Below are 230,686 nucleotides of genomic sequence, written 5' to 3' on the forward strand. Positions count from 1 at the left end.
AGAGTCAGTTGATCCATGTTATAATCGATGAAAGAAATATGATCATGTTTCATAAAAAAATCGCTCCTTTTGTATGGTTGTTGTTGTGGTGACTTAATCATACTAAATAGGGCGATTTTTTTATTGTGCAAAAAGACATATTAAAAAAGGCTGACACCAAAAGGTCACGTTATGTGTCCTTTTGAGTCAGCCCCTTTGTTTTTTATTTATCTTTTTCTTCTCTTTCACTTGCGATAGTTGGCGGTTCTTCTTGTGAGGTAATGTCAGTATCATAACCGATCTGTCTTAGATCTTCAGTGTCTGCCACAGTACCGCCAGCCATTCCTTCGTTAATCATCCTATCGATATCTAAGTATAGTTCATCTTTTCCTTCATAAGCTTTATCCTTATTACTCATTCTTGTCATCCTTTCTTTTTAAAGTGAATGCTCTTTAAAACCACAAAAAATATATTGTTGTCTTAGATTTTTGCTATTATAATTGAAATTAATGGAAGCGTGGAAGCATACTTTTTATTTGGGCATCTATAAGTATGTGGAGCTAGTGATGCAACCGGCCGGCATAAGAAGACTTTATCTTCTGTTGTGGGCTTTTTTATTTTGTCCAAAAAGTCAGGAAGAAAACAAAAATTAACGGGAAAAGGAGTTTTTCAAGATGGCAAATCATGCAGTGCGGGCATTTTCTTATGATCGAGGAAACCATTTTGCTTTTGGGCATTTGAAAAATAATCATCATGTGAAAAAGACTCAGCATCTTGAAGTCATTCCTCCCGAGAAACTTCATAAAGAAAATAAAAAAGAAGATTATTTTGAAAAGAGTGTTCATGAAAATAAACCTTTTAAAACGTATACCAGAAAAGATATAGAGAAACATCATCAAGGAGCAAAAGAAGCGGAACGGATCTATAACAACTGGAGGCATGAATTAGCGGATAGCTCCTCTGACTTTATCCATTCTATTAAAGGTGAGCTGAAAGAAACTCCTGAAACTGGCTTAGATACCTTTAAAGAAGAAGTTTCTGAGTCACTTGAAAAATTTTTGCTCGGTTTAAAGAATAATCTGGAGAAATTGCTTGCAGACTCGCCACAAGGTCAAGTAAAGAAACATTTAAAATCTGCTGAAGGATTATTAGAGACGGTACGGGAATTATTATGGAACCAAATTGAAGAGATTGTTAAGAAGCATGTACCTGAGGAACCAGGAAATCAAAACGGGGAAAGTGACCCAACGAACGAAATTGAACTGCCAGTAGAGGAAACAAACCCGCCAGTTCAAGTTCCTCCATCAACCAATCCTTCAGTGAACAATCCTGTTGTAACACTTGCGCCAAACCAGGTATTTTCTTCAGGTTCGTTTAAAATGGAGGTAAGAGTCGGAAGCCTGACTTCAGAAATAAAGTTTGCCGATCCCAGCAAAAAGTCAGAAGGAACAACCATGTTCTATATCGTGGACGGATATGGAACGAGAAAAGCAGTAGATATTAAATTTTCTAATGAAACGCTTCAAAAGCTTTTCGAAAACCGTATTAAAGATTCGAAAATCTATAAAAAAGAAATTTCGTTGGAAAGTTTTAATGCCGTACTTAAAAAGATTGAGGCTTACATGAAAGAATTGTCTTCTATTAACCCTGAACGGTTAAAATCAAAGGTATATGGTGAGAAAGAAAATTTAAAACTTGAGAATGTAATCGATAAGTTCACTGATCTTTTTTACTCATTAAGAATGTAATGAAACTTAAATCATTACAAGCCGTATATAACAATAAGCAGAAATATGAAACGCTCAAGAAAAAGGGGCGTTTTTTTTATTCAAATCCATTCCAATATAAAGGGAAAAGGAGACAAAAATGAAAAAGACTTTAATGGCCGCTTTATTATCAATCACGGTATTAACGGGTTGTTCTGCAGTGAATGAAGTAACAAATGGTCTGAACTATGTACCTGAAGCTACTGAGTATATTAATGATGTACAACAATTTTCAAAAGAGATTTCTGCAATTGCAGAAACGGCAGTAAACGACCCAAAAGCGAGAGAAGAACTTGAACAGCTGCTGGGAGATATGAAATCAGACATTAGTGAGTTTAGCGATTTAACACCGCCTTCTGTGTTTGAAGATGTTCACAATCAGGTGATTGAACATAATAATCAGCTTCAAGAGGGAATAGATAAGTATTTATCAGTTATAAAAGACGGGGAACTGAACGCTGATCTGCTCGAACAAAGCGGTTTGCTGGATGATATCGCTGTTTACAATGATCTATTATCACAAATTAAAAAACTCGGCGAATAATTTTAAAACAGCTGCAATCTTGTAGCTGTTTTTTCCTACCTATCCCTGCTTTCTTAAGCTGTTTTCCTAAGCAATGTTGCCTTTGTAGATGTTGATTTCCGTTCCAGGATGCTCGCTTTCCGCGGGGCGTGCGGTGAGCCTCCTCGCGCTTTGCGCCTTTAGGAGTCTCACCTTCAAGTAAGTTTGTGTGCTCCTGCGTCTACAAGCAAATCGTAACGAAGCATGTTCCTCGTCGCATGCCTTGCAAGAAGTATATTCAGGTAGTTGGCACGCAGGAGTCTCGCACCTTGCTCTCCAATCAACTAGTCAAAGAAGCCTACTCAACTAAAAAATGTTCAAAAGTAGCAATCTTTTAGAAAAGAGCTTTTTTTATGTTACAAATCGACTATTTTCGGGAATATGACAGTGAGAAAAATGGCGAGGGTGGGTATAAAGCATGAATGATTATCATCTTAAGATTGAAGATTACTTGCAGCTATTAAAAAGAAGATACAAAAAGGGAAGGCTGCAGGCAAAACAATACCGTAAAAGAATCGAGCTTATAAACATGTGGCACATTCGGGGTGTTGTTAAAGTGCCGAAAGAATAATTTAAGTTATGACTGATCGATGTCGATAATATAAACACGACTAGACTTGGCAGGTGCAGCATGGTTTCAATAAACAATACATTCAAACAGGTGGAGCATTCGAAATATGATTATATTCTTCATATTGCGTTTGCCGTTCTTCTCTGTTTATATAGTTTTCTTTTATTATTCTCCAGCAAACTGCTAGGTTCTCTGTTTTTTATTTTTGGTGTAATTTTGCTAAGTTTAACGGTTTGGAAAGGGATTAAAACCTTTTTTTCGATCGCTGGAGTAATCCTTATGCTATGGCTGTTATTTTATAGCAGAATTCTTTGGATTGATGCTCTTCAAGTTTTGCCGGTGTTTTTTTATGAAATCTTCCAGGCATTATTTTTCCTTGGGTCTGCAATCGGAATAGCTCTATTATATAGTTTAGCTATTAAATCAGCCCCGCTCTCTAATCTGGTGAGCAGACATACTGTACATGGGATGTATTTTCTGACTGCTATCCTTTTGATGCCCTATACATTAATCTATACCTATGGAGCATTTATGCAAGGTGATCTAAACGGGGTGTTCTGGTCGGTTCTCATCCTCGTTCTATGGGGGATTTTATATGCTGTTCAGCTTATAACTCATGAAAATAAAGTTATGAGAATTGGTTTATTTGCCGTTAACATCGGCATTGGATGGTGGACGATTAACAGGTGGATAATGATCCTTTCATAAGAGAAGAGAAGCCCGCGGGCTTCTCTTTATTAGTTTCGCCTAATTTTTGCCAATAGATGAAGGATCTCAAAGTATAACCAGACTAATGTTACCATCAAGCCAAATGCGCCGTACCATTCCATGTATTTGGGAACACGCTGGTTTGCTCCATATTCGATAAAGTCAAAATCAAGAACCAAATTAAGCGCCGCTATAACTACGATAAATAGACTGATACCAATACCTATTGGTCCTGAACTATGAAGGTAGGGAATATCGATTCCGAAAAAACCTAAAATGAAACTCGTAAGATAAACAAGCATAATTCCGGCGGTTGCAGAGAAAACGATCAATCTGAAATTGTGTGTAACTTTAATGATTCGGAGCATATAAGCGAGCAGCAAGGCAAATAGCGTACCGAATGTTAATGCCGCGGCCTGCATTGTGATTCCATTAAACTGAGATTCAAAGTTTGCAGATATTCCGCCTACTGCCAATCCTTCCAGAGCCGCATAAAAAGGTGCCAGCAGCGGAGCGGTTTTAGGAACAAAGGCAATGATTAAAGCTGAAATGAGTCCCCCGATCACACCAATCATGATTAAGTGGCCAACAGGTTCCCCTATATTATATTGATGCCAAGTGTAAAAGGAAGAAGCCATTAAAATGATCAGTAGAATAAAGGTTTTATAAACTGTTCCTGATAATGTCATCTGTTTACTGACAGAGGTTCCTCCAAATTTATTAAAGGGTGTACCTTTTAAAGCAGGATTAGCACTTCTCATAAAAAACTACCTCCTTACCTTTCTTCCATATAACTATACGATTTTTCTATTGTAAAGTTTCATGTTTAAGCCATTTACTTCTCTCCAATTTAAGACACAAGTCCCTCTTGATATTTTTTGAAATTATGGTTCTTTAGGAAGTAATGACTATTTTGGACAAAGACCGACAAATAAAACATAAATTGGATGTATTATATAAATGAAAGAAGGGAGGTGAATTTGTGCGAATTCCAAGCATCATTATGCAAGGTTTGATCGCAGGTGCCATCCTTTTTATTCCTGGTGAAGTATTTGCCGAGAAAAACAATGAAGATAAACAAAATTCAGCAGCTGAACAAAAAACTCAATCGGATCTTAAACAGGATAATGCAAAAGCTGATATTCCTGACCGAGAATCTCTTAAAGAGAATGTATCAAAACCTGAAGTTTCTGAAGCTAGGACGAAGAAAATGAAAGGGGATACATCTAGCTCTAAAGGTTCGGAGAAAAGGTATGAAGCCAGAGAGAAGAATGCTGCTGCTGAAAAAAATAGGTCTTCTCAGCAAACAAAATACTCGAATGGACTAAAAAAATCAGTTCCTCAAGGACAACTCAAAAAGAATGTTCCAATAAATCAGCCTGTGAAGAAAAGGGCTGAAACATCAAAGTACATACATACAGAAACGCCTATAAACCAATCAGTACTGCCTGAAGTAACGGCAGAGGATGAACAAAGGAAGAAGCTCTTTTTATCAAAAAAGAAGATCAAAGAACAGCGGGAAAAAGCTGCATCAAAACTTCCTATCGAGCTTCCTTCTAAAGAACTTCCCATACAGCCGGATACAAAGGCAATACCATTAACTGCTGGACAAAGCTCTTCTCATTCATCATCCTCTAAGGACGCTGGAAATGGAGGAGCGCCTTTAGCCAATGTTAAGGCTAATTTGGTCCTGCCGTTAATCTTTGCTGATAGTGAAAAAGTTTCTGTGTATTTTAGCAGAATGGACCTCTTGAGAAGTCAATGGGTGAACGCACCGCCATCAATGCCACCGGAAACTGCTCTTTAATTTTTCATGGAGATATTGTGATGTTATTAAATCAACCATTTGAAAATTAAGGAGCGAATTATAATGAAAAAAGTCAACCGTACATTTGTAAAATCTTTAGTATTTGCTGGAACATTAACTCTTGCGGCAGTTGTAGGAACAGGTGCTGCTGAAGCGGCTGGTAATAAAACAGAGCATGCGATAAAGGCTCAAAGCTCAAAAGCATCTCAAGGACAAGTACAAGCTAAGGATGAGAAGTATGCAAAACCATCTAAAGTTACTGTGAAAGTTCAGAAACCAGTTAAAGCTGAAAAGCCGGTTAAGGCTGAAAAAGCAGCAAAACCTGCAAAAGCTGAAAAGCCTGTTAAAGATAAGAGTCACTCTCAAGGTGCAGAGCATGCAAGTGAAAATGCAAAGAAGCATGCTGCTCTTAACTCAGCTATTCATGCTGCTCCCACTGAAAAAGAAGAGCCAGTAGTAACTGAGCCTGTAACAGAGGAACCAACTGAGGTTACAGTTCCAGTTGAGGAAGAAGAAACTGAAGTAATCGAAATTGAAATTCCTGAAGCAGACAGTGATGAAGGTAAAACTGATGAAACTGTAACTGAAGAAGAGGATGCAACTCGCAACGATGAAGATACTGATGTGGATTCTGATGAAGAAGCTGTGAAAGAAGACGATGATGACTCTGAAACAGACGAAGTTCAAGAGGAAAATGAAGACAATCCAGTTAAAGAAGAAGAGGGGACAGATGTTATCGCTGACGAAGATGCAGTGAAAGAAGATGATTCTGACGAAGAAGAATCTGAAGATACTGAAGAAGTAAAAGAAAACAAATCTCTTCAAAACAAAATCAATTCTAATGCATATGAGCGTTCAAGTGAAAACGCGAAGCTGCATGCTGCACCAAACGCTGCTGTTCACGCTGCAGAAGCAGAAGAAGTACCAGCTGAAGAAGAAGTGACTGAGGAAGCACCAGCAACTGAGGAAACTACTACTGAAGAAGAAGTGACTGAGGAAGCTCCGGCAACTGAAGAAACTGCGACTGAAGATGAAGCAACTGACGAAGCTCCAGCAGCTGAAGAAACAACTGAAGAAGTTGAAGAAGAAGCAAAAGAAAACAAATCTCTTCAAAACAAAATCAACTCTAATGCGTATGAGCGTTCAAGTAAAAACGCGAAGCTGCATGCTGCACCAAACGCTGCTGTGCACGCTGTAGAAACAGAAGAAGCTCCAGCTGAAGAAGAAGTAACTGAAGAAGCACCGGCAACTGAAGAAACAACGACTGAAGAAGAAACATCTGAAGAAGTTACTGCTCTTTTAAACAAGATCCGTTCTTTAGCAGCTGAGCATGCTAGTGAAAATGCGAAACTTTATGCGGCAATCAATGCAGCTATTTTAGCAGTTGAAGATGTATTAGAAGAAAATGCTTCTGAAGTTGTTGAAGTACCAGCAACTGAAGAAGAGACAGCTGTAATTGAAGTAAAATAATTGTTTTTGAAAGTCAGGGGTAGTGTCCCCTGGCTTTTTTATTTTTGTTCTTGTAGAAGTGTCAATATAATAACCTATTTGGTGAAAATAATGCTTAGATTTTTCAATATAACACCAAAGATGGTGAAATTATTGGTGCGTTTGGTGAAATTAATTCTAGTTGGCTCCTTCTGAACTTCAAAGTGCCAACAAAACCGGTGATTAAGTAATTGGCGTCAGTCAAGCTGCCTAATTTTGTACGATTTATAAGTATGTCCACTCTAAATTTGATGTTTTTTTGCTAGTTTTCCTTCTATATCCGCTAGACAGCTACACCTGCATCTTTAACAATGTATCCAACAATCTCAGCACTTATGGAGACAAGCTCTTTCCCTGCCGCATAAGTTAAATAATAACTATATATTCCAACGTTTTCTTTTAAAGGAACAGGGAACTATATTCTTGAGAACAAAGGAGGTGGGTTAGTTGTTAAATACGGGCGATCGAGCACCAGATTTTACGTTGCCATCCACGCTTCAAAAAGATATTTCTTTGGCGGATTTTAGAGGCAATAAAAATGTACTTGTAGCGTTCTATCCGCTAGACTTTACACCTGGCTGAATAAAGGAAATCACCTCTTGGAAAGAGGATTATCAGCGTTTTAAAGATGCTAATACAGAAGTGCTTGCGATAAGTGTGGATCATATTTATTCCCATAATGTTTTCTCTGCTAGCCTTGGGACGCTTCCTTATCCGCTTTTAGCCGATTGGCATAAAAAAGTGACAAAAGCTTTTGGCGTATTAAACGAAAAGAATGGTACTGCAATTCGTTCTTGTTTCGTAATTGACCAAGATGGGATTATTCGATACTGCAACCATAAGTTTGATGCTAACGAAAGACTTCAATATGAGGAAGTATTTAAAGCTTGTGAAAACTGTGGAAAGGAAGAATAGCAATGGACAAGAAACATAAATACAACAATCAACATGAAGATCCGACAGCACATGCTGAAAAGGAAATTAATGAATTTTTTTATGATGAAAATCGGGAAGATGATGGTCATCCTACTGACTATATGAACAATGATATGCCAGCGGTAAATATTGCGAAACCTGATGATGAAAAATAAAAGCTGCATTTAGCGGCTTTATTTTTTTGAGGAAGCTTGTACAAAACACCATGAATACGGCGCCATCTTTAAGATGATGTGTTACTATAGAAGAGAAAATATGCTGATATAGGAATAGGAAGGAACCGGCTTAATGAATATATTTCTTACCGGAGCTACCGGTTTTTTAGGTGGACGCTTAATTCAAAATTTAGCGCGTGAAGGACATACGTTATTTGTACTGGCGCGTAATATAAAAAAAGCGGAACAGCTTCTTTTAAAGACAGCTGATCTTAAAGGCGATATTCATATTATTCAAGGAGATATTACAGTTCCTGATCTGGGTATGAACAAGGAGACTCAACAGGAGCTTGCCAATAAAATTGATGTTTTTTATCATATGGCCGCCCTTGTAAAGTTTGATCTTGATCTTAAAGAAGAACTTTTTCAAATAAATTTTTCAGGGACCAAATATGCTTTAGAGGCAGCAGAAAAAATGGGTGTATCGCATTTTTACTATGTCAGTACGGCTTATACTTTAGGAAAAGACGAATCTGCAAAAGAAGAGCTTCATTCGTTAGACCGTTCGTTTAATAATCCTTATGAGGAAAGCAAGTGTAAAGCTGAACACCTCTGTATGGATTATAAAAAACTCTTCAACGTTACCATTTTAAGACCTGCCATCATTATCGGCGATTCCAAAACAGGGGAAGCTGATTCGAAGTTTACTCTTTATGGTTTATTGAGAAGTCTAGAAGTTTTCAAAAAGAGATTTCAGCGTAAAGGACTGGGTGAACGCGTTTTTCATTTATTGTGTGAAGAAGGCAGCACTCAGAATCTCGTTCCTGTAGATTATGTGGCGGATGTATTATCAGATGTGCTGCAAAAAGGCAGAGAAAATAACATTTATCATATTACAAACAGCAATCCGCCGTTAAGTGCTGATGTATTTCAAATCATGAGAGACAAGGCTGGACTCGATCTTTTCAAACTTGCTCCTTATGATTATGAGCCGAATCTTAATGAGGAAGAACTGCTGTTGAACAATGTAGTTGATGTATATAAGAACTATTTGAATCGAAACATTGCGTTTGATGACTCAAACACGCAAGAGCTGCTTAAAACATTAGATAAAAAACCACTCCAAATGGATGAAGAGATGATTAAAAGAATTATTAAAGGCTATCGAGATAATTCTTCAATTACAAAATAATCTGAATGCATCTATTTACAAAATATGCATATACTGGTATAGTGGAGAAGTAAATTATTCTAACAAAACCCAAGGAGGGATGTATGATGAGACAACTTAAAGGATTGACTTCAGAGAGTGTATTGTTTCTTGTACAGCCTATTGGGACAATGAAGAATAGCAGATAACGTTTTATGATTTGTAATTTCTGCGATTAAATTTGTCATTTTAACCATGGGCTGTGCAATCAGTTCATGGTTTTTTATATGAAAAAGAGGCTATTTGTGCACCTCTCTTTCTTTAAAGAACCGTATTCTGCGGTTCTTTTTTATTACAAAAAAAATTAGACAACATTTATTCGGAGGGTATTACATTGAATTTAAAATCACTAGGTTGGAATCAAACATTTGAAGAAGCTTTTAAGGCATATGAAAATCAGTTACTTGTTCCGGGCAGGATCAGCGTTGAGCATAAAGGTCTTTATGACGTTCTTACAGAACACGGTGAACTGCTTGGCGAAATTACAGGGAAAATCAGATTCAACGCTACTGGAAGACACGATTATCCTGCCGTAGGTGATTGGGTTGCTGTTTCAGCTGTTCCTCAAGAAGGAAAAGCTTATATTCATGGGATCTTGCCTCGAAAGAGCAAGTTTTCAAGGAAAGCAGCAGGTCTGACGACAGAAGAACAAATTGTAGCGACTAACGTAGACACTGTATTTTTAGTGAATGCTACAAATCAGGATTTTAATCTGCGCAGATTGGAGCGCTACTTATTGATGGCATGGGAGAGCGGGGCTACACCAGTTATCGTTCTAAGTAAAGCTGATCTTTGCGATGATGTACAAAAGTATATGGATGAGGTTGAGACAATAGCATTTGGAGTACCCACTTTCGCAGTCAGTGCGGAAAGCGGTATAGGCCTTGATGCACTATCTTCTTTTATAAAAGAAGGAGAAACCGTTGCGCTATTGGGATCCTCTGGGGTTGGAAAGTCAACACTAGCCAATAAGCTTTTTGGCCAGGAAGTATTAAAGACGAACGATATTCGTGAAGAAGATGGAAAAGGAAAGCATACGACGACTCACCGAGAGCTGCTCGTACTTGAAAACGGAGGAATACTGATTGACACACCAGGAATGCGCGAGCTGCAGCTTTGGGAAGGTGACAACAGTTTAAGGCAGAGCTTCCAGGATATTGAGGCATTTGCGGAGCAATGCCGGTTCCGTGACTGTACACATAATAATGAACCGGGATGCGGCGTCCAGACGGCTATTGAAACCGGTGAATTGGATGAAGAACGTTATAACAGCTTCCTAAAGCTTCAGCGTGAACTCGCTTATTTTGCCAGAAAAGAGGATCAAAAACTGGCTCTTGCAGAAAGAGCACGCTGGAAAAAGATTGCGGGTGACCGTACAAGAGTTCATAGGAAATAAGATATGAAAATCATCCCCAAAAGGAAACGCCCTTTTGGGGATTTTTTATTTTTGTGAGCGATTTCTGAAGTTTACGAGCGGTTCCAGGGATTTACGAGCGATGCTTAAAATACTCTAGCTATCACTAAAGATAAAACTGCTTTGTTTCTTGTTCTATACAATTTTCTATATAAAAAGGTTTTTTATAGGGAATCATCAAATTAAGAAGTGTAGAGGAGGGATAGGAAGTGGCTCAAACGTTTACGATTCAAACACACCAGCGAGACGAAATGTATGAGATTACGAGTTCACTGCAAGCTTATCTGGAGGAGCAGCGTGTAAAAGACGGAGTGATGTATGTGTACTGTCCGCATACCACAGCAGGCATTACGATTAATGAAAACGCAGATCCTGATGTTGTAAAAGACATGCTGATGAGGCTTGATGAAGTGTACCCATGGGAACACCCCAAATATCGGCATGCTGAGGGCAATTCAGCTTCTCATTTAAAAGCCAGCACGGTTGGTTCCTCACAAGTCATACTGATCCAGAATGGCGAATTGCTGCTTGGAACATGGCAAGGCATTTATTTTTGTGAATTCGATGGACCAAGGACAAGAAAGTATCACGTTAAAATACTGTCTAATCATAATTAATTTGATGCAATCCGCTGAGTACATTTCAGCGGATTTTTTTATTTTCCTACTAAAGTTCTAGTTGCGGAATGTAAGGGATTTTGTTGAACATTAGGGAAAACTTTTAAATTTAAAATAAAATATCTATTTTTTCAAAATTTTAGTTGTCTACTGCCGCGGATTCATGTACTATTTTTTTAAATAGTTGCAATTATCAAAATATTCTTACGAGGGGGATTTTTAGGTGGGGATTAAAAAAGGGTTAAAAGTATTAGTAGCTTCTGCATTGTCTTTAGGACTTTTAGCAGGCTGTAATGCTTCAGGAGGATCAGGAGGCAGTGGTGGAGGAAGCGGAAAGGTTATTAAAATTGCAACACAGACTCCATTATCAGGAGGAAGTGCAACACTTGGAGAATCTATTAAACTTGGTGCGCAGCTTGCTCTTGAAGAAAACAAGAAGAAGTTTGAAGACTTAGGGTACAAGCTTCAGCTTCAGCCATATGATGATCAAGCTGACCCTAAAAAAGGTGTAGCTAACGCCCAGCTTATCGGTTCTGATAAATCCATCCTTGGGGTAGTCGGCCACTTGAACTCAGGTGTTTCTATCCCGTCATCTGAAGTCTATGAAAAGTACAACGTTCCGATGGTTTCTCCAGCTAATACAGCTACGGAAGTAACAGACCGCGGACTTAAGACAGTAAACCGTATCGTTGCACGTGACGATTTCCAAGGTCCTGCAGGTGCAGACTTTGCGATTAATAAATTAGGAGCTAAAAAGATTTTTGTTATCCAAGATAAAACAGCCTACGGAACAGGTTTAGCTGATGCGTTCAAAAAGGCAGCTGAAGACGCAGGGGCTGAAATTCTTGGATATGAAGGAATTACTGTTGGAGAGAAAGATTTCAATGGTGTTCTTACACAAGTACTGTCAAAGAAACCTGACTTAGTATTCTTTGGCGGACTTTATACAGAAGGCGGCCAGCTAATTCGTCAAGCGCGTGACAAAGGGATCAAAATCCCATTCATGGGCGGAGATGGAATGGACTCTTCTACTCTTGTTGAGATCGCAGGCGATGCTGTAGAAAACGTATACTACACATCTGTTGCCGCTGATGCGAGTAAAACAGATGAAGGCAAAGATTTCTCTTCAAAATACAAAGAGAAATTTAACAAGAACGTAGAATCTTATTCTGCTTATGGCTATGATTCTATGAGCGTTTTACTAAAAGGACTTGAAGCTGCAATTGAAGGCAATGATGGAGATCTTCCATCCCGTGAGAAAGTGGCAGAAGAAATCCGTAAAATTCAAGAGTTTCAAGGTGTAGTAACAAAAGTCGGATTCGATGACAAAGGTGATAACAAGTTCGCTAAAGTATATATTTATAAATTCAGTGAAGCTAAATATCCTGGAGTACAAGAAGGCGAAATCAGTAAGTAAACCAACGTTTACATGAGAGGGAATGACCCTAAAGGCCATATCCCTCTTCTTTTTTACATAAACTCCCTAGTTGTGAAAGAGAGGAATATTTATGTTAGCTGAAATTTTACAAACTTTGCCTCAAGTTCTTGTTGATGGTTTAGCTCTTGGTGCAATTTATGCGGTTATCGCACTTGGATACACGATGGTTTATGGAATATTGGAGCTTATCAACTTTGCTCATGGTGAAATTTTCATGACAGGTGCTTTTATCGGTGTAGCTATGCTCATTTTGATGACAGGAATGGGCTGGCTTGCAGCTATGCCTGCTATTCTGGCATTGATTCTTGTGCTGGTCGTTACTTCCATTCTTACCGGGTTTATGGGTGTAGGTATTGAACGGATGGCTTACAGACCGCTCCGGAACTCGCCTAAGCTTATCACACTGATTTCTGCGATTGGTGTCTCGTTTTTGCTTCAAGATTTGGTTCGTTTTATAACGGAATACAAGAGAGGGAACTACATTTTAACTGGCCCTTCCATGTTTAATGAGCAGTTTGCGATTAAATTTTCTAGCATTTCTTCATCATTCAGTGATGCGTTTTTTAAGACTTCAACGATTATCCTCATCATTTCTGTCGTGCTAATGATGATAGGACTGGACTTTTTCGTTAATAAAACAAAATGGGGAATGGCGATGAGAGCTGTTGCACAAGATCGTGAAACAGCATCGCTCATGTCGATCAACGTGAACAAAGTCATCTCGCTAACTTTCTTTATCGGATCAGCTCTTGGAGGAGCAACGGGTGTACTGTTTGCTGTTCAATATGGAACGATCGATCCTTATATCGGTTTTATCCTTGGCTTAAAAGCATTTACAGCTGCTGTACTAGGCGGAATCGGAAATATTCGGGGTGCTATGGCAGGCGGTATTATGCTTGGACTTCTGGAAATGTTTGCCGCAGCAAATCTCCAGCTTTTAACCGGCGGTATTTTTGGGGCTGAATATAAAGACGTTTTTGCGTTTGCAATCTTAATTATTGTTTTGATTTTCAAACCAGAAGGACTGTTTGGCAAAGCAGTTACAGAGAAAGTTTAGGTGAAGGTGCATGCATAAGCTGACAAATAAACTAAAAGGCAACAAACTGGCTCAGATCATTCTGCTGGTGCTCTATGTATTAGTAACTTCACTGAGCCTATACCTGGCTCAAGCATCTGTAACAGCATTTCTTCTTCTGTTATTTTCTTTGCTTCTCTTGTACTACACGGAACTGCCTGACCGATTAAAATGGGTGATTGCAGGTGTGGTATTGATTGGCGTCATACCATTCGTTTCAAGTACGGGGCCAGGGTACCAGTCATATATGGAAGTGGCTACGGTTGTAGGAATCTATGTTGCGATGGCACTGGGATTGAACATTGTAGTCGGTTTGGCCGGACTCTTGGATCTGGGATTTGTGGCGTTCTTTGCCATTGGCGCTTACACGTACGGAATCTTTGCTACAGGCCAGGCAGCTAATTTTATGCCATTCGGAGATTTTCCGCTATCTGGGGAGAGCTTCTGGATCTTTATTTTGATCGGCTGTTTTGTAGCGGCGCTTTTCGGAGTGCTTTTAGGTATACCAGTTTTGCGTGTGAAAGGAGATTATCTTGCAATCGTTACACTCGGCTTTGGGGAGATAATCCGAATTGTCTTCAACAACCTTGATAAGCCTGTAAATATTACGAACGGTGCGATGGGGCTGGCTTCTGTAAAGCCGCCTGAAATTTTCGGCTATCAATTCGTTTATCCGAATCAGTTTTATTTTATCGTTCTAGCAATCTTGTTGTTTGTCATTCTGGCTGTAAGAAGATTCGAATATTCAAAGATTGGCCGTTCATGGAAAGCGGTTAGAGAAAATGAGATTGCTGCACAATCAATGGGAATCCATCTTGTAAGGACCAAACTATTGGCATTCGCGATCGGAGCATCTTTCTCCGGAATGATGGGAGTCGTCTTTGCAGCTAAGCAGACGTTCGTTGATCCTACAAGCTTTACATTGCTCGAGTCTATTACGATTCTCGTAATGGTTATCTTAGGAGGAATGGGCAGTGTGCCTGGAGTTATTTTAGGTGCCGCGGTGATCACGATCTTAAACCTTCAAGTTCTCACAGAAGTAACAAATTACTTGAATCAGTTAAGCCTTAACGGGGTTATCAGTTTTCCAGAGGCACTAGCACCTGCTAAAATGCAAAGATTTATTTTTGGAGCTATCTTAATAGTATTTGCAATCTATCGTCCTCAAGGATTAATTCCGGCAAAAAATCCAGTGTTCGATGAGGAATCTTTAAAAGAGGGTTCCAAAAAGCACAGAAAAGAACAGATTACAGTTGAACCTGATAAAGGATTTCAAGCATAGGGGGGCGGTATGAAATGTCTATATTAACAGTGAGTAATTTAACAAAACAATTTGGCGGTCTCGTTGCTGTAAATTCAGTGGATATTACCGTTGAAAAAGGATCGATCACAGCCGTTATTGGTCCGAATGGAGCGGGAAAAACTACTTTTTTTAATTTGATTACAGGTGTTTATCAGCCTGATAAAGGAAATGTGCAGCTTGGATCAACTTCCTTAATCGGAAAGAAACCGCATGATATTGCAAGACAAGGTATTGCACGAACGTTTCAGAATATCCGTCTGTTCTCAAATATTACGGTTCTTGAAAATGTGATGGTAGGGCTGCACAAACAATTAAGAGCTGGCCTAGTCGGAACACTTTTTCAAACTAAAACGATACGCGAGGAAGAAAAGCGTGCACAGGAAGAAGCGTATCATTGGCTTGAATATGTCGGTCTTGCTAAGCATTTGAATGAAGATGCTCAAAATCTTTCATACGGAGCGCAGCGGAGGCTGGAAATAGCCCGTGCTCTCGCGACAAAACCGAAACTCCTTCTGCTCGATGAACCAGCAGCTGGGATGAACCCAAGGGAAACGAGGGAGTTAACAGAATTCATACATCGTATGAGAGAAGATCTTGATGTTACGATCGTATTGATCGAACATGATATGAGACTCGTTATGGAAATTTCGGAACAAATTTTTGTTTTGGATCATGGTGAAAAAATTGCTGAAGGAAAACCTGCAGAGATCCGTAATAATGTAAAAGTGATTGAAGCCTATCTTGGAAAAAGTGCCGTAACACCAGCGTAAGGGGGAGAACGATGAGTATTTTGCAGTTGAAGGATGTAAACACATTTTACGGTGGTATCCATGCGCTAAAAGGGATCAGCATCTCTGTTGAAAAAGGGGAGATCGTTACATTAATCGGTTCGAACGGTGCAGGAAAATCGACTACGCTGAAAACGATCAGCGGTCAGGTGATGCCGAAAACTGGCTCGGTTATTTATGAAGGAAAAGATATTTCAAAACAGCCGGCTCATTTGACGGCACAAACTGGGATTGCACATGTACCTGAAGGAAGAAGAATTTTCCCAAGACTGACTGTAAAAGAGAATCTTGAGATGGGTGCTTTTATCGTCAAAGATAAAAAGATCGTAAAAGAACGGATGGAAAAAGTATTTCAATACTTTCCTCGTCTTCAGGAACGTTTGAGCCAAAAAGGAGGCACCATGAGCGGCGGTGAGCAGCAGATGCTAGCGATAGGACGTGCGTTAATGTCAAAGCCTCGTCTATTGCTGCTGGATGAGCCATCCATGGGATTAGCGCCAGTTATTGTAGAACAAATCTTTGACATAATCAGTGATTTAAACAAAGAAGGCATGACTATTCTCTTGGTCGAACAAAATGCCTATCAGGCTCTGCAGGTTGCACATAGAGGGTATGTGATACAAACTGGAGAAATCGTGATGGCAGGACAGGGACAGGAATTGATTACAAATGAACAAGTCCGTGAAGCATATCTAGCTTAAATGCTGCAGAAGAAAACCTGGCTGAAGAAAAGCCCGGTTTTCTTTTTTGCTGTAGAATTCCTTTTGAAATTGGTTAGAAATGTTATAATTTAAAAGGAAAAAGAAAGGGGTATGAATCATGATTAAAGTACTCTTTGTTTGTTTAGGTAATATATGCCGTTCGCCAATGGCTGAGGCTATTTTTAGAGATCTGGTTAAAAAAGAAGGTCTAGAGGGGAAAATATCGATTGACTCTGCAGGAACAGGAAACTGGCATGTTGGCGAACCGCCGCATGAAGGTACAAGAAATATTTTAACGAAGAATCAAATATCATTTGAGGGTCAAAAGGCGCGTCAAATTAAAACGAACGATCTAACACAATATGATTATATTATTGGAATGGATGCAGAGAACATTGGGAACATGCACAAGATGGCTGGGCAATCAGAGACAGGCATGATTGCAAGACTTCTGGATTTTGTGCCGGAAAATGAGTTTGAAGATGTACCAGATCCGTATTTTACCGGTAATTTTCAAGAAGTGTATGACCTTGTAACAGCCGGATGCGAAAGATTGCTTATCGAAATAAAAAATAGAGAATCGCTATAAACAGGAGGATTTATAATGGGTGAGATCAGGCAATTGTCATTAGAGCATGAAGTACGCGAAGCTTTTCCTGTGATGAACCAGCTGCGGACTCATCTCTCAGAGGACTTGTTTTATGAATTATTTCTTCAAATGCAAAAAGAAGGCTACACACTATTTGCAAATTACCATAACGAAAAGATTGTCGCACTTGCCGGATTTGCCATTCTAACGAACTTTTATGATGGAAAACATGTATATTTATATGATCTGATTACGGATTCAGAGGAACGTTCAAAGGGATATGGAGAGGAACTGCTAGCCTTTTTGGAATCATTTGCAGTCCAGAACAACTGCAATTGCGTAGTGTTGAGTTCTAATGTGAATCGTTTAGATGCTCACCGTTTTTATGAAGAAAAAATGCATTACGAAAAACCGAGTTATGTATTTAAGAAACGATTTTAATAAGGCTGTCTCTCAGGAGCAACAATCTTTTATAAAAGCTGTTTTCGCAAACATTGTTGCTTTTGAAAGTAGTTGATTTCCGCTCCAGGCTGCTCGCTTTCCACGGGGCGTGCGGTGAGCCTCCTGCCGCTTTGCGCCATTAGGAGTCTCCACCTGACCACTCGTCCCGTAGGAGTTTCGCACCTTGCGCTCCAATCAACTTGCAAATGGGGAGAAAAAACATCCATTAGCAACAATCTTTTAGAAAATAGCTTTAAATAAAGATGCATCATAAACCACCACACAGGATGTGGTGGTTCATTTTTATTGTTCATCCAAACTTGAAACCGAAACACTTTGCTTATTGTTTGGTTCATCGAGAGGATGGATTGTAGCTGTTCCATTTTGCTGATCTACATGCTCAATATAAATGCTTTGTCCATTATATGTAACGTTAGCCATGGCAGATGATTCAGAGATCTCTTGTGCACGTTGTGCGTCCATTTTCCTTGCCTCCTTTTTAATTTTAACAAATATAATATGTGTTTATATTTCCTTGAATATCCCTAGGTAATAAAAAAAGCTGGCTTATTAAGATCAAATTCTGATCTATTGAGCCAGCTTTCTTTTTTAATTTGGGTTATGTTCTTTTTGTGTTTTTAAATTATGCACGGCTACGCATGCTGCGCATAATCCAGCTTACAATAAGTACAACTACGATAGCACCGATGATAGCTGGAATAATTGCGAAACCAGCAACCGTTGGACCCCAGTCTCCTAACAGTAAGCCACCTAACCAAGCACCAACGAAACCTGCGATAATGTTACCGATGATTCCACCTGGTACGTCACGCCCTGTTAATAGTCCTGCTAACCAACCAATGATTCCTCCAATTATAAGTGCCCATAATAAACTCATTTAAAATTCCTCCTTTTTTTTGTGTGGTTGTAATATGGAATTATTCTTAAGTTACCCATTATAAAAAAATATAAACTTCTGTCGAAAAAAGTTTTTATCACCATAAGGAAAGGGAATGATATAGGAAATATACAACTAAGTTAGGGGTGAGAGGACCATTGACTTTATGGCATATTCTTAAACACATGAAGGCAAAATCTTTTGGAATTGAATTTATGCATGGCTTTAAAAGAGGAGATGTAACAGGGCTGGCAGCACAGCTTGCTTACTATTTTCTTTTATCTTTGTTTCCTTTTTTAATTTTCTTATTAACACTCGGTGCTTTCTTTATAGAACCTGCTGAAGCACTTGACCTGCTCGAACATTTTGTTCCAGCAGAGGCGATGGATTCAGTAAGAGAAAATTTGTTGGCAGTACTTGAAGGAAGAAGCGGGGGATTGCTATCTATCGGGATTTTAGCAACTATCTGGTCAGCATCAAACGCCATCAATGCTGTTATTAAAACATTGAACGAAGCATATGGAGTGGAAGAATGCAGAGGCTTTGTTAAAACAAGACTGTTATCGATCTTTTTAACTTTTGGCGTTGTTTTCGCATTTATTGTAGCTTTAGTTTTTCCGGTGTTCGGTAAGATGCTGGGCAATGCGGCATTTTCCTATTTAGGTTTAAGTGATGAATTTCTAACGATCTGGTCCGTACTTCGCTGGCTTATCAGTTTCTTTCTTATCGCAACAGTTGTTTCTATTCTTTACTATATGGCCCCATGCAAAAAGTTAAAATACAGTGAAATCTGGTATGGTTCTCTCGTGGCTACTTTTTTATGGCAGATCGTATCATTAGGTTTTGCTTTTTATGTCGATTACTTTGGAAATTATTCGCAAACGTACGGAAGTATCGGAGCTGTTATTGTACTCATGCTGTGGTTCTATCTAACAGGAATCGTACTGCTTTCAGGCGGTGTACTTAATGCTACATTCCATAAATATAAGATCGATTTTGCCAAGAAAAGGGGCTTGTTAAAGGCTGAATGATTGGAAAAGCTAGTAGTACCTTGAAATAAGGAGGTATTGCTAAATGGGAAAAAGCAACAAACAAAACACAAACCAAAGCAAGAACAACAAAAATGAAAGTAAACACAAGACAAGCAGCAGTGCTAACAAAAAGAATAACTTTCATTAATATGTAAAAGCTGTCCGGTTACGGGCGGCTTTTTTTGCTTTATTACGAAGACTTTAAAGCAATTTTGTGATTGTGTTATAATGTTTTTCGTTGTGCCTCTAGACAGAAAGGGAGGGAGATAAGATGGAAGAACTTATACTCTCATTTATTGAATTTTTAAAGCAGTTTTCGTATTTTGGACTTATTATTGCACTTACTTTTGAATTTGTTCCCGCTGAGCTGGTTCTCCCGCTCGCAGGGTTTTGGGTATATGAAGGTGATATGAATTACTGGCTTGCTGTATTTGCTGGAACTTTAGGAGGTACGCTAGGCCCGCTGACGCTTTATGCACTCGGCAGATATGGCGGAAGACCTTTTCTAATCAAGTACGGCAAGTATGTTTTTATTAAAGAAAGAGAAATTAATGCTGCAGATCGCTTTTTTGAGAAGTATGGTGCAGGAGTCGCGTTTTTCGGACGGTTCCTTCCTGGCGTAAGGACTACGATATCTGTTCCGTGCGGCATGGCAAAAATGAATGTTTGGGTATTTTCCATCTATACATTTATTGCGATGTTTCCGATTACTGCATTTTATATTTATCTTGGGAAACAATTCGGACCGCAGTGGAAAGATGTAGGCGCAAAGGCAGAAGAATATATGCTCCCCGTGGCTGGAATTATTGTAACAGCCATTCTATTATTTTTTGTTTTTAAAAAGGCTAGAAAATGGACATCTGTGTAAAAGACTCTTCTTTGATAGTTGATTGGAGTGTAAGGTGCGTGCCTATCACATGAGAAGCTTCTCGCAAGGCATGCGACGAGGAAGCTCACGTCGGCAGTATTTACTTGTAGACGCAGGAGCAAGAATACTTCCCTGAAGCGGACAGGTGAGACTCCTAAAGGTGCAAAGCGCGAGGAGGCTTACCGCCCGCCCGCGGAAAGCGAGTACCTGGAACGGAAATCAACCACTTTCAATAGCAGCAATGCTAATAATAACAGCAAAAGGGGAAATACACCGCGTAAGTTGAAGAAAAATGTTGGAGAGATTTTGTGTCTTTTACCTGTATCTCCTTAAGACCTTTGCGTGTTAAACTTAAAAAGGCACTTATGGGAATTTTTGAAATAAAGGCAGGAGAAAGGCAATATGAAAAAAGTTAGAATTGTTTTTAGTGTGATAGGTGCACTTTTCTTTATTGTGTACATGGCCGTTCTTATAAAAGCCACGCTTTTCTCATTTAATGAGTACGTATATGGAAAGTCAGCAAACCTTGTTTTGTTCGATAGTATACGCCTTATGTGGAGAAGCGGAGATTACTGGCTGATTTTTAAGAACATTATCGGCAATATTATCTTATTTTTACCTCTTGGTCTTTTGCTGCCTTTAATTTTCCGTGTGTTTAATTCATGGCGGCTTATGTTTGTAATCGGGTTTGGTACGAGCTTTGTTATTGAAGTGCTGCAATACGAATATGCAAAAAGAATTTTTGATATCGATGACATACTTCTTAACGGATTAGGCGCAATGACAGGCTTATTTATCTATAAGTTCTTTGCACTTCTATTTCGTCTTATGGAACGACCCTTTACTGGAAAAAAGAGAAAAAAATAAAACCGGGCTCAGCCCGGTTTTTTATTTTGTTTCTTTTCTTAGTACACGGTTAACACGTTTTGTCAGCATTTTCATTCCATCTCCGCCAGCTTGGTAATGACGAAGCTTACCTTCTGCATCAAATACATAATAAGCAGGAACATATTCATTTTCAAATGCATCCGTTAATGCATGGTTATTGTCTACAAAGATTGGCTGTGTAATATCATGTTCTGCAGCAACTTCTTTGATCTGTGCAATATCAAGATCCTTCTCAGAACGAGGCATATGAACGGCAATAACGTTCAGTTCATCTTTGTAATCATCTCTGAACTGGTTGATGCTCGGCATTGCTTCTTTACATAAACCACAGCTGACTGACCAGAAGTGAATAAGGGTCGGCTTGTCGCCAACAAGATCGCTCTTAGAAACTTCACCATTGATCCACTCTGTTGCACCGCTAAGTTCAGGCATATCCGAACGTAATCTCATCATACAAATCTACTCCTTATAAATCAAATTGTGTAAGTATCATTAATTCTAGTTTAAAGATTGCGCATTCAATGTCAAAATTCCTGCTTTTCATAATATGGGTAAAGTACAAAAAAATATTTAATCTATGCTGTTTTTGTCTGTACAGCAGAAGTGCGGCTTTTCGTAAATATGATCGGCAGGCAGAGAATAAATAACATACCGCAGATCGCAAAAACAAAAGCACCGCCTTTAAACCAGCTGATAAAACTCCCCCCGATTAATGGACCTGCCATACTTCCGATGCTAAAACTGATCCCTGCTAAAATGTTGCCGGCTGGAAGGTGGTATTTTGGAAGCAGATCACTCATATAGGCGATTCCCAGAGAAAACATAGATCCGACAAACATACCTGAGAAAAAGAACAAGCCAAGAAGAACCCAGAAGGAATGTATTGTCCAATAGGTAGCTAAAAATGAGAAAAACCCTGAAACGAAAGAAAAAATCAGAATAGGCTTTCGTCCATATTTATCACTTAACACCCCTAACGGTAACTGAAAAACCAGGCTGCCTAATACAAAAGCAGGCAATAAGACCGCTACCCAATCCAGACTTATACCGTTGCGAAGGGCAAACACAGGAAAAGATCCATGAAGTGTTGCTTCTAGAAATCCGTATGCAAACGGAGGAAGCAATGAAACCCAGGCTATTTTAAAAACATCTTTATAACGTGAAAATGCAGTAACACCAGCCATTCGTGCTGACTCGGTCTCTGGTTTTTCATTACGAATACTTGTCATTAATATAAAAGAAATTAAGCAAAGACCTGCTGCAAGCCAAAACGGCAGATTTTCGTTTACCTCGAGTATTTTTGTCATGAGAGGTCCGATTCCAAAACCAGCACCGAATGCTATACCGTAAACAGAAATATTCCTTCCCCGCTTGTTTTCTGGACTATTTGAAGTGATCCATGTTTGAGTAGAGAAATGGAGCATATGATCACCGATTCCGATAAGAAGCCGCAGCACGAACCAAAACCAAAATACTTTCCAGATTGGAAACAACGAAAAACATAAAATGACTGCTAAAAGACCTGACATAATAAGCGGTTTATAGCCTAACTTGCGCAGAGGCTTTTCTATGAACGGAGAAGCGATCAAAATCCCGATATACAGCGCAGTTGCATGGAAACCGTTTAACGATGCAGAGGTTCCGTTCTGTTCAAAAATAACCGCTATCAGCGGCAATAACATGCCTTGTGCGAAACCAGAAATAAAAACAATACTGACTAAAACAGAGAATCTATATGTTGAAAGCTGCATGAGCATCTCCTTTTCAAAACAAACTAAAACCATTGTACAATGGATGCAGTTAAAAGTTGAATAAAAACTTTACCAGAGGTGTGCGGCAATGGACTTTAAAATGAATGAAAAAGGATTTGAAACAACCGTTGAATATGGAAACTTAAAAATAAGCGGAGATGCCGAATATGGATTCAGGCCATTTCAGCTGCTTGTATCATCTGTAGCGGTTTGCAGCGGCGGTGTTTTAAGAAAAGTGTTAGAACGTATGAGACTGCCATACGAAAACATTGATGTTCAAGCAAAAGTGACACGTGATGAAAAGGAAGCAAACAGAGTATCAGACATTCATCTGCATTTCGTAATAAAGGGAAATGAACTTCCGCATGAAAAAGTAGAAAAAGCTTTAGTGGTAACTCGTAAAAATTGTTCGATGGTGCAGTCTGTTAAAGACAGCATCAACATCACCGAAAGCTTTGAAATACACGCATAGTAAGAAGTCCTGATTCTAACTGTGAATCGGGGCTATTTTTATTTCCAACAATACCCCAGAGAAAGAGAGCAGTACTCGCGGATAAATTTCATGTGATAGAAAAAAATAGGGGTAAAGGAGGAAATTATGAGAAAAAGAATTTTTATTATCATATTCGTTATGCTCTTTGCTTTTACAAACCAGGCGTTTGCAGCGGAAAAAACAACTGAAAAGCCTGCAGAAAAACCGTCAGAAAAAACAGCTGAAAAAACGGCTGAAAAAGCGGATGACAAAGCTGGCAAAAACGCAGACATAAAAGTTCCTGGTTCGGTGCTAAGCATCTCTAAAGAAAATACGTACCCTAACTCAGCACAAGATCTCCCATATCTTGAGCCAAGCAAGCTTGCAAAGGCGATGCTTAAAACATCTGATGTGCCGATTACGAATCCTGATCTCATCAGACTATTGAATGAATCAAGCATTAATGCTTCTAAAGTGGCATTCTGGTACCGTGCTAAAATTTACTTAGGTCAATGGCCGCTTTCGTATCAATCAACCGAGACTACTGTAAACTGGGAGCATCAGCAGATCAATACAAACCGCTTGGACAATCGAGGGGCAAAGTCAGTAGCTAAATTATATTACAACCAGACAGCTCATAAAAAAGTGAGCGGCGGACTGACAGCTTCTATTCCAAACAGCGAAGCGGTTCAAAAGATGATGCTCATTACAGCAGCAGAAAAATCAAAACTGCCGCTTGCCTTCCAGACAGCAGTAGGTGCAGGAACAAAGAAATCAAACGTATACCATGTTTCTCCGAAGCAAGTCGGCTACTTATACAGTTATGTTCCGGCAGTTAACGAAAGAGGAAGAGTTACTTACGGAGAAGTGTACATTGTTCTAAAAGGCGGAAAAAGAGAAATCGTCATTCAGAACGTAACACAGCAGGGAATCGGAGCTTGGATTCCGATCCAAGACCACGTATCATTCCGTTTTCATACGAGCAATATGTAAAAAAGGACAGCGTCTAGACGGCTGTCCTTTTTCTTATACAGAGACTATCAATGGTCGACCCACTGTTCGCTCCAATCTTGTATAGCATTAATAATTGATTTTAATGAATTCCCTTTATCCGTCAGTGAATATTCAATTCTTACAGGAGTCTCCGGATAAACGTTGCGCTTTACAATTCCAACTGATTCTAATTCCTTCATGCGTTCCGTAAGCATACGGTCACTCATCTCAGGAATTTGAGATTTAATATCTTTAAAACGTTTAGGACCGTCCATCAAAACACGAATGATGAGTCCTGTCCATTTTTTACCAATTATATCCATGGCAACTTCATATTTCGGACACATAGTGCTGTAATCCATATCATTCACCTCTATACTACAAAGCTTAAACTACGTTTAATATTTGCCTTTTATTATACGTTTTAAACTTACTTTTGTAAAGTTTATAACTTTTTACCGCTTTAAAGCTTTGCAGTTCTACCAGAAAAATCAATATCTTCATAATAAGAATGCTTAACAAGAACATTAGGACCCAGGCATTTAACAGCAGGGCAGTGGCATCCAAGTTCTTTAGCGAGCTTTGAATCATTCCAAGTCTTATAAGCATCAAGCAGGCTAGTATCTTTGATGTTCCCAAGCGCAGGAGCATCACCGAAATCAGTCACGATAATATTGCCGTCGAATAAATTTATGTTCAGGCGTGATCTTCCGTCAGGGTCATTTCTAACCGTTACATTTTCCTCATTCTGAAGCCTTCTCAGCAATTGAAGGTCTTTCTCGTTGTCGGAACATGCATAAAAAGGCAAGGTACCAAACAGCATCCATGTCTTTTTATCCCGTATGTCCAGAAGTCTGTGGATACTTTCTCTCATTTCATCCAGATTGATTGTTTCTAGCGTGCTTGCAAAGTCACTCGGGTACATAGATTTTAATGAATAATGCATATTTGGAGGGTCAGTCATTTTAACATATCCACTATCATACATAGGATGAATTTCATGTCTTTGACATCCCATCTCCTCAACAACCTGCTTATGTATCTTTTCTAAGTGAGGGGCAGTTCTACTGTTTATCATGGTCTCAGCAGATACTAAAACTCCCATATCAGATAAAGTCTTTGAATTAGTTATCATCCTGTCAAATAATGCTTTTCTTTGTTCTCTTGTAGGCTTTCTTTCCATCATGGCAAAGCCAGTATCTATAAACTCATCCTCTGTTACCCAATTATGAGATATATGTAATACATCTAAATAAGGTGCTATTAGCTTATATCTTTCAATGTCTAATGTAAGGTTAGAGTTGATCTGAGTGTAGATACCTCTGATATGAGCATATTTCAATAAAGGCAGTACATAATTTTCTACTGACTTTAAGGAAAGCATAGGCTCTCCTCCTGTAAGGCTCATTGTCCTCAAGGCAGGAATTTCATCTAATCTTTGCAGTAATAGCTCTAATGGGAGTGCTTTAGGGTCTTTATGTTGGAGGGTATGTCCTACAGCACAATGTCTACACCTCATATTACAGAGGGTAGTAGTAGTAAATTCTATACTGGATAAAGTTGTTTTACCATACTGCTCAAAATCTAGATAAGCCTCCCAAGGATCATTTTTTATTGTGATTTCAGGTTTAGCTACTTGTTTATTCATGTCAAATTACTCCTATCGAATTAATACTTCATTATTATGAGCAGTTGGTATAGATTTAAATGAAAACTGAAAATAACTTATATTTTAGCAACAGTTTAGAGAAATTGACAGCGAATATCCCAAAATGGACAATACTTATCTTAACTGAACAATTGGTAAAGAAAAAGGGTAAACTTATGTTGTCAAAAGTCTAAACTAATATTGGCAAACGCGTCTGGCCTTGTTAAAGTAGAATGGATGGAAAGGAGAGATCAACATGGGTAACTCTATTCAGGATAAATCCTCTCAAAAAGAATATATTAAAAATCGTATTGATTTATTAGTTGATGTTTTAGATTCTATAGATGCTGAAACAGCCGGGATTGATGAGATCGACAAGATTATTTCAATGCTCGACGATCTAGAAGAGAAGTGTAAGCAATTTCGTTACGACTGGGAAGAAAAATAAGTTTGAAATCCGTTTCTTTATTAAAGGGACGGATTTTTTTGTTATAATAGATGCATTAGTATTGATTACGCTTACAACAGCAGTCATAAAGGGGTAGTGGAGAGATGGAAAAATTTCAGGAAAGTATGTATAAACTGATTGTAGAAACATCAACCAAATTGCCAAAAGACGTCCGCCGTGCCATTCTTGCAGCAAAACTTAAAGAAAATGCAGGAACTCGCGCAGCTATGTCTTTAGATACGATTACAGATAATATTTTAAAAGCAGACGAGAATGTATCACCGATCTGCCAAGATACAGGACTTCCTACGTTTAAAATTAAAGTCCCTGTAGGCGCGAACCAGATTAAGATGAAAAAGGCCATCCGCCAGGCGATTGCTGATGCAACAAAAGATACGAAGCTTCGTCCGAACTCTGTTGATTCTATCACTGGAGATAACAGTGGTGACAACCTTGGTGACGGAACTCCTGTTATCAAGTTTGAACAATGGGAAGAAGACTATATCGATGCTCGTCTTATTCTAAAAGGCGGCGGATGTGAAAATAAGAATATCCAGTACAGTCTCCCTGCTGAACTAGAGGGCTTAGGACGAGCGGGACGTGACTTGGATGGTATCCGGAAATGCATCATGCACTCTGTATACCAAGCACAAGGACAAGGGTGCAGTGCTGGCTTTATTGGAGTTGGAATCGGCGGAGACCGCACATCTGGATATGAACTGGCAAAGGAAATGTTGTTCCGTTCAGTAGATGACGTTAACCCGAATGAAAACCTTCGCAAGCTTGAAGAGTATGTAATGGACAACGCAAATAAACTCGGAATTGGAACGATGGGATTCGGCGGAGAAACGACACTGTTAGGCTGTAAAATAGGCGTTATTAACCGTATCCCTGCTAGCTTTTTCGTATCTGTTGCCTATAACTGCTGGGCATATCGCCGTTTGGGTGTAAAACTGAACGCTGAAACTGGAGAGATCCAAGAGTGGCTGTATCAAGAAGGCGAAGAGATCGATTTTGCAAAAGCAGATAAAGAAGCAGCTGCAGCACTAGAGCAACAAGAGGAGAAAACAAGAAGCATTACTTTGGAAGCTCCGATTACTGAAGAGCAAATTCGTGAGCTGAAGGTTGGAGATGTTGTTACAATCAACGGCATGATGCATACTGGGCGCGACGCGATTCATAAGCATCTTATGGATAATCCAGCTCCGATCGACTTAAACGGTCAGATCATCTATCACTGCGGACCTGTTATGGCAAAGGATGCTGAAGGAAACTGGGAAGTAAAAGCTGCTGGGCCAACGACAAGTATTCGTGAGGAGCCTTATCAAGGAGACATCATGAAGAAGTTTGGCATCCGTGCTGTAATCGGTAAAGGCGGCATGGGACCAAAAACACTAGCTGCCCTTAAAGACCATGGCGGTGTATACTTAAACGCGATCGGCGGCGCAGCGCAGTATTATGCGGAATGTATGGAAAAGGTTGAAGGTGTCGATCTCATGGAATTCGGTATTCCTGAAGCGATGTGGCATATCCGTGTTAACGGCTTTACAGCTGTCGTAACAATGGATTCCCACGGAAACAGCCTGCATGAGCATGTTGAGAAGTCATCGTTACAGAAGCTGGAGCAGTTTAAAGATCCAGTATTTAAATAAATGATGTTATAGGAACCGCAGTTCATTGACTGAACTGTGGTTTTTTTTGTATGTACAGAATCACCGCTGTTTCCTTAATATCCCTAGCATGGTTTTGGCTAATCAAAACACAATAAAGGTATAGGTTGTCGTTTGAAGGAGGAAGTTCTTATGAAAATCAACCGGCTCCTGTGCCTGATTTTGGTTTCCATTATATTTTTTACCCAATCACATGTTACTTATGCCGAACGAGGTGTATCGAATCAAAAGCTGGAATGGTTTTTTGAAAAAAAGGGGAAAGAAACTCCACCGGTCACTGATTCGAAATATCTTGAACTCATTAACAAATATGACAGTCTTTTTCTAGGTGATCCAAACAAAAAAGACATCTATTTAACGTTTGATAATGGGTATGAAAACGGTTATACAGATAATGTGCTGGATGTATTGAAACGAAAAAAAGTACCTGCTGCCTTTTTTGTAACCGGACAATTTATGAAAACTCACCCTCACCTAATAAAAAGAATGGCTGAAGAAGGGCATATAGTAGGTAATCATTCATATCATCATCCAGATCTGACACAAATTTCTGATTCGCGTTTAAAAAATGAATTAGAAAAAGTAAAACTGAGATACACAGAACTCACTGGTAAGACAGATATGCACTATCTGCGTCCGCCTAGAGGTGTTTTCAGTGAAAGAACGATTATGCTTGCAAAAAAAGAAGGCTACACTCATGTGTTTTGGTCACTTGCATTTCTTGATTGGGAAACCAACAAACAGCGTGGTTGGCAGTATTCCTACAACCAGATCATGAAACAAATCCATCCTGGCAGTATTTTATTATTGCATACCGTATCAAAAGACAACGCGGATGCACTTGAAACAACGATCGAAGCCCTGCAAAAAAGAGGATATACCTTTAAAAGTCTGGACGAACTGCAGTTAAAGAAAGCTGCGCCTCCTTTATTGTTCAGATCATAAGATTGCACCTTTGTGAATGATCCAAAGGTGCTTTTTTATATTCTTATTGGTAGAACTGGCGCATTTCGTCTACAATAAGAAAAGCGACTTTTTAGCGAGGAAATGAGTGGAAATTATATGAAAAATACAGCTAATCCTATCATAAAAACTGGACAAAGCTTTCCTTTAAGTATTAAAAGACTAGGTATAAATGGAGAAGGAATCGGATTTTATAAACGCCAGGTGGTATTTGTTCCTGGTGCTCTTCCTGGTGAAGAAATTCAGGTGGAAATCACAAAAGTGTTTCCGAACAGAGCAGAAGGCAAAATTAAAAAGATTAAAAAGAAGTCAAAAAACCGGACAACTCCGCCATGCCCCATTTATGAGGAGTGCGGAGGCTGCCAACTTCAGCATTTGGCCTATCCGTCACAGTTAAAAGAAAAAAGGGATGTCGTTGCACAGGCATTTGAACGTTACACAAAAATTCCTAAAGACGAACTTCCTCTAGAGAAAACTATTGGGATGAAAGAACCATGGTATTACCGTAACAAGAGCCAGTTTCAAGTTGGCAAGTTAAACGATACAGTAATCGCAGGTTTATACAGCAGCAACTCTCATAAATTGATTAATATCGATCACTGCCTGGTTCAGCACGAAGATACGAATATCGTGACGAATAAAGTTAAACAGATCATACGTGATCTTAACCTTCCAGTTTATAACGAAAGAAAACGAACAGGGAGCATTCGCACAATTGTGGTTCGTACAGCCTTTCGTACGGATCAAATCCAGCTTGTCCTTGTTACAGCAACAGAATCTTTTCCTAAAAAAGAACTGTTCATAGCAGAGGTGAAAAAACGGCTTCCGCAAGTAACTTCCTTCGTTCAAAATATAAATGAAGAAAAGACGTCTCTTATTTTTGGAGATCAAACAGAAGGCGTGTACGGTAAAGACACGATAACAGAGCATTTAGGAGATCTTCGCTTTGAGCTTTCTGCACGCGCATTCTTTCAACTGAATCCCCAGCAGACGGTAAAACTTTATGATGAAGTAAAAAGGCAGGCAAAGCTGACTGGCAAAGAAAAGCTTGTGGATGCTTATTGCGGCTCCGGAACCATTGGAATGTGGCTTGCAAAAGATGCAAAAGAAGTAAGAGGGATGGATATCATTAAGGAATCCATAGAAGATGCAAGAAAGAATGCGGAAAAACACGGCATTTCAAATGCCCAGTATGAAACGGGAAAAGCAGAAAAACTGCTGCCTAAATGGCTAAAAGTAGGCTGGCGTCCTGACGTGATTGTTGTAGATCCACCGAGAACGGGCTGTGATCAAGCCTTTCTAGAAACAGTTGCAAAGATAAAACCAAAACGAATGGTTTATGTTTCTTGTAATCCTTCAACTTTAGCAAAAGATGTCCACATGTTGATAAGTAAAGGATTTGAAGTTGAAAACATAACACCTGTGGATATGTTTCCGCAAACAGCACAAGTAGAAGCTGTTTGTACGTTGGTCTTAAAGTAACACTAGTTTAGTATGGGGAGGCTTTCTTTTGACTTCAGAAAAAGAAAAGATGATTAACGGTGAAATGTATCGGCCAAATGATCCTCAATTAGAGAAAGAGCGCATAGAAGCAAGAAGGTTAACGAGATTGTACAATGACACTTTCGAGAACGAGGCTGAAAAGAGAAGCAAGCTTATTAAAGAATTATTTGGCTCAACTGGTGAAAACATTGGTATAGAACCTAATTTCAAATGTGATTACGGGTACAACATACATGTTGGGAAAAACTTCTACGCGAACTTTGATTGTACAATTCTAGATGTTTGTGAAGTTCGCATTGGGGATAACTGCATGATGGCCCCAGGGGTTCATATCTATACGGCAACACATCCGTTAGATCCTCATGAACGAAACTCAGGGAAGGAATATGGAAAGCCTGTTCATATTGGAGATAATGTATGGCTAGGAGGCGGTTCTATTATTAATCCAGGTGTAACAATCGGCAACAATGCTGTAATTGCATCAGGGGCGGTAGTCACGAAAGATATACCAGATAAAGCAGTTGTAGGTGGAAACCCAGCAAGAATTATAAAAGAGCTTTCAGTAAAATAATAATTTTATTGCTTCAAAAATTCTGATATATACACACTATCCACATGGTTTTCCACAGAAACTGTGTACAATCCACAATTTTTGCACAGAATTGCACATATTAATTTATATGGTTAATCAATTTATTCACATTATACACATAGCTGTTGATAACTTTATCCACAGGTTATGCACTTTTGAAAATTCCTTATATTAAAAAAAGACCTGCTATCCCAGCAGGTCTTTTTGCACTTAGCGACGGCCGTTTTTCTGGCGTCGGTCAGCGGCTTGTGCACGAGCTTGCGCTTCAAGATCGTTTTGATCTGCCAATTCACTTGAGTACTCGACGTCAAGTCCTTTGGCTTGTGAAGCATTAGCTTTGTTGTGCGATGGGGACTTTCGGTTACGTTTTTCCACAAAAATACCTCCTTAAAGATATACAATGTTTGAAACGTAAATCAAAAGCTTGTGAGGAACTTGTCCTCGAACTTAGAATGTGCAGAATACTAAAATCTGATACAGGAAGAATTCACCACTTATGAATAGTCTTCATTCGTCATTTCTTTAGTTTCTGCAACGGATTCTGCAGATTTTAATTCTTCTTTGTAAGTGACTTCTTGCGTTTTGGTTAAATCGTTATTGCGTTCTTTTGCTTCGCGTTTGCTGCTTTTCATAATAAAGACCTCCTTTAAAAATTTTCTAAAGCTTTTGTGTTGCTCTTCATTGAAAAATTGATTGGAGTGAAAGGTGCGAGACTCCTGCGGGACGAGCGGTCAGGTGGAGACTCCTAACGGCGCAAAGCGCCAGGAGGCTCACCGCACGCCCCGCGGAAAGCGAGCATCCTGTAACGGAAATCAACTGCTTTCAAGAGCATCAAAGTTTTACCGAAAAAGCCAAAAAAAGACCACCCTCAAAAGATGAAGGTGGTCTTAGTATGTGCAAGCTTTATTAACTTGTTTCGTGTATTAAGCTTCCTTTAATTGCTCCTCTGCCACTTCAAGCGGCTGAGTACGCAGCTGATGCATCAAATAGTTATCTTTTTCGATCTGATAAAGGTTATAAATTTCTTCGCCTTGATTGAGCTGGTCGTAGATATCCTTGCGTGATTCATTTGCAAGCGTCACATAAGGGATTTTTTCTGCAGCTTTTTGTGAGCGAATGTTTACCTTTCGGATTCTCATAAATACGGTATGAATATCCTTTTCAAAAAATAACTCAGAAAAAAATGCTTCTTTTGCTAAGTTATTATAACCCTTGCCAAAGTATGGCTGACCGATCCATGTTCCAAGAAAACCGTAGCCATCTTGAACATCGAATAAATTAATGGTGCCGATAGGATTATGCCACTCATCCAAAATCGTTCTGGAAATGATATTTCCTTGGTCTTCTTCCTCGATCGTTTGCTTCGTTAAAAACATGAATTCTTCAAAAGAAGCAGCTTTTTGACGTACAAAAGGGAAGACGTCTGGGTGCACCATTAAATTGTAAAGAACATGACTGTCTGATAAATCACGCTTTTTCAACAATTTAATCCCTCCTAGAGGGCAGAATTATCCCCCACCCTCGAATTAAGAATAAAAATTAATTCGGGGTGGGAATCGAACCCACTAGGACCAGTCATAGCTGGTGGCGCACCAATTGCCTTCCCTTGCTCAATATTTAATTTATGAAAATAATTTTTGTGTTCAAAGAGCACTTTTTAGTTAACCCGGATTAATTGAAATCCGCATGTTGCTCTTCTTGTATCATAAGACATTTTTCTAAAAAAGAAAATAGTTATTTTATAGATTTTTTGTAAATTATTTCGCCTTCAATCATCGTCATAACTGGGGTTGCAGAAAAGTGGAACGGATGCTCTGTCCACAAGGATAAATCAGCATCTTTCCCGGGTTCAATACTTCCGACACGATTCGCTATTCCAAGGTTTCTGGCTGGTGCAATCGTGATTCCTTCAAGCGCCTTTTTTTCGCTTAAACCTTCCCGTACTGCAATAGCTGCACAAACGTTCAAGTATTGGATAGGGATATATGGATGATCAGTTGTGATCGAAACTTCGACATTATTTTCAGATAGTATACGATACGTGTCCCATGTTTTGTTTTTTAGTTCAATCTTAGACTTTCGGGTTAATGTTGGCCCAACGCTGACCTTCAGATTTAGATCTTTTAACGAATCTGCAATTAAGTGTCCTTCTGTACAATGCTCAATTCGGAAATCCAGGTTAAACTCTTCTGCAAATCGGACAGCTGACAATATATCATCAGCACGGTGAGCATGGATACGCACAGGTATCTCGCGATTTAAGGCTGCAGCAATCGGAGCGACACGGAGATTATCCTGATAAGCCGAACCCTGTGCCTGGTAAAAAGCTTCACGGAGCATACCCATAATTCCCATGCGGGTAATGGAATCATTATGGCGTCCGCTATGGATCCGTTTTGGATTCTCTCCTAGTGCAATTTTAAGTCCAGCCGTTTCTTTTATAATCATTTTCCGTATATCATGACCGTGTGTTTTAATAACTGAAGTCGTGCCGCCGATTACATTCGCGCTTCCTGGCATGATGTGGGCGGTAGTAACTCCGAATCTTACAGCATCTTTAAATGCAATGTCCAGAGGATGACAGCCGTCGATCGCGCGTATATGCGGTGTAAGTACCTCATGTGTTTCATTGGCATCGTTTCCTGCCCAGCCTGTCCCTTCATCATAAAGACCCAGATGTGTATGTACATCAATAAATCCAGGGAGAAGATGAAGGTTTTCTGCATGTATAACTTCCATTTCAGAAGAAGGCTCAATATTAGGTTCAACAGCAAGGATCTTTCCGTTTTCTATTAAAACATCTCCTTGCTCCAGTTCAGAGCTCGTTATAGGGTAAACTTTTGCTTTTTGAATTAACTTTTTCATAATGAATCACCTAGTCATTTGTTTTTATTAGGCTCATTTCGAAAAAATTGTTGCTTTCAAACATTTTTTTGTTGAGTACGCTTCTTCGAATAGTTGATTGGAGCGCAAGGTGCGAGACTCCTCGAAAATGAAAATCACATTTTCTTCGTGCGATGTAACGCTGTCGAAGCCTTCCTTGTCCTGCGGGATCAGCGGGACAGGTGAGACTCCTAAGGGCGCAAAGCTCCGAGGAGGCTTACCGCACGCCCCGCGGAAAGCGAGCATTCTGGAGCGGAAATCAACATGATCTAGTAGCAACAAGTATTACGAAAGCCTTTTAATATCATTGTAACAAATCATGTAAAGCCCCCTTTAAGTGAGGATATTTAAATGAAAAATCTAAGTTCATCGCTTTTTCAGGAAGTACTTGCTGGCCTTTTAAAATCAGCATGCTCATTTCTCCAAATAGAAGCTTAAAAGCTAATGCAGGGGCAGGCAGCCAGTGTGGCCGATGCATCACATCTCCTGTAACTTGGCCAAACTCTTTCATCGTAACAGGCCCAGGAGCTGTTACGTTTACGGGACCAGCGTATTTATCGTTTAGGAGCGTTTCTTTTATTAAGCGGGAAACATCTTCAACATGCACCCATGAAACCCACTGTTCACCAGACCCTACAGTTCCTCCTGCGAAAAAACGGTAAGGGAGAGATAACTTTGGGAGGACACCGCCACCACTGCCTAAGATTAATCCAAAACGTGTAAAGACGGTTCTGCATCCTAGAGTCTTCGCTTCGCTTGCTTTGATTTCCCATGCTTTAACGACTTCAGCTAAAAAGTCAGATCCGTGTCTTGTTGTTTGTTCTGTGAAAACTTCTTTTTCAGATGTTCCATAATAGCCGATTGCAGATGCATTGATCCAGACAGAAGGAGGCTCAGGGAGTTTTTTGGCAAGATCTAAGAGGGATTCCGTTGCTTTTAAACGGCTGTTTAAAATCTTTTGTTTTTTATCGTCAGTCCACCTGCCATTAATGGACTCACCGGCAAGATTAATAACTGCATCGATTTTAGGGAGATTTTTTTCTGGCATGCTTTGAGGAGTTAGCCATTCAACATAAGCAACGTTTTCTTGTTTTGGTTTGTGCATTGCATTTCTTGTCAGGATAAAGACTTTATACTGATCTGTCGTCAATAAATCTGTAATGTGTTTTCCGACAAATCCAGTGCCGCCAGATATTAAAATGTTTTTCATAATAGGCTCCTCTCAACATTATCTTTATTACTATTTACCTCTTCCTATTCAATTCCCTTGTTCTTAGAACGTTAAAAGGGGTATTTTTTCTAACTGCGATAAGACTTATGTTAAAATATAAGGTGAAAGAAGGTGGGTAGATGGCTGTAATAACAAGGATTTCTGCTCAGCAAAAAAATGATGAACGATTTAATGTATTTATTCAAAAAGGAAAAAAAGAAGAGTTCGCTTTTAGTGTGGATGCTGATGTTTTAATAAAGTTTCAGCTGCAAAAAGGAATGGAGATCGATGAGGATGAGTGGCAAGAAATCATCGAAGAAGATGAATATCGAAAGGCTTTTAATAAAGCACTCCATTTTTTGTCGTATCGAATGCGGACAGTCCATGAAATAGCAGCGTATCTTGAGAAAAAAGAGGTTACTGAATCCACGATCAAAAGGGTTATCGATAAATTATCAGAGTATGATTTTGTTAATGATAAAACATTTGCGGATTCGTTCGTGAAAACCCGTATGAATACTTCTTTTAAAGGACCGGGTGCTATCCGGCAAGAGCTTAAGAAAAAAGGCATAGGCGAGGGCGATACGGAAGAGGCGCTAGACCAGTTCACATATGAGGAACAGCTGGAAGCTTCAGTAAAGTTTATTCAAAAACAATTCAGAAGCAATGCAAAACGTTCTGAAAAAGAGCAAAAGCAAAAAATCGCTCAGCAGCTTCAGCAAAAAGGATTCAATTGGGAAGTGATAGAGATGGCTTTTCAAGAAGCAAAGATCAGCCAGACTCCTGAAGAAGAAAAAGAAGCCCTGCTGGTTCATGCGAGAAAAGCGCATCAAAAGTATAAGAAATACAGCGGTTTTGAGTATGAGTCACGCATGAAGCGGTTTTTATACAGCAAGGGCTTTGATTCTTCAGTTATATCGGAAGTTCTAAATGGAGACGAGCTTAACGATCTATAAAAATTTCTGAACGGTTATCGTCCTGATCGAAAATCATTTTTGCTACTGTTTCTGGAGATTTTAAACGGGAGCGGTCTTTAATGTGGTCTGTTTCGTCCCAAAATGGCGTATCCATGCCACCCATATAGACCGCTGTAGGGAATATACCGGTTCCTTCCCATTCTTTGACGAGGCTTTCTGTAAAACCGCGTACAGCAAATTTAGTAGCGCAATAGACAGACTCGTTCACTTTCCCTCTTAGGCCGGCAGTGGAGATAATGTTCATGACTTTGCCGAAGCCTTGTTTTTTAAAAAAAGGAAAAACTGCTTGTGAAGGATAAATCGTTCCATACACATTTGTATTGACCATGAGCTCAATATCCTCTTTTGTTAATGCGTTTAGAGGTTCAAAAACACCAGTTCCGGCGTTGTTTATTAAAAGGTGTACCGATTCTTTTTCAAATATTGCATGTAAAACGGTTTGGACTTGTTCATAATTGGCAGCATCACAAACTTGATAGGAAACGCGATTATTATTTTGTGATAGGGTTCGTACGGCTTCTTGAAGTTTCGATTCCGTGCGTCCGATCAGGCATACATTAAATTCATTGCTGTATTGCTTTGCTAATGCCAAGCCAAGACCTGAACCGCCTCCGGTAATAATGACAGTTTTATTCAATATAATCACTCCTATGTAAAGTAGGTTTGAATCCACGTTTCAGCGTACAGAAAAGAGAGGAAAGATTCAAATGGAAAAAAGATTTAGCGAGATGACTGAGTCGGAAATTAGAGCAGAAATAGCTTCCTTAAGGGCAAAAGCACAAAAAGCAGAACAAATGGGCATGGTAAGTGAGTACGCTGTTCATGAACGCAAAATTGCGATGGCTAAATGCTATCTGATGGACCCTGCAACCATTGAAAGCGGAAAAGAATATGGCATACAAGGAGATCCCGGCTCCACTTTTTCGGTTCTTTACCTAAATGGTATTTTTGCCTGGGGCTATAAAAATAAACAAAGTAATTTAGAGGCATTGCCGATTTCAGTGCTGGAATAAAAATGAAGTTCTTCATTGACAAGTTGATTGGAGTGCAAGGTGCGAGACTCCTGGGGGACGAGTGGGACAGGTGAGACTCCTAATGGCGCGTAGCGTCAAGGAGGCTCACCGCCCGCCCCCCCCCGGAAAGCGAGCAACCTGAAACGGAAATCAACCACCTTCAAGAGCAACAAAGGTTTACGAAGAACAGATATAAATAAAGAAGCGATAACAGGACCGCTTCTTTATTCGTCACTATGAACGCTTACGTGTTTGAATTTCAAGCACATAGTTATTTAGTGCTTGCTGGGTCTCCCCATTCACTTGATTGTACGCATGCTTCGAATTGGCACGCGGAGAGTGAAAGGGGTCAGAGTACTTTCCATTAAATCGTGTTGATGAGAAGTAATCTTTCTTGTTCAACTGATTCACCCCCCAGAATGAAATTCATAACCGCAAGAGTTACTGATCATCTCGGTGTTGATTGGATAGAAACATTCGCTCCTGTGGATGGTCGCGAGTTGATCCATCTGGCCGTTTAGAAGAGAACTCTTCTTTTGCTCTCGGCTCACCTGAGAAGGAGATCCGATTAGGGAAGTTTTTCGATTTGTTACGCATGTGGTATTACCTCCTTTAAATCGGTTCTCAACTAGTATGAAACGTAATAGAAACCTTTATGTGACGGGACTTTCTTTAAAAATTGGATAAGGAGGGAGAATAATGGAAGAGCGTTTTGACAGATTGGCGAAACAGCTTCAAAAAGTGAACCCGGGCCTAAGTTATCAAGAATCAAGGGAATGGGTGGAAGGATTATGGGAAGATTTTGAATCAACCCGCGCAAAAGCAGGCAGGGAATATGAGGGACAAGATGTAACCGAGAAAATGGTGACACAGCTCATTAATTCTTACGGCCACAAGCTGCACGAATACTTCTCCAGCAATCCAAAATTTCAGCGATTCATTAAAAAAGACGGGCCGATTAACTAAGCCCGTCTCTTTACTTATTCATTGTTGTTTAAAAGATCCATCGGTGAGAAATCCATTTTCTTTTTAAGACGGTCTTCTGAGTAGACCCATCCGGTATAAGATGTGATAATGTTCAGGTTCTCATCGAGCTGTACCATGGCGACAAAGGGATAGTGACCTTTACTTCTGTATCGAAGATCAATAAATTGGACCATATGACCATGATCGTTCTTTTCAACTTCCCATCTGTGAACAGGGGAGAAGGAAAGAAAGGCCGAAATATTTTTATCCAATTTTGCCGCATCGATGATTTTTGTCTGCGGAACGGGGAGTCTGTCAAAGGTATCCCAGATCGTCACTTTCCCATTTTTTAAGCCAGCAACGAAAAATTCATGCTTTGATTTTATAGCCAAATGATATTGACCCCAGCGTATTGTGGGACTTGCATAAATTTCTTCTGCTTCCGGTATTTTTTCTAAAACAATTTTGTTTACTCTTTGACGTGCAAGAATGCGCCAGATGTAATAAAAGACAAGAATGACATACACCGCTAAAAATGTGTATCCCGGGTGGACTCCAACATACCAGAGAAGAAGCCCCGCGATATGAAGGAAAAAAATAAATGGATCAAAGATGCTTATTACACCAAGAGCGACCCATTTCCTTGATACAGGATATAAGGCTTGAGTGCCATAAGCGTTAAAAATATCTACAAATACATGCAGGAAAACAGCAATAGCGGTCCATAACAGCAGCTTTCCGCTGTCTGCCTGCGGAACAAATAATGATATGATGCCGAATAATAGAAGCGGCCAGATCACCAATGCAGGCAGGGAATGGGTAAGACCCCTGTGATTACGAATATAGACTGCGTTGTTTTTTAGCTTTAGAATAGTATCAAAATCAGGAGCCTGGGATCCGATTAAAGTCCCGGCAAGGATGGCTTGGGATGTCGCTGGATCATTTGCAATTGCAGGGTCCAGCATGGCTAAACCGCCTAATCCCAACCCCATCACAATATGTGTGCCTGTATCCAAGGCGACCACCTCCTATGTAGGGAATGGAGTGAAAGTTAATGTTAACAGTTTTCATGGAGTATAAAGTAAATCCAGAGACACTTCAATCATATGAATACGAAATGGCATCTGTGATTGAAGAGCTTAAAAAACTAGGCGCATCCGATATTCAGTGGTACAGGGCTGCGGATCAGCCGTCGCTTTATGTTGAATATTTTAAGGTTAACGATAAAGAAGCATATGAATCAATAAAAGAAAAACGTACGTCTTCAGAGCACCCTGTTTTTTCAAAACTTTTCCCGTTTATCTCAGGGGGAGCAGAAAAAATTCACTGCTGGGCGTTTGAAAAAATGAACGTAAAGGAAGATCTCTAAATTGAACACAACAAGTAATAGTATATTTTCCCTCGATGCGTCATATGTGAAACAATTTCAAGAACAATTGCTTACTTGGTATGGTGAAAATAAGCGCACTCTGCCTTGGCGTGAAAACCAGGATCCCTACCGTGTGTGGGTATCCGAAATCATGCTTCAGCAAACAAGAGTGGATACGGTGATTCCTTATTTCAAACGGTTTACAAGTCTTTTTCCTACTCTTCAAGATCTTGCTTATGCAGATGAAGAGAAAGTACTTAAAGCTTGGGAGGGTCTAGGTTATTATTCCCGAGTTCGAAACTTACAAACCGCTGTAAAAGAAGTATGCGAATCTTATGGGGGGAAAGTGCCTGATACAGCAAAGGAAATTGCAGGTTTGAAAGGTGTTGGCCCTTATACTGCTGGAGCTATTTTAAGTATTGCTTATGGCATTCCTGAGCCTGCTGTCGATGGCAATGTGATGCGTGTTTTATCAAGAATACTCTTAGTAGAAGAAGATATCAGCAAACCTAAAACCCGAATTTTGTTTGAAAAAGCTGTACGGGAACTCATATCCCACGAGGATCCGTCATCCTTTAATCAAGCGATGATGGAGCTTGGTGCGTTGATCTGTACACCGAAATCACCAGCTTGCTTACTTTGTCCGATGAGGGAGCTTTGTAAAGGTTTCGAGCAAGGAAAACAGCATGAGCTTCCTGTTAAGCTTGGTAAAACAAAGGTCAGAAAAGCAAAGATGGCAGCAGGAATTTTAGCTGGAGAAGATGGGAGATTCCTTATTCACAAAAGACCTTCGGAAGGTTTGCTGGCAAACATGTGGGAGTTTCCGAATACGGAATATGTTGTTGAGAACAAGAATGCAGAAAAAGATGCATTAAAAGGATATTTGGATGAAAATATTGGTGTCGAGGTTGTACTTGAGGAGAAGGCTGGCTATATTGAGCATGTTTTTTCACACTTGAAATGGGAAATCAATATATGGCAAGGAAAAATGCTGAATGGTAGTGTTGAGCTGCCGCAGGATTGGAAATGGGTAACAGCAGACGAGCTAGATCAATATCCGTTTCCTGTTTCTCATCAAAAAATTATCCGGCTTATAAAGGAGGCAATCATCGTATGAATTTAGAACTTGAAGGAAAAGCAGTCCTCGTTACAGGCGGATCAAAAGGGATCGGCCAGGCGATTGCATATGCATTTCTGGATGAAGGAGCAAAAGTTGGAATTGTAGGACGGACCTTGAGTGATTTGGAAACAGCTCAAAAAGAAGGCATCGAGATTTTTCAAGGGGACGTAACAGATGAACATGATCGTAAACGTATGATGAAAGACTTCTTGGAGAAGTTTGGAACTATTGATGTTCTCGTCAACAATGCAGGCGGCAGTAATGGATCAACAGTTATGGAAACTAGTCTGGAGCAGTTTGAAGAAGCAATGCATCTGAACTTTTTGTCAGCTGTGGACTTGAGCAAGCAAGCGGCAGAAGTAATGAGTGAGAATGCTGACGGGGGAGCAATTATTAACATTTCATCGATCTTCGGCCGTGAATCAGGCGGAAAGCCGACTTATAATGCAAGTAAAGCAGCAATGATCTCTTTCACAAAATCATTTGGAGATGAGATGATTTCCAAAGGTGTCCGTGTAAACGGGGTAGCCCCTGGTTCTATATTGCATGAGACAGGAAATTGGAAAAAAAGATTGGAACAAGATCCTGAAAAAATAAATGCATTCGTTGAAGAACATATTTCGGCTGGACGTTTCGGTACAGTCGAAGAAGTTGCAAATGTTGCAGTATTTTTAGCTTCCAAGAGAGCTTCCTGGGTCGTCGGCAGCACGTTGAACGTCGATGGCGGTCAGTCTTATAGCAATTTTTAATAAAAACAAGCCACAGCGAAGCGGAGCGCTCGCAGAGATTTATGAGCGTTCGCAGAGATTTATGCTCGCCATAATAAAAAAGATCCCCAGAACGCTGGGGATCCACCTTATTCAATCATATTTAACTTCGGTTCCGTGTGTCCAATCAGCTTCGCCGCGCTTTAAGCCGCCGCGGGCTTCGATCTCTTTAATAATCTCTCTGTGAATACTCGTGCCTTCTTCGTTTAGATAAGGGGCCATCTGCTGCAGTGAGTGATGAAAGTAGGCGAGCTCTTCGTCTTTCCATTCATTTTTGCTGGTCATACTCAGTTCGGTCATATCTCTTCCTACATACATGATTCAACCCTCCTTAAATTAGTGTAATCATTCATTTATCCCCCAATTTTCTATCTTTTAATACTGGAAATATATATTAATAAAAACTCCTTATAAAACACATCTCCCCCGGGTAAATTATATTTCGTGGAGGTGAAAAAACATGGACAAACAACAACAACAAAGACAACAACAAGCGTCTAAGACAAACGCTCAACAAGTTCGTCAACAAAACCAACAGTCTCAAGCTGGTCAATCTTACGGAACTGAATTTGCTAGCGAAACTAATGCTCAAGAAGTTCGTCAGCAAAACCAACAGTCTCAACAAGGTAAGAACCAACAACAAAAATAACCTCTATCCAGGAATGCTCCCTAATCACTAGGGGGCATTTTTTGGTTTGTTATTTATTTCAATGTGTATATTCTTCTTTGACAAGTTGATTGAAGCGGAAGTTGCGTGCCTGCTACCTAAGAAACTACTTGCAAGGCATGCGACGAGGAAGCCCACATCGGTAGCATTTACTTGTAGACGCAGGAGCAAGGGTACTTCATGAAGCGGTCAGGTGGAGCCTCCTAATGGCGCAAAGCGGCAGGAGGCTCACCGCACCCGTGGAAAGCGAGCAGCCTGGAGCGGAAATCAACTACTTTAAAACCAGTACGTTTTCTATACATAACCGATGGGAATACTAATTAGAGCGGAATTATTATAAAAAAGGCGTTTATTTTTAAAAAACAGGGACAAGTACATTTCCAAACTATTCTTAAAACGATATAATAAAGTAGAGAAAAAAGCGTGTTTTGTAAGAAAGCAATGATCGGGAATGAAAAAACAAATGTAGAACGAGGTTTAAACATGGAGCTGGTGAATTACCGACAAATGGTTTGAAGAAAGGAGAGTCAGCAACTCAATAGGTAACATTAGCTTCCGGAACTCGGGCAGAAAGGAGAGAGAGATGAGTTTTCCTGCAACCGGAAGTATAATCAATATTCAAAGCTACAAACATAATGGCTACCTCCACCGTAACTGGGAGGATACTGTCATTCTGAAAGGGACTCCCAGTCAGGTTATCTGCGGTAACGACCGGATACTGGTTACCGAATCTGACGGCCGTCAATGGCGGACAAGAGAACCTGCTATTTGCTATTTTAATTCTAAGCAGTGGTTCAACGTGATTGGCATGATACGGGAAGATGGTATCTATTATTACTGCAACCTTGGCTCCCCTTTTATGTGGGACAAGGAAGCATTAAAGTATATCGATTATGATTTAGATATTAAAGTCTTTCCAGATGGAACTTATATCTTATTAGATGAAGATGAATATGAGCTTCACAGAAGAATGATGAGATATCCCAGTCAGCTGGATACGATCATTCAAAAAAATCTTCAAGAATTAATCATGATGGTTACACAAAAAAAGGGACCTTTTGAACCCGGATTTGTGGAACAATGGTATGAAAGATATTTAGAATTTCGTTAAAAAGGAAAACCTGTTGATAGCCGGCAGGTTTTCCTTTTTATGAATACAGAATGGTGTGATTGCATGGATAGTATTAAGCGGTATTTGGCTTTTGTTAAGCCTTACAAATGGCAGATCTTCTGGACGATTTTAATTGGTCTTGCTAAATTCGGAATTCCTTTAATGACTCCGCTTATTCTCAAATATGTGGTGGATGACATTATTCAGAGCACATTGCCATTTGATGAAAAGATGAATAAGCTGTATTGGCTGATGGGCGGTGCGGCTATTATATTTGTTGTTCTGCGTCCTCCGATTGAATATTGGAGACAATATTATGCGCAATGGGTCGGAAGTAAAATTCTATATGATATCCGCGATAAGATGTTCGACCATATTCAGCGTTTAAGTCTTCGTTTTTATTCAAATAACAAATCAGGAGAAATTATTTCAAGAGTCATTCATGATGTTGAGCAGACGAAAACTTTTGTAATCACCGGCCTTATGAATGTATGGCTTGATATGGCAACCATTATTATTGCTGTAGCCATTATGTTTTCCATGGATTTCTGGCTGACTATAGTCGCTTTATCGATGCTGCCGGTCTATGCGTTTTCGGTAAAATTTTTCTATGCCCGTCTCCGCCAGCTGACAAAAGACCGTTCACAGGCACTTGCAGAAGTTCAAGGGCACCTGCATGAACGAGTTCAAGGAATGTCAGTTATTAGAAGCTTTGCGCTGGAAGATCATGAGCAAGTTCAGTTTGATAAGCGCAACTCGAAATTTTTAAATAAAGCAATGGATCATACGAAGTGGAACGCAAAAACATTCTCTGTTGTAAACACAGTGACAGACATCGCTCCCCTGCTTGTTATCGGCTTTGCTGCATATCAAGCCATCAGCGGGAACATCACGATCGGGGCTTTAGTAGCTTTTGTCGCATATATGGACAGGCTTTACAATCCGTTAAGACGCCTTGTCAATTCTTCAACAACACTAACTCAATCCATTGCTTCTATGGACAGGATGTTTGAATTCCTGGATGAATCTTATGATATCCAGGACTCGCCTGGAGCAAAGTCATTAAATAATGTAAAAGGGGCACTGGATTTTGAAAATGTTTCTTTTACATATAATGAGGAAGAAGCAGATGTACTGCATAACGTCTCGTTATCTGTCGTACCTGGGGAAACGATTGCCCTGGTTGGAATGAGCGGGGGAGGAAAGTCATCGTTAATTAGTCTTATTCCGCGGTTTTATGATGTAACAGAAGGCAGCATCAAGCTTGATGGAACAGATATACGAGATTTTCAGGTGAGGTCTTTGCGTGATAAAATCGGAATGGTTCTGCAAGATAATATTTTGTTCAGCGAGTCTGTACGAGCAAACATCCTCATGGGGAATCCAGAGGCTTCAGATGAAGAGATGATCGCAGCCGCTAAAGCAGCGAATGCACATGATTTTATAATGAATCTGCCGCAAGGATACGATACTAAAATAGGAGAGCGGGGAGTAAAGCTTTCAGGCGGCCAAAAGCAGCGTGTGGCTATCTCAAGGGTATTCCTGAAAAATCCGCCAATCCTTATTTTAGATGAAGCGACCTCTGCACTTGATTTAGAAAGCGAGCATCTAATTCAAGAAGCGCTTGAAAAGCTCGCAAAAGACCGTACAACGTTCATCGTTGCCCATCGGCTGTCAACGATCACTCATGCTGACCGCATCATAGTTATTGATCATGGGAAGATTGCCGAAATAGGCAAACATAAGGAATTAATGGAAAAACAAGGACCGTATTATGATTTATTTACGGTTCAGCAATTGAGTTGATGTATGTAAAGACTGGCAGATGCCGGTCTTTTTTTTGTAATCTTTTATGAAATTAATCCAATAAAGTTAGATCTTTTTACCTACATCTAGAGAAGTATTTGTCGATTATTCTGAAAATTAATTATTGTCAAAATGTCAGAGTAGTGTCATAATTCACAACAGAGAAGTAATATTCTAGGAAATTTGACAGCTTAGAGAAAGGAGTGAGATCTCATGGGGAATCCTGTTTTAGAAGTTAAGAACCTGAAAACTTCTTTCCTGACAGAGGATGGCGCAATTCCAGCTGTTGACGGTGTCGATTTTCACATCAATCCCGGCGAAGTATTAGGAATTGTTGGTGAGTCCGGCTGCGGCAAAAGCGTAACATCTCTATCTGTTATGGGCTTAGTACCTACCCCGCCTGGGAAGATCGAAGGGGAAATTCTCTTTAAAGGTGAAAATCTTGCTTCTGCACCAGAAAAAAGGATGCGGCAAATTAGAGGCAATGAGATCGGAATGATTTTTCAGGAGCCGATGACAAGCTTGAATCCGGTTATCACAATCGGTGACCAGCTTATTGAATCACTGCGCATACATAGAAAGTGGTCAAAGAAAGAAGCATGGGGCAAAGCGATTGAAATGCTTAAACTTGTTGGATTGCCAAGAGCTGAAGAGCTTGTAAAAGAGTATCCGCATCAGTTATCGGGAGGTATGCGTCAGCGTGTCATGATCGCGATGGCCATGATCTGTGATCCGAAGCTTCTAATCGCGGACGAGCCTACAACTGCTCTTGATGTGACGATTCAAGCCCAAATTCTAGACTTAATGAAGCGGTTAAACAAAGAAACAGATACTGCCATTATGATGATAACTCATGATCTTGGTGTAGTTGCTGAAATGTGTGAACGTGTAGTTGTTATGTATGCTGGAAAAGTAGTGGAAGAGGGCGATGTGAAAACCATTTTCCAAAACCCGCAGCATCCATATACAGTTGGATTGATCAAGTCAGTACCAGATATGAGGGAGAAGGTTGGAAGGCTTTATTCCATCCCTGGGAATGTTCCAAAGCCTGGTTCCATAAAGTCAGGCTGTTCATTCGCACCGCGCTGTGAGCATGCGGGAACAAGATGTATAACTGAAACTCCTCATCTTAAAACTCAAGAAGGCAGCCATCAGGTGAGATGCTGGCTTTATGAGGAGAAGGGAGTGAACCTGCATGAGTCAGACACAGCCATTAGTTAAAGTAGAGAATCTTAAAATGCATTTTCCGATAAAAGGCGGAGTGCTTGGCAAACAAGTCGGCGAAGTAAAGGCTGTAGATGGTATTTCCTTTTTTATAAAAAAAGGAGAAACACTTGGACTCGTAGGGGAGAGCGGATGCGGCAAGTCCACAACAGGACGAATGCTCTTACGCCTTTTAGAACCTACTGAAGGAAAAATTTACTTCGAAGGCGAAGATATTACTAAACTTTCAACGAACGCGATGAGAAAGAAACGCCGCGAAATGCAGATGGTGTTTCAGGATCCCTTCGCATCACTCAATCCGCGTCATACGGTTGAAAAGATTTTAGAAGAACCTTTAATCGTTCACGGTGTAAAGGACAAAGCTGAACGAAAAAGAAGAGTGAAAGAATTGCTTGAAGTAGTAGGGCTCAGCAGCTGGCATGCTAAACGCTATCCTCACCAATTTTCAGGAGGACAGCGCCAGCGGATAGGGATTGCAAGAGCTCTTGCTGTTAATCCGAAGCTGATCATAGCGGACGAGCCTGTATCTGCGTTGGATGTTTCCATTCAATCGCAAGTGCTGAACCTGATGCAGGACCTGCAGAAAGAATTCGATTTAACCTATCTGTTCATCGCACATGATTTGGGAGTTGTACGCCATATCAGTGACAGAGTTGGAGTGATGTATCTGGGGCATATCGTGGAACTTGCCGATAGTGAAAAACTATACGACAACCCGAAACACCCATACACACAGGCATTATTATCTGCCGTTCCGATTCCAGATGTTGAACATCAAAAGGACCGCGTCATTCTTCAAGGGGATGTACCGAGTCCGTCAAATCCGCCAGCCGGCTGTCCTTTTCATACGAGATGCCCTGCGGCGATGGAACATTGTGCATCAGTAAAACCGGTTTTAAAAGAAGTTGCTGAAGGCCACTACGCTGCCTGCCATTTATACGAATAAACGGTAAGCGCGTACATATACAAAAAGGCACTATTAAAATGAGAACTGGGGGAAAGAAGATGAAGAAAAGTCTATTAACTTTATTTGCTTTAATGCTTGCTTTATCTCTTGCTTTGGCAGGATGTTCATCAGGCAGTGACAGCAGCAAAGGTGGAGACGACGAAAAAGTCGATCCGAATAATGTTATGATCTACGGCCGCGGCGGGGATTCCGTTGCACTTGATCCGGCAGTTGTAACAGACGGTGAATCATTCATCGTTACAGAACAAATCTATGAGCCGCTAGTAAACTACGGCAAAGACAACACAGATATCGTTGCTGGACTTGCTAAAAAGTGGGATATCTCAGAAGATGGGTTAACGTACACTTTCACACTTGAAGAAGGCGTTAAGTTCCATGATGGCGAGAAGTTCAATGCTGACGCTGTTGTTAAAAACTTCGAGCGCTGGGCAAAGAGTAAAGACGAGGAGAAATTCTACTACTACAAATCTATGTTTGGCGGATTTGAAGGAGACGAAGGCCACGTAATCGAAAGCGTTAAAGCTGATGGAGATTACAAGGTTGTATTCAAGCTTAAGCGTCCTCAAGCTCCGTTCTTAAAGAACATTGCTATGAGCCCGTTTGCGATTGCTAGCCCTAAGTCATTAGATGGCGATAAGTTAAGCAAAGAGCCAGTAGGAACAGGGCCTTTCAAATTCAAGAGCTGGAAGCCGAATGACACAATCGTTCTTGAAAAGAATGCTGACTATTGGGTAAAAGATCTTCCAAAGCTTGATGGTGTTACATTTAAAGTAATAAAAGATAACTCTTCTCGTTTAAACGCATTAACAAAAGGCGAGATCGATCTAATGGATGGTCTAAACCCATCTGATATGAAGAGTGTTTCTGATAATGGCAAACTACAATTGTTTGAGCGTCCTTCTATGAACGTTGGTTACCTAGGATTTAACGTTGAAAAAGCTCCATTTGACAAGAAAGAAGTACGTCAGGCAATCAGCCACTTGATCGACAAGCAAGCGATCATTGATAACTTCTTTGAAGGAACTGCAGAGCCGGCTAAAAACCCAATGCCTCCTTCAATCAATGGCTATAATGACAGCATCCAAGACCGTGCTTATGACGAAGCAAAAGCTAAAGAACTTTTAGCTGCAGCTGGTCTTCCTGATGGATTCAAAATGGATCTATGGGCAATGCCTGTAGCTCGTCCATATATGCCAAACGGACAAAAAGTAGCGGAAGCAATCCAAGCAAACCTTGCAAAAGTTGGCATCGAAGCTAACATTGTAACGTTTGAGTGGGGTACGTACCTTGAAAAGACACGTAATGGTGAAGCGCCAGTGTTCATGCTAGGCTGGACTGGTGATAACGGAGATGCTGATAACTTCCTTTACACATTGCTTGATAAAGACAACATTGGTTCTAACAACTATTCTCGTTACAAAAACGATGAAGTTCATAAGCTATTGCTAGAAGCGCAATCCAACCCTGATGAAGATGCTCGTGCTGACCTTTACAAGAAAGCACAAGAAATCATTCATGAAGATGCTCCATGGGTACCGCTTGTTCACTCTAAGCCTCAGTTAGCTGGAGCTAGCAAAATTAAAGGATTTGTTCCGCATCCTACAGGATCTCAATCTTTTGCGGAAACATCTTTCGAATAAGGTATGGCGGGGAGTATGGACTTATATCCTGCTCCCCCTTTTTTTGCACTGAAAACTGAAAAACTACTTAACTTGTAATCTTTCTAGAAAGAGGTGACCATATGTTTGCCTATACAATCAGACGGTTAGCAACTCTAGTCCCAGTTCTGTTAGGGATGACCTTTATCGTATTTATGATGATTCGTGCTATACCGGGGAATCCTGCACAGCTAATATTAGGGCAACAGGCGACACAAGATGCTATTGAAGCATTAACAAAACGACTTGGTTTAGATCAGCCATGGTACACACAATTTTTTGCATATATAAAAGGTCTTTTCGCAGGAGATTTAGGTGTTTCATTAAAAACCAATGTCCCAATCTCTGAAGAAATCTGGCCTTATTTAGCAGCAACGATGGAATTGGCACTTGTGGCAATGATTATTGCGATCGTAGTCGGTGTAAATGCGGGTATCATCTCAGCTTGGTTCCAAAATTCCTGGTTTGATTATTCTGCAATGGTACTCGCTTTGGTCGGGGTATCCATGCCTATTTTCTGGCTCGGTTTGATGGAACAATATGTGTTCTCCATTCAGTTGGATTGGTTGCCTACAACCGGACGAGATAACATTCGAGTCCCAGTTGACCCGATAACGCACTTATATTTAATTGATACACTGCTTCAAGGCAGGATGGATCAGTTTGTTGAAGTGATCCGCCACCTGATTTTGCCGGGTGTTGCACTAGCAACGATACCTATGGCCATTATTGCAAGAATGACTCGTTCAAGCATGCTTGAAGTAATGCGTTCTGATTACATCCGTACTGCTCGTGCAAAAGGGATGAAAATGTTTTGGGTCGTATACAAACATTCCTTAAAAAATGCAATGATTCCTGTAGTTACAGTAATCGGTTTACAGACGGGTCTTTTATTAGGCGGTGCGATTTTAACTGAAACAATCTTCGGATGGCCTGGAATTGGAACATATATTTATGATGCGATTTCGTTCCGTGATTATCCTGTTATCCAGTCAGGTATCCTTGTTGTCGCTACAATTTTTGTACTCATTAATTTACTCGTTGATCTGCTGTATGCAGCGATCGATCCGAGAATTAAATTTAAGTAGGAGGAATGAAAGCATGTCAGAACAACTAGCCAGATCAACGCCTCCAGTAGTACCGCAACATACGCCTGCACCAGTTGAAGACAAAGCTATTTCTCCTTGGAAAGATGCTTGGAGAAGTTTTAAAAAGAATAAAATTGCTCTTGTTGGTCTATCAATCGTATCGTTTTTTATTTTGATTGCGATTTTTGCAGATTTGTTAGCGCCATATAACTACAGAGATGTTAATCTTTCAGACAAACACATCTCGCCATCTGCCGAACACTGGTTCGGAACAGACGAATTCGGTCGTGATATTTTAAGCCGAGTCATACATGGTGCCCGCATTTCTTTATGGGTAGGCTTTTTCTCGGTAGCAGGCTCTGTCATCGTGGGTTCATTGCTTGGTATCGTAGCAGGTTATTACGGAAAATGGGTGGATGGCATCATCTCGCGTATTTTCGATATCTTGCTTGCGTTCCCGAGTATCTTGCTTGCGATCGCGGTAGTATCTGTATTGGGACCATCCCTGAAGAACGCGTTGATTGCGATTGCGATTATCAACGTTCCAACGTTTGGACGTTTATTGCGTTCAAGGGTGCTTAGTGTAAAAGAAGAAGAATATATCACAGCAGCACGGGCGATCGGTATGAGTGACACGAGAATTCTCGTTCATCATATTTTGCCGAACAGCTTGGCTCCAATCATCGTTCAAGGAACACTTGCTATCGCAACAGCTATTATCGAAGCGGCAGCTCTCGGTTTCTTGGGAATGGGTGCTCAGCCGCCGACTCCAGAGTGGGGTAAGATGCTTGCTGATTCGAAAGACTTCATCATCCAGGCGCCATGGACGGTATTGTTCCCAGGTCTGGCAATCATGCTGACAGTATTAGGGTTCAACCTGATGGGTGACGGATTGCGTGATGCACTCGATCCGCGGATGAAAAGTTAATAGAATAGTGAGATAAGGAGGCTTGGCGTATGCCAAGTCTTTTTTCATTTGTCTTGAAGAAGCTTGTCAATATGGTAAACACGTGATTTAGTAGAACCCGAAATTGGAAGATTTAAAGAGCGGAGGAGGTGGTTCGTTTGATCGCTGGAATCCAAATGCAAAAACTGTTTGCATTCACGGTTTGTAATTTTATCAGAAATTAAGTAAGCATAATCCTGTAACGCTTCAATATGAGCGGTCTTTGAAGATTCCTGACACATCAGGCAACTCCAAGTACCCCATTTATACTTCATAACCGAGTAAGTGCAATTCGGGCATAATACACCACTTAGCAGCTCATTTTTGTTGATATTAAAGAGTTCACAAACATCTGTATCATAGGGGATACTAAATTTGGTTAGTAATTTCGAGAGTTTCTTAATTTGTTTTTGATTAAAAATAGATTTGGTATGTTTATAGGAGAGATCGTGAAATTTTTGTTGAAGACCGTGACTTTTTATTACTTTTTCAAAAGCTTCTTTATAAGTAGGGGATGCTTCAATAATAGCTGACGGATGTGTCATGACCACAAGTGATTCAATAGGTATAAAATCGAACTTGTACATTTTTAGGATTTGGGAAAGATGGTAACTTTGACGTTTAACTTGTTCTATGGGATTTGGAAATGCTTCTCTTTTATTCTCATATGTCCTAATAAGTTGCGAAAACCGGTCTTCGAAATATAGATGACCAGCTAAATACTTGATTTCGAGAATCGTAAGGAAGTTTGGAGTAATAAGCAATGTATCCATTTGAAAGAAATAATCATCCTGTAAAATTCTAATACCATGTAGGAAATAAATATCATTCTTAGGTAAATATCGATAAAAATAGTCCAGAGACTGCTCTCCTTTAAAACCAAATGAATGATTACGCAACTGATCTTGAAGTTCCTGTTTATTAATGTGGTCTTGAGGAATTCTCCTCAGCAATTTTGATAGTTTTGTAACGAAAATGGGAGTTGTTCTCTTATTTTTGATAACTTTGCCTCCTTATTTAGTTAATTCGGTAATGGACCTTCATTTTGTACTATGATTTAGTTCGATGCAAAAGGTGATATTCTTATTTTTAGATATTATGAAGGATTAATTCCGGAAATTCACTACATAATCCCTCGAGTTTTGGAGTTAATCCCGCGAGTTTTAACCATATTCCCGCGAGTTTGCATATTTAGACGAAACCGACATCCCTGCACTAAGCTGATAACAAAAAACCAGCCTTCACAAAAAGGCTGGCTGGTTACTTATATCATCTAATCCTCAAATCGCTGATCCAATTGCACTTCGCTGTCGTCTTGATGGTAGTTTTTAAAGCTTTCTACTAGAGTGTTCAGGTGTTCGAGCTGATCACTGTAATCGATGATTAGCGCGAAAACAGGGAATAGCTGAATCCATTCTTCGTTTTCTGGACTTTTGTAATAGCTCATGATGCATTTCATAAGCGACTTCTTGCTGATTTCATCGTCCATGTCGAGTGTGTGCTGCGCTCTGATTTTATCCGTGTATTTCAGCAGCATTTGTTCGTGGAAGTTCGTTAATCCATCGAGCTTCAGCTGAATCAGTTCCTGTAGCGGTTCAGGCATGTTGTATAATTCGTTCTCATGACGGTGCAGGCTCTTCAGCAACTCCAGCGCTTTGTTGGTCGTCTGGATCATCTGCCTGTAGAGTACAAGCTTCCGGGTTTTTGAATATTTGTTCGTCCTGAAATAAGTTCGTTCTTCTTTATATAATAAATAGTATTGATCCATCTTAAAGCGGTTTTCTTTTAGATGAGTCAAATCTTCCTTAATAGCATTATGTTCTGATGCGTGTCTCGTAACCATGCGAATCCACTTAATAATTTCATCGGTATGGCCTGAGATCTTATAATACAATTTTGTTTCGTATTTAGGAGGCATAAATACCAGGTTTACTAAGAATGCGGATAGGACACCCAGCATAATGAGCAAAAACCGGTCCACAGCAAATCCGATAAAGTTCTCTGTGTGGCTCTCCATAATTACGATTACCGTAACAATTGATAACGGGATTGTTTTTTCGATTTTCATCTTTAAGTTGGCTGCGATAACAAGTACAACGACAAATCCAATTACAAACGGGTTATTACCTAGCAAAATAACAAAAATAATAGCAAAAATAGCACCTACTAGATTCCCTTGAATCTGTTCCAATATGGTTTGATACGACCTGTAGATCGAAGGCTGAATCGCGAATGTTGCAGCAATAGCCGCGTAAACCGGCTGATCCAGTTGAAACATCATCGCCAGGTAGATCGATAACGATATGGCTAAACCCGTTTTAATCATTCGGGCTCCTAATTTCATAACTGCGATAATTCCTTTCTCATAAAAAATGTTAATAATCTCAAACACTATAAACTGTTTTTTGTGTTTAATCAAGTCAGAGTGTGTTAACAAATTGTGAAAATTACAGACTTACATACCGTATGAAAAGACGCCGGTATTTATTACTTGTTTTCCCCTAAAACAAAAAAAGAATCCGTGCTTGGACGGATTCTTATTACAACTATAAATATTAAAGTCTGCTAAATGCTTTTCCAGCTGCTTCAATAGTAGCCATAACGTCATCTTCAGTATGAGCAGTTGTTAAGAACATCGCTTCATACTTAGATGGTGCAAGGTTGATGCCTTCGTTAAGCATCTGTTTAAAATATCTTCCGAATATCTCTCCATCTGTTGCTTCAGCCTGCTCATAATTAACGATCTTTTCATCTGTAAAATAAAGAGTTAATGCACCTTTCAAGCGGTTGATGCTCACTGAAACATTATGTTTCGCAGCTTGTTCGAGCAATCCTTTTTCTAGAATCGCACCTAAACGATCCATCTCCTCATATACACCTTCTTGCTGCAATACTTCCAAGCATGCAATTCCAGCAGAAATGGAAGCAGGGTTTCCAGCCATCGTTCCTGCTTGATATGCGGGTCCGAGCGGGGCTACTTTCTCCATGATCTCTTTTTTGCCTCCGTATGCACCGATTGGAAGTCCGCCGCCGATTATTTTTCCGAGTGCTGTCATGTCCGGTTTCACATCAAGTAAATCTTGCGCGCCTCCATACATAAACCGGAAAGCAGTAATGACCTCATCGTAGATTACGAGAGCGCCATGCTCGTGGGTAATGTCATTAACCGCTTGTAAAAACCCTTCTTTCGGCTCAACGATTCCGAAGTTCCCGACGATCGGCTCCACTAGGACAGCAGCAACCTGGTCGCCCCATTTGTCCATAGCAGCACGGTAAGCATCAACATCGTTAAAAGGAACCGTGATAACCTCTTGTGCAATACTTTTCGGAACGCCTGCAGAATCTGGGGTACCCAGTGTGGATGGACCAGAACCAGCAGCAACAAGGACTAAATCAGAATGACCGTGGTAGCAGCCTGCGAATTTAATGATCTTATCGCGGCCTGTATAAGCACGGGCAACACGGATCGTCGTCATAACCGCTTCAGTTCCAGAGTTTACAAAGCGGACTTTGTCCATGGCTGGCATGGCTTCTTTAAGCATTTTTGCAAATTTAACTTCAAGTGCAGTAGGGGTACCATAAAGCACGCCGTTTTCAGCAGCTTTAACAATCGCTTTTGTTATATGCGGGTGAGCATGTCCAGTAATAATAGGACCATATGCAGCAAGATAATCAATATAGCGGTTGCCGTCCTCATCCCAAAAATAAGCACCTTCAGCGCGTTCCATGAAAACCGGTGCACCGCCTCCGACTGCTTTAAATGAACGGGATGGGCTGTTCACACCTCCGACAATATGTAAGAGAGCTTCATCATAAAGAGCTTCAGATCGAGAGTGATTCATATATATAATTCCTCCTAAAAGACTAATAAACCTTGAGTACAACTAGTATTGTAGCATGAAAAAGAGAGACAGACAGGCATGGAAAACTATAATCTATTTTTTCAACTATTTGAGTTTTAGAAGATGTATAGGATACACTATCCTAGTGCTTGAGTTTCTCTAAAGGAAACTATAAATTTTGCTTTGCAAAATTACAAACACTAAAAATACCTTACTTATTTTAAATGGCTCTTCTTTAAAAGATTGTTGCTTTTGAGTAACTTTGTTCCATTCACTTCTTTGACACGTTGATTGGAGTGCAAGGTGCGTGCCTACTACCTGAGTACTCTTCTCGTAAGGCATGCGACGAGGAAGCTTGCTTCGATAGGATTTCTAGCAGACGCAGGAGCACATAACTTTCTTAAAAGTGAGACTCCTAATGGTGCGGAGCGCCAAGGAGGCTCACCGCACGCCCCCGGAAAGCGAGCATCCGTAACGGAAATCAACTACTTTCAAGAGCGACAAAGTTTGCGAAAACAGCCTTATTAAAATACTTTATATTATTTCTTTTATTTATTTTGGAGGCTTCATTTTATGGAGAATATTATAGATGTTCAGAATTTAAAAAAAGAGTTTAAATCCTATTCGAGCCGGCAAGGTTTGAAGGGGGCATTTCGTGATCTTTTTACACGAAATTACACGATAAAAACAGCAGTTGATGATATTTCTTTTTCTATTAAAAGAGGAGAGATGGTCGGATATATTGGTGAAAACGGAGCTGGTAAGTCTACTTCAATTAAAATGCTTACTGGTATCTTAACACCGACTCACGGCAAGATTGTTGTAAACGGCATGAATCCGCATAAGGAGCGGGAGAAATTCGTTAAGACCATCGGGGTTGTATTCGGCCAGCGTTCACAGCTATGGTGGGATATCGCGGTTCAGGAATCATTCAGGCTGTTAAAGAAAATCTACAATGTGCCTGATCAGCAATATGAGGAGCATATGAAAGATGTGATCGAAACGCTCGATATCGGACCGCTTCTTGATAAGCCAGTCCGAAAGCTGTCACTCGGACAAAGAATGCGCTGTGAATTAGCGGCTGCACTCATTCACAATCCGCCGCTTCTGTTTTTAGATGAGCCGACAATCGGTCTTGATGTTCTTGTAAAACTAAAGATTCGTGAGTTCTTAAAGCGGATCAACGAAAAGTATGGAACGACCATTCTTTTAACGACACATGACCTCTCAGATATTGAAGCTCTTTGTGAGCGGGTTGTCATGCTTGATGAAGGAAAGATTATTTATGATGGTCCGTTAAAGGAACTTCGTGAAAACTGGGCAGAAGGAAAGCAGATTCAGTTCCAGTTCAGTGAAAAGGCATCATTAGAAGAATTGCAGAACTTAACAAAAGATCATCTTGTCGTTTGGGAACAAGGTGAAAGCGACCTTATTTGGGTGGCTTCTGTCGACAGTGATGAAACAGTGATATCTGGAGTTATCGGAAAAGTGACGGCTGTTAAAAAGATTGCAGATTTAAAGATTCTGGAGATCTCAACAGAGGAAATCATCCGTAACATCTATGTAGAAGGTGCTGTTCGCCATGGGTAAGTACATTGAAATGATCCGCATCCGTTTCTTAATGATGCTGGCATACCGTACAAACTATTACAGCGGAATTTTAATCTACAGCATCAATATCGGAGCTTATTACTTTTTGTGGAGCGCGATCTATGGCGGGAAGGAAAACATTCAGGGTCTTTCGATCACACAGATGACCACATATATTGCAGTAGCTTGGATGGCAAGAGCCTTTTACTTTAATAACATAGACCGTGAGATTGCGATGGAAATTAAAGAAGGAAAAGTAGCGATCGAGATGGTTCGTCCTTATCCTTATTTAAATATGAAGATGATGCAGGGGCTAGGTGAAGGGATCTTCAGATTACTATTCTTTTCGGTACCCGGTATGGTTATTGTGGCGCTCGTTTTCCCAGTTGAGCTATCGGCTAACGCCGGAACTTGGATTTATTTCTTTATATCGATTGGCTTCAGCTTCATTATTAACACACAAATCAATCTGCTTGCCGGCATTGCAACGTTTTTCTTATTTAATAACGACGGACTGATCCGAGCAAAGCGTGTTGTGATCGATCTTTTCTCAGGGCTGATTCTGCCGCTTAGTTTTTATCCGATGTGGGCGCAAAATATTATGAGCTATCTTCCGTTTCAGGGGATCAGTTACATTCCGAGCATGATTTTTACTGAAGGGTTTAAAGGTTCTCAAGTATTTGAAGCTCTAATCAATCAGGCGGTTTGGTCAGCTATTTTAGTTATCCCTGTGTATGTGCTCTGGATTTTAGCGAAGCGTCAGCTTGTGGTTCAAGGGGGATAGACAGATGGAATATTTATCGATCTTTTTTCAATATGCAGGACAATATTTAAAAACAAGGCTTACTTACCGTGCAGATATGGTTGTGGAGATTTTTTCTGATTTTCTTTTTCAGGCCGTGAACCTCGTGTTTATCCTTGTTGTTTTCGGACATACGACACTGCTCGCGGGGTGGAGCAAGGACGAGATGATCTTTATCTATGGATTCTTTCTTGTGCCGTTTGCGATATTTTCTTCCTTTTTTAACATATGGGATTTTACAGATCGTTATATTGTAAAAGGGGAGATGGACCGTATCCTGACGAGACCTGTTCACAGTTTGTTTCAAATCGTGCTGGAGCGGATGGAGCTTGAATCTTTATTCGGCGCTGTAACAGGACTGATTGTCATGTTTTATGCGGGTGGCAAGCTGGGTCTTGAGATCAGCTGGTACGACCCGTTTATCTTTCTGCTTCTTGTTTTAGGAGGAGCTCTCGTATATGCGGGTATCTTCATCAGCCTTGCTACAATTGGATTCTGGTCCGATTCGCGGACAGATATCATGCCTATGATGTATAACATCGGTAACTATGGCCGGTATCCGGTTGATATTTATAACAAAATCATTAAATACGTGCTGACGTGGATTCTACCGTTTGCGTTTGTTGGAGTATACCCGGCTTCTTACTTTTTAGAAAGGGAAGAGTGGTATACATATGCCTTCTTAACACCCGTTGTAGGACTCGTATTCTTTATGATCGCCGTAACATTGTGGAATGTCGGTGTCACAAAATACCGAGGTGCAGGAAACTAAAGAAAACCGTTCTCCCGAAAAAAGGAGAGCGGTTTTTTAATTTTGTTTCTCTAAAAGAATGTGACTTTTGGGTTATAGTTTTTATTACTTCAATGGCAAGTTAATTGGAGTGCAAGGTGTGAGACTCCTACGGGATTAGCGGGACAGGTGAGCCCCCTAGCTAAACAAGCCTTTAGGAGTCTCCACCTGACCGCTTCATGGAAGTATCGTTGCTCCTGCGTCTACAAGTAAATGCTACCGATGTGAGCTTCCTCGTCGCATGCCTAGCGAGAAGCTTCTCATGTGGTAGGCACGCACCTTGCGCTCCAATAAACTAGTCAAAGAAGCTTACTCTATAAAAATTTTCAAAAGCAACAATCTTTTAAAAATGAGCCTTTTTAATAAACAATTTCACCCCTTTAACCGCTGCAAACAGAGGAAATGCGATAAGCATCAGCAGCGCAGCTCTCGTTGCAGCTGGCTGTTCACTAAGCAAAATTTGTATAATTCCATTCAAATTAAAGAGATATTCCAGGATGATCATCTGACTAAAAAGCAGGAGCATGATAAACGGAAGATGAATAGACAGTTCGGAAATAGTATTTTTTAAAAGGTGATGAAAGACTATATATGAATTTGAAAGACCTTTTGAACGTGCAAAGGTAATGTAGTCCTTTTCTATTTCGCTCTGGGATAATACGAGCTGGAGCCGGAATAAATAAATAGCTGGTACAATGCTCAATGTTATAACGGGTAACAAAATGGAAGGTTCTCTGCTCGATGTAAAAGGATTTGCTGCAAGGAACCCCGTTTTTTTATAGATCCAGACAACGGCTAATTGAATGCAAAATACAAAAAATAAATCAGGTAATGCTTCAAGAAGCTCGCTAATGCGTAATGCCGTTTTTTAAATGAAGAGGGAAGAAGTTCGGCACACCAGCCCAGCATAACAGCAATGATGAATGTAGCTGCAAAGCTAATCAGCAGCATAACTAAGGTGTAAATAACAATATCCCAAACCTCAGGAAACAAAGGAATCTCATAGATCTCATTAACGAATTCGTAGGAAAGATTTACGGGCATAGGCTCTATTATCATGTTTTGAGAATGGATGTACAAAGTAAGGGAATCAGGACTTGCGAGATTCCTAAGTGCCCCTGCTACAGACTCACCGTATCTTAAAAGACTAAATTCAATATCATCATCACCAGCGAGAAAGGACGGAACAGCAGCAATAAGAATAATGCTTGTGCATAGCAAGAGTAATTGTTGAAGAATTAAAATTACTTTTCTCATCTGAGGGCTCTCCTTTTTTAAGTTAAATCAGGCATAAAGATATATTCATCTAAGACTGGCTGCTGCATGAACTGAGTAACTTCTGTCCTTAAAGATTCCAAGCGGTCACGTTTTCCTGTGTAAAATACGTAATATCCTTTTCTTTGAGTCTCCACTAAGCCACAAGAGAGTAATAGTTTTAAATGGCTTGATACAGTGGCTTCGGTTAATCCGAATTTATAGGCAAGCTGTTTCGTGCTGTATGGGTGATGAAGCAGATCCTGCAAAATCTTCAAACGTGTTGGTTCACTGAGTGCTTTTAAAAGTGAGATTAAATCCTCGGGAGGTTCTTGGTCTTTTTCAGAATCAGGAACCGCAACGTGAAGAGCAATCGCAACCCGGTCTTCGTTGCAGCAAAGCATGACGTGCGGTGTTGCGTAAGTTGACGGCTGGATGACGAGCCTAGGAAACTCTTCAAAGGAAAAAGTGTACACGTCGTTCTTTTTTATCTTTATATTTTCTGACGTAACGGTTACATCGGGATGAATGCTGTTTAATGTTTCTATCTTTGAGGACATGAGTTCTTCCTTAAAATTATCAGATGCCCTTGCAATCCAAGGGTTTATCCGGAAAAGCTCCTCGGCAAACAGATGACGGTTGTAATCATAAAAGAAATCACAGAATCTACTTTTCCAGCTCGACGTTCTTAATAGAATATCTTTTTCAATTGAGTGGAGAGGTGCAGTTGCCGGGTTGTTCTTCCACTTCAGCAAGCTGTCTGTACCATATTTCTCTCCAAGCAAAAGGTAAGCAAAAGTTAAGTCGGGAACTCTTGCTAACTTTTCAATTCCTTCTTCTACCGTTTCCTCGTTAAATTGAAATTCGTTTCGGATGTTTATAAAATACATCCAGTCATAAAAATGCGGTCCCCATTCCTTTATGAGCAGTGCGAGATCTTGAGGCAGTTTGTTGAGCGCTCTTTCTGCCCATGCCTTCCTGTATGGATGGTGTGAAGGGTTTTGAATAACGTGAAGGCTGATCATCATTTCGTTAAATGGTGAAAAATCAACAGATACGTGCATCAATTCTAACTTCCTCTCCGATATTATTATTTGTTTGATTAGATATAAATCTAATTGGTTTTTGTAAATCCCAAAATTACAAATAATTTACATCTAGAGAGCAGGAAAGTCAATCATTATTTCAAAAAAATCCTGACTAAAGTAGTGATTTTATACTTTTGAATTCGTTTCGCTTATTAAAGAGGATAAAAGTCTAGTAATATATGAACGTATTAGTTTTCAACATCGCAGAAAAGAGGGATACATATATGAAGATCATGGTTATAGCAGGGAGTCCAACTGCAGAATCCAGAACGCGGGGAATTGCTCAGTATGCGGCTGAGGTACTGAGAGAAATGAACGTGGAAGTTTTATACTTCGATGTAGGAATCGACCGGCTTCCATTGTTTACGGGTGACGCAACGTCTGCAGAAAATGAAACAGTGAAAAAACTTGCGGATTACGCTGAACAAGCCGATGGCTTCTTCGTAACAAGCCCGGAATATCACAGTGGTATGAGCGGGGCATTAAAGAATGCACTCGACTTTTTAGGCGGAAAGCATTTTAAAAATAAACCTTCAGCAATTGCGGTCGCAGCTGGCGGAGGAAAAGGCGGAATTAATGCGCTGGCAAACCTTCGTACCGTATTGCGTGGAATTTATAGCTTAGTTATACCTGACCAATATGTGGCTGATCCAGTTAACTTTGATGAAGGAAATGTATTAGTTGATGAGCTGGCACAGACGCGTGTGCGTGAATTGGCAACTCAGCTGAAGGAATTAACAGAGCTTGTCTCTGCAAATAAAGCAAAGAATTAATAGCAAAAGGCTGTTTTCGTAACTTTGTTGCTTTTGAAAGTAGTTGATTTCCGTTACAGGATGCTCGCTTTCCGCGGGGCGTGCGGTGAGCCTCCTCGCGCTTTTGCGCCATTAGGAGTCTCGCCTGTCCCGCTGATCCCGCAGGAGTCTCGCACCTTGCACTTCAATCAACTTGTCAATGAAGAGAAAGACTTAAATATGCCAAAAGCAATAACTTTTTAGATAAGTGCCATTTGGAAAGACAGCTCGCAAAAATGCGAGCTGTCTTTTTTCTTTAGATCTTTTAAAGGCTGTCCTAATCACATTGAAAATCTCATAAGATAAGTTGAGGTGGAAAGAATGGGACATGGCGTATTGGTCATTTTATTAATAGCTAGTGCTGCAATCATTATGCGCAGTATATGGATGCTGTTTAAACACCCTGGTATAAAAGAGCATCTTATGCCAGCCAGTCATCTGCTGGTTTTATTCATTGTGTATGGAACAATTATTTCGGGTTTTGGAATGATATATGCTTTATTGTCCATTATGGGTTATCCGGTGATAAAACTGGAACTGGAACAAAGCGATTTTTTATCGTTTATTGAAGCTTGTATTTATTTTAGCAGTACGACGATTCTTTCGGTTGGATATGGGGATATTGTTCCAGTCGGTGCAGGACGATGGATAGCGGCACTTCAGGCACTGATCGGCTATTTGCTGCCGATCGCATTTGTTCTCTCATCTGTTATCCACCATAACAGAACAGCAAAATAGTTGTTGAAGAAGCGGCAATTGGGCTACCCTTAAAAAGTGAGAATTATTTTAAGGAGGCTTATTCAATGACTGTAGAAACAGGAACAAAAGCGCCTGATTTTAAACTGCCAGCGAGCAATGGGAAAGAAGTCCAGCTTTCTGATTTTAAAGGCAAGAATGTGGTTCTATATTTCTATCCGAAAGACATGACACCAGGATGTACAACGCAGGCTTGTGATTTTAGAGATAAGCACAGTGACTTCGAGGAGCAGAATACTGTTATTATTGGTATCAGTCCTGATCCGTTAAGTCGACACGATAAATTCATAGAGAAACACGGTCTGCCATTTTTGCTGGTTGCGGATGAGGAGCATAAGGCAGCGGAAATGTATGATGTCTGGAAACTGAAGAAGAACTTTGGGAAGGAATACATGGGAATTGAGAGATCAACTTTTATCATTGATAAAGAGGGGATCATTCAAAAGGAATATCGGAAAGTAAAAGTGAAGGATCATGTAAAAGATGCGCTTGAATTTATAAAAGAAAATTTATCATAAGAAAAAGCCCTGAATTCGGGGCTTTTTTAACTTTCCTGCAATTCATTAACAGGGATGTTCATCTCGTTATCCGGCTGTTCTCTTGTATAAGCTCTTGCTGTTTGATTGTTCTCGTCAACTGACTGAAGCCAAACGGGAGTCCCATTATGTAAAACTTCGATCTCTTTTTCAGATTCAATGATTTGCTGAGCACGTGATACGTTCATCTTTAATCACCTCCACGAGATTTATTATGCAGCAGTGCACATAATACTATGCTTTCATTTATAAAAAATAGGCAGGATAGCTTACCCATGATAAAATAAAATTGTGTGAATTTTATAACAGATAAATATATGGGGGTCTACATAATGAGAGATGAACGTTTAACAACGTTAGCAAAAACATTGTTAACGCACTCGCTTAAACTTGAAAAAGGTCAAAAGGTATTAATTACTTCATTTATTGCAGGAAAGCCGCTAGTTAAAGAACTTGTTAAAGAAACATATAACATGGGGGCTTATCCGTACGTTCAGCTTGTGGACGAAGAAATTTCTCGTGTTTTGCTGACGGGATCTTCTAAAGAACATACAGAGCCGCAAGTAAAGTGGGATTTAGCGAGAATGGAAGACGTAGATGCCTATATCTCCATTCAATGTAAAAACAATGATTCAGAGTTTGCTGAAATTCCAAGTGATATCTTCCAAATGAAGGCCGAGTTGAACAAGCCGGTTCAAAACCTGATTATCAACGACCGTCAATGGGTATTGCTCAACTATCCAACAACAGGTTTAGCTCAAATGGCTAAAATGAGCCTAGAGAAATTTACTGACTTCGTGCTTGATGTGTGCAACGTTGATTATAAAGCGATGGCAGAAGCTCAAAAGCCTCTTCATGCATTGATGGAACGTACCGATAAAGTACGCATCACAGGACAAGGGACAGATTTAACGTTCTCTATTAAAGGTATTCCTGCTGTTATGTGTGCAGGCGAAAACAATATTCCTGATGGAGAGGTATTTACAGCGCCAGTCAAAGACAGCGTGAACGGAAAAATTACGTATAACACGCCTTGTCCTTATCATGGAACAACATTTAATAATGTAAGCTTAACGTTTAAAGACGGAAAAATTGTTGAAGCTACTTCAGACAACACTGAGAAATTGAACGAAATATTTGATACAGATGAAGGCGCTCGTTATGTTGGTGAGTTCGCAATCGGTGTAAATCCATTGATCCAGCATCCAATGGGAGATATCTTATTTGACGAAAAGATTGGCGGAAGTATTCACTTTACACCAGGAAGAGCATATCAAGATGCTTTTAATGGAAACGAATCAGGCATCCACTGGGATATGGTCCTCATACAGCGTCCTGAGTATGGCGGAGGAGAAATCTACTTCGATGATGTTTTAATCCGTAAAGACGGATTATTCGTTCTGCCTGAATTACAAGGGTTGAATCCAGAAAATCTTAAATAAGCAGTGGAAAAAAACTAACATAAATTGCGGGATGCACTGTCCCGCTTTTTCTAATTCACTAATAATAAAAAGAAGGTGTTTTTTTATGATACTTTCAAGCGGACGATTAAAAGATGAAATAAAAGAGGAACTTAAAGGGCGTTTTCCTGAAGAAGAGTTTCATTTTTACAACAAGATGAAAGAAGCTGTCGTGGATCTTGATCAAGCTGAAGTACTTATTTCTTACGGTGAAGATCTGACAGACGAATTAGTCGATCAGGCAAAATCTTTAAAATGGATTATGGTTATCTCTGCGGGCCTGGATAAGATGCCTTTTAAAGCTCTTCAAGAAAAGAACATTCTCATTACAAACGCCAGAGGCATTCATAAGACCCCGATGGCAGAATATACAATTTCGATGATGCTGCAAGTGTCCAGAAAAACAAAAGAATTAATGGAAAATCAAAAACAGCATAAGTGGGACCGAAAAGTTCCTATGACTGAAATCTCAGAAAAAACAATTGGGATATTAGGAACGGGTGCAATCGGATCAGAAGTGGCGAGGCTGGCGAAAGCATTTAATATGAAGACGATTGGTTTTAACAGAAGCGGCAGATCAGTGCCGGAATTTGATGCAATCGTTGATCAAGAAGGAATAAACAAGCTGTATGAAGAAAGTGATTTTATTGTGAATGTGCTTCCTTCAACACATTTAACAGAAAGGTTTATTGGTGCTGAGGCTTTTTCGCGGATGAAATCGTCTGCTGTTCTCATAAACATTGGCCGCGGCACTACGATAGTTGAAAGTGAACTTATCGAAGCTCTCCGAGAAAAGAAAATTCACCATGCTGTTCTCGATGTTTTCGAAAAAGAACCGCTCTCCGAAGAAAGTCCGCTATGGGATATGGAGAACGTGACCGTAACACCGCATCTGTCGGGTATTTCACCGCAATATCAAGAAAGAGCAATTGAGATTTTTAGTGATAACCTGAAACTTTATCGGAAGAGTCGGCTTTCTGAAATGATCAATATCATTCCATATGATCGGGGGTATTAATATGAAGATTTACACAAAAACTGGGGATAAAGGAACAACATCTTTAATTTTTGGCGAAAGAGTATCCAAAAATGATATCAGGGTAGAAGCATATGGTACATGTGATGAGGCGAACAGTATGATCGGTCTTGGCATAAGTCAATTACCTGATGAAGATTGGGCAAAGCAAGCAGCAATCGTCATGCAAAAAGTTCAAACAGTTCTTTTTCATGTTGGTGCTGAACTTGCGACACCTGCAGGCAAAGAAGTATCATGGAAGCTGAAAGAAGATGACATTCGTTTTCTTGAGGAAACGATCGATAGCTGGCAGGAAGGGCTAAAACCATTGAAGCAGTTTATATTGCCTGGAGGGTCTCCTTCTGCAAGTGCTCTGCATACAGCCAGAACGATCGTAAGACGGGCGGAGCGGCTGGCAGTAGGAGTGGAAGCTGTGAATCCTCTCGTATTATCTTATTTAAACCGGCTATCAGACTTTTTGTTCGTTGCTGCAAGATATGTAAATGAACAAATGAAGGTAAACGAACCTGTACTTCACGAAGATTTATCCTAAAAAAGCGAGTGTTCCGTATACTTCAATTGACAAAACCTGTTGTTAAGCAGTAGACTAATTATAACGATTATAAAGTAATAATTCTTAAAGAAATGGGGTGCATGACGGATGTCTAGTGCAAAGATCAATGCTGCAATTGACAATTTAAAAGAAGCAGGTGTGCGTATTACACCGCAGCGTCATGCTATCTTAGAGCATCTTATTCAATCGATGTCCCATCCAACTGCTGATGAGATCTACAAGGCGCTGGAAGGGAAGTTTCCAAATATGAGTGTTGCTACCGTCTATAATAATCTCCGTGTGTTTAAAGAAGCGGGTCTTGTAAAAGAACTGACTTATGGAGATTCATCCAGCCGGTTTGATTGTGTGACAACAGATCACTACCATATCATCTGTGATTCTTGCGGAAAAATTGTAGATTTTCATTATCCAGGCTTAGATGAAGTAGAGAGCCTTGCTGAGTCAGTGACAGGCTTTGATGTAGGCCGGCACCGGATGGAAATTTACGGCGTCTGCCCGGATTGCAAAAGAAAACATTAAATGAAAAAAGCTGACTTCCTAAACGGAATGTCAGCTTTATCTATTTTCTTTACGCATTTGGCGTTTAGAATTGTATTTTTCATCAAACTCTTCGCCTTCAAGACCTTTATCCATCGTAAGCGGCTGATTACAGGACATACATGCATCAACGCGGCCGAGAACTTTCGTTACTTTTCCACAATTCGGACAGACAACTTGCACTGCCTGAGTAGAGATCATTCCAATCCAAAAGTAAACACCAGCACTAGCGATCGTTGCAATAAAACCAATAACCATAAAAATAGACATAACGACAAAACTTGTCTTGAAAAACAGGCCTGCATACATGATGATAATACCTATAAACACAAGGCTTAAGGCAAACGTACGTATTTTATTAATTTTGCTCGTATACTTTATCATACCTGTCCCTCCTACGTTCATTAGTATAACATATGAACTCTGAAGAAAAGAAAAAGGATTTCTTTATTTGATGTTGAAAGATAACACACAGGATTTTGTTAATATGGGAGATGACCTTTAATGGACGATATTTTACGCCCCCTTTATCAGGAAAGAGCCAGCAACGAAAACACGTTAGGTGTTTTAGATGTTGAAAAGACAAAAGCATTTAGCCCAGGTACTGACCACTTTGACAGTATTCTTCTTATTATAGTAAAAGAATCTGATCAGCCGTGGATGATTAAACATTATGAGTTCCAATCTGGTTCAGCAGCCTTGCATGTGGTGACAGAAGAGCTATTGAATTCATGGCTCATGCTTGGCACCAATAAAAGAGCTGTTGACTGGGTAATGAACGGAAAAGTCCTTTTTAATCGAAACGAATACATAACGAGGCTAAGGGACAGGCTTCATGAATTTCCGGCAGAGGAGCGGACACATAAGATTGGACTAGAGTTCGCTAAACTTTTAAGACGGTATAATGATGGGAAGGAATTATTCCACTCTGGACAATATCTTGATGCTTTTAATAACATCATGCATGCCCTTCATCATTTAGCGCGTTTGTCTGTTATTGAACATGGTTATTATCCGGAGGTAACCGTTTGGAATCAGGTGAAAATGATCCAGCCTGAGATATTCAAGCTTTATGAAGAGCTTGTAACCGGTGAGGAATCGATTGATAAAAGAATCGAGCTTCTCCTGCTTGCTTCTGAGTTTTCACTTTCTTCTAAAACAAAACTTGGAGCCAATCATTTACTAAGTATCATTAAACAAAAAGACGAATGGGCTTACCATGAGTTAATGGAGCATAGTGAAGTACAGGATTACGCCATCGACCTCCCAATGCTTCTTACACATCTAAAGGATAAGGGATATATTAAGACGGTTAAACGGGAAACGAAGAGCAAAAACCTATACCACCGTTATTATGCGATAAAAGAATAAACTTTTTTACAAAAAGGTGTTGACCTGTTTATGAATATCGTGCTATATTATTTCTTGTCGCTGCGACACGCGGAAACAATGTTGCAGTCGGGAAACACGGTAAAAAAACAGGTTGACATCTTATTTTTGAGATGTTATCCTAATAAAGTCGCCAAAACGAGCGACAAGTTTTAAACAACAAGTTCTTTGAAAACTGAACAAAAGCAAAGGTAAGGAATTAAGAATTAATTCCGTCAGTTTTAAAACTAGAGCAAGTCAAACACTTTTATGGAGAGTTTGATCCTGGCTCAGGATGAACGCTGGCGGCGTGCCTAATACATGCAAGTCGAGCGAATGAAGAGGAGCTTGCTCCTCTGATTTAGCGGCGGACGGGTGAGTAACACGTGGGTAATCTGCCTGTAAGACGGGGATAACTCCGGGAAACCGGGGCTAATACCGGATAATAAGAAGAAACGCATGTTTCTTTTTTGAAAGTCGGTTTCGGCTGACACTTACAGATGAGCCCGCGGCGCATTAGCTAGTTGGTGAGGTAACGGCTCACCAAGGCGACGATGCGTAGCCGACCTGAGAGGGTGATCGGCCACACTGGGACTGAGACACGGCCCAGACTCCTACGGGAGGCAGCAGTAGGGAATCTTCGGCAATGGGCGAAAGCCTGACCGAGCAACGCCGCGTGAGCGATGAAGGCCTTCGGGTCGTAAAGCTCTGTTGTTAGAGAAGAACAAGTACGAGAGTAACTGCTCGTACCTTGACGGTACCTAACCAGAAAGCCACGGCTAACTACGTGCCAGCAGCCGCGGTAATACGTAGGTGGCAAGCGTTATCCGGAATTATTGGGCGTAAAGCGCGCGCAGGCGGTCTCTTAAGTCTGATGTGAAAGCCCACGGCTCAACCGTGGAGGGTCATTGGAAACTGGGAGACTTGAGTGCAGGAGAGAAAAGTGGAATTCCACGTGTAGCGGTGAAATGCGTAGAGATGTGGAGGAACACCAGTGGCGAAGGCGGCTTTTTGGCCTGTAACTGACGCTGAGGCGCGAAAGCGTGGGGAGCAAACAGGATTAGATACCCTGGTAGTCCACGCCGTAAACGATGAGTGCTAGGTGTTGGGGGGTTCCACCCTCAGTGCTGAAGTTAACACATTAAGCACTCCGCCTGGGGAGTACGACCGCAAGGTTGAAACTCAAAGGAATTGACGGGGGCCCGCACAAGCAGTGGAGCATGTGGTTTAATTCGAAGCAACGCGAAGAACCTTACCAGGTCTTGACATCCTCTGATCACTCTAGAGATAGAGCTTTCCCCTTCGGGGGACAGAGTGACAGGTGGTGCATGGTTGTCGTCAGCTCGTGTCGTGAGATGTTGGGTTAAGTCCCGCAACGAGCGCAACCCTTGACCTTAGTTGCCAGCATTCAGTTGGGCACTCTAAGGTGACTGCCGGTGACAAACCGGAGGAAGGTGGGGATGACGTCAAATCATCATGCCCCTTATGACCTGGGCTACACACGTGCTACAATGGATGGTACAAAGGGTTGCGAAGCCGCGAGGCCAAGCCAATCCCAAAAAGCCATTCTCAGTTCGGATTGTAGGCTGCAACTCGCCTACATGAAGCCGGAATTGCTAGTAATCGCGGATCAGCATGCCGCGGTGAATACGTTCCCGGGCCTTGTACACACCGCCCGTCACACCACGAGAGTTTGTAACACCCGAAGTCGGTGGGGTAACCCTTTTGGGAGCCAGCCGCCGAAGGTGGGACAGATGATTGGGGTGAAGTCGTAACAAGGTAGCCGTATCGGAAGGTGCGGCTGGATCACCTCCTTTCTATGGAGATTATGAAACAGCTTCGACTGTTTCGTAAGTACACCTTTTGCCTTTTGTTCAGTTTTGAGAGAACTCTCTCTCAACTAAATAACACTTTTCTAAGATTTTTTATGAAAGGGTTATTTTATATGTTCTTTGAAAACTAGATATCGACATCCAAACAAAGTAATGCAAGGCAGATAGATTATTTATCTGCGCCAAAGCAAGAATCTTTGATGTGTAAACATCATATAAGGTTAAGCTAGAAAGGGCGCACGGTGGATGCCTTGGCACTAGGAGCCGAAGAAGGACGGGACGAACACCGATATGCCTCGGGGAGCTGTAAGTAAGCACTGATCCGGGGATTTCCGAATGGGGGAACCCACCATCCGTAATGGGATGGTATCCATATCTGAATACATAGGGTATGAGAAGGCAGACCCGGGGAACTGAAACATCTAAGTACCCGGAGGAAGAGAAAGCAAATGCGATTTCCTGAGTAGCGGCGAGCGAAACGGAAACAGCCCAAACCAGAGGGCTTGCCCTCTGGGGTTGTAGGACACTCTACATGGAGTTACAAAGGAACGAAGTAGGTGAAGCGGTCTGGAAAGGCCTGCCAAAGAAGGTAACAGCCCTGTAGCTGAAACTTCGTTCCCTCCTGAGTGGATCCTGAGTACGGCGGGACACGTGAAACCCCGTCGGAATCCGGGAGGACCCTCTCCCAAGGCTAAATACTCCCTAGTGACCGATAGTGAACCAGTACCGTGAGGGAAAGGTGAAAAGCACCCCGGAAGGGGAGTGAAAGAGATCCTGAAACCGTGTGCCTACAAGTAGTCGGAGCCCATTAACGGGTGACGGCGTGCCTTTTGTAGAATGAACCGGCGAGTTACGATCCCGTGCAAGGTTAAGTTGAATAGACGGAGCCGCAGCGAAAGCGAGTCTGAATAGGGCGACATAGTACGTGGTCGTAGACCCGAAACCGTGTGATCTACCCATGTCCAGGGTGAAGTTCAGGTAACACTGAATGGAGGCCCGAACCCACGCACGTTGAAAAGTGCGGGGATGAGGTGTGGGTAGGGGTGAAATGCCAATCGAACACGGAGATAGCTGGTTCTCCCCGAAATAGCTTTAGGGCTAGCCTCGCGGCAAGATTCCTGGAGGTAGAGCACTGATTGGACTAGGGGCCCCCACAGGGTTACCGAATTCAGTCAAACTCCGAATGCCAGAGAATTATCCGCGGGAGTCAGACTGCGAGTGATAAGATCCGTAGTCAAAAGGGAAACAGCCCAGACCATCAGCTAAGGTCCCAAAGTATACGTTAAGTGGCAAAGGATGTGGAGTTGCCCAGACAACCAGGATGTTGGCTTAGAAGCAGCCACCATTTAAAGAGTGCGTAATAGCTCACTGGTCGAGTGACTCTGCGCCGAAAATGTAACGGGGCTAAACGTATCACCGAAGCTATGGCTTGTACCTTTAGGTACAGGGGTAGGGGAGCGTTCGAAGTGCAGTGAAGTCAGACCGGAAGGACTGGTGGAGCGCTTTGAAGTGAGAATGCCGGTATGAGTAGCGAAAGACAAGTGAGAATCTTGTCCATCGAAAGCCTAAGGTTTCCTGAGGAAGGCTCGTCCGCTCAGGGTTAGTCGGGGCCTAAGCCGAGGCTGAAAAGCGTAGGCGATGGATAACAGGTTGATATTCCTGTACCACCTCCTTTCCGTTTGAACAATGGGGGGACGCAGTAAGGTAGGGTGAGCGCACTGATGGAATAGTGCGTCTAAGCAGTTAGGCTGTTGGATAGGCAAATCCGTCCAACGTGAAGGCTGAGCTGTGATGGCGAGGGAAATTTTAGTACCGAAGTCCCTGATCCTACACTGCCAAGAAAAGCCTCTAGTGAGGAAAGAGGTGCCCGTACCGCAAACCGACACAGGTAGGCGAGGAGAGAATCCTAAGATGATCGGGAGAACTCTCGTTAAGGAACTCGGCAAAATGACCCCGTAACTTCGGGAGAAGGGGTGCTCTGATAGGGTTTATCGCCCGAGAGAGCCGCAGTGAATAGATCCAAGCGACTGTTTAGCAAAAACACAGGTCTCTGCGAAACCGCAAGGTGAAGTATAGGGGCTGACACCTGCCCGGTGCTGGAAGGTTAAGAGGAGGGGTTATCCCTTACGGGAGAAGCTCTGAATTGAAGCCCCAGTAAACGGCGGCCGTAACTATAACGGTCCTAAGGTAGCGAAATTCCTTGTCGGGTAAGTTCCGACCCGCACGAAAGGTGTAACGACTTGGATACTGTCTCAACGAGAGACCCGGTGAAATTATAGTACCTGTGAAGATGCAGGTTACCCGCGACAGGACGGAAAGACCCCATGGAGCTTTACTGCAGCTTGATATTGGATTTTGGTACAGCTTGTACAGGATAGGTAGGAGCCTGAGAAGCCGGAGCGCCAGCTTCGGTGGAGGCGTCGGTGGGATACTACCCTGGCTGTATTGAAATTCTAACCTTGAACCGTGATCCGGTTCGGAGACAGTGTCAGGCGGGCAGTTTGACTGGGGCGGTCGCCTCCTAAACAGTAACGGAGGCGCCCAAAGGTTCCCTCAGAATGGTTGGAAATCATTCGCAGAGTGTAAAGGCACAAGGGAGCTTGACTGCGAGACCTACAAGTCGAGCAGGGACGAAAGTCGGGCTTAGTGATCCGGTGGTTCCGCATGGAAGGGCCATCGCTCAACGGATAAAAGCTACCCTGGGGATAACAGGCTTATCTCCCCCAAGAGTCCACATCGACGGGGAGGTTTGGCACCTCGATGTCGGCTCATCGCATCCTGGGGCTGAAGTAGGTCCCAAGGGTTGGGCTGTTCGCCCATTAAAGCGGTACGCGAGCTGGGTTCAGAACGTCGTGAGACAGTTCGGTCCCTATCCGTCGCGGGCGCAGGAAATTTGAGAGGAGCTGTCCTTAGTACGAGAGGACCGGGATGGACACACCGCTGGTGTACCAGTTGTTCCGCCAGGGGCATAGCTGGGTAGCTACGTGTGGACGGGATAAGTGCTGAAAGCATCTAAGCATGAAGCCCCCCTCAAGATGAGATTTCCCATCACGTTAAGTGAGTAAGACCCCTTAGAGATGATGAGGTTGATAGGTCTGGTGTGGAAGCGTGGTGACACGTGGAGCTGACAGATACTAATCGGTCGAGGGCTTATCCTTAATATTGTATGAAACGTTTGGAAACGTCGTATCTAGTTTTGAGAGAACAACCTCTCAAACTTAATAAAATCATGGTTAACGTCATGGTTAGGTCTAGTGATGATGGCGAAGAGGTCACACCCGTTCCCATACCGAACACGGAAGTTAAGCTCTTCAGCGCCGATGGTAGTTGGGGGTCTCCCCCTGTTAGAGTAGGACGTCGCTAGGCAATGAGGAAGATGGATGAAGATCCATCTTCTTTTTTTTGTGTTAAAAAGAAAAGAAAAGTACCTTTTAAGATCAAAACAATAAAGATAAGCCGCTGTCTTTGAAATTATACGGTGGTTGTTCTATGGAAGGCTGCTTATATAGCTGTTTTTTTAATAAGAGAAAGTGCATAGGATGAAACGAATCTGCAGTTTGAGCGAACAGGACACCATTCTGAGCGTAAAACGACGATTCTGAGCATAACTTGGTGATTCTGAGCGAAGAAAGGGTAATCTTGAGCGAACGTGTAACAAATAAAAGAACACGTACCGTAAAAGTTTAAAAGCACTTACTCCAGCCTATTTTATGCTATGGACAACATAAATAGCGACAAACTCTAAGAAAACATAAATAAGGTAGAAAATGTGAACCATCTTCCTTCATAGCACTTTTGTCGAAAAGTCTATAAATGAAAATTTACAGCTTAAAAAGCAAGAATTACAGTTTATAAATTTAAATTACGGTCTATAAACCCAAATTACAGCCTAGAAAATAAAATTACAGCTTAAAAGCGTATATACCACAGAGACACTAAGATATCACCAACCTGAGAAATCCTATAAATCAAAGCTACCTCACATTCACAAGAATAAGCGCTCATATACAAATAAGTCTTAAAACCAATAATTAGGTCTAAATGAGCCAAGTTAGGTCTATTTTCTTTAGATCTGAATCATTTGGCCAAAAGCTTAAAAACACTTACTCCAGCCTAATTTATGCTACACTAGGAGATAAAAATAATAGGGGAGGCTATATAAATGAAAGACGTTCATTTCGATACATCAACTGTACATGCAGGCGGTCATAACAATGTTAAGTCTGTAAGCAAGGTTAAGCCAATCTACCAGACTTCAGCTTTTTCTTTTTCCGATCTGGATGATTTAGAAGATTATTTTCGCGGTAAAAATGACTTCTTATATACAAGAATGAACAATCCGAACCAAGATGACTTTGCACGAGGGGTAGCACAGCTCGAAAAAGCTCCAGCTGGTGTTGTCACGTCTTCAGGTATTTCAGCTATATTAGTCGGTATCCTTTCCGTAGCACAGTCTGGCGATCATATTGTGGCATGCGAGGACTTGTACGGAGGCACTTATCAGCTTCTTTCTGACGACTTAAAGAGTTTCGGTATCGAAACTTCATTTGTCTCTTTTAATGATGTCAATGAAATTGAAAAAAGCATCCGTCCTAATACAAAACTGCTATATTCAGAATCCGTTACAAATCCGCTTTTAAGAGTAGAAGATCTCGGCGCGCTTGTCGGATTAGCTAAAAAGCATCGATTAACTACGATGATTGATAACACCTTTGCTACGCCTTTTGTTTTGCAGCCGTACACACAAGGTGTTGATCTTGTTGTTCATAGTGCAACGAAGTATTTAAATGGACATAGCGATGTAACGGCAGGTGTTGTTGTGGGCAGCGAGGAATTAATCGCTAAAGCTAAATCTAAAATGACTCATCTTGGCTGCAACCTTGGACCGTTTGATGCGTGGCTGGCATCCAGAGGATTAAAAACGTTAAGCGTGCGTATGGAGCGTCATGTAGCCAACGCAAAGGCACTTGCAGGTGAACTAAATGGTACAAAAGGTATTAAGAAAGTATACTATCCTGAGTTTGTCAGCGAAAAAGGGAACGGGGCTATCGTGACGATCGAACTGGATGACAGCAGTGATGTGCATACGTTTTTTAAATCCCTTGACTGGGTACACATCGTTCCGACATTAGCTGGGGTTGAAACTACTGTTTCCTATCCACTTGGAACCTCTCATCGATCATTGCCAGCAGATATGTGCGAGACGCTCGGAATCAATAAAAATGTAATCAGAATCTCTGTCGGAATCGAAAATGCAGAGGATATTATAGAAGTCTTTAAAAAGGCTTCTCAAACAGCTTTAGGGCTTTAAACTGTAACATAAAAGAAATTGTTCCCCTTGTCGAATCGTGGTATGATACCTGAGTGAAAGCGCTTCATCAAACACAGCAAGGGAGGCATAAAAATGAAGCCGAAACAGGAATTACATCGCGGGCTCGAGGAAAGACATATTACGCTTATGTCACTTGGGGCTGCTATTGGAGTGGGCTTATTTTTAGGTTCCGCTTCAGCGATTGAGATGGCAGGACCAGCAATTTTATTTGCATATGCTCTAGGTGGAGCAGTTATGTTTATGATTATGCGAGCTCTTGGTGAAATGGCAATCCATCAGCCAGTTGCAGGATCATTTAGCCGATACGCAAGAAACTACATCGGACCATTAGCCGGGTACTTAACAGGTTGGAACTATTGGTTCTTGTGGATCGTAACTTGTATGGCTGAGATTACAGCGGTAGGGATCTACATGAAGATGTGGTATCCAGACATACCAACGTGGATCTGGGCATTAGCCGCACTTGTCATTATGGCTAGCATCAACCTTCTTGCGATTAAAGCATATGGTGAGTTTGAATTCTGGTTTGCTTTAATCAAAATTGTAGCGATCGTTTTAATGATTGTAACTGGTTTAGGAATGATTATATTTGGTTTTGGTAACGGTGGAGTTGCTACCGGAATCAGCAACCTTTGGGAAAATGGCGGATTTGCTCCGAATGGGGTTAAAGGTATTCTCATGTCGATGCAAATGGTTATGTTCGCCTTCTTAGGTATAGAAATGATCGGTGTAACAGCAGGTGAAGTAAAGAATCCTGAAAAATCGATTGCTAAAGCTGTAAATACAGTATTTTGGCGTATATTATTATTTTATGTCGGTGCATTGTTCGTTATCATGTCGATCTATCCTTGGGATCAAATTGGTACACAAGGAAGTCCGTTTGTATTAACGTTTGAAAAGATCGGGATTGGACAAGCTGCCGGAATCATTAATTTTGTTGTATTAACAGCTGCATTATCTAGCTGTAACAGTGGAATTTTCAGTACAGGCCGTATGTTGTTCAATCTTGCTGAACAAAAACAAGCTCCTGCAAAACTTCATAGTGTAGGTAAAACAGGAGTGCCGTCTACAGCTATTTTAGTTTCAGCTGCAGCCTTATTAGTCGGGGTGGTACTTAACTACTTAGTTCCTGAAAAAGTATTTGTTTGGGTAACGAGTATTTCTACGTTTGGTGCGATCTGGACGTGGTCAGTCATTCTCATTTCTCAATTGAAATTCCGTAAAGGATTAAGTGATGAAGAAAAAGCTGAATTAAAATTTAAAATGCCACTGTATCCTTTTGGATCCTATATAGCACTTGCGATATTGATATTTGTAGTAGGAATCATGGCATACTTCCCTGATACACGAATTGCGTTAATTGTTGGCCCATTCTGGCTGATCTTATTAACTGCGATCTACTACGCTAAAGGTTTCCATAAGAGACCAGAAAACGCGAAAAAAGCAGCATAATCTAAGGGCACTGGAAAAAATTAAATTTCCAGTGCCCTAATATTTATTTAACACTTGCATCATACTAATAAACGTGTTATATTAATAAATGTCCGAAACAAGTTGTTGAACAAACAACCTTTTATAACGTCGCGGGGTGGAGCATGGAGCGTACGCTTAAGTGAAATCACAACGACATGTCTCGACGGATACACATCATGATGATGCATGTAGAGGAAGAGACAACAAACTCGGAAACATCATCTGTATACTTTTATCGTCGCGGGGTGGAGCAGTCTGGTAGCTCGTCGGGCTCATAACCCGAAGGTCGCAGGTTCAAATCCTGTCCCCGCAACCAATTTAAATTTCATGAACTACGTCGAAGTACATCTTGATCATGAAATATCAGTAGTGCCCATAGGGTGCAACCAATTTTTACTACATCAATTACATACAAGCTGGACCCGTGGTGTAGTGGTTAACATGCCTGCCTGTCACGCAGGAGATCGCCGGTTCGACCCCGGTCGGGTCCGCCACTTTTAAAAAACGAAACAAGGTTTCGTGTTTTTTTATGTCTAAAAGTAAGTTAAACTTAAAATATACTACTGATACCTTAGGAGTTCAATCTGATCCTAAGGCTTTTTTATAAACTGATTTAGCCAAAGAGGTGATTCCCAATGCTTCATGATGAATTTGAATGGATAAAAAGCATCACACCGAATTCTTCTTTTCAAAAAGAGTTAGTAACGGGTATTGGTGATGACGCCGCACTTTGGTCAGTAAACAAAGAAATGGATCAAGTCGTATGTGTTGATACGATGGTCGAAGGAGTCCATTTTACGAAAGATACTTTGTCACCTTATCAAGTTGGCTATAAGGCGCTTGCTGTGAACTTGAGCGATTTAGGTGCAATGGGTGCGATACCGCAGTTTTATTTAGTATCTATAGCGATCTCGAAGGACTGGAATGAAGAAGAGCTTGGCGAGGTTTATAAAGGTATGGCCCATCTCGCATCAAAGTATAAAACAGACCTCATTGGCGGGGATACAGTTTCGACAAAAGGTCCTCTTGTATTAACAGTTACCGTTATTGGAAAAGTAGAAAAAGGGAAACGTTTGCTTCGAAAAAATGCGAAGCCAGGAGATTCTGTCTTTTTAACAGGAGTAACGGGAGAATCTGCGGCAGGGCTACAGCTATTATTAAAAAATACGAGACACCATCATTTTAGCAGTGATGAAAAGCAGCTGATCTCACAGCATCAAATGCCTTCTCCTCATATAGAACAAGGGAGAATATTAGCATCCAGCGCTCTTCGTATCTCTTTAAACGATGTAAGTGATGGAATAGCGAGCGAACTCAATGAAATTGCTGAAGCCAGTCAGGTTACCATACATATTGATGAAAATAAAATCCCTGTCAGTCCATTATTAGCCAGATATCCGAAGAACGAGCAGCTAAACTATCAGCTGTTTGGCGGAGAAGATTATGTACTGACTGGAACGGTGGCTCAAGATCAGTTTGAACAAATAAGCATATTGTTTCAAAAGCATTCTCTGGAGATATTTGAAATTGGGAAAGTTGGAGAAGCTGGTAATGCAGCAGTTTATTTGCATCGAAACGAAAACAAATCACCAGAACGAATTACAAAACAAGGTTTTAATCATTTTAGGGAAAGGTAAGGGAAGTCATGAGTGTTTATCATTTTAAAACAAAGTCAGCGGAAGAAACGATGGCTTTTGCTGAAAAACTAGGGTCAGTCCTCGAAAAGGGAGACGTTCTTACACTGGCTGGAGATCTTGGCGCAGGTAAGACCACTTTTACTAAAGGACTTGCTAAAGGTTTAGGCATAACCCGTACCGTGAACTCCCCTACGTTTACCATCATTAAGGAATACAATGGCCGGTTGCCTCTTTACCATATGGATGTGTACAGACTGGAAGACTCTGATGAAGATTTAGGTTTTGAAGAGTATTTTTCAGGTGAAGGGGTTTGTGTGGTAGAATGGGCGACCTTTATAGAAGAATATCTGCCAAAAGAGAGATTGGAACTGGTCATCTCGCATATTGGCGAAGACGAACGAGAAATACAACTAACTCCGCTTGGGGAAAGATACGAAGAACGTGTTAAGGAGATTATGCAATGAAAGTACTGGCAATAGATACATCCAACCTCGTTATGGGGATTGCCGTATTGGATGAAGGAAAAGTACTTGGTGAGTATATTACGAACTTAAAGAAAAATCATTCGATACGCGTGATGCCTGCGATCGAGCAGCTAATGAAAGAAACCGGTGTTAAACCTGCTGAACTCGATCGTATCGTTGTTGCTAAAGGTCCTGGCTCGTATACAGGTGTAAGAATTGGCGTCACAATCGCTAAAACGCTCGCGTGGACATTGAAAAAAGAACTTGTAGGTGTTTCAAGCCTTGAAGTACTCGCGCAAAGCGGAAAGTATTTTGATGGTTTTACAGTTCCGTTATTTGATGCAAGGCGTACACAGCTGTTTACGGGTCTATATGGACAAGCTGACTCAGGTGAATTTGAGAATCTATGGGAAGACCGCATCATCTTATTAAAAGATTGGCTAGAAAAACTGCAAGCTACAGATAAGAAAGTTCTATTCGTAGGAAACGATCTTCCTATACATCAGGAAACAATATCTGAGGTTTTGGGAAGTCAGGCTGTTTTTGGACATGTGTCTGATCATAATCCAAGACCTGGCGAGCTAGGACGAATCGGTATGCAGAGGGAGCCGGATGACATCCATTCATTTACACCAAGTTATCTTCAACTAGCCGAAGCAGAAGTAAACTGGCTGAAGTCACAGGGCAAGTAGGTGTTTCAGGTGGGAGAGGCATATACTTATAGACTCGCAAAAGTAAGTGATATTGATGATATTCTTGGCATCGAACAGTCTTCCTTCACTGTTCCTTGGTCGAGAGAAGCTTTTTACAGAGAGATCGTTGAAAATCAATTTGCATATTACCTTGTCATTGAAGATCATTTTCAGCCGATTGGCTATTGCGGCATCTGGCTAGTGATGGATGAGGCTCATGTAACAAATATTGCGATTCTTCCTTCATACAGAGGAAGAAAGCTAGGAGAACAGCTGATGAAAGAAGCGATGATTCTCGCAAAAAGGCATGGAGCAGCAACGATGACGCTGGAAGCACGAGTCAGTAATCACGTTGCTCAGAACTTATATAAAAAGCTTGGATTCGAAGCAGGCGGTATCAGAAAAAACTATTACAGTGATAACGGTGAAGATGCGTTAGTTATGTGGGTGGAACTATGAAAAAAGATGAAATCATATTAGCAATCGAAACCAGTTGTGATGAGACAGCTGTAGCCATTGTAAAAAACGGCACAGAGCTATTGGCGAACATTGTGGCTTCACAGATTGAAAGCCATAAACGATTCGGCGGAGTTGTGCCTGAGGTGGCGTCGCGTCATCATGTGGAACAAATTACGATCGTTATTGATGAAGCGTTAAATAAAGCTGAGCTTGAACCGGCTGATTTAACAGCAGTTGCTGTTACAGAAGGACCGGGATTAGTTGGCGCACTCTTAATCGGTGTAAACGCAGCAAAGGCATTTGCGTTCGCACACGGGCTGCCGCTTGTACCTGTTCATCATATCGCAGGACACATCTACGCGAATCGCCTTGTAAAAGAGATGACGTTCCCGTTGTTGTCGCTGATCGTTTCAGGCGGACATACAGAGCTTGTTTTAATGGAAGAACACGGAACCTTTAAAGTAATCGGGGAAACAAGAGATGACGCAGCAGGTGAAGCGTACGATAAAGTCGCTCGTACATTGAACATGCCGTATCCAGGCGGTCCGCATATCGACAAGCTTGCCCAAGAGGGAGAACCGAACATTGACCTGCCTAGAGCTTGGCTTGAACCTGAATCACTGGATTTTAGTTTCAGCGGATTAAAATCAGCTGTGATTAACACCGTTCATAATGCAGCACAGCGCGGCGAAGTAATTAAGCCAGAAGATTTGGCAGCAAGCTTTCAAGCAAGTGTTGTGGATGTCCTTGTGGAAAAAACATACCGTGCAGCTGATCAATATAAAGTGAAGCAAGTTCTTCTTGCAGGTGGTGTAGCTGCGAACAAAGGGCTGCGTAAAGCATTGGAAGAACGATTTAAAAATACGGGGTATGATCTAGTAATTCCGCCTTTGCACTTATGCACAGATAACGCTGCTATGATTGCGGCAGCAGGAAGTGTTGCTTATCAAAAGGGTACACGGGCTGATATGGCACTCAATGGAGTACCAGGACTGGATCTTGAAGCGCAATAATAGCGAAAAGAGGCTGACTTAAAAGTAAAACTTTTAAAGGTCATGCCTCTTTTTATTTAACCTTTTAGATAACGTCCATTATTACAAGATGGTAGGTTATCGAATAATACTCGATAAGATAGCTGAAATACGAAGGTAATTATTTATTTTTTATTTTGTAAAAAATAAAAAATTCGGGGTGCCAAAAGTAAGTTTACCTTACTTTTGGGCCAGCCCCTTGTCGACTAAAAGAGACTTCATTCGACACATTCTTTGTGGAAAAGTTATGCACAGTTCTGTGGATATTGTGGACAACGGTTGAAAGAGTTCTACAAATAAGGGTTCATGTTATACACAATTCACACAATGTATACACAATTTTCTGTGGATAAAGTGGATAAGTGGAAAATATACTTATAAAACCTAATTTTGTCTTGTGGATAACAAAAAGCTGACAACCCTATAATTAAGATTGTCAGCTTTTGAAAGTTAAGCATTCTGCAATTCTTCCCATTCTTCCATAAGGGTTTCGATTTCACCATTTAATGTATCTAACTGTGATTGGAATTCTTGTGTTTTCTCGTAATCTTGGAATACCTCAGGTTTGCAAAGTTCACCTTCTGCGTACGCAATCTTGCTTTCAAGTCCCTCTAGAAGCTCTTCAATTTCCTCAATTCGGCGCTGTCGTTTCCGGTCTTGCTTTTTAGCTTCTTTGTCGATTGAGTTCTTGGCACTGTTTGATTGTGCAGCGGATGCGGCGTTCGCATTATTTTCGGCTTTTTGTCGTTCTGCAATTTCTTCACGGGCTTTCATTTCGTTCTTTTTTTCCGTGTAATAATCGTAGTCTCCGAGATACTCTGTAAGCCCATCTGGAGCCAGTTCAACAACCTTAGTCGCGATCCGGTTAATAAAATAACGGTCATGAGATACGAAAAGTATGGTTCCTGGATAATGAATCAACGCCTGTTCCAGTACTTCTTTGCTATCAAGGTCCAAGTGGTTCGTCGGCTCGTCCAATAATAGCAGGTTGCCTTTTTCCATCATGAGCTTAGCAAGGGCAAGCCGTGCTTTCTGGCCGCCGCTTAACTCGTTTACAAGCTTCAGAACATCATCACCGCTGAAAAGGAATTGGCCAAGTATTGAACGGATTTCCTTTTCGGTTTTTTCGGGATAATCATCCCAAAGCTCGTTCAAAAGTGTTTTCCGTGAGTGAAGATCGGCTTGTTCCTGATCATAATGAGAAATCTTCAAACCACTGCCATATCGAATGTCGCCTGTAATGAGCGGCAGCTGTTTTCGAATTACTTTTAATAGTGTCGATTTGCCGATTCCGTTAGGTCCGACGATTGCTATACTATCTTGTCGGGTTACTGCCAGGTTTACATTTTTAAAAAGTGGGGCTCCGTTTTCATAGCCGGTGCTCACTTCCTCAAGTTTCAGCACATCGTTTCCGCTTTGTCTTTCGATATCAAAAGAAAAGGAAGCGGATTTTTCTGATCCTGCGGGACGTTCTTTAAGCTCCATTTTCTCAAGCTGTTTACGCCGGCTCTGTGCACGTTTTGTAGTTGAAGCACGCACAAGGTTGCGCTGAATAAAATCTTCGAGTTTAGCAACCTGGTCTTGCTGTTTTTCAAATTCTTTCATTTCTTGAGCAAACCGCTCCGCTTTTTGATCTAAATAACTAGAATAGTTTCCCGTAAATCGATAACAACGTTTTCTGGATACTTCATAAACGGAAGTTACAATTTTATCGAGGAAATAACGGTCATGGGAGACGATCAGAATGCCGCCTGGATAGCTTTGCAGATACTGTTCGAGCCACGTTAACGTTTTAATATCTAAGTGGTTGGTAGGTTCGTCCAGAATAAGAAGATCCGGTTTCGTTAAAAGTAGCTTTGCAAGAGCAAGTCTTGTTTTCTGTCCGCCGCTAAGCGTATTGATTCTCGTGTCTCTATCGAAATCGGCAAATTGAAAACCGTGAAGAACGGTACGAATCTCTGCTTCGTATTGATATCCGCCTTCATCCTTAAATTGAATCTGCAGCTCATCATAATCTTTTAAAAGGCGTTCATACTCTGCAGCGTTTTCTAAAACACCGGGATCGCCCATGCGCGCTTCCATTTCACGCAGCTTTTTCTCTTTTTTTCGAAGAGGTTCAAAGACTGAGAGCATTTCGTTCCATATCGTTTCATCAGAATCAAGACCGGCATCCTGTGCGAGATAGCCTGTTTTCACATCTTTTGGAATCATGACATGACCGGAATCGTATGAATACTCGCCTGTAATCACGCGGAGAAGAGTAGACTTTCCTGCGCCGTTTCTGCCAACAAGCGCAATACGTTCTCCAGTTTGAACTTCTAATTTTATATTGGATAAAATGACGTCAGCACCAAAAGACTTTGTGACGTCTTGAACTTGTAAAATAATCATTTCAATTCACCTCTATGAAAAAGGGTGATTATTTAATTTAGTGGCTTTATTCCAAAGAATTGCTGCTTGTGAACAAAGCATTGGTTACGCTTCATTGACAAGTTGGTTGGAGCGTAAGGTGCGAGACTCCTGGGGGATTAGCGGGACAGGTGAGACTCCTAACGGCGCAAAGCGCAGAGGAGGCTCACCGCACGCCCCCCGGAAAGCGAGCATCCTGAAGCGGAAATCAACTACTTCCACTAGCCTTTAAATAACAATCATAACCCTATCTATTAGTAGTTTAGCGCAGTTTGGGGATTCACGCCAACAAAGGGAATGTTCAACATTTTGCAATATTTACATGGAAGAAAATAACGACAATAAAAGCGGTTTCGTGTATATTCAACATGAGGAGGGGTTTTATGAAAGAGTTAACCCATTTTAACGAAGAAGGCCGTGCCAGAATGGTGGATATTTCAGAAAAAGAAACATCATACCGGACTGCCATCGCGGTCAGCGGGATAACCGTATCTGAAGAAGTCTTCCTTAAGATTAGAGATAACAAGTTCAAAAAAGGGGACGTTCTCGCAGTTGCTCAAATCGCTGGCATCATGGCGGCTAAAAAGACATCTGACTGGATTCCAATGTGCCACCCGCTCTCATTAACCGGCGTTGATCTTTCCTTTCAATGGGACAAAGAAAGTGACGAAGGTTACAAATTAAACATACAAGCTGAAGTAAGAACAAAAGGAAGTACTGGAGTAGAGATGGAAGCACTTACGGCCGCTTCAGCTGCAGCATTGACCGTATATGATATGTGTAAAGCAGCTGATAAAGGAATGATCATCGGTCCTACATATCTCGTCTCAAAAACAGGCGGAAAGAATGGGGATTTCGTACGCTCATCAAGCCCCGACAAAGTATGATACAATAGGAAAAGATAAGCTTTCTGAATATGGAGGGCAAAATACATGAACCAAGATCAGCTAAAAATACCGCATGCTACAGCTAAACGGCTGCCATTATATTACCGGTTTCTAAAAAATCTCTCTTCCTCAGGAAAGCAAAGGGTGTCCTCTGCTGAATTAAGTGAGGCTGTAAAAGTAGATTCTGCTACGATACGAAGAGATTTTTCCTATTTTGGTGCGTTAGGGAAAAAGGGTTATGGCTACAATGTTAACTACTTGCTCTCATTTTTCCGCAAAACCCTTAATCAGGATGAAACAACAACGGTTGCTTTAATCGGAGTAGGTAATTTAGGCACTGCCTTTTTGCATTACAATTTTACAAAAAATAATAATACAAAAATAGAAGTAGCATTCGATGTAGATGAATCTAAAATCGGTACAGAGATTGCCGGCGTACCTATTTACCATACGAACGATATTGAAAGTGAACTTGAGAAACGGGGAATTGATGTTGCCATTCTTACTGTGCCAGTGGGTGCAGCCCAGCCGATCGCCGATCAGCTGGAAAGAGCGGGTGTTAAAGGCATATTGAACTTTACGCCGGCACGTCTGACCTTGTCTTCAGAAATTCGTGTACATCATATCGATTTAGCTGTAGAGCTTCAGTCACTCGTTTATTTTATGAAAAATTACTCTTAAAGGAGGAAGTACAATGTTAGGACCAGGAAGTATTGCAGTAATTGGACTTGTAGCTTTAGTTATGTTTGGACCAAAGAAGCTGCCTGAATTAGGAAAAGCAGCAGGTAAGACGCTTCGCGAGTTCAAGCATGCAACAAAAGGCATTATGGACGATGATGATAATAACAAAAAAGAAAGCGAAGAACCGAAGAAGTAAGGATGTTTTTCTATGACCACTGAAAAAAATATGACGTTATACGACCACGTTGGTGAGTTAAGAAAACGCATCGTGTGGGCACTAATAGCTTTCTTTGTCTTTCTCATCGTTGGATTTTTCTTAGCTAAGCATGTGATCGTGTATTTGCAAAGTGATCCAATCGCTAAAGATATTCAGATGAACGCATTTCACTTAACAGACCCATTGAATGTCTATATGACTTTTGCATTCTTTATCGGCTGTGTATTAGCAGCGCCAGTCGTGCTGTACCAGCTATGGGCGTTTATCAGCCCCGGTCTTTATGAAAATGAACGAAAAGTAACACTCATGTATATCCCGATAGCCTTTTTGCTATTCTTAACGGGATTAGCATTCTCCTATTTTATTCTCTTTCCGTTTGTCGTAAGTTTTATGAGCAATGTTGCTACTGCACTTAGTGTTGAAGGAGAATACGGGATTCAGGAATATTTCTCATTTTTATTTAATATCACATTGCCGTTTGGATTGCTGTTTCAGTTCCCGGTTCTGATCATGTTTCTAACACGATTAGGAATTGTAACACCTGACTATTTAAAGAGAATCAGGAAAATTGCTTACTTTGGGATCCTAGTTATAGCAGGATTCATTACTCCGCCAGAACTTTTGTCTCACTTAATGGTTACTTTCCCGTTAATTCTTCTTTATGAGATCAGCATCTTGATATCAAGAACAGCATACAAAAAACGAATGAAAGCCGAAGTGGAAGCTCTTGTGAAAGAGAAAGAAGCTGAAGTTGAATCTGCATATAATGAATAAGAGGGCCACTTTATGGGAGCCCTCTTTTTGTGTATTTCTTAAGGTTACACGTCAAAGTAGTTTCGTTCCACGCCAAATACCTCAGATTTCACGCGATGATCTAGAAATCTCTATTCAAAAAGAAAAAACTGCCCCCGGAAGGGCAGTTTTCATATCTATTTCTTTCGTTTTCTTTTCAAATGGTTATTTAAAGCGAAGTATCGGATGGCATTTGCGAAATCGAACGTTGCGACAACCATGGTGATGATCGTCCAAAAGTTCGTCATGCCGTACTCACTGGCATAATGGACAGCTAAGTACGTAAAGACGACTCCGATTCCTAAATATAAAAATGCCATAAACAATGGTGATGTCTTCATAACAGTCCTCCAAAAATCAATTGCGCTGTTTCTAGCTGTTTTTCCATTTCCTTGATTTCATCAGCAAGGAAAATCTGGACGATCAATACGAGTGTATTCATTGCGACGTGTGCGGCGATTGGAACAATAAGTCTTTTCGTCCGAACGTACAGAAATGCAAAGGTAAAGCCCATTGCTGTATAAATTAAGAGATGTGTAAAGTCCGCATGAACAGCAGCGAAAATAAGAGAACTGATCAAAGCAGATAGAAAGAAATTAAATCGTTTATGAAGTGATCCGAAAATAATCTTTCGGAAGATAATCTCTTCTAGTATTGGGCCGACAATAGCCGTGACAATCATAAAGTATTGTACATCTTTTACGATTTCAACAAGTTTTTCTGTGTTTTCAGAACCTGGCTGGATTCCAAATACGTTTATTTCAATAAGGCTGGCAATAATTTGAGCGGCATACGCCATAAAAATACCGATGATCGACCACATGACTGCAGAGCCTTTAGACACCCGTTCAGAATCGCGATGCCGGCTTTTCATCTCAGGAATCAGCATGTAAAGGATAATAAATAGAGCGGCTACAAAACTTATTGTGCCCCACATTCCGAACAATTGGTTTTCGGGAACACCAAGTTCATTTAATAGAGGAATTCCGAGATATCCCGAGAATTGCATTAGTATGTATATAAAGATGATCCACCAGTATTTTTTCTTCAAATTAAGTTCTCCTTTAATTCCTCACGCGAATACTCTTACTTATTATTACTCTTTATATGCTAACCCATTTTAACATAGAATAGGCATAGCTCGCGAGGATATCGATTTTGAGAACTTTTTCATATTTCCTGCTTGCAAAGTTTTAAAGTTTTATTTATTATTAGAAATGGAGTTAGCACTCACTAACAAAGAGTGCTAATAAGAAAATTTTTTAACTATTTAAGGAGGGTGTTTCACTTGTTAAAGCCATTAGGTGACCGTATTATTATTGAGCTTGTAGAAGGTGAAGAAAAAACTGCAAGCGGCATTGTATTGCCAGATTCAGCAAAAGAAAAGCCTCAAGAAGGAAAAGTTGTTGCTGTAGGTACGGGTCGTGTGACGGATAACGGCGAGCGTATCTCTTTAGAAGTTTCAGAAGGAAACACAATTATTTTCTCTAAATACGCTGGTACAGAAGTGAAGTACCAAGGCAAAGAATACTTGATTCTTCGTGAATCTGACGTTTTAGCTATCGTAGGCTAATCTCAGAGAATGGAAGCTTCAATATTTTGAAGCTACATAAATAAAAGCATATGTAAGTCACTACTTTTTTAAATTAATGGGAGGGTTTTTACATGGCTAAAGATATTAAATTTAGTGAAGATGCACGCCGCTCAATGCTTCGTGGTGTTGATGCATTAGCGAACGCTGTAAAAGTAACGCTTGGACCTAAAGGGCGCAACGTTGTACTTGAAAAGAAATTCGGTTCTCCGCTAATCACAAATGACGGTGTAACAATTGCAAAAGAAATCGAGCTTGAAGATGCATTCGAAAACATGGGTGCTAAGCTTGTAGCTGAAGTAGCAAGCAAAACGAACGACGTTGCAGGGGACGGAACAACAACTGCAACAGTTCTTGCCCAAGCGATGATCCGTGAAGGACTTAAGAACGTAACAAGCGGTGCAAACCCAATGGTACTTCGTAAAGGTATCGAAAAAGCGACAGCTGCTGCAGTAGCAGAGCTTAAAGCGATTTCTAAGCCAATCGAAGGAAAAGAATCAATCGCACAAGTTGCAGCGATCTCTGCAGCTGACGATGAAGTAGGTCAGTTGATTGCTGAAGCGATGGAGCGCGTTGGAAACGACGGAGTAATCACGATCGAAGAATCTAAAGGATTCACAACTGAGCTTGAAGTGGTTGAAGGTATGCAGTTCGACCGCGGATATGCATCTCCATACATGGTAACAAACTCTGACAAGATGGAAGCAGAGCTTGAGAACCCGTACATCCTTATCACAGATAAGAAGATTACGAACATTCAAGAAATCCTTCCAGTTCTTGAGCAAGTGGTACAACAAGGCAAGTCATTGTTGTTGATTGCTGAAGACGTTGAAGGTGAAGCGCTTGCTACATTAGTAGTTAACAAGCTTCGCGGAACGTTCAATGCAGTAGCTGTAAAAGCTCCTGGATTCGGTGACCGCCGTAAAGCAATGCTAGAAGACATCGCAGTACTAACTGGCGGTGAAGTAATCACTGAAGAGCTAGGTCTTGACCTTAAGACTGCGAACATCACGCAGCTTGGTACAGCTTCTAAAGTTGTTGTAACAAAAGAAAACACAACAATCGTTGAAGGTGCAGGAGACTCTGCTAAGATCGCAGCTCGTGTTAACCAAATCAAAGCTCAGCTTGAAGAAACAACTTCTGAGTTCGATAAAGAAAAATTACAAGAGCGCCTAGCGAAATTAGCTGGCGGTGTAGCGGTAATCAAAGTTGGAGCAGCTACTGAAACTGAGTTAAAAGAGCGCAAACTTCGTATCGAAGACGCATTGAACTCTACGCGTGCAGCAGTTGAAGAGGGTATCGTATCCGGTGGTGGTACAGCTCTAGTTAACGTACTAAGCGCAATTTCAAAAGTTGAAGCAACTGGCGACGAATTGACAGGTATCAAGCTTGTACTTCGTGCACTTGAAGAGCCAGTTCGTCAAATCGCACACAACGCAGGTCTTGAAGGATCTGTAGTCGTTGAGCGCTTGAAGAACGAGGAAATCGGAGTTGGATTTAACGCAGCAACTGGCGAGTGGGTAAACATGTTCGAATCAGGAATCGTTGACCCAACAAAAGTTACTCGTTCTGCACTTCAAAACGCAGCATCTGTTTCTGCAATGTTCCTAACAACAGAAGCAGTAATCGCTGATAAGCCTGAAGAAAATGCCGGCGGCGGAATGCCTGACATGGGCGGCATGGGCATGGGCGGAATGGGCGGCATGATGTAATCTGCCTCTAGGTAAGAGCGAAATGCTTTTGCTAACCTAGAAAGCTATAAAAAGAAGCTTCTCATAAGTGAACAAACTTGTGAGAAGCTTTTTTTGTATCTCTTGATATTTATTTCTCTACTTTCTCCCCAAAAGCCTCCGGAATCATGGTAAACCCTTCAATAACCGTATCTTCTTCCACTTCGATCATGAGGTATCGTTTACCGCTAAGATGTACCTGCTTAACGTATCTTAAATCTTGCGGACTGATGGAAATGTTAGCTACTTTTGTATTGATTTTAATTGATTTGGAATTATATTTTGGTAAAACGCTGCTCGCTTTAAACTCATATTTATTATCATCAATCACTTTTTGGAAGGCTGTTTCTACTTTTTCTGGACTCACATCTTCAACACCGCTCGCCATTAACACTCGTTCAACGTCCTTGGAGCCTAATCGTGGGTGTTCTTCCTCTTCATTTTCCTCGATCATTCGGTTAATCTCTTCATACACATTGGAGAGAGTGGATGTATTCAACTGATCTCCTGTAACGTCTTTAATGATTTCTTCAAAAACGATCTTATCGTCTTTTGCTGTCATAATTTCTTCACCATTTAAAACTTGCTCAATGAAATCGTAATCGGGCTCATGTACTTTTCCTGCTGAATAGAGGATGTGGTTCACATCTGCTGCATTATCACTGAAACAAGGAAAAAGAAACCCTCCGATTGGCGCATTCAGGTTGATGATAGGATCGACGATAAAATTGTACTTGAATTCTTTTTCAATATAATCAAAGAGAAGTTCTTTTTTCGGTTCTTGTGTATTGTTTATGCTGCACAGAACAAAGGGGAAGGAGTAGACGGCGTCTAGTTCACTTACTTCAGCCTCTTCATTTTTGCGTTTTATTGGCTTATAATATTCTCCCTTTATGAAGGTGATCACAATATCCTTTTCGTATTGGCGATTTAAAAGCATTTTGCCTACCATTTGAAGCATTCGCTCTTTCCAGTCTTCCACATCATTGCTCAGCATACCTTGATGCAAAATGAGCTGGCTGTTATTTTCAGCATTCTTTTGAAATTTTAATTCAAAGAGCTTTTCATCTAGATTTCCACCTAGTAATTTCTTAAAGTTATTAAGAAACAGCTCTTGCTGCTCGGCATCCAGCATTTCGAAAGGCTGACTCACGTGATGATAAATATCACTCGATTCCTTCGTAATATAGACATTAAAAATAGTGGAGATTTTAAGTAGATCATTATCTTTTTTAAATTGCTTTCGGATCTGTGCTATATCTTTTTTGTTCATAATTAAGACACTCCTAAGTTGCTCAGATATGTAAATATGAAGGTGAAAAATCTTTACTTCTTTTGTTTCAAGTATTATTAATTTTAACATTTAGGAGGAGTTAAGTGTGATTTCAATTTTCTGCAGTGACTCTGTATAGTTAATTGAACTGGCAAAAGACACAAAAAAACCCCATAAAGCAGACTTTTCTCAAAGTAACTGCTCTATAGGGTGCACTCGTAAATAAATTAACAACTTATATATCTATAAGATTCTTTTCTTAATACGCGCTACAAGTGGCACTACAACAAGTCCAGCAAAAACAACCTGCAAAACGTTCCCTGGAATTGATCCGAATGGCGCGATCCAGTTACCGTACAGAACTACCTCTGCAAAGTAGTAACCAACAATTTTAATGAGAAGGGCAGCAATAACGGCGATTGAGTATACAACGGCTCTTTTCCCCGGGACTTTTTCAGCTATAAGACCAGCAACATATCCCATTGCACCAACGATAATGAAGGTAAACGGAGCCCAAATCGTCCAGCCGGAGATCAAATCAAACAATCCCATTCCGAATGCGCCTGCAATTGCTCCTGTCTTTCTGCCAAAAACGAATGCAGCTATAAAAAGGGGAACGTTGCCCAGGTGAATTAGTCCGCCGTTGCCCGCTATAGGAAGTTTTAAATTGATAAACATCGTAGCTACAAGAGTTAATGCGACGAAAAGTGCATTAATGACTAATACTTGTGTTTTATTCGTTGCTCTTGATGATAAAGTTGTATTCACAAAAAAACCTCTTTCGTGTTTCGTATTTTCAGATTTTAAAAGGGAAGACCCTGTCAATTCATTATATCTTTCTCTCACGTCTAAGAAAATAGCTATTTTATGGATAAAGGGAGAATGGATCAGAAAAGATTGTCTCTCCTACAGAGGTAGATTTATTGTTAACAAGATAAATTTTGGAATCAAAGCACAAAACAAGCTTTATTTCTTCGAATGCCTATAATGAGCGAATTATCAGCTTCATTAGGTTCGTATCGCTGGGCGATATAACTTATAATAGATGTAAATACCATAATTATGAGAAAAGGAGGTCCGATATGCGACGTGATATACAGCCGAATGAACGAGCATTCTCTTCTAAGGAAGTAGCAGAAGAAGTGGGCATTGCCACACCGACTGTCCGAAAGTATGGTCAGATTTTAGAACGGAACGGATATGAGTTTTTGAAAGATGGCGACAGGCGTATTTTTGTTCAATCTGACATTGAAGCACTTATAGCGCTGCGCGATACGGCCAAGCCATTAGACGATACAGCAAAAGACCTTGTACAGCAACAAAAAGAAAGATTAACAGAATCGAATGCAACAGACGTAGCGATACCCGATACATATGAAACTCTACCCCAGGATCCCAATCAATTAAAAGAGGTCTTAATGGTATTGGCCAATGAATTAGCGGCTGCACGTGAAATGAATATTCAACTGACAAACGATATGTCGCAACTTAAAATAACGGTTTCCCGACTTCAACAAGATCACCATGTTATAAGTTCTACTATTGGAAATGCATCGCAAAAAACGAACGCTAAAATTGAAAAGTTAACTAATCAACAAAAGGATAATTACGAAACATTATTGCAGCAAGAAAAAGAAAAAAGTGAACTCTTACAAAAAGAAATACAAAATATGCGGGAAGAACAGACAAAAGAGTGGCGTTTACAAAATGATTTTAATAAACGTTTAGAAGAAGTGATACAAAAACCTAAAAGTAAATGGGAGGGGCTATTCTCCTTATTTCGAAAATAATGTGGCCATTATTCCTTGTTTCGTATCGCGTGGCGATATGTATTTTTAAATATCTCTAACTTGCCTTATTCATCATATATCCAGGGAATATATCGATACGTGATACGGACCATCTACATGGAGTGCCGTTTCTTGTGTATTGATAGAAAAAAGTAAAAAACTGATGTAGTGATACCCGATACATGTGACAATTTACCAGCATCTTCATCTAAATTCGACCATTTCCCGAGAAATATCTACAAATTCTGAGTTGGTATTTACAAATCTTTGAGCCCATTATTAAATAGCAATAATTTATTTTCAAAAGAACCGTAAAGGAGGGGGTCTTTCATTCGTTCGATGAACTGGTGTGCGGCCCTTTTTTTCATGTGCAGTTTATAAGAAGAGAACTCCCTTCCTGATTTTGCATCGTTATTCAAATAAATAGAAAACCACAAAGGAAAAACGACAAAACAAAAAGTAGGGAAACACAGCAAGGAACTATACTTTTTTACGGTTACATAATGACCTTATTATAGCTACCATTAAAATAACTTTATGAAAACGCTAACAAAAAAGTGAAAAGGAGCGAAATTTATGGATGGAAGAGAATTTAGAAATTGTATGGGTCATTTTGCTACAGGTGTTACGGTAGTCACATGTAATACGGACGGAGGGCCGCATGGGTTTACCGTAAATTCCTTTACGTCAGTTTCACTCGACCCACCATTGATTTTAGTATCTGTTGACCGGAAGACGAAGGCGATTGAATTCATGAAAAACAATAACTTCACAGTCAATATTCTAAAAGAGGAACAGCAGGACACAGCGATGCATTTTGCCGGCAGACCCCTCGAAGAAGCACCTTTCCAATGGGAAAAAGGGAAGCTGAGCCCCCGTCTGCAGGATTCGCTGGCTTACATCGAATGTGAGCCCTTTGCGGAATATGACGGAGGCGATCATGTTCTTTTCATTGGGAAAGTGAGTGAATTTGAATATCGGAAAGGCAGTCCGCTCACCTATTACTGCGGGAAGTTTTCAAGCGTGAGCACCCAGCTCAGTCTATAGAGTCAGCTAATTAAGGGAGGGGACATATGAAAGCTCATCATCTACTTTTTGAGAAATTGATAGATATTAATCCCCGTACAGGCACAATTATGTTTGATGACAGAAGAATGGCGCTCGTTTCAGTGGAAGCCCTCGGAATCCTCCGCAGAGATTTAGTCAATACGCTGAGCATGGATCGAGCAAAGGGCTTTTTAATGAGATACGGATGGGCATGCGGTTTTAAAGATGGAGAAACAATTGAAAATATGTATGATTGGGGTTCCCGCCAAGAGCTTTTGCTTGCCGGGCCATATCTCCATACTCTTGAAGGTGTGGTAACCGTCGAGCCTGATACGATTGATTTCTGTGAACAAAAGCTTTATTTTACAGGGTTTTGGAAAAATTCGTTTGAAGCTGTTGAACACATTAACCATTACGGGCTAAGCAAGGATCCGGTGTGCTGGATTCTAATTGGTTATGCCAGCGGATACTTAACGAAGACGTTCGGAAAAGAAGTGCTCGTATATGAAGAAAAGTGCGAGGGCAAGGGAGACTCACATTGCTATTTTGTCGCGAAAACGGTAGACCATAATGATGAACGCCACCAGCAATATTTACGCTATTACAAGTCTGAAACACTCTTATCCGAACTTGATAGGGTCTATAAAGAAGTTCAAGAGTTAAATGAAAATATCATAGAATCTGAGAAGGTACAAAACCGGCTGACAGACATGCTGCTTGAAGACAAGGACGTTAGCGATACGGTAAGCCTGATTTCAGACACCCTCCAGAAAAGCATTGTAATCGACTATATAAATGAAACTCTGGAACGCTCATTCATCTGCCAAGAAGATGAAGCGACCTATAGAGATTGGAAAAAAGATAACGAATTGACAGGTGGAACAGAGAAGCATATTCAGACCTTTCCGATCAAGGCACATAAAGCAATTCTTGGCCGAATGGTGGTCATTAGCGAAGGGCCGATGAATAAAAAAGAGCAAATGATTATTAAACGAGCACTTATGGTCTGCACGGTGCAAATGTTTCACCAGCGAAAGCTGATGAATTCCGTTTGGCAGAAAAAAGAAGATTTATTTGATGAACTGCTTCGAAATAAATACGACGAAGACACACTCCATCGGCATATGTACATGTTTGATTTTAATCCTCAAGCTATAAACCGCATCCTTACACTGAAGGTAGATCCTGTTTCTAATAAAAAGGATATCCTTCAGTACTTGAGTATCGTCTATTCTGGTATTGATTTATTTATAAAAGACGACTATATTATTCTCATTTTGTCTGATCAAAATAGTTTGGAAGTACAACCTTTTTCCTTACAGCTTCAAAAGAACCTTCAGGAAAAGTTTAAATCTATGAAAGCTTATATTGGTGTCGGGCGCCCTGCCAACGACCTTAAAACACTGGGGAAAAGCTATCACGATGCATGCCGGATTTGTGATTTTATTCAGTTAGCTTATCCTACAGACAGCAGAACATCATATTTTGAAGAGCTAGAACCGATCATTATGTTTTTAAAAGGAGCGGATCAGGAGGAACTGATTGATTTTTGTAGGAATACTATTGGCAAGCTGGTCGAATACGATGTTGCCAATCAGGGCAATCTCGTCATTACACTAAAATCTTATCTAGATTATAACGGGAATCTTCAGCAAACGGCGGATGACCTTCATATGTCCATTGCCGGTTTACGTTACCGCCTCGAGAAGATCGAATCGCTGTGTAATGCAGATTTAAAAACAGGAACAGGTCGCTTTAAGTACCAGCTAGCCGTTCGTATTTACTTCGGTATGCAGATCATTGATGAACGGTATTCTTTTGCGACATAAACATGATCGCCAATAAGGCAGATGCCTTTTGGCGGTCTTTTTTATTTTTATTAAATTTTTCCGCCTCACTATGCCTTCACTCCCGCACCGCATAAACTGAAAAAAAACTCTTTATTATCAGTATTTTTTTACTGTTCCAATTAATCAGATAATTACTCATACTTAAATTATAGAAATTGTAAGCGCTTTATTTCTAAATCAACACAATCAAGGAGGCAGAACATTGCAAACCAAGGAAAAAGGAATCACTAAAAAGCCGTTGACCGGACAGGAGTATTTGGAAAGTTTGAGAGACGGGCGTGAAATTTGGATTCATGGAGAGAAAGTGGAAGATGTAACGACGCATCCAGCTTTTCGTAATGCCGCCCGGTCGATTGCAAGATTGTATGACGCTTTACATGATGAAAAGACAAAAGATGTACTTACCGTAGAAACCGACACAGGCAATGGCGGTTACACACAAAAATTCTTTAAGGTTGATAAAAGCGTACAGGAACTTTTAGAAACACGCGACGCAATTGCACAATGGGCAAGGCTGTCTTACGGGCAGATGGGAAGGTCCCCGGATTATAAAGCATCATTCCTAGCTACGCTTGGAGCAGACCCGGACTATTATGCGCCATATGCGGAAAACGCGAGACGATGGTATAAAGAAGCACAGGAAAAGAACTTGTTCTTCAACCATGCAATCATTAACCCTCCGGTTGACCGCAATAAACCGCTCGAGGCCGTATCGGATATCTTCATAAAAGCGGAAGGTGAAACTGAAGAAGGTGTTATCGTCAGCGGGGCTAAGATGGTGGCCACAGGCTCAGCCTTAACAAATTACAATTTTGTTGCCCACTATGGGGCAGGGCCGATTAAGAAGGAAGAATTTGCACTGGTTTTTGTAGCGCCAATGGATACGCCAGGCGTCAAGCTCGTAAGCAGGACATCCTATGAAATGAACGCCGCGGTAATGGGCAGTCCGTTCGATTATCCGCTAAGCTCCAGATTTGATGAAAACGATGCAGTGCTTATTTTTGATAAAGCACTGATTCCATGGGAAAACATCCTTATTTATAAAGATGTGGAAAAAGTGAATAACTTCTTTGCAGAGAGTGGTTTTCTTCACCGGTTTACGTTCCATGGCGTAACAAGACTCGCTGTAAAACTCGATTTCATTTCCGGGTTGCTTTTAAAAGCGGTAAAAGTGAACGGAACCGACCAATTCCGGGGTGTTCAAGTGAATGTGGGGGAAGTGCTGGCGTGGAAGAATATGTTCTGGGCGCTGAGTGACGCGATGGCTCTCAATCCGGAGAAAGGTGCAAACGGTACGGTTCTCCCTAATCTAAATTATGGTCTCGCTTATCGGGTATTCATGTCAGAAGGCTGGCCTAAAATTAAGGAAATAATCGAGAACGTGGTAGCCGGCAGCCTGATCGTTCAACCTTCCAGCGCGAGAGATTTTAAAAACCCTGAGCTGCGCCCATACCTTGATAAGCTGTATAGAGGCTCGAATAACGTGGATGCCTTAAACAAAATCAAACTAATTAAACTTCTCTGGGATGTTGTAGGCACTGAATACGGTGGAAGACATGAACTATATGAACGAAACTACTCAGGCAACCATGAAAACATCCGATTGGAAAATTTATTGGTTGCAACTGAGAATGGACAAGCTCTCAAGTATGAACAATTTGCAGAGGAATGTATGAGTGACTATGATCTTGACGGATGGATCAATGAAACATGGATAAACCCTGACGATGTAAGCTACTTTTCGAAATAAAAAGGAGGTACAAATCAATGGCAAGTCAGCGCGTATTAAAAGTTTTTGATGGAATCGTGAAGCACACGAAGAAATTATTAGATGAAGCACAAATCTCGCACGACGAGTATCATGAATTCGTTCTTTGGCTTGACCGTCTCGGACGAAAGGGAGAAATTCCGCTGTTCATGGATGTCTTTTTTGAAACCCATGTACTCAATAGTATTTACAGCGGTTATCCAGGGACAGAGCCTTCACTGCTCGGGCCGTATCATATCGAAAACACACCGATGCTTGAAGAACCCTATGTATTAACGCAGCGCGCGGATGAAAAAGGAGACGTATTATATTTCAAAGGAACTGTAAGATCCGTGGACGGCAAGCCGCTAGCGAATACGCTCGTAGATATGTGGCAAGCCGATGCGGATGGTGAATATTCGCATTATGCGGATGATATCCCAGAATACAATCTACGCGGACGATTCTATACAGATGAAAACGGTCAGTTCGAAGTAAAAACGATCGTTCCTGCCCCTTATAAGATTCCAACGGATGGGCCAACAGGTGAGTTCCTGGATTATATTGATCATCATCCGTACCGTCCCGCACATCTTCATATTCAATTTAAACAGGAAGGCTATGAAAATCTCATTACCCAGGTTTTCTTTGAGGGAGATCCATGGATTGAAACAGATGTCGCAGAAGGTGTAAGATCTACCCTGATTACAAAGCTTGAACACCATGAAGATACAAACGGATCCTATAAAACCGCATCGCTTGATTTTGAAATGAGAACACAGAACTGGAGAGCGGAAATAAAGAAGGACCTGACAGTAGCCAATTCATCGAAATAAAAAAGAGGTGAGAGAGGAATGGCTGAAATAGCTAGCGTACAAGAAGCCGTTCAAACCTTAATAACCGATCATGAGTCGGTCGCCCTTGAAGGGTTTACACATCTCATTCCACAGGGAGCTGGCCATGAAATCATTCGCCAGGGTAAAAAGGATTTAACTTTAATCCGTTTAACGCCTGACCTTATTTATGATCAGCTCATAGGGATGGGGCTTGTTAAAAAATTGATCTTTTCTTGGGGCGGGAATCCGGGTGTGGGTTCCCTCCACCGTTTTCGGGATGCTGTTGAACATCAATGGCCACGGGAACTGGAGTTAGAGGAACACACACATGCGGGGCTTGCGAACAGATATGTTGCCGGCGCTTCAGGGCTCCCATTCATGGTTATGAAAGGCTATCGGGGAACGGATTTATTAAGAAACACAAAGAATGCAGCAGTAATCGATTGCCCATTTACCGGTGAAAAGGTTGCAGCAGTGGCTGCCATCAATCCAGATACGACGATCATTCATGCCCAGCAGGCGGATCGAAAAGGAAATGTCCAGCTATGGGGGATCACAGGAATTCAGAAAGAAGCGGCATTTTCAGCAAAAAAAGTCATTGTGACCGTAGAAGAAGTGGTGGATAAAATCGAGCCAAGACCACATGCCGTCTTTCTTCCTTCTTTTACAATTGATGTGGTCTGCAAAGTGCCAGGGGGGACCTATCCTTCTTATGCCCTTGACTACACGAAACGGGACAATCAATTTTATAAAAAATGGGACAGTATCAGCAGAGACAGAAACACATTCATGAACTGGATGGAACGCCATGTTCTTCAAACAAAAAACACGGAAGAATTTCTTAGAAGCTTAGAGGGGGTTGTGACGTGATGGATTATACCCCGGATGAAATGATGACGATTGTTGCTGCAAGGCAATTAACAGACGGAGTCTCTTGCTTTGTTGGAATTGGACTTCCAAGCGCGGCAGCCAATCTGGCACGCCATCTCCATGCGCCGGAAAGTATATTAATCTATGAATCCGGTACGATCGGCACAAAACCAGTAGCGTTACCTTTATCCATAGGTGACGAAGAATTGGCTGAAACGTCTGATACGATAGTGCCTCTTCCCGAGATATTCAATTACTGGCTGCAGGGCAATCGAGTGGACATTGGATTTTTGGGAGGCGCACAGATTGATAGATTTGCGAATCTAAATAGCACTGTCATTGGAACGTACGATAATCCGAACGTCAGGTTGCCGGGAGCCGGTGGCGCACCTGAAATTGCTTCTATGGCAAAAGAAGTCTTTATTATTATGCCTTTGAAAAAAAGAGCATTCGTTGAAAAAATCGATTTTATCACTTCAGCGGGTTTTTTAGAAGGTTCCCATTCCCGCACTGATTTAGGATTTAACGGCAGTGGACCATCGATTGTCATTACAGACCTCGGCATCCTAAGACCGGATCCGGAATCAAAAGAGTTAACACTGACCGAGCTTTATCCTGGTGTTAAGGAAGAACAAGTGCAGGAGAACATCGGCTGGAAGCTTAAGATTGCAAAGAATGTGCAAGTGGTGGAGCCGCCAAGGGATGAAGAACTGCAAAAATTAAGGGAGCTAAAGAAGGCTTAAGGGGGAAAACATGGATAAAACCATCCGTTCAATTAAGACAGAAATTCTGGATATTCCAATCAAGCGCCCCCACCAATTTTCAGCAGAAAAAATGTATGCAAAAAGCTTTGTCATAGTCCGTATCGAAACGGCAGAAGGATTGATGGGCATAGGGGAAGGAACGACACCTGGTATATGGTGGAGCGGTGAAAGTGTAGAAACGATGCAGGCTGTTATTGAAGCTCACTTTAAGCCGCTGCTGCTTAACCAGGACCCGCGAAACATGGGAAAGATACTCGCCTTAATGGACAGGCAAGTGCAACGAAACCAATTTGCGAAAGCAACGGTTGAAATGGCTCTTTACGATCTCATTGGTAAAATAAATGAGGTGCCTGTACATCAGCTGCTGGGCGGGCTGTATCAGGAAAGTATTCCTGTGAGATGGGCGCTTGCAACAGGTGACGTAGAGGAAGACGCGGCGGAAGCAAAAGAGAAGATGGAAACTGAAAGCTATGTGAATTTTAAAATAAAAGCGGGCAACATATCACCAGCTCAAGACGCAAAAAGAACAGCCGATGTTGCATATCTGCTTCGTGGTCACTCAACAGTTGGAGTAGATCCAAACGGGTCATGGGACATTCTGACGGCAACCCGCTGGATGGACCGGCTGAATGAAGCAGGCGTCGATTTTTTAGAGCAGCCTCTTCCTTACTGGGATATAGACGGTCTTGCACGATTAACAGCAATGTCGAAAGTCCCCGTAATGGCGGATGAAAGTGCATCCACCTTGCAGGAAGTCATGCAGTTGGCGAAAAAGAAGGCAGCAGACATTATCTCTCTAAAGATTCATAAGTCTGGAGGTATGAAAAACGTTGTGAAGATAGCGGGAATCGCGGAAGCTGCGGGCATCTCATGCTTTGGAGGAACCTCGCTCGAAAGCTCGATCGGCACAGCAGCCTGTCTGCATGCCTACTGCACAATCCCCAATTTGGATTACGGCAGTGAGTTGTTCGGCCCTGTGTGGTTAGCAGATGACATTGTTAAAGAGCCGGTGAAGTATGAGAACGGCAGAATTTTCGTCCCGAAAAAACCAGGTCTCGGAGTGGAGCTGGATGATGAAAAAGTTAGCAGATATAGACGAAAAAATACGTAATGAATTGGATATGGGAGTGGTGAGTATGAAAGAGGCGGTAATCATTGCAGCCAAAAGAACGCCGATTGGCCGCTATGGAGGTACTCTTTCTTCAATACGTCCGGATGACTTGGCAGCCACTACGATGCGGACAGTAATAAAAGAAACGGGACTTGATCCTGAACTCATTGATGACGTGTTGCTAGGTTGTGCGAATCAAGCAGGGGAAGATAACCGAAACATTGCGCGTATGGCGCTGCTTTTGGCAGGTTTGCCGAAACGAATTCCAGGTGTTACAGTCAATCGTCTGTGTGGTTCAGGGATGGAAGCCATTTTACAGGCAGCAAGGGCAATTAAAGCGGAAGAAGGAGATATCTTTATCGCAGGCGGTGTAGAAAGCATGAGCCGGGCTCCATGGGTGATAGGAAAACCGGAAACCGCATTTTACCGCGGAACAAAGGAAATGTACGATTCAACACTGGGCTGGCGCTTTCCAAATCCGGAAATGGAAAAAATGTATTCCCTGTCTTCTCTGGGAGATACAGCTGAAAATGTTGCTAAACGCTATCATGTTACAAGAGAAGAACAGGATTCATTTGCTCTTTGGAGCCAGAAAAAATGGAAGGAAGCTGAGGAAAAAGGCAATTGGAAGGACGAAATAATCCCCGTTGAGCTGAACGATAAAAGAGGCAATGTAACCATTATCGATACAGATGAACATCCGAGATCTAAAGCAACCTATGAAAAATTAGCAGCCCTTAAGCCTGCCTTTCAGAAGGAAGGCACGGTTACCGCGGGTAATTCATCCGGTCTCAATGATGGAGCCGCTATTCTGATTGTCATGTCGAGCGTTAAAGCAAAAGAATTAGGGTTTCGGCCCCTTGCAAAAATTGTTTCAGGAGCCGCCGAAGGAGTCGACCCAAATTACATGGGCATTGGCCCAATACCAGCGTCAAGGAAGGCTTTATCCAGAGCAGGCTGGGAAACAGGGGATATTGAAATTGCAGAAATAAATGAAGCCTTTGCCTCACAGGCAATTGCTTCAATAAGAGAACTAAATCTTGAAGAATCAATTGTTAATGTAAACGGAGGGGCAATTGCTATCGGTCATCCATTAGGATGCAGCGGTGCCCGGATTGTCACGACCCTCATCCACGAAATGAAAAGGCGTAAAGCCCAAAAAGGATTAGCGACCATGTGTATTGGAATGGGGCAAGGGATCGCAGCGTGTATTGAGGCGGTACAATAAATTAACCGAAAGACGAAAGGAGAGTGGGATCTATTGCAGACATTTTCTGCTCCCGAACTTACATTTCTTTTTAATTTATCGTTAAAAGTAGACCCTCCGCATTTTCAGGAAAAGACCCCCGTTGGCAAGAGAAGAATTATAAATGTAGCAAGCGGGACATTTGAAGGGGAAGAAATAAGAGGAGAGGTGGTCCCGGGCGGAGATGACTGGATTACAGTAAGAGAGGACGGAACCATCATACAGGATGTCCGAATTACGCTCCGCACCGATGATGGTGCCCTTATTTTAATGACATACCGTGGTATACGCACGGGACCTCAATCAGTTTTAAAGCGTTTGGATGATGGAGAAGAAGTAGATATGACGGAATATTATTTCCGTACCGTTCCTGTTTTTGAAACGGCATCGGAAAAATATGACTGGCTTAACCGTACGGTCTTTATTTGTGTTGGAAAAAGGCTGCAAGATGGCGTACAATATTCGATTTATGCGGTTAAATAAAGGGATCAGGGAGGTGGCTTAATGAAGCAATATCAAATAAACATAATGGATAAACAATTCGAAATAAACGAATATCCAGGAGAGAAGGGCACTATCCTTGCCATACATGGCCTGACAGGAAACCATAAAAACCTGCATTATTACGCCGAGACCCTTTCTGGAGAGTACCGATTTATTTCTATAGACTTGAGAGGGAGAGGGAACAGTTCCCCAATGGACGACTCTCCATCCATTTTCAAGCATGCAAGTGACGTAATTCAAATCATCAATGCCTTAAATATCGAAGACCCTATCTTGATCGGCCATTCCATGGGAGCTTACATCTCTGCGTTAGTTGGAAGTATGGATCCACGGGTGAAAGGGATTATCCTTTTAGATGGGGGAGGGAAAGCGGATGAAACGCAGAGAGACCAGATCAAGCCATCCTTAAGCCGCCTAAGCAAAGACTATGAATCTCCTGAAGACTATGTGGAGGAAACAAAAGTTATCTATTCAAAGCTGGGTATTCAATGGAATCCAGAATTAGAAGAAAACGCAAGATACGAGGTTAAGGAACAAAACGGTATGTGGAAACACAAATCAGATGCTAAACTGATAGCCGAAGACTTTGAAAGCTTTTATGATTATGAACCAAAATCAGTCTGCTCTAAAGTAGATTGCGATACTCTATTAGTAGTTGCCGATGGAAAGATAGGCGAAAAACCGCCTCTCTTTAATGAGAAGTCCTATGAGGATACATGCAAATATACAAAGAAAATAGAGACAGTTACAACGCCAAGTAATCACTACACCATGGTCTTTAAAAACCAACCTGAAATAAACCAGCAAATCCAACAATTCCTCTCTAAACTAAAATGAAAAGTAACGGAGGAACCCCATGATGAAGGTATTTAGAAACAATGAATTAATGCTTGAACAGTCTGTCGTGACGATAGGAGCTTTTGATGGCATTCATCGAGGACATCAAGCATTAATCGAACGAGCAGTGAACCGTGCAAAGGAACTCGCTGTCCCTTCCGTCGTATACACCTTTAATCCACCTCCCCGTGCCTTTTTTCAAAATCAAATGGTTTTAACGAATGTTGGGGAAAAAATAAGCTTTATCAAAAAAATGAAGGTGGATTATGTGATCATAGCTGACTTTAATGAACACTACGCTTCACGCAGTCCTGAAGCTTTTCTGCAGGAGCTAAAAGTATTAAATCCGCAGGAAGCTTGGGTTGGACCGGACTTTAATTTCGGAAAAGGAAAAAGAGGGACGGCGGCCGACCTTTCAGCAATGTTTCAAACCTTTACCCATCCGCCGATAAAATGTTCAAAAGGCGAAACCATTTCATCGACAAGAATCCGAAATTTGCTGTGCAAACAAGAAGCTCAGCTCGCCAACGAACTTCTTGGGCGAAACTTGTTTAAAAAAATTCTTTGAAATCTAAAAATTTAAAAACCCTGTCTCCATTTACTGGACAGGGTTTTTACTTGTTCCTTCAGGGAGTTATTATCAAACTAACTACAAACCAATCTTCTTCTACTTTTTTTATAAGGGCTTTTCTGCATATTGCTTGTACATTGGCACATTGAAGCCTAGTTCTTTCTTACCTGTTTTTTATGATAGCTGTTTGAAAGGTGAATAAGAGGGTAACAAAAAATTGAAGCTTTTTCAAACAACTATCAGGGAGGTTTCATATGTTTCGTCACCAAAAAGAGTTGCAGTTTGAAATTAAGGTAGAACGTCCAGATCCTCAGCTCGCCCGTCAGATTCAGGAAGTTTTAGGCGGACAATTTGGAGAGATGACGGTTATGATGCAGTATCTTTTCCAAGGCTTTAACTGCAGGGGAGAAGAAAAGTACAAGGATATGCTCATGGATATTGGAACAGAGGAAATCGGACACGTAGAAATGCTATGTGCAATGATCAGTCAGCTGCTTGATGGTGCTTCTCCAGATGACCAAGCAAAAGCTGCTAAAGATCCCGCTACAGCAGCAATCATGGGAGGAATCAACCCGCAGCACTTGCTTGTCAGCGGTCTTGGCGGATTGCCGACTAATTCAAATGGTGTACCTTGGAACGGAGCTTATATTGTAGCTAGCGGCAACTTGCTTGCAGACATGAGATCAAATTTGCATGCTGAAAGTCAGGGGCGTTTGCAAGTGGCTCGCTTGTATCATATGACGAGGGACGAAGGAGTACGTGCTGCTTTCAGAAAAATGTTAGCTCGTGACCGATATCACCAATATCAGTGGATGGCAGCCATTGAAGAGCTTGAACAGAAAAACGGCGTAGTGGTCCCAGCATCATTCCCGCCAGAAGCAGAATTAGAATCCCAGCCTGAAGCCTATAAGTTTTGGAATCTCTCTGAAGGTCAGGAATCAAAAGAAGGATTGTGGGCAACTGGAAGTGCGCAAGACGGAACAGGGGATTTTGTTTATGAAGCAGACCCAGTTCCGCTAGGGAATATCCCTAATCCGGAAATTCCCGCTCCAACGTTGCATCATGATTTGGATGGAAAGAAGTTTAAAAACTCAAATGAAGAATAAAAAAGATATTAGGTGCACTGCATTTGCAGTGCACTTTTTTTGTATGTATATTCCAATCTCGAATTTTCTCTTTTTTTGTAAAAAAAACAAGGAATATACATTCTCCAATGCGAAATTAATAGGAAGGAAAAAAATTATCTAATAGAGAGACAGAAATGTTAGAGGGGAGTCTTACATGAGCGCTAGAAACGAAAATTCATTTGAATATCATCCGCAGCTAAGAGACGTCATAAAAAATGTTGAAAAAGTAATGGTAGGTAAAAAACAAGTTACAGAATTAACGCTTGTATCTTTGTTGGCTGGAGGGCATGTATTGCTTGAGGATGTGCCTGGAGTAGGGAAAACGATGATGGTTCGATCAATCGCAAAATCCCTTGGTTTAACATTTAATCGTATTCAGTTTACACCTGATTTATTGCCGTCTGATATGACGGGGGTATCGATATATAATCAGAAGGACATGAGCTTCGAATTCAGACCTGGTCCGTTAGTCGGAAACGTTATTTTAGCCGATGAAATCAACCGTACATCTCCAAAAACACAATCTGCTTTACTTGAATCGATGGAAGAGATGAGCATGACGGTAGATGGGCAAACCCATATCCTTCCTGACCCGTTTTTAGTAATGGCAACACAAAACCCGATCGAGTACGAAGGAACTTATCCGCTTCCGGAAGCACAGCTGGACCGTTTTTTAATGAAGCTCACAATGGGTTATCCAACGCCAGAAGAAGAATTCAATGTACTGAACGTAATCGGAAACGAACACCCTATCCATTTGTTACAGCCAGCGATTTCTGCAGAAGAGATTGCTGAACTGAAAACGGCTGTGAGGAATATTTATGTAACTGATTCTGTGAAGCGCTATATTGTCGATCTTGTTAATCGTACGCGTAACCACAAGTCCATTGCATTAGGAGTAAGTCCTCGTGGATCACTTTCTCTTTTAAAAGCTGTACAAGCTTATGCACTGTTAATGAACCGTGATTTTGTAATCCCTGATGATGTGAAATATCTGGCGCCGTTTGTACTTGTGCATCGCGTGCTATTAAAACCTGAAGCCCGTTTTGAAGGTGTAACCGCACAAGAGGTGATCAAGGATCTTTTAGCCCGTGTTCCTGCACCTATTCATAAGGAACAGCATGCGAGATGAAGGCATTACTCCAAAAATTTTGGGAGCGTTATAAAACACCGATAGGGTTTTCAGGGATTATATTTTTATTGCTCGTAACGTTTTCTTTTGCCATGTTTCAAGGCGGATTCGTAAGCTGGTTTTTATTCTACAGCGTTCTCCCGCTTGTTTTATATTCCGTTGCAATGGCGTTCTATCCCATTCAGCGGCTAAAAATTGAGCGTATAATTTCAAAACAAAAACTAATGGCTGGAGAAGAAGTGGAGATTACGATCCTGGTGACGCGCCGCAGCAACTTCCCTCTTTTTTACGTCGTATTGGAGGACGTGCTGCCGGAAGCACTGCTTCGTGAAACCCGCTATGAAGGGAACACCCATCAGATTCAATCCCGTATTCTGATGTTTCCTTTGTTCCGCAAACGCCTGGAATATTCGTACACGATTAACCCAGCACCTCGCGGGTTATTTAAATTTGATCAAATCATGGTGAAGACGGGCGACATCTTCGGTTTTGTATTAAAAAGTACGAGTGTATCGGTTAAAGATCAAATTTTTGTTTATCCGCAGTATCAAGATATTGAACGCTGGGAAAATGGAAAAATGCTTCAAACCGGTATGAAAAAGGTTGGTAAGCGATCATTTACAGATTACACGTCTACAGTAAGTGTGCGTGACTATGTAGCTGGTGACAGAATGAACTGGCTGCATTGGAAGGCGAGTGCAAGGTCCAATAAGCTGCTTACAAAAGTGTTCGAGCAGCAGAGGAATGATGATTTTGTAATTGTTCTGGATCATTGCGAAAAAAGCTATGGAGCAAACGACTGGCTTTTCGAGCGGGGAGTATCGCTTGCGGCATCTCTCGTTCATTTTTCAATCTCAAAAGGCGGTTCGATCGGTTATCATCCTTTTAAAGGAAAAGAGATCCCGATGAACATAGGGGTTGAACAGGAATGGCGCATCTTTCATGAACTGGCTAAAGTGAAGGCGGAGATTAAAGAACCTTTCGAAGAACGCTTGAAGCAGGAATACATGATTGGTCATATGGAGGGGAAGACAGCGTTGATTATCTCCCCTAACCTAACTGAATACACGATGAAAACATTGGAACTTATAGCTTCAAGACAGCAAACGAATGTTATTTTCTTTTACCTGGCTTTGGAGCCTAAGCTGACTAGCCAGGAACTGACGTATATGAACCGGATCAGGCAATGCGGGGTTCCGGTGACACCGATTATCGGCTCTGACTTTAATGAATCACTGAAGGCAGGTGGAATGTATGCAACAATCTAAACAACAGCCTTCAACCCTGCATACACTTGTCCTTTACGGTTTAGGATTCCTTCTTTTATGGGAATGGCTAAGACCGTTAAAAGATATCACAACCACAGATGATATTAACATTTTTGTGATGTATACGATGTTCTTGTTCATCGTGACGTACTTTCAGCTTCCGTTTTGGATCTCATTTCCGGTAAAGCTTGGAGCCCTGCTGTACGCATTGCATTCTCTTTATTTTTTTGATGTATTTTTATCATTTAAGTGGGTTCCGTATCTGCTAGAGGATATTAGTTACAACTTAACTTTATTTTCAGATCAGAACTGGAATGAAATGACCTCGCTCAGCCGCTCATTGCTGTTCTTCATATTGTTATGGCTAGTGAGCTATCTGATGCACTATTGGCTGATTCAAACGAGGCGCATCTTCTTGTTTTTCTTAATTACCGTTATCTACATTTCAATTCTTGATACGTTTACGGTTTATGATGCGAAACTTGCAATCATACGAACTGTATTCATCGGGTTGCTGCTGATCGGTATTTTAAGAATGATGAAAATTATTGAAACTGAAGGATTTTCATTATTAAAAGGGAAGTTTCCTGTTCTTTGGGTTGCGCCTCTTTCAGGGGTAATCGCACTGTCGTCTGTATTGGGGTATGTAGCTCCTAAAGCTTCGCCACTATGGCCTGATCCGGTTCCGTTCATTCAAAATTTATCTGGAAAAGAAGACGTTGGAGAAGGCGGAAAAGGCAGCGGTATAGCGAAAATCGGGTATGGCGAGAACGACAGCCAGCTAGGCGGTCCGTTTGAATTCGACTATACACCTATTTTTAAAACGTATGATAACGCGAGACATTATTGGAGAATTGAAACGAAAGAGTTCTACACGGGCAAAGGATGGGAAAACAAGATCCCAACAACGGCTGTCCCGGTTGATGCAAATCAGCCTTCCGCTCAGACAGATTATACAAAAATCTGGGAAGAAGGACTTGAGATGGAGGACAACACAGCCAGAATAGAAGCTGAAAAAGGGAAAGAATATTCGTTTCTTATGATTCCTGGAAAGCTGACGAAAATCGATGCGGATCCTGACACGACTTATCAGCTAGATGGGGTAAAAGGGAAAATTTCAACATTCCAAAATGGGGGAGAAGTTAAACTGTCCTCTTATTCCATGAACTATCAGCTTCCTGTATTAAAAGAAGAACAGCTTAAAGAATCAACGAATTCGTATCCGCAGTATGTTACGGATAACTACCTGCAGCTGCCGGAAACGCTGCCGCAAAGAGTCAGAGATTTAGCCGCAGAAATTACAGCCGATCAGCCAACGATCTATGATAAGGTAAAGACAGTTGAAGGATACTTTGCGAAAGAAGCTTATGGTTATAACACGATTGAAGTAGGGGTACCTGAAGATGACGAAGATTATGTTGATCAATTTCTTTTTGAAACAAGAAAAGGGTATTGTGATAACTTCTCGACTTCGATGATCGTTATACTGAGATCTGTCGGAATCCCTGCGCGCTGGGTGAAAGGTTTTACGCCGGGTACTTTTGAAGGTATGGGGGATGGCGGACTTCGTGAATATACGGTTACGAACGCAAACGCTCACTCTTGGGTAGAAGTGTACTTTTCTGGAATTGGATGGGTGCCTTTTGAGCCTACACGCGGCTTCGATAATCCATTCCAGCCAGAAGAAGATAAGAAGGAATCTGCACCAGCTGCAGCAGTTCCTGATCAGCCGGACAAACCTGAAAAAGATTTAAACGATAAAAAATCTGCTTCATCTGAAACAAAAAGCTTTGCGTCCATGTTAAAAACAGCGGGCTATGCAGCAGCAGGATTGATCATTTTACTATTAATCGCTGCAGGACTGGCATATTTGTTCCGCAGAAAATGGCTGCGTCAATATACAATCTGGCGATACAAACGCAAACAAGGTTCCGAAACGTTTGAAGAAGCATTTGAAAGACTTCTATGGCTGCTAAAAGTATACGGAATCAGAAGACAGCCTGCATTTACACTTAGAGAATACGCACTTTACGTCGATCGTGCACTTGATACAAAAGACATGAAAATTTTAGCAAAAGCGTATGAAGGTGTTCAATTCAGTCCGAAAAAACAGACAGATTTATGGAACGATTTCCACCGTGAATTGTGGGAAAATTTAATTAAAAGAATCCGCCCTTGACCGCTATAGAAGGCATTGTTATTATGTCTTTAAGATTATAGCGTCAGATCATATTCTCCTTCGTATATCCTCGATAATAAGGTTCGAGAGTCTCTACCGGGTTGCCATTAACAACCTGACTATGAAGGCAGGGTTCTTTATAGCTATTTAAGGAATTCTGCCTTTGTTTTTTATGTACAAAACAAGGGTGGAATTCTTTTTGTTTTACTTTTTGATAGTGTAAAGTAAGACAAGCTGACGGATACTATAGCTGACATTAATAGATGGGGTGAGTACATGCACGAAATGAATGACTTGCACGTAATGAGCGAAATGATCGTAGTGTTGGATTTCGGCGGACAGTACAATCAGTTGATTGCACGCCGTATCCGTGATTTAGGAGTATACAGCGAGCTTCATCCGCATACAACAACTGCGGAAGATATAAAAAAGATGAATCCAAAGGGAATTATTTTCTCTGGAGGACCAAACTCTGTTTATGCAGAAGGTTCACCGGCTTGTGATGAAGCGATTTTTGACTTGGGCATCCCTGTGCTTGGTATCTGCTACGGTATGCAGCTTATGAGCCATCATTTTGGCGGGAAAGTTGAGCGTGCAAGCCACCGTGAATACGGAAAAGCTCAGATTACAGTTACAAATACAAACAAACTTTATGAAAACCTTCCCGAGCAGCAAGTCGTATGGATGAGCCATAGTGACCTTGTTGTTGCGCCGCCTGAAGGTTTTGTTACAGATGCAACAAGCCTGTCTTGCCCTGTAGCAGCAATGAGTGATGTTTCCCGCCAGCTATATGGCGTTCAGTTCCACCCGGAAGTTCGTCACTCAGAATTCGGTATCGAGTTCTTAGATAACTTTGTAAAGTCCGTTTGCGGCTGTGAAGGAAACTGGACGATGGAAAACTGGATCGAAGACGAAGTACAGAAGATCCGTGAAGTAGTGGGAGAGAAAAAAGTAATCTGCGCTATGTCAGGTGGAGTAGATTCTTCTGTAGTAGCCGTGCTTGTTCATAAGGCTATCGGTGATCAGCTGACATGTATCTTCGTAGATCATGGATTACTTCGTAAAGATGAAGCAGATCAAGTTATGAAAACATTCAGCGAAGGCTTTAACATCAACATCATCAAAGTTGATGCGAAGGAACGTTTCTTAAGCAAGCTTGAAGGTGTTTCTGATCCTGAGAAAAAGCGTAAGATCATCGGTAACGAATTCATCTACGTATTTGATGAAGAAGCATCCAACCTTCAAGGCATCGAGTTTCTGGCTCAAGGTACTCTTTACACTGATATCGTAGAGAGCGGAACTGCAACAGCTCAAACAATCAAGTCTCACCATAACGTTGGCGGACTACCTGAAGATATGCAGTTCAAGCTTATCGAACCTCTTAACACACTTTTCAAAGACGAAGTGCGTAAAGTAGGTACAGAGCTTGGTATTCCTGAACATATCGTATGGCGTCAGCCGTTCCCAGGCCCAGGTCTTGGAATCCGCGTTCTTGGAGCGATTACAGAAGAGAAGCTCGAAATCGTTCGTGAATCAGACGCGATCCTTCGTGAAGAAATCTTGAATGCTGGATTAGATCGTGATGTGTGGCAGTATTTCACGGTGTTGCCTGATATCCGAAGTGTTGGGGTAATGGGAGATGCTCGTACTTACGATTACACGATCGGTATCCGTGCTGTAACATCAATCGATGGAATGACATCTGACTGGGCTCGTATCCCGTTTGATGTATTAGAGAAAATTTCTACACGTATCGTAAACGAAGTAAATCACATCAACCGAGTAGTTTATGATATTACTTCTAAGCCGCCGGCAACGATCGAGTGGGAATAGGGTGAAAAAAGTAAAAACCGAACGATTATAGCAAAATAACATATAATTATTCGGAAAAGTGCTTGACGAACGACAAAGTTCTACCTATACTCAAGATGTAAATAAAATCAAATGAATTTCCTACGTATAATATCGGGGATATGGCCCGAAAGTTTCTACCAGACTGCCGTAAATGGTCTGACTACGGAGGATTATTGAAATATTGCATGTGTTGATTTTTTGGCTGGCATATGTACGGTTTCTTTAACCTTTTCGTATTCAGACCCAAGGGCGAGTCCCTTGGGTCTTTTGTTTTTTAATGCGTAGGCGCGTATAGGGGGAAAAGAGAGATGGAACGGTATTTTGGCTTTAAGGATTTTAATACAAGTTACAAAAAAGAAGCAACAGCAGGTTTAACGACATTTCTTGCGATGGCTTATATTCTGTTCGTTAACCCGATGGTTCTTGGTGACGCTGGCATGGATAAAGGAGCTGTATTTACAGCTACTGCACTTGCTGCAGCATTTGGGACATTGTTCATGGGAATCGTCGCAAAATATCCGATCGCGTTAGCGCCGGGTATGGGACTTAATGCATTCTTTGCATACTCCGTTGTTTTAGTTATGGGTATTCCTTGGCAGACTGCACTTGCCGGAGTATTGATGTCTGGAATTATCTTTATTTTTATTACATTATTTAAGATTCGCGAAACGATCATTAACGCAATTCCTCAAGATTTAAAATTTGCAGCCGCATCTGGTATTGGACTATTTATTGCTTTTATCGGTTTAAAAAATGCAGGTATCATCGCTGAAAATAACGCAACACTCGTGTCCCTTGGTGACTTAACTCAAGGACCAACGTTGCTAGCAATCTTTGGATTTATCGTAACGATTCTTATGATGATCCGAAACATCCGTGGAGGTATCTTCTACGGAATGGTGATTACAGCAGTTGTAGGTATTTTCGCTGGCTTGATCGATAAGCCTGATAAAATCGTAGGGGCTATCCCAAGCCTTGCGCCAACATTCGGCCAGGCATTCAGCCACTTTGATCAAATTTTCACTGTAGAAATGATGATCGTCGTCCTAACGTTCTTTATCGTTGATTTCTTTGATACAGCGGGGACGCTAATGGCAGTTTCTTCCCAAGCAGGGATCATGAAAGACAACAAACTGCCTCGTGCAGGTAAAGCCTTACTTGCCGATTCATCAGCAATTGCAGTCGGAGCGGTTCTAGGAACATCGTCAACAACAGCTTACATCGAGTCAGCTTCAGGTGTAGCAGCAGGCGGACGTACAGGATTCACATCTGTAGTAACAGGAGCATTGTTCTTATTAGCATTATTCTTCTCACCGTTATTAGTCGTTGTAACGCCATCTGTAACGGCACCAGCATTGATCATCGTAGGTGTATTGATGGTTTCTGTTCTTAGCAAAATCAAATGGGATCGTTTAGAAATCGCAGTACCAGCATTCTTAACATTAATCGCAATGCCGCTCACATACAGCATCGCAACAGGAATTGCACTAGGGTTTGTTATGTATCCATTAACGATGACTGTAAAAGGCCGCGTAAAAGAAATTCATCCGATCATGTGGGTGCTATTCGTAATCTTTATCAGTTACTTCGTATTCTTAGTGGAATAGAGAGAATCAATTGCAGGAATGTCCGAAAACGGGCATTCCTTTTTTATGTTTAGAGAAAAAGAAATAATGTGGGGAGCCGATATCTTTAAAGAAGAAAGGTGCTAAAGTATAGTTTCTTCATTATAATAGTGTGCAGATTGAGTGTTAAGGAGAAGTGGGGAAATGGAAACGATGTGGAGCGTTTGGTTTTTTATTTTAGGAGCGGTACTGGCTTCATTTGGCGGAGTAGTCGGCTATCGTTTGCCAAAGGGAATGAAGGTGATGGGTGTTGAACGCTCACAGTGTGACAATTGCGAAAGACAGCTGAAATGGTATGAGTTGTTTCCGATTGTTTCTTTCTTAGTTTCAGGAGGGAAGTGCGGGACGTGTAAAAAGCGAATCCCCATAATATATACAGTTGTTGAATTATTAACAGGTGCTTTATATGCATTCTCCTTTATGAAATATGGTTTCTCCGTGGAGCTGCTTTTAGCATGCTCGCTCATTTTGTTATGCGCCATTATTTTTGTATCGGATTTATTGTATTTCATTATTTCAGATAAAGTATTGATCGTGTTTTTTGTTTGGTTTTTGGTGCTGCAAGTCGTATTTGAATATAGAAGCTGGCTGGATGCTGTAGCAGGCGGCTTGCTCGGATTTTGTTTTCTGCTGCTGCTCGCGATTTTATCAAAAGGCGGCATCGGCGGCGGGGACATTAAGCTGATGGGTGTATTGGGGTTAGTGCTTGGGTTTCAGGGAGCATTTTTAACACTAATGATTGCGTCTGTTGTTGGTTTAATTGTTGGGGCTATAGGTTTGTTGATGAAAAAGTTCACTCGAAAAACAGCTATTCCGTTTGGGCCATATTTAGCATTAGGTGCGTTAGGGACTTTTTATTACAAGTTGGAACTGCTAAATTTTTATATATAAAGCTTCATAAAGTGTTTAGTACAAAGGACCGGGTACCTCTTTACTAACTTGTAAAAATTGCCTATTCTGTATAGTCAATCCTTTTAAAAGTGGGGTATTATGAAACATTATAAGGATTGAACGGTACAGGAGGATAAGAAATGAAAGTAAAGTGGCTCGTACTATTGTGGATGTTTGCGATGCTAGTAGTCTCACCCATACAGCATGCGATTGCCAGCACAAATGTGTCTGGAGGAATTGATTACACGAAATCTCAGCTAACTCCGACACTTGAACAGGGAGCAAAAAAGAATCCGCCAAACAATAATGGCGGTGGTGGCGGAGGAGGAGGGGGTAACGGAAACGGCGAGGAAGAAGATGATCGTCCTTGGTGGGAAAAAGCCGTTGATGTTGTCGTTGATAAAGTAAAAAAAGGAACAGAAACTGTAGTTGAGACAGTAAAAGATGCTGGGGAATACATAAGTGATAAGACATCAGAAATCGTAGATGCCACAACAGAGTGGTGGAACGAGCGTTCATTGCTTGAAAAATCATTAATCATTGTAGGTGTTATCGCTACTGTTGTGACACTTGGAGCTGCAGCTGGTGTTATTTCTGCTGGTGCAGCGTTAACAATGGGCGTTATGGGTGCTGCAAACTATGCATTGTACGCAGCTACTACAGATAATTTCAGCTTCTGGGGAGGCCTCATGTGGGGTGGACTTGGAATGGTTGGTGGCGGAATCGGACTAGCTGCAAAGGGAGCGAAATTTCTTGCTCCCGCCCGTGCAGCACTTAGCAGCGGAAAAGCAGCTGTTGTGGGAAGACTCGGAGCTTTAGTTCCTGCGGCAGTTAAAGGAAACCGTTTTTATCCAATTATAGCTTCTGCAGCACGTACCATCATACCAGGTATGATGAAAGGAGCAGTCGCTGGATCAGGTCTTGCAGTTTACACACATATGGCGAAGTGGGCCATTACAGGTGAAACACCAAACTGGGGCGATGTAGCACGTGATGCTATGATCTGGGGTGCAAGCGGTGCTGTAGCAGGCGGAATGTTCAAACCAGTAACAAATGTTGCATCCAAGTTCGTGAGCAAAGGTAAGGCTATGGTTGCCGGAGCTTCATCAAGTGCGGGATCTGAAAGTGTAGTTAGTGACTGGCTCGAAGGAAAGAATATCGACTTAAAGAAAGCAGCTATTGCAGCATCAGCGGTCGTAGTATTGGGTGGAGCGGGAGTACTGGCAACCCAAATGAATAACAAATCAGTTAAGCAAGTTACAAGTACGACTGAGCTTGCAACAGATACCGCGAAAGTAGCAAAGGCTGATGATGGAGTACAGGGTGGAAAAATAACAACTGCACCTGAAACAGACTTAAGTTCGAAAAATCCATATGATTTACTAAAACAAAACGGTATTCCTCAGACATTTAGTGAAAACGAAATTGCAGCTCTAAAAGCCGCCAATATGAGGATGGAACTTCAATTATCTAGAAGTTCAGAAGGTGGATATAATTCAAAAGGATATAACCCACAACCTGGGGAACGTACTATGTCTCGCGAAGAATGGGAATATCATGATCGACAACGTAGAATAAAAACCAATTATCCAATATTAAATGTTGAAGAAAAAAATTACGATCAAGTAAAGTTAAATCCTAAATACTTCACTTCCGAAGGTGAAATCAATTGGCCACCCAATAGGGGAGTATTAGGTAACACAGAAACTACTACATTAAGACCTGGAACTATCATCGATCGTTTTGGGTATGAAGGAGGATCGTTTGTATCTCCTTATGGAGTACCTTATGAAATGCGTGCATTAGCTCCAGAAACCTATAAGAAACCTTATACTGTTTATGTAATCGCAAAACCAGTGGAAGCACAATCAGGAAAAATATTACCATGGTTTGATGAGACAGGGCTTGGTATCCAATATGAGTTTAATGAATCTGTTGAAAATTTAATTAACAAAGGCATACTTAAAAGGGTGATTAAATATGAACAAAACTAAATTGCAAGAATTATTAATTGATACTAAGGTACCAAAAGATTCATATTGTTTAAATGGAGGATTACCTAATGAGGCCTATTGTCTAAACAAAGAAGATGATTTGTGGGAAGTTTACTATAGTGAACGGGGAGAGAAATCACAGTTAAAAAAGTTTGTATCTGAAGAAGAGGCATGTGATTACTTATTTAGTAAAATTATTAAAAATGTATAAATATTAAAAAACAGCTTAAAGACAAAGTTATAGTCCATAAGCTGTTTTTTAATAGGATGCAGTTCTCTGTATGTCTTGGGCACAAACGGTGCTGTAGCAGGTGGGATGTTCAAACCAGTAACAAATGTTGCATCCAAGTTTGTGAGCAAAGGAGGTTGGACTTTAGTTGAAAATCAATGATCTAAAAACTAACGGAGTTTATGGGTTATATAATGGCAAAGAATTTAGACTTAAGGAAAGAAATCAGGATATCTATATTATTAGCAGAGATCCAGAGGATTTGAAAAATGGATTTGATTATTATATAAATGTTGTTGGTAATCAGATTAAAGACGTTTTTAGGAAAAAAATTAATAAAAATGAGCTAGAAGAAACTTATAACGTTGAAATGCATGTGAAATTTAAAGGATATGAGTTCAAAATTACAGTTGTTAAAAATAACAAAATTATTATATCAACTGTTGGTCCGGAGCTAGAACCACTTGCAAAAAAGTTGAACTTTAAATTTGTAGAACCATGGGTATACGATAAAGAAATTTCTATCGATGAGGTAGATGAAATTATAGAAAGACAGGAACCGGTTTATTTAGACTAAAAGAAAAAAACAGCTTTAGACAAATAGTCTGAAGCTGTTTTTTAAGAGGTTAAACGCACTTTTATTCTTAATAAGCCGTTGATTCTTGATCGTTCACGTATTAGATTGGGGCTTTAAACAATTTAATAAAGGAGAATATATATTAGAGAATGTCCGTTTAGATCAACATGAGAAAGTTTGGGAAGAAAGAGAACCAATCTGGCAAGATATTATAAATAACAAAAGAGATTTAAGGAAGTTCTAATATTTCACATTCCTTTTGAGTTAAATTAATAACCTTTTTAATCCTTAAATGAGTACTTACATTTAAGGTTTTTTCTATTTCCAGAATTATATTGCTTTTTTAGTCTATTTCACAAAAAAGGAACGATAGTACTAGGAAACATATAATTTTTTACATGTTAATTATTTCCTATGCGTAGTAATTCAAGTTTAATTTTTAAAGATTTTTCGGTTTATTCCCTTATTAAATGGGGAAATAGGCATTCAGTAAAGTTTTTCCAACTCCAAAGAGAGGGTGTTTTATTACCTTATGTATAAAGTGGGAGTTTTGTCGAAAAGAATCGAATAAAAATCTCTATAGTAAAATAGTCACAAAAAACCCTTTTAATTGTTGTTATAAAAGCATTTTAGCGCGTTGACGTGCTTAAAAAAACTGTGGTACTTTTTCGTAGTATAGAATATGACAAAATACGCACAGAAAAGTCTGTTGATGGAGTGGAAGTAAAAAATGATCGATGCCAAAAGAAAAGCACTCATATTTTTATCGTTAGCATTTATATTAGCAATTGTCACAGCAGGACTAATCCTTAATGAAATTAAACAGGCTCAAACTGCAATGGGTGAAACGGTTAAAGTAGCTTCAGCTAAAGAGGATATTAGTTCTAATAAATCTATTAATGAAGACCAGGTCACATGGATTGAAATGCCTAAATCCAGTGTTGTTTCCTCATTTATTCAAAAGGAAAGTGATTTGAATAAAAAAATAGTCCTTGTTGATATAAAAAAGGGCGATGTAATCTCAAAAAATATGCTTCGAGACAATGTTGATATACCTGCAGATCACCGTGTTGTATTGCTGAACCCCACTGAAAATGTATTGATTGATGAAGATGTAAAACCAGGGGATTTAGTAGATATTATTGTATCTACAGAAGAAAAAGAAGGTCTTAAAACTCAACGCATACTTAAGAATGTTTCAGTCGTATCATCTGAAACAGTTGAAACTAAAGACGGTAATTCACAGATAATAAAAGTCTCTTTAAATGTTAAAGACGCTGAACAGCTGATTCACTATCAAAACAAAGCTAAGCAGATACGTGTTCTTCTTGTAAACACGGTTCAGGATGAAAAAAGTGAACCTGCAAATGCTCCAGAAAAACCTGCACAACAACCAGCTAAACAAGAAAAACCAAAAGCGCCAGCACAGCCAGCAACGCCTGCACCAAAACCCGAACAACCCGCATCCAAGCCAGCTAATTAATGGATGATGAAAAGAAAGGAAGTCTAGTCATTCATGAATAAATTAAAAGCACTCATTCTATCTAACAATGAAATACTGATAACTAACCTAAAAGGCTTATTTGAGAAACATTCCATTGAAACTGACGTGATGTCAGAGTGGAAAAAGTCTTTTTCGGACGCTTCTACTTATTCCTATTATTTGATTGATGAAGCTGCAGTCCATGACGATCAAGCGATCACGGTACCCTCATTAAGCTATTTAGTAGGAATCGTTCAGAATCCTTCCTTTGAAAACGTAAGGTCTTGGATGAATAAAGGTGCCAATGATGTTGTAGTACTTCCTGAGGATCTTACTCGCTTAGATGAATTTATTTTAAAGACAAAAGAATCTGCAAAAGCAAGAGAAACCAATTACAGCAATACAGGGAAAATTGGCGGAAAGGTAACGGCCTTCTATAGTGCAAAAGGCGGTTCTGGAAAGACATTTTTAGCAACAGCAATCGCACAGGCTTTACAGGTAAGACATGATCAAAAGGTTATTCTTATTGATTTAAATGCTCAGTTTGGCGGGCTGGATGCGATGTTAGGTCTTGAAGTAAGCCGTTCATACGCCGACTTGCAGCCTGTTGTAAAAGAGCTTGGCATTCACCATATAGAAAATGTTGCTTTTAAGGATGAACGAACAGGAAACCTTGTTCTCTTAAGCCCTGCAAATCCAGCAAAAGCGGAGGATATCACAGAAGAACTTATATCGAAGCTTATCCGAATTTGCCGGCAGAGTTTTGATCATATCATTCTCGACCTTCCATCAAGTATCAATACGGTAAGTTTTACAGGATTAAATGAAGCTGCACACATCTACTACGTTCTCACGCCTGATAGTCCTGGATTAAAAGCCTTTAAAACAGCGGAGGATGTTTTTCAGAGATTCCAGCTAGGCAACCAAGAAAATTTATCCGTTATTTTAAATCGCACCCACGCAAAGAACGAGTTAACGGAAAAGGATCTTGCAGAAGTGATAACAAGACCTATCATTGGAAAAGTTAGAGCTGACTTCTTTAACATTCAGGCGAACGTGAATATGGGAAACCCTTTTTACCTGAAGAAAAAAGAGAAGCCTGGATCTAAGGCGTTAAAAGATATTGTTCAGCTAGTAGAAAAAAGTATGAAGTAGGTGATGACTGTGTCCTGGTTGAAAACAGCTGCACAACAGAATGCTACCGGCGATAACTGGGATATTAATGACCAGAGTATTGACCACTGGGTAAGGCATTTTAAATCAAGACTAATAAAAGAAGCTAATCTCGAATCAATCACGGTGTTAACACCTCAAGAAAGAAAACAGACCATTGAACGCCTGGTTTCTCAAATGATTCAAGAGGAAAGAATCATCATTCCTCAGATGGAGATCGAGGAAATTATCGATCAGATAATTAATGAATCTGTTGGATACGGTCCGCTTGAAGTTCTTTTGCAGGATGACTCTATTACAGAGATTATGGTTAACGGACCAAGAGAAGTTTTTATCGAGAGAAACGGGAAGCTCGAAAAAACGAATATTCGGTTTAAAGATAATCAGCATGTAAGACATATCATCGACCGAATCATTGCTCCTCTTGGCAGAAGAATCGATGAAAGCTCGCCAATGGTAGATGCACGTCTTCACGATGGAAGCCGTGTAAATGCAATCATACCGCCAGTTAGTCTGGATGGACCGTCCATGTCCATTCGTAAGTTTAACAAGAAGCCTTTTACTTTAGACAATCTCTTAACGTTTGGAACATTCTCTGAAGGAATGGGAGACTTTTTGCAAACGGCTGTAAAAGCGAAATGCAACATCTTAGTATCAGGAGGGACAGGCAGTGGTAAAACGACATTGCTGAATGTACTGTCAGATTCTATACCGCTTGGAGAGCGTATTATCACGATTGAGGATATGGCGGAGCTTCGTTTTTCTTATAACAACTTAATCCGAATGGAAACGCGACCTCCCAATATGGAAGGAACAGGAGAAATAACCATTCGCCAGCTTGTAAAGAATGCCCTGCGTATGAGACCTGACCGTATTATTGTCGGTGAGGTGCGTGGAACAGAAGCGCTCGATATGCTTCAAGCGATGAACACCGGACATGAAGGATCACTCACTACAGTCCATGCCAATACACCAAAAGATGCACTTGGACGTTTAGAAGCGATGGTAATCATGTCAGGACTTCCGTTAACCGTTGATGTCATCCGGGGATATTTTGTCGGAGCCCTTGATCTAATCGTACAGACAAACCGTCAAACCGATGGAAAAAGAAAGATTACGAGTATTGCAGAACTTGTTGAGGAAGATGGACAGGTTCATGTAAAAGATATTTTTAAATACGTCCAGCAAGGTGTTAAAGAAGACGGCACCGTTATTGGGCAATTTGAAGCGACAGGGTATGTCCCGAAAGCTATTAATAAAATTAAAGCTTTTGGTTTAGATCTTCCTGAAAATCTTTTTGTGAGGGGGGCGATGCGATAGTGACTACATGGTTAACCCTTTCTGCAACATTCATCTTTCTAATATTAGCAGTCTACTATTTTAGAATTGCCTCAAGCAATAAAGACACTAAAAAGAGAGTTGCCACTTGGTTTGAGGGAGAACGAAAGATAGAAAGAAAAAGTGTTGTCTTATTAATTGGTGACAAGTACGACAAGTCTGAACTTGCCGAAGATCTTCAAAGAAAGCTCGTGCAGGCAGACCTGAAGTTAAAACCCTCTGAATATATGGGGATTTACATTATGACGTTTGCATTTATCTGGTTTGTGAATCATTTTTTACTAGAGTTGGATTTTCCGTTAGATGCGACGCTAGCCTATTTTATCGTTTGGCTTGGATCTAAGATGTACTTAAACTCCAGGCAGAATAAACGAAGTGAAAGTTTTAATAAACAGCTTCCTGAAGTATGCAGGATGATGAGTAATGCGATTAAAGCAGGTCTCACTATTCCACAAGGCATTGAACTTGTTGGAAGAGATATAAAAGCTCCTGCCGGCCCAGAGTTTCAAATTATGGATCAGCAATTAAGGCTTGGGGATGATTTTGAAGAAGTGATGGACCGGTTCAGAGAGCGGGTGCTTAGTAAGGACTTGAATATCTTTGTCAGTACGATACTTATTCAGCGTAAAGTTGGAGGAAATCTGACAGAGGTTCTATCTTTAATGGCACAAACGCTCGAAGAACGGGCGAGAGTCAATAAAGAAGTAGATACAGTAACAGCAGAATCTAAATTTGTTGCTTATATCCTTCCGATTATGCCGCTCATGATGGCAATGATGATGAACTTGTTTATTCCAGGATTTCTAAATCCGCTGTTTACACCTTTAGGATTAATTCTTCTAGCCGTGTTTCTAGCCATGCAATTATTCGCATTTATGCTTATTAAAAAAGTTACAAAAATAAGGGTGTAGCGTATGAGTCCAAATACAAGTTCATTTGCCGTCCTAGCTATAGCAGTCATTTTGCTGCTCATGTTAATAGGATTTATATACATTTGGATCTTTATCGCCAAAAAGTCGAATCTTCATAGAGCTTTAAATATGAGGAGAAAAAAGCAAAAGCAGAAAAGAAGCAGATCCAGCCGCTTTATGGATCCATTGTTAAAAGCTGCAAAATATGCCAGACCAACAGCCGGAAAATATACATTTTTTACGAATAAATCCCAGGAAGAACGTTTACTGGTAATAGCTGGAAGTCCTTTTGGCCTCACGCATGACCTGTTTCACAGCCTTCGTTTTGTACTCGGCCTAGGACTCCTTATGTATTCAGTCATCTATGTTTTATTGGGGTTGCCGTTTGGTTTAATTGGTATGCTTTTCCTTCCAATGTTAGGTTATTTCGGTCCATTAGTTTGGCTGAACTTAAAAGCGAAGGAAAGACAAGAACTGATCAGTGCAGCGATGCCGGATTTTCTTGATACAGTCAGTGTTACGCTGTCTGCCGGTGTTGGTATTGATCAAGCGCTTCACCAGGTGACCAAACAATTCGATGGTCCGCTTATTGAAGAAATCGAGCAGTTTAATCGGGAAGTAGATTTAGGTGTTCCTCGCAAGACAGCTTATATGAATCTATTAGCAAGGAATAAATCGAAAGAGCTGGAAATGCTGGTCAATTCCTTGATCCAAGGTCAAACGCTTGGTGTTCCCGTTTCAACTACATTTAGATTGCAGGCTGAAGACTTGCGTGCAATGAGAGGATTTAAGGCGAAAGAAAAAGCAGCAAAAGCGAGTCCTCAAATCACACTGATCACTACATTTTTTGTTGCACCAGCTGTTTTCGTCTTAATTATAGGTTTACTGTTTTTAAATGTCGTGTATAACCCTGGCGCATTCGGACTGGATATCTTGTTCGATTAGCCAGATGTAAAAAAACTAATTAAATTAAAAGGGAGAGGATTTTAATGATGAACAAATTATATGCTAAGGCACAAAACAAGATGGAAACTTACAAAGGCTATGTAAATAACGAAGAAGGTGCTCAAGCACTTGAATGGATTGCTTTAGGAACAGTAGTAATCGCAGTTATGGCAGCTATTGCTACAGGTGTTTCTGGAAACGCTAGCGGTTTAGGGCAAGCTATTATTGGTAAGCTTTCACAATTAATCAGTAGCATCAACTAATTCTATGAAACGATTAAACATTAGAAAATATCTTAAAAATCAAAAGGGTTCACAGCTCATTGAGTTTGTGGCTGTGTTCCCTATGGTTATTTTCGCCATGCTTTTTATATGGCAAATGGCCTTAGTAGCTTATACAGTTGTCGTTTCAGAAGCAGCAGCAAGAGATGGAGCACGTGTCGCTTCCGTTAAGGGTGACTATCAAGCGACTGTTCAAAAGTCAGCCTCTGGATTAGATGTACAAGCATCACATGGTTATGGCAGCAGTTCATATGGAGAAGAAGTAACGGTAACGGTTACCTCTAAAGTTCCAACTGTATCTATTCCTTTTGTAGGTAGAATCGATTATTCACTCGATGCGGATGCAACCATGCCGATGGAGGAGGATGAAGCGGATGAAGATTAAGCATGTTGATAATGAAAAAGGAAGCACCCTTTTAGTTGTCATGGGGTTATTAATGGCCTCGATCTTCATTAGCTTCATCTTTTTTGATTTCTTTACAACGTTTGCTACCAAACGTGTAAGTCAAACAAGTGCTGATGCAGCAGCTCTTGCAGCCTCTAATGAAGCAAAGGAAGTTTATAACAAAGAACTTACGAAAGAATTGAAAGACCGAATGGACGAATTAAAGAAAGATGCAGAAAAAGAGAAAGAAAAAGAAGGCGAAGGGGAAGAACCTCCAGCTGAAGATGATGGTTTATTAGATGGGATCTTTGATGGAGTTGGAAAAGAAATGCCTGCTGACTTGGAGGCATGGCTTGAGGATCCGACTGTAGATGTGGATTTAAACGATGCATTAAAGTATTTGTTTGAAGAAGAAGAAGTGAATCAAATTGCATGCGGCGCTATTAACGCCAACCGTTCACGAATTGAAGAAGCTGCTAGACATTATGCAACAAAAAATAAAAGTGATGACGTTGAAGTGGAATTCTTTTATAACAATGCATTTCAAATCTATGTAGAAGTAAAAAAAGGAGCGGAATTTGTAACTGTTGATGAAGAAGCGTTAGGAGAGAACAATCAAGTAAAAGCTAACGCTTCGTCAGTTATTCAATCTCCAAAAGGGATAAACATCATTTGTAATTAATTTCTTTGCAGAGGGAGAGGACGGAATGAATATAAAATATCCTGCCTCTTTTGTAATGTTATTCATGCTTTTTGTTAGCCTGCTTATAGGTCCAAGTTTTAGCGCAGCAGCCAGTACGGATACATTGCAATTTGAGGATCAGAGGTTGTCGCCAACTGAACAGGAAAATGGAGGATCTTCACCAGGTGGAGGAAGCGGAAGTACAGTTGATCCTGGTTCAGTTGAGAGTGGCCAAAAAGATAACCCAATAGGGGATATTTTTAATAGGGTAGGAGACTTTTTTGATGACGCTGGAGAAGCTGTTGTTGATGCCTGGGACTATACCACCGACAAAGTTTCGGACGGCTGGGACTATACTGTTGATAAGGTAAGTGATGGTTGGGACTATACAACGGAAAAAGTTTCTGATGGTTGGGATTATACAACTGGTTTGGCTACCGATGCATGGAACGGTGTGGAAAACTGGTGGAATGATCTGCCTCCATGGGTACAGGATTCTATAAAAACTGCCGGCGGAATTGCTGCCGCAGGAGCGGTGATTGCCGGATTAATTGCAGCGGGTGTGATTGCAGCACCAATCGGAGTTGTCGCTGGAGCAGGAGCTTTAATCGGTGGAGGAGTATATGCTCTTTTAACAGCAGGAACGGATAATTATAGTTTCCTAGGGTCGCTGCTGGCCACTGGAGCTGGTGCATTGTCGCTAGGGGCAGGGCAAGCGTTTTTAGGAACTGCTGTTTTGACAGGTGCAAGAAACTTATTCTCCATTGGTTTTGGTCAGCAGCTTGTAATTGAAACAGGTTATTCTTTCCTAACAGGAAAAGCGTTTAATTTAAGAGACGCATTAATAGAGTCAACTTCAACAGGAGTAACGGCTTTATTAACATTAGGGTTAGGTGCAAGAGTAGCTAATGCTTCTAAGCTTGGAAAATGGGGATGGACCGGATTTGGGGCACTTACAACCGGTATCTTTGGATCTGGAGTTGAATACTTTACACAAGGGAGTACCAGTTGGGAAACATTCGGAATAAATGTGGTAGCAGGAGGTATTTTAACAAGATATGCTGCTCCATTAGTTCATAAGATTGGTGAAAAAATGAGTGCTACATTTGCGCATGCAGGTTTTGTTGATACTGTTACTATGGGTGTTGAAACAGTTGAAAAAGGTGTAAGTAAAGGTTTTACAGATGGAACGAAATGGGCTTGGGAAAAGACTAAGTCAGGCTATAATAAAGCAAAAGACGCATTTATCAGTCTAAAGGGGAAATTAGGTTGGTAGGCAGTTTTAAAGGGGCAGGTGTTTAATTTGAAAGAATACTCATCAATAAATATGAAACCTATTTTTATCATAATTGCTATTTTTATTTTTATCGGGTTTTTATTAGAAAATAATAGTTTTCAAGCTTTTCTGGATGATAACAGCTTCTTAAGGTATATATTTGGTTTTGGTGCTTTCTTTGCATCAATTCTTATTTCATATTTCTTTATTAAAGGAAAAACAGGACAGAAATTCTCATGGAAACTTTTGTTGATAGCGATCTTGTTTTCAGCCATTTTTATTGCTTTTGCACTTTTAAAAAAGTTTAGCTGATGAAGTCTGATCATTCATTAAAGGTTTTAATTCTGCTATGTATAGGAATAACCCTGCTTGGTGTTATTTTCTCAAATGAAGCAGTTGTTTCTTATTTTAATAACAATCCAATTCTTAATTATTTTTTAATAGGGGTTGTTTTATTAGCAGGTGTTTTTGGAGCAGTAATTTTTGTTATGGGTAGAACGGGGCAAAAGTTTTCTCTAAACATTTTTGTAATCGGGTTAGTGCTAGCCATGATTTTTATTGCTTTTGGTTTAATGAAGAAATTTATTTAAGAATAAAGGTATTGAAATGAGCGAGAATAAATCTTTGTTACTTATAACTGTTATGGCTATGGTTGGTATTATCTTAGTGGTTTTGAAATTACATAATTTTTTTGAAGGTACTCAATCTTTAGTTTTTGTAATAGGAATCATACTTAGTGTAATTCTATCAATTACCTTTGTTATGGGACGAACAGGTAAACCCTTTTCGATTAAGCTTCTTATAGTAGCTGTATTTGTTTCAGCAGTTTTTTTAGGGTTTGGCATATTAAAGAAGATTTTGTAGTTTAGAGTGAAGATATTTATGATTTCATATCTTAGATTGATTAATAACCATATAAGGAGATTGGACATGAAAACGTTGCTGAAAAGCAAGCTCGCTTTAAAAATATCTCTTCTATGCTTAATTGCTGTGCTTTCTGCTTGTTCTGATTCTGAATCGGCTTCTACCAAAGAAAAAGAAGTGAAGAAGGCAGAAGTGGAAAAAGAAAAAATACCAGAAGCTGCAGATGATGTGGAAGATATGATCAATGAAGGACCAGGCTTCGCACTTGAAAAAGAGGACGAAGAGATAAAGAAACAGCTAGAAAAATATCCTAATAAGTTAAAAGGTGAAGAAGCATATAATCTAGCTGTTTTTCTTGGGGCTGCTGAATACCAGAAAGTCTTTAAGCTTTATGATGATTACAATCCTGGTTTTAATGATGTTGAAGGTGCACCTGGCAGTGATGCTAAACCGAGAAATTTAGTACTCCTTCTAGATTCAAGCGGAAGCATGAATGGAAAAGTAGATGGCGGCGTTAAGATGGATTTGGCTAAACAGGCCATCTCTAATTTTGCTTCAAAAGCGAATAAAGAAGATCGTGTCATGCTAAGGGTATATGGACATAAAGGAACAAGCAAAGATAGCGATAAAAAGGTTTCCTGCGAGAGTCATGAAGTGGTTTATCCATTATCTGAATATGATCAAGCAGCATTCTCTGAATCTCTCAATACATTTAAGCCAGCAGGATGGACACCGATTGCTGGATCTATTCAACAGGTTGAAAAAGATTTAGCTGGTCAGGCGAATCCTGAGACTGAGACGATCGTATACATAATCAGTGATGGTGTGGAAACATGTGATGGAGATCCTGTGGAAGCGGCACGCGCGCTGCACAATTCTTCATTAAAAGCTCAAGTCAATATCATCGGTTTTGACGTTGATGACAAAGGACAACAGCAATTGAAAGCCACTGCAGAAGCAGGCGGCGGTGAGTACAAAACCGTTCGTAATGCGAGCGAGCTAAACAGCATCTTCAAAACATTAATGGAACAAGCATGGGAAGGTATTAAAAAAGATCAGTGGGCAGCGAACTCTGGTACACAAGTAAACTATGCGTATGTAGACAAGCTAGAGGTGCTTAACGAACTGAAATTTAGAGTATCCGATGTTGTTTCCACAGAGGCAATGGGTCTCAATAATATGATAGGTGCCATGGAACAAGAGAAAATGATTACTTTAGAAGAAGCAGAGAAAGCAAGAGCTAAAGTAAAAGAAAGAGAAGAAAAGATAAAAAAATATAACGAGGAAAAGTTTGAAGAACTGAAAAAGCAAACAGATGAAGAGAAAGATAGAGTCTTTAAACTGATTAATGAAGCATCACAAAATTAGAACGTACAACTAGAGATGGCCACCCCATCTCTTTCTTTTTGAATACGTTTAGAGGAGATTAACAAAATGAAAACTAAACTTATGAGTATGGTTCTTTCACTTTTTGTAGCTGCCCTGACCGCCTGCAGCGCAGATCAAGATGCTTCTAATCAACCCGAAAAAGAAAAAAAGGACAAATACACCGCACTTGCTGAAGAAGCTAACAAAGATGAAAAGTTAGAGAAGCTTGAGTTGCTTCCTTATGCGGAAGAGGTTGAAGCTTCTTTATCAAGCCCGAAATATAAAGAGTTTACGACGAACTCTAGTGTTTTAGTCAAAGGAAAAGCAAAAAAGTATAGCGGATTTACGTCTGATTACGTGTGGATCAAGGTTAGAAGTGAAGAGGAAGGTCCTAATGGCCGTGAATTCAGCTATTATGCACCTATTAAAGACGGGAAGTTTGAGCAGAGAGTACAGCTCTTTAACGGTAAGGGAAACTATTCTGTAAAAGTCAGTGTGCCTAGTGATAAAGCGGAAGATTATTTTTACGATATCGTAGAGTTTGCTGTGGAAAACGTGAATCCAGAAGTGAAGCGTGACGTAGCACTCACAAAAAATGCTCTTAAACACGGATTGGTGTTAAAAAATTCAATAAATGGGTATATGGAAATAGATGGATTTTTTGAATTAGCGGGAGAAGTAGAAGATACCAGTGTAGAACAGCTTATGGTTGAACTTAAAAAAGAGAGTGAATCTACAAAAATCATGATTCCTGTAGAGAAGGGAAAGTTCAGCAAGAAAATCCCTCTTTATTATGGGGAAGGGGTTCATGAAGTCCAAATCATGACACCGAAAGAAGGAATGACGGACTTTTACTCTGAAGCGGCAAATCTGTATGTGAAAAATCTATCAAGTGAATCCTATGAACCTATTAAGTACTCTTCGGCTTACAAAGAAAAAGGCTTCAACCTTGAGACCCCTGAAGTTGGCGGTGAAAAAACAGATCTCACTTATACGATTAAAGGAAGTATTAAACCTAGCGGAAAAGATGCCAATAAAACAGATGTCGTATTTGTTCAAACCAAAAAGGATAATCAGAAAGCTATGTATGCCATCCCGGTAAAGAACAATGAGTTTGAAGGTGAGTTTTTCCTGCGTTTTGGCCCGGGTAAGTACGAAGTTTCTTTAATGGCGCCTGATTTTACATTAACGAATGGATATGTTCAGCACTTTGTAGGAGTAGCGGGTTTTACAGTAGAGAACACAAATGCAAAAGACCAGCGGTTTACTTTGCCTTCAAGAGGGATTCAGTCAGATGCCCCTGTAATTAAAAAGTTGGCCGATCAGCTGACAAAGAATAAGAAAACGGAAAAAGAAAAGGCGCTTGCTGTATACGAATATGTAGCGAAAAACGTGAGCTATGATGTGGAGAAACTGAACAATCGCACATTTGAATTTGATGATAGTGCATTGAAAACGTTGGATGAGAAAAAAGGCGTATGTCAGGATTTCGCTTATTTGGCTATTGCTTTGTTGCGTGCAAGTGGATTGGAAACACAGATGGTGACAGGATACGCTGGTCAAAACCATGCATGGGTAGAGACAAAAGTGGATGGACGCTGGCTGACGATGGATCCGACGTGGGGTTCAGGATACCTTCAGAACAACAAGTTCGTACCTAAATTCACGATGGAATACTTCGATCCAAAACCATCAGAGTTTCAGAAGACACATACGAAGAAAGAAATAGAATTTTAAGTAATTGAGGTGCAGATTTGTCTAAAAAAGAAAAGCGCTGGAGAAGAGTTTATTTACTCCTTTTTATCTTAATTTATGGAATGGTTGCCCCCTTAAGCTTAATCTTGTTCTTTGCAGGGGAAGAGTCATTTCCGTTCTTTATCATTCCTGTTGTCATTGCGCTGCCTGTTATGAAGCAAAATCATATTCAAAAAATTAGAGAGAAAGAAATGAGTGTTTAACTAACACTTTAGAAAAGCTAGATGAACTTATCCAAGAACGGTATGAAAAACTTATACACTATGCCAAAGAGAAACATGAAGCGAAAAAAGCAGCTCTTAAGCCTGAAAGAGAACGTGTAATAGGACTTATTCAAAAAGCGGCAGATGAAGCCAGAACCTAACAGTAAAGGAAGGTAATTTATTTTGAACAAGTTAAAAATGTTGCTAATGGTTGCAGCTGCGTTGGTCCTTATAACAGGATGCAGTGATTCCGAAAAAGCAGATACAAAAAATGATGAAGTGTCAAAAGAGAAAAAGAACACTGACGAAAAAGAAAAAGTAAAAACAGTAGATAAAAAAGCTGATGCTCCAAAAGACCAAGGAGATTATAAGGTATGGTTTGAAGGAGATGTGGAACGTAAAGGCAAGTTAATTACAGTAAAAGGGAAAACCAACCTATTACCAGAGTCTAGACTTATGATCGGAATGGACAGTGTTGAAGGTACTATTATTGGGGGGAATGAATCCTTACAGGTAAATGATGATGGAACTTTTAACACCGAACTAGAAATCCCTAATGAATATAAAGGGTTGATCAAAGTATCAATTAAATTCGAACCAAGTTCAGACAATCAACCTATTAAGGACCACTATGGGGAAAATGGTGAAAAGCTTGAAGGATCCTTTGTTAGAATCAATGAAGATTCAGCGGCAAAGCAAAGTATAGCTTTATTAACATTTGAAGTTCCTCAAGATGTATCTAACGCAACCATAGCAATCGAAGAACCAAAATGGGATAAGCCTGAAGATTATGGCTCAGAGATAATTCGGATTGAAGAACCTGACATTGAAAAAGATGATAGATATCTATATGTTGAAGGAAAAACGAATTTATTAGAAGGAACTCGATTAAGAGGGAGACTTGATATCCCTGGTTTTTTTACTTCGGGCTTTCAAGATGTAGTTGATGTTAATCCTGACGGTTCATACAAAATGATAATTGAGAAACCGCAAACAAACGAAAAACTGAAAGATGTAAAAGAATATGAGTTAGTAATCAGTATGAATCTTGGTGATAACAGCTGGCAATCAATAAAAGAAGCTTACGGAGAGAACGGGGAAAAACTCCAGGGTGAGTTTATAGTAGAAGAAAGCAACTCAAAAACAGCAGAAAAGAAAATATCAATTGTGGAATAATCACTTTGCCCAGCTCTTTAAGTAGCCGGGCCTTTTTAAATGTTTAACAATTGCACAATAAGAGAAAAATGTACAAGAGAAAGGCGGGATTCCGAGATGAGCTATGAAGATTTAGCACTGCATACAGATAAGTACCAGATTAATATGATGTACGCCCATTGGAAAAACGGAACTCATAATAATATTAGAGTTTTTGAAGCTTTTTTTCGAAAAAATCCTTTTAAAAGTGGATTTGCGGTATTTGCTGGTCTTGAGCGAATTATCCATTATGTTAACCACTTGCGTTTTAATGAAGATGATATCTATTATTTAAGAACACAGGAAGAGCAATATGATGAGGACTTCTTAACAGAATTGAAGAACTTTCAATTTACCGGGGAGCTCTTTTCCGTAAAAGAAGGGACGGTTGTTTTTCCAAACGAACCTTTAATTAGAATTAAATGCCGTGTGTTCGAGGCTCATTTGCTGGAGACAGCTCTCCTCAACTTTATGAACTATCAGACACTGATTGCAACAAAGGCGGCGCGCATCCGTCATATTGCAAAAGATGATCAGTTAATGGAATTCGGCACACGCCGAGCTCAAGAGGCGGATGCAGCGATCTGGGGTGCGCGTGCCGCGTACATTGCCGGGTTTGATGCAACTTCAAACATGCGCGCAGGAAAGCTTTTTGGGATTCCTACAAAAGGAACGCACGCACATGCATGGGTTCAAGATCATGATTCTGAAGAAGAGGCTTTTGAACGTTTCGCAAAAGCACTGCCTGATCAAAGTATTCTTCTAGTTGATACTTATAATACATTAAAAAGCGGAGTTCCAAATGCTATAAAAGTTGGGTTGAAGATGAAGGAAGAAGGAAAGTCGCTGAAGGGAATTCGACTGGACAGCGGTGATTTAGCTTACTTCTCTATCCAAGCCCGTAAAATGTTGGATGAAGCTGGACTCAACGATACAGTGATTGTTGCAAGTAACGATTTAGATGATGATGTTATTACAGATCTGAAATCGCAGGGTGCAAAAATCACATCTTGGGGTGTCGGAACACAGCTGATTACGGCATCAGACCAGCCAGCACTTGGCGGTGTATATAAAGTGGTAGCAAAATATGAAGATGGTGAGTACGTCCCTACAATTAAAATCTCTTCTAATGTAGAAAAGATAACTACACCTGGATACAAAAAGGTGTATAGAATTATCAATAGTAAGGGAAAAGCGGAAGCCGATTATATTGCTATGGAGGATGAAGTAATCCCTGAAAAAGACATCAAGCTTTTCGATCCGATACACACCTATAAAAATAAGGTTGTATCTTCTTTTACTGCAGAAAAGCTGCTTCAGCCTATATATATAGAAGGAAAGCTTGTTTATGAGCTGCCTAATCTGGGGGAAATCCGCAGTTATCACCAAACGCAGCTTCAGTTGTTCTGGCCGCAGCATTTAAGAAGATTAAATCCTCAAGAATACTTTGTAGACCTTTCTGAAAAAGTGTGGAAGACGAAAAACGACCTTTTAGAAAAGTATTCATTATAGGACTCAAAACCTCTTTTCCGATGTGAAAAGAGGTTTTTTAATAAAAACTTAAAAAAACCGTTGACGGTGCACCAGAACGCTGATATAGTAATAAACGTTGTTGCTTTTCTTACATATTTATCGACAAAAACAAACAAAACTTTTTTAAAAAAGTAGTTGCATCACAAAGATGATGTGTGGTAAGATAGTTTTTGTCGCTGCTTTAAGAAAGTAACGCGATGAAGTTCTTTGAAAACTGAACAAAAGCAAAGGTAAGGAATTAAGAATTAATTCCGTCAGTAACAAATTAGAGCAAGTCAAACACTTTTATGGAGAGTTTGATCCTGGCTCAGGATGAACGCTGGCGGCGTGCCTAATACATGCAAGTCGAGCGAATGAAGAGGAGCTTGCTCCTCTGATTTAGCGGCGGACGGGTGAGTAACACGTGGGTAATCTGCCTGTAAGACGGGGATAACTCCGGGAAACCGGGGCTAATACCGGATAATAAGAAGAAACGCATGTTTCTTTTTTGAAAGTCGGTTTCGGCTGACACTTACAGATGAGCCCGCGGCGCATTAGCTAGTTGGTGAGGTAACGGCTCACCAAGGCGACGATGCGTAGCCGACCTGAGAGGGTGATCGGCCACACTGGGACTGAGACACGGCCCAGACTCCTACGGGAGGCAGCAGTAGGGAATCTTCGGCAATGGGCGAAAGCCTGACCGAGCAACGCCGCGTGAGCGATGAAGGCCTTCGGGTCGTAAAGCTCTGTTGTTAGAGAAGAACAAGTACGAGAGTAACTGCTCGTACCTTGACGGTACCTAACCAGAAAGCCACGGCTAACTACGTGCCAGCAGCCGCGGTAATACGTAGGTGGCAAGCGTTATCCGGAATTATTGGGCGTAAAGCGCGCGCAGGCGGTCTCTTAAGTCTGATGTGAAAGCCCACGGCTCAACCGTGGAGGGTCATTGGAAACTGGGAGACTTGAGTGCAGGAGAGAAAAGTGGAATTCCACGTGTAGCGGTGAAATGCGTAGAGATGTGGAGGAACACCAGTGGCGAAGGCGGCTTTTTGGCCTGTAACTGACGCTGAGGCGCGAAAGCGTGGGGAGCAAACAGGATTAGATACCCTGGTAGTCCACGCCGTAAACGATGAGTGCTAGGTGTTGGGGGGTTCCACCCTCAGTGCTGAAGTTAACACATTAAGCACTCCGCCTGGGGAGTACGACCGCAAGGTTGAAACTCAAAGGAATTGACGGGGGCCCGCACAAGCAGTGGAGCATGTGGTTTAATTCGAAGCAACGCGAAGAACCTTACCAGGTCTTGACATCCTCTGATCACTCTAGAGATAGAGCTTTCCCCTTCGGGGGACAGAGTGACAGGTGGTGCATGGTTGTCGTCAGCTCGTGTCGTGAGATGTTGGGTTAAGTCCCGCAACGAGCGCAACCCTTGACCTTAGTTGCCAGCATTCAGTTGGGCACTCTAAGGTGACTGCCGGTGACAAACCGGAGGAAGGTGGGGATGACGTCAAATCATCATGCCCCTTATGACCTGGGCTACACACGTGCTACAATGGATGGTACAAAGGGTTGCGAAGCCGCGAGGCCAAGCCAATCCCAAAAAGCCATTCTCAGTTCGGATTGTAGGCTGCAACTCGCCTACATGAAGCCGGAATTGCTAGTAATCGCGGATCAGCATGCCGCGGTGAATACGTTCCCGGGCCTTGTACACACCGCCCGTCACACCACGAGAGTTTGTAACACCCGAAGTCGGTGGGGTAACCCTTTTGGGAGCCAGCCGCCGAAGGTGGGACAGATGATTGGGGTGAAGTCGTAACAAGGTAGCCGTATCGGAAGGTGCGGCTGGATCACCTCCTTTCTATGGAGATTATGAAACAGCTTCGACTGTTTCGTAAGTACACCTTTTGCCTTTTGTTCAGTTTTGAAGGAACTTTATACTTCCTTTAGGGGCCTATAGCTCAGCTGGTTAGAGCGCACGCCTGATAAGCGTGAGGTCGATGGTTCGAGTCCATTTAGGCCCACCATTTAAATTTTATATTCCTAGAATATGGGGCTTTAGCTCAGCTGGGAGAGCGCCTGCCTTGCACGCAGGAGGTCAGCGGTTCGATCCCGCTAAGCTCCACCATTGCACATCTTATGGATGATGCATTTTTAAATTGTGTTCTTTGAAAACTAGATATCGACATCCAAACAAAGTAATGCAAGGCAGATAGATTATTTATCTGCGCCAAAGCAAGAATCTTTGATGTGTAAACATCATATAAGGTTAAGCTAGAAAGGGCGCACGGTGGATGCCTTGGCACTAGGAGCCGAAGAAGGACGGGACGAACACCGATATGCCTCGGGGAGCTGTAAGTAAGCACTGATCCGGGGATTTCCGAATGGGGGAACCCACCATCCGTAATGGGATGGTATCCATATCTGAATACATAGGGTATGAGAAGGCAGACCCGGGGAACTGAAACATCTAAGTACCCGGAGGAAGAGAAAGCAAATGCGATTTCCTGAGTAGCGGCGAGCGAAACGGAAACAGCCCAAACCAGAGGGCTTGCCCTCTGGGGTTGTAGGACACTCTACATGGAGTTACAAAGGAACGAAGTAGGTGAAGCGGTCTGGAAAGGCCTGCCAAAGAAGGTAACAGCCCTGTAGCTGAAACTTCGTTCCCTCCTGAGTGGATCCTGAGTACGGCGGGACACGTGAAACCCCGTCGGAATCCGGGAGGACCATCTCCCAAGGCTAAATACTCCCTAGTGACCGATAGTGAACCAGTACCGTGAGGGAAAGGTGAAAAGCACCCCGGAAGGGGAGTGAAAGAGATCCTGAAACCGTGTGCCTACAAGTAGTCGGAGCCCATTAACGGGTGACGGCGTGCCTTTTGTAGAATGAACCGGCGAGTTACGATCCCGTGCAAGGTTAAGTTGAATAGACGGAGCCGCAGCGAAAGCGAGTCTGAATAGGGCGACATAGTACGTGGTCGTAGACCCGAAACCGTGTGATCTACCCATGTCCAGGGTGAAGTTCAGGTAACACTGAATGGAGGCCCGAACCCACGCACGTTGAAAAGTGCGGGGATGAGGTGTGGGTAGGGGTGAAATGCCAATCGAACACGGAGATAGCTGGTTCTCCCCGAAATAGCTTTAGGGCTAGCCTCGCGGCAAGATTCCTGGAGGTAGAGCACTGATTGGACTAGGGGCCCCCACAGGGTTACCGAATTCAGTCAAACTCCGAATGCCAGAGAATTATCCGCGGGAGTCAGACTGCGAGTGATAAGATCCGTAGTCAAAAGGGAAACAGCCCAGACCATCAGCTAAGGTCCCAAAGTATACGTTAAGTGGCAAAGGATGTGGAGTTGCCCAGACAACCAGGATGTTGGCTTAGAAGCAGCCACCATTTAAAGAGTGCGTAATAGCTCACTGGTCGAGTGACTCTGCGCCGAAAATGTAACGGGGCTAAACGTATCACCGAAGCTATGGCTTGTACCTTTAGGTACAGGGGTAGGGGAGCGTTCGAAGTGCAGTGAAGTCAGACCGGAAGGACTGGTGGAGCGCTTTGAAGTGAGAATGCCGGTATGAGTAGCGAAAGACAAGTGAGAATCTTGTCCATCGAAAGCCTAAGGTTTCCTGAGGAAGGCTCGTCCGCTCAGGGTTAGTCGGGGCCTAAGCCGAGGCTGAAAAGCGTAGGCGATGGATAACAGGTTGATATTCCTGTACCACCTCCTTTCCGTTTGAACAATGGGGGGACGCAGTAAGGTAGGGTGAGCGCACTGATGGAATAGTGCGTCTAAGCAGTTAGGCTGTTGGATAGGCAAATCCGTCCAACGTGAAGGCTGAGCTGTGATGGCGAGGGAAATTTTAGTACCGAAGTCCCTGATCCTACACTGCCAAGAAAAGCCTCTAGGGAGGAAAGAGGTGCCCGTACCGCAAACCGACACAGGTAGGCGAGGAGAGAATCCTAAGATGATCGGGAGAACTCTCGTTAAGGAACTCGGCAAAATGACCCCGTAACTTCGGGAGAAGGGGTGCTCTGATAGGGTTTATCGCCCGAGAGAGCCGCAGTGAATAGATCCAAGCGACTGTTTAGCAAAAACACAGGTCTCTGCGAAACCGCAAGGTGAAGTATAGGGGCTGACACCTGCCCGGTGCTGGAAGGTTAAGAGGAGGGGTTATCCCTTACGGGAGAAGCTCTGAATTGAAGCCCCAGTAAACGGCGGCCGTAACTATAACGGTCCTAAGGTAGCGAAATTCCTTGTCGGGTAAGTTCCGACCCGCACGAAAGGTGTAACGACTTGGATACTGTCTCAACGAGAGACCCGGTGAAATTATAGTACCTGTGAAGATGCAGGTTACCCGCGACAGGACGGAAAGACCCCATGGAGCTTTACTGCAGCTTGATATTGGATTTTGGTACAGCTTGTACAGGATAGGTAGGAGCCTGAGAAGCCGGAGCGCCAGCTTCGGTGGAGGCGTCGGTGGGATACTACCCTGGCTGTATTGAAATTCTAACCTTGAACCGTGATCCGGTTCGGAGACAGTGTCAGGCGGGCAGTTTGACTGGGGCGGTCGCCTCCTAAACAGTAACGGAGGCGCCCAAAGGTTCCCTCAGAATGGTTGGAAATCATTCGCAGAGTGTAAAGGCACAAGGGAGCTTGACTGCGAGACCTACAAGTCGAGCAGGGACGAAAGTCGGGCTTAGTGATCCGGTGGTTCCGCATGGAAGGGCCATCGCTCAACGGATAAAAGCTACCCTGGGGATAACAGGCTTATCTCCCCCAAGAGTCCACATCGACGGGGAGGTTTGGCACCTCGATGTCGGCTCATCGCATCCTGGGGCTGAAGTAGGTCCCAAGGGTTGGGCTGTTCGCCCATTAAAGCGGTACGCGAGCTGGGTTCAGAACGTCGTGAGACAGTTCGGTCCCTATCCGTCGCGGGCGCAGGAAATTTGAGAGGAGCTGTCCTTAGTACGAGAGGACCGGGATGGACACACCGCTGGTGTACCAGTTGTTCCGCCAGGGGCATAGCTGGGTAGCTACGTGTGGACGGGATAAGTGCTGAAAGCATCTAAGCATGAAGCCCCCCTCAAGATGAGATTTCCCATCACGTTAAGTGAGTAAGACCCCTTAGAGATGATGAGGTTGATAGGTCTGGTGTGGAAGCGTGGCGACACGTGGAGCTGACAGATACTAATCGGTCGAGGGCTTATCCTTAAAATTGCACGAAACGTTTGGAAACGTCGTATCTAGTTTTGAGAGAACATACTCTCTATATAATTGGTTCAGTGATAATGGCGAAGAGGTCACACCCGTTCCCATACCGAACACGGAAGTTAAGCTCTTCAGCGCCGATGGTAGTTGGGGGTCTCCCCCTGTTAGAGTAGGACGTCGCTGAGCCATACATATTCCACAGTAGCTCAGTGGTAGAGCTATCGGCTGTTAACCGATCGGTCGTAGGTTCGAGTCCTACCTGTGGAGCCATATTGGAGAGCTGTCCGAGAGGTCGAAGGAGCACGATTGGAAATCGTGTATACGGTCAACCCCGTATCAAGGGTTCGAATCCCTTGCTCTCCGCCAGATACATACCTCTCTAACTTTAAACACTGGCCCGTTGGTCAAGCGGTTAAGACACCGCCCTTTCACGGCGGTAACACGGGTTCGAATCCCGTACGGGTCACCATTTTTATACATAACCAACTTTATATTATATGGAGGATTAGCTCAGCTGGGAGAGCACCTGCCTTACAAGCAGGGGGTCGGCGGTTCGAACCCGTCATCCTCCACCATTAACTTTTAATACTTTATATCATCGCGGGGTGGAGCATGGAGCGTAAGCTTCTGTGAAATCACGACGACATGTCTCGTGGATACGCTTCTAAGATAAACATGTAGAGGAAGAGACAGTCAATATCATACTCGGATACATCGTCCGAAACTTTTATATCATCGCGGGGTGGAGCAGTCTGGTAGCTCGTCGGGCTCATAACCCGAAGGTCGCAGGTTCAAATCCTGTCCCCGCAACCAATATTATTTCATGAAAAACGTCGAGATTCTTCTTGACCATGAAATATCTGGAGTGCCCATAGGGTGCAACCAATTTTATTTATGAACATGGACTCGTGGTGTAGTGGTTAACATGCCTGCCTGTCACGCAGGAGATCGCCGGTTCGACCCCGGTCGGGTCCGCCATTTTTATTTTCTGGTGGTTTTTACATTCAAGAGATTTAACTCTTGGCTCGATAGCTCAGTCGGTAGAGCAGAGGACTGAAAATCCTCGTGTCGGCGGTTCGATTCCGTCTCGAGCCACCATTTTTTTTGCCGGTTTAGCTCAATTGGTAGAGCAACTGACTTGTAATCAGTAGGTTGGGGGTTCAAGTCCTCTAGCCGGCACCAGTTTTTTCTTCCTTAATTGGAATAAAAAACGTATTGAAAATAGGTCGTAAATAACTTACAATAGAACCTGTCTTCATTTTGTGGAGGGGTAGCGAAGTGGCTAAACGCGGCGGACTGTAAATCCGCTCCCTCCGGGTTCGGCGGTTCGAATCCGTCCCCCTCCACCATTTATTTATAAACATATTTATCCTTACAGGGGCATAGTTTAACGGTAGAACGAAGGTCTCCAAAACCTTTGGTGTGGGTTCGATTCCTACTGCCCCTGCCATTTAAATTATATTGTGGCGGTCGTGGCGAAGTGGTTAACGCATCGGATTGTGGTTCCGACATTCGGGGGTTCGATTCCCCTCGTCCGCCCCATTTATGTGTTGGGCTATAGCCAAGCGGTAAGGCAACGGACTTTGACTCCGTCATGCGTTGGTTCGAATCCAGCTAGCCCAGCCATTTTTTATATTTATGAATGAGATATTTTTGCGGAAGTAGTTCAGTGGTAGAATACAACCTTGCCAAGGTTGGGGTCGCGGGTTCGAATCCCGTCTTCCGCTCCATTTGAATTTTATCTGGCGGCATAGCCAAGTGGTAAGGCACGGGTCTGCAAAACCCTTATCCCCCGGTTCGAATCCGGGTGCCGCCTCCATACAAGTTTTAAAAGCTTTACAATGCCGGTGTGGCGGAATTGGCAGACGCGCACGACTCAAAATCGTGTTCCTTCTGGAGTGTCGGTTCGACCCCGACCACCGGTACCATTACATACTAACTTTTAAGTCAATGCTAAACGGCATTGGCTTTTTTATCTTCCTTTTAATGTGTTCATGCCCAGATGTGAACCTCTTTCTTGTACATTGAATAGTTAAGTATAAGGGGGGGGAAACATATGTATAGAGTGCAGCTTGGGACGATCATAGGTTATGTTTTAATCACAGTTTGTATTACCTCTTTAATTTTCTTAGTTTCTGATATTGCCCGCTATATGAATGTGATTGAAATCATGATAGGTAAAATATTTTATTCCATGAGGCTTATCATTGTTTTTATAACAATCCTAATTATTTCAGTTCTTTTTCTTTTTAGAAATTATAGATGAGCAAGCGTTCTTACAAACGTAGGAATGCTTTTTTTGTTTCCTTAATCGTGACATAAAGTTTTACTAAGAAAATAAATTTAAGGAGTGATGTCTTTTTAGAAGGGGGTAATAAGTTTTGTTTAAAGAATTTTTTGATTTTAAAAAGCTAAAAAAAGAATGGATTTATTTTGGGGCAATCACCTTTGTGTTAGTTTTGGTTAGCTTGTATTGTGCACATGCATGGGGTTATAATAAAGCTTCTATTTTGTTAGATGATAAAAAAATAACGGCTTATGAGATTAATGAAGAGATAGAGAGTTTGAAAAATGATCTGGCTGTTATTGAAGAAAAAGTAGCTGATGCAGGAGAGGAACAGAGCAATAAACAAGCAGAATTGAGTCAAATGAACTCTGAGTATGAGGAAGTTACAAGTATAATTAATCAAAGAGATGATGTTCAGAAGGATTATGATTCACTTTTACAACAAGTTGAAGAAAAAGATGAAGAGATAAAAGCTCTTAACCAGCATATTTCTGATAAACAAAAAGAACTCGACAAAATCACAAAAGGTATTGTTATCAAAAAGAAAGAGCCGAGAGTGTTAGTTGCTGGAGTTTTTATAGCCGGAAAAGATATACCACCGGGCCGATACAAAGTTGAACCGAACAGGGGATCAGGAAATTATTTTGTGAACGGCGGAGCAAAAGTAAATATCATCTTAGGTAAAGGTGATGATTTTTACTTGCCTGAATATGTGTTTGAATTAGATGAAGGCGATGAAATTGAAGCAACTTTGTCTGTAAAGTATATACTTGTTGAGTAAAATTGAATCAATTTTTTAAAAGAACTTGTCATAAATCCAATACATGCTGCTTATATATAAAACAAGTTAGTTGTAGGTTTTAATGCAGGGCTTCGTTGACTCAATGAAGCCCTGCATTTTTTTTGATTGGGGCTTTAAATAAAATATTGAGGATTTTACATGGTTTATTGAAACTTCCACATGATATATTCACTAAATCACTCATTATATTCACCAAAGCCATTGATATATTGACATAAACCCTTATTATATTGATGAAGCTACAGAATTCGACACTCCAGCCTCATAATTTAAACACCTGTTTAAATCAGCTGAATCTCAGCCGTCCCGCCATTCACCTGTGTGAACATTTTAGCCATCGACTCCAACATTTCACGAGCTTCACTTTCATCCATAGATGGCTGCAAATAAACGATATGCATCGCATTCCTAACGCTCTCATCCACCATCGTCCGCTTAGAATCGACGATAGGGCTGCCAAACGCTCCGATCGAGTCTGCAGACAGCAGTTTCCCCTCCATATTCATCTCTCGGCCGTTTAGTCCTTCATATGTATCTTCAACACCGCCGATCCTTACTTCCACATCGCCTTCAATTTTATCAAGGTTATAAAGTCCGATTGGTATAGCAAATCGAATGGAGAAGAAATTATTAACGTCTACACCTGAATTGATAGCTGGGAGATCTTTGCCGCTTAACACACGGCGCAGCAGTGCTTCTGACGCGGGGCGGTACCGTGATGGGTCTGTGCCAAGCTTTTTAAATACAGATCGGTATTCGGCTACACCTGGGTAATCAGCAGCTGTTTTGCCTTCCAGTTTTAAGGATTCTAGAAATAGCTGGAATCTGCCTTTTATCATTTGCGGAGACTCGCTAATCGCGATATCATGGTATGTAATTGTGCCTATTTTAAACTGCGGGACAAGTTCCTTTATTTTTGCCGATATTGTTATCATAAGTGAACCCCGTTTCTTAAATATATATATGTAGTTTACCATAAAGATTGAAAATAAATATGAAAGGAGGGATATGCGTGACAGGTGCCCAGTTGAAAGAAGAGATTGTTGCATATAGTAAAGAAATCGGAATAGATAAAATTGGCTTCGCTGATGCTGATGTTTTTGCTGAGTTAAAAGAAAGACTTCGGATTCAGCAAGATCTTCAATACCAATCAGGATTTGAAGAGAAGGACATTGACAAAAGAACAGAGCCTGAACGGCTTCTAACAGGAGCTTCAAGCATCATTTCGATCGCTCTCGCATATCCCTCCAAAATGAAAAATGCTCCGAAAAGTATTAAAGGGGAGCGAAGAGGTATTTTTTGCAGAGCATCATGGGGTAAGGATTATCACCATATATTAAGAGAAAAGCTTGCACTGCTTGAGGCCTTTATTATAGAGAGAGTTCCAGATGCTAATATAAAATCTATGGTTGATACAGGTGAACTGTCCGACCGGGCTGTGGCTCAAAGAGCTGGGATTGGATGGAGTGCCAAAAACTGTGCGATTATGTCACCTGAATTTGGCTCCTATATGTATCTTGGCGAAATGATTACTAATATCGCCTTTCCGGCAGACACACCAATGGAAGATCAATGCGGTTCATGCAATAAATGTGTAGAGGCATGTCCCACAGGTGCACTTGTACAGGGAGGGCAGCTCGATTCATCAAAGTGTATCGCGTTCTTAACCCAGACTAAAGATTTCTTGCCGGATCAATACAGAGAAAAGCTAGGCAACCGTTTATATGGGTGTGATACATGTCAGACTGTATGTCCCGAAAACAAAGGGAAAGATTTTCATCACCATGCAGAAATGGAGCCGGATCCTGAAATTGCAAAGCCTCTTTTACAGCCTTTATTGACGATGAGCAATAGAGATTTCAAAGAAAAATTCGGGCATGTTTCCGGAAGCTGGAGAGGTAAGAAACCAATTCAGAGAAATGCGATTATAGCATTGGCCCATTTTAGAGAAGAAGCTGCAATACCTGATTTAGTTTACTTATTAAAAAATGATCCAAGACCTGTTATAAGAGGGACTGCTGCTTGGGCAATTGGTAAAATAGGCGGACATGAAGCAGAATTAGAACTTTCATCAGCAAAAGAGCGCGAAAAAGACGATTTAGTGGCGCTAGAGATAGATAAAGGACTTAAAATGCTTCGAAATCAAGAAATTTCGTAATCGCATATCTTTAAAGTGTCCGATATAGTAAGGTCAAGTAATGAAAAGAAGGGATAATTATGTGTCAGATTAAAACGTTACTCTATTATGAAGAAATGGAAAGCGTAATCGGACCGTTAACAATCATTGCAACGGAGAACGGAATCTGCCGTCTCGATTTTGGTTCAATGGAGGATAACCTTCCATCTTTACGTTCTTGGATGGCTAAGCATTTTATTAAAGGGGAACTTATTCATTCTCCTGAATATCTAGCAGATGCTGTTCACCAATTAAATGCTTATTTTGCAGGCAACCTGCACGAGTTTAACATCCGCTATGATTTGTTTGGTACGGCATTTCAGAAAAAAGTTTGGAACCAGCTAACGAGCATTCCATATGGACTAACATGTTCTTATAAGGAAGTGGCTCAAGGAATCGGTGCACCAAAGGCTGTTCGTGCTGTCGGCAGTGCGAATAACCAGAATCCTGTACCTGTTTTTATTCCGTGTCACCGCGTTATTGGAAGCAATGGTGCACTTGTAGGATATGGCGGAGGATTAGACAAAAAAGAAATATTATTATCGATCGAACAGAATAGCTGCAAGAAAACATCATAGAGCCCTTCAAGGGTTCTTTTTTTTTATACACCTCTCATATGTTAAAAGAAGCAGGGAGGTATGTCTGATGTGGATGGAGACGCTAAAGCAATATATTCAAAATCAGTCCCAATGGATGATACATGCGGATGCAGATGGAAGGGGCTTCTTTTTAAAAGATGAACAGGAAAGCTTTATGCGAAAAAAACAAATGTATACCGATAGAAATGCATTTATCGTTAATAATCAGGCGAACGGAAGTGTATTGCGGACTACGGAAACGGAAGACAAAATCCATGTGGATTATCTTGTCCATTATAGTTTTCTAATTAAACATGGATTTGATTTTTACGTAGAGGAAATGTCTCAGGAGAGGCGTGCTATTTTTTTTCAAGATGGAGAAATGAAAAGTGATGAGCCTGCTAATGCTGAAGGCAATTATCGGGAACTGCCGAAGATCGAACGTGAGAATAAATCCATTGCACCGACAAAGGGCGGTTATGACAGGCTGGCAGCCGTACGGTATGCGGAACGCTGGTGGAATACGTATAATCCTGCTTATAAATCATTTGAGAATGACTGCACCAACTATATCTCACAAAGTATTCATGCAGGTGGAATTCCAATGACCCCGCAATCCATTAAGTCAAAAGGCTGGTGGATGAGGAACAATTCCTGGAGCTACAGCTGGTCGGTGGCAAATGCGTTAAGATGGTACTTAAGCGGTTCGAAATCAAGCCTGCAGGCTCAAGAGAAATCAGCTGCCCACCTTTTACTGCCTGGTGACGTTATCTGCTATGATTTTGACGGTGATGGGCATTATCAGCATACGACGATTGTAGTTGCTAAAGATCCGTCGGGAGAACCTCTTGTAAATGCTCATACAACCAACAGCAGAATGCGTTATTGGGGCTATGAGGATTCAACAGCATATACGAAAAGAATTCAGTATAAATTTTTTCATATTCTATAAGAGTAAAGCTCGCCAGCTAGAGTGATATTCCTGAAAAAGTGCTATAATAAGTACTTGTTGGAATATTGTTTTTGAGGTGAACTTTCTTGGCTATACATGTTGTTTTATATGAACCATTGATTCCTGCGAACACAGGAAATATCGCACGTACATGCGCGGGTACAGGTACACACTTGCATCTGATTCATCCATTGGGTTTTTCTTTAGAAGACAAGTACTTAAAGCGTGCAGGTCTTGATTATTGGGAACACGTTAAAATTCATCACCATGATTCATTGGATGCTTTTTATAAGGAATATCCGGCAGGCGAATTTTATTATATAACGAAATTCGGAGAACAGACGTATTCTGATTTCGATTATTCGGATTCTGAGAAAGATGTCTTTTTTGTATTTGGAAAAGAAACGAAGGGACTGCCAAGGGAAGTAATTGATGCAAACATGGATCGATGTCTGCGTATTCCAATGAACGATCATATTCGTTCATTGAACTTATCAAACACAGCAGCAATTCTGATTTATGAAGCATTACGTCAGCAAAGTTTCGGGGAGTTAAAATAGGTTCATCTCTAAAAGATTGTTGGTTTAAGATCAATCTCTTCATTGGCAAGTTAATTGGAGTGCAAGGTGTGAGACTCCTGCGGGACGAGTGGGACAGGTGAGACTACTAACGGCGCAAAGCGGCAGTAGGCTCACCGCCCGCCCCACGGAAAGCGAGCATCCTGGAGCGGAAATTAACCACTTTCAAGAGCAACAGAGTTTCCAAAAACAGAGGGAAATAAAAAAACGTCCTTATCAATGAGGGACGTTTTTGCTTCCATATGTATTATGGATTAGTTTTTTCCAGGACGATCGTTATAGCCTGCTGTAAAGATTGCAGTCAGGAAGGCGAGCATCACGAGTAGGATGAGGATAAAATCCATCTGAACTCCTCCTTTGAAAGTAGTCTTATTCTTTCCAATCTCTCTCCCCATTATAAATGAAAACGGTTTTCATGTGAATGTATTTCTGCGAAAGTTTACAAATTGAGGGGGATATGAGTAACAGAATGAAGAAAAACGTTTATATGACGGGTTACCTCCCGTTATTTTCGATCATCTTATTTAGCTGTGGATTCGCCATTTACCTGGAACGGCTTGTTATTAAAAAGCTTAAATATTTTGGCGTTTACCAAGGGATGCTCGAATTATTTGAGAGCCATGTGATTCATTTATCAGTTGGTTTTTGTTTGTTCTTATTATTCTTTATGGTTTTTGCGGCTTTAAAACTTTTCTCGGATGCACTGACTCATTTAAGCATGTTCTTTTTTTCTAAAGATACGGAAGGTGTTCTGCTGCAGCAAGGGAAAAGCGGCGGCTGGTTTTTCTTTGGCGGGGGAATGCTTGCGATTGTATTCAATCATTCCATATTTCTGATGTTTATCGTGTTCATTGCGGCTGCTCTCGTTTATTTCTTCTATTTTCTTTTGAAGGTCGGATCGAGTTTGTCAACGGCAGGTATCATCGGTATGGTCTTTATGCATTTGTTCTTCTGGACAGGGTTCGGCTTGCTTGTTGTATATACTCTCTTGCGATTGTATAACGCATTTGTAGCGTCGATTACATAATAGTTTTGGCTGAGTGACTTTTGTCGGAGAATGTCGACCCGTGGTTATTTTTCATTTAGCGTGGGATTATTCAAATTAAGCAAGGAATAATCCCGTTTTACGTGGGATTATTTTAATTAAGCAAGGAATCAACCGCCACTGACCTGAGTTTATTAAAATTCAAGAGCACGTTTAAAGCAAAAGCCCTGCTGCTTCACTAAGCGGCAGGGTCATTTTTTCATTTTTGATGTGCTTTTATCATAATATCGCGCCAAATCATGACTTCTGGTGAGGAACCTTCGATCGAGCGAAGACTCTCAGGTTTGTCACGGCCAACCCATACGCCTGCCGTATACCGGTCAGTCAGCCCCACGAACCACAAATCTTTAACATCGTTTGTAGTTCCTGTTTTGCCGCCTATGTACATTGAACCAGGAAACCGTGCATCCCTTGCGGTTCCAGAAATCGTAACCGCGGCCAGCATTTCCCTCATCACAGCATTCGTTTCCGGCTTCCAAACATTAACCGGCTGCTCCTTCCACTCGTATAAAACATTTCCGTTTTTATCTTTAACAGACGTTATCATTCTAGGTTTCACGTAAGTTCCATTATTTGCGAATGCCGTATACGCACTTGTCAGCTCAAAGGGCGAAAAGCCTTTTGAAAATCCGCCAAGTGCGCTAGCGAGCTGATGGTCCTTCTGTTCTACCGCTGAAAACTGAAACGGTTTCAGATAAGTAAAGGCTCTCTCGACGCCTATTTTCTTTACTGCCCGGACAGCAGCCGTGTTAATGGAGCTTGCCATCGCTTTTTTTAAGGAGACTGTTCCGTATGAAGCACCTCCATAATTGCTGGGACAATAGTTTCCTTCACAAATTCGCGCTGCAGATATCATTGAATTCGATCCAAGACTGAACACATCAATGTAAGGGGCATACGCAAGAAGAGGCTTAATGGATGAACCAGGCTGTCTCCTTGCCTGATAAGCCCGGTTAAACTCTTCCATTCCCACATTTTTTCCGCCGATCATAGCAACGATCTTTTTCGAAACATGATCAACTACAACGGCCGAACCTTCAATTTCCTTATATAGAAGTCGTTTTTGAACTGCTTTCAATGCTTCAACCTGCAGCTTCGAATTTAGTGAAGTTTCAATTATTGCACCACTTCTTAACAAAGCATCCCGCTTTTTCGTCATCTCATCTGCACTTAATCCTTTATTTTCAGGAGCAGATGCGATTAATTCCAGAAGTTCATCTTTTATATAGCCTACGATCTCTGGGAAGGGAACGCCGCTCTTTGCAACTTGTAAATTAATCGGTTGTTTAATAGCAGCTTCAAACTTCGGCTGATTGATATAGCCCTCCTCTTTCATCTTGAGCAGAATCCATTCCTGTCTTTTTTTAGCGTTAGCCAGGTTTTTTATAGGGTTATACAGAACAGGATTATTTGGTATTGCAGCTAAAAGTGCTGTTTCGCTTAGAGTAAGCTCCCTAGATGATTTACTAAAGTAAAAGAGGCTCGCTTTTTCAATGCCATATACTCCATTCTGAAAATAAATAGCATTGATGTATAGCTCCAAAATTTGTTCTTTAGAAAGCTGCTGTTCAATTCGGTAAGAGATCAAAAGCTCTTTCAATTTCCGGTCATATGTACGCTCATGATTTAGAAAAAGATTGCGGGCGAGCTGCTGGGTGATTGTACTGCCGCCTTGTTCGATGCCGCCTTCTGAAGAGTTTGTGATGAATGCTCTTGCGATCGCTTTCCCGTCGATGCCATGATGCTCTAAGAAATTTTGATCTTCTGTCGCAATGAAAGCCTGAAGGACGGTAAGCGGGATATCTTTGTATGTAAGATGAATGCGGCTTTCATTCCCTCTAAACTCATAAAGAAGACCGCCATTCATATCTAAAAGGCGGCTGTTCTGTTCGAGAGAGATGGTATTTGCATCACCGAGTGTTTCTACAGCAGACTGAAAAGGGATATAGTTTTCGTATTCCTTCCGCAACCCGACAAATGATAGAAACACCATACTTAATAATAAAAAAACAGCAAAGATACCCAGCTTAGGATTCATGACTCTTTCTCCGTTTCAAAACAAATGATAAACATATTTTACCATGAAACGGTTTATACAAATTATCACTTTTTCAAATAAAAATCACTATTCAAACAGAATGATTACGGACATCCTCGCATAGAGTAGATTAACACTTGATGGAGCCAATACAATCAAGGAGGTACTCATGGATATTTTATCAAGAATCCAATTGCATCGAGAAGAAGAACAGCGTCTAGCCTGGGAAGGTACCTTCGCTGAATACCTTGATATTTTACGAGATCGGCCATTTGTAGCCCAGTCAGCGCATTCAAGAGTATACAACATGATAAAAGATGCTGGAATTTCAGAAAAAAATGGTCAAAAGATGTATCATTTTTTCAGCGATCAGATCTTCGGATTAGAAGAATCAATCGAACGACTTGTTGAAGAGTATTTTCACCCTGCCGCTAAACGCCTTGATGTCCGTAAACGTATATTGCTGTTAATGGGACCTGTATCGGGTGGTAAATCCACTCTTGTAACGATGTTAAAAAGAGGTTTGGAAAAGTATACAAAAACACCAGAAGGCGCCGTATATGCGATAAAAGGCTGTCCGATGCATGAAGATCCACTGCATTTAATTCCGCAGCATCTCAGAAAAGAGTTTTATGATGAATATGGCATTCGTGTAGAAGGAAGCTTATCTCCGTTAAATACAATGAGGCTTGAACAAGAGTATGACAACAGAATTGAAGATGTGATGGTTGAAAGAATTTTTTTCTCAGAGGACAAACGAACTGGTATCGGAACGTTCAGTCCATCTGATCCAAAATCACAGGATATTGCGGATTTAACAGGAAGCATTGATTTTTCTACGATCGCGGAATACGGATCAGAATCAGATCCTCGGGCATATCGTTTTGATGGAGAACTGAACAAAGCGAATAGAGGAATGATGGAGTTCCAGGAGATGCTGAAATGTGATGAAAAGTTCTTATGGCATCTGCTTTCACTTACACAAGAAGGAAACTTTAAAGCGGGAAGATTCGCCTTAATCTCCGCTGATGAATTAATCGTGGCTCACACGAACGAATCGGAGTACCGGTCTTTTATTTCGAATAAAAAGAACGAAGCCTTGCATTCAAGAATTATTGTCATGGGCGTGCCGTATAATCTGAGAGTTTCTCAGGAAGAAAAGATTTACGCAAAAATGATAAGCGAGAGTGACATGTCTCACGTTCATATTGCACCTCATGCTCTTAGAGTAGCGGCTATTTTCTCAGTACTGACAAGATTGAAAGATTCAAAGAAACAAGGTATGGACCTCCTTAAAAAGATGAGGCTTTATGACGGTGAAATTGTAGAAGGCTTTAATCATGTTGATCTGGAGGAATTGAAGAAAGAGTTCTCTGATGAAGGAATGTCAGGAATCGATCCTCGTTATGTAATAAACCGAATTTCATCTGCCATTATACGTAAAGAAACGCCTTCCATAAATGCGTTGGATGTATTACGGTCTCTAAAAGATGGTCTTGATCACCATGCTTCCATCTCTAAGGAAGACAAAGAAAGGTTTATCAACTTTATCTCTGCTGCCCGTAAAGAGTACGATGACATTGCGAAAAAAGAAGTTCAAAAAGCATTTGTTTATTCGTATGAAGAATCAGCTAAAACACTTATGGATAACTATTTGGATAATGTTGAGGCCTATTGCAACAAGAATAAACTCCGTGATCCGCTCACTGGAGAAGAGATGAGTCCGGATGAAAAGCTGATGAGGTCTATCGAAGAACAGATCGGTATCTCTGAAAACGCGAAGAAAGCATTCCGTGAAGAAATACTTATCCGTATTTCTGCATATGCAAGAAAAGGGAAGAAGTTTGATTACAATTCACATGAGCGCCTAAGAGAAGCGATCCAAAAGAAACTATTTGCAGATCTAAAGGATGTTGTGAAGATCACAACTTCTTCAAAGACACCCGACGAATCACAATTGAAAAAGATTAATGAAGTAATAGCTCGTCTTGTCGATGAGCATGGCTATAATACAACTAGTGCCAATGAACTATTGCGCTATGTTGGAAGCTTGCTGAATCGCTAATATTCAGAACACACCCTAAGACACTGATAAGGTCTTTCGGGGTGTGTTTTTTTACACTAAAATAGGGAAAACTAAAGAAATTATAAATGAATCTTTATACATTCATTTTTACTATAAAAATATTGACCTTGTAATTGCTAACTTAAAAATGGTAAATTGATACTAATAAGCTAACTAAAGGAAGTGAGCTGTATGAGCTCGGCTCGAAAAGAAAGAAATGGACTGCTGGATTGGATTAAAGCGATTGGAATTGCACTCATTCTTGCTATTATAATAAAAAAGTTTTTGATTGAGCAGTATGTTGTTTACGGAGAATCGATGATGCCTACTATTCAAAATGGCAATCGCCTCATCGTAAATAAAATTGGCTATGAGATCAGCAGCCCGGAACGTTTTGACCTTATTGTGTTTAAAGCTAATCCGAAAGAGGATTATATTAAACGTGTAATAGGATTGCCAGGAGATCATATCGCATATAAAGACGACAAACTTTATATAAACAATAAGCCAGTAGAGGAACCTTATCTCGAAGAATTTAAAAGATTTGCAGGCAACCGTACCCTTACCGGCAACTTTACACTTGAAGAAATCACAGGGCATGGTACAGTTCCAAAAGGAAAAATCTTCGTTCTTGGTGATAACAGGCTTCATAGCATCGACAGCCGCCATATTGGTTTTGTTGAAATGAAGGATATCGTAGGAGAAGCGAATATTCGGTATTGGCCAGTTGATGAAATGAGAGTTTTTAACGGTTTTAAAAAGGAATAAATGGGGAAAATTTCATTAAGAGGTGAATCCCTATGACAAAACCAAATAAAGAAGAACCAAAAAGAAAAAACAGTTCAATGGCATCAAATTTTGAAGAAATGAAAGAACACGGAAAAGTGATGGAACATGTTTCATCAAATGAAGAAGTACGGAAAAGCGGTAAAACACCTGACCCTAAGCAGCATGAAAAAAAGGAATATAAGAAATAATGTGCAAGCTCTCTTTTCGATTTTGGAAAAGGGGGCTTTTTTTATCGTGAAAGTTTAGCAATTCTAGTGAGTACTTGCATAAGATAGAGTAACCAACCCTTTTTTCTAATAAAAGTGAATTTAAAGGAAACAGGATATGCCCCGGGTTGATCAAGAAAAGCAGCATTGACTTTTGCTGCTCTGGAGGGGAAAACGATGAGCGAACAGGATAAGAACAATTTTGTTGTGTCCCAGGAAAATTGGTCCCTCCACCGAAAAGGATATCAAGATCATCAAAGGCATATGGAAAAAGTGCAGGAAGCCATTAAAAACAACTTGCCGGATTTGATAAGCGAAGAAAATATCATTCTATCCAACGGGCGTGATGTGATCAAAATTCCAATCCGTTCGATGGATGAATACAAAATCCGATACAACTACGACAAAAACAAGCACGTAGGCCAAGGTGACGGAGATAGCCAGGTGGGGGACGTAGTAGCCAGAGATGGACGTGCAGGACAAAATGGCGCAGGAAAAGGGAAAGGTCCAGCGGGTGATAAGCCAGGAGTGGATTATGCCGAAGCAGAAGTTTCCATACTGGAACTTGAAGAGATGCTCTTTAAAGAGCTGGAACTGCCAAACCTTAAACAAAAAGAGCAAGACCAGATCGTTTTAGAAAAGATTGAATTTAATGATGTTCGCAAAAAAGGGCTAATGGGCAACGTTGACAAAAAAAGAACCATACTGACCGCATTTAAAAGAAATGCACTAATCGGCAAACCAAGTGTAGCACCAATTCATAATGATGATTTGCGTTTTAAAACCTGGAATGAAGTGATAAAACCAGAATCGAAAGCTGTAGTTTTAGCGATGATGGATACATCGGGTTCTATGGGAATATGGGAAAAGTACATGGCGAGAAGTTTCTTTTTCTGGATGACGCGTTTTTTGCGCTCAAAATACGAAAAAGTAGAAATCGAATTTATTGCACATCACACAGAAGCCAAAGTAGTTACTGAAGAAGACTTTTTTAACAAAGGGGAAAGCGGAGGAACGATCTGTTCATCAGCTTACCGAAAAGCGCTGGAACTTATTGAAACGAAATATTCATCTAACCGCTTTAATATCTATCCGTTTCATTTTTCCGACGGTGACAATCTCACAAGTGATAATGCGAGATGTGTAAAACTCGTGCAGCAGATTATGGAACACTCAAATATGTTTGGATATGGAGAAGTGAATGCCTATAATCGTCACTCTACATTAATGAGTGTATACAAAAATATGGATAACCCGAAGTTCAATCATTATATTTTAAAAGAAAAAGCAGATGTTTACCATGCTATGAAGAGCTTCTTCAAAAAAAGTGAAATCACCACATAATTTAGCCGCCCGCCATCCATGTATTGGATAGCGGGTTTTGTTGTTGAAACAAGCGTAATTACATATAACTAAAGATAAGATTTTTTTGAACGATTTTAATTATTTTTGATTCCCTTCGATGACAAGTTGATTGGACCGAGCATCCTGGAGCGGAAATCAACCTCTCTAGGGCGACAAAGTTTAATGAGAAATAAACTAAATAAAGGGGTGTGAAATTTGAAGAAATATAACAAATCAGCGGCATTCGTCATTTGTTTCATGCTTGTATTGATGCTGGTGCCAGGAAAAACTGCACATGCCGACTGGTTTGATCCATTAAAAATCCACTTTTTAGATGTTGGACAAGCCGACTGTATTCTTGTAGAAGCACCGAACGGCCAAACGATGCTGATTGACGGCGGCGATGAGCATGATGCGGAAGAAATTATCACCTACCTAAAAAGAGAAGGCATTACCCATTTAGATATTGTAGTAGCCAGTCATCCTCATCATGATCACATCGGTTCACTTGATGATGTGATTCGTGCATTTCCAGTAAGTGTTCTGTACATGCCAAACCTGCCATATGATACAAAGTACTATCATGACCTTTTTCGTGTAATTAATGAAAAGCAAATTCCAGTAGACAGAGCAAAAGCAGGCGTTCATTTTAAAATGGGATTTTCGGTAAAAGTTGAAATGCTCGCGCCAAAAGGCTCGTATTACAAACATATAAATGATTATTCAGCAGTTATTAAAATTCAGCACGGAAAAAAGAACTTTTTACTGATGGCAGATGCCGGTGCGGAGGAAGAAAAAGAAATTATGAGCCGCGGGGGAGTAAAGGCGGATGTTATAAAGATTGGTCATCATGGGGCAAACACCGGATCATCCATGGAGTTCTTAAAGAAGGTAAAAGCTAAAACCGCTGTAATTTCGGTAGGGAAGAACAACCCTTATCAATTTCCTTCTAAAGAAGTCCTGTATAGGCTGAACAATAGAAAGATGACTGTCTATAGAACAGACCAGCTCGGAGCAATCATCGCAACAAGCAACGGAAAAAAAATCATGTTCAGAACCAATGTGCTTCATTAAACTGCCAGACCAGAATCGGTTTTCTTGCGTCTTTATTAAAAATTTAAGAAAATAAATAAAAACGCGGTTAGGATGATTAGTATTGATTAAAGCACTCGTTTTTGATTTTGATGGTACGATTCTGGATACTGAAACTCAGCATTACAATGCATTTCAAGAAATGTATAAAGAACATGGAAGTGAGCTGCCTCTGGAAGTGTGGGGTGAATGCATAGGGACTCATTCTGGTTTTAACCCTTATGAATACTTAGAAGAACAAATTAACAAAAAGCTGAATCATGAAGAATTAAGGATAAAGAAAACAGAGCGAGCATTAGCCTTAATTAAAGAACAAAAACCGCTTCCTGGAATAGAAAACTATCTAAAAGCAGCTAAAGAGATGGGATTGAAGATAGGACTTGCATCCAGTTCTTCGCGGCAATGGGTAATGGAACATCTTGAAAGAATCGGTCTCAGCCATTATTTTGAAGTGATCAAAACAGCTGATGATGTCGAAAAAGTTAAACCAGATCCGGCATTATATCTTAAAGCGGTAGATGAACTAGGAGTTAAACCGGGAGAAGCAATCGCATTTGAAGACTCTGTTAATGGTTCTTTGGCTGCTAAAAAGGCAGGTCTCTATTGTGTAGCTATTCCAAACCCCGTAACAAGACATATGCAATTTGATGAAGTGGATCATCAAATGGAGTCGATAGCAGAGCTTGAACTAGCTGCACTTATACAGCTAGTTGAACAACATAAATTATGATTGAGGTTCAGGGAATCAATCATATAACCATAAGAGTTTCAGAACTATCTAGAGCCGTTCATTTTTATGAAAATATTTTAGGTGCAAAAATAGTGCATAGAGGGAATACAGATGTATACTTGGACATTAGCGGAATCTGGTTATGTTTACTGGAAATCAAAAAAGCAAAACCTAAACAAAAAGATCAACTCGGTGTGGATCACTTTGCTTTTTCGGTTTCTGAAAGAAACTTCCCTAAAGCTGCTGTTTACCTCAAAGAAAAACAAGTTATTATAACGAGGGGACCTATCGAAAGAGGCGGAGGATGGACGATAAGTTTTCTAGATCCTGACGGCAATGAACTGGAATTATTTACAGGTTCTCTTAATGAGCGTATGAAACAATGGAAGTAAACTGAACGAGTAAAGCAGGTTAGAGGAGTGGAATAGATGAGCGAGATCGATGTTTCAAAATTTGAGAAAAAGATAGAACTTAGAAATATACAATTTGAAGATATTGATGAAATTTTAAAACTGCAAAAAGTATGCTTTCCTGGAAACATGGAGCCTTGGCAGCGGGATCAGCTGGAAAGCCACCTTCGTATTTTCCAAGAGGGTCAATTCTGTGTAACGTATGAAGGGAAAATCGTCGGAAGCTGTTCGAGTCTGATGGTGAATTTCGATGAATATGATGATAAGCATACGTGGGATGGAATCACAGACAAAGGCTATATTACAAATCATGACCCAGAAGGCTTTAATTTGTATGGGATTGAAGTTATGGTTCATCCAGAATACCGCCGTATGAAAATAGGAGCCAGGCTTTATGAGGCACGCAAAGAGCTGGCTGAACAAAAAAACTTGAAGAGTATTATATTGGGCGGAAGAATTCCAAACTATCATAAGTATTCAAAAGAGATGACACCGAGAGAATATGTTCGTGAAGTGATCCAGCATAATATTTATGATCCTGTTTTAACGTTTCAGCTAATGAATGGTTTCACGATCATGCGTTTAAATAAAAGCTATCTGCCAGATGATAAGCAGTCTAAGGCATATGCCACTTTAATGGAATGGAACAATGTCGATTACATTCCGAATAAAACAAAGAAATATTTTAAAACAACTGAACCCGTAAGGATCACAACGATTCAATACATGATGAAATCAATCGATTCTTTTGAAGATTTTGCAACTCAAGTGGAGTATTATACGGACGTTGCAGCAGATCAAGGTTCAGATTTTGCAGTTTTTCCTGAATTACTTACAACACAGCTCTTATCATTTTGCGAAGAAAAGAGCCCAAGCTTGGCGATCCGTAAATTAACTGAGTTCACGGAGCAGTATATCGAATTGTTTACGAACCTTGCTGTAAGATACAATGTGAACATCATCGGGGGATCACACTTTGTCGAAGAAGATGGCGACATATACAATGTAGCGTATTTGTTCAGAAGAGACGGTACGATCGATAAGCAATATAAACTTCATATCACACCAAATGAACGAAAATGGTGGGGGATCTCTGCTGGAGATAAAGTACAAGTATTTGATACAGATTGCGGTAAAGTTGCTATTCTTATCTGTTATGATATCGAGTTTCCTGAACTATCCCGTATTGTTACGGATCAGGGTGCTAAAATTATTTTCACACCGTTTTGTACAGAAGACCGTCAAGGATATTTGCGAGTACGTTATTGTTCTCAAGCCCGTGCTATAGAAAATGAAATCTATACGGCGATTGCAGGAACAGTAGGGAACCTGTCACAAGTAGAAAACATGGACATTCAATATGCCCAGTCAGGTATCTTCACACCTTCTGATTTCTCTTTCCCAAGAGACGGTATTGTCGGAGAATGCCATCCGAATATCGAAACGGTAGTGGTAGGTGATGTAGATCTTGAAATCCTGAGAAGACAGCGTAAAACAGGCAGTGTTACGCTGCTTAGAGATAGACGTCTTGATTTATATAGTGTGATCCAAAAAGATAAGAGTAAATAAGCAAGGCTGTTTCGCAGACGTTGTTTAGAAGATGTTGATATCCGCTCCAGGATGCTCGCTTTCCGCGGGGTGGGCGGTGAGCCTCCCAGCGCTTTGCGCTTTTAGGAGTCTCACCTGTCCCACTGATCCCGCAGGACAAGGAAGGCTTCGAGAGCGTTACATCGCACGAAGAAAATTGATTTTCATTTTCGAGGAGTCTCGCACCTTGCGCTACAATCAACTTGTCGAGGAAGAAAAATGACAAAAGAGAAAAATTTAAGTAAATGCGGCAAACTTCAAAAAGCTTCCCGCATTTTTTCTATTTCTCGGGAAATATAACGAATCGTGTCGGAGCTAAGAAGAATTTTAAGAATAGATTTTATTTTTTATGATGAAAACGGTATAATAAAGGCCGTATTTAATAGATAGAGCAGGAAATAATCGATTAAAATCGAAACTTAAGAGAACAAACATCTATTCAGCTTCAAAAGAAAAAGGAGGCAGTACAATGTCCTGGGAGAAAACATATGAAAGATGGATACAGCATGAAGCACTTGAACAATCTTTAAAAACTGCATTAGAAGGAATTAAAGATAACAGGACAGCACTAGAAGACTGTTTCTATAAGAACTTAGAGTTTGGTACAGGGGGCATGCGCGGGGAAATTGGTCCTGGTACAAACCGAATGAACACGTATACGGTTCGTAAAGCATCACTTGGGTTAGCGCATTTTATAATGGATCAAGGTGAAAAGGCACAAAAACGCGGAGTAGTAATCGCTTATGATTCAAGGCACCAATCTCCTGAATTTGCGATGGAAGCAGCAAAGACTTTAGCTTCGAACGGAGTACAGGCATATGTTTTTGAAAGCTTAAGACCTACACCTGAGCTTTCTTTTGCAGTGAGATACTTAAAAGCGTATAGCGGTATTGTTATTACCGCGAGTCACAACCCTCCAGAATATAACGGTTATAAAGTGTACGGACCAGATGGCGGACAGCTCCCGCCTAAAGAAGCGGATGAAGTGATCCAAAAGGTAAATGCAGTTGATGATGAACTATTAATAGATGTGAAGACTGAAGAAGAATTAAAAAATGCAGGTTTAATCGAAGTAATCGGTGAAGAGATTGATAAAGCTTATATGGAACAGCTTACTAAGATCAGCTTGAACCGTGAAGTTATTAAAGAAATGCATGATTTAAGCATTGTTTTTACTCCGCTGCATGGAACAGCTAATACACCAGTAAGAGAAGGACTCAAGCAGCTTGGATTTACGAATGTGACTGTTGTCAAAGAGCAAGAGCAGCCTGATCCGAATTTTTCTACAGTAAAATCACCTAATCCTGAAGAACATGCTGCATTTGAACTGGCTATTCAGTATGGAAAAGAAAATGATGCTGAAATCCTAATGGCAACTGATCCAGATGCAGACAGAGTCGGGATTGCAGTGAAAAATAATAAAGGTGAATATGAAATCTTAACGGGTAACCAAACGGGAGCCCTCATGCTGGAATACATTCTTTCTCAGCGTAAAGAAAAAGGCAGCCTTTGTTCTAAAGGTATCGTATTTAAAACAATTGTAACCTCAGAGTTAGGACGTGTTATTGCTGAATCTTATGGTTTAACATGTGAAGATACACTTACAGGGTTCAAATTTATTGGTGAAAAAATTAAAGAATATGAAAAGAGCGGAGAACATTCCTTTATTTTCGGGTACGAAGAAAGCTATGGTTCATTAATTGGTGACTTTGTGCGTGATAAAGATGCTGTACAAGCATGTTTAATGGGTGCAGAAATGGCTGCATATTATAAAAAACAAGGCAAAACGCTTTATGATGCGTTAACGGATGTTTATGAAAAGTACGGTTATTATAAGGAAGGACTCGAATCTCTGACGTTAAAAGGAAAATCTGGCGCTGAGCAGATAGTAAACCTGCTTGCTGGATTTAGAGCTGATCTGCCGCTTGAGATCAACGGACAAAAGATGGATGTTACGGAGGATTATCAAGCAAGTATCCGATATACTATAGAAAGTGATACGAATGATGATATTATTCTTCCGAAATCAAATGTACTTAAATATAAGTTAGCTGACGGATCATGGTTCTGTGTAAGACCTTCAGGAACAGAACCGAAAATTAAGTTTTATTTCGGAGTACAAGCTAAATCAAATGAGAAAGCCAACGAAGCATTAGCTTCATTAAAGCAGGCTGTTATGGATTTGGTTCATGAACGAATGCAAAAGGTGGAACAATAATAAATAATGAATGGCTGTAAGGCAGTGCCTGCAGCCAATTTCCATCTATAAATATGGCTGTTTTCACAAGCTTTGTCGCTAACTGGAAATGGTTGATTTCCGCTCCAGGATGCTCGCTTTCCGCGGGGCGTGCGGTGAGCCTCCTCGCGCTTTGCGCCTTTAGGAGTCTCACCTGTCACCCTGATCCCGCAGGAGTCTCGCACCTTACGCTTCAATCAACTTATCAACGAAGCGTATGCAAAAAGAGTCATAAGCAACCGTCTTTTAGAAAAGAGACTTTAAATATAACGTTTGACATTAAAATTATAATGATGTAATATACCCCTATAGGTATTTTACGAAGAGGAGGTGCTGATTTGGAATACACACAAGAAATGAAAAATCGTCTAAGAAGAATTGAGGGGCAAATTCGTGGTGTCTTGCGTATGTTAGAAGAAGAGCAAGATTGTAAAGCCGTTATCACACAGCTTTCTGCCTCACGAACTGCTATTGATCGTACGATTGGATTAATTGTCGGCACGAACCTTGAGCAATGCTTGCGTGATCAAATGAAAAACGGAGAAGAAATGAACTCCGATCTTGTAAAAGAAGCCGTTCAGCTTCTTGTAAAAAGCCGCTAATATCTGTCATAAGGATAGCCTGTTGACAGATTCTCTTTTATTATTTAATATACCCCTATGGGTATAATTTAATAAATTTTTTTGAGTTTTCATATACCTATGCGGGTATATATGATTGGTTAAAAAAATATGGAGGTAATAAGCATGAGTATTAAAGTAGATCAAGTTTTAGACTGTAAAGGGTTATCATGTCCAATGCCGATTGTACGTACGAAAAAAGCGATGGATCAGCTTGAGGCAGGTCAAGTTATTGAAGTTCAAGCAACAGACAAAGGTTCTCTAGCTGATATGCAAGGATGGGCAAGAAACACAGGAAACCAGTATTTAGGCACAAATGAAGAGGGAGATGTTCTTAAACATTACTTAAGAAAATCAAACCCTGGTGAAGTAAAAGAAGCAGCAAAGTATGAGCATACGATTCAGAACGATGAATTAGAAAAAGCTTTGGCTGAGAACAAAGACGGCATGATTTTGCTTGATGTGAGAGAACCTGCAGAATATGAGTTCAAGCGTATACCTGGGGCAGTATCTATTCCTTTGGGAGAACTTGAAAGCAAAATAGACACACTTGATAAAAATAAAGAAATCAATGTCATTTGTCGTACTGGCTCAAGAAGTGATATGGCTGCACAAATTTTATCTGAAAAAGGTTTTGAGCGTGTGAAAAACGTATTGCCTGGAATGACTGAATGGACTGGGCCTGTAGAAGAAAATTAAAAAATTTTAATTGAAAATATACCTGGGGAGGTATTTGATAAAATGGTTAAAGCATTAACAGCTAAAGAAGTAGCAAAACGTGTTGTTGAAGGCAAAATGTTTATTCTAGATGTTCGTAATGAAAGTGATTTTAAAGACTGGAAAATCGAAGGTAAAGATATTGAGTCAATCAACCGTCCGTATTTCGATCTAATTGATGGTGTAGAGGATGTATTGGAACACCTTCCAAAAGAAGAAGTGTTGGTTGTTTGTGCTAAAGAAGGATCTTCTGTAATGGTAGCAGAGATGCTTGATGAAGCAGGAATTAAAGATGTTTATTACCTTGAAGGCGGTATGAAGGCTTGGAGCGAATACTTGTTGCCCGTGAAGATCGGCGACTTAAAGGATGGCGGTTCAATCTATCAATTCAACCGTATCGGTAAAGGCTGCCTTTCTTACCTTGTTGAATCAAACGGAGAAGCAGCGATCATTGATTCTGCTCGTACAATTGAAGCTTATGAAGATTTTGCTAAAGAAAACAATATTGAAATTAAGCACATGATCGATACACACCTTCATGCTGACCACATTTCTGGCGGACGCCGTCTTGCGGAAAAAACTAACGCAACTTACTGGCTGCCTCCAAAAGATGCTGAAGAAGTAACTTTCTCTTATGAAGCATTAGAAGAAGACAAAGACATTACGATCGGTAATACAAAGATTGAAATTCAGCCGCTTTATACTCCAGGTCATACGATCGGAAGTACTTCTATGATCGTTGACGGACAATACTTGCTTTCTGGAGATATTCTGTTTGTTGATTCAATCGGACGTCCAGACCTTGCTGGTAAAGCTGAGGACTGGGTAAGCGATCTGCATGATTCTTTATACAACAAATACAACAATCTTTCAAAAGATCTAATTGTATTGCCAGCTCACTTTGGTAAAATCAGCGAACTTGATGAAAAAGGTGCTGTTCAAGCTCCTCTAGGCGAGCTGTTTGAAAAGAACGAAGGGTTAAATATCGAAAGCGATGATGAATTCCGCAGAGCTGTAACAGAAAACTTACCGCCACAGCCTAATGCATATCAAGAAATCCGTCAGACAAACATGGGGAAAATCGATCCAACAACTGACGAACAGCGCGAGATGGAAATTGGTCCAAACCGCTGTGCAATCACTGAGTAAATAAAACAAAACTTAAACTAAAATTACCAGGAGGTTCTTCAAATGAACGTAAAACAAACTTTAGACACAAAAGGGTTATCTTGCCCAATGCCAATCGTAAAAACAAAAAAAGCAATGGATGGTCTTGCTAGCGGAGGCATCTTAGAAGTACTTGCAACTGATAAAGGTGCAGTAAATGACTTATCAGCATGGTCAAAATCATCTGGTCATGAATTATTAGACCATAAAGAAGAAGACGGCGTATTCAAGTTCTATATTCAAAAAGGGTAAAAAAATTTTAAATGCAAGGATACCTATATAGGTATCCTTGACAAAAGGGAGAGTTGGAAAATGGAACAAACACAAGATAAATCAACAATGGTCGTATTCAGCGGTGATCTTGATAAAGCGATGGCGAGTTTTATTATCGCAACAGGTGCAGCTGCTATGGGGAAACAAGTGACGATGTTCTTTACATTCTGGGGATTAAACATCTTAAGAAAAGAAGAATACGTAAATGTGAAGAAAACATTCATGGATAAAATGTTCGCGAAAATGATGCCAAGAGGACCTGAAAAACTTGGTATTTCTAAAATGAACTATGGCGGTCTAGGCGGAAAGATGATGAAGTATACGATGAAAAAGAAAAACATTGTAACGCTTAAAGAATTAATCGAGATGGCTCAAGACCTAGATGTGAAGATGGTTGCATGTACAATGTCTATGGATGTTATGGGTATTACGAAAGATGAGCTTATTGATGGTCTTGATTATGCTGGTGTAGCTTCTTACCTTGCTGATGCAGATGAGTCCAAGATCAACTTGTTTATCTAAATAAAATCAGCCATGGGGGAGTGAAGTCATGGAATTAGGATTCATAATAACGATTTTTTTAATAGGCTTTATAGGTTCTTTTATATCCGGAATGGTAGGGATCGGCGGATCGATCATCAAGTATCCAATGCTTCTATATATTCCAGCTATGCTAGGCTTCACAGCATACTCGGCTCATGAGGTTTCAGGTATAAGTGCGGTTCAAGTTTTTTTCGCTACTATAGGTGGGGTTTGGGCTTATCGTAAAGGCGGTTATTTGAACAAGACTCTTATTATCTATATGGGTTCAGCTATTCTGTTAGGAAGCTTTATTGGCGGATATGGTTCACAGGCAATGTCAGAGGGACAGATTAATATCGTATATGCAGTATTAGCGACGATAGCAGCTGTAATGATGCTTATTCCTAAGAAGGGCATTGATGACATTCCATTAGATCAAGTGAAGTTTAATAAATGGCTGGCAGCGGGACTCGCATTTATTGTAGGTGTAGCAGCAGGTATAGTAGGTGCAGCTGGAGCGTTTATCCTTGTTCCGATCATGTTGGTTGTTCTTAAGATACCAACTCGAATGACGATTGCCACATCACTTGCTATCACCTTCATTTCATCAATCGGTGCAACGATTGGTAAGATCACGACTGGTCAAGTATTGTTATGGCCAGCAGTCATCATGGTAGTAGCAAGTCTGATCGCGTCTCCGCTTGGAGCTCAATTCGGTAAAAAAATAAATACAAAAATCCTTCAATTCATCTTAGCTGCACTAATTATTGCAACGTCAATTAAGATTTGGCTAGATATTTTAGGATAAATGTTTGCCTGTTCATCAATTAGGCAAGACATACTAAGAAAGACACAAACAAGGGAGATGCTTATGTTTCATTACACAGTCGAGACAACAATGACAATGGAAGAAGCGGCTCAAAAATTAGAGGAACAGTTAAAAGAAGAAAAGTTCGGTGTGCTATGGCAGTTTAACGTAAAAGAAAAGCTGCAGGAAAAAGGACTGGACTATAACGATGATTTTCTTATTTTAGAGGTATGCAACCCACATGAAGCGAAGGAAGTTCTGACACAGAATAAGATGATCGGATATTTCTTGCCTTGTAAAATGGTGTTGTATACAGATGAGGGGAAGACGAAAATCGGAATGCCGAAGCCGACTGAGTTTGTAAAACTGCTCAACGACCAAGACCTAGAACAAAAAGCAAAAGACATTGAAGACCGATTGATCGCATGTATGGATAAAACCGTTTGATTAAAGGCTCTTTTCAAGAAGATTGTTGCATATGATTCTTTTTATGAAGACACTTCGTTGACATGTTGATTGGAGTGCAAGGTGCGAGACTCCTGCGGGATCAGCGGGACAGGTGAGACTCCTAAGGGTGCAAAGCGCCGAGGAGGCTCACCGCACGCCCCGCGGAAAGCGAGCATCCTGGAGCGGAAATCAACCACTTCTAATAGCAGCATCGTTGCAAAAACAGTTTTATTTTAAAAAAAGAGCCTGTCTGGGGCTCTTTCTTTATGTGCTCTTGTAAAATTGGATTGACCGGATAAGTGTCATTGTCATCGTTGCAAACCCTACCGAAAGAATTGTAACGAGGGAATAAAATAAAATCCCTTCTCCCATCACATAAAGCCCAGCTAATATAACGGCTGCATCGATCAAAAAAATGACCATGCCGACATTTATCGAAAGCCAGCGTGATACGAAAAGTGCCAGCAGATCAGTTCCGCCAGTACTTGTTTCGTGCCTCAGCATCCAGCCAATACCTGTTCCAATAAACAAACCGCCAATTACAGAACTCTCAATGATTGAAACAGAAAACATACCTCTTAATGGAGTCAAAAGATCAATGATTAAGGAAGAAACTAAGAGACCATGAATGCTGTTAATAAAATAGCGGCGTTCGAGCTTCCATGCTATAAGATATATAGGAATGCTTAATAAAATCAGGGTTAGACCAACTTTATAGCCCCATACATATTTTACGATAAGACTGATCCCGATCATCCCGCCATCCAGTAAATGAAAAGGGACAATAAATCCATTTATTCCTATACCGAGCAGCACGCTGCCCAAAAAGATTGCTACAGTACGTTTCATCATGGCAATCATCCCTGTCTAATGTGATTACTAGATAATATGCGGGTTTGTCCAGGAATAGTCATTATGGCGAGCGGTTGACATACAAAATCCCCCTGCTATTCAGCAGGGGGATGTGCGTTTATTTCTTTGTGAATCCTAATTGAATCGTTTGCGGTTTTTGTGGCGGAGCACAGCAAAGTGACAGATCGCGTGCATCTCCAGCAGATTCAAACTTAGAGTCTTCTTTCGTGTAGAAGATCTCCCAAGCGTTGCCGTCCGGATCATAGATCCATACCTTATCTTGAACGGCATAGCAGCATGTCGTGTCCATCTCGTCGATTAATAACAGACCTGCTTTACGAAGACGTTCACCCATAGCGAGTACGTCTTCTGTGTTATTTACTTGAAAACCTAAGTGGTTCAGCACGCCTTCTTTTTCGAAGGGACGCACATTCAGGGAAAAGTGTAGTCCTGGTTCATCCAGTTCGAATTTTGCATAGTTTTCTTTTACTTTTGCTGGTTCTTGCCCGAAAAAGTTTTTATAAAACTCAAGTGATTTCTCTAAATTTGAACAGTTAACAGCAACATGCATACGTTGGATCATGATTTGCACTCTCCTTTTTTATGATAATAGCAATAGCCATAGATATAGGCCGGTTAAAGTAATAAACAATGTTGGAACCGTTAGAAGGATACCAATTTTAAAGTAATAGCCCCACGTGATTTTTACACCCTTTTTAGATAAAACGTGCAGCCATAAGAGGGTTGCTAATGACCCAATAGGTGTAATCTTTGGTCCAAGATCTGAACCAATAACGTTTGCGTAAATCAATGCTTCGCGGATAACACCAGAAGTTTCTGTACCTTGAATAGCTAAAGCGTCAATCATTACAGTCGGCATGTTATTCATTACCGATGAAAGAATCGCTGCGATAAAGCCCATACCGATCGTAGCAGCAAACAATCCTTGGTCTGCAACAACTTGAATTACGTTTCCGAGCATATCAGTAAGTCCTGCATTACGAAGACCATAAACAACTACATACATACCGATTGAGAATACGACAACCGTCCAAGGTGCGTCTTTAACGACTTTTTTCGTTTCGATAGCTGGACTTTTACGAGCAGCTAAGATAAATATTAGTGCTGCAGCTCCTGCAATAAATGATACAGGAATACCGATAAATTCACTTGTTAAATAACCTGCTAAAAGAACAGCAAGGATCACCCATGATAGCTTGAAAAGCTTCTGATCACGAATGGCTTCTTTCGGTTTTTTTAATTGGGAAAGATCATAGTTTTCAGGGATATCTTTACCGAAAAAGATAAGCAGAACAAGCATGCTCGCTATTAAAGAAAAGAAGTTCGGTATGATCATCCGGCTTGCGTATTCAACGAATCCGATGTTGAAAAAATCAGCTGAAACAATGTTTACTAAGTTTGACACGACAAGCGGCAAAGAAGTCGTATCTGCAATAAATCCGCTCGCCATAATAAAAGGAAGAACCATTGATTCTTTGAAATTAAGTGCGCGGACTTGTGCAAGTACGATTGGTGTCAGGATTAATGCTGCACCATCGTTAGCGAAGAATGCGGAAACAGCAGCTCCAAGAAGGATGACATATGTAAACATCTTCTTGCCGTTCCCGCCAGCAAGTCTTGCCATATGAAGGGCAGACCATTCAAAAAAGCCGATTTCGTCCAAAATGATCGATATGAGAATGATCGCAACAAAAGCTAATGTTGCGTTCCAAACGATACCTGTAACGGTCCAGACGTCTGCAGGACTTACGACTTTTAGAAGAAGTGCAATAGTCGCACCGATTGTAGCAGACCATCCGATTGAAAGACCTCTAGGCTGCCAGATAACAAAAGTAATCGTAACTAGAAATACAGCGAAGGCCGTAATCGCCATGCTGTCCATATCAATTCCCCCAATTGCTCCTGATTTTCTATGTTAGCAGCAAACCTTACCGCCCGAAGCTTTAAGTTGTTCAATTTTCTCTGACATATCAGGAAGAGCTTCTAAGTTTGCTTTTATAAAAGGATAGATCTCACCGTCGATGGAGTAAAATATCCATTGACTGTTTCGTCGTTCTTTAACTAATTTGGCTTGCTTTAATTTTCTTAAATGTTGTGAAATACTAGGTTGTGTCATTTTTAATATTTCAACCAGCTCGCATACACATAATTCTTCGTGACGGAGTAAAGCTAAAATATTCAAGCGTGTTTTATCTGCCATTGCTTTGTAACAATCGGTTAACTGATCCAGTTCCATATCGATTTCACCTCATTAGTATATAACCATATGTTTATATAAAATGTCAAAGAATATATAAATAAATATTGATATAAGGATATACTTATATTATGATGGTCACGAAAGAAAGTTCTTTAATCTTAGGAGGTTTTAAACATGGCGAAACCAATCATCTATTTCCTTTGCACAGGAAACTCTTGTCGTTCTCAGATGGCTGAAGGATTCGGACACCACTATCTTAGTGATAAATATGACGTATATTCTGCTGGAATTGAAGCGCACGGTGTAAACCCGAATGCTGTTAAAGCGATGAAAGAAGTAGATATCGACATTACAAATCAGACTTCTGATGTAATTGATAAAGATATCTTAGAAAAAGCTGACTTAGTTGTAACGCTTTGTGGACATGCCAATGACGTATGTCCGGCAACACCGCCTCATAAAAAGCGTGAACACTGGGGATTTGATGACCCTGCAGGGAAAGAGTGGAGCGAATTCCAGCGTGTACGTGACGAAATCGCAGCACGTATCAAGCGTTTTGCTGAAACAGGAGAATAATTGTAGCAGACAAGCTCAGAAGCCGATGGTTTCTGAGCTTTTTTTGTATGAATTCTCTCATTTAGTTCATGTTAGTAATGAGGTGAATGATGTGAAACGATTAACTATTCTGTTGATTAGCATGTTGATAATGATTATGAATTATCCGAACCATTCCGAAGCGGCTGAGGGAAAAGCTGCTTTTATTCGTAAAGATGGACTTTGGTTAAAAGATGGGGATGTGGAAAGAAGGTTAGTTGAAGGCAGTAAGCTGTCACACCCGAAATTCTCTAGTGATGGAATGTATATCAGTTACATGGCTGGTGAGGGTGAAGCAAAAGAGTTATGGGTATACAACCGGGTGACTCGTCTAAAAAGAAATGTGTTTACAGGTGTTGTTGAGATGCCAAGATGGTCACCAGGAGGTCAGCTGCTCGCTTGGAAAAGCGGGAGCGTTCTAAATGTAATAGATGTGTCAAAGCCGGCGTCATCTTTTCAAAATGTAATCATTGGTGTTGGAAACTATAGCTGGACACCTGATAGTAAAGGGTTTGTTGTTTCCTCTTCAGCTAGTTTGCAGCCAGATGGATGGACCCCTGTTCAGATCTTTACGGTTCCGGCAGATGCAAAAGGCGATTTGAAAAAAGTGAGGAAAATTACTACTTTGCCAGAAATGAGTGATTCTTTTTTCGCTATCGGCACAACAAAATTTAAGTGGGGGATGAAGAATAGCGTTTTTACTTTTATCGCCTGCCCCACTGCTTCATTGTCGGCTGACAGCAACACATTAATGATTGTTTCAAAGAACGGATCAAACACTAAAATGATCGCAAATATGTTAAGTAACTCAAATTGGTTTCACTGGTCTCCAAAAACTGAAAGATTGGCTTTTATTAATGGGATAGGAAGACTTGTCTCTGAAAATAAACGATTAACCATTTGGGACTCACGAAGCGGAAAAGAAGTGGATCTAAGTTTTAAAGGTTATGCTGATGGAGATTTCACATGGAGGAATGACCGTGAAATCGTTGTAAGCAGGCAGATTGAGTGGGGATGGGAAGTGCCTGAAGAAAAAAGATCTAAGCCATTCCTAGCTTTGGTTGATACAACGACAAGGAGTGCTAAAAGATTAACTCAGCCCGAGAAGGGAGCTGCAGACGAATATCCTAAAAAATTGCCTAATGAAGCGATTATTTGGGTAAGAACATTTGCAATCTCTAATCAATCAAAAGTTATGAAAAAGGTAAATCCAGGATCTAAAGAAACCGTTTGGATCGATAAATTAGTAAAACCTACTGAGGAATATTACGGATGGCCAAGCGTATTGGATGTTTATCAAGGTAAGTAGTGAGAGAAGCATCCCCTTTAGGGGATGCTTCTTATTTTAGCAGAAGGCTGGGAAATAAATGTCGATGAAACTCGATATACGAAGGAGTAAAAGTAAATTGTGAGCAAACCTTGGTCCTTTTGGAGTATTTTATTAGCTCAGGAAGCTGAAACGACGAAGGGAAATAAATTGTTGGGGGACCAGTCCCCAACAATTTATTTTTTTCTAAAGGATTCTCTCTGCTTAATAAGTAATTTTATTAAGCAGAGAGAAAGGGGATTTAATAAATGCAGTCTTTACGTAAAAATACACACCTAGAAACGCAGCCGTTATATAAGAATGTAAAAGTAATGAATTTGCTTGGAAGTAAATTTATATCATTTTTAGGCGATCAAGTTTACCTCCTCGTACTTCCGCTGATTGTACTTCAGCTTACAGGTTCTGCTGTTTCTATGGGGATCATAGCTGCTGTGGAAAGGATCCCGGTTTTCTTCCAGCCTATAGCTGGATGGATAGCAGATACATATAACCGGAAAAGAATTCTTTATTTCAGTGATCTCTCCAGAGGATTTTTATTGCTGCTGCTTGCTGCGCTCTACCAAACCGATACACTTGAATTTTGGCATATTGCAGCGGGGGCCTTATTCATGGGTTGGCTGACGCAGCTACATAATGCAGCTGGGTTTGCTTTTTTACCTCATCTCGTACAAAAAGAAAGGCTACATGAAGCAAACGCATGGGATGAAGGATTATTTCAAACGGCAATCGTTATTGGTCCGGCACTGGGAGGACTGCTAGTTTCAATGACTGCTCCAGGCGCAGGTCTCTTCTTAAACGCAATATCATTCTTTTTAACTTTTTGGATGATCACTAAAATACATATTGAACACGAAAATAAGGTAACCCCCTATAATCGGCATACCTTTTTTCACGCATTTGCTTCAGAACTCAAAGAAGGTTTTAAACATGTGTTTAATACGAAGATCATTTGGTATACAAACTTGGCGCTCATGATATCAACTTTTGGAACAACGATGTTTTTAACGTTACTTATTTTCCACCTAAAAGAAGTTCTCTTTTTTAAGCCTGCTGAGATTGGGATCATACTCTCATTAGGCGGTTTGATGGCGATCGCTGGAGCCCTGGTAACAAACAGAATGAGCAGGATTTTCAGATTTCAGACGATCTTAATGTTCGCGCATCTAACAGGAGGACTTTCCATCATTGGACTCGCATTCTCTGAAACTTTTATTAGTGTCGCGATAACGAATGCGATTGGTGTATTAGCTGCTTGTATGATCAATCCTTGTATTCGAACAATTCGTCAGACGCATACCCCTGATCATTTATTAGGCAGAGTTCAGGCCACAAGCAGATGGATGACGTGGTTATTGCTGCTGGTCTCAGCGATACTATCAGGTTATTTGGCGTCGTCTACCAGCTCAACGTTTACTATTACAATTGGCGGAATTGTTACAGCAGGTACGTTTCTGTTTTATTTATTGCCCTCAGTTCGAAAAGCTTAAATTTAAAACACGTCCGATTTTCGCTCTTGTTTTCTCATGAATGTCCGTTTTCTTTCATACAGTTAAAAGTAAGGAAAAAGCAGGAGGGGGAAAACATGAACTGGGACTTGCAAAATAAAGAGCTTGAAAAAGCAATTGCTGAAATTACTGAGATTGCAGACCACTTTGGCCTTGATTTTTACCCTATGCGGTATGAGATATGTCCGGCTGATATTATTTATACTTTTGGTGCGTATGGAATGCCCACACGTTTTTCACACTGGAGCTTCGGAAAACAGTTCCACAAAATGAAGCTTCAATATGATTTGGGATTAAGCAAAATCTATGAACTGGTAATCAATTCAGACCCATGTTATGCATTTTTGCTAGATACAAACTCATTGATACAAAATAAGCTTATCATTGCCCATGTTCTTGCTCATTGTGACTTCTTTAAGAACAATGTCCGCTTTTCAAACACGAGAAGGGACATGGTAGAGTGCATGACAGCTACGGCAGAACGAGTGGCTCAGTACGAACATCTATATGGAAAAAAAGAAGTAGAGCAGTTCTTGGATGCTGTGCTTGCTATCCAAGAACACATCGACCCGTCAATCGTTAGGAACAGACTAAACTATGTGTTTGGTGAAGATGATGAAATAATACCTAAGAAAGAAACGCCTTACGATGACTTATGGAAAATCGATGATAAAAAAGGTCCTAAGCCTGCATTGAAAAAGAAAAAATCTTTTCCGCCTCAGCCTGAGAAAGATATTCTTTTGTTTATTGAGCAATACAGCCGTGAACTAGAAGAATGGCAGAGGGATATTTTATCAATGATGCGAGAAGAAATGCTTTATTTCTGGCCGCAGCTCGAAACAAAAATCATGAACGAAGGCTGGGCATCTTATTGGCACGCCAAAATCCTGCAAGAAATGGACTTAACCTCTCATGAAACAATCGAGTTCGCTAAACTGAACGCTGGAGTTGTCCAGCCATCCAAGACATCCATCAATCCATATTACTTAGGACTTCAAGTATTTAAAGATATTGAAGAACGATACAACAACCCAGATGAAGAGCTAATCAGGCAAGGAGTTAAACCTGGTTCTGGACGAGAAAAAATGTTCGAAGTCCGTGAACTGGAGTCCGACATGTCTTTTATCCGAAACTATCTAACAAAGGATCTAGCTCAGCGGGAAGACATGTACCTGTTCCAAAAACAGGGGAAGGAATACAAAATTGTCGATAAGCAATGGGAAGAAGTCCGTGATCAGCTCGTTAGTATGAGGGTAAACGGAGGGTTTCCGTATATCACAGTAAATGATGCAGATTATATGAAGAATGGGGAGCTATACCTCAATCATAGCTATGAGGATATGGAACTTGATGTGAAGTATCTTGAGAAGGTATTACCGCATCTTCATCATCTTTGGGGACGCCCTGTTCATATGGAGACGAAGATCGAGCAGAAGCCTGTATTGTTCACATTTGATGGGAAGACTGTGCATCGAAAGTACCTATAAAATTAAACGAGCGTTTAAAAACTGATAGGAAAAAGCACGCTGGTGGCGTGCTTTTTATTTTGGGAACATAGAATATACAGCCTGAAAGAGTTAAGTTTTTTAAATCCACCGTATAAATGATGCTGTCATGTATGAAAGTGATCTGATACCCACCACTCTGCGTTCCGCATACTTACGGTTCCTTCAACGTGAGTGACATCAAACGGAAAATAACTTACAAACGAAATGCCTTATTCGCCTCTTGTCATGTCAGCGGTCTTGCTACTGGCATTCTTCTTTTTCAACGAGTGGCGCGCAGATTAGCTCAATGGGTATTTATGAGGAAGTCCCAGGAGAGAGGTACATAGAAGAAGTATTAAATATCAAGTTTACGGGTACCAATCCATTTTACGATCAAAAATTAATTGATAAGACTCCTATGATGAACCGCTATGACATTATTTTATTGTATAAAACTGAAACTATTGATGTAGATGAGATTAATCAGTCACCTTCTTATAAAATATCAACAAATTAGGGTTAGATTGTAATTAAAAGAAAGTAGGAACTGAAATATGAAAAATAGCACAATTTTCCCGTTGGGACAAAAAGTTCATGCAAACTTTATTGGTGATGCATATTTACAAATGGTGTTTACTGATCCAACACCACTCAACACTTCAATGGGGAATGTAACATTTGCGCCTGGATCCCGCAATAACTGGCACTCTCATAAAGCTGGACAAGTTTTGTTAGTCACCGGGGGGAAGGATGGTATCAAGAAGAAGAAAAACCAGCGCAATTACTTAAAACAGGCGATGTAGTGAATATTCCGGCGAATGTAAAACATGGCATGGAGCGACAAAAAACAGCTGGTTTGTACATTTAGCAATGACACCAGGAGAAACCGATTGGTTAGAGCCTGTCAATGATGAATGGTATAGCAAATTATAAATATAACACCATCTAATTGTAGATCGATAGGAAAGGAAAAACAATAATGCATAAGCGCTGTCCATCGGAAGTATCTCTAAATTTAAACAAGCGTTTAAAAACTAATCGAAAAAAGCACGCAGATAGCGTGCTTCAGCTTGTAGACAAAGTCAGATGTCTACAAGCTTTTTTTATTGTAGAATTAAATTAGATAATGTTTGAGGGGAGAAATTTACATGTTATCTAAGCATTCTACTGAAGGACGTCACCAAGTTACTCTAGCAGCTCTTGACGAGCTTGTACCTCAGGATCATTTGGTACGAAAAATTGATCAAGTCATGGATTTTGACTTTATTTATGATGCCGTAAAACATACATATTCTTTGGATAATGGCAGACCGAGCGTGGACCCTGTTGTTTTAGTCAAAATGGTGCTCCTTCAATATTTATTTGGTATTCGATCAATGCGCCAAACGATAAAAGAGATTGAAACGAATGTCGCTTATCGTTGGTTTTTAGGCTATGACTTCAGCGAGAAGATACCTCATTTTTCAACGTTCGGGAAGAATTACGCACGTCGTTTCCATGATAGTGATCTTTTCGAACAGATCTTCTATCGGATTCTACGTGAAGCTACGAATTATGGTCTGGTTGATCCCACTATTGCTTTTATCGATTCCACGCATGTGAAAGCCAATGCCAATAAGAAGAAGTTTGATAAGAAGATAGTACGTGTGGAAACGCGCAGCTATCAAAACAAACTTGAAGAAGAAATCAATATCGACCGTGAGGCACACGGAAAAAAGCACTAACCCCTCAAACAAAAGAAGATACGAAAGAAGTTAAAGTGAGCACTACGGATCCGGAGAGTGGCTACTATGTAAAGGACGAACGGGAAAAGCTGTTTGCGTACTCTTTTCACACCGCCAGTGATTCAAGAGGTTTTATTCTTGGAAGTCTCGTCACCGGAGCCAATGTTCATGACAGTAGAATGCTCGAGCCACTTGTAAATCAGTTGTTAGAAAACGTAGGAAAACCGAACGCCTTAGCTGTAGATGCAGGATATAAAACACCGCCGATTGCCAAGTTTTTGATGGACCAGGAAATTCGCCCAGTAATGCCTTACACACGACCGAAAACCAAAGATGGATACATGAAGAAGTACGAATATGTTTACGATGAACATTACGATCAATACATATGTCCGCAAGGCGAAACGTTACCCTATAGAACGACGACCCGCGAGGGCTATCGTCAATACGCTTCCAATCCTTTGAAGTGCAAACAGTGTCCTTTGCTTTCTCAATGTACGCAGAGTAAACAGCACATCAAGATGATCCACCGGCACATCTGGGAGGAGTACTTGGAGGAAGCCGATCACCTTCGTCATACGGAGGAGAATAAAAAAATATATGCACAGCGAAAAGAAACGATTGAACGTGTCTTCGCTGATGCAAAAGAAAAGCATGGTATGCGTTGGACGAAGCTGAGAGGGCTTAAAAAAGTTTCCGCGCACGCGATGCTTACTTTCGCTGCCATGAATCTTAAAAAACTGGCAAACTGGACATGGCGAGGTCCATGTCCAGTGTAAGTTAAGCTAGAATTCCTTTGGAAAACCTAGAAAAAATGAACAAACCCCATCTCAAATCAATTTGAGATGGGGTTTGTCTACGTTCTGAAGCACGCAGATAGCGTGCTTTTTGTTATTCCTTGGTCTAACAATATCGTATTAAATATAGCTAGTTATAAATTCAGATATCATATTGTTTTCATGATATTGTTCTTTTAATTATAACTTGTGTCATATACATTTTCAGATAAGGAGGAATGTGTATGCCCAAAAAGGTTCTTCTTTTTACAGATTTGGGAATAGATGATGCTTTTGCTCTTATTTATGCCTTTTTCCGTAAAGACGTAAAAATATTGGGGATAGTTGCTGATTATGGGAACGTATCGAGAACAAATGCAATTAGGAATATTAATTATATAAAGTACATTATGGGACAAGAAAAAATTCCAGTATTTCTCGGTGCATCTGTTCCACTAACTGGCATTTCGGTTCAGTTTTTTCCTGAAGTACATGGAGAAGCGGGCTTAGGACCAATCATTCCTCCAGATATTCCTTACCCAGTATTCCCTATTAATGATATTTATCAGATAATAGATGAAGATATAGAGGACCTCACAATCATCAACCTTGGAAGATTATCTTCGTTAGCAACTACATTTATCCTTAATTTAGAAAAGATGAAAAAAGTAAAGGAGTATATTTGCATGGGAGGAGCGTTCTTCTATCCAGGGAATGTAACAGCCGTAGCAGAAGCCAATTTTTACTCTGACCCCTATGCAGCAAATCTAGTCTTGCTCCATGCTAGAAATTTGACGATCATTCCATTAAACATTACACAAAACGCACTCGTTACTCCCGAAATGGTTCAAACGATTGATAGATTCCATCAGAATACTCAGGATCCCGCAGGACTCATGATCAAACCAATGTTGGACTACTATTATAATTTTTACTCTAAATCAAACCCAGGTATTAAAGGAAGTCCTATGCATGATTTTATGACGATATGGTTTATGTTGCATCCAGAATTTGTGAACGTTTCGAGAGTACCAATAAAAGTTATACCCGACAGAGGGGAAGGTTTTGGTCAAAGCATTGCTGACTTTCGTTTTACAACAAACCCAGAGTATAGAACCCATAGCGTCGCTTTTTCTTTTAATTATGAAGCCTTTAAACAAAGCATTATGGATACCCTCTTAACTAGGAGGTGAGTGTTATTTTCGATTAAAACATAATTTATGTGCATTATTACCTGAAGAACAATAATAAATAAACCCTTTAAAAGTGTATACGGCACAACAGCATTTGAAGAAATGTCACAAATAATTGATGGGGGATAAAAATTAAACAAATGTTTAATTTTTGCATAAGAAAAAGCACGCCCTGGCGTGCTTTTGTTGTCTTTGTTGATATTTTCGTTAGCTTTGTTGGGCTGATTCCATTTCTTGAATTCGACATGTCACTCCTTTTTTAGTTTCAATAATCGAATTTAAAACAAGTTCTACAAAAGCTTCTACTGCTGGAGATAACCACTTTTTCTTTTTAATCAACATATGAGAATAAATGGGTTCGAATTTTTCAGAATGAGTTAATACTTTTAACTTTCCATTCTCAACTTCATTTTTAACTGTAATGTAAGGCAACGCAGCAAATCCAAGTCCACTCATTACAATCTGTTTGATTGCTTCTATACTCCATAGCTCCATAGTTTGAAAGTTATTGTGCATGCCATGCTTTAAAAGGTATCTTTCAAACATTGTTCTATAACTGCAGCCTTCTTCATTTGTTATGAAAAAATGATTGAATTTACTTTTTTTGTAATTGTCAAAATGGTTTGGACCGTCATTACTACTTACAATGACAATTTTCTCTTCTGCTAAAGAATAATGAATGCATTTTTCTAGTTCGATTTCAGGATAGACCATGAATGCAACATCTACCCGTCCACTCATTAAGTCAATTTGGTTTTGCCCACATGTCCCGTTGGTTAATATTAATTTGACATTAGGATATTTTAAGGAATATTCCTTTATTATTTGACCAAGCCTAGAGATTGTTAAAGACTCTGGTGCAGCCACTTTTATAACTCCATTAACTTCGTTGGTGCTTCGCATATTCTTGATCTGTTCGTGAGTAGAAAGTAAATCTTCCGCTAAAGATATTAACTCTCTACCTATATGAGTAAGCTGTAAATTTCTTTTTATATAAGTAAAAAGCTCTCCACCGATCTCCTCTTCAAGCGCTTGAATATGTGAAGTGATAGTAGATTGAGTATAGCCTAACTTCAAGGCCGCTCCTGTATAAGTTCCTATTTCTACAATAGTCAGAAACGTTTTCAGATGTCTAATTTCCATATCGTCTCTCCTTAAGGTGTAAGTTGTATCGAAAAAAATGATAATGGATTTTTCAATTTCAATTTTATTTATACTTATGGTCATCATACAATAAAGGCTATTCGATAGTAAATTAATTAAATGAAGGTGAGTCTATGAGTATAGCAGCGTTTTTTTCGTATGTAATTATTACATCCATTACACCTGGACCAAGTAACATCTTGATAATGAATGAGGCGAGGAGGTTTGGACTTAAAGGTTCATGGAGGTTTATTAGCGGCATCTTGGCAGGATTTGCCGTACTTGGGATTTTGAGTGGAGTATTTACAGCTAGTCTTTATAATGTAATTCCCTTTTTAGAGCCATATTTGAAATTTGCTGGTGCAGTATATCTACTCTACATGGCTTGGCAGGTGGGTCTATCAAATAGTGCCAAGGAGAATTTAAGAGATGTGCAATCTTCCTTTTTATCAGGTTTTATCTTCCAAATTATAAATGTTAAAAGCATTTTGTTCTTTTTAACATTGATGAGTGCTTTTATTTTACCGTTTAATGATTCTCTTAAAAACGTAATTATCTATTTAGCATTGGCCATTTTTCTAGGATGGTTAGCATTGCTTTTGTGGACAGGGTTTGGATCAATGTTTAAAAAAATTTTTGCCAAACATGAAAAGTCATTTCGGTTAGTAATGTGTTCGTTATTAATTTACTCTGCGGTTACGATTTTTCTGTGATAATTAATGAGATGTTAGAGGTGAATATAAACTAGTAGTTTTATCAAATTAAACAAATGTATAAAAAGAGTTAGGGAAAAGGATGATGCTTGCTTTCAGCTGTAAACATTTACTATGCCTACAGCTGAGAATCTCTCGAACCCTAAGGGAATTGAGCTTAAATAACACAGGAGTCATGATTAATAAATCGTATAAAGGCATCTGCCGCAGGACTGGGGAAGGTCTCTTTATGCCGGACAATATGAAAGTTTCTAAGAACCTTTAAGTCTTTTCCTTCTAATACTTGAATCTCTCCAAACTTTGTTTCCATTTGAATGGTTCTTTTAGAAACAAAACTAATGTATTCTCCGGTTAAAACTGCTTGTTTGATCGCTTCAGTTGAGTCTAGTTCAATATATTTTTGAAGAGAAACCTCGTGTTGTCTAAGGTGTTTTTCAATAGTTTTACGTGTGTTTGAATCTTGCCCTCTCATTACGAACTTCTCATTCATTATGTCTTCAAGTCTTAAATTTTTCTGCTTGGTAAGGGGGTGATTCTTCCTTGCGATCAAGACGATCTCATCTTGCAGCAGAATCTCGTTGATTACCGATGTAATTACAGGTACTTCAGGGATAATGGCTATATCAAGTAAATTGTTTTTAACTTTAAATAGAATTTCATCCGTTGGCTGGATTTCTAATTTAATGCTTACACCTGGATATTTTTTCATAAAGTTGATGACAATCGGAGCCATCAAGTAGTTCCCGATTGTAGTACTAGCTCCAACCACGATTGATCCACTTTCTAGATTTTTCATTCCTTCCATAACAGACTCCGTTTTGCCTACTAAAGAGAGAATTTTTTCTGCCATTTCGAACAAAACCAATCCAGAGTCGGTCAGTTTAATCTCCCTTCCTACACGATGGAAAAGGGTTAATCCAAACTTCTGTTCCATTGATTCTATTTGTCTTGAAACAGCTGGTTGACTGATGGAGAGTTCATTTGCAGCTCGTGTAAAACTTTTTTGCTTTGCAACATGATAAAACGTTTTAAGCTGATAAAAATCCATGGATCATCCTCTCTTTCTTCTATAACGTAACCGTATAGAGGGTATTACAAATATGCATTTTTATTATATTTCAATTAAGAATAGAATGGAAGAAAGGTAACTTATTCGGGAGAGGATCTTATGTCTTGGTTTAAAAGAAACCCAATATATTTAGTCCATTTAACGATAAGTTCTGGTGAGTCATTTAAGGTACAACAATTATTAAGTAAATGGGGAATTCCCTTTAAACTTGAAATATCTTCATCCTGCATCCTTCTAAAAGTAAAAGAAGAGCATATAGCACTTGCGAAAGACGTTGTTAAGATTGCTTGCATTAAGACAGGGGATGTATAAGCATGCTAAGTGACAAAATAGAAGTATTTGATCAGAGAAACAGCCTTTCATCTGAAAAATTAAAACAGATATATAAGAGAACATTATTAGTTGTAAGTATTTCACAAATCTTTGGTGGGGCAGGACTCGCTGCTGGAATTACTGTTGGTGCACTTCTTGCACAGCAAATGATGGGGACAGATGCATTTTCAGGTTTGCCTGCTGCCCTTTTCACAATCGGCTCAGCAGCAGCTGCGTTTATAGTGGGGCGTCTTTCTCAACGGTATGGACGCCGAACAGGGTTAACAATTGGATTTTTGGCAGGGGGTCTGGGAGCATTAGGTGTTGTTATAGCTGCTATAACAAACAGCATTTTGCTTTTATTTGTTTCTTTATTTATATACGGTGCGGGTACAGCTACAAATTTACAAGCTCGTTATGCAGGTACTGATTTAGCACATGAAAACCAGCGTGCGACAGCGATTAGTATTATTTTAGTTTCAACAACAGTTGGTGCTTTTGCAGGTCCTAATTTAGTTGGTGTGATGGGGGATTTTGCTATATCAATTGGTGTTCCAGCTCTTGCAGGACCTTTCATCTTATCGGGAACGGCATTTATAATAGCTGGACTTATTATTTTCCTTATGCTTCGTCCAGATCCTTTCTTGTTCGTAAAAATGATGGAAGCTAGTTTAAGCGAACAAGTCTTTGAAGGATCTTTAACTAAAAGTAATCAATACAACAATAAAAGAGGCATTGCAATCGGTGCGGCTGTCATGATTCTTACACAGCTTGTGATGATTGCAATAATGACGATGACTCCAGTTCATATGAAACATCACGGACACGGACTTAGCGAAATAGGTCTAGTTATTGGTGTTCATATCGGTTCGATGTATCTGCCTTCACTCGTTACGGGTGTCCTAGTTGATAAAATTGGCCGTACTGCGATGGTTATTGCTTCAGGAATCACATTGCTTCTCGCGGGTGTAATAGCCGCAATCGCACCGGGTGACTCTATGTTTTTTCTAATAATTGCTCTATCTTTACTAGGACTAGGCTGGAATTTCGGATTGATTAGCGGTACTACTATATTAGTGGATTCTACACAGTCTTCTACCCGAGCTAAAACTCAAGGCACGATTGATGTATTGATAGCATTAGCGGGAGCTACTGGTGGAGCTATGTCTGGAATGATTGTTGCTTACTCTAGTTATGCAGCATTATCATTTGCTGGGGGAGTATTGGCACTCTTGCTGATTCCCGTTGTGGTTAATTATCGCGGGACTCTAAGACAGAAAATTAATCAAAGGTGACTATGAACTTAAACAAGTGTTTAAATTTGCCTACAAGAAGCACGCTACTGGCGTGCTTTTTGCTATGCTTATGTATAATATGGGTAAATAAAACTTGGAGGAGACATTAAATGAAAACCATTTTAATTGTTGATGATGAACCAAAATTACGGGAAGTGGTCTCTTCTTATTTAAAGAAAGATGGATTTCGAACTCTGGAAGCGTCTAACGGAAAAGATGCTCTTCACAATATTTCTGCTGAAAATGTAGATCTTGTAGTACTTGATTTAATGCTGCCGGATATGAGCGGAGAAGAAATTTGCCAAGAGATACGGAGGCGATTCAGTGTTCCGATCCTTATGCTGACTGCAAAAATAAATGAAGAAGATCGAATCAAAGGATTATCAATTGGTGCAGATGATTATATGATAAAACCGTTTAGTTCCCGTGAGCTTGTTTTGAGAGTGAAAACCATTTTACGACGTTCAGGGGATGGAGAATTATTAGCTGAACAGATTACATATAACGATGGTGAACTGAAGATAGCGGCTGATAAACAAGAGGTTCATGTTAAGGGACGGTTAATCAACCTTACTCCAAATGAATATAAATTGCTGATTACTTTTGCAAGACATCCAAACCGTATTTTCTCTAGAGATGAATTGATCGAAAAGATTCTGGGATTTGATTATGAAGGCGGTACACGAACGATCGATCAGCATGTGAAGAACCTGCGTCACAAGATTGAAAGCAACCCGAAAGCACCCCAATATATCGTTACCGTTTTTGCAATGGGATATAAGTTTACAGGAGGGGGTTCTCATGTTTAGAGGGCTTCATGCAAGATTAACGATTAGTTTTGTGTTTGCTGCTTCATCTATTCTTATTATTGCAAGCATTATTATCATACTGGAAGTACATTATCATTTAAATATGTTTAAAGAAGATGTACCTGATTTTAATAGTATAAGTCCGTTGACACACCATTTCGAAAGAGCACTGTTAAGCTCTATAATTTGGACTTCAATTGGAGCAATTCCCTTAGTCTGCATCATTAGTTATTTTGTTGCGAAAAACCTATCAAAACCGCTCATCTTAATGAGAAAAGCAGCAGAAAAAATGGCAAGGGGAGACCTTCAGGCAAGAGTTAAAACATTAGGAAACGATGAATTGAATGAACTCGGTATGTCTCTAAACCAGTTAGCTTCTCAACTTCAACGGCAAGAATCAGCTCGAAAAAATATGACTTCAGACATTGCCCATGAGTTACGAACGCCTCTCGCAACCATCAAAAGTCATCTAGAAGCCTTTGAGGACGGTGTTTTTCAGCCAACGCCTGAGAGGATTCACTCGCTTAAAGAAGAAATAGAGCGGCTGATACTATTAGTACAAGATCTTGAACACCTTACCGAAATGGAATCTCCGCAATCTGTCCTTGAGCTTAAGAAAGAGGACTTAAACAAAGTTATAGACAAAAGCATCGACGCAGTATCAGCCACATATGTACAGAAAGGTGTAAGGCTTGAAAGCAGTTCTAACGCTCCCATTGAATTAAGTGTGGATGCAAAGCGTATGACTCAGGTGTTTATCAATCTTTTAAGCAATGCATTAACCTACACTCCTGCTGGCGGGTACGTAACAGTTACAGCTGCGGAAGTACCCGATCTTGTTCATGTTACGGTAAAGGATACAGGTAAAGGAATTCCGAAAGATGAAGTCGAACAAGTGTTTGAACGTTTTTATAGAAGTGAGAAGTCTAGAAATAGAGAATATGGCGGAAGCGGAATTGGTTTGACTATTGTTAAGAGGATTGTAGAAGCTCATGATGGCCAAATATGGATTGAAAGTGAACTTGGTAAAGGTACTGAAGTCCATATTCGTTTTTCTAAATAAAAAAAGTCTCCAGCGCTGGAGACTTTTTTTGCGCTTATTATTCAGCTGATAATTCGCTTTCTGTTACCCATTTATGGTTTGTTACTTTTTCACCGCCAGTTGTTGGTGTGTAATCAACCATATAAACAGTCGTTTTTTCTGCCGAATCTATAGTTGCCTTAGCACCTTTCATCCCTTTCATATGGTCAGCGTTAAGTGTAACTTCAGCTCCTGGCTTTAAGGGTGGATCCTCAGCATCCTTAAGCTCTTCATGTATAACCCATTTATGATCAGTTACTTTTTTTCCGCCAGTTGTGGGTGTGTAAGATACCGTATAAACAGTAGTATCATAAGCTCCAACAATCGTTGCTTCAGCTCCATCCATGCCTTTCATGTGATCGGCTTTAATGATAGCCTTGCTATCAACTGGAAAAGCAGGATCTTTAGCTTCTTTTAAACCTTTAGGCACTTCACCAGACCCTGAATGATCCATTTTGCCATGTTCCGTTCCTTCGTGTGTTTCTTCTTTTTGATTTTTATTTTTGTCGTTGCCACAAGCCGCAAGAGTAAGGGAGAATGCAAGCAGCAATGTTAAGAATAGATTGTTCTTTAGCTTCATTTTTAATCCTCCTTCTGTTAATAGGTTGCCCATTAAAGTGTTAATAACTTCAATACTGTTTTATTATAAAAAGCAAATATGAAGAAGTTGTGAAGAGAAACAAAATCAATTTTTTTTGATTTAATAGTTGCAAATTAGAAAATAAAGGATATAATGAAATTACATCAAATAATTTTGATGTTAGGGGTGGTTAAAAATGAAAAAAGAAATACCTTTACTAAACAATATCAATCCAGCAACAAATCTTGACTTTGAAAAGTATGAACAAAAATTCAAGGCATTAGCCGATCAGCAGAGGCTCCAGATCATAAATATACTAGCGCTTAAAGAAAGTGTATGTGTATGTGATCTGACACCGATGATTGATATGCCACAATCAAAACTATCGTATCACTTAAAGATTTTATTAGAAGCTGACTTAATTCAAAAAGAAAAAAGAGGGACCTGGAACTATTATTCTTTGAACCTAAAGGAACTAAAAGGTCTTTTATCTGATCAGTTGTGCTGTGTGTTCTTGCCATCTTGTTGTTAAATGAGTACTACAATTTGTAGTATTTCATTTTTAAATAAAACATCAATTTTTTTTGATGTATAAAACAAATTTTTTTGATATAAAAGGAGGATACGTTTATGAACCATTATTACCTTGAATACATCTTGCAAAATCACCGGAAAGAATTAGAAAAAGTGAGCAGCGAACATTGGAAACTTCAGATAGAAGAAAAGAAAAAACTATCTTTTAGAAATTTATTTACTAGAAAGACAGCCGTTCAAAATAACCAAGTGTGCTGTGCTTGATTGAAAAGGAGCAGAAAATCATGTGGCTAGAAACCTTTAAAAGTTTTTTGAGCATTGCATTAGAACTCACCGTATTATTTGTGGCTATCTCTTTTGTTATCAACCTGCTTCAGTCTTACGTTCCATACGAAAAAGTGGAGAAATATTTGAGTGGTAAGAACAAAGGTCTAGCAGCGGTTTTTGCACTGATCTTTGCCTTCATTACACCTTTTTGTTCATGCTCTACCATTCCGGTTGTCGTAAACATGCTGAAAAAGAAGATGCCGTTTTCCATTGTAATGGTTTTCTTGTTCTCATCGCCAGTGTTGGACCCAACAATCATTACCATAATGGGGGTTATTCTTGGCTGGAAAGTAACGATAATCTATACCATTATAACCGCAGTTTTTTCTGTCATAATCGGTTTCACATTAGAAGCTTTTGGATTCGAGAAATCAGTGAAAAACGTGGTAATGACAGGCTATAAAGAAGAGTCCAAAAAGTTTGACGTGAGAGCCGCACTGCGGGAGACGCTTGGGTTGATGAAGAGTGTTTATCCTTATCTTATATTAGGAGCAGCAATAGGCGCTATCATTCATAGTCTGGTACCAACAAACTGGATTGCCGGTACATTTGGAAGTGATAATTGGTGGATTGTCCCGATTGCTGCAATAGTGGGAATTCCATTATACATCAGGCTCTCCAGTATGATTCCTATCTCCCAAGTACTGATTGCAAAAGGGATGGCACTGGGACCAGTTATGGCTTTGATGATCAGTTCGGCAGGTGCTAGTTTACCAGAGGTCGTCTTATTAAAATCTATTTTTAAAAAGGAGCTAGTCATTACATTTGTAGCCTCAGTTATCACGATGTCTACAGTCTCGGGTTTCATATTCTATCTTGTTTAAATTGCTTTATTGAAAGGAGGTGAAGAGGATGAGCTTTATCAAAATACTTTTAGGCGATAAAAAGGAAAATGAATGCTGCAGCATTGAGATTAAAGAAGTTAAGAGTGGAGAAGAGTCTTGCTGTGAAAATGATAAGAAAGATAATAAGTGCTGTGTTTAAAAAGAGTGAATGTTCACCTAAAACATTTTGAAACCCTCACTGATGTGTGAGGGTTTCATCAATTTAACATATAATTTCTTCTAAATTCTTTTGCTTGAGCATTTTTGCTTATTATAATGAGGTCATCAACAATCCGCCAATAGCACCTGTTACAACAATAACCCATGGTGGAAGCTTCCAATAAACCAGCATGCTGAAGAGTACTGCTGCAAAAGCAAAATCAATTGGTTTTAAGATCGTACTCGTCCAAATTGGGTTATAAAATGCTGAAATCAGTATCCCGACAACAGCCGCATTCACACCCATTAATGCTCCTTTAATTTTAGGGTTTCGACGCAGCATATTCCAAAAGGGAAGTGTACCCAAGATTAAAAGAAACGCAGGAAGGAAGATTGCAAACGTTGCTAATAATCCACCTTGCCATCCGTTCATAACTGCTCCGAGATATGCTGCAAAAGTAAATAGAGGTCCAGGTACAGCTTGTGCAGCACCGTATCCAGCTAAAAATGCTTCTTCACTAATCCAATCTGTTGGAACAAATTCACGCTCCAATAATGGCAAGACAACATGTCCGCCGCCAAACACTAAGGAACCTGAACGGTAAAAGCTGTCAAAGAGTGCAATCCAGCTGATTGAAGTTGCTTCTCTTATTATTGGTAAAAGAATAAGCAAACTAAAGAACAGTGTTAAACAAATGACTGCAAATGTGCGTGAGACAGGAAATTTAAATTCAGTATCTTCACTATCTGCTTGCTGACGGTACAAGATAAAACCAATAATTCCAGCAACAAGAATGACTCCAACTTGTGAAAAAGCCGTTTGCCAGAGAAGTGAAACTACTAAAGCGAACAATGCGATGGTCTTTCGTTTTAAATCAGGAGTTAATTTTTCAGCCATGCCTAGAATGGCATGTGCAACAACTGCGACAGCAACAATTTTTAATCCATGTATCCAGCTGAGGTCGCCAACATCAAGTCCTTCCAAAACGAGTTCAAATAGAATAAGCGCGATAACCGAAGGCAGTGTAAACCCTATAAAAGAAATTACGCCTCCCAAAACGCCTCCGCGCATAACGCCAATTCCTATACCTACTTGGCTGCTCGCTGGTCCGGGCAAGAACTGACACAGTGCAACAAGATCTGCGTAGCTTTTTTCATCCATCCACTTTCTTTTTCTTACATATTCTTCGTGAAAGTACCCTAAGTGTGCAATTGGCCCGCCAAAAGAAGTTAAGCCAAGCCTGGTTGAGATCAGGAGTATTTCTAATAATGTTTTGAAACGATTTTGTTCATGCTTCAATGCTCTTTCACCTCAGTTAATCTTTAATTTCTTTGAAAAGTTCATAAGCTTTTTTTCTTGCTTCAACAAGCACTAGATTTCCTTTTTCAGTAGAAGTGTAGTACTTTCTGATTTTACCTTCTACATTTTTATCCTCTTTTTTTAAAAGGCCGTCTGATTCCATATTGTGAAGAATTGGATAGAGGGTGCCGGTACTTATATTGTAGCCATGCTCTTTTAGCTCCTCTAACATCCATACTCCATAAATGGGATGTTCTTTTGCGTGGTGCAAGATGTGTATTTGTATAAATCCAAGGAAAAGTTTTCTTAATACCTTTTCTTCCATTGCGTCACCTTCCTTAATTACGAAACTCAATATCGACTTTCGAAAACAAGATAACATGTCTTCATTCAAAGTTCAACTGAATACCTATAAGATTTACATTATAGTAATAATTCTTTCAAAAAGAAAAAGAACTGGATTCCATAGAGTGTTAAAAAACCTTATATTATTTTCACAGTTTAGGCAGTTTATGGTTTTTTAATGGTACAATAAAAAGAAACTGATATATTAAAACTAATATAGATGCGGAGAGTGAAAGCAGTGGAATCGACATTAACGGTTGCCAATTATCTAAAAGAAAACGCTGACCTTCTAGCTAATAAAATCGTTGATGATATTATTAAAAAGTTTGGTTTTCAAGTTCCTCCAAACGATATTGTACAAGCAAAAAAGGTGTATGCTGAATTTCTAGAATTCTTGAGTGAATCTATTGACTGTAAAGAAGGATCTGTTCCAGATAAACTTGTTGAATGGAGCAGAGATAACGGTAAGAAGACTGCAGCTAAACATAATAGAATCTCTGATATCCTGATTCGTTACCCTGACACTCGAATGGTATTTGCAGATTTTATTATGGATATTAGTTTGGAACATGGATTGGGTACAAAAGACGTAGTGCTAATCCTTAAACGTGTTCACCACATGCTCGATGTCAGCTTAAATGAGACGGTTCTTGCATTTGAAAGACGTTCAGAGGAGCTTCTATTAAATGCAAAAAAAGAGCTTAGGGAATTGTCTACACCTATCGTACCTATTCAAGACGGACTTGCAGTTCTGCCATTAATCGGGTCGATTGATACTGATAGAACAGAGCATCTAATGAATGGCGTACTGCCAAAAATTCCGGAAATGAATATTGAACGGCTTATCATAGATTTTTCAGGAATTGTTGCTATTGATACTGAGGTAGCTGCAAATATATTTAATGTGTACAGAGTACTTGGTTTGTTAGGAATCGATGTACTTGTAACAGGTCTTCGTCCAGAACTGGCGATCAATGCTGTTTCAGAGGGGATTGACTTTACTTCTATAAAAACATTCGCTAGCGTGAAGCAGGCGATTGAGAGCATTAGATCGTATTCTTAATTAAACATTTGTTTAAAGGTGAAAACCAGCATGCCATGGCATGCTGGTTTATTTTTTGTTTTTCTATATATTTTGCCGTTTTACTTTGCTTTATTTTTTATATAGTTGATAAATCCTTCCCGGTGTCCTTCGCTTTCTATTATTTTGCGGACATAATAAGGGTCTTTTAATAATCCGTTTTGTTTATCAAGTAATACCCATTCTTTTAACTTGGGGTCACTGATTAGCTCTTCATACCATTTTTCGCTTTCTAATTCTGCCCAAAGTTCTTTTATGTCAGGATCTTTTATTTTTAAAACTCGTTTTTGTATGACTTCAATTATGAGTCCAGCTGTGATCAAACAAAGCAATAAGAAAAGCAGCATCTTTATAGCCTCCGATTATATAAAACATTTGGAAAATATTTTTTGAAAATAAAAGTATTAATAAATAATTCTATTGTCATTCTTTGGAACTAAATGTAATATTTTCAGTAATAGGTCTAATGGATGGTGAATGGATTGGAAATTACCCAGCATTTATTATTTAACTTGTCTCTATTACTCATTTTTATTTTCATATGTATCATCTGGTCTTTAAAAAGAAAAGATCCGGCTTTAATTTCTAAAAGAGCAGCGATCGTTTGCGGCATCGCGGCGATATGGGCGTGTATAGTGCTTGCCTATGAACTGACGGAAACAACTCGTTTTGATTTAAGAGAAGTACCTGTGATAATCGGCGGCCTATACATGGGGATCGGACCTATTCTGTCATTGGCAATCATTTTGTTAAGAGGGTTGCATGGTTTAGACACCGGGTTCTTTTTAAATATCTTAATATACGGACCCCTTGCCTTACTATTATGGCGTGTATATCCATTGTTTTGGAAGAAGAGTCCAAAGCAGAGGATTATCATCTCGGTAAGTATAACCTTAATTACTAGTTTAGCAACTATCGCAACAATGGAAATCAATAAAATTGACCTGAACCGTTTTGATGCTTATTTTGCTTTTCTGGTTATTCCACCGCTGGGGATGCTGATCACTTCGAGTACTATTGAATTTGTCAGATCGAATCTGATGATGAGACAACAGTTGTTTAAATCGGAAAAATTAGCAGCTGTCGAACAAATGGGAGCGGCGATTTCTCATGAGATCAGAAACCCTCTTACTGTATCAAAAGGATTTGTTCAGCTTCTAGAAGAGGAATCTATACATCCTGATAAACAGAAGGAATACTTAAGTTTAATAAGAGAAGGTCTCGATTCTGCAGAACAAGTTATTCAAGACTATTTAACATTTTCAAAACCCACGATTGATTCTATGGAAGAATTAAACGTCGAGCAAGAGCTTAATCAAATTATTACTATATTAATCCCTACAGCAAATCAGCATTCCGTACTGATTTCTGGTCAATTTTCACCCTCGGCATATGTTTCAGGCGACAGGCAAAAATTCAGGCAATGCATGTTAAATGTAATAAAGAACGGGATAGAGTCTATGCCTCATGGAGGGAAATTATCTATTTCTGTAAATCAGGATAATAATCTCGTAACGATAGAAATAAAAGACACGGGTATAGGCATGACAAAGGAACAAATAAATCGTTTAGGAGAGCCTTATTACTCAACAAAAGGCGCCAAAGGCACTGGTCTTGGAATGATGGTGGCTTTTAGTGTCATAAGAGCAATGAACGGAACAGTTCAGATTACGAGTGAACTAAAAAAAGGTACAGCCTTTACAATTCAATTTCCCTGTACATACTCTGGTTAAAAAGTAAAAACAGCACGCTTCTGAACTGAAGCGGGCTGTTTCTTTTTATCGGCTGTTATCTAAATGACAGTCGCTTTTAGTCATTTTATTATATAACTTCATTGAAAAGTTGATTGGAGTGTAAGGTGGGAGACTCCGGCGGGCTCACCGCCCGCCCCCGCCCCGCGGAGAGCGAGCATTCAGAAGCGGCAATCAATTACTCTCAAGAACAACAAAGATTGCGAAAACAGCATTTTTATATTTAAAAATTCACCAAACATCGAACCATAATGGTCCTTTGTCGTCAGGATCGCCATTATAATTCACAAAAATTTCTTCACCAGCATCAATTTCTTTGAGCGAAAAGAAATCAACGGTTTCTTTTTTTAAATTATTTTCAAATATTGCATTTGGAGAATAGGAATGGTTAAATAATGACCCATATCCGAGCGCGATCGCTACATGATCATAATTTTCTCCCCAGTTAAAATAATAGTTCCGCAATGCAGTTTTTTTCAACTTATAGTATTGATTGTCGGGGCATACAATCACAGGTGCCTGGTGAATCAATTCGCCTTCTTGAATAGTGCGTGCAGCAAAAATTCCTCTGCCGTATCGAGATTTTTTAATTTCAATCAATTTTTAGTCACCACCATTCTTCTGCATCAAAAAAATTCATGTCATCATAAGGTATGAAGAATGGGGACTTAAAGAAAGTGCGTGTGCCTACTAATTCAAGATATTTGAGCAAAAAAATAGTGCGCAGAGAAGCGCACTATTTGCTCGTATTATGTTTTTTAACAATATCTTTTAATTCCGACCAATTCGTTAATCGAGGAAATTCCATATGCTGATTATAGGATTGGTCCCTGACATACAGCTGTACAGATTCATTTGTAAGAGTCTCTAATACATTTGGTTTGTCGTCAAAATAATAATCTAAATGAAGTTCTTTGATGGTATGTATTTTTTCTTCATCCTTCATACCACAAAAGAACCTGCCTTCCTGCACAGGAAAACCGGCTTTTTCTACCCACTTTTTTGTTTGTTCACAATGTTTGGCAGGTCTTGCTGTAATATAGTAAATTTCATGGCCTTGTTTATGAAGCTCTTGCAACACTTCAACAGCGTCAGGATATGCAGGACAGTCACTGAAGTAGATTTCTTCCATGGAATCGATCCATAATTGATTGCCTTCCTTTTTTGAAAGCCCGAACGGCTCATGGATCTCTAATGTTTTGATCGTATGAAAAACATTAATAGGAAGATCTTGTTTTAGCTTTTTATTATAGATATGAAAAGCATGCTCTCGTAAACTTATTAAAGTATCGTCAATATCGAAACCTAATCGCATTTGGAAAACCTCTTAAATGTATTTTGGGTAACCGGTAAATTTAAAATCAGGACCGATTGGAGTTACGTGTAAATCAGTCAATTCAATAGCATCTGCCATTTTTTCTATTCCTTTGCCTCCAAAGAATGAAGGGGATTCATTGCCGCCGATCAATTTCGGTGCCATATAAAATATAGCTTTATCGACAAGCTTGTTCTCAAGGAAAGCCGCATTTATCGTTCCGCCGCCTTCAATAAGGAGGGAAGAGACCAGGTTTTCTCCTAAAATTTCAAGAACACGATATGGATCTACTTGAGGGCTATCTGTAATAAATACTTTAGCTCCAAGTTCTTCTATTTGATCTTTCTTTTCTTTAACATGGTTTTCAGTAGTGAAAACCCATGTTTCAGCTTGATGATCGTTAAGTACTTTTGAATCTAATGGGATCTTAAGTGTTGAATCCATAATCACCCGAATAGGATTCCGTCCGTTTGGAATTCTAGCGGTTAATTCAGGGTCATCATGAATGACAGTGTTGACCCCGACAAGAATGGCTTGATTCTCATTTCGAAGCTTATGAACATCTAATCTGGATTCTGAAGATGTAATCCATTTGCTGTTATTTGAATAGCTTGCTATTTTGCCATCAAGGGTTACTCCGGACTTAAGTGTAACAAAAGGCAGTTTCTTTACGATGAATTTATTGAATACCTCATTCATTTTACGTGATTTTTCTTCAAGTATACCGACTTCAACCTCAATACCGGCATCTTCTAGAATTTTTACTCCCCGTCCTGAAACGAGAGGATTAGGGTCTAATGCAGCAATGACTACTTTTTTTATGCCGGCTTCTGCGATCGCCACAGCACATGGTCCAGTTCTTCCGTGATGAGAACAGGGTTCTAGTGTAACATAGATGGTACCGCCCAACGCGTTATCACCGGCCATACGTAAAGCATGTATTTCCGCATGAGGTTCACCGGCTTTAAGGTGTGCTCCTATTCCAACAATACGATTATCATTCACAATCACTGAACCTACTAAAGGGTTCGAATCTGTTTGACCTTTCATAGCCAGTGCATTCTCAAGAGCGAGCTGCATATAGAATTCATGACTGCTCATTTGGAAAAGTCCCTTCGTCTTCTAAGTGGCCGGATCGGTTGATTTTTGTCTGGAGGTATTTTTCATTGAATTCAGAGATATCCCCCCAGATAGGAGTTCGGCCGGAAACAGGTAATCCGGCTCTCATAAGTGCTTCAAGTTTTTTAGGATTATTTGTAATCAAGGTAACAGGTTTTGTACGTAAAGCTTTTAAGACTTCAATCGCATCATCATAGTTTCTGGAATCATCAACAAAACCTAAGCTTTCATTAGCTTCTACAGTATCTTGTCCATTTTCTTGCAGGACATAAGCCATAGCTTTACTGAATAGTCCAATTCCGCGTCCTTCATGGTTTGCCAGATAAAATAAAGCGCCTGTACCGTGCTCTGTGATCATTTTCATTGACTGTTTAAGCTGATAGCCGCAGTCACAGCGCTTGCTGCCGAAAATATCTCCTGTATGACAGATGGAGTGCATACGAATGAGCGCATCTTCGCTGTATTCGAAGTCACCGTAAACTAATACACTTGATTGCTGATATTCGGCCAGATTTGATGAAGACAATTTATTAATAATTTCTTCAAAGTTTTCGGTTTGCTCACAGCCCTCCAGCCAGCAGTACCATTTGAACACAACCGTTTCACCATACAAATTAACAGGAAGGCGTATTGGTCCGACTAAATAGATGGCTCCCTCATCCTTTTTAATCACTTGTATTTTATCTTCTAAAATAGAAAGGACTTTTTCGTTGAAAGTGCTTTGTATCATGTTATTTTCCCCTTTAGGTTTGCGTAATAAAACAATTCGAGTATAGGTCTATTTTATACTACATAATTCATTTGATAGAAGTGTTTTGCTCTTATTGGAAAAAAAAAGCATTGAATCTCCGTGTAAAGGTGATTCAAGCTATTATCGAAAAACATAGTTTTTAAGGAATATACACCGATTTTACATGATTCAGCTTAAAATAAACGGTTTCTCCATTAGCGTTAATTAATTCAATCAGGTTGCCTTTCCGATTTTTGAGTAATCCTATTTTATCTTGATCCTCACCCATATCGAAAACTGCAATTTTCCCTTCAAATTTCTTTATTTGCTCCTCAAATGAACGGCTAAGGGAAGGTACATCAGGCAGGTCAGAATGAACAGAGTAAGGGGATGTATTTTGTTCAAAAAGCGTCAGCCATTTCAGATGAGCCAGAGGAATATAAATAAGTTTATATACGGGAGAATAAAGTACTAAATAATCACTTAGTATATTAATTATTGTTCCGTGAAGCGTTTTTTTTCCTAAAACGTGTATCTGAATGTACAAACCTTTAGCATTTGTTAAGATGCTGCGGTATGAAATGGGTGCATCATCTTCTGAAAACGGCAGTACTGCAGGCTGTTTAATTTCCTGATTATCCTCTTCAGCAAGGACTGCCTTTTGGACATGTAAGAGAGGAATATAGAAAAATGTTTGTCCATCAAAAAGTACTAAAATATCATTTCCAAAATCGGTCAGTATTCCTTTAAAACTATGTCCGGTTATTTTTAGTTTTATTTGTTTGTTTAACATGTGACTAAAATGATTCAATTTAATCTTCTCCTATAAATATTCATAAGTTTTACCAGACATTAACTTAAGATAAAAATAAAATGTACCCATGTATATAGCAATATCAGTGTTACTGCTAATGTAAGAGGTACTGCTATTAACGAAATCCGCAAATAGTCTTTCCACTTCATTTTAATTTTATTTTGTTTTAAAAGATGCATCCATATCAACGAAGCCAAAGTTCCAATCGGGAGTATTAATGCACCGATGTCACTGCCTGCTATACTAGCCAGATACATTGTTTTTAAAGTAATGGGATCCAGATTCATTTCTGTAAGTGTTATGGTGCCAATAAGCAATGCAGGGTGGTTATTAAAGAGGTTTGAAAGGATCGTAACCAGTCCTCCCATTAATAAGGTTGCTTGGAACAGACCTTGTTCAACGATCGGTGTGCAAATTCTCAGGAGTAGATCGGTTAGTCCCGTATTATGAAGTCCGTAGATGATTACATACATAGAAAAAGCGAAGATAAAAATGTACCATGGGGTTTTCTTTATAATATCGATTGGGTTTGTTCTGAGATAGTACCATCTCCATATTAACAGGACTAATGAACCTAGGACTGCAATAAACTCAATTGGGATAGAAAAGTATGAAGCAATAAAGATTGAGCACCTGATTAGTAAAACAAACAGTAAAATCTTTAGCATGAACTTTGTTCGCTGACGTTTTGTTTCAACAGATACCGTACCTTTAAGAGGGTGGAATTTCTTTGTGAAAAAGGATTGTTCAATATCATACGTCAAATTAGGAAGTTTTTTAGGCAGCCTCTTTTTCACGAGAAAATACATCAGATAAGACATGAATAGTAAGCCTAGCGTAGCCGGCACAATCATCATCGCTGTATACATATAAAGGGTCATGTCTACTATTTTTAAAGAGATTAGATTTACAATGTTACTTACCCCAATTGGAGTGCTCGATGCTGTTGCAGTAAGAGCACCAGTTAACAGATAGGGTATTTGCTGGTGAGGTTTTAACCTGAAATTTTTGAGAAGCAGAATTAATATCGGAGTGGTTATTAAAATACTTCCGTCATTATTAAATAAAAGGGTCATTAGAAAACATAAAAGTTGGATGTACCAATATAGACGGTATCCTGATCCTTTAGATAGAATAGCAAGACGGGAAGCTGACCAATGAAAAAAACCAAAGCTTTCAAGAATAACTGCCATGACAATGGTTGAGATAATGGTAATCGATGCTCCGCCAATCTTATGAAGGATTTCAAGTACATCAGCTTGAGTCACTATGCCTGTAATAAGTATGATACAGGCTCCGATTGCTGCTGGCCAAGCCTCGTTGATGCCTTTTGGTCTCCAAAATATAACTAACATAGTCATAAGGAAGACGAAAACGGAAATCATGATGTGAAGATTCATTGACGTTCTTCGTCCCTTCTTCTTTTTAATATCATCAAGTAAATACTTGTCCTACATTATATGAAAAACAATCACTGGCGACTGTATACTAGACTATAAAAATAAAAATGGTCATTTCGTCTAACTAGAATTTGTTAGTTATCTGACCAAATACGTTTAGTACGCAATGAATTCTAATAGACAGGAGCGGAGAAACATACCTCTTTTCCACTAAGTACCTGTTCAGTTCCACTCAATCAGACGGTAATCTAAATTAGTAGTTAAATAGATTCATCTGGAGGGAACTGTGAATAAATTTGTTTTTGTTTTAACGATTGGTTTTATTCTATCTATTAACGGTGCAAAAACTTCATATGCAGCAGATACAATGACAGTTGGTACTGTTTCAGCGGATAAAGCATCTATATATGAAAAGTCTAAATTAAATTCAAATATAGTAAAGAATCTCGTAAAGGGTGAGGAATATCCGATCCTTGAAAAAAAGGACGCTTCTCCTTCAGCTCAGGTACATACTGTTAAGGATGGAGATACGTATTCTCTCATCGCAAAACAATATGGAATTACCGTCAGTGAGCTGCAAGGTGTAAACCATTTATTAGGTACACGACTATATATCGGGCAGCGGCTTATGATTCCACAAGAGATGCAGAGTCATCGCATAGACATAAATGATTCATTATGGAAGATTGCAAGACACTATCATGTTTCCTCAGATACCTTAATAAAACATAATGGTTTAAAGGCGATTATTCTTGAAACTGGAAATGAGCTGAAGATTCCATCAGGTTTTTACAAGGTACAGCTTTTAGGGAGAAAAACAGGGTGGATTCCTAAATCAAATGTTGATATTAAGGAAGTAAATCGTTTTAACCTAGGCTGGAAATATAACGGAACAAGCGCTTCTTATAAGAAGCAGCTGAAGATAGATGGGTTAAATGTAGTCTCACCAAGGTGGTATACAATAAGCAATACAGAATTAGTCAGCATAAATGCAAATGAAGGGTATGCCAAAGCCGCTGCCGAAGCAGGAAAACAAGTGTGGCCTCTCTTTGGTAATAAGTTCGATCCGGAGCTGACAGACTTCATGCTTTCAGATCCTGATAAACGCCATAAAGTGATTGAAGTGATAAAAAATTCTCTGCTCCGTACAAAGAGTCAAGGAATTAATGTGGATTTTGAAAACATTGATCCTAAGAATAAACAAGATTATGTGTTATTTATTCACGAATTTAAAACGGCACTTGAACCATACAATATTGTTGTTTCCGTTGATGTGAGCAGGGAGAATGCAGATCCGTTCTGGTCTGGCAGTTTGGATAGAGCAGGCCTCGGAAAAGCGGCTGATTATATTGTTATGATGGGATATGACGAACATTGGGCAAGCAGTCCAAAAGCGGGTTCTGTTGCGTCTATTGCTTGGACGCGTGAAGGAATTAAGCTTTTAATGAAGGAAGTTCCTTCTCATAAAATTGTGTTGGGAGTACCGTTCTATACACGTGAATGGATCACAAACGCTAACGGGCAAGTAAGGAGCATCGACAGAACAATACTTGAAACAGATAAGCTGATTCAGGAAAAAGGACTTGTGAAAAAGTGGGATTGGAAGACATCACAAAACTATGTGGAATTTATGGAAAATGGCGAAAAACACAAGATCTGGGTGGAGGATAGAGATTCCATGAAACTTCGCTATGACCTTGTGGAGAAGTATCACTTGAGGGGAACGGCTGCCTGGTATGTAGGCGGAGCCTCGGAAGATATTTGGAACATTTTAAAATAGAGAAAGATTATATTGAAGCTGACTTTTTTTAGGGAAAGTCAGCTTTTTTTATGATTAATTTGGGTTTTATTGGAAAGGTGTGTGATGGTGAGTCATTTTTATGTAATCTGCTCATTTTTTATATGATGAAGTGCGTTTTTTATGTGATTCTTTTCTGTTTTTATGTGATCGGGAGGATGTTCGATGAAATGAGTCCCATACGGCAACAAAATTACGCTAAAATAAAAAATGGAAATAAATTCATATGTTATGCAACTTTTTATAATGGGTCTCCGTCTAACAAACGATTAATACTTGGGAGGGCGACATATGTGGTAAAGAGCAATACGGCCGTAAAAGAGTATCCACAAAGTGAGATTGATCAATTAAATTACCTTATGGATGAATACGGTGAAGAAATCAAAAGATTAGCGTTCACGTACACAAAGAACTGGCAGCAGGCTGAAGATATAACACAAGAGATTTTCATAAGCGCTTATAATCACATAAGTGATTTTCGGGAACAATCAACAATTAAAACGTGGATTTACCGAATCGCGATAAATAAATGCAAAGATTATGTGCGAAGCTGGCATTACACGAAAGCGTTATTAACCAACACGTTTTATCAAAAATCAAATAGTTTGTCACCAGAAGAAGAATATCTAGAATTCGAGCAAAAAGAACAGATAAGCAAATTGATTCTTGAGCTGCCGATTAAGTATAGAGAAGTCATTATCTTATATTACTTTAAAGAGTTTTCTTTAGAAGAAATTGCTGCAGCTTTAGACAGCAATCTAAATACTGTTAAATCCCGTTTGAGAAGAGCGAAAAAAAATCTGGAAACCAAAATGGAAAAGGAAGGAGGGGGTTACAATGGATAAAATGCTCAAAGAAATGAAAGGCGACTTTGAGAATTATTTGAATGAAGATAAGGTCTTCACAGAACAAGAAAAGAGAAGGATTATAAATCAAATGAGATATTCAAGTGCAGAAAACAAGAGACAGATGGTTTTTCCAAAAGTCATTAGTTCGGTTACATTGGTATCTCTTTGTGCTTTAATCGTTTTTCTAGTCTTAAACTTCACTGATGCAGGCGAAAAAAGTCAGCCTGCTGATCTACATAAAGATAAAACGGTTATTAAAAAAGATCCTGTGGAAAAAGAAAATCCCGTAAAAACCCTCCCAAAATACAGTGATAAAGAAATATCGGATAAAGTAAACTTGCTTCAAAGCAATATTGTGATGGGCATGGCTGAAGAAGAAGTTATTAATCTTTTAGGAAATGATTATGTGGAAATTGATAACTCTGATAGCGAAAGCGGCTCTGTTAAACAAATAGGCTATAATTTCTTAGTCAGTGATTCAGCTGATCAGCTCAAAATCTCACCAGAAATTGCTGTTGAGAGTATTCATAATAGGGAGATTGGAATTCAGTTCTATGTCGGTCTTTCAAATCAATACGAAGTGCTTTGGACGACAACAAATTTTGCAGAAGGTGATTCTGTAATTATGATATCGAATGGAATAAATGGTCGTAAAACTGAGAAAATATACCCTGATACTCACTTGGATGTGATCAGATTTACATTAACACCAGCAGAAGAAGTTATTTATCAGAAATTCTTGCAAGACCTCGATGAGCAACATCTTAAAGGCTTAAATCCGGTTAGCATTTCTAAGCTATATGTTCAAGCTCAATTAGATAAAAGATACAATGCAGTTTATGCCCTTTACACTGATCGGGAAGGATATGTCCAATGGACAAAGGAAGATGATGAAAGAATACCTGAGTCTGACCGGGGCACAATCATTAATACATTAACAACTTATAATAATATAGATTCAGGAAACTTTATTCCAGACGGGGATCATAATGGATATATTGAGTATGAAGCAAGTCAGAATGCTGATGCTAAATCTGGTTTTAAAATGGTAAAAGATGAGGACGGGATATGGAACGTTTCATTTATGCCGATTCAATAAAACAAAGAGCTAACCAAATTAATCGGTTAGCTCTTTTTAAAGAAGTTTGCTTATTACAATCACTACGATGCCGATAAGGGTTAAGCTGTAATTATGAACAAGATTGTTTTCCTCAGTTGTATCAACATGAGGACTGAATAGCTCATCAAAGGCTTTTTTTCGGAGACCGGTTTCATGGATAAACATGATACTTCGCTTCCTTCCCTATTGAAATCGCTTTCATACTTCCATTATAAAGAAATTTAATATTAAAATCAAAATATTCTAAAAATTTATCTTGTTTTGTTAGAGATGGTTTTTGTCGTTAGAGTTACTCACCACTTTTGCTTTATCTGACAATCCTTTGTTTTTATCCATAAAAAAAGGAGTACACGTTAAAGTGTATCCTTTTTCCGTACAATTATTTAATGAACTGAAATGTTAGCATTTGCTTTATCGTGGACAGCCAGTTTTTTTACTAAAACTGAGCTTTCTTCGTTTAACCCTGTAATCTCTACATTTACATTATTCTGGCGATATTTCATAACTACCTTATCAATAGCACCGACTGCTGAATCATCCCAAAGGTGAGACTGTGTTAGGTCAATGACTACAGACTTTACATCCTCAGAAAAGTCAAAATGGGAAACGAAATCTGTCACGGATGCAAAGAATAGTTGTCCTTTAACAAAATATGTTTTTTTGTTTAAAGCATCATCCATATGCGATTGAATTTCAACTTTTGAGATTTTAGCGGCAAAGAATAATGCACTAAGAATTACACCTGCCAGCACACCTTTTGATAAATCATGTGTTAATACTACTGTTACCACAGTAACAATCATCACTGCTGCATCTGTTTTAGGCATAACGTGCAGTTTAGTTAGTGAAGACCAATCAAATGTGCCGATCGAAACCATGATCATAACACCCACTAATGCAGCCATAGGAATCTGAACTAAAACATCATTTAATAAAATAATCAGAACCATTAAGAAAGCGCCGGCTACAAAAGTAGATAGACGTCCTCGTCCACCAGATTTTACATTAATAACGGATTGCCCGATCATCGCACAGCCAGCCATGCCTCCAAAGAATCCTGCCACAATGTTGGCAATACCTTGTCCTTTTGCTTCTTTATTTTTATCACTTTCCGTATCAGTCATATCATCAACGATTTGAGCAGTTAGTAATGATTCCAATAATCCAACAAGAGCTAATGCAAATGAGTAAGGAAAAATAATTTGCAGTGTTTCAAATGTTAATGGGATATCTGGAATTAAGAACATTGGAAGAGCTTGTGTTAATTCACCCATATCTCCAACTGTTCGTACTGAAGATCCTGACATCACTGCGATAATTGTAATAACGATGATCGCAATTAACGGTGAAGGAACTGCTTTCGTAATTCTAGGAAATAAATAAATGATAGCCAAAGCACCAGCGACCATTGCATACATAATCCATGATTCTCCAATGAAATGAGGGAGCTGCGCCATGAAAATTAAAATAGCTAATGCGTTAACAAAGCCGATCATAACTGAGCGCGGTACAAACTTCATATACTTTCCGAGCTTAAGAAGTCCTATAATAATTTGAATAACCCCTGTTAAAATCGTAGCCGCCAATAGATATTTTAATCCATGATCTGCTACTAACGCTACCATCAATAATGCCATTGCACCTGTAGCAGCGGATATCATACCTGGTCTTCCGCCAACGAATGCAATTACAACTGCAATACAAAATGAGGCATATAAGCCCACCATCGGGTCTACACCTGCAATGATTGAGAAAGCAATCCCTTCTGGAATCAAGGCTAATGCCACAACGATACCAGCAAGAACATCTCCACGTATGTTCCCGAACCACTCCTGTTTAATTGTCTGTAAATCCAAAAAATACACCTCTCTCTTTTATATGAAAACTGTTTTTTGACTTTCAACTCTCATGAAAGTCTGGCCGATGTCAACGCGTTCGATTATACCACGTTAAGTAATAATTAGGTAATGAAATGTAAGCGCATATATTAGGTTTTTTTTATTTTCATATTAATAGGAGAAAAATACATTTTTGAATATTTAAGAGGAGAAAAGGAGAAAAGAGCCGAAATAAAAAATATCAGTTTGTCGAAAAGCCTATAAGTTAGTAAATACAGCTTGGAAAGACAAATTAGGCTTAGAAATAAAAAAACAGCTTATAAATAATTTAAAGCTGTAAAAATAACTAAAAAATGAGGTGTAACCATGGACAAAATGCCATCAACCTACGAATATGCAGATTATTATGCTTCTTATGTAAAATTAGTTCCGCAGGGTGATATTATCCAGATCTTAAGGGAACAAATGAAAGAAACATTCGCCTTGCTCAGCACACTAACTGAACCGCAAAGTGAATACAGATATGCGGCGGGAAAGTGGAGTATAAAAGAAGTCATCGGACATATTACTGACACAGAGAGAATAATGAGCTATAGGCTTCTTTCTATAGCAAGAGGAGAAAGAGCATCTCTTCCAGGCTATGATGAGAATGAATATGTAGCGGAGGCTAATTTTGATAAACAATCGCTAAAAGATCTCCTGGATCACTTTGCGTGTGTCCGCCAGTCTACCATTCATCTCATTAAGAGCTTAAGTGGCGAATCACTTTCACGCAGAGGAACTGCAAATAATAGTGAAGTAACAGCTCAAGCATTGATCACGATTATCGCTGGTCATGAATTGCATCACCGAAAGATTATTCAAGAACGATATTTGAACCTCTAATTAAACAAACGTTTAAAAACAGCACGTCATTGCGTGCTGTTTTCCATTTTAATTAACCGTTAATTTCTTTAGCGACCCTTATGCCCGACTCAACAGCCCCTTCAATCCACCCGTGTTTTAAGCTTGTATGTTCTCCTGCAAAATGAAGTCTGCCTTCTGGAGATTTGATGGCTTCATACAATTCACTTTCCTGATAGGGTTTAAACAAAGCAAAACATCCTGCAGCATTTGGATCAAATGACCAGCTGTGGGCATGACCTGTAACAAAGTGATGATAGACTTGCTCACCATGAAATAGGGACAAAAAGTGAAGAGTCTCTTTGATTCGCATCTCATTTGTTGCGCTTCGCCAAGGTACTGTATCATCCTCCCATGTATAACTTCCTAAAACGATCCCTGATGATATGCCTTTTTTGTTCTTGTTTGGGTAATAAGTGAAGCGAGAAGAAAAGTCTGTAACGGATTTGCCTCCTGTTAGACCGTTTTTTTCCCAAAAGCGATGTTTGAATTCAATTCCTATCTTAGTTGAAGGAACATAATGAAGTTCTCTGATCGCTTTTCGTTTGTGATAAGAAAGAGAGTTGAATGGTTCAATGTGCACGAAGTTAAGTACAGAAAACGGAATCGTGATGATGACGCGATCTGCTTCAAATCTGTAGCGGTGCAAGGTTTGAGGGCTTTCGGTGTATAAGATGACCTTATTCTGGTCGTTTACAATCCGAACTAGCTTTTGTCCAAAATAAATATGGTGTCGCAGTTCCTTAAGAAAAGCGCGCGGAAGCAAATCGTTTCCGCCTGTTATTTCTATATATTTTAAATCTGGTTTTATAAAAATAATCAGGATATCGCGGAGGACTTCGAGAAAAGACAGTTCAGGAAGTCCTTCGAGGGATAGTAGAACTTTAATCTTATCGATTGCACCAGAAGATAAGGACCTTCGGAAAGGGTTGTGTCTTAAAAAGTTGTCTAATGAGTAATGCTGAAAGTTTTGAATGACGATCGGCCAATGTTTATCAGGATCTTTTTCTAGAAAATCAATTAAAGGCTGCACAGCATATCTCATAAGCTGCTCAGCAGTTTTCCCTTTTTCAGTTTCGGCTAAAGGGAAACGAAGGATTTCTGGATTTTGTTCGTACATGCTTTGATTAGTACGAACACCATTCACATAGATGATGTCGTGAGGGTTGCTGTTGATAAATTCATTTGTAGGTAAATTAAACTTTTTAATGTATTCCATAACAAGTTTATGGTTTTCAGGGATACGCATCGCTCCAGCTTCAAAATAATGACCGTGTGTAAAGGGAGCTCGTATCGTATAGACCCGGCCTCCGACACGATGTGAAGATTCAAGGATTTGAACATCATGACCGGCAGCTTTTAGAAGGGAAGCGGCAGTCAGTCCAGCCATGCCAGCTCCTACTATGATGATTTTTTGGGGAGAAGATGTTTTGTTTAACCCAACTTTAATCGTGTTCAGCATCTCTTCGTCTGTTAATCGGCTGAAGTTCATAGGTTCTCCCCCTGTAACTCTTTCTCTTTATTTTGTTTTAATAATGTATTTCATGCTTTTGTAAAATATTAATTTGTAAATAAAACTAAACGGCAGCCTCTCAGGCTGCCGTTCGTCATATTATATTTGCTTAATCTCTACAGGTTTGACCAATACACTTTCTTTGTCAGGATACGTTTTCTCAATATGCTGTTCCCCCCAAGCGCAAAGAGCATCCAGAATGCCTTTTAATGACCATCCGTACTCTGTTAAAGAATATTCAACACGCGGGGGAACTTGATTAAAGACTTCGCGCAGAATCACGCCGTCTTCTTCCAGTTCCCGCAGCTGCTGCGTCAGCATTTTTTGTGTAATACCCGGCATCAATCTTTTTAGTTCTCCAGTTCTTCGCTTTTCTTTTATAAGGTGGCATAAGATTACCACCTTCCACTTGCCGCCGATCACTTCGAGTGCAGCTTCGACAGGAATATTATATTTTTTCATGAGATAAAAGCCTCCAGTATTCAATTATTACTTTTTAGTGCCTACATTACTTAAAAGTGCGTACTTACTTAAAGTTCGTATATGAAACATAATAGCATCAAGTCATTCAGTTGACCAGTTAGCATGGCTTAAACAAAATAAAGTGGAGGGAATTATAAATGAATATAGCCGCAGTAAAAGTGGATTCCGCGAAAACAAAAGGCGGTTTTCCAGCATTATTAGCATTAGCGATTTCAGCATTTGGAATCGGAACAACAGAATTCGTGCCAGTAGGTTTATTATCATCATTAGCCAATGATCTAAATATATCCATCACATTAGCGGGATTATTAATATCTGGTTATGCAATGGGTGTTGCGTTCGGAGCTCCTATTCTTACAGCTTTAACGAATAAAATGAATAGAAAAACATTGCTTATGCTGCTCATGATTGTTTTTATAGCAGGGAACAGCATTGCAGCTCTTTCTACTAGTTTTAGTTTGCTGCTGGTAGCGCGTTTTATTACAGCTTTCTCTCATGGTGTTTTCTTTTCAATTGGGGCAACGATTGCCGCTGATTTAGTTCCCGAGCATAAGCGTGCGAGTGCAATAGCCTTTATGTTTACGGGATTAACCGTTGCAACAGTTACAGGAGTTCCTTTAGGTACATTTATTGGACAAACCTTCGGATGGAGAGCAACGTTTTGGGCAGTAGCGCTTCTAGGTGTAGCAGCTATTATCGCAAGTGCTATTCTAGTGCCAAAGAATTTAAAAGAAGCACCTCCTTCAAGTTTGAAGGACCAAGTGAAAGTCATTAAAAATGGCCGATTGCTGCTTGCTTTTTCTATAACAGCACTGGGTTACGGCGGAACTTTTGTCGCCTTCACTTATTTAGCACCGATTTTAGAAGATGTGACCGGGTATGCTCCAAAAGCAGTCAGTTTTATTTTATTGGGTTACGGAATAGCAGTTGCAATCGGTAATACCATTGGGGGTAAAGCTGCAGATAAAAATCCTGTAAAAGCTTTGTTCTGGATGTTTGTTGTCCAGGCGATTGTCCTTGTTATCTTATCGTATACTGCGCCATACAAGATAGCTGGAACAATTACGATCTTCTTCTTAGGATTGTTAGCTTTCATGAACGTTCCTGGTCTTCAGGTGTATGTGGTAAAACTAGCCGAAAGATATGTTCCTTCAGCTGTTAATGTAGCATCTGCAATTAATATCGCTGCATTTAACCTAGGTATTGCAATAGGAGCTTTTGTTGGAGGAGTCATTGTGGATTCAATAGGAATCATTCATACTCCATGGATTGGCGGAGTAATGGTGTTTGGTGCTGTTCTTTTAACAGCATGGAGCGGCCAGCTCGAAAAAAGAGATAAGTAATACAAAAGGCAGTCCTAATAGGGACTGCCATTTTGATTTTGCTTATTTCGTAAACTTTGCTGCTATTGGAAGTGGCTGATTTCTGATCCAGGATACTCGCAAGATTCCGATAGCCCCGACTGCAATAATCACCATTGAAAAAATTATCATATTAGAAGGGATAGACGCTAATTTATAGGTGAAGCTTGCAATAAAAGTACCCATAGCGAGACCTAGCCCGCCAATTAGGGCACGAAAGCTGTAGATTTTTCCGATATGGGTTTCAGGGAAATCAGTTTGAATCATTGTTAACAGCATAATGTCTCCCATAGGACTTCCAAACGCTGCAATTACCGCTCCAATTAAAGCAACCGAAAGAGAATCTGTTGAGGCAATCACAATAAACCCTGCGCCTAAAATGAGGTGGCCGGCATACATAAATAAAATGCTTCTTTTCAATGTACCGGCTGCAAAGAGGCTTAATAAATTTCCGATACCATATGCTCCGCCAATGAGACCAAATGCCCCTGCACTTTCTTTTAAGATTTGCTCAGTAAAAAGAGGAACACCTACCATATAGACAGCACCCCAGCATAAATTCACCATTCCAAGACTTATTGATGCCCACAGGAGAACTTTATGATTTTTTAATAAAGAGATAGCTATCTTAAAATCAATCAAAGGAGATTTTTGTTCATAATTCATTTTCTTGGTTTCACTTTTTTGTACAAAGGCTTTGCTAATGATAACGAGAGCGATGGCTGAAAGGATAAAGGTAACAGCGTCTAAAGTGAAAAAATGAGGCAATGGCAGAAATCCAAGAAAGGCTCCCGTTAAACCAGGACCGAAAATTCTAGCCAGTCTATGCGTCGTATCCATCAACGCATTTGTTTGCTGAAGAAGTTCTGAATCCCTGCACAAAGATGGGAGGCTAGCCTGAAGTGAAGGATTAAAGAAGGTGCCTAATCCGGATACAATTACACTGATTATTACGAGATGCCAAACGGTAAGTGTTGAGTACCACTCAATGAAAGGGAGCAGACCAACAAATAATGCACGCAGGATATCCGTTATAATCATTGTTCTGTGACGGTTCCACCGGTCTGCGTAAATTCCGCCTAAAATACCAAAAAACAAAGCGGAGAAAGTACCCGCTCCAATTACATATGCAGCTGATGCACCTAATTCTTTTATTGCGATCCACGTTATTGCAACCACATACAAATGATCACCGATAGCTGAAAATAATTGGCTTACCCATAAAATAACTAAGTTAGAATTCTTAAAGACTCTATGAAAACCCAAATTAAACACCCTTTCTTTTCGTATATTCAGAAAAAGTGTAAGATAACAATGACTATAAAACAATATAATATAGACTATATGATTTATTAAAAATATTAATAGAGGTGATGGTATGGATACAAATCAATTATTAGCTTTTGAACATGTTGTTCGCCACGGCAGTTTCAGTAAAGCTGCTAGAATGATGGATATTTCTCAGCCGACAATCAGTATACGTATTAAGAACTTAGAGGAGGAAGTGGGAGGTGAACTTTTCAAAAGGGGAGGAAACAAGCTGGAGTTGTCGGAATTAGGAAGAACATTTCTCCCTTTTGCGCAGCAAGCCATTGAAACAATAAACAAAGGGATCGAGCAAGCCAAGCTTGCTAAAGAAGGAAGAGGAGGGAAAATAGCAATTGGAACATTGCCGACACTTGCTGCTCATTATTTTTCCTCTGCACTGGCTACATTGCATAAAACGCATCCTCACATAGGAATTGTCGTACATACAGGTCATAATCAGGAGCTGTTAGAAATGCTGTACGAAGGCTATGTAAAACTGTGTATCATGACATATCCTTTCTTTAATACTGAGTTGAAGAGTTTACTGCACATTAGAGAACCATTAGTCTTAGTAACTCACCCTGACCATCCTTTAGCAAATAGAGGTGAAATTGAGATAAGTGATTTAAGAAAAACGGCAGATCCTTTTTTATTAGTAGACTGGAGTGTTGAAACAAAAAGAGTTCAAAGAGATATGATAGGAAGCGATAGTGATTTTGAAGTGCCGCCGCAAACAGCTTATGATCTGCTTAAGAGCGGGATGGGAGTCGCTCTTTTGACAGAAACAATGGTCTCTCAAGATATTAAGCAAGGCACTCTTGTTTCATTGTCTGTAAAGGGATTTCCTAAACTATATAGGGAGAGTGCCTTGGTACAGTTGAAAAGAGAAAAGGAGATTCCCTCGCCGTTAAGAACTTTTATTAGCGTATTTAGTGATGAAATCGAAAAGGAAAAATCCTGTGAGTTAAAGTCGTTTACGTTCTGATCAAGCCGTTTGTTTCCTGTTTCTATTCTTCACTTTGGCAATAATCGCTACTATTAACAGAGGGAGGAAGCCAAAGAAAAAGGTTACGGCAGACTGCATAACAGATCCTGACTCTCCAAGTTCAATTTCATTTTTATACATCGTAAGAGAGAGAAATAAGACAATGCACGCTATGATAAAAATAAAGTTCAAAGGTTTTACTTTAAGAAGGGTAGATAATGCTTGATCCAGAATAAATAGAAGCAGTGCAATCTTCATATAGGAACCTAGGATTAAAGCTATGCCAAATATTGCTTCAATCCTTTCGATAATCTCACCTATACTAATTAATTGAGCAAGAACATGTAATGGAAATTTTTTCAAAAACACCAACGAACCTAGAGCAAGTATCGAACAAATGATGGTTAGCGATAAAATAATCCCGTTTATGAATAAACCTAGATATAGCCACTTATTAATGGTCTGTCCCTGTTTCGGCTTCACGAGATACAAAATCATCGCAAAGAACAGGATATCCATGTAAGGGAACCCGAAACCTATGTACATCCCGTTTAGGATGGGTTTAAATCCTAAAGGCGCCAGAGGCAGTAAGTTGCTAAATTCATAAACGTTAAATGGCAAGATAAGCATAATTACTACGATGAAAAGCAATATGTACATCATCAGATGAAACATGCGAGCCATTACTTCTATTCCTGCTTTGGCTGTCAGTCCCGCTGTTAATAAAATGAGCAAATGAAAGATAAAGAGAGGTGTTTCTCTCATCATTGAGGTTGTAAAGTACTGTCCCATTCCATATACGATGTTAGCTGTTATATATAAGATTACTAAAATAAGAGGCAGGATAAATACATATGCCCATACGTTTCCAAGCGTGAATCTGACCTGGTTCACGTAGCATTCATTTGGATATTGATTATGCAGACTGAGCACAAGATATAAAATGATAAAGCCAGCTAAGTTAGCTAAAAGAATAGAAATCCATGCGGCATTTTGTGCAGCTGCAAGCAGAGGCCCTTGAATGTTAATGAGGGCCGATCCTGTTATATAAACTTGAAACAAAACGGCCATCTGCCAATAACTAATTTTACCTGCGTGCATAGAATTGCTCCTTGTTATTTTACTTTTAGCCATGAAATAACGGTTTCTGCTAATGGACCAAAGATGAAATAAAAGAACTCATCCAAATTTGGGAAGTTCTTGCCGAAAACAAATGAATAGACCAAATAAATGGCTGGAACGGAAAGGACTATATAAATTCTTTTCAATTTTTCATCTTGTTTAATCGCTCTGAAATCAAAGAATAGAAATGCGATTATGAATAAAATAATGATTTTTTCTGTCATAGGGATTCCTCTATTTTTGATGGAATGGCTTACTTATATCGGTACCAGTGTTAATAACATTTACATTCGCTTTTACGTGAAAAACGGTCTTTTTGAAATACGGTACTTTTTCTTTTTGAATTTCCGCCCAAAATTGAGGCTCACTTTTATAAATCTTGTTTCCTAATCCTATAACATCTAGATTTTTCTTTTGAGATTTCTTTAGTAATTTTGTAATGTTACTGTTGATCTGATTCTCAATTCTTTCATTAAGCTTTTCAAGCTGAGGAGCTGTTTCAAGATTTGTACATTCCAATTCTCCAATACTCGCTTGGATTTTCGGCTCGATCGTATAATGAATCTCTTCCCCTTTGATCGAGAGGGATGTTTTTGTATACGCCTCAGTTACCTCAAACGTTTCTTCAGGTCTTTGACCATTGCATTCTACTTCAATGATTCCAAATTGAAACTCATTTAAAGTGAAAAGAAGGGATTTTGATTCTTTATTTGATAAAATGGTTTTTATTTTTCCATTTTGAAGAACCGTCAGTCCATCCACATAAATACTGTTCACTTTTTCTTCTTCTTTTTTTAGGAAAGGTGCGTAGGCAGTATCCACTTCATTGTGCAGCTGTTTTCCCAGCGTAAATAAGTTTGCGGGGTACGTTTTTGCGCTGAACTTGCTCCCTGTTTTTGTTGTTTCATTCAGCTGCTCACTCACCGTGTTCTCAACATGGGGCTTTTCGTTTAAAAAATCAGCAGCAGTTCCTTTTGTAATACCAACTCCTGTTAACAGCCTTGGCTCATGATCACGGTAAAAGAAATCAAGTACTTCACCGACACTATGCTGTTTTGCAATACGTTCACTGATCACGATGAATCGAACATGTCCCCAGTTTGCTTTTCTTCCCGTATGAATGGTAACGTCTCGAATAGCTTCGAATACTGTCTTTGCCTCTGTTTCCAGATTGAAAAACGATTCACCACCACCGCTCCCGGCAGAACCGATTTTTGGGGCAGGTTTATAAAATTGAGTGGTCAATCTAATTGTTCCATCTTTATTTTGATCAATGGCTAGGGACTGAACAAACAGATATTCCGTTAACTCTGAGTGGTCCCAGCATCCTGATAAAAAAAGGAGGGAAGAGGCAACGATGAATTTTATTAACTTTTTCATGCAGCTCTTTCCTCCTTTTTTGTTTGTTTATAATTCTTTTCCAGTATTCCGGTTTCTCAGCAACTTCTTCAAAGAAACCCGGAAGAAACCATCTTTTAATAATGACGTGCTGTTTAATGTGAAAGTTCCAAGGTAAGGCTCTGTTAATACCTTTAGCTTTGATAGGTGAAGGAAGATTAGAATAAACCCCAAGAAAAGTCCGAACCCTCCCATCATGGCAGCAAGAAACATCAATGGTATTCGTAATAAACGTGCTGCAAATCCGAAATCGTAATAAGGAATTGAGAAAGAAGCAATCCCCGTAAGTCCGATGACAACGATCATGATAGGTGAGGTAAGACCAGCATTAATAGAGGCTTCTCCGATAATTAAGGCGCCAACGATACTTACGGTAGAACCAATAGGTTTTGGCAGCCGGATTCCCGCTTCTTGTAAGAGTTCGAAAAAAAAGAGCATGATTAATGCCTCTACAAGCGCAGGGAATGGGATGCCTTCCCGTGTGTCCAGCAGGGCAATAAGCAGGACGGTCGGAATGAGCTCCTGATGAAAAGTAGTTAATGCGATATAAATGCTGGGCAAGGCTAAACTCAGAACAAAACCTATAAATCTCACGAGACGGATAATAGATGAAAAAATAGATCTTTGATAATAATCAGATGCCGATTGAAAGAATTCATTAAAAAGGCCAGGACAGATTACAATAGTTCCGGTGCCTTCCATTAGGATGACAATTTTCCCCTCCAACAAAGAAGCAGCAGCGACATCTGGTCGTTCCGTAAAACGGTATTGAGGGAAAGGGGTAATTGTTGACTCTTCGATTAATTCAGCAATATAGGTTGTTTCAAGAATTTCTTCTGTCGTTATCTTGTTAATTCGCCGTTCAAATTCCTCAAGCATTTGAAAATTAACTGTGCCATCCAAATAGCCATAAACAAATTTTGTGTTCGACTTGTTTTGTGTTTGTTTAAAACAGAATTTTAAGTCTGGAGTTTTTAGCCTTGAGCGGATGAGCCCAAGGTTTTTTTGCAAGTTTTCAATCGTCCCTTCACGAGGACCGACAACAACAACTTCATTTTGCGGCTCTGCTACGCTTCTCTTTTCTACAGAGGAAGCATCGATGCTTATCGCCTGGTTCCATTTATCAAACAGAAGTACGATATGTCCATTCACGATATTTGCGTTTAATTCGTTATAGTTTTTCAAAAGCATGACAGGCCTTGAAGCTATTCCTTTGTTTTCAAAGAAGTTCTTAATTTGCTCTACAGTAACCGAAAGTGAGAGCGCAGCTTCAAAGTCTGGCATATCTTTAATGATTGTGTGAAGCAAGTTTGATTTTTCTTCCTGAATAAGAGAGTCACAGTGTACAACAAGAGCTTCTTGTTTATAGTTTCTTCCGAATTGGAAATTTCGAATTTTAATATCATCACAGTTTTTATAAAGATTGCGAATATACTCTTCATTGTCTGGAAGGTTTTTATAAATAGGGATTTCAATTTTAGTTGTATCCAATGACTTCACCTGCCTTATCCTTAATAATGTTTGATAAGCAAGGGAAATCTATACATTATTTACCATGAAAGATGAGCGCTGATTCCTTGACACTTAATAGAGTTTTTTCAATAATATAGGAAGAATAGCTTTCTAGGGTTCCGCAGTGACTGTTCGCTGGTCTGGTCCGAGAGAAGGCGCACAATGGATACATTGTGTACACGGAGGGATAAAAGCCTGGGAGGATATAGTTATATATCTTTCTGGGCTTTATTTATTGTAGGAGGTCAATATAATGGCATGGGTGTACTTGTTCATTGCAGGTATCTTTGAAATCGTTTGGGCGATAGGGCTTAAATATACGAATGGATTCACTAGATTGTGGCCGTCGATTGTAACCGTAATCGGAATGATCATCAGTTTTTATTTTTTGTCACAAGCTACAAAAGTTCTGCCGATCGGGACGGCTTATACGATTTGGACGGGGATAGGCGCAGCTGGAGCGGTTATTTTAGGAATTGTCCTATTCGGTGAGCCGAAGACCGTGCTTCGTTTTGTATTTTTAGCATTTGTAATTACGGGAATTATTGGTTTGAAGGTTACTGCGGGTAGTCAATAAAAGATGGATTTTTTCATAAACTTTGCTGTTTTTGGAGGTTGTTGATTTCCGTTCCAGGTGCTCGCTTTCCGCGGGGCAGGCGGTCTTCAAGTAAAAGCTACCGATGTGAGCTTCCTCGTCGCATGCCTAGCGAGAAGCTTCTCAGGTGGTAGGCACGCACCTTCCCCTTCAATCAACAGTTCAATGAAGAACTTCAAACCTCTCTATAGCAACATTCATTTAGAAAATAGCCAAAGAAAAAGAAAAAGCTGCCTTAAACAGGTGTTTAATGTACCTGTTCTTAGGCAGCATTTGTGGTTTTAGATTTTCTCTTGTGTTCCTACCTTAGCGTTTTCGTCCAGCTCAAGACTTTGTTTATATTCGATGCGATCAATGACACATCCAGGGCCGATCTCTATCGTGTTACCTCTAACTACTTTTGCATGTGTGTATTCAAGGGACACATGATCACCTTCGATCACTTCTGCAGTTAGCTGATCTGTTTGCTGACCGATAAAGAATTTAATGAGCTTTTTGAAACCCGAAGAATCAATGTTCCTTTTTACGTTAATATTTTCACCGCCGATTTCTTTTGCTTCACAAAGGCGCAGGAGCTCAATGTCGATGTTTCCGGCATTCAGGAGACCATTGATTTTAAAATTGCCACGAGCATTAAAAGATTCTGCCTCGCAGTCACCACCAATTTTTACTTGTCCCTTAACATCTACCTCATCACCAGAAACATTGCCTTTAATTGAAGCAGATCCTCTTACGATGATTTCTTTTCCTTTCAGGTCGCCTTTTATATTAGATGAGCCTTGTATTTTCACTTTGCTGCAAGTTAAATTTCCGTCAATATCAGTGCTTCCATTGATGGTCATTTCTTCAGCTTCCATGTTTCCTTCAATATGGGAAGATCCATTGACCTTGGCAGTACCCGTTTTGATATTTCCTTCTATATGTGCACTGCCGTTGCATTTGAAAACTTCGCACTGAATATCACTGTTTATATGTGCTGACCCATTAACTTTCACTTGATCATATTCACCGCCAGCAGCTGTTCCTGAACCTGAAATGCTTATGTTTCTTTGTTTTGTCTTTTCCATAACTATTCCTCCTCAACGTTTACGAAATCTTTAATTTTAACTCTTCAATGCATTGATTCAGTTTGTAATGGGCAATAATTTTTGTTTGAGATTCTACGAACAGCTTAGCTGGTTCAGGTGTGAGGATAAAGAAAGATACACCCATTTTTCGAATAAAAATAAGTTCGCTTTCCTTGCCTTTTATTTCATTCGAATGTTGCTGAAGGATGTGAAGAAGTTCCATTCCTTCTGAGCGGTTCATTTCTCCAGTTTGAAGCAGGGTATCTAGTAAGTATAAGGTTAGTAATTGATCAAACGAGAAAGTAGAAGTGGTGCCATTGTGGTTGTTATACATTTCTAAAGCAGTATAAGAAACAATGTTACGTTTTGTTAATTCCTCTGCTGATAAGGAAGTAATAGTTGGGGATGGGGAGAACATATCAGCAAGTTCATCTAGCGACAAATCATCTTTTAAATTCTTAATTTTTTCAACTCGCTGCAGGATATCTTCTTTTGGAAAGAATGTCTCTTGGCCTGTAAAGGTTGATTTGCGTATAAACCAGTTTTCAGGAATCAGATTTTTTCGTTTCCAGCGATATAACTGACCATACGAAATATTTGCAGCTTCTAGAAGATCTTTCTTTGAGATTAAATTTTCCATGCTCAACCTCCTTCTATAACTAATGTAACATAACACTGTTACGTTACGCAAATATTTTTTCCATTTTTTTAAAGGAAATGATCTAATGGTTGTGAATATCAATAAGTATGGGAGTTACGGGGGTGGATGTATGAAGGAATGGTTTAGTGAAGGGGAGTCAGGGTTTATTATGTTCGGTGCTGAACATATTATCAGCCTGCTAATAATCGTATTTATCGTAATATTCATGTACCTCTTTCGCTCTCGTATAAAAGAAATGCATTCAATAAAATACATATTCTTGTTGAGTCTTGCTTTATCCGAAGTGAGCTACCAGTGCTGGGCATTATATAATGGGATTTGGACAGTGAAGTTGTATCTGCCGCTTCAGCTGTGCAGTTTAAATATCCTGTTATGCATGCTCTTGCTGTTAACAGAGAATAAGAAGCTTTTTGCTTTTGTGTATCTGTTTGGCTTTACAGGTGCATTACAAGGGTTGCTTACTCCAGAACTCTATCAGCAGCCATGGCACTTTCGTTTTATCCAATATTTTTTCGCACATGGTCTCATCGTTTGGACTGCTATGTATTATGCGATCGTAAAGTCTTTTAAAATAACGTGGGGAAGATTTTTTAAGTCGTTCCTATGGCTCAATTTCTATGCCGTAAGTGTCTACGGCATTAATATTTTGCTGAATACGAATTATATGTTTCTAATGAGCAAGCCTGGAAAAGCTTCGCTGATGGACTTCCTTGGTCCGTATCCATGGTACATTCTTGGTTTAGAACTGATTGCGTTTTTCATGTGTTTACTTGTATTGATTCCTGTACTGGATAAATCCTCTGAACCAATTAATAAAGACCGCTCGCCGATTGGTGCGTAGCGGTCTTTTTGTATGTTTTGTGACATCGATTGGAATGAAAAGAATAATTGGTATTTATTAGTATAATAGAAGTGAGGAGGGATATTTTATGAACCAAGCTGTTATTAAGCCAATTAAATGGGTGCCGTTTCTCGCTCTATGTTTATTAGTAATTGGGAGCAATATGATTTTGTACATGACACCATTCTTTCAGCCGGTGCCAAATCTAGTAGTAGCAGGCTCCATGTTTGATTTCCTTCTAGTTATCCCGATTCTTGTATACTACTTTATTATTCGTAAAAGATATTCTTGGAAACTCACTGTCCTTACAGCCATCGCAAGCTATGGGCTGGCGACTTTAATTATTCCAGATTCATTATTAGTAATGTAGCCATGATCCCAAAAGCTTTACTCCTGTTAGAAGCAGGATTCGTTTCAATTGAGCTGTATTTGTTAATCATAGTTATAAGGAAGTTTCCTAAAGTAAAAGCATCTTACAGAAAGCTCCGGGTTGAACTTCCATTTCTGATTAAAATTAAACAAGCGTTTTACTCACACTTTTCCGACAGCCGTATGCTCGATGCTGTTGTCAGTGAGATTACGATGCTTTACTATGCTTTGTTCTCCTGGAGAAAACCAGCTTTGAAGTCAGGTGAGGTTTTTACTTTTCATAAAAAAACAAGCTTTGTCGCTCTTAATCTGATGCTGATTCATGCACTCATTATTGAATCAGTTGGACTTCACTATTTTTTTAGCAAGATCGACCACACGCTTTCTCTAGTACTGCTCTTCATCAATGTCTATTCAGTGCTTTTCCTTTTTGGCCAGATGCAGGCAGTTAAGAAAATCCCTTTAATCACAACGGAAGATTCTATCATTATGAATATCGGCTTCTTTAAGGGAATGTCACTTCCTTATACAGCCATAAAGCAAATAAGAAGATATGAAGGACTGGATACGATATCTGCTTCAGAAAAGAAATACACTTTTGAAGCATTAGTGAGTGATTTTATTCCGGAAAAGCCATCAATCGAAATTCTTTTAAAGGAACCTGTAGTGACAGACCTCATTTATGGATTTAAAAAGAAAGTTACTAGAGTGGTAATAAAAGTGGATGAACCTTCATCTTTAATGAACATAATAGAAAATAGAATGACTTCTGAAAATGAAACGGATTGAAATTTTTTAACAAATGTTCGATTTCACCTTGTTAAATGGAAATGCTATTGTTACTATTTCAGAAGGTTATAGAAAAATTCCCTCGACAGGTGAAAATAGACTATGTTTAAAAATAATTCTGCAACTACACAACAAAAAAAGAATTTCTTAACTTCTGTTCAGCTTATCGTAATCTTTTATTTATTGTCCGTTATCGCGGCTACGATTCTATTAAGTTTGCCAGTCGGACATAAAGAGGGAGTAAAGCTTTCTTTCATTGATACATTATTTACAGCAGTAAGTGCTGTGAGTGTTACAGGGCTCACTTCAGTAAATATTTCTGAAACATTCAATCATACTGGTGTTGTTTTACTTGCTATTGTTGTTCAGATTGGCGGTATAGGTGTAATGACACTGGGAACTGCTATTTGGCTGCTAATCGGTAAAAGAATCGGTATGAGAGAGCGGCAGCTTATTATGACAGATCAAAACCAGTCGACTTTGGCGGGTCTCGTTCAGCTTATGAAACAAATTTTAACCTTGATCATCGGGATAGAAGTTGTGGGGACTGTGCTTTTCTTTATCCTGTTCCAGCCATATTACGACACTGAACTGGAGGTACTGTACCACGCTTTCTTCGCCTCAGTTACGGCGACAACAAATGCCGGATTCGATATTACGGGAAGCTCTCTGATGCCGTTTCGTCACGATTACCTCGTTCAGATCGTGACTATGTTTTTGATTACGTCTGGAGCGATCGGTTTTCCTGTATTGGTAGAGATCAATAATTTTATAAAAGAAAGAAAGTATTTGGAGCGCTATACATTTACTCTTTTTACAAAAGTAACAACTATTACGTTTGCATTATTAGTAGTAACGGGAGCATTAGGAATCTACCTGTTGGAGATGAATGCTTTTTTCGAAGGTAAATCGTGGCATGAAACATTCTTTTATTCGATGTTTCAGTCTGTTACAACCCGAAGCGGCGGATTATCTACAATGGACGTCTCAGAGTTTACCGTTCCAACTTTGCTCTTTTTGGGCGTAATGATGTTTATTGGAGCCTCTCCGAGCAGTGTCGGCGGCGGTATTCGGACAACAACATTTGCAGTAGCTGCTTTGGCGATTTTCTTTTATGCAAAAGGACGAAATACGATCAAAATCTTTAATCGGGAAATCTACCCGGAAGATATACAAAAATCATTTATCGTAATAATCGTTGCCATGGTGCTGTGTACAACATCAACCATAATTATTTCAATTACAGACCCAATGCCGATCGAGAAAATCTTTTTTGAAGTCTGTTCCGCATTTGGAACTACAGGACTTTCAACTGGAATCACAGGTACATTAAGTTCAACCGGTAAAGTGATCTTGATGATTTTGATGTTTATCGGACGAATCGGCGTTCTTTCTTTTCTTTTTATTATTCGAGGAAAAGTAGCGACTGAACACATTCATTATCCAAAAGAAAAATTAATAATTGGCCAATAAAAGCAATCACGTTTGAATTCAGCCTAATGTTTACTTATAATGTACATAAGTAAATAGTGTCCTTCGGGGTTTGGGTGAAAGTCCCGACCGGCGGTGATGAGGCTGTTAAATTGTCTCTTAGTCCGTGACCCGGTTTTGTTATTAAGCAAAAACGGTGGATTCGGTGTAAGTCCGAAGCCGACAGTATAGTCTGGATGGGAGAAGGAACGTGAATGCTTTTAAACACTTGTTTAATAAAACAGTGATTTTAAAGGTTTATTTAGTTATAGCCTTTTAACAACAACCCCGGGAGCGATTGAGTTCTCGGGGTGTTTTTTTACAAGGCTTTTTTCTAAAAGATTGTTGCTACAGGGAGCTTTGAAGTTCTTCATTGAAGAGTTGATTGCAGTGGAAGGTGCGTGCCTACCACCTGAGAAGCTTCTCGCTAGGCATGCGACGAGGAAGCTCACATCTGTAGCATTTGCTTGTAGACGCAGGAGCAAGGATACTTCTATGAAGCGGGTCAGGTGAGACACTTAAAAGTGAAACGTACGAATGTGGCTCACCGCCTGCCCCGCGGAAAGCGAGCAACCTGGTACGGAAATCAACATCTTCCAAAAACAACAAAGTTTACGAAAACAGCCTTTCACAAAAAAACTCCCAGATTCAAGCACATTTACGATCAGCGAATATTGAAAAAGAACGGGCAAGGGAGGTAAAGTTTTTGTTTACAGGAATCATTGAAGAACTCGGTACGATTAAGTCTATTAATAAAGGAAACGAAACAATCGTTCTCACCATATCTGCTGAAAAAGTTCTGCAGGATGTAAACCTTGGGGACAGTATTGCAGTTAACGGGGTATGTCTTACCGTAACATCTTATAACTCTAGTCAATTCACAGTAGATGTTATGCCTGAAACGTTCAGGACTTCCACATTGAAACTTTTAAACAATCGTGATCCTGTTAATTTAGAACGGGCAATGGCAGCCGGGGGGCGGTTTGGCGGACATTTTGTTTCAGGGCATGTCGATGGAACCGGACAAATCACGGAGAAGCGTCCAGAAAAGAATGCGATCTACTATACCATTTCTCTTCCTGATCATTTGATGAGGTACTTCATGTTAAAAGGGTCCGTATGCGTTGATGGAACGAGCCTTACTGTTTTTGATGTAACAAAGAATACAATTACGGTTTCCCTTATTCCTCATACGGCGGATCATACTATTTTAGGAAAGAAAACAACTGGAGATCTTGTAAACATCGAATGCGATATGCTTGCGAAATACGTATCCAGAATGCTGTCTCCAGAAAAAGAAAAAACTAAACAAAAGTCGAAGCTGTCTCTTGATTTCTTACAAGAGCACGGATTTTAGGAGGAGAGTCAATGTTCCACTCCATAGAGGAAGCTGTAGAAGATTTAAAAGCAGGAAAAATTGTTATTGTAGTTGATGATGAAGACCGTGAAAATGAAGGGGATTTTGTTGCCCTGGCAGAAGGGATAACAGCTGAATCCATCAACTTTATGGTTACACATGGCAGAGGGTTAGTGTGTACACCGATCTCAGAAGAAATTGCAGTTAAGCTTGATTTATCCCCGATGGTTGCAGCCAATACAGATTCTCATGGCACTGCATTTACGATTAGTGTGGATCATGTATCAACTACAACTGGAATCTCAGCACAAGAACGAGCTGCCACTGTTCGTGAGCTGGTGAATGAAGACTCGGTTCCATCTGATTTCAAACGTCCTGGTCATATTTTTCCATTGATCGGTAAAACAGGCGGAGTCCTAAGAAGAGCCGGTCATACTGAAGCTGCTATCGACCTGGCAAAAATGGCGGGGAGCAAATCTGCGGGTGTTATCTGTGAAATCATGAAAGAAGACGGTACGATGGCACGTGTACCAGAACTTGTAGAATTAGCGAAACAGCACAATATGAAGTTGATAACGATAAAAGATCTGATCACATACCGAAACAAAACAGAGCAAATGGTGAAAAGGGAAGTCGAAATCAACCTTCCAACAGAGTATGGTGATTTTAAAGCGGCTGGCTTTTCTAATGTGTTGGACAACAAAGAACATGTTGCACTGATAAAAGGTGATATAAGCGACGGTGAGCCTGTGTTGGTGCGGGTTCACTCTGAATGTCTGACTGGAGATGTTTTTGGTTCAAACCGCTGTGACTGCGGACCTCAACTTCATGCAGCACTTTCACAGATCGAGAAAGAAGGCCGCGGAGTCTTATTGTATATGAGGCAAGAGGGAAGAGGTATCGGACTCATTAACAAAATGAAAGCTTACAAACTGCAAGAAGAAGGTCTTGATACAGTTGAAGCGAACGAACAGCTTGGGTTTGCGCCAGATTTGCGTGATTACGGAATCGGAGCACAAATCTTAAAAGATCTAGGCATCAATAAAATGAAACTTCTAACGAATAATCCGAGGAAAATCGCCGGTCTTAAAGGCTATGATCTTGAAGTTACCGAGCGAGTAGCGCTTCAGATGCCTCACAATGAAAGCAATGAAGACTATTTGAAAACAAAGAAAAACAAATTGGGGCATATGCTTCATTTCTAAAACAGGAGGAACCAAAAATGGCAAAATTATTTGAAGGACATTTAGTTGGATCAGGATTAAAAGTAGGGATCGTTGCAGGACGCTTTAATGATTTTATTTCAGATAAATTAGTTTCTGGCGCACAGGATGCTTTCAAAAGACATGGGGTTTCAGAAGAAGATGTAGATATCGCCTGGGTTCCAGGAGCATTTGAAATTCCATTAATCGCGAAAAAGATGGCGGACAGCGGAAACTATGATGCCGTTATTACGTTAGGAGCTGTCATCCGCGGATCGACGCCTCATTTTGATTATGTGTGCAACGAAGCTGCTAAAGGTGTAGCGCAAGCATCAATGACGAGCGGTGTGCCTGTCATTTTCGGTGTATTAACAGTAGATTCTATCGAACAGGCTATTGAAAGAGCTGGAACAAAAGCAGGAAACAAGGGCTGGGAAGCTGCGGTTTCTGCAATTGAGATGGCAAACCTAACTCGCCAGTTTTCATAAAAATAGGTATAGATAACCCGTCACATTGTGGCGGGTTTATTTAAATTAATGGCTGTTTTTGGTTAACTTTGTTGCTATTGAAAGTGGTTGACTTCCGCTCCAGGATGCTCGCTTTCCGGGGCGTGCGGTGAGCTAAGCTAAGACTGCGGGGGATCATTTGTCTAGCTGCTGCGGCTAGCTTCTCAGTTCTGTCCCTTTTTTTATGTAAAAACGAAGGACTTTGAGCGAAAAAGGAAAATTTTGAGCGAAACTAAAGGCAGTTTGAGCGTAGCGAGACAATCTTGAGCGTAACTCGGCGTTTTTGAGCGAAACCTCAATGAGTCTGAGCGAACGTGTAATAAATAAAAGAACACGTACCGTGAAATTGCATCTGCCAAGGACATGAGATACTTATCATATGGTAAATGGCCATGAAGGCTAAAGCGCTATCTTAGCCCACTCACCCATTCACCCATTCACCTTATGCTTACCGCGGATTTATCAAGAGTCCAGCTGATCCTACCCGGCGTCTCGCACCTTGCACTCCAATCAACTAGTCAACGAAGGACCTTCACAAAAACGAATTAATAGCAACATTCTTTTAGAAAATAGCCGTATTAATAAAAAGAAAAATTGGACACACATTTTTAAATTTCATGACATATATTAACAAGTAAATTATTTTATTTAGCATATCTAAAATGAATTGACATAGTTATTAGAATAGTGTTAAGATTACCAAAGTTACAAACTACAAAATTATGGAAAGGATGGTTGTGTCATGGTGAAAGAAATGATTGTTTCTCAATTAACGGTCTGTATTGCAATGGGCAAAGACTCTACAATTTCATATCATGGCCTGCCGGAAGAGTTGTATTAGGATTCCTTTCTCTTAGTTTTGTCCGATCTCTATACATATTCAATACGCAGGTCACTCCAGTCGTGACGTGTGTTTTTTTATGGTTATTAAAGCATATCGCCTTCGAGTGGTATGCTTTTTTATTTTCATTTGCACGAAGAGGCTGCTCTTCTTTTGCAATATATAAAAAGGCTGTTCTCTGAAAAGATTGTTGCTTTTGCTCTTTTTTCCATTCACTTCATTGACAAGTTGATTGGAGAGCAAGGTGTGAGACTCCTACGGGATCAGCGTGCCAGCTACCTGAGTATTCTTCTCGTAAGGCATGCGACGAGGAAGCCCGCTTCAGCAGAATTTTCTCGCAGACGCAGGAGCAGTACTTTCGTGGCTCACCGCACGCCCCGTGGAAAGCGAGCAACCAGGAGCGGAAATCAACCACTTTCAAGAGCAACAAAGTTTTACGGAAACAGCCCATAAAAATCTGGAGGTAAAGGAAATGGAAAATGGAGTGTTAATGGTGTGGCTAGAACGCAAGGATCATACACTTTTTGGGTAGCTCAGTTTTTACAAATTGTTTAATAGAAGACAGCGAGATAGAGAGGAGAGAACGATATGTTTTCGGTTTTAGGGAAGTTAGCCTGGTTTTTTAAGAGGCATTGGATACGGTATACGGTGGCGGTTGTTCTGTTAACCGGTGTTGGAATTATTGAGATTATTCCTCCTAAACTAATAGGAAATACAATAGATTCCATTCATATGGGTACGATCACTAGAGAAGATATGATGAAAACTCTTGGAATTTTTGTGGCAGTACTGGTATCGATGTATATCACGATGTACATCTGGATGTACCAGCTTTTTGGAGGCGCTTTTATTATAGAACGAACGATGCGTTCAAGATTCATGCGTCACTTATTAAAAATGACTCCTACATTTTTTGAGAAAAATAGAACAGGAGATTTGATGGCACGTGCGACAAACGATTTAAAAGCCATCTCAATGACTGCAGGATTCGGAATTTTAACACTCGTTGATTCGAGTCTTTTCATGCTTACGATCTTGTTTGTAATGGGATTTATGATCAGCTGGAAATTGACGTTTGCAGCTCTTATTCCGCTGCCGGTTATTGCATTTATTATTAAAAAGTACGGTAAAAAAGTGCATCAGCGTTTTACGGTTGCACAGGATGCTTTTGGTGAAATGAACGATTCGGTTCTGGAAAGTATTCAAGGAGTCCGTGTTATCCGTGCTTATGTACAGGAAGAAGCGGATGTAGAACGCTTCAATAAAGTAACCGAAGACGTTTTTGAAAAGAACCTTGCTGTTTCAAGGATCGATGCTCTTTTTGAGCCAACCATTAAGATTCTTGTAGGGATGAGCTATTTGATCGGATTAGGTTATGGAGCATACATGGTTTTTCATAATACGATTACCCTTGGAGAACTTGTTACCTTCAACGTCTATCTAGGTATGCTTATCTGGCCGATGATTGCAGTGGGTGAATTGATCAATGTTATGGAACGCGGAAGTGCTTCACTCGATCGGGTAAATGAAACGCTGGCATATGAAGCAGATGTTAAAAATCGTGAGGATCTTGTTCCTTTATCAGATCCGGGAACGATTAAATTTGAGGATGTCACGTTCCGATATCCTTCATCAGAGTCTCATAACTTAAAAGATATTAATGTTACGGTTAAGAAAGGTGAAACACTCGGAATAGTAGGACGTACCGGAAGCGGTAAGACAACATTGCTTAAGCAATTGCTGAGAGAATATCCTGTTGGTGAAGGGAGAATCAGCTTCTCTGGTGTTGACATTGAAGATATCGCCTTAGAGGATCTTCAAGGCTGGATCGGGTATGTACCGCAGGATGCGATTCTATTTTCTAAAACCGTACAGGAAAACATATTGTTCGGTAATAGTTTAGCAGATACGGATAAACTGAACCATGTTATGGAGATGGCATCATTTAAAAATGATGTTGAGTATCTCCCTGAAGGCTTAAATACCCTTGTTGGAGAAAAAGGTGTAGCTTTATCAGGCGGACAGAAACAGCGTGTTTCTATCGCCCGTGCGTTATGTGTTGATCCTGAAATATTAATTCTCGATGATGCGCTTTCTGCAGTTGATGCAAAAACAGAGACGGCTATTATAGGAAATATTCGTAAAGAACGTGCGGGTAAAACGACATTTATTACAACGCACAGATTATCTGCAGTTGAACACGCAGACTGGATCATCGTCATTGATGACGGAATGATCGTGGATGAAGGCAGACACGAGGATTTGATTGCACGAGATGGCTGGTATAAAGAGCAGCATGAACGCCAGCAAATCGAACAAAACTTAAATGATAATAAGGCGGTGTAGCCATGAACGTTGGAAAGCGCCTGTTTCAATACGCACTTCAATATAAAAAGAACTTCATTCTAGGATTGCTCATGCTGACTGTTGCAATAGCAGCTGAACTGACTGGACCATTTATCGCTAAAACAATGATTGACGATCATATTCTTGGTATTGAAAAACCATGGTATCAGGTGAGTGAAGAAGAAAAAGCGGCAGTGAAGTACGATGGAAACTGGTATAAACGAAGTGATCATTTTGATCAGGGAGAAAATAAAGGAAAAGAAATACGGGTTGTACAGGTGAAACGTGATTATTTTGTAATTGATCAGCCTGTTTCAATTACCGGTGAACGATCAGCTGAAAATGGAGAAGTGACGATTTCTTATAAAGGAAAATCTGAAACTTACCTGGCGGATAAGCTGAGTCTAGGGGAAACATTCTCTTTCTATGAACCTGAAATTGCAGGGATCATGAAGCTTATGATGATCTATTTAGGGTTGCTTATATTCGCAGCATTCTTTCAGTATGGTCAGCGCTATATGCTGCAGCGATCATCAAACTTGGTTATCAAAAAAATTCGCCAGGACGTATTTGCTCACGTACAGCGAGTAGCGATCACGTATTTTGATAATCAGCCAGCAGGTAAAATCGTTTCTCGCATAACAAACGATACTGAAGCGATAAAAGAACTTTTTATAAACGTACTTGCGAACTTCTTTACGGGAATCATCTATCTGACAGGTATCTTTACAGCATTGTTCTTGCTGGATGTTAAGCTTGCAACGATCTGTTTGATTCTAGTACCGATACTGGTAGTTTGGATTAAGATTTACCGCAAGTTTGCATCAAAGTATAATCATAAAATCCGTTCTACACTCAGTGATATAAATGGAATGATAAATGAGTCAATAAACGGTATGACTATCATTCAGGCATTTAAGAGACAGAGGGAAACAACGGAAGAGTTTGAGACAATGAATAAAGAATACTTCACGTTTCAAAACAAACTGTTAAGTCTGAATGCCATGACAGGACACAATCTAGTATTATTCCTGAAAAACCTTGCATTCATGGCCTTTATTTGGCACTTTGGAGGTCAGGCACTTGGTGTGGGATCAGCTATTTCAATAGGGGTTCTTTATGCTTTTGTAGATTATTTGAACCGAATGTTCCACCCCGTTACAGGGATGGTGAATCAGCTTGCTCAACTAGAACAGGCACTCGTTTCCGCTGAGAGGGTTTTTGTATTAATGGATGAACCAGGTCAGACGGTTACGGAGAACGAAATCGCTCGTTATAAAGGAAATGTAGAATTCAAGGACGTTACTTTCAGCTATGTGGATGGAGAACCTGTGCTGAAAAATATTAACTTTGAAGCAAATCAAGGTGAAACAGTAGCACTTGTTGGCCATACCGGCTCTGGAAAGAGTTCAATCATGAACTTGCTTTTCCGTTTTTATGACATTAAGCAGGGCAAAATTATGATTGACGGCAAGGATATCATGGAACTGTCAAAACAAGAAATGCGTCAGCATATGGGGATTGTTCTTCAAGATCCTTTCTTGTTTACAGGAACGATCGCATCTAACGTTAGCCTTGATAATCCCGAAATTACGAGGGAACAAGTAGAAAAAGCATTAACTGATGTTGGGGCAATGCCTTTTATTAATAACCTTCCAAAAGGGTTGGATGAACCGGTTATTGAGAAGGGAAGTACGCTTTCTTCAGGACAGCGACAGCTGATCTCATTTGCTAGAGCACTTGCATATAATCCGGCGATTTTAATACTGGATGAAGCAACAGCAAGTATTGATACTGAAACAGAAGCTGTCATTCAGGAGGCACTTGATGTATTGAAGCGGGGAAGAACTACGTTCATTATTGCTCACCGCCTTTCAACGATTAAGAGTGCAGACCAGATCCTCGTTCTAGACCGCGGTGTAATTGTGGAACGCGGAAATCATGATGAACTGATGGAGCAAAAAGGACGATACTTCCAAATGTATCAGCTTCAGCAAGGAAAGACAGAAAAACGTGCTGAAAAAACAGCTTAATTGCTCTGTAGATATGGTAAATAGATTTTTTTGAGCGCAGATAAGGTGATTTTGAGCGAAACGGGATGGATTTTGAGCGTAGCTCGAGCAGTTTGAGCGTAACTAGCCGTATTCTGAGCGTAAACAGCCATTCTTGGGCGAACGTGTAATAAATAAAAGAACACGTACCGTAAATTACAAAAAAGAGCTGATTCAACCGAGGTTGAGCCAGCTCTTTTTCTTGTATTAATTTTCTTCTTTATTCTTTTCATCCATTTCATCGTTTTGTTCGCCGTCATCTACACCGTTATCCTGATCGACGCCATCACCGCAAGCAGTTAATCCACCTAATGTTAACATCGCTGCCAAAGTACCGGCTGCCCATCTTTTTTTCCACATGTGAACCACTCCTCGTTTCATTATTTTTAATAATAGTTATTTTTGCTTACTTGAAGATACCCTTTTTGTTGTCGATAAAACATAGTAGTGACAAAATGTGATAAAAGTCACATCGATTCGCTAAATTTTGGATTAGATTAAATAAGTGATTATAAAGGAAGAAGGAAAAGACAATGGCTTCGATCTTGAGCATCTTAACTAAAAAAGCTGAAAAAAACTCTGTGCTGAATTTATCAAATGATTTTATTAATGAAGTGAAAATTAACGTACCGTCAGACAGTGAGTGGCAGAAGCAATTAAACATGATTTCTCTTACACTGGAAGATCTGTCTCTTATCAGGTCGCTAAAGCCCTTAATTTCAGAAAACATTGAGGAAATTGTGGATCAGTTTTATAAAAATATTGAACACGTTCCAGGTCTTCTGCAAATTATTCAAAAACACAGTTCAGTCAACCGTTTGAAAGTTACACTGATCAAACATATTCAAGAAATGTTTGATGGTGTCATTGATGATATATATATAGACCAAAGAAGAGTAATTGCCCACATTCACTTTAAAATAGGATTACAGCCTAAATGGTATATTTGTTCTTTTCAAGATATGCTGCTTTCGATTCTTTCAATTTTAGATAAGAACATTGAGAGTAAAACTGAATATCAGCGTGCGGTCAAAGTAGTCACGAAAATCTTGAATTTCGAACAGCAGATTGTTTTAGAAGCTTTTGAATTTGAACAGATTAAAGAAAGAACACGTCACGAGGAACAGAAACAGCAGATCACCCAATCTGTGGGCAATTCAGTAGAAGAGCTGGCAAGCATCTCAGAGGAAACAAGTGCTGCATTGCAAGAACTCACGTCTAAAGCAGACGAAGTTGTTGTTTTCGCAAAGGATACAGCTGAATCAGCGGGAGAAGTTTCAAAGAATTCACTAGCAGGTAAAAATAAACTCGAAGAGCACCAGCAGATGATCAATAAAGTAAAAGAGTAGTCTGAACAGATTTCTGCAGAGCTCGTAAACCTTGAACAGGCAACCGTTAAAATCAATGATGTGGTTGATATTGTAACAGCTATTGCTGAACAAACGAACCTTCTTTCACTGAATGCCGCAATTGAAGCGGCGAGAGCTGGAGAAGCAGGTAAAGGGTTCTCGGTTGTTGCTCATGAAGTCAGAAAATTAGCTGAACAGACTAAAACTTCAGTGTCTGGTGTATCAGATCTTGTGAAAAATACTCATAAAAGGATTGAGGCTGTCTCGGAATCTGTAGCAAGCATCCATCACTTCATTAATGACAGTGTTTCTGAAGCTACGGAGATAACGGATTTCTTTAATGCGATTTTATCAAAAATGGATGAAAGCACGGAGAGAAGCGGGAAACTTGAAAATGAAGTTGAATTAATGGCAGAAGTAGTAGAAGAACTCAGCCATGCAGTAGGACAAATCGCTATTTCTGCTGACTCACTTTCAGATGTAACAAGAAGCATGCAAGACTAAAAAAAGAGGGGCTGCCAAAAGTAAGTTACCTTACTTTTGGGACAGCCCTAATTTTTATTTACTACATATTGAGCTCTGTTTGTTTCAAAGGATACGATATCCGAATCAAGTCTTATGTCCGTTATTCCGTCAATTGGGATTTCGTATGTTATTGCAGGAAGTTCTACTTGACTGCCTTCTTCAGCTGCATAAGCTGTTCCGTGTAAAAACAATATGTGGTCTCCTAGATATTCATCTTCTGCATCTCGCTGTTCGAATGTTGCCTTCTGAAGGGAAATCCTTATTTGATCAATATCTCCTGTTTCTTCCTTGCGTATTGAAATTTGATTTCCAGCCCAGCCGTTAATTACATCTTTAAGTTCAATTATTTTAGTATCAGACATTGTTTTCACCTCATTATCAATTTTCCCGTAATCCGTAATCTTAAACCGAAGAAAAAGCCCCTTTTAAAAGAGGCTTTGAATCAACGAGGCTTTATATCTGTAATCTTAAATGTTCCCCAAGGTGCGACTCTTACTGTAACAACCATGTCGCTTGCTTGCTGCTCTAAAGTTTTCCCGGTATTTTCCTCTACATAATACCGTTCTATTCCATAATTGATCTGCATCTGTTCAGAAGTATCTCCCCATATTCTTTCAGCCTGCCCTTTTAATATAACCTGATGATCTTTTACTTCAGGTTTATCAGGATATACACTTTGAACTTCATAATAACCTTCTTTATTTTCTTCTAGCACAACAAATGCGGTACGCTGTCTGCTTGCTAATAAGTGTGTTTCGCCTTTCCATTTAGAAACAGGAACATTGCTGATATCAAAACGAAGAGTAACATAATCGCCGTATAATATATCTCTAGGATCTACGGGAACGGTTTTTATTTTGATATCTTTGCCAAAATAATCGATGCTGTAGTAGCTTCCGGCGATAAATAGTAAAAATAAAACTTGAAGTATAGCCGCTATGATCCAGCCTCTTTTTTTATTCATGATGCGGCCCTCCATTTTTCAGAATTCGCTTTTTCTTGCGCTGAAGGAAACCATTAAGCATAAATAACAGAATACCGCCGATTAAGAAAAACATTGATTTCGGCATGAAGGCCCATGCAAGGTTAAAGTACCCCATTAAACATACAAGCAAGAACAGAACGATTCCAAAATTAATTTGCGAGCGATTTTCGTTCCTGTACCCCTCTGCCAGCATGAAACCAGAGTATGCAAACATAACAACTAGATACAAAAGACCAGTCAGCAGTGGATCTGCCACTTTCGCTAAATAGAAATAGGGAACGAAGATGATTAATTCCCATGAAGGCAGATAAATGCTTTCTTTTCTTTTTCCGAGAATTGCTAAGGCAAAAATAGCGATCAAAGCAGGCAGGTAAAACGCAGGGTTCGGAAATTCAAAATCTGATAAAAATTCATTTGTGAGCGTGAAATACAAACCGTACGCAAAAGCAAATCCGATTAAAGACCCCATCCGTTTAAACGATTGTTTAAATAACGATTTATTAATCCACATGCCAGCTGTATATAGAGCAAACCCGAACAAGAAGAACCATAGCAGGTTTAGATCTTCAATAATAACTAACAAGAATGCTTGAATACTTAATCCGATTGTAAAAAGCCAGGTTTCCAATGTTCTTGGGTATAAAAAAACAAAACCTCCAATACTAATCAAAAAGATAACAAAAAGAAAATAACTAAAGTTATTAAATTCCCCCATGCTGTACAACTGTCCGCCTATTGTTAATACAGCTAAAAGAAAGAAATACAGCTTGTGTCTGTCTCGAAATAAATAGAATACGGCGGGTAAGCTCCAAAACACAAAAAGCCTTGCATCTGTGGCAGTCAGGTGAAAAGTTTGACCTAACAAAATAATACTTGCTCCAAAGGTCACGATTCCAAGAAGATTAAGCGATGTTCCCAGAGTTTCATTCCCTTTTTTAAGATATTTATCACCGGCTGCATAGAAACTGATCATGATTATTACTAAAAGACCCAGCCTTGCTAAGGGAGGGATGTCACCCCAATTTGATGCAATAAACGATAAAATACCGATTGCGATTAATATGCTTGCTAAAACAGGTAAAATCCCAGTAGATTTTTTCATTTCTTTTGAATCTGGATAACGGGCAACGATTAAATCAAGCTGGTCAGATGTAATAATTTTTTCTTCTACCCATTTTTGTCCTTCTTGTTTCATCCATTTTTGGTTCATCTTATCCCCACCTCACCAAAAGTATATGTAAGCATTTATGGATTCAGATTAGAAAATTAAAAGTTCTCTATAAGTGTAATATTACACTAAGGCAATTTGGCTATCAAGAAACAAAATTGGGATTTAATTCGAACTATTTATTGTCGATATAAAATTTTAGGAACAGCCTAAAAGTCGGCTGTTCCTATCAAAGGTTACTTTTTATCTTGAACATAATGAACAATTTTTAATACGGACTTTCGAGGCAGGAAGCGAACCAAGTTAGCTAAAGCTTTATTTTTAAAACCAGGAATCTCTAGTGATTTCTTTTCCATCAAAGCTTTATATCCCTCTAGGGCAACTTTATGGGCGTCCATAGCTCCTGACTGAAATAGTCTTGATGACTCAAGGCTCGCTCTTTTTTCGAAGTTTGTTGCTGTAGCTCTTGGACAAAGAGCGGTTACACTGACATTAGTATTTCTTAGTTCGTAGTTAACAGCTTCTGAAAATGAAAGTACATATGCTTTAGTTGCATAATAAACAGCCATTAATGGCCCAGGCTGAAACGCAGCGGTTGAGGCTACATTTAAGATTTTTCCGGAATTGCGTTTGATCATTCCGGGAAGAAGCTGTTTTGTTAAGGCTGTTAAAGCCATAATATTTACTTGAATCATATCTTTTTCTTCTTTCCAAGATGTCTCATTAAAAGGTCCGTATGCTGCAAAACCAGCATTATTAATGAGCACTTCAACTTCAATGCCAGCTGAGGCGAGTTCGGATGTTAATTAATCTGCACTTTCAAGAATACTTAAATCTTTTGCAGCAACTGTAACTTTTACACCATACGTCGCTGTTAGTTCATTAGCGATCTCTTGAAGTCTTGATTCGTTTCTGGCATTAAGCACGAGATGGTAACCATCTTTAGCAAAAAATGAAGCAAACTCTAGGCCGATTCCGCTTGAAGCACCGGTAATTAATACTGTTTTATTCATAAAGGTTTGGCTCCTTATAATTTATGTTTATATGTTTAAGTATATCGACATATTAACACATATTTAAAAAATAAATAAACAAAAAGCCTCAAAAAAGGTATGATGAAAGATGTATGAATATTTTGATAAAAGGAGGTGCGCAACATGAAAAACGTATTGATTGCAAAACATCCTGCAACAGGAGCAACGATTGATCAATGGCTCGAAACGGATATACAGCAAGTTCCTGAAATGTATGAGAAAGCATCGTCAGCATTTAAATTTTGGTCCAGCCGTTCTTTGGAAACCAGGCTTTCTTTTATAACGAAAATGAAGCAGTATCTTCTGGATCATATGGATGAAATCGTTGAAGAAATATGTTCAGCAACAGGGAAAGTGAAGACAGAAGCTCTGACTGCAGATCTTATGCCAGTCATTGATATTCTGCAGCACTATGAAAAGCGCGCACCAAAAATATTAAAGCGAAAAAGGGTATCAACACCGCTGCTTTTTGTAGGAAAGTCTTCTTATGTGGATTATTTTCCTTTAGGAACGGTTTTAATCATCTCTCCATGGAATTATCCGTTTCAGCTTTCCATGACACCTGTTATATCAGCCTTAATTGCTGGTAATTCAGTGATTTTAAAACCTTCGGAAGTGACTCCTACCATTGGTTTATTAATAGAAAAAATCGCAAGGGAAATTAATCTGCCTAAAAACCTGCTGCAAGTTGCGCATGGCGGTAAAGAACTCGGTCAAGAACTTGTTTCGGCGACACCGGACAGTATATTTTTTACAGGATCTGTTGAAACTGGACGAAAAATCGGGATAGAAGCAAGCAAGAGGTTTATTCCATACACGCTTGAGCTTGGGGGAAAGGATCCGATGATTGTATTTGAAGATGCCCCTTTAAAAAGGGCTGTTCATGGTGCGATATGGGGCTCCTTTACTAACGCTGGCCAAGTATGTATGTCAGTGGAGCGTGTATACGTTCAAAGCTCGGTTCATGGAGAATTTATAGACCGTCTTGTAGAGGAAACGAAAAAGCTGAAGATGGGTGAAGACGTTGGTTCTTTAACCTTTCATCAGCAAAAAGATATCATAAAAGATCATGTGCTGGACGCGATCGATAAAGGAGCATTATTGCTGACTGGCCAACACCCTGATAATTGGGGGGATAGCATGTATATCGAGCCAATGATATTAACAAATATCACGGAAGACATGAAAGTTGTCAGGGAAGAAACGTTTGGTCCTGTAATGCCAGTCATTGCTTTTACTACAGAGGAAGAAGCGATTCAAAAGGCGAATAATACGGAATTCGGCTTAAATGCAAGTGTCTGGACGAAAGATAACGGAAAAGCGAACCGCGTTACGTCAAAACTTGTTACAGGTAATGCCGTGATTAATGATGTTCTTGTTTCGGTAGCAAATCCTCATCTGCCGTTTGGGGGCGTCAAAAGCAGCGGCACCGGTAGATATCATGGTGATGAAGGACTATATACTTTCTGCCGGCAAATGTCGGTTATGAAAGATCCTGGCATTAAGCAAAAAGAGATTAACTGGTATCCTTATCAGAATAAATATAAAAAAGTACGGACTCTTATACAGGCATATTTTTCAAATAACAAACAAAAGGCAGAGCTATTACGTTCATTCTATAAACAGCTGCTTAAAAAATAAAAGCGATTCAGCATAGAGCTGAGTCGCTTTTTTTAGGCTGTTTTCGTTAACAATGTTGCTCTTGAAAGTGGTTGATTTCCGCTCCAGGATGTTCGCTTTCCGCAGGGCGTGCGGTGAGCCTCCTCGCGCTTTGCGCCTTTAGGAGTCTCACCTGTCCGCTTCATGGAAGTATCCTTGCTCCTGCGTCTACAAGTATATGCTACCGATGTAAGCTTCCTCGTCGCGTGCCTAACGAGAAGCTTCTCAAGTGGTAGGCACGCACCTTGCTCTCCAATCAACTTATCAATGAAGAAAAAGAACAAAATAAGCTAGAAGCCGACAATTTTTTATAAAGACCTTTTATAGAATACATTCTTGTTCAATGATGTTAATCAGTTGTTTAAGCTGCACAACCGTTTGATCCAGCGTTAAAAAGTAAAAGATTTCTTTTCCCCGTTTTTCTGTTCCAACGATTCCAGCTTCCCTTAAAATTTTTAGATGATGGGAAACAGTCGGACGTGACATGGGTGATTGGTTTGCTATATCTGTTACGTTCATTTTTTCTGCTTCAGCTAAAAGTAAAACAAGATCTTGCCTGACGGGATCACCAAGTGCTTGAAATAAAGGGATTGTTTTACGGAACATTTCAACTGCATATTCATTCGACATCATTTCACCAACTTCGTTTCGTTTCAACTTCCTATAACTCAGTATAAACCATTCAAACCAATAATGAAAAAATCCTTTTTGTGTGGGAAGAACACTATAAATTGCCAGGAAGAACAGCGCATACAGAATTTGTGAAGGAAACACAATATGAATAAGGGGGTGAAACAAAATGGCAAGACGAAACAAATTAGTGGTACCTGGTGCACAGCAGGCTATCGATCAAATGAAGTATGAAATTGCATCTGAGTTCGGTGTAACACTTGGACCAGATACAACAGCACGTGCTAACGGTTCTGTCGGCGGGGAGATGACGAAGCGTTTAGTTGCGATGGCACAACAACAATTAGGCGGATCTCGCTAACACTATACAAATCATGGCTGTAAAGGGGTGGAGTAATCCACTCCTTTTTATAAAGGATATACGAAAAAGGAGTAAAATGTTATGGCAATGTGCCCGATATGCAATAACTTTCAAACGATAAATGTCCGCTGTCCTGAATGTGGAAGAGCTGTCCAAGATCAGGGAAGAGTAAGTGATTTTTTTGATGATTACAGTCCTTACATGGAAGTGGATGAACTGAAGCTGGAAGATGGCTATCCAACAGATTTTAAAGACAGTCAATGCCCGCATGTCTTTTA

The 230,686-nt window shown here is 40.1% G+C and carries 231 protein-coding genes, 19 tRNA genes, 6 rRNA genes, 4 pseudogenes and 5 riboswitches (2 of these 265 cut by a window edge); of the genes and pseudogenes, 193 read left to right on the plus strand and 67 right to left on the minus strand.

Annotation, left to right across the window (positions count from 1 at the left end; genetic code table 11):
• Both ABE41_RS02245 and ABE41_RS02250 read right to left on the minus strand, forming a co-directional pair.
• Nucleotides 1-53 carry the 5' portion of an IS1182 family transposase gene (locus ABE41_RS02245; RefSeq protein ID WP_066286103.1) on the minus strand. 1,483 nt of this gene lie to the left of the window's left edge, so 53 of the gene's 1,536 nt are visible here — the first part of the coding sequence; its start codon is at nt 51-53; its stop codon lies beyond the left edge, outside the window.
• A 149-nt stretch (nt 54-202) separates the two neighbouring features.
• Entirely contained in the window at nt 203-397 is a 195-nt protein-coding gene (locus tag ABE41_RS02250) for a hypothetical protein (RefSeq protein ID WP_066286105.1), read from the minus strand.
• A gap of 84 nt (nt 398-481) precedes the next feature.
• Nucleotides 482-566, plus strand: a riboswitch (cyclic di-GMP riboswitch).
• Nucleotides 567-653: 87 nt separating this feature from the next.
• Here ABE41_RS02250 and ABE41_RS02255 point away from each other — a divergent pair.
• The 4 genes from ABE41_RS02255 (at nt 654) to ABE41_RS02265 (ending at nt 3,586) form a co-directional block, all read left to right on the plus strand.
• Nucleotides 654-1,727: a hypothetical protein gene (locus ABE41_RS02255; protein WP_066286106.1), complete on the plus strand. Its 1,074-nt coding sequence runs from the start codon at nt 654-656 to the stop codon at nt 1,725-1,727.
• Between the two features lie 118 nt (nt 1,728-1,845).
• The gene (locus tag ABE41_RS02260) at nt 1,846-2,289 is read left to right on the plus strand and encodes a DUF6376 family protein (RefSeq protein ID WP_066286109.1); all 444 of its coding nucleotides are present in this window, start codon (nt 1,846-1,848) and stop codon (nt 2,287-2,289) included.
• Between the two features lie 436 nt (nt 2,290-2,725).
• Nucleotides 2,726-2,878: a hypothetical protein gene (locus ABE41_RS20870; protein ID WP_156774206.1), complete on the plus strand. Its 153-nt coding sequence runs from the start codon at nt 2,726-2,728 to the stop codon at nt 2,876-2,878.
• Nucleotides 2,879-2,938: 60 nt separating this feature from the next.
• A complete protein-coding gene (locus ABE41_RS02265) occupies nt 2,939-3,586 on the plus strand; it encodes a hypothetical protein (RefSeq protein WP_066286111.1) in 648 nt (215 codons plus the stop codon).
• A gap of 29 nt (nt 3,587-3,615) precedes the next feature.
• On the opposite strand, the gene ABE41_RS02270 is transcribed toward ABE41_RS02265, so the two are convergent.
• Nucleotides 3,616-4,347, minus strand: a complete 732-nt coding sequence (locus tag ABE41_RS02270; protein ID WP_066286113.1) for a Bax inhibitor-1/YccA family protein — start codon at nt 4,345-4,347, stop codon at nt 3,616-3,618.
• A gap of 221 nt (nt 4,348-4,568) precedes the next feature.
• Here ABE41_RS02270 and ABE41_RS02275 point away from each other — a divergent pair, with 221 nt between their 5' ends.
• The 14 genes from ABE41_RS02275 (at nt 4,569) to ABE41_RS02335 (ending at nt 17,548) form a co-directional block, all read left to right on the plus strand.
• Nucleotides 4,569-5,393: a hypothetical protein gene (locus ABE41_RS02275; RefSeq protein ID WP_066286115.1), complete on the plus strand. Its 825-nt coding sequence runs from the start codon at nt 4,569-4,571 to the stop codon at nt 5,391-5,393.
• 63 nt (nt 5,394-5,456) lie between these two features.
• Nucleotides 5,457-6,863, plus strand: coding sequence for a hypothetical protein (locus tag ABE41_RS02280; RefSeq protein WP_066286117.1), 1,407 nt, complete (start codon nt 5,457-5,459; stop codon nt 6,861-6,863).
• A gap of 465 nt (nt 6,864-7,328) precedes the next feature.
• Nucleotides 7,329-7,796 (plus strand): redoxin domain-containing protein, encoded by a 468-nt coding sequence (locus tag ABE41_RS02285; RefSeq protein ID WP_301336196.1) that lies wholly within the window; start codon nt 7,329-7,331, stop codon nt 7,794-7,796.
• A 2-nt stretch (nt 7,797-7,798) separates the two neighbouring features.
• Nucleotides 7,799-7,972: a hypothetical protein gene (locus tag ABE41_RS20875; RefSeq protein WP_156774207.1), complete on the plus strand. Its 174-nt coding sequence runs from the start codon at nt 7,799-7,801 to the stop codon at nt 7,970-7,972.
• A gap of 133 nt (nt 7,973-8,105) precedes the next feature.
• The gene (locus tag ABE41_RS02290) at nt 8,106-9,164 is read left to right on the plus strand and encodes an SDR family oxidoreductase (RefSeq protein ID WP_066286118.1); all 1,059 of its coding nucleotides are present in this window, start codon (nt 8,106-8,108) and stop codon (nt 9,162-9,164) included.
• Nucleotides 9,165-9,516: 352 nt separating this feature from the next.
• Complete coding sequence (gene rsgA / locus ABE41_RS02295) at nt 9,517-10,578, plus strand: ribosome small subunit-dependent GTPase A (protein WP_066286119.1); 1,062 nt, start codon at nt 9,517-9,519, stop codon at nt 10,576-10,578.
• 227 nt (nt 10,579-10,805) lie between these two features.
• A complete protein-coding gene (locus tag ABE41_RS02300) occupies nt 10,806-11,213 on the plus strand; it encodes a secondary thiamine-phosphate synthase enzyme YjbQ (protein ID WP_083207617.1) in 408 nt (135 codons plus the stop codon).
• Nucleotides 11,214-11,436: 223 nt separating this feature from the next.
• Nucleotides 11,437-12,630 carry a branched-chain amino acid ABC transporter substrate-binding protein gene (locus ABE41_RS02305; RefSeq protein ID WP_066286120.1) on the plus strand — a complete coding sequence of 398 codons (1,194 nt, stop codon included), beginning with the start codon at nt 11,437-11,439 and terminating at the stop codon, nt 12,628-12,630.
• A 91-nt stretch (nt 12,631-12,721) separates the two neighbouring features.
• Nucleotides 12,722-13,708: a branched-chain amino acid ABC transporter permease gene (locus ABE41_RS02310; RefSeq protein ID WP_066286122.1), complete on the plus strand. Its 987-nt coding sequence runs from the start codon at nt 12,722-12,724 to the stop codon at nt 13,706-13,708.
• Nucleotides 13,709-13,718: 10 nt separating this feature from the next.
• Complete coding sequence (locus tag ABE41_RS02315) at nt 13,719-15,008, plus strand: branched-chain amino acid ABC transporter permease (protein WP_066286123.1); 1,290 nt, start codon at nt 13,719-13,721, stop codon at nt 15,006-15,008.
• Nucleotides 15,009-15,022: 14 nt separating this feature from the next.
• Nucleotides 15,023-15,799 (plus strand): ABC transporter ATP-binding protein, encoded by a 777-nt coding sequence (locus ABE41_RS02320; RefSeq protein WP_066286124.1) that lies wholly within the window; start codon nt 15,023-15,025, stop codon nt 15,797-15,799.
• Nucleotides 15,800-15,810: 11 nt separating this feature from the next.
• Nucleotides 15,811-16,518 carry an ABC transporter ATP-binding protein gene (locus tag ABE41_RS02325; RefSeq protein ID WP_066286125.1) on the plus strand — a complete coding sequence of 236 codons (708 nt, stop codon included), beginning with the start codon at nt 15,811-15,813 and terminating at the stop codon, nt 16,516-16,518.
• A 118-nt stretch (nt 16,519-16,636) separates the two neighbouring features.
• A complete protein-coding gene (locus ABE41_RS02330; RefSeq protein ID WP_066286128.1) occupies nt 16,637-17,107 on the plus strand; it encodes a low molecular weight protein-tyrosine-phosphatase in 471 nt (156 codons plus the stop codon).
• A 15-nt stretch (nt 17,108-17,122) separates the two neighbouring features.
• Nucleotides 17,123-17,548, plus strand: coding sequence for a GNAT family N-acetyltransferase (locus tag ABE41_RS02335; protein WP_066286130.1), 426 nt, complete (start codon nt 17,123-17,125; stop codon nt 17,546-17,548).
• Nucleotides 17,549-17,851: 303 nt separating this feature from the next.
• Here ABE41_RS02335 and ABE41_RS02345 read toward each other — a convergent pair whose 3' ends face one another.
• Together ABE41_RS02345 and ABE41_RS02350 are read right to left on the minus strand one after the other, a co-directional pair.
• Nucleotides 17,852-18,031, minus strand: coding sequence for a small acid-soluble spore protein H (locus ABE41_RS02345; RefSeq protein ID WP_066286137.1), 180 nt, complete (start codon nt 18,029-18,031; stop codon nt 17,852-17,854).
• Between the two features lie 160 nt (nt 18,032-18,191).
• A complete protein-coding gene (locus ABE41_RS02350) occupies nt 18,192-18,446 on the minus strand; it encodes a GlsB/YeaQ/YmgE family stress response membrane protein (RefSeq protein ID WP_066286139.1) in 255 nt (84 codons plus the stop codon).
• Nucleotides 18,447-18,604: 158 nt separating this feature from the next.
• On the opposite strand from ABE41_RS02350, the gene ABE41_RS02355 reads away from it, so the two are divergent.
• The 3 genes from ABE41_RS02355 (at nt 18,605) to ABE41_RS02365 (ending at nt 21,212) form a co-directional block, all read left to right on the plus strand.
• Nucleotides 18,605-19,477 (plus strand): YihY/virulence factor BrkB family protein, encoded by an 873-nt coding sequence (locus ABE41_RS02355; protein ID WP_083207618.1) that lies wholly within the window; start codon nt 18,605-18,607, stop codon nt 19,475-19,477.
• A gap of 271 nt (nt 19,478-19,748) precedes the next feature.
• Entirely contained in the window at nt 19,749-20,345 is a 597-nt protein-coding gene (locus ABE41_RS02360) for a DedA family protein (protein ID WP_066286140.1), read from the plus strand.
• 402 nt (nt 20,346-20,747) lie between these two features.
• Nucleotides 20,748-21,212 (plus strand): VanZ family protein, encoded by a 465-nt coding sequence (locus ABE41_RS02365; RefSeq protein WP_066286142.1) that lies wholly within the window; start codon nt 20,748-20,750, stop codon nt 21,210-21,212.
• 21 nt (nt 21,213-21,233) lie between these two features.
• Here ABE41_RS02365 and ABE41_RS02370 read toward each other — a convergent pair whose 3' ends face one another.
• Both ABE41_RS02370 and ABE41_RS02375 read right to left on the minus strand, forming a co-directional pair.
• Nucleotides 21,234-21,683 (minus strand): TlpA disulfide reductase family protein, encoded by a 450-nt coding sequence (locus ABE41_RS02370; RefSeq protein ID WP_066294529.1) that lies wholly within the window; start codon nt 21,681-21,683, stop codon nt 21,234-21,236.
• Nucleotides 21,684-21,808: 125 nt separating this feature from the next.
• Nucleotides 21,809-22,984, minus strand: a complete 1,176-nt coding sequence (locus ABE41_RS02375) for an MFS transporter (RefSeq protein ID WP_066286144.1) — start codon at nt 22,982-22,984, stop codon at nt 21,809-21,811.
• A gap of 88 nt (nt 22,985-23,072) precedes the next feature.
• Here ABE41_RS02375 and ABE41_RS02380 point away from each other — a divergent pair, with 88 nt between their 5' ends.
• Both ABE41_RS02380 and ABE41_RS02385 read left to right on the plus strand, forming a co-directional pair.
• Nucleotides 23,073-23,456 (plus strand): OsmC family protein, encoded by a 384-nt coding sequence (locus ABE41_RS02380; RefSeq protein ID WP_066286146.1) that lies wholly within the window; start codon nt 23,073-23,075, stop codon nt 23,454-23,456.
• A 126-nt stretch (nt 23,457-23,582) separates the two neighbouring features.
• On the plus strand, nt 23,583-24,449 hold the full coding sequence (locus ABE41_RS02385) for a YfkD famly protein (protein ID WP_066286149.1): 867 nt from the start codon (nt 23,583-23,585) through the stop codon (nt 24,447-24,449).
• Between the two features lie 47 nt (nt 24,450-24,496).
• On the opposite strand, the gene ABE41_RS02390 is transcribed toward ABE41_RS02385, so the two are convergent.
• Entirely contained in the window at nt 24,497-24,811 is a 315-nt protein-coding gene (locus ABE41_RS02390) for a winged helix-turn-helix transcriptional regulator (protein ID WP_066286152.1), read from the minus strand.
• Nucleotides 24,812-24,912: 101 nt separating this feature from the next.
• Nucleotides 24,913-26,097 (minus strand): radical SAM/CxCxxxxC motif protein YfkAB, encoded by a 1,185-nt coding sequence (gene yfkAB, locus ABE41_RS02395; RefSeq protein ID WP_066286156.1) that lies wholly within the window; start codon nt 26,095-26,097, stop codon nt 24,913-24,915.
• Nucleotides 26,098-26,353: 256 nt separating this feature from the next.
• Between yfkAB and ABE41_RS02400 the strand changes: the two genes are divergently transcribed.
• The 5 genes from ABE41_RS02400 to ABE41_RS02420 all read left to right on the plus strand — a co-directional run bounded on the left by ABE41_RS02400 (nt 26,354) and on the right by ABE41_RS02420 (nt 31,252).
• Nucleotides 26,354-26,545, plus strand: coding sequence for an SE1561 family protein (locus ABE41_RS02400; RefSeq protein WP_066286158.1), 192 nt, complete (start codon nt 26,354-26,356; stop codon nt 26,543-26,545).
• Nucleotides 26,546-26,649: 104 nt separating this feature from the next.
• On the plus strand, nt 26,650-28,197 hold the full coding sequence (locus ABE41_RS02405; protein ID WP_066286161.1) for a fumarate hydratase: 1,548 nt from the start codon (nt 26,650-26,652) through the stop codon (nt 28,195-28,197).
• A gap of 150 nt (nt 28,198-28,347) precedes the next feature.
• Nucleotides 28,348-29,160, plus strand: a complete 813-nt coding sequence (gene pdaA / locus ABE41_RS02410) for a delta-lactam-biosynthetic de-N-acetylase (RefSeq protein ID WP_066286163.1) — start codon at nt 28,348-28,350, stop codon at nt 29,158-29,160.
• A gap of 117 nt (nt 29,161-29,277) precedes the next feature.
• Nucleotides 29,278-30,660 (plus strand): 23S rRNA (uracil(1939)-C(5))-methyltransferase RlmD, encoded by a 1,383-nt coding sequence (gene rlmD, locus ABE41_RS02415; RefSeq protein WP_066286165.1) that lies wholly within the window; start codon nt 29,278-29,280, stop codon nt 30,658-30,660.
• Between the two features lie 28 nt (nt 30,661-30,688).
• Complete coding sequence (locus tag ABE41_RS02420; RefSeq protein ID WP_066286167.1) at nt 30,689-31,252, plus strand: sugar O-acetyltransferase; 564 nt, start codon at nt 30,689-30,691, stop codon at nt 31,250-31,252.
• Nucleotides 31,253-31,483: 231 nt separating this feature from the next.
• Here ABE41_RS02420 and ABE41_RS20460 read toward each other — a convergent pair whose 3' ends face one another.
• The 5 genes from ABE41_RS20460 to ABE41_RS02435 form a co-directional block, all read right to left on the minus strand.
• Nucleotides 31,484-31,648: a YfhD family protein gene (locus ABE41_RS20460; protein ID WP_083207620.1), complete on the minus strand. Its 165-nt coding sequence runs from the start codon at nt 31,646-31,648 to the stop codon at nt 31,484-31,486.
• Nucleotides 31,649-31,767: 119 nt separating this feature from the next.
• Complete coding sequence (locus ABE41_RS20880; protein WP_156774208.1) at nt 31,768-31,905, minus strand: hypothetical protein; 138 nt, start codon at nt 31,903-31,905, stop codon at nt 31,768-31,770.
• Between the two features lie 291 nt (nt 31,906-32,196).
• A complete protein-coding gene (locus ABE41_RS02425; protein WP_066286169.1) occupies nt 32,197-32,757 on the minus strand; it encodes a GNAT family N-acetyltransferase in 561 nt (186 codons plus the stop codon).
• A 250-nt stretch (nt 32,758-33,007) separates the two neighbouring features.
• Nucleotides 33,008-34,138 (minus strand): amidohydrolase, encoded by a 1,131-nt coding sequence (locus ABE41_RS02430; RefSeq protein ID WP_066286171.1) that lies wholly within the window; start codon nt 34,136-34,138, stop codon nt 33,008-33,010.
• 322 nt (nt 34,139-34,460) lie between these two features.
• Complete coding sequence (locus ABE41_RS02435) at nt 34,461-35,366, minus strand: TIGR01777 family oxidoreductase (RefSeq protein ID WP_066286174.1); 906 nt, start codon at nt 35,364-35,366, stop codon at nt 34,461-34,463.
• Between the two features lie 140 nt (nt 35,367-35,506).
• Between ABE41_RS02435 and recX the strand changes: the two genes are divergently transcribed.
• Entirely contained in the window at nt 35,507-36,322 is an 816-nt protein-coding gene (gene recX / locus ABE41_RS02440; protein ID WP_066286176.1) for a recombination regulator RecX, read from the plus strand.
• Here the strand turns inward: recX and ABE41_RS02445 are convergent.
• On the minus strand, nt 36,309-36,980 hold the full coding sequence (locus tag ABE41_RS02445; protein WP_066286178.1) for an SDR family NAD(P)-dependent oxidoreductase: 672 nt from the start codon (nt 36,978-36,980) through the stop codon (nt 36,309-36,311). The genes recX and ABE41_RS02445 overlap by 14 nt on opposite strands.
• Nucleotides 36,981-37,050: 70 nt before the next feature.
• Here ABE41_RS02445 and ABE41_RS02450 point away from each other — a divergent pair, with 70 nt between their 5' ends.
• Nucleotides 37,051-37,356: a YfhH family protein gene (locus tag ABE41_RS02450; RefSeq protein ID WP_066286183.1), complete on the plus strand. Its 306-nt coding sequence runs from the start codon at nt 37,051-37,053 to the stop codon at nt 37,354-37,356.
• 234 nt (nt 37,357-37,590) lie between these two features.
• On the opposite strand, the gene ABE41_RS20465 is transcribed toward ABE41_RS02450, so the two are convergent.
• Together ABE41_RS20465 and sspK are read right to left on the minus strand one after the other, a co-directional pair.
• Complete coding sequence (locus ABE41_RS20465) at nt 37,591-37,758, minus strand: YpzG family protein (protein WP_077364736.1); 168 nt, start codon at nt 37,756-37,758, stop codon at nt 37,591-37,593.
• A 39-nt stretch (nt 37,759-37,797) separates the two neighbouring features.
• Nucleotides 37,798-37,953, minus strand: a complete 156-nt coding sequence (gene sspK / locus ABE41_RS02455; protein ID WP_066286185.1) for a small, acid-soluble spore protein K — start codon at nt 37,951-37,953, stop codon at nt 37,798-37,800.
• Between the two features lie 102 nt (nt 37,954-38,055).
• On the opposite strand from sspK, the gene ABE41_RS02460 reads away from it, so the two are divergent.
• Nucleotides 38,056-38,322, plus strand: a complete 267-nt coding sequence (locus tag ABE41_RS02460; RefSeq protein WP_066286187.1) for a YfhJ family protein — start codon at nt 38,056-38,058, stop codon at nt 38,320-38,322.
• Nucleotides 38,323-38,336: 14 nt separating this feature from the next.
• On the opposite strand, the gene ABE41_RS02465 is transcribed toward ABE41_RS02460, so the two are convergent.
• Nucleotides 38,337-39,338 (minus strand): metal-dependent hydrolase, encoded by a 1,002-nt coding sequence (locus ABE41_RS02465; protein WP_066286190.1) that lies wholly within the window; start codon nt 39,336-39,338, stop codon nt 38,337-38,339.
• A gap of 38 nt (nt 39,339-39,376) precedes the next feature.
• Here ABE41_RS02465 and ABE41_RS02470 point away from each other — a divergent pair, with 38 nt between their 5' ends.
• Genes ABE41_RS02470 through ABE41_RS02480 form a run of 3 tightly spaced genes read left to right on the plus strand, consistent with a single transcriptional unit; the run spans nt 39,377 to nt 41,560 of the window.
• Nucleotides 39,377-39,691: a hypothetical protein gene (locus ABE41_RS02470; protein WP_066286195.1), complete on the plus strand. Its 315-nt coding sequence runs from the start codon at nt 39,377-39,379 to the stop codon at nt 39,689-39,691.
• A 1-nt stretch (nt 39,692) separates the two neighbouring features.
• Nucleotides 39,693-40,808 (plus strand): A/G-specific adenine glycosylase, encoded by a 1,116-nt coding sequence (gene mutY / locus ABE41_RS02475; protein WP_066286202.1) that lies wholly within the window; start codon nt 39,693-39,695, stop codon nt 40,806-40,808.
• Nucleotides 40,805-41,560: an SDR family NAD(P)-dependent oxidoreductase gene (locus ABE41_RS02480; protein WP_066286203.1), complete on the plus strand. Its 756-nt coding sequence runs from the start codon at nt 40,805-40,807 to the stop codon at nt 41,558-41,560. Before mutY ends, ABE41_RS02480 begins: the two co-directional genes overlap by 4 nt.
• Before the next feature lie 111 nt (nt 41,561-41,671).
• Here the strand turns inward: ABE41_RS02480 and ABE41_RS02485 are convergent, their stop codons facing one another.
• A complete protein-coding gene (locus ABE41_RS02485; protein ID WP_066286205.1) occupies nt 41,672-41,896 on the minus strand; it encodes a hypothetical protein in 225 nt (74 codons plus the stop codon).
• Between the two features lie 142 nt (nt 41,897-42,038).
• Between ABE41_RS02485 and ABE41_RS02490 the strand changes: the two genes are divergently transcribed.
• The 8 genes from ABE41_RS02490 to ABE41_RS02525 all read left to right on the plus strand — a co-directional run bounded on the left by ABE41_RS02490 (nt 42,039) and on the right by ABE41_RS02525 (nt 51,027).
• Nucleotides 42,039-42,227 carry a gamma-type small acid-soluble spore protein gene (locus ABE41_RS02490; protein WP_066286207.1) on the plus strand — a complete coding sequence of 63 codons (189 nt, stop codon included), beginning with the start codon at nt 42,039-42,041 and terminating at the stop codon, nt 42,225-42,227.
• A gap of 601 nt (nt 42,228-42,828) precedes the next feature.
• Nucleotides 42,829-43,356: a nucleoside tri-diphosphate phosphatase gene (ntdP, locus tag ABE41_RS02495; RefSeq protein WP_066286209.1), complete on the plus strand. Its 528-nt coding sequence runs from the start codon at nt 42,829-42,831 to the stop codon at nt 43,354-43,356.
• Nucleotides 43,357-43,419: 63 nt separating this feature from the next.
• The gene (locus ABE41_RS02500; protein WP_066286211.1) at nt 43,420-45,162 is read left to right on the plus strand and encodes an ABC transporter ATP-binding protein; all 1,743 of its coding nucleotides are present in this window, start codon (nt 43,420-43,422) and stop codon (nt 45,160-45,162) included.
• 213 nt (nt 45,163-45,375) lie between these two features.
• Nucleotides 45,376-46,383 carry an ABC transporter ATP-binding protein gene (locus ABE41_RS02505; protein ID WP_066286213.1) on the plus strand — a complete coding sequence of 336 codons (1,008 nt, stop codon included), beginning with the start codon at nt 45,376-45,378 and terminating at the stop codon, nt 46,381-46,383.
• Nucleotides 46,358-47,332: an ABC transporter ATP-binding protein gene (locus ABE41_RS02510; RefSeq protein ID WP_066286214.1), complete on the plus strand. Its 975-nt coding sequence runs from the start codon at nt 46,358-46,360 to the stop codon at nt 47,330-47,332. Before ABE41_RS02505 ends, ABE41_RS02510 begins: the two co-directional genes overlap by 26 nt.
• A 59-nt stretch (nt 47,333-47,391) precedes the next feature.
• Nucleotides 47,392-48,993, plus strand: coding sequence for an ABC transporter substrate-binding protein (locus ABE41_RS02515; RefSeq protein WP_066286215.1), 1,602 nt, complete (start codon nt 47,392-47,394; stop codon nt 48,991-48,993).
• A gap of 101 nt (nt 48,994-49,094) precedes the next feature.
• Nucleotides 49,095-50,099, plus strand: a complete 1,005-nt coding sequence (locus ABE41_RS02520; RefSeq protein ID WP_066286216.1) for an ABC transporter permease — start codon at nt 49,095-49,097, stop codon at nt 50,097-50,099.
• Nucleotides 50,100-50,112: 13 nt separating this feature from the next.
• Complete coding sequence (locus ABE41_RS02525; protein WP_066286218.1) at nt 50,113-51,027, plus strand: ABC transporter permease; 915 nt, start codon at nt 50,113-50,115, stop codon at nt 51,025-51,027.
• Between the two features lie 44 nt (nt 51,028-51,071).
• Here ABE41_RS02525 and ABE41_RS02530 read toward each other — a convergent pair whose 3' ends face one another.
• The 3 genes from ABE41_RS02530 to ABE41_RS02540 all read right to left on the minus strand — a co-directional run bounded on the left by ABE41_RS02530 (nt 51,072) and on the right by ABE41_RS02540 (nt 54,887).
• On the minus strand, nt 51,072-51,944 hold the full coding sequence (locus ABE41_RS02530) for a nuclease-related domain-containing protein (RefSeq protein WP_172827322.1): 873 nt from the start codon (nt 51,942-51,944) through the stop codon (nt 51,072-51,074).
• A gap of 374 nt (nt 51,945-52,318) precedes the next feature.
• Nucleotides 52,319-53,389, minus strand: a complete 1,071-nt coding sequence (locus ABE41_RS02535; RefSeq protein WP_066294531.1) for an FUSC family protein — start codon at nt 53,387-53,389, stop codon at nt 52,319-52,321.
• Between the two features lie 211 nt (nt 53,390-53,600).
• The gene (locus ABE41_RS02540; RefSeq protein ID WP_066286222.1) at nt 53,601-54,887 is read right to left on the minus strand and encodes a glutamate-1-semialdehyde 2,1-aminomutase; all 1,287 of its coding nucleotides are present in this window, start codon (nt 54,885-54,887) and stop codon (nt 53,601-53,603) included.
• 573 nt (nt 54,888-55,460) lie between these two features.
• Between ABE41_RS02540 and ABE41_RS02550 the strand changes: the two genes are divergently transcribed.
• The 3 genes from ABE41_RS02550 to ABE41_RS02560 are packed head-to-tail and all read left to right on the plus strand — an operon-like array spanning nt 55,461 to nt 58,051.
• Nucleotides 55,461-56,477: an ABC transporter ATP-binding protein gene (locus ABE41_RS02550; RefSeq protein WP_066286225.1), complete on the plus strand. Its 1,017-nt coding sequence runs from the start codon at nt 55,461-55,463 to the stop codon at nt 56,475-56,477.
• Nucleotides 56,470-57,261, plus strand: a complete 792-nt coding sequence (locus tag ABE41_RS02555; protein ID WP_066286228.1) for an ABC transporter permease — start codon at nt 56,470-56,472, stop codon at nt 57,259-57,261. The genes ABE41_RS02550 and ABE41_RS02555 overlap by 8 nt, the downstream gene beginning before the upstream one ends.
• A 4-nt stretch (nt 57,262-57,265) precedes the next feature.
• On the plus strand, nt 57,266-58,051 hold the full coding sequence (locus tag ABE41_RS02560; protein ID WP_066286230.1) for an ABC transporter permease: 786 nt from the start codon (nt 57,266-57,268) through the stop codon (nt 58,049-58,051).
• 361 nt (nt 58,052-58,412) lie between these two features.
• Here ABE41_RS02560 and ABE41_RS02565 read toward each other — a convergent pair whose 3' ends face one another.
• The 3 genes from ABE41_RS02565 to ABE41_RS02575 are packed head-to-tail and all read right to left on the minus strand — an operon-like array spanning nt 58,413 to nt 60,387.
• Nucleotides 58,413-58,922 (minus strand): ABC transporter permease subunit, encoded by a 510-nt coding sequence (locus tag ABE41_RS02565; protein WP_083207623.1) that lies wholly within the window; start codon nt 58,920-58,922, stop codon nt 58,413-58,415.
• The gene (locus tag ABE41_RS02570) at nt 58,865-59,326 is read right to left on the minus strand and encodes a hypothetical protein (RefSeq protein WP_066286234.1); all 462 of its coding nucleotides are present in this window, start codon (nt 59,324-59,326) and stop codon (nt 58,865-58,867) included. The genes ABE41_RS02565 and ABE41_RS02570 overlap by 58 nt, the downstream gene beginning before the upstream one ends.
• A gap of 17 nt (nt 59,327-59,343) precedes the next feature.
• Nucleotides 59,344-60,387 carry an ArsR/SmtB family transcription factor gene (locus tag ABE41_RS02575; protein WP_066286236.1) on the minus strand — a complete coding sequence of 348 codons (1,044 nt, stop codon included), beginning with the start codon at nt 60,385-60,387 and terminating at the stop codon, nt 59,344-59,346.
• Between the two features lie 248 nt (nt 60,388-60,635).
• On the opposite strand from ABE41_RS02575, the gene ABE41_RS02580 reads away from it, so the two are divergent.
• From ABE41_RS02580 to bcp, 3 genes are all read left to right on the plus strand, one after another.
• Nucleotides 60,636-61,184 (plus strand): NADPH-dependent FMN reductase, encoded by a 549-nt coding sequence (locus tag ABE41_RS02580; RefSeq protein ID WP_066286238.1) that lies wholly within the window; start codon nt 60,636-60,638, stop codon nt 61,182-61,184.
• A gap of 339 nt (nt 61,185-61,523) precedes the next feature.
• Nucleotides 61,524-61,940: a potassium channel family protein gene (locus ABE41_RS02585; RefSeq protein ID WP_066286240.1), complete on the plus strand. Its 417-nt coding sequence runs from the start codon at nt 61,524-61,526 to the stop codon at nt 61,938-61,940.
• 65 nt (nt 61,941-62,005) lie between these two features.
• Complete coding sequence (bcp, locus tag ABE41_RS02590; protein WP_066286242.1) at nt 62,006-62,476, plus strand: thioredoxin-dependent thiol peroxidase; 471 nt, start codon at nt 62,006-62,008, stop codon at nt 62,474-62,476.
• Between the two features lie 26 nt (nt 62,477-62,502).
• On the opposite strand, the gene ABE41_RS02595 is transcribed toward bcp, so the two are convergent.
• The gene (locus tag ABE41_RS02595; protein WP_066286244.1) at nt 62,503-62,682 is read right to left on the minus strand and encodes an H-type small acid-soluble spore protein; all 180 of its coding nucleotides are present in this window, start codon (nt 62,680-62,682) and stop codon (nt 62,503-62,505) included.
• A 144-nt stretch (nt 62,683-62,826) separates the two neighbouring features.
• On the opposite strand from ABE41_RS02595, the gene ABE41_RS02600 reads away from it, so the two are divergent.
• The 4 genes from ABE41_RS02600 (at nt 62,827) to perR (ending at nt 66,062) form a co-directional block, all read left to right on the plus strand.
• The gene (locus ABE41_RS02600; RefSeq protein WP_066286245.1) at nt 62,827-63,936 is read left to right on the plus strand and encodes an aminopeptidase; all 1,110 of its coding nucleotides are present in this window, start codon (nt 62,827-62,829) and stop codon (nt 63,934-63,936) included.
• Between the two features lie 85 nt (nt 63,937-64,021).
• Entirely contained in the window at nt 64,022-64,972 is a 951-nt protein-coding gene (locus ABE41_RS02605; RefSeq protein ID WP_066286248.1) for a D-2-hydroxyacid dehydrogenase, read from the plus strand.
• Between the two features lies 1 nt (nt 64,973).
• Nucleotides 64,974-65,522 carry a cob(I)yrinic acid a,c-diamide adenosyltransferase gene (locus ABE41_RS02610; RefSeq protein ID WP_066286252.1) on the plus strand — a complete coding sequence of 183 codons (549 nt, stop codon included), beginning with the start codon at nt 64,974-64,976 and terminating at the stop codon, nt 65,520-65,522.
• A gap of 108 nt (nt 65,523-65,630) precedes the next feature.
• On the plus strand, nt 65,631-66,062 hold the full coding sequence (gene perR / locus ABE41_RS02615; protein ID WP_066286254.1) for a peroxide-responsive transcriptional repressor PerR: 432 nt from the start codon (nt 65,631-65,633) through the stop codon (nt 66,060-66,062).
• A gap of 36 nt (nt 66,063-66,098) precedes the next feature.
• Here perR and ABE41_RS02620 read toward each other — a convergent pair whose 3' ends face one another.
• A complete protein-coding gene (locus ABE41_RS02620; protein ID WP_066286256.1) occupies nt 66,099-66,464 on the minus strand; it encodes a YgzB family protein in 366 nt (121 codons plus the stop codon).
• Nucleotides 66,465-66,584: 120 nt separating this feature from the next.
• On the opposite strand from ABE41_RS02620, the gene ABE41_RS02625 reads away from it, so the two are divergent.
• From ABE41_RS02625 to tsaD, 13 genes and pseudogenes are all read left to right on the plus strand, one after another.
• Nucleotides 66,585-67,451 carry a nucleotidyltransferase-like protein gene (locus ABE41_RS02625; protein ID WP_066286257.1) on the plus strand — a complete coding sequence of 289 codons (867 nt, stop codon included), beginning with the start codon at nt 66,585-66,587 and terminating at the stop codon, nt 67,449-67,451.
• 264 nt (nt 67,452-67,715) lie between these two features.
• Nucleotides 67,716-69,265: ribosomal RNA gene (locus ABE41_RS02630) — 16S ribosomal RNA — on the plus strand.
• Nucleotides 69,266-69,499: 234 nt separating this feature from the next.
• Nucleotides 69,500-72,438, plus strand: a 23S ribosomal RNA gene (locus ABE41_RS02635).
• A gap of 92 nt (nt 72,439-72,530) precedes the next feature.
• Nucleotides 72,531-72,646: ribosomal RNA gene (gene rrf, locus ABE41_RS02640) — 5S ribosomal RNA — on the plus strand.
• Together the 16S, 23S and 5S rRNA genes form the textbook arrangement of a ribosomal RNA operon.
• Nucleotides 72,647-73,442: 796 nt before the next feature.
• Nucleotides 73,443-74,591 (plus strand): trans-sulfuration enzyme family protein, encoded by a 1,149-nt coding sequence (locus ABE41_RS02645; protein WP_066286258.1) that lies wholly within the window; start codon nt 73,443-73,445, stop codon nt 74,589-74,591.
• A 93-nt stretch (nt 74,592-74,684) separates the two neighbouring features.
• Nucleotides 74,685-76,064 carry an amino acid permease gene (locus ABE41_RS02650; RefSeq protein WP_066286262.1) on the plus strand — a complete coding sequence of 460 codons (1,380 nt, stop codon included), beginning with the start codon at nt 74,685-74,687 and terminating at the stop codon, nt 76,062-76,064.
• Nucleotides 76,065-76,324: 260 nt separating this feature from the next.
• Nucleotides 76,325-76,401: transfer RNA gene (locus tag ABE41_RS02655), tRNA-Met, on the plus strand.
• Nucleotides 76,402-76,503: 102 nt separating this feature from the next.
• Nucleotides 76,504-76,579: transfer RNA gene (locus ABE41_RS02660), tRNA-Asp, on the plus strand.
• A 141-nt stretch (nt 76,580-76,720) separates the two neighbouring features.
• The gene (gene thiL, locus ABE41_RS02665; protein ID WP_066286264.1) at nt 76,721-77,722 is read left to right on the plus strand and encodes a thiamine-phosphate kinase; all 1,002 of its coding nucleotides are present in this window, start codon (nt 76,721-76,723) and stop codon (nt 77,720-77,722) included.
• A gap of 8 nt (nt 77,723-77,730) precedes the next feature.
• Nucleotides 77,731-78,241: pseudogene (gene tsaE / locus ABE41_RS02670) on the plus strand (tRNA (adenosine(37)-N6)-threonylcarbamoyltransferase complex ATPase subunit type 1 TsaE).
• A complete protein-coding gene (gene tsaB / locus ABE41_RS02675; RefSeq protein ID WP_367642154.1) occupies nt 78,219-78,878 on the plus strand; it encodes a tRNA (adenosine(37)-N6)-threonylcarbamoyltransferase complex dimerization subunit type 1 TsaB in 660 nt (219 codons plus the stop codon). Before tsaE ends, tsaB begins: the two are co-directional and overlap by 23 nt.
• A gap of 9 nt (nt 78,879-78,887) precedes the next feature.
• A complete protein-coding gene (gene rimI / locus ABE41_RS02680) occupies nt 78,888-79,337 on the plus strand; it encodes a ribosomal protein S18-alanine N-acetyltransferase (RefSeq protein WP_066286269.1) in 450 nt (149 codons plus the stop codon).
• The gene (gene tsaD, locus ABE41_RS02685) at nt 79,334-80,350 is read left to right on the plus strand and encodes a tRNA (adenosine(37)-N6)-threonylcarbamoyltransferase complex transferase subunit TsaD (RefSeq protein WP_066286271.1); all 1,017 of its coding nucleotides are present in this window, start codon (nt 79,334-79,336) and stop codon (nt 80,348-80,350) included. The genes rimI and tsaD overlap by 4 nt, the downstream gene beginning before the upstream one ends.
• 468 nt (nt 80,351-80,818) lie before the next feature.
• Here the strand turns inward: tsaD and ABE41_RS02690 are convergent, their stop codons facing one another.
• Nucleotides 80,819-82,759 carry an ABC-F family ATP-binding cassette domain-containing protein gene (locus ABE41_RS02690; RefSeq protein WP_066286273.1) on the minus strand — a complete coding sequence of 647 codons (1,941 nt, stop codon included), beginning with the start codon at nt 82,757-82,759 and terminating at the stop codon, nt 80,819-80,821.
• 401 nt (nt 82,760-83,160) lie between these two features.
• On the opposite strand from ABE41_RS02690, the gene moaC reads away from it, so the two are divergent.
• The 4 genes from moaC to tatC are packed head-to-tail and all read left to right on the plus strand — an operon-like array spanning nt 83,161 to nt 85,336.
• Nucleotides 83,161-83,664 (plus strand): cyclic pyranopterin monophosphate synthase MoaC, encoded by a 504-nt coding sequence (gene moaC / locus ABE41_RS02695; protein WP_066286275.1) that lies wholly within the window; start codon nt 83,161-83,163, stop codon nt 83,662-83,664.
• 45 nt (nt 83,665-83,709) lie between these two features.
• The gene (locus ABE41_RS02700) at nt 83,710-84,345 is read left to right on the plus strand and encodes a redox-sensing transcriptional repressor Rex (protein ID WP_066286277.1); all 636 of its coding nucleotides are present in this window, start codon (nt 83,710-83,712) and stop codon (nt 84,343-84,345) included.
• A 13-nt stretch (nt 84,346-84,358) separates the two neighbouring features.
• The gene (locus tag ABE41_RS02705) at nt 84,359-84,541 is read left to right on the plus strand and encodes a twin-arginine translocase TatA/TatE family subunit (protein ID WP_066286279.1); all 183 of its coding nucleotides are present in this window, start codon (nt 84,359-84,361) and stop codon (nt 84,539-84,541) included.
• Between the two features lie 12 nt (nt 84,542-84,553).
• A complete protein-coding gene (tatC, locus tag ABE41_RS02710) occupies nt 84,554-85,336 on the plus strand; it encodes a twin-arginine translocase subunit TatC (RefSeq protein WP_066286281.1) in 783 nt (260 codons plus the stop codon).
• A gap of 155 nt (nt 85,337-85,491) precedes the next feature.
• On the opposite strand, the gene ABE41_RS02715 is transcribed toward tatC, so the two are convergent.
• Complete coding sequence (locus ABE41_RS02715) at nt 85,492-85,695, minus strand: YdiK family protein (RefSeq protein ID WP_066286284.1); 204 nt, start codon at nt 85,693-85,695, stop codon at nt 85,492-85,494.
• On the minus strand, nt 85,692-86,405 hold the full coding sequence (locus ABE41_RS02720) for a CPBP family intramembrane glutamic endopeptidase (protein WP_066286285.1): 714 nt from the start codon (nt 86,403-86,405) through the stop codon (nt 85,692-85,694). Before ABE41_RS02720 ends, ABE41_RS02715 begins: the two co-directional genes overlap by 4 nt.
• Before the next feature lie 237 nt (nt 86,406-86,642).
• Here ABE41_RS02720 and groES point away from each other — a divergent pair, with 237 nt between their 5' ends.
• The gene (gene groES, locus ABE41_RS02725; protein ID WP_066242572.1) at nt 86,643-86,927 is read left to right on the plus strand and encodes a co-chaperone GroES; all 285 of its coding nucleotides are present in this window, start codon (nt 86,643-86,645) and stop codon (nt 86,925-86,927) included.
• A 92-nt stretch (nt 86,928-87,019) separates the two neighbouring features.
• Nucleotides 87,020-88,657: a chaperonin GroEL gene (gene groL, locus ABE41_RS02730; RefSeq protein WP_066286288.1), complete on the plus strand. Its 1,638-nt coding sequence runs from the start codon at nt 87,020-87,022 to the stop codon at nt 88,655-88,657.
• Nucleotides 88,658-88,766: 109 nt separating this feature from the next.
• Here the strand turns inward: groL and ABE41_RS02735 are convergent, their stop codons facing one another.
• Nucleotides 88,767-89,948: a DUF4317 domain-containing protein gene (locus ABE41_RS02735; RefSeq protein WP_066286290.1), complete on the minus strand. Its 1,182-nt coding sequence runs from the start codon at nt 89,946-89,948 to the stop codon at nt 88,767-88,769.
• Nucleotides 89,949-90,191: 243 nt separating this feature from the next.
• Entirely contained in the window at nt 90,192-90,716 is a 525-nt protein-coding gene (locus ABE41_RS02740; RefSeq protein ID WP_066286294.1) for an ECF transporter S component, read from the minus strand.
• A gap of 314 nt (nt 90,717-91,030) precedes the next feature.
• Between ABE41_RS02740 and ABE41_RS02745 the strand changes: the two genes are divergently transcribed.
• The 61 genes from ABE41_RS02745 to ABE41_RS03045 all read left to right on the plus strand — a co-directional run bounded on the left by ABE41_RS02745 (nt 91,031) and on the right by ABE41_RS03045 (nt 139,632).
• Entirely contained in the window at nt 91,031-91,738 is a 708-nt protein-coding gene (locus tag ABE41_RS02745) for a hypothetical protein (protein ID WP_066286296.1), read from the plus strand.
• 576 nt (nt 91,739-92,314) lie between these two features.
• A complete protein-coding gene (locus ABE41_RS02750) occupies nt 92,315-92,785 on the plus strand; it encodes a flavin reductase family protein (RefSeq protein ID WP_066286298.1) in 471 nt (156 codons plus the stop codon).
• A 26-nt stretch (nt 92,786-92,811) separates the two neighbouring features.
• Entirely contained in the window at nt 92,812-94,614 is a 1,803-nt protein-coding gene (locus tag ABE41_RS02755; protein ID WP_066286303.1) for a XylR N-terminal domain-containing protein, read from the plus strand.
• A 223-nt stretch (nt 94,615-94,837) separates the two neighbouring features.
• Nucleotides 94,838-96,385 (plus strand): 4-hydroxyphenylacetate 3-hydroxylase family protein, encoded by a 1,548-nt coding sequence (locus ABE41_RS02760; RefSeq protein ID WP_066286304.1) that lies wholly within the window; start codon nt 94,838-94,840, stop codon nt 96,383-96,385.
• 17 nt (nt 96,386-96,402) lie between these two features.
• Complete coding sequence (locus ABE41_RS02765; protein ID WP_066286306.1) at nt 96,403-97,218, plus strand: dioxygenase family protein; 816 nt, start codon at nt 96,403-96,405, stop codon at nt 97,216-97,218.
• An 18-nt stretch (nt 97,219-97,236) separates the two neighbouring features.
• Entirely contained in the window at nt 97,237-98,088 is an 852-nt protein-coding gene (locus ABE41_RS02770; protein WP_066286307.1) for a CoA transferase subunit A, read from the plus strand.
• Nucleotides 98,088-98,831: a CoA-transferase subunit beta gene (locus ABE41_RS02775; protein ID WP_172827383.1), complete on the plus strand. Its 744-nt coding sequence runs from the start codon at nt 98,088-98,090 to the stop codon at nt 98,829-98,831. Before ABE41_RS02770 ends, ABE41_RS02775 begins: the two co-directional genes overlap by 1 nt.
• A 10-nt stretch (nt 98,832-98,841) precedes the next feature.
• A complete protein-coding gene (locus tag ABE41_RS02780; RefSeq protein ID WP_066286310.1) occupies nt 98,842-99,963 on the plus strand; it encodes a muconate cycloisomerase family protein in 1,122 nt (373 codons plus the stop codon).
• A 25-nt stretch (nt 99,964-99,988) separates the two neighbouring features.
• Nucleotides 99,989-101,191, plus strand: coding sequence for a thiolase family protein (locus ABE41_RS02785; protein ID WP_066294533.1), 1,203 nt, complete (start codon nt 99,989-99,991; stop codon nt 101,189-101,191).
• A 33-nt stretch (nt 101,192-101,224) separates the two neighbouring features.
• The gene (locus ABE41_RS02790; protein ID WP_066286312.1) at nt 101,225-101,692 is read left to right on the plus strand and encodes a DUF3237 domain-containing protein; all 468 of its coding nucleotides are present in this window, start codon (nt 101,225-101,227) and stop codon (nt 101,690-101,692) included.
• A 21-nt stretch (nt 101,693-101,713) separates the two neighbouring features.
• The gene (locus ABE41_RS02795; RefSeq protein ID WP_066286316.1) at nt 101,714-102,550 is read left to right on the plus strand and encodes an alpha/beta fold hydrolase; all 837 of its coding nucleotides are present in this window, start codon (nt 101,714-101,716) and stop codon (nt 102,548-102,550) included.
• 19 nt (nt 102,551-102,569) lie between these two features.
• Nucleotides 102,570-103,118 carry an FAD synthetase gene (locus ABE41_RS02800; protein WP_253805421.1) on the plus strand — a complete coding sequence of 183 codons (549 nt, stop codon included), beginning with the start codon at nt 102,570-102,572 and terminating at the stop codon, nt 103,116-103,118.
• A 257-nt stretch (nt 103,119-103,375) separates the two neighbouring features.
• On the plus strand, nt 103,376-104,227 hold the full coding sequence (locus ABE41_RS02805; RefSeq protein ID WP_066286318.1) for a manganese catalase: 852 nt from the start codon (nt 103,376-103,378) through the stop codon (nt 104,225-104,227).
• Nucleotides 104,228-104,402: 175 nt separating this feature from the next.
• On the plus strand, nt 104,403-105,380 hold the full coding sequence (locus ABE41_RS02810; RefSeq protein ID WP_066286322.1) for an AAA family ATPase: 978 nt from the start codon (nt 104,403-104,405) through the stop codon (nt 105,378-105,380).
• Complete coding sequence (locus ABE41_RS02815; RefSeq protein ID WP_066286324.1) at nt 105,377-106,648, plus strand: DUF58 domain-containing protein; 1,272 nt, start codon at nt 105,377-105,379, stop codon at nt 106,646-106,648. The genes ABE41_RS02810 and ABE41_RS02815 overlap by 4 nt, the downstream gene beginning before the upstream one ends.
• Nucleotides 106,635-108,827 (plus strand): DUF4129 domain-containing transglutaminase family protein, encoded by a 2,193-nt coding sequence (locus ABE41_RS02820; RefSeq protein WP_066286326.1) that lies wholly within the window; start codon nt 106,635-106,637, stop codon nt 108,825-108,827. The genes ABE41_RS02815 and ABE41_RS02820 overlap by 14 nt, the downstream gene beginning before the upstream one ends.
• A 40-nt stretch (nt 108,828-108,867) precedes the next feature.
• Nucleotides 108,868-108,969: riboswitch (purine riboswitch) on the plus strand.
• A 143-nt stretch (nt 108,970-109,112) separates the two neighbouring features.
• Nucleotides 109,113-110,660, plus strand: coding sequence for a glutamine-hydrolyzing GMP synthase (gene guaA / locus ABE41_RS02825; protein ID WP_066294541.1), 1,548 nt, complete (start codon nt 109,113-109,115; stop codon nt 110,658-110,660).
• Nucleotides 110,661-110,762: 102 nt separating this feature from the next.
• Nucleotides 110,763-110,864: riboswitch (purine riboswitch) on the plus strand.
• Between the two features lie 125 nt (nt 110,865-110,989).
• Nucleotides 110,990-112,288, plus strand: coding sequence for an NCS2 family permease (locus tag ABE41_RS02830; protein WP_066286327.1), 1,299 nt, complete (start codon nt 110,990-110,992; stop codon nt 112,286-112,288).
• A 162-nt stretch (nt 112,289-112,450) separates the two neighbouring features.
• A complete protein-coding gene (locus tag ABE41_RS02835; RefSeq protein ID WP_066286329.1) occupies nt 112,451-113,197 on the plus strand; it encodes a prepilin peptidase in 747 nt (248 codons plus the stop codon).
• A 140-nt stretch (nt 113,198-113,337) separates the two neighbouring features.
• Nucleotides 113,338-115,191: a TNT domain-containing protein gene (locus tag ABE41_RS02840; protein ID WP_066286333.1), complete on the plus strand. Its 1,854-nt coding sequence runs from the start codon at nt 113,338-113,340 to the stop codon at nt 115,189-115,191.
• Nucleotides 115,178-115,402, plus strand: coding sequence for a hypothetical protein (locus ABE41_RS02845; RefSeq protein WP_066286334.1), 225 nt, complete (start codon nt 115,178-115,180; stop codon nt 115,400-115,402). The genes ABE41_RS02840 and ABE41_RS02845 overlap by 14 nt, the downstream gene beginning before the upstream one ends.
• A gap of 166 nt (nt 115,403-115,568) precedes the next feature.
• Nucleotides 115,569-115,997 carry a hypothetical protein gene (locus ABE41_RS02850; RefSeq protein ID WP_066286335.1) on the plus strand — a complete coding sequence of 143 codons (429 nt, stop codon included), beginning with the start codon at nt 115,569-115,571 and terminating at the stop codon, nt 115,995-115,997.
• Nucleotides 115,998-116,727: 730 nt separating this feature from the next.
• On the plus strand, nt 116,728-117,480 hold the full coding sequence (gene cpaB / locus ABE41_RS02855) for a Flp pilus assembly protein CpaB (RefSeq protein ID WP_066286336.1): 753 nt from the start codon (nt 116,728-116,730) through the stop codon (nt 117,478-117,480).
• Nucleotides 117,481-117,513: 33 nt separating this feature from the next.
• Complete coding sequence (locus tag ABE41_RS02860; protein WP_066286337.1) at nt 117,514-118,635, plus strand: CpaE/TadZ family protein; 1,122 nt, start codon at nt 117,514-117,516, stop codon at nt 118,633-118,635.
• A gap of 18 nt (nt 118,636-118,653) precedes the next feature.
• Complete coding sequence (locus ABE41_RS02865) at nt 118,654-119,973, plus strand: TadA family conjugal transfer-associated ATPase (RefSeq protein WP_437435466.1); 1,320 nt, start codon at nt 118,654-118,656, stop codon at nt 119,971-119,973.
• On the plus strand, nt 119,973-120,902 hold the full coding sequence (locus tag ABE41_RS02870) for a type II secretion system F family protein (protein WP_066286341.1): 930 nt from the start codon (nt 119,973-119,975) through the stop codon (nt 120,900-120,902). The genes ABE41_RS02865 and ABE41_RS02870 overlap by 1 nt, the downstream gene beginning before the upstream one ends.
• 3 nt (nt 120,903-120,905) lie before the next feature.
• A complete protein-coding gene (locus ABE41_RS02875) occupies nt 120,906-121,847 on the plus strand; it encodes a type II secretion system F family protein (RefSeq protein WP_066286346.1) in 942 nt (313 codons plus the stop codon).
• A gap of 44 nt (nt 121,848-121,891) precedes the next feature.
• On the plus strand, nt 121,892-122,110 hold the full coding sequence (locus ABE41_RS02880; RefSeq protein ID WP_066286349.1) for a hypothetical protein: 219 nt from the start codon (nt 121,892-121,894) through the stop codon (nt 122,108-122,110).
• A gap of 4 nt (nt 122,111-122,114) precedes the next feature.
• On the plus strand, nt 122,115-122,513 hold the full coding sequence (locus tag ABE41_RS02885) for a TadE/TadG family type IV pilus assembly protein (RefSeq protein ID WP_066286351.1): 399 nt from the start codon (nt 122,115-122,117) through the stop codon (nt 122,511-122,513).
• Nucleotides 122,503-123,195 carry a pilus assembly protein TadG-related protein gene (locus ABE41_RS02890; protein ID WP_066286353.1) on the plus strand — a complete coding sequence of 231 codons (693 nt, stop codon included), beginning with the start codon at nt 122,503-122,505 and terminating at the stop codon, nt 123,193-123,195. The genes ABE41_RS02885 and ABE41_RS02890 overlap by 11 nt, the downstream gene beginning before the upstream one ends.
• A 25-nt stretch (nt 123,196-123,220) precedes the next feature.
• On the plus strand, nt 123,221-124,471 hold the full coding sequence (locus ABE41_RS02895; protein WP_066286355.1) for a hypothetical protein: 1,251 nt from the start codon (nt 123,221-123,223) through the stop codon (nt 124,469-124,471).
• 27 nt (nt 124,472-124,498) lie between these two features.
• Nucleotides 124,499-124,783, plus strand: a complete 285-nt coding sequence (locus tag ABE41_RS02900; protein ID WP_066286357.1) for a hypothetical protein — start codon at nt 124,499-124,501, stop codon at nt 124,781-124,783.
• On the plus strand, nt 124,783-125,061 hold the full coding sequence (locus ABE41_RS02905) for a hypothetical protein (protein WP_066286360.1): 279 nt from the start codon (nt 124,783-124,785) through the stop codon (nt 125,059-125,061). Before ABE41_RS02900 ends, ABE41_RS02905 begins: the two co-directional genes overlap by 1 nt.
• Before the next feature lie 16 nt (nt 125,062-125,077).
• Nucleotides 125,078-125,335: a hypothetical protein gene (locus ABE41_RS02910; protein WP_066286365.1), complete on the plus strand. Its 258-nt coding sequence runs from the start codon at nt 125,078-125,080 to the stop codon at nt 125,333-125,335.
• A 66-nt stretch (nt 125,336-125,401) separates the two neighbouring features.
• Entirely contained in the window at nt 125,402-126,703 is a 1,302-nt protein-coding gene (locus ABE41_RS02915; RefSeq protein ID WP_066286369.1) for a vWA domain-containing protein, read from the plus strand.
• 66 nt (nt 126,704-126,769) lie between these two features.
• A complete protein-coding gene (locus tag ABE41_RS02920) occupies nt 126,770-128,440 on the plus strand; it encodes a transglutaminase domain-containing protein (protein WP_066286370.1) in 1,671 nt (556 codons plus the stop codon).
• Between the two features lie 17 nt (nt 128,441-128,457).
• Complete coding sequence (locus ABE41_RS02925; protein ID WP_066286373.1) at nt 128,458-128,661, plus strand: hypothetical protein; 204 nt, start codon at nt 128,458-128,460, stop codon at nt 128,659-128,661.
• Nucleotides 128,662-128,844: 183 nt separating this feature from the next.
• Nucleotides 128,845-129,837 carry a hypothetical protein gene (locus tag ABE41_RS02930; RefSeq protein ID WP_066286375.1) on the plus strand — a complete coding sequence of 331 codons (993 nt, stop codon included), beginning with the start codon at nt 128,845-128,847 and terminating at the stop codon, nt 129,835-129,837.
• A 96-nt stretch (nt 129,838-129,933) separates the two neighbouring features.
• Nucleotides 129,934-131,367, plus strand: coding sequence for a nicotinate phosphoribosyltransferase (locus ABE41_RS02935; protein WP_066286377.1), 1,434 nt, complete (start codon nt 129,934-129,936; stop codon nt 131,365-131,367).
• 305 nt (nt 131,368-131,672) lie between these two features.
• Nucleotides 131,673-133,222 (plus strand): 16S ribosomal RNA (locus tag ABE41_RS02940).
• Between the two features lie 89 nt (nt 133,223-133,311).
• Nucleotides 133,312-133,388, plus strand: a tRNA-Ile gene (locus tag ABE41_RS02945).
• Between the two features lie 25 nt (nt 133,389-133,413).
• Nucleotides 133,414-133,489: transfer RNA gene (locus ABE41_RS02950), tRNA-Ala, on the plus strand.
• A gap of 139 nt (nt 133,490-133,628) precedes the next feature.
• Nucleotides 133,629-136,567 (plus strand): 23S ribosomal RNA (locus tag ABE41_RS02955).
• Nucleotides 136,568-136,634: 67 nt separating this feature from the next.
• Nucleotides 136,635-136,750 (plus strand): 5S ribosomal RNA (gene rrf / locus ABE41_RS02960).
• A 9-nt stretch (nt 136,751-136,759) separates the two neighbouring features.
• Nucleotides 136,760-136,834: transfer RNA gene (locus ABE41_RS02965), tRNA-Asn, on the plus strand.
• A 4-nt stretch (nt 136,835-136,838) separates the two neighbouring features.
• Nucleotides 136,839-136,930 (plus strand) — tRNA-Ser (locus tag ABE41_RS02970).
• A gap of 28 nt (nt 136,931-136,958) precedes the next feature.
• Nucleotides 136,959-137,033 (plus strand) — tRNA-Glu (locus ABE41_RS02975).
• 30 nt (nt 137,034-137,063) lie between these two features.
• Nucleotides 137,064-137,139, plus strand: a tRNA-Val gene (locus ABE41_RS02980).
• A 161-nt stretch (nt 137,140-137,300) separates the two neighbouring features.
• Nucleotides 137,301-137,377, plus strand: a tRNA-Met gene (locus ABE41_RS02985).
• Nucleotides 137,378-137,466: 89 nt separating this feature from the next.
• Nucleotides 137,467-137,542: transfer RNA gene (locus tag ABE41_RS02990), tRNA-Asp, on the plus strand.
• A gap of 44 nt (nt 137,543-137,586) precedes the next feature.
• Nucleotides 137,587-137,662, plus strand: a tRNA-Phe gene (locus ABE41_RS02995).
• An 8-nt stretch (nt 137,663-137,670) separates the two neighbouring features.
• Nucleotides 137,671-137,746 (plus strand) — tRNA-Thr (locus ABE41_RS03000).
• Between the two features lie 82 nt (nt 137,747-137,828).
• A tRNA-Tyr gene (locus tag ABE41_RS03005) sits at nt 137,829-137,913 on the plus strand.
• A 27-nt stretch (nt 137,914-137,940) separates the two neighbouring features.
• Nucleotides 137,941-138,014 (plus strand) — tRNA-Trp (locus ABE41_RS03010).
• 16 nt (nt 138,015-138,030) lie between these two features.
• Nucleotides 138,031-138,106 (plus strand) — tRNA-His (locus ABE41_RS03015).
• Nucleotides 138,107-138,115: 9 nt separating this feature from the next.
• Nucleotides 138,116-138,190: transfer RNA gene (locus ABE41_RS03020), tRNA-Gln, on the plus strand.
• 29 nt (nt 138,191-138,219) lie between these two features.
• A tRNA-Gly gene (locus ABE41_RS03025) sits at nt 138,220-138,294 on the plus strand.
• Between the two features lie 14 nt (nt 138,295-138,308).
• A tRNA-Cys gene (locus tag ABE41_RS03030) sits at nt 138,309-138,383 on the plus strand.
• 24 nt (nt 138,384-138,407) lie between these two features.
• Nucleotides 138,408-138,492: transfer RNA gene (locus ABE41_RS03035), tRNA-Leu, on the plus strand.
• Nucleotides 138,493-138,620: 128 nt separating this feature from the next.
• Nucleotides 138,621-138,830, plus strand: coding sequence for a hypothetical protein (locus tag ABE41_RS03040; RefSeq protein WP_066286379.1), 210 nt, complete (start codon nt 138,621-138,623; stop codon nt 138,828-138,830).
• A gap of 115 nt (nt 138,831-138,945) precedes the next feature.
• Nucleotides 138,946-139,632, plus strand: coding sequence for a coiled-coil domain-containing protein (locus ABE41_RS03045; protein WP_066286381.1), 687 nt, complete (start codon nt 138,946-138,948; stop codon nt 139,630-139,632).
• 302 nt (nt 139,633-139,934) lie between these two features.
• Here ABE41_RS03045 and ABE41_RS03050 read toward each other — a convergent pair whose 3' ends face one another.
• Complete coding sequence (locus tag ABE41_RS03050; RefSeq protein WP_066286383.1) at nt 139,935-140,588, minus strand: B3/B4 domain-containing protein; 654 nt, start codon at nt 140,586-140,588, stop codon at nt 139,935-139,937.
• 59 nt (nt 140,589-140,647) lie between these two features.
• Here ABE41_RS03050 and queG point away from each other — a divergent pair, with 59 nt between their 5' ends.
• The 5 genes from queG to ABE41_RS03075 all read left to right on the plus strand — a co-directional run bounded on the left by queG (nt 140,648) and on the right by ABE41_RS03075 (nt 144,964).
• Complete coding sequence (gene queG / locus ABE41_RS03055) at nt 140,648-141,811, plus strand: tRNA epoxyqueuosine(34) reductase QueG (RefSeq protein ID WP_066286385.1); 1,164 nt, start codon at nt 140,648-140,650, stop codon at nt 141,809-141,811.
• A 59-nt stretch (nt 141,812-141,870) separates the two neighbouring features.
• Entirely contained in the window at nt 141,871-142,407 is a 537-nt protein-coding gene (locus ABE41_RS03060) for a methylated-DNA--[protein]-cysteine S-methyltransferase (RefSeq protein ID WP_066286387.1), read from the plus strand.
• A gap of 67 nt (nt 142,408-142,474) precedes the next feature.
• Nucleotides 142,475-143,359, plus strand: coding sequence for an amidase domain-containing protein (locus ABE41_RS03065; protein ID WP_066286391.1), 885 nt, complete (start codon nt 142,475-142,477; stop codon nt 143,357-143,359).
• An 86-nt stretch (nt 143,360-143,445) separates the two neighbouring features.
• Nucleotides 143,446-143,919 (plus strand): tRNA (uridine(34)/cytosine(34)/5-carboxymethylaminomethyluridine(34)-2'-O)-methyltransferase TrmL, encoded by a 474-nt coding sequence (gene trmL / locus ABE41_RS03070; RefSeq protein WP_066286395.1) that lies wholly within the window; start codon nt 143,446-143,448, stop codon nt 143,917-143,919.
• Nucleotides 143,920-144,406: 487 nt separating this feature from the next.
• Entirely contained in the window at nt 144,407-144,964 is a 558-nt protein-coding gene (locus ABE41_RS03075) for a DUF5366 family protein (RefSeq protein ID WP_083207626.1), read from the plus strand.
• Nucleotides 144,965-145,181: 217 nt separating this feature from the next.
• Here the strand turns inward: ABE41_RS03075 and ABE41_RS03080 are convergent, their stop codons facing one another.
• Entirely contained in the window at nt 145,182-147,020 is a 1,839-nt protein-coding gene (locus ABE41_RS03080; RefSeq protein WP_066286397.1) for a transglycosylase domain-containing protein, read from the minus strand.
• Nucleotides 147,021-147,189: 169 nt separating this feature from the next.
• On the opposite strand from ABE41_RS03080, the gene ABE41_RS03085 reads away from it, so the two are divergent.
• From ABE41_RS03085 to ABE41_RS03155, 16 genes are all read left to right on the plus strand, one after another.
• Nucleotides 147,190-149,085: a PrkA family serine protein kinase gene (locus ABE41_RS03085; RefSeq protein WP_066286401.1), complete on the plus strand. Its 1,896-nt coding sequence runs from the start codon at nt 147,190-147,192 to the stop codon at nt 149,083-149,085.
• 192 nt (nt 149,086-149,277) lie between these two features.
• Nucleotides 149,278-149,853 carry a signal peptidase I gene (gene lepB, locus ABE41_RS03090; RefSeq protein ID WP_066286402.1) on the plus strand — a complete coding sequence of 192 codons (576 nt, stop codon included), beginning with the start codon at nt 149,278-149,280 and terminating at the stop codon, nt 149,851-149,853.
• 32 nt (nt 149,854-149,885) lie between these two features.
• Nucleotides 149,886-150,062: a hypothetical protein gene (locus tag ABE41_RS21190; RefSeq protein ID WP_172827323.1), complete on the plus strand. Its 177-nt coding sequence runs from the start codon at nt 149,886-149,888 to the stop codon at nt 150,060-150,062.
• Nucleotides 150,063-150,257: 195 nt separating this feature from the next.
• A complete protein-coding gene (gene yhbH / locus ABE41_RS03095; RefSeq protein ID WP_066286403.1) occupies nt 150,258-151,424 on the plus strand; it encodes a sporulation protein YhbH in 1,167 nt (388 codons plus the stop codon).
• Between the two features lie 216 nt (nt 151,425-151,640).
• Nucleotides 151,641-152,498, plus strand: a complete 858-nt coding sequence (locus tag ABE41_RS03100; protein WP_083207627.1) for a ComEC/Rec2 family competence protein — start codon at nt 151,641-151,643, stop codon at nt 152,496-152,498.
• An 82-nt stretch (nt 152,499-152,580) separates the two neighbouring features.
• Nucleotides 152,581-153,246 carry an HAD family hydrolase gene (locus ABE41_RS03105; protein WP_066286404.1) on the plus strand — a complete coding sequence of 222 codons (666 nt, stop codon included), beginning with the start codon at nt 152,581-152,583 and terminating at the stop codon, nt 153,244-153,246.
• Nucleotides 153,246-153,638, plus strand: coding sequence for a VOC family protein (locus tag ABE41_RS03110; protein ID WP_066294549.1), 393 nt, complete (start codon nt 153,246-153,248; stop codon nt 153,636-153,638). The genes ABE41_RS03105 and ABE41_RS03110 overlap by 1 nt, the downstream gene beginning before the upstream one ends.
• Nucleotides 153,639-153,674: 36 nt before the next feature.
• Complete coding sequence (locus ABE41_RS03115) at nt 153,675-155,225, plus strand: bifunctional GNAT family N-acetyltransferase/carbon-nitrogen hydrolase family protein (protein WP_066286406.1); 1,551 nt, start codon at nt 153,675-153,677, stop codon at nt 155,223-155,225.
• A gap of 487 nt (nt 155,226-155,712) precedes the next feature.
• Nucleotides 155,713-157,461, plus strand: a complete 1,749-nt coding sequence (locus ABE41_RS03120; RefSeq protein WP_066286408.1) for a phospho-sugar mutase — start codon at nt 155,713-155,715, stop codon at nt 157,459-157,461.
• 356 nt (nt 157,462-157,817) lie between these two features.
• Complete coding sequence (locus ABE41_RS03125; protein ID WP_066286410.1) at nt 157,818-158,081, plus strand: metal-sensitive transcriptional regulator; 264 nt, start codon at nt 157,818-157,820, stop codon at nt 158,079-158,081.
• Nucleotides 158,082-158,225: 144 nt separating this feature from the next.
• The gene (locus ABE41_RS03130; protein WP_066286411.1) at nt 158,226-158,798 is read left to right on the plus strand and encodes a sulfurtransferase TusA family protein; all 573 of its coding nucleotides are present in this window, start codon (nt 158,226-158,228) and stop codon (nt 158,796-158,798) included.
• A 42-nt stretch (nt 158,799-158,840) separates the two neighbouring features.
• Complete coding sequence (locus ABE41_RS03135) at nt 158,841-159,965, plus strand: MBL fold metallo-hydrolase (protein WP_066286412.1); 1,125 nt, start codon at nt 158,841-158,843, stop codon at nt 159,963-159,965.
• Between the two features lie 42 nt (nt 159,966-160,007).
• On the plus strand, nt 160,008-160,235 hold the full coding sequence (locus ABE41_RS03140; protein WP_066286415.1) for a sulfurtransferase TusA family protein: 228 nt from the start codon (nt 160,008-160,010) through the stop codon (nt 160,233-160,235).
• 60 nt (nt 160,236-160,295) lie between these two features.
• Nucleotides 160,296-160,778: a DsrE/DsrF/DrsH-like family protein gene (locus ABE41_RS03145; protein WP_066286417.1), complete on the plus strand. Its 483-nt coding sequence runs from the start codon at nt 160,296-160,298 to the stop codon at nt 160,776-160,778.
• Between the two features lie 28 nt (nt 160,779-160,806).
• Nucleotides 160,807-161,586, plus strand: coding sequence for a sulfite exporter TauE/SafE family protein (locus ABE41_RS03150; protein ID WP_066286419.1), 780 nt, complete (start codon nt 160,807-160,809; stop codon nt 161,584-161,586).
• A 63-nt stretch (nt 161,587-161,649) separates the two neighbouring features.
• The gene (locus ABE41_RS03155; RefSeq protein ID WP_066286421.1) at nt 161,650-162,033 is read left to right on the plus strand and encodes a DUF302 domain-containing protein; all 384 of its coding nucleotides are present in this window, start codon (nt 161,650-161,652) and stop codon (nt 162,031-162,033) included.
• 264 nt (nt 162,034-162,297) lie between these two features.
• Here ABE41_RS03155 and ABE41_RS03160 read toward each other — a convergent pair whose 3' ends face one another.
• The 4 genes from ABE41_RS03160 to ABE41_RS03175 all read right to left on the minus strand — a co-directional run bounded on the left by ABE41_RS03160 (nt 162,298) and on the right by ABE41_RS03175 (nt 165,142).
• Nucleotides 162,298-162,885 (minus strand): YitT family protein, encoded by a 588-nt coding sequence (locus ABE41_RS03160; protein ID WP_066286423.1) that lies wholly within the window; start codon nt 162,883-162,885, stop codon nt 162,298-162,300.
• 118 nt (nt 162,886-163,003) lie between these two features.
• Entirely contained in the window at nt 163,004-163,465 is a 462-nt protein-coding gene (locus ABE41_RS03165) for an ArsI/CadI family heavy metal resistance metalloenzyme (RefSeq protein WP_437435467.1), read from the minus strand.
• 21 nt (nt 163,466-163,486) lie between these two features.
• On the minus strand, nt 163,487-164,779 hold the full coding sequence (locus ABE41_RS03170; protein ID WP_083207915.1) for an arsenic transporter: 1,293 nt from the start codon (nt 164,777-164,779) through the stop codon (nt 163,487-163,489).
• 42 nt (nt 164,780-164,821) lie between these two features.
• Complete coding sequence (locus tag ABE41_RS03175) at nt 164,822-165,142, minus strand: ArsR/SmtB family transcription factor (RefSeq protein ID WP_066286429.1); 321 nt, start codon at nt 165,140-165,142, stop codon at nt 164,822-164,824.
• A 138-nt stretch (nt 165,143-165,280) separates the two neighbouring features.
• On the opposite strand from ABE41_RS03175, the gene arsC reads away from it, so the two are divergent.
• The 8 genes and pseudogenes from arsC (at nt 165,281) to ABE41_RS03215 (ending at nt 173,712) form a co-directional block, all read left to right on the plus strand.
• Nucleotides 165,281-165,682 (plus strand): arsenate reductase (thioredoxin), encoded by a 402-nt coding sequence (gene arsC, locus ABE41_RS03180; RefSeq protein ID WP_066286431.1) that lies wholly within the window; start codon nt 165,281-165,283, stop codon nt 165,680-165,682.
• Between the two features lie 91 nt (nt 165,683-165,773).
• Nucleotides 165,774-167,009, plus strand: coding sequence for a TolB family protein (locus tag ABE41_RS03185; protein ID WP_156774212.1), 1,236 nt, complete (start codon nt 165,774-165,776; stop codon nt 167,007-167,009).
• A 266-nt stretch (nt 167,010-167,275) separates the two neighbouring features.
• Nucleotides 167,276-168,514 (plus strand): MFS transporter, encoded by a 1,239-nt coding sequence (locus ABE41_RS03190; protein WP_066286435.1) that lies wholly within the window; start codon nt 167,276-167,278, stop codon nt 168,512-168,514.
• A 95-nt stretch (nt 168,515-168,609) separates the two neighbouring features.
• On the plus strand, nt 168,610-170,019 hold the full coding sequence (locus ABE41_RS03195; RefSeq protein WP_066286437.1) for a SpoVR family protein: 1,410 nt from the start codon (nt 168,610-168,612) through the stop codon (nt 170,017-170,019).
• Nucleotides 170,020-170,326: 307 nt separating this feature from the next.
• Nucleotides 170,327-170,536: a hypothetical protein gene (locus ABE41_RS03200; RefSeq protein ID WP_066286439.1), complete on the plus strand. Its 210-nt coding sequence runs from the start codon at nt 170,327-170,329 to the stop codon at nt 170,534-170,536.
• A gap of 37 nt (nt 170,537-170,573) precedes the next feature.
• Nucleotides 170,574-170,952: pseudogene (locus ABE41_RS03205) on the plus strand (cupin domain-containing protein).
• 215 nt (nt 170,953-171,167) lie between these two features.
• Nucleotides 171,168-172,522 (plus strand): annotated as a pseudogene (locus ABE41_RS03210) (IS1182 family transposase).
• Nucleotides 172,523-172,764: 242 nt separating this feature from the next.
• Nucleotides 172,765-173,712 carry a nucleoside hydrolase gene (locus ABE41_RS03215; protein WP_066286443.1) on the plus strand — a complete coding sequence of 316 codons (948 nt, stop codon included), beginning with the start codon at nt 172,765-172,767 and terminating at the stop codon, nt 173,710-173,712.
• A gap of 207 nt (nt 173,713-173,919) precedes the next feature.
• Here ABE41_RS03215 and ABE41_RS03220 read toward each other — a convergent pair whose 3' ends face one another.
• Nucleotides 173,920-174,855, minus strand: coding sequence for a LysR family transcriptional regulator (locus ABE41_RS03220; protein WP_066286445.1), 936 nt, complete (start codon nt 174,853-174,855; stop codon nt 173,920-173,922).
• Nucleotides 174,856-174,989: 134 nt separating this feature from the next.
• Between ABE41_RS03220 and ABE41_RS03225 the strand changes: the two genes are divergently transcribed.
• The gene (locus ABE41_RS03225) at nt 174,990-175,568 is read left to right on the plus strand and encodes a LysE family transporter (protein WP_066286447.1); all 579 of its coding nucleotides are present in this window, start codon (nt 174,990-174,992) and stop codon (nt 175,566-175,568) included.
• Nucleotides 175,569-175,725: 157 nt separating this feature from the next.
• Here ABE41_RS03225 and ABE41_RS03230 read toward each other — a convergent pair whose 3' ends face one another.
• Entirely contained in the window at nt 175,726-176,616 is an 891-nt protein-coding gene (locus ABE41_RS03230) for a LysR family transcriptional regulator (RefSeq protein ID WP_066286448.1), read from the minus strand.
• Between the two features lie 120 nt (nt 176,617-176,736).
• Here ABE41_RS03230 and ABE41_RS03235 point away from each other — a divergent pair, with 120 nt between their 5' ends.
• The 4 genes from ABE41_RS03235 to ABE41_RS03250 all read left to right on the plus strand — a co-directional run bounded on the left by ABE41_RS03235 (nt 176,737) and on the right by ABE41_RS03250 (nt 180,116).
• Nucleotides 176,737-176,949 (plus strand): hypothetical protein, encoded by a 213-nt coding sequence (locus ABE41_RS03235; protein WP_066286449.1) that lies wholly within the window; start codon nt 176,737-176,739, stop codon nt 176,947-176,949.
• 2 nt (nt 176,950-176,951) lie between these two features.
• Nucleotides 176,952-178,244, plus strand: a complete 1,293-nt coding sequence (locus ABE41_RS03240) for an MFS transporter (protein ID WP_066286450.1) — start codon at nt 176,952-176,954, stop codon at nt 178,242-178,244.
• Between the two features lie 110 nt (nt 178,245-178,354).
• Entirely contained in the window at nt 178,355-179,053 is a 699-nt protein-coding gene (locus ABE41_RS03245; protein WP_066286454.1) for a response regulator transcription factor, read from the plus strand.
• Nucleotides 179,046-180,116, plus strand: coding sequence for a sensor histidine kinase (locus ABE41_RS03250; protein ID WP_066286455.1), 1,071 nt, complete (start codon nt 179,046-179,048; stop codon nt 180,114-180,116). The genes ABE41_RS03245 and ABE41_RS03250 overlap by 8 nt, the downstream gene beginning before the upstream one ends.
• 37 nt (nt 180,117-180,153) lie before the next feature.
• On the opposite strand, the gene ABE41_RS03255 is transcribed toward ABE41_RS03250, so the two are convergent.
• A complete protein-coding gene (locus ABE41_RS03255) occupies nt 180,154-180,747 on the minus strand; it encodes a YdhK family protein (RefSeq protein WP_083207628.1) in 594 nt (197 codons plus the stop codon).
• Nucleotides 180,748-180,910: 163 nt separating this feature from the next.
• Between ABE41_RS03255 and ABE41_RS03260 the strand changes: the two genes are divergently transcribed.
• The 4 genes from ABE41_RS03260 (at nt 180,911) to ABE41_RS21420 (ending at nt 182,559) form a co-directional block, all read left to right on the plus strand.
• A complete protein-coding gene (locus ABE41_RS03260) occupies nt 180,911-181,246 on the plus strand; it encodes an ArsR/SmtB family transcription factor (protein ID WP_066286459.1) in 336 nt (111 codons plus the stop codon).
• A 98-nt stretch (nt 181,247-181,344) separates the two neighbouring features.
• Nucleotides 181,345-181,512, plus strand: coding sequence for a hypothetical protein (locus ABE41_RS20885; RefSeq protein WP_156774213.1), 168 nt, complete (start codon nt 181,345-181,347; stop codon nt 181,510-181,512).
• 20 nt (nt 181,513-181,532) lie between these two features.
• Nucleotides 181,533-182,399 carry a permease gene (locus ABE41_RS03265; RefSeq protein WP_066286461.1) on the plus strand — a complete coding sequence of 289 codons (867 nt, stop codon included), beginning with the start codon at nt 181,533-181,535 and terminating at the stop codon, nt 182,397-182,399.
• Nucleotides 182,400-182,427: 28 nt separating this feature from the next.
• A complete protein-coding gene (locus tag ABE41_RS21420; RefSeq protein WP_281249438.1) occupies nt 182,428-182,559 on the plus strand; it encodes a hypothetical protein in 132 nt (43 codons plus the stop codon).
• A gap of 111 nt (nt 182,560-182,670) precedes the next feature.
• Here the strand turns inward: ABE41_RS21420 and ABE41_RS03270 are convergent, their stop codons facing one another.
• Together ABE41_RS03270 and ABE41_RS03275 are read right to left on the minus strand one after the other, a co-directional pair.
• Complete coding sequence (locus ABE41_RS03270; protein WP_066286463.1) at nt 182,671-183,858, minus strand: chromate transporter; 1,188 nt, start codon at nt 183,856-183,858, stop codon at nt 182,671-182,673.
• A 16-nt stretch (nt 183,859-183,874) separates the two neighbouring features.
• A complete protein-coding gene (locus ABE41_RS03275; RefSeq protein WP_066286465.1) occupies nt 183,875-184,183 on the minus strand; it encodes a PadR family transcriptional regulator in 309 nt (102 codons plus the stop codon).
• Nucleotides 184,184-184,441: 258 nt separating this feature from the next.
• On the opposite strand from ABE41_RS03275, the gene ABE41_RS03280 reads away from it, so the two are divergent.
• Complete coding sequence (locus ABE41_RS03280; RefSeq protein ID WP_253805423.1) at nt 184,442-185,266, plus strand: STAS domain-containing protein; 825 nt, start codon at nt 184,442-184,444, stop codon at nt 185,264-185,266.
• Nucleotides 185,267-185,346: 80 nt separating this feature from the next.
• On the opposite strand, the gene ABE41_RS03285 is transcribed toward ABE41_RS03280, so the two are convergent.
• The gene (locus ABE41_RS03285) at nt 185,347-185,631 is read right to left on the minus strand and encodes a hypothetical protein (protein WP_066286468.1); all 285 of its coding nucleotides are present in this window, start codon (nt 185,629-185,631) and stop codon (nt 185,347-185,349) included.
• Nucleotides 185,632-185,766: 135 nt separating this feature from the next.
• On the opposite strand from ABE41_RS03285, the gene ABE41_RS03290 reads away from it, so the two are divergent.
• Nucleotides 185,767-187,017: a sensor histidine kinase gene (locus ABE41_RS03290; RefSeq protein ID WP_066286469.1), complete on the plus strand. Its 1,251-nt coding sequence runs from the start codon at nt 185,767-185,769 to the stop codon at nt 187,015-187,017.
• 249 nt (nt 187,018-187,266) lie between these two features.
• On the opposite strand, the gene ABE41_RS03295 is transcribed toward ABE41_RS03290, so the two are convergent.
• From ABE41_RS03295 to ABE41_RS03320, 6 genes are all read right to left on the minus strand, one after another.
• Complete coding sequence (locus ABE41_RS03295) at nt 187,267-187,635, minus strand: SET domain-containing protein (RefSeq protein ID WP_066286473.1); 369 nt, start codon at nt 187,633-187,635, stop codon at nt 187,267-187,269.
• 136 nt (nt 187,636-187,771) lie between these two features.
• On the minus strand, nt 187,772-188,350 hold the full coding sequence (locus ABE41_RS03300) for a 5' nucleotidase, NT5C type (protein ID WP_066286475.1): 579 nt from the start codon (nt 188,348-188,350) through the stop codon (nt 187,772-187,774).
• A gap of 12 nt (nt 188,351-188,362) precedes the next feature.
• Nucleotides 188,363-189,451 (minus strand): bifunctional diaminohydroxyphosphoribosylaminopyrimidine deaminase/5-amino-6-(5-phosphoribosylamino)uracil reductase RibD, encoded by a 1,089-nt coding sequence (gene ribD / locus ABE41_RS03305; protein WP_066286476.1) that lies wholly within the window; start codon nt 189,449-189,451, stop codon nt 188,363-188,365.
• A complete protein-coding gene (locus ABE41_RS03310) occupies nt 189,438-190,199 on the minus strand; it encodes a GTP cyclohydrolase II (protein WP_066286477.1) in 762 nt (253 codons plus the stop codon). Before ABE41_RS03310 ends, ribD begins: the two co-directional genes overlap by 14 nt.
• 160 nt (nt 190,200-190,359) lie before the next feature.
• Nucleotides 190,360-191,010, minus strand: coding sequence for a hypothetical protein (locus ABE41_RS03315; protein ID WP_066286480.1), 651 nt, complete (start codon nt 191,008-191,010; stop codon nt 190,360-190,362).
• Between the two features lie 41 nt (nt 191,011-191,051).
• Nucleotides 191,052-192,413, minus strand: coding sequence for an arsenic transporter (locus ABE41_RS03320; RefSeq protein ID WP_066286482.1), 1,362 nt, complete (start codon nt 192,411-192,413; stop codon nt 191,052-191,054).
• A 286-nt stretch (nt 192,414-192,699) separates the two neighbouring features.
• On the opposite strand from ABE41_RS03320, the gene ABE41_RS03325 reads away from it, so the two are divergent.
• The 3 genes from ABE41_RS03325 to ABE41_RS21315 all read left to right on the plus strand — a co-directional run bounded on the left by ABE41_RS03325 (nt 192,700) and on the right by ABE41_RS21315 (nt 196,158).
• Nucleotides 192,700-194,193, plus strand: coding sequence for a glycosyl hydrolase family 18 protein (locus ABE41_RS03325; RefSeq protein ID WP_083207629.1), 1,494 nt, complete (start codon nt 192,700-192,702; stop codon nt 194,191-194,193).
• Between the two features lie 311 nt (nt 194,194-194,504).
• On the plus strand, nt 194,505-195,056 hold the full coding sequence (locus ABE41_RS03330) for a sigma-70 family RNA polymerase sigma factor (RefSeq protein WP_253805424.1): 552 nt from the start codon (nt 194,505-194,507) through the stop codon (nt 195,054-195,056).
• The gene (locus tag ABE41_RS21315; protein WP_253805425.1) at nt 195,049-196,158 is read left to right on the plus strand and encodes a hypothetical protein; all 1,110 of its coding nucleotides are present in this window, start codon (nt 195,049-195,051) and stop codon (nt 196,156-196,158) included. The genes ABE41_RS03330 and ABE41_RS21315 overlap by 8 nt, the downstream gene beginning before the upstream one ends.
• A 36-nt stretch (nt 196,159-196,194) precedes the next feature.
• Here the strand turns inward: ABE41_RS21315 and ABE41_RS20890 are convergent, their stop codons facing one another.
• Both ABE41_RS20890 and ABE41_RS03340 read right to left on the minus strand, forming a co-directional pair.
• A complete protein-coding gene (locus ABE41_RS20890) occupies nt 196,195-196,344 on the minus strand; it encodes a hypothetical protein (RefSeq protein ID WP_156774214.1) in 150 nt (49 codons plus the stop codon).
• Between the two features lie 218 nt (nt 196,345-196,562).
• Nucleotides 196,563-198,035, minus strand: a complete 1,473-nt coding sequence (locus ABE41_RS03340; protein WP_066286487.1) for a SulP family inorganic anion transporter — start codon at nt 198,033-198,035, stop codon at nt 196,563-196,565.
• 348 nt (nt 198,036-198,383) lie between these two features.
• On the opposite strand from ABE41_RS03340, the gene ABE41_RS03345 reads away from it, so the two are divergent.
• Nucleotides 198,384-198,902, plus strand: a complete 519-nt coding sequence (locus ABE41_RS03345; RefSeq protein ID WP_066286489.1) for a DinB family protein — start codon at nt 198,384-198,386, stop codon at nt 198,900-198,902.
• A 52-nt stretch (nt 198,903-198,954) separates the two neighbouring features.
• Here ABE41_RS03345 and ABE41_RS03350 read toward each other — a convergent pair whose 3' ends face one another.
• Nucleotides 198,955-200,412 (minus strand): flavin monoamine oxidase family protein, encoded by a 1,458-nt coding sequence (locus ABE41_RS03350; protein ID WP_066286491.1) that lies wholly within the window; start codon nt 200,410-200,412, stop codon nt 198,955-198,957.
• Nucleotides 200,413-200,532: 120 nt separating this feature from the next.
• A complete protein-coding gene (locus tag ABE41_RS03355; protein WP_066286492.1) occupies nt 200,533-200,895 on the minus strand; it encodes a winged helix-turn-helix transcriptional regulator in 363 nt (120 codons plus the stop codon).
• Between the two features lie 158 nt (nt 200,896-201,053).
• On the opposite strand from ABE41_RS03355, the gene ABE41_RS03360 reads away from it, so the two are divergent.
• On the plus strand, nt 201,054-202,259 hold the full coding sequence (locus ABE41_RS03360) for an MFS transporter (RefSeq protein ID WP_066286494.1): 1,206 nt from the start codon (nt 201,054-201,056) through the stop codon (nt 202,257-202,259).
• 42 nt (nt 202,260-202,301) lie between these two features.
• On the opposite strand, the gene ABE41_RS03365 is transcribed toward ABE41_RS03360, so the two are convergent.
• A complete protein-coding gene (locus tag ABE41_RS03365) occupies nt 202,302-203,543 on the minus strand; it encodes an MFS transporter (RefSeq protein ID WP_066286496.1) in 1,242 nt (413 codons plus the stop codon).
• A gap of 112 nt (nt 203,544-203,655) precedes the next feature.
• On the opposite strand from ABE41_RS03365, the gene ABE41_RS03370 reads away from it, so the two are divergent.
• Nucleotides 203,656-204,570 (plus strand): LysR family transcriptional regulator, encoded by a 915-nt coding sequence (locus tag ABE41_RS03370; RefSeq protein WP_066286498.1) that lies wholly within the window; start codon nt 203,656-203,658, stop codon nt 204,568-204,570.
• On the opposite strand, the gene ABE41_RS03375 is transcribed toward ABE41_RS03370, so the two are convergent.
• Genes ABE41_RS03375 through ABE41_RS03390 form a run of 4 tightly spaced genes read right to left on the minus strand, consistent with a single transcriptional unit; the run spans nt 204,571 to nt 208,581 of the window.
• On the minus strand, nt 204,571-205,671 hold the full coding sequence (locus tag ABE41_RS03375; RefSeq protein WP_066286501.1) for a GerAB/ArcD/ProY family transporter: 1,101 nt from the start codon (nt 205,669-205,671) through the stop codon (nt 204,571-204,573).
• A gap of 14 nt (nt 205,672-205,685) precedes the next feature.
• Nucleotides 205,686-205,916, minus strand: coding sequence for a hypothetical protein (locus ABE41_RS03380; protein ID WP_066286502.1), 231 nt, complete (start codon nt 205,914-205,916; stop codon nt 205,686-205,688).
• A 10-nt stretch (nt 205,917-205,926) separates the two neighbouring features.
• The gene (locus ABE41_RS03385; protein ID WP_066286504.1) at nt 205,927-207,072 is read right to left on the minus strand and encodes a Ger(x)C family spore germination protein; all 1,146 of its coding nucleotides are present in this window, start codon (nt 207,070-207,072) and stop codon (nt 205,927-205,929) included.
• 27 nt (nt 207,073-207,099) lie between these two features.
• Nucleotides 207,100-208,581, minus strand: a complete 1,482-nt coding sequence (locus ABE41_RS03390) for a spore germination protein (protein WP_172827324.1) — start codon at nt 208,579-208,581, stop codon at nt 207,100-207,102.
• 121 nt (nt 208,582-208,702) lie between these two features.
• Nucleotides 208,703-208,806, plus strand: a riboswitch (guanidine-I (ykkC/yxkD leader).
• 49 nt (nt 208,807-208,855) lie between these two features.
• On the opposite strand from ABE41_RS03390, the gene sugE reads away from it, so the two are divergent.
• Nucleotides 208,856-209,179 (plus strand): quaternary ammonium compound efflux SMR transporter SugE, encoded by a 324-nt coding sequence (sugE, locus tag ABE41_RS03395; RefSeq protein WP_066286507.1) that lies wholly within the window; start codon nt 208,856-208,858, stop codon nt 209,177-209,179.
• Between the two features lie 299 nt (nt 209,180-209,478).
• Here the strand turns inward: sugE and ABE41_RS03400 are convergent, their stop codons facing one another.
• Nucleotides 209,479-210,264: a polymer-forming cytoskeletal protein gene (locus tag ABE41_RS03400; RefSeq protein WP_066286510.1), complete on the minus strand. Its 786-nt coding sequence runs from the start codon at nt 210,262-210,264 to the stop codon at nt 209,479-209,481.
• Nucleotides 210,265-210,283: 19 nt separating this feature from the next.
• Entirely contained in the window at nt 210,284-210,904 is a 621-nt protein-coding gene (locus ABE41_RS03405) for a YhbD family protein (RefSeq protein ID WP_066286512.1), read from the minus strand.
• Between the two features lie 130 nt (nt 210,905-211,034).
• Between ABE41_RS03405 and ABE41_RS03410 the strand changes: the two genes are divergently transcribed.
• The 9 genes from ABE41_RS03410 (at nt 211,035) to ABE41_RS03455 (ending at nt 222,679) form a co-directional block, all read left to right on the plus strand.
• The gene (locus ABE41_RS03410; protein ID WP_066286514.1) at nt 211,035-211,766 is read left to right on the plus strand and encodes a YwaF family protein; all 732 of its coding nucleotides are present in this window, start codon (nt 211,035-211,037) and stop codon (nt 211,764-211,766) included.
• 88 nt (nt 211,767-211,854) lie between these two features.
• On the plus strand, nt 211,855-212,136 hold the full coding sequence (locus ABE41_RS03415) for a hypothetical protein (protein ID WP_066286519.1): 282 nt from the start codon (nt 211,855-211,857) through the stop codon (nt 212,134-212,136).
• Between the two features lie 2 nt (nt 212,137-212,138).
• Nucleotides 212,139-212,924: a hypothetical protein gene (locus ABE41_RS03420; RefSeq protein WP_066286521.1), complete on the plus strand. Its 786-nt coding sequence runs from the start codon at nt 212,139-212,141 to the stop codon at nt 212,922-212,924.
• 102 nt (nt 212,925-213,026) lie between these two features.
• The gene (locus tag ABE41_RS03425) at nt 213,027-214,397 is read left to right on the plus strand and encodes a TrkH family potassium uptake protein (protein ID WP_066286524.1); all 1,371 of its coding nucleotides are present in this window, start codon (nt 213,027-213,029) and stop codon (nt 214,395-214,397) included.
• Between the two features lie 55 nt (nt 214,398-214,452).
• Nucleotides 214,453-214,607: riboswitch (FMN riboswitch) on the plus strand.
• A 493-nt stretch (nt 214,608-215,100) separates the two neighbouring features.
• A complete protein-coding gene (gene ribE / locus ABE41_RS03430) occupies nt 215,101-215,751 on the plus strand; it encodes a riboflavin synthase (protein ID WP_066286527.1) in 651 nt (216 codons plus the stop codon).
• Nucleotides 215,752-215,762: 11 nt separating this feature from the next.
• Nucleotides 215,763-216,956: a bifunctional 3,4-dihydroxy-2-butanone-4-phosphate synthase/GTP cyclohydrolase II gene (locus ABE41_RS03435; protein ID WP_066286529.1), complete on the plus strand. Its 1,194-nt coding sequence runs from the start codon at nt 215,763-215,765 to the stop codon at nt 216,954-216,956.
• Between the two features lie 17 nt (nt 216,957-216,973).
• Nucleotides 216,974-217,441, plus strand: a complete 468-nt coding sequence (gene ribH, locus ABE41_RS03440) for a 6,7-dimethyl-8-ribityllumazine synthase (RefSeq protein ID WP_066286530.1) — start codon at nt 216,974-216,976, stop codon at nt 217,439-217,441.
• Between the two features lie 1,447 nt (nt 217,442-218,888).
• Nucleotides 218,889-220,646, plus strand: a complete 1,758-nt coding sequence (locus ABE41_RS03450) for an ABC transporter ATP-binding protein (RefSeq protein ID WP_066286536.1) — start codon at nt 218,889-218,891, stop codon at nt 220,644-220,646.
• 2 nt (nt 220,647-220,648) lie between these two features.
• A complete protein-coding gene (locus tag ABE41_RS03455; protein WP_066286538.1) occupies nt 220,649-222,679 on the plus strand; it encodes an ABC transporter ATP-binding protein in 2,031 nt (676 codons plus the stop codon).
• A gap of 225 nt (nt 222,680-222,904) precedes the next feature.
• On the opposite strand, the gene ABE41_RS21195 is transcribed toward ABE41_RS03455, so the two are convergent.
• On the minus strand, nt 222,905-223,057 hold the full coding sequence (locus ABE41_RS21195) for a hypothetical protein (protein ID WP_172827325.1): 153 nt from the start codon (nt 223,055-223,057) through the stop codon (nt 222,905-222,907).
• 173 nt (nt 223,058-223,230) lie between these two features.
• Between ABE41_RS21195 and ABE41_RS20475 the strand changes: the two genes are divergently transcribed.
• Together ABE41_RS20475 and ABE41_RS20480 are read left to right on the plus strand one after the other, a co-directional pair.
• A complete protein-coding gene (locus tag ABE41_RS20475; protein WP_083207634.1) occupies nt 223,231-224,046 on the plus strand; it encodes a protoglobin domain-containing protein in 816 nt (271 codons plus the stop codon).
• A gap of 9 nt (nt 224,047-224,055) precedes the next feature.
• Nucleotides 224,056-224,550: a methyl-accepting chemotaxis protein gene (locus ABE41_RS20480; RefSeq protein WP_083207635.1), complete on the plus strand. Its 495-nt coding sequence runs from the start codon at nt 224,056-224,058 to the stop codon at nt 224,548-224,550.
• Between the two features lie 47 nt (nt 224,551-224,597).
• On the opposite strand, the gene ABE41_RS03465 is transcribed toward ABE41_RS20480, so the two are convergent.
• The 4 genes and pseudogenes from ABE41_RS03465 to ABE41_RS03480 form a co-directional block, all read right to left on the minus strand.
• Complete coding sequence (locus ABE41_RS03465; RefSeq protein ID WP_066286539.1) at nt 224,598-224,933, minus strand: protein YmzB; 336 nt, start codon at nt 224,931-224,933, stop codon at nt 224,598-224,600.
• Nucleotides 224,934-225,013: 80 nt separating this feature from the next.
• A complete protein-coding gene (locus ABE41_RS03470) occupies nt 225,014-225,535 on the minus strand; it encodes a GDYXXLXY domain-containing protein (RefSeq protein ID WP_172827326.1) in 522 nt (173 codons plus the stop codon).
• Nucleotides 225,528-226,766: a DUF2157 domain-containing protein gene (locus ABE41_RS03475; RefSeq protein ID WP_066286541.1), complete on the minus strand. Its 1,239-nt coding sequence runs from the start codon at nt 226,764-226,766 to the stop codon at nt 225,528-225,530. Before ABE41_RS03475 ends, ABE41_RS03470 begins: the two co-directional genes overlap by 8 nt.
• 194 nt (nt 226,767-226,960) lie before the next feature.
• A pseudogene (locus ABE41_RS03480) lies at nt 226,961-227,737 on the minus strand (SDR family NAD(P)-dependent oxidoreductase).
• Nucleotides 227,738-227,881: 144 nt separating this feature from the next.
• Here ABE41_RS03480 and ABE41_RS03485 point away from each other — a divergent pair.
• The gene (locus ABE41_RS03485; RefSeq protein WP_066286543.1) at nt 227,882-229,399 is read left to right on the plus strand and encodes an aldehyde dehydrogenase family protein; all 1,518 of its coding nucleotides are present in this window, start codon (nt 227,882-227,884) and stop codon (nt 229,397-229,399) included.
• 339 nt (nt 229,400-229,738) lie between these two features.
• Here the strand turns inward: ABE41_RS03485 and ABE41_RS03490 are convergent, their stop codons facing one another.
• Complete coding sequence (locus ABE41_RS03490; protein ID WP_066294557.1) at nt 229,739-230,047, minus strand: ArsR/SmtB family transcription factor; 309 nt, start codon at nt 230,045-230,047, stop codon at nt 229,739-229,741.
• Nucleotides 230,048-230,216: 169 nt separating this feature from the next.
• Here ABE41_RS03490 and ABE41_RS03495 point away from each other — a divergent pair, with 169 nt between their 5' ends.
• Nucleotides 230,217-230,408 (plus strand): alpha/beta-type small acid-soluble spore protein, encoded by a 192-nt coding sequence (locus tag ABE41_RS03495; protein ID WP_066286545.1) that lies wholly within the window; start codon nt 230,217-230,219, stop codon nt 230,406-230,408.
• An 81-nt stretch (nt 230,409-230,489) separates the two neighbouring features.
• Nucleotides 230,490-230,686, plus strand: the 5' portion of a protein-coding gene (locus ABE41_RS03500) for a hypothetical protein (protein ID WP_066286547.1). It continues 52 nt past the right edge of the window; the window shows 197 of its 249 coding nt (coding positions 1-197); the start codon lies at nt 230,490-230,492; the stop codon falls past the right edge of the window.

Source organism: Fictibacillus arsenicus, assembly GCF_001642935.1.
GTDB classification, from domain to species: domain Bacteria; phylum Bacillota; class Bacilli; order Bacillales; family Fictibacillaceae; genus Fictibacillus; species Fictibacillus arsenicus_B.

Bases quoted from the DNA above. Each gene is read 5' to 3' on its own strand.
- ABE41_RS03215 (WP_066286443.1), top strand. From the start codon at position 172,765: ATGCCCAAAAAGGTTCTTCTTTTTACAGATTTGGGAATAGATGATGCT.
- ABE41_RS02360 (WP_066286140.1), top strand. From the start codon at position 19,749: ATGGAAGAACTTATACTCTCATTTATTGAATTTTTAAAGCAGTTTTCG.
- ABE41_RS03350 (WP_066286491.1), bottom strand. From the start codon at position 200,412: ATGAACTTCAGCCGATTAACAGACGAAGAGATGCTGAACACGATTAAA.
- ABE41_RS21195 (WP_172827325.1), bottom strand. From the start codon at position 223,057: ATGTGGAAAAAAAGATGGGCAGCCGGTACTTTGGCAGCGATGTTAACA.
- ABE41_RS03220 (WP_066286445.1), bottom strand. From the start codon at position 174,855: ATGGAAATTAGACATCTGAAAACGTTTCTGACTATTGTAGAAATAGGA.
- ABE41_RS02315 (WP_066286123.1), top strand. From the start codon at position 13,719: ATGCATAAGCTGACAAATAAACTAAAAGGCAACAAACTGGCTCAGATC.
- rlmD (WP_066286165.1), top strand. From the start codon at position 29,278: ATGAAAAATACAGCTAATCCTATCATAAAAACTGGACAAAGCTTTCCT.
- recX (WP_066286176.1), top strand. From the start codon at position 35,507: ATGGCTGTAATAACAAGGATTTCTGCTCAGCAAAAAAATGATGAACGA.
- ABE41_RS02470 (WP_066286195.1), top strand. From the start codon at position 39,377: ATGTTAACAGTTTTCATGGAGTATAAAGTAAATCCAGAGACACTTCAA.
- ABE41_RS03130 (WP_066286411.1), top strand. From the start codon at position 158,226: ATGAGTATTAAAGTAGATCAAGTTTTAGACTGTAAAGGGTTATCATGT.
- ABE41_RS03370 (WP_066286498.1), top strand. From the start codon at position 203,656: ATGGATACAAATCAATTATTAGCTTTTGAACATGTTGTTCGCCACGGC.
- sspK (WP_066286185.1), bottom strand. From the start codon at position 37,953: ATGCGTAACAAATCGAAAAACTTCCCTAATCGGATCTCCTTCTCAGGT.
- ABE41_RS03170 (WP_083207915.1), bottom strand. From the start codon at position 164,779: ATGGCGATTACGGCCTTCGCTGTATTTCTAGTTACGATTACTTTTGTT.
- ABE41_RS03230 (WP_066286448.1), bottom strand. From the start codon at position 176,616: ATGGATTTTTATCAGCTTAAAACGTTTTATCATGTTGCAAAGCAAAAA.
- ABE41_RS03145 (WP_066286417.1), top strand. From the start codon at position 160,296: ATGGAACAAACACAAGATAAATCAACAATGGTCGTATTCAGCGGTGAT.
- ABE41_RS03400 (WP_066286510.1), bottom strand. From the start codon at position 210,264: ATGGAAAAGACAAAACAAAGAAACATAAGCATTTCAGGTTCAGGAACA.
- ABE41_RS02810 (WP_066286322.1), top strand. From the start codon at position 104,403: ATGAGCGCTAGAAACGAAAATTCATTTGAATATCATCCGCAGCTAAGA.
- ABE41_RS21315 (WP_253805425.1), top strand. From the start codon at position 195,049: ATGGATAAAATGCTCAAAGAAATGAAAGGCGACTTTGAGAATTATTTG.
- ABE41_RS03415 (WP_066286519.1), top strand. From the start codon at position 211,855: ATGAACCAAGCTGTTATTAAGCCAATTAAATGGGTGCCGTTTCTCGCT.
- ABE41_RS02770 (WP_066286307.1), top strand. From the start codon at position 97,237: ATGGCTGAAATAGCTAGCGTACAAGAAGCCGTTCAAACCTTAATAACC.
- ABE41_RS02840 (WP_066286333.1), top strand. From the start codon at position 113,338: ATGAAAGTAAAGTGGCTCGTACTATTGTGGATGTTTGCGATGCTAGTA.
- ABE41_RS20890 (WP_156774214.1), bottom strand. From the start codon at position 196,344: ATGTTTATCCATGAAACCGGTCTCCGAAAAAAAGCCTTTGATGAGCTA.
- ABE41_RS02515 (WP_066286215.1), top strand. From the start codon at position 47,392: ATGAAGAAAAGTCTATTAACTTTATTTGCTTTAATGCTTGCTTTATCT.
- ABE41_RS02920 (WP_066286370.1), top strand. From the start codon at position 126,770: ATGAAAACTAAACTTATGAGTATGGTTCTTTCACTTTTTGTAGCTGCC.
- ABE41_RS03355 (WP_066286492.1), bottom strand. From the start codon at position 200,895: ATGAAAAAATATAATATTCCTGTCGAAGCTGCACTCGAAGTGATCGGC.
- ABE41_RS02505 (WP_066286213.1), top strand. From the start codon at position 45,376: ATGGGGAATCCTGTTTTAGAAGTTAAGAACCTGAAAACTTCTTTCCTG.
- ABE41_RS03420 (WP_066286521.1), top strand. From the start codon at position 212,139: ATGATCCCAAAAGCTTTACTCCTGTTAGAAGCAGGATTCGTTTCAATT.
- ABE41_RS03040 (WP_066286379.1), top strand. From the start codon at position 138,621: ATGTATAGAGTGCAGCTTGGGACGATCATAGGTTATGTTTTAATCACA.
- ABE41_RS03080 (WP_066286397.1), bottom strand. From the start codon at position 147,020: ATGAATCCTAAGCTGGGTATCTTTGCTGTTTTTTTATTATTAAGTATG.
- ABE41_RS02890 (WP_066286353.1), top strand. From the start codon at position 122,503: ATGAAGATTAAGCATGTTGATAATGAAAAAGGAAGCACCCTTTTAGTT.
- yhbH (WP_066286403.1), top strand. From the start codon at position 150,258: ATGAGCGAACAGGATAAGAACAATTTTGTTGTGTCCCAGGAAAATTGG.
- ABE41_RS02815 (WP_066286324.1), top strand. From the start codon at position 105,377: ATGAAGGCATTACTCCAAAAATTTTGGGAGCGTTATAAAACACCGATA.
- ABE41_RS02375 (WP_066286144.1), bottom strand. From the start codon at position 22,984: ATGCAGCTTTCAACATATAGATTCTCTGTTTTAGTCAGTATTGTTTTT.
- queG (WP_066286385.1), top strand. From the start codon at position 140,648: ATGAAAGGAGGGATATGCGTGACAGGTGCCCAGTTGAAAGAAGAGATT.
- ABE41_RS02575 (WP_066286236.1), bottom strand. From the start codon at position 60,387: ATGCACGTATCTGTTGATTTTTCACCATTTAACGAAATGATGATCAGC.
- ABE41_RS02700 (WP_066286277.1), top strand. From the start codon at position 83,710: ATGAACCAAGATCAGCTAAAAATACCGCATGCTACAGCTAAACGGCTG.
- ABE41_RS03150 (WP_066286419.1), top strand. From the start codon at position 160,807: ATGGAATTAGGATTCATAATAACGATTTTTTTAATAGGCTTTATAGGT.
- ABE41_RS02935 (WP_066286377.1), top strand. From the start codon at position 129,934: ATGAGCTATGAAGATTTAGCACTGCATACAGATAAGTACCAGATTAAT.
- ABE41_RS02485 (WP_066286205.1), bottom strand. From the start codon at position 41,896: ATGTATGTAGGAAGAGATATGACCGAACTGAGTATGACCAGCAAAAAT.
- ABE41_RS03115 (WP_066286406.1), top strand. From the start codon at position 153,675: ATGAGCGAGATCGATGTTTCAAAATTTGAGAAAAAGATAGAACTTAGA.
- ABE41_RS03175 (WP_066286429.1), bottom strand. From the start codon at position 165,142: ATGGAACTGGATCAGTTAACCGATTGTTACAAAGCAATGGCAGATAAA.
- ABE41_RS02605 (WP_066286248.1), top strand. From the start codon at position 64,022: ATGATACTTTCAAGCGGACGATTAAAAGATGAAATAAAAGAGGAACTT.
- ABE41_RS20875 (WP_156774207.1), top strand. From the start codon at position 7,799: ATGGACAAGAAACATAAATACAACAATCAACATGAAGATCCGACAGCA.
- tatC (WP_066286281.1), top strand. From the start codon at position 84,554: ATGACCACTGAAAAAAATATGACGTTATACGACCACGTTGGTGAGTTA.
- ABE41_RS02830 (WP_066286327.1), top strand. From the start codon at position 110,990: ATGGAACGGTATTTTGGCTTTAAGGATTTTAATACAAGTTACAAAAAA.
- ABE41_RS02690 (WP_066286273.1), bottom strand. From the start codon at position 82,759: ATGATTATTTTACAAGTTCAAGACGTCACAAAGTCTTTTGGTGCTGAC.
- ABE41_RS02915 (WP_066286369.1), top strand. From the start codon at position 125,402: ATGAAAACGTTGCTGAAAAGCAAGCTCGCTTTAAAAATATCTCTTCTA.
- ABE41_RS02250 (WP_066286105.1), bottom strand. From the start codon at position 397: ATGAGTAATAAGGATAAAGCTTATGAAGGAAAAGATGAACTATACTTA.
- ABE41_RS02290 (WP_066286118.1), top strand. From the start codon at position 8,106: ATGAATATATTTCTTACCGGAGCTACCGGTTTTTTAGGTGGACGCTTA.
- ntdP (WP_066286209.1), top strand. From the start codon at position 42,829: ATGAGTTTTCCTGCAACCGGAAGTATAATCAATATTCAAAGCTACAAA.
- ABE41_RS02535 (WP_066294531.1), bottom strand. From the start codon at position 53,389: ATGAAATTAGGAGCCCGAATGATTAAAACGGGTTTAGCCATATCGTTA.
- ABE41_RS02645 (WP_066286258.1), top strand. From the start codon at position 73,443: ATGAAAGACGTTCATTTCGATACATCAACTGTACATGCAGGCGGTCAT.
- ABE41_RS02570 (WP_066286234.1), bottom strand. From the start codon at position 59,326: ATGAGAAAAGTAATTTTAATTCTTCAACAATTACTCTTGCTATGCACA.
- ABE41_RS03410 (WP_066286514.1), top strand. From the start codon at position 211,035: ATGAAGGAATGGTTTAGTGAAGGGGAGTCAGGGTTTATTATGTTCGGT.
- ABE41_RS03240 (WP_066286450.1), top strand. From the start codon at position 176,952: ATGCTAAGTGACAAAATAGAAGTATTTGATCAGAGAAACAGCCTTTCA.
- ABE41_RS02310 (WP_066286122.1), top strand. From the start codon at position 12,722: ATGTTAGCTGAAATTTTACAAACTTTGCCTCAAGTTCTTGTTGATGGT.
- ABE41_RS02580 (WP_066286238.1), top strand. From the start codon at position 60,636: ATGAAGATCATGGTTATAGCAGGGAGTCCAACTGCAGAATCCAGAACG.
- ABE41_RS02450 (WP_066286183.1), top strand. From the start codon at position 37,051: ATGGAAAAAAGATTTAGCGAGATGACTGAGTCGGAAATTAGAGCAGAA.
- ABE41_RS03435 (WP_066286529.1), top strand. From the start codon at position 215,763: ATGTTCCACTCCATAGAGGAAGCTGTAGAAGATTTAAAAGCAGGAAAA.
- ABE41_RS03490 (WP_066294557.1), bottom strand. From the start codon at position 230,047: ATGTCGAATGAATATGCAGTTGAAATGTTCCGTAAAACAATCCCTTTA.
- ABE41_RS03195 (WP_066286437.1), top strand. From the start codon at position 168,610: ATGAACTGGGACTTGCAAAATAAAGAGCTTGAAAAAGCAATTGCTGAA.
- ABE41_RS02715 (WP_066286284.1), bottom strand. From the start codon at position 85,695: ATGAAGACATCACCATTGTTTATGGCATTTTTATATTTAGGAATCGGA.
- ABE41_RS20885 (WP_156774213.1), top strand. From the start codon at position 181,345: ATGAACCATTATTACCTTGAATACATCTTGCAAAATCACCGGAAAGAA.
- ABE41_RS02735 (WP_066286290.1), bottom strand. From the start codon at position 89,948: ATGAACAAAAAAGATATAGCACAGATCCGAAAGCAATTTAAAAAAGAT.
- perR (WP_066286254.1), top strand. From the start codon at position 65,631: ATGTCTAGTGCAAAGATCAATGCTGCAATTGACAATTTAAAAGAAGCA.
- ABE41_RS02880 (WP_066286349.1), top strand. From the start codon at position 121,892: ATGATGAACAAATTATATGCTAAGGCACAAAACAAGATGGAAACTTAC.
- ABE41_RS02550 (WP_066286225.1), top strand. From the start codon at position 55,461: ATGGAGAATATTATAGATGTTCAGAATTTAAAAAAAGAGTTTAAATCC.
- ABE41_RS02895 (WP_066286355.1), top strand. From the start codon at position 123,221: ATGAATATAAAATATCCTGCCTCTTTTGTAATGTTATTCATGCTTTTT.
- ABE41_RS02255 (WP_066286106.1), top strand. From the start codon at position 654: ATGGCAAATCATGCAGTGCGGGCATTTTCTTATGATCGAGGAAACCAT.
- arsC (WP_066286431.1), top strand. From the start codon at position 165,281: ATGGCGAAACCAATCATCTATTTCCTTTGCACAGGAAACTCTTGTCGT.
- ABE41_RS03135 (WP_066286412.1), top strand. From the start codon at position 158,841: ATGGTTAAAGCATTAACAGCTAAAGAAGTAGCAAAACGTGTTGTTGAA.
- ABE41_RS03235 (WP_066286449.1), top strand. From the start codon at position 176,737: ATGTCTTGGTTTAAAAGAAACCCAATATATTTAGTCCATTTAACGATA.
- ABE41_RS02365 (WP_066286142.1), top strand. From the start codon at position 20,748: ATGAAAAAAGTTAGAATTGTTTTTAGTGTGATAGGTGCACTTTTCTTT.
- ABE41_RS02510 (WP_066286214.1), top strand. From the start codon at position 46,358: ATGAGTCAGACACAGCCATTAGTTAAAGTAGAGAATCTTAAAATGCAT.
- ABE41_RS21190 (WP_172827323.1), top strand. From the start codon at position 149,886: ATGACAAAACCAAATAAAGAAGAACCAAAAAGAAAAAACAGTTCAATG.
- groL (WP_066286288.1), top strand. From the start codon at position 87,020: ATGGCTAAAGATATTAAATTTAGTGAAGATGCACGCCGCTCAATGCTT.
- ABE41_RS02910 (WP_066286365.1), top strand. From the start codon at position 125,078: ATGAGCGAGAATAAATCTTTGTTACTTATAACTGTTATGGCTATGGTT.
- ABE41_RS03225 (WP_066286447.1), top strand. From the start codon at position 174,990: ATGAGTATAGCAGCGTTTTTTTCGTATGTAATTATTACATCCATTACA.
- ABE41_RS02625 (WP_066286257.1), top strand. From the start codon at position 66,585: ATGGACGATATTTTACGCCCCCTTTATCAGGAAAGAGCCAGCAACGAA.
- ABE41_RS02860 (WP_066286337.1), top strand. From the start codon at position 117,514: ATGAATAAATTAAAAGCACTCATTCTATCTAACAATGAAATACTGATA.
- bcp (WP_066286242.1), top strand. From the start codon at position 62,006: ATGACTGTAGAAACAGGAACAAAAGCGCCTGATTTTAAACTGCCAGCG.
- ABE41_RS02260 (WP_066286109.1), top strand. From the start codon at position 1,846: ATGAAAAAGACTTTAATGGCCGCTTTATTATCAATCACGGTATTAACG.
- ABE41_RS02875 (WP_066286346.1), top strand. From the start codon at position 120,906: ATGAGTCCAAATACAAGTTCATTTGCCGTCCTAGCTATAGCAGTCATT.
- ABE41_RS03260 (WP_066286459.1), top strand. From the start codon at position 180,911: ATGAAAAAAGAAATACCTTTACTAAACAATATCAATCCAGCAACAAAT.
- ABE41_RS03250 (WP_066286455.1), top strand. From the start codon at position 179,046: ATGTTTAGAGGGCTTCATGCAAGATTAACGATTAGTTTTGTGTTTGCT.
- ABE41_RS03405 (WP_066286512.1), bottom strand. From the start codon at position 210,904: ATGGAAAATTTAATCTCAAAGAAAGATCTTCTAGAAGCTGCAAATATT.
- ABE41_RS02820 (WP_066286326.1), top strand. From the start codon at position 106,635: ATGCAACAATCTAAACAACAGCCTTCAACCCTGCATACACTTGTCCTT.
- ABE41_RS02280 (WP_066286117.1), top strand. From the start codon at position 5,457: ATGAAAAAAGTCAACCGTACATTTGTAAAATCTTTAGTATTTGCTGGA.
- ABE41_RS02795 (WP_066286316.1), top strand. From the start codon at position 101,714: ATGAAGCAATATCAAATAAACATAATGGATAAACAATTCGAAATAAAC.
- ABE41_RS03160 (WP_066286423.1), bottom strand. From the start codon at position 162,885: ATGATGAAACGTACTGTAGCAATCTTTTTGGGCAGCGTGCTGCTCGGT.
- ABE41_RS02335 (WP_066286130.1), top strand. From the start codon at position 17,123: ATGGGTGAGATCAGGCAATTGTCATTAGAGCATGAAGTACGCGAAGCT.
- moaC (WP_066286275.1), top strand. From the start codon at position 83,161: ATGAAAGAGTTAACCCATTTTAACGAAGAAGGCCGTGCCAGAATGGTG.
- ABE41_RS03285 (WP_066286468.1), bottom strand. From the start codon at position 185,631: ATGCTGCTTTTCTTATTGCTTTGTTTGATCACAGCTGGACTCATAATT.
- ABE41_RS03075 (WP_083207626.1), top strand. From the start codon at position 144,407: ATGAAGAAAAACGTTTATATGACGGGTTACCTCCCGTTATTTTCGATC.
- ABE41_RS02500 (WP_066286211.1), top strand. From the start codon at position 43,420: ATGGATAGTATTAAGCGGTATTTGGCTTTTGTTAAGCCTTACAAATGG.
- ABE41_RS03060 (WP_066286387.1), top strand. From the start codon at position 141,871: ATGTGTCAGATTAAAACGTTACTCTATTATGAAGAAATGGAAAGCGTA.
- ABE41_RS03275 (WP_066286465.1), bottom strand. From the start codon at position 184,183: ATGGAAGAAAAGGTATTAAGAAAACTTTTCCTTGGATTTATACAAATA.
- ABE41_RS03495 (WP_066286545.1), top strand. From the start codon at position 230,217: ATGGCAAGACGAAACAAATTAGTGGTACCTGGTGCACAGCAGGCTATC.
- ABE41_RS03345 (WP_066286489.1), top strand. From the start codon at position 198,384: ATGGACAAAATGCCATCAACCTACGAATATGCAGATTATTATGCTTCT.
- ABE41_RS02750 (WP_066286298.1), top strand. From the start codon at position 92,315: ATGGATGGAAGAGAATTTAGAAATTGTATGGGTCATTTTGCTACAGGT.
- ABE41_RS02805 (WP_066286318.1), top strand. From the start codon at position 103,376: ATGTTTCGTCACCAAAAAGAGTTGCAGTTTGAAATTAAGGTAGAACGT.
- ABE41_RS03360 (WP_066286494.1), top strand. From the start codon at position 201,054: ATGAATATAGCCGCAGTAAAAGTGGATTCCGCGAAAACAAAAGGCGGT.
- ABE41_RS03140 (WP_066286415.1), top strand. From the start codon at position 160,008: ATGAACGTAAAACAAACTTTAGACACAAAAGGGTTATCTTGCCCAATG.
- ABE41_RS02480 (WP_066286203.1), top strand. From the start codon at position 40,805: ATGAATTTAGAACTTGAAGGAAAAGCAGTCCTCGTTACAGGCGGATCA.
- ABE41_RS03320 (WP_066286482.1), bottom strand. From the start codon at position 192,413: ATGAATCTTCACATCATGATTTCCGTTTTCGTCTTCCTTATGACTATG.
- guaA (WP_066294541.1), top strand. From the start codon at position 109,113: ATGAATGACTTGCACGTAATGAGCGAAATGATCGTAGTGTTGGATTTC.
- sugE (WP_066286507.1), top strand. From the start codon at position 208,856: ATGGCATGGGTGTACTTGTTCATTGCAGGTATCTTTGAAATCGTTTGG.
- ABE41_RS02370 (WP_066294529.1), bottom strand. From the start codon at position 21,683: ATGAGATTACGTTCGGATATGCCTGAACTTAGCGGTGCAACAGAGTGG.
- ABE41_RS02330 (WP_066286128.1), top strand. From the start codon at position 16,637: ATGATTAAAGTACTCTTTGTTTGTTTAGGTAATATATGCCGTTCGCCA.
- yfkAB (WP_066286156.1), bottom strand. From the start codon at position 26,097: ATGAATAAACAAGTAGCTAAACCTGAAATCACAATAAAAAATGATCCT.
- cpaB (WP_066286336.1), top strand. From the start codon at position 116,728: ATGATCGATGCCAAAAGAAAAGCACTCATATTTTTATCGTTAGCATTT.
- ABE41_RS02755 (WP_066286303.1), top strand. From the start codon at position 92,812: ATGAAAGCTCATCATCTACTTTTTGAGAAATTGATAGATATTAATCCC.
- ABE41_RS02780 (WP_066286310.1), top strand. From the start codon at position 98,842: ATGGATAAAACCATCCGTTCAATTAAGACAGAAATTCTGGATATTCCA.
- ABE41_RS03050 (WP_066286383.1), bottom strand. From the start codon at position 140,588: ATGATAACAATATCGGCAAAAATAAAGGAACTTGTCCCGCAGTTTAAA.
- ABE41_RS02320 (WP_066286124.1), top strand. From the start codon at position 15,023: ATGTCTATATTAACAGTGAGTAATTTAACAAAACAATTTGGCGGTCTC.
- ABE41_RS20475 (WP_083207634.1), top strand. From the start codon at position 223,231: ATGGCTTCGATCTTGAGCATCTTAACTAAAAAAGCTGAAAAAAACTCT.
- ABE41_RS02600 (WP_066286245.1), top strand. From the start codon at position 62,827: ATGAGAGATGAACGTTTAACAACGTTAGCAAAAACATTGTTAACGCAC.
- ABE41_RS03485 (WP_066286543.1), top strand. From the start codon at position 227,882: ATGAAAAACGTATTGATTGCAAAACATCCTGCAACAGGAGCAACGATT.
- ABE41_RS03425 (WP_066286524.1), top strand. From the start codon at position 213,027: ATGTTTAAAAATAATTCTGCAACTACACAACAAAAAAAGAATTTCTTA.
- ABE41_RS02555 (WP_066286228.1), top strand. From the start codon at position 56,470: ATGGGTAAGTACATTGAAATGATCCGCATCCGTTTCTTAATGATGCTG.
- ABE41_RS03310 (WP_066286477.1), bottom strand. From the start codon at position 190,199: ATGATACAAAGCACTTTCAACGAAAAAGTCCTTTCTATTTTAGAAGAT.
- ABE41_RS03300 (WP_066286475.1), bottom strand. From the start codon at position 188,350: ATGCGATTAGGTTTCGATATTGACGATACTTTAATAAGTTTACGAGAG.
- ABE41_RS20880 (WP_156774208.1), bottom strand. From the start codon at position 31,905: ATGAAAAGCAGCAAACGCGAAGCAAAAGAACGCAATAACGATTTAACC.
- ABE41_RS02905 (WP_066286360.1), top strand. From the start codon at position 124,783: ATGAAGTCTGATCATTCATTAAAGGTTTTAATTCTGCTATGTATAGGA.
- ABE41_RS03265 (WP_066286461.1), top strand. From the start codon at position 181,533: ATGTGGCTAGAAACCTTTAAAAGTTTTTTGAGCATTGCATTAGAACTC.
- ABE41_RS03155 (WP_066286421.1), top strand. From the start codon at position 161,650: ATGTTTCATTACACAGTCGAGACAACAATGACAATGGAAGAAGCGGCT.
- ABE41_RS02650 (WP_066286262.1), top strand. From the start codon at position 74,685: ATGAAGCCGAAACAGGAATTACATCGCGGGCTCGAGGAAAGACATATT.
- ABE41_RS02380 (WP_066286146.1), top strand. From the start codon at position 23,073: ATGGACTTTAAAATGAATGAAAAAGGATTTGAAACAACCGTTGAATAT.
- ABE41_RS03200 (WP_066286439.1), top strand. From the start codon at position 170,327: ATGGGTATTTATGAGGAAGTCCCAGGAGAGAGGTACATAGAAGAAGTA.
- ABE41_RS03470 (WP_172827326.1), bottom strand. From the start codon at position 225,535: ATGAATAAAAAAAGAGGCTGGATCATAGCGGCTATACTTCAAGTTTTA.
- ABE41_RS02350 (WP_066286139.1), bottom strand. From the start codon at position 18,446: ATGAGTTTATTATGGGCACTTATAATTGGAGGAATCATTGGTTGGTTA.
- ABE41_RS02800 (WP_253805421.1), top strand. From the start codon at position 102,570: ATGATGAAGGTATTTAGAAACAATGAATTAATGCTTGAACAGTCTGTC.
- ABE41_RS03085 (WP_066286401.1), top strand. From the start codon at position 147,190: ATGGATATTTTATCAAGAATCCAATTGCATCGAGAAGAAGAACAGCGT.
- ABE41_RS03450 (WP_066286536.1), top strand. From the start codon at position 218,889: ATGTTTTCGGTTTTAGGGAAGTTAGCCTGGTTTTTTAAGAGGCATTGG.
- ABE41_RS03255 (WP_083207628.1), bottom strand. From the start codon at position 180,747: ATGGGCAACCTATTAACAGAAGGAGGATTAAAAATGAAGCTAAAGAAC.
- ABE41_RS02560 (WP_066286230.1), top strand. From the start codon at position 57,266: ATGGAATATTTATCGATCTTTTTTCAATATGCAGGACAATATTTAAAA.
- ABE41_RS03120 (WP_066286408.1), top strand. From the start codon at position 155,713: ATGTCCTGGGAGAAAACATATGAAAGATGGATACAGCATGAAGCACTT.
- ribD (WP_066286476.1), bottom strand. From the start codon at position 189,451: ATGAGCAGTCATGAATTCTATATGCAGCTCGCTCTTGAGAATGCACTG.
- ABE41_RS21420 (WP_281249438.1), top strand. From the start codon at position 182,428: ATGAGCTTTATCAAAATACTTTTAGGCGATAAAAAGGAAAATGAATGC.
- ABE41_RS02540 (WP_066286222.1), bottom strand. From the start codon at position 54,887: ATGAATCACTCTCGATCTGAAGCTCTTTATGATGAAGCTCTCTTACAT.
- ABE41_RS02775 (WP_172827383.1), top strand. From the start codon at position 98,088: ATGGATTATACCCCGGATGAAATGATGACGATTGTTGCTGCAAGGCAA.
- ABE41_RS02405 (WP_066286161.1), top strand. From the start codon at position 26,650: ATGGAAAAATTTCAGGAAAGTATGTATAAACTGATTGTAGAAACATCA.
- lepB (WP_066286402.1), top strand. From the start codon at position 149,278: ATGAGCTCGGCTCGAAAAGAAAGAAATGGACTGCTGGATTGGATTAAA.
- ABE41_RS02595 (WP_066286244.1), bottom strand. From the start codon at position 62,682: ATGAACGTATCACGTGCTCAGCAAATCATTGAATCTGAAAAAGAGATC.
- ABE41_RS02765 (WP_066286306.1), top strand. From the start codon at position 96,403: ATGGCAAGTCAGCGCGTATTAAAAGTTTTTGATGGAATCGTGAAGCAC.
- ABE41_RS03190 (WP_066286435.1), top strand. From the start codon at position 167,276: ATGCAGTCTTTACGTAAAAATACACACCTAGAAACGCAGCCGTTATAT.
- ABE41_RS02525 (WP_066286218.1), top strand. From the start codon at position 50,113: ATGTCAGAACAACTAGCCAGATCAACGCCTCCAGTAGTACCGCAACAT.
- ABE41_RS03245 (WP_066286454.1), top strand. From the start codon at position 178,355: ATGAAAACCATTTTAATTGTTGATGATGAACCAAAATTACGGGAAGTG.
- ABE41_RS02270 (WP_066286113.1), bottom strand. From the start codon at position 4,347: ATGAGAAGTGCTAATCCTGCTTTAAAAGGTACACCCTTTAATAAATTT.
- ABE41_RS03385 (WP_066286504.1), bottom strand. From the start codon at position 207,072: ATGAAAAAGTTAATAAAATTCATCGTTGCCTCTTCCCTCCTTTTTTTA.
- ABE41_RS02325 (WP_066286125.1), top strand. From the start codon at position 15,811: ATGAGTATTTTGCAGTTGAAGGATGTAAACACATTTTACGGTGGTATC.
- ABE41_RS02430 (WP_066286171.1), bottom strand. From the start codon at position 34,138: ATGAAAAAGTTAATTCAAAAAGCAAAAGTTTACCCTATAACGAGCTCT.
- ABE41_RS02345 (WP_066286137.1), bottom strand. From the start codon at position 18,031: ATGGACGCACAACGTGCACAAGAGATCTCTGAATCATCTGCCATGGCT.
- ABE41_RS03375 (WP_066286501.1), bottom strand. From the start codon at position 205,671: ATGCACGCAGGTAAAATTAGTTATTGGCAGATGGCCGTTTTGTTTCAA.
- ABE41_RS02785 (WP_066294533.1), top strand. From the start codon at position 99,989: ATGAAAGAGGCGGTAATCATTGCAGCCAAAAGAACGCCGATTGGCCGC.
- tsaB (WP_367642154.1), top strand. From the start codon at position 78,219: ATGGGGATTGCCGTATTGGATGAAGGAAAAGTACTTGGTGAGTATATT.
- ABE41_RS02460 (WP_066286187.1), top strand. From the start codon at position 38,056: ATGGAAGAGCGTTTTGACAGATTGGCGAAACAGCTTCAAAAAGTGAAC.
- ABE41_RS02490 (WP_066286207.1), top strand. From the start codon at position 42,039: ATGGACAAACAACAACAACAAAGACAACAACAAGCGTCTAAGACAAAC.
- ABE41_RS02745 (WP_066286296.1), top strand. From the start codon at position 91,031: ATGCGACGTGATATACAGCCGAATGAACGAGCATTCTCTTCTAAGGAA.
- ABE41_RS02385 (WP_066286149.1), top strand. From the start codon at position 23,583: ATGAGAAAAAGAATTTTTATTATCATATTCGTTATGCTCTTTGCTTTT.
- pdaA (WP_066286163.1), top strand. From the start codon at position 28,348: ATGAAAATCAACCGGCTCCTGTGCCTGATTTTGGTTTCCATTATATTT.
- thiL (WP_066286264.1), top strand. From the start codon at position 76,721: ATGCTTCATGATGAATTTGAATGGATAAAAAGCATCACACCGAATTCT.
- ABE41_RS03465 (WP_066286539.1), bottom strand. From the start codon at position 224,933: ATGTCTGATACTAAAATAATTGAACTTAAAGATGTAATTAACGGCTGG.
- ABE41_RS02585 (WP_066286240.1), top strand. From the start codon at position 61,524: ATGGGACATGGCGTATTGGTCATTTTATTAATAGCTAGTGCTGCAATC.
- ABE41_RS02835 (WP_066286329.1), top strand. From the start codon at position 112,451: ATGGAAACGATGTGGAGCGTTTGGTTTTTTATTTTAGGAGCGGTACTG.
- ABE41_RS02520 (WP_066286216.1), top strand. From the start codon at position 49,095: ATGTTTGCCTATACAATCAGACGGTTAGCAACTCTAGTCCCAGTTCTG.
- ABE41_RS03065 (WP_066286391.1), top strand. From the start codon at position 142,475: ATGTGGATGGAGACGCTAAAGCAATATATTCAAAATCAGTCCCAATGG.
- ABE41_RS02435 (WP_066286174.1), bottom strand. From the start codon at position 35,366: ATGAAAAACATTTTAATATCTGGCGGCACTGGATTTGTCGGAAAACAC.
- ribH (WP_066286530.1), top strand. From the start codon at position 216,974: ATGGCAAAATTATTTGAAGGACATTTAGTTGGATCAGGATTAAAAGTA.
- ABE41_RS02400 (WP_066286158.1), top strand. From the start codon at position 26,354: ATGGGTAACTCTATTCAGGATAAATCCTCTCAAAAAGAATATATTAAA.
- ABE41_RS03380 (WP_066286502.1), bottom strand. From the start codon at position 205,916: ATGACAGAAAAAATCATTATTTTATTCATAATCGCATTTCTATTCTTT.
- ABE41_RS02610 (WP_066286252.1), top strand. From the start codon at position 64,974: ATGAAGATTTACACAAAAACTGGGGATAAAGGAACAACATCTTTAATT.
- ABE41_RS02620 (WP_066286256.1), bottom strand. From the start codon at position 66,464: ATGATAAAGTATACGAGCAAAATTAATAAAATACGTACGTTTGCCTTA.
- ABE41_RS02265 (WP_066286111.1), top strand. From the start codon at position 2,939: ATGGTTTCAATAAACAATACATTCAAACAGGTGGAGCATTCGAAATAT.
- tsaD (WP_066286271.1), top strand. From the start codon at position 79,334: ATGAAAAAAGATGAAATCATATTAGCAATCGAAACCAGTTGTGATGAG.
- ABE41_RS02390 (WP_066286152.1), bottom strand. From the start codon at position 24,811: ATGGATTACAGCACTATGTGTCCGAAATATGAAGTTGCCATGGATATA.
- ABE41_RS02705 (WP_066286279.1), top strand. From the start codon at position 84,359: ATGTTAGGACCAGGAAGTATTGCAGTAATTGGACTTGTAGCTTTAGTT.
- ABE41_RS02885 (WP_066286351.1), top strand. From the start codon at position 122,115: ATGAAACGATTAAACATTAGAAAATATCTTAAAAATCAAAAGGGTTCA.
- ABE41_RS03455 (WP_066286538.1), top strand. From the start codon at position 220,649: ATGAACGTTGGAAAGCGCCTGTTTCAATACGCACTTCAATATAAAAAG.
- ABE41_RS02845 (WP_066286334.1), top strand. From the start codon at position 115,178: ATGAACAAAACTAAATTGCAAGAATTATTAATTGATACTAAGGTACCA.
- ABE41_RS20870 (WP_156774206.1), top strand. From the start codon at position 2,726: ATGAATGATTATCATCTTAAGATTGAAGATTACTTGCAGCTATTAAAA.
- ABE41_RS03475 (WP_066286541.1), bottom strand. From the start codon at position 226,766: ATGAACCAAAAATGGATGAAACAAGAAGGACAAAAATGGGTAGAAGAA.